We start from the raw sequence: 230,686 nt of genomic DNA on the forward strand, positions 1-230,686 counted from the left end.
GGCGGTGAGGATTATGAATTGTTGATGACGATTTCGCAAGAGGACTTTCCTAAAATTAAGGCCAATCCTAACCTGTCAGTTATTGGCTATATAACCGAAGAAAGCCGTGGCATGCATTTAATCACGCGTGGAGAAGAAGCAATTCCTATTATTGCAAAGGGGTGGAATGCTCTAAACAGTTAAGAACAGTGATGCTCTAATTTTCGTTTGGTCCTTTTTTCATAAAGTTGACCAAGCAATTCATTGATTTCCTTTCGGGTATCGGTCAATGGTGTCAAGGCACCAGTATCACTTGTTGTTACTTGTTTTTTACAGAACTTACACTCATACTCTTTCACATAGAGCGTAACCTCTTTTTTCATCACAAAATGATGATCGAAAAGTTTACAAATTAAAGTTTTCAAAGCGCTATTCAATTAATTATTAGGGACTCCTAACTTAGTAAAAAAAATGAATTGAGCAAGCACTTTAACGTTAATAAATTAACAGGTTTTTTCTTTCAAAAGAAGAAGATGAAATATCCAGCAAAAAACCACTGAATATCAGCAAAATAAAAGTTTAAATCGTTTTTCGAAAGAAGATTGAAAAACAACTAAAAGTTAAAAAGCAAAGAAAGAGTTTTCCTTAGTAAGCAGCAGATCCCAAAGTTTTAGACTGCATACGCATCATGCGTCTGGTATAAACTTGCTCCAATAAGCTATTTATTTCTTGATACTTAGGAGTGAGCTCTCTTAAATGCCCATCGCTATCGGTAGTGAGTTGTCTTTTGCAGCATTTACATGTATATTCCTTTACATGCATAGTTACCTTTTTGGTCACTTCATAATTATGGCCAAAAACACCACAATATAATTTAGCTGCTGAATTAGGGTTAGTTGTTTTTTTCATAATCGCTTAATTTGAGACAGTTAAACTTAATGAAAAAAACAAATTAAATTCGCTGAAATAACCTATTTTTCGATAAACTGCAATATTTTGTAATCCAATTCCTCTTTATCTTCAATATAGCTCATATGCCCATCCGGAAATTCAACCACTTCAATGTTTGAATTTGCCACATAGGCCATAACACTTTCATAATCCAAAACAGGATCCTTCAAACCAATTACCAACAACTTTTTATAAGAACCATTTACAAATTGCTCCCTCCTATCCTTCCTCACTTTCATACCTTCCAAAGCTGCCACTATTCCTTGCAACGGTGTTTTTAGCGCTTCGGAACGTACCTGAGCTATAGATTCAGACAAACGCTCTCTATTATCTTCCGCAAACAAATTGGCAATGGCCATGCTCACAAAAGCCTTGTAGTTTTGCTTGACAGCTTTTACCGCCCTATCCCTATTCAACTGTCGTTCTTCACTATCTGCTTCAGCAGTTGAGTTCAGCAAGCACAATGCAGATATTTTATCAGGATACAACTCTGCCAAAGCCAAGGCTACATAACCTCCCATGGAATGCCCAATGACCGTAGCCTCTGAAACACCCAGGTGATCCAGAACCACACATACCATTTCTGCCATATCTTCCATAGTATGGATATAGCCCAAACATTCCGTTTCACCGTGCCCCAACAAATCAATAGCAATTACCTTACAAGTGGCATTTAAGGTTTTTGTGAGATGCTGCCACATCTTGGAGTTCTCCAAAAACCCATGCAACAATACCACTGGCTTCCCTTCACCAGAAACTTCAAAATGCACAGAAATCTCCTTATATTGAATCGTCATATCTACAATAATTTAAATGCAAAGATAACCTTATTTCAAGTTGACCTACCAACACAATCACCCCTTCAACCTCTTAATTACAGAAAATGCCTTATCTATTAAATGATCCTCAATAAGCACCGTGAACTCGTTGGTAGTAGAAACCACCTCGTACAAGGCAATCCCTTCCCAAGCCAACCTCTTAAAAATTTGATAGTACAAACCAGTCACCCTAGAGTTGTCCTGAGGCAAGCTGATGCTGATTGCCGACAATTGATCAACCATTCCTATTTGTTGTTCTTCACTAAAATACTCCACCACGTTAGATGCCTCAGAACTGGAAATGATGATATTACTTTCATGAATCCCCCTAGTGAAGGCATAAAAAATACTACTATTCAATCCAACATGCTCCAAAATCCTAGAGTGACTATGAATAAGCGTTTTGGAATTCTGAAAGGTAAAGTCCGTTAAATTAGAACGTACGGTAATATCTCCCAAACCTTCCAGCACCCTCTTCAACTTCACAGAATTACTCAAATTTTGTGGCGGACTATAGCGTCTCAACGCCATCATGATAGCGCCTGACTTCACCGGCTTTTTCAGCATATCACTTACAGATGGCACCAATTCTTCAGCCAGGGCACTATAATTAATAATATTCCTTGCTAAGGCCTCTTCCAAAAAAGGTTGAGACACCAACAATTCACTGACACAGGAAGCTATAGTTTTCATTTTGTTAATTATTTAACGTCATGTGCAAATTTAGCATAATATTTTTATTTTCATTCTACAACAGCACTTTATAAATACCTTTGCCCCATCAAAAAAAGTATAAGACTATGTTAGTATTAAAGTTTGGAGGGACTTCAGTTGGTTCTGTAACCAACATGACCAATGTTAAAAATATCATTAACGATGGCAACAAAAAAGTTGTAGTGCTATCGGCCATGTCTGGAACAACCAATGCTTTGGTGGAAATTTCAGAAACTATAAAAGCCAACAACATCAGTGAAGCGAAGCAATTAATTGCTGCGCTAAATGACAAGTACCAAGATGTTATTGCCGAATTACTTCAAAACGACACCCTAGCCTCTGAAGCACAAGCTTACATACTTAGCGTCATAGAACTGCTTTTGTCTTGCACCGAAAAGAAACATAGCGAACTTCTATACAATATTATTGTATCTCAAGGTGAACTGCTATCGACTTTCCTGTTCACACAATTCCTAAGACAAGAAGGCATCAACGCACAATTGATTCCAGCTTTGGAATTCATGCGAATTGACAAAGCACACGAGCCAGATAACTTCTACATCAAACAAAACCTAAATAGAATTATAGGAGAACTTCCAGAAGCCGACATTTATATCACCCAAGGGTTTATTTGTCTAGATGCCGAAGGAGAAGTTGCCAACCTACAACGCGGCGGAAGCGATTATACCGCTACCATTATTGGTGCTGCCGTAAGAGCTGAAGAAGTTCAAATTTGGACTGATATCGATGGCTTCCACAACAACGACCCTCGATTTGTTCAGGACACCCACGCTATCTCAAACCTTTCTTTTGATGAAGCTGCGGAATTAGCATATTTTGGAGCAAAAATCCTGCATCCACAAACCGTAATGCCAGTACGCGATTTGGATATTCCGGTTAGATTAAAAAACACCATGGCACCTGCTGCTTACGGAACTTTAATTACCAATAAAATCCACGGTGAAGGCATCAAAGCCATCGCTGCTAAAGACGGCATTACCGCCATTAAAATCAAATCAGGAAGAATGTTGTTGGCGCACGGCTTCTTGAAAAAAGTATTCGAGATTTTCGAGAAATACGAAACGTCCATCGACATGATCACCACTTCAGAGATTGCCGTATCTCTAACCATTGACGATACCACAAACCTATCTCATATTGTAGAAGAATTGGAAAAATTCTCTTCTGTAGAAGTAGACGAATACAGAACGATTGTATGTGCTGTTGGAAACAATATCGTTTACCATCCGGACACACCTAAATTGTTCCAAATCCTTCAGGATGTCAACATCAGAATGATTGCCTATGGTGGCAGTAACAACAACATTTCGTTGCTGATCAACACCAGCGACAAGATAGAAACCCTAAGAAAACTAAACCGCTATATTTTTGAGACTGAAATGGTCGACTAACCAAATCTCAAAACAAAAAAGGACGTTTTTCAACGTCCTTTTTTTTATTTCAAATCATGAGTAATTATTGGTTCATCAAGTCTTCGATTTCCTCAGCTTTTATCGGAATATTTGCCATTAGGTTAAATGGCTCTCCACTTGGCTGCACCACCACATCATCTTCCAAACGTATTCCAAATCCTTCATCCGGAATATAAATTCCCGGCTCCACAGTAAACACCATATTTGGCTGCATAGACTCAGTTAAAATACCATAATCATGCGTATCCAAACCAATATGATGGCTGGTACCGTGCATAAAGTATTTCTTATAAGCTGGCCATTCTGGGTTTTCATTTTGCACATCGGCTTTATCCAAAAGCCCAAGCCCTAAAAGTTCTGAAGTCATCAATTTTCCAACCTCCACATGGTATTCCGCCCAAAGCGTTCCAGGCACCAATAATTTGGTCGCCTCATCCTTCACCTTCAAAACAGCATTGTAGACTTCCTTTTGTCTTTTGGTAAATTTCCCAGAAACAGGAATTGTTCTACTCAAGTCACTGGAATAATTAGCATATTCAGCAGCTACGTCAAACAAAATTAAATCCCCAGCTTTACACTCTTGGTTATTCTCAACGTAGTGCAACACATTCGCATTGTTCCCCGAAGCAATGATAGGCGTATACGCAAAGCCTTTAGAACGGTTACGCAAAAACTCATGCATAAACTCAGCTTCAATTTCAAATTCCCAAACACCCGGTTTCACAAAATCCAAAACGCGACGGAATCCCTTTTCAGTAATATCGCAAGCCTTTTGCATCAAGGCAATTTCAATAGGATCTTTTACGGAACGTAAACGCTGCAAAATAGGATTGCTCTTGGCAACGCGGTGCGCTGGATATTTATCTTTAAGCCATTTGGCAAATCTAGCTTCGCGTGTTTCAGTTTCTACATTGGCTCTGTAATGTTCATTGGTGTTGATATACACCGTATCGCACTGGGTCATCAATTCAAACAACACTTTTTCCATGTCCTTCAACCAATACACCGTCTTAATTCCTGAAGTTTCAAACGCCTTTTCCTTGGTCAACTTCTCCCCTTCCCAAACAGCAATATGCTCATTGGTTTCTTTCAAAAACAACACTTCTCTGTTCTTAGGGTTTGGACAATTTGGAAAGATTACCAAAACACTCTCCTCTTGATCAACCCCACTTAAGTAAAAAATATCTCGGTGCTGCTCAAAAGGCATGGTGCTATCGGCACTAATTGGGTAAATATCATTGGAATTAAAAATCGCCAAACTTTTAGGCTCCATTTGAGCGGCAAAGTTTTTACGGTTTTTAATAAACAATTCGCGATCTATAGGTAAGTATTTCATAAAATAAAAATTTAGACAACAAAAGTAAATAGATTCTATCAGGATATCAACTTAATAAGCATTTGTTACAAATAGCAGTCTCTTAAGTCAACTCTCAAAAATTATACTATTTTTAAAGCTTTCGAGTTATATACAAAAACCCCAATCTTATGAAATTTTTAAAACTTAGCATACTAGCTGTAATCACAATGATGCTATCCTGCAGCGAAGACCAAGACGACAACATCCACACTACTGAACCCAACCTGATTATTAAGTTGAAATTCGATCCTACCCAGGAACGTCTCAACAATTTAGGACAACCGTCAAGCATTCCAGAAGGCAATGCAGCCCAATCTCCCTCCATCAACCGCATGAGTGCCAACTACATTGAATTTGCCCCAGACCCTTATACGCCATTAGGAGAAGGAGAAGTCATTTTTATGGGTCCGGAAACCACAACTGGAGGCGCCAACGCTATCGATTTTCAAAATGCCACATTTGGTGGCGATGGCGATGTATTTTTGAGCATCCCCCTAAGCCAAGTTACTTCAGGATCTTACGAATGGGTGCGCGTATCACTAGCCTACCAAGAAGGAGAAATTGATTTACTTGTAAATGGCATTGATTACACAGGAACCTTGGCAAGTTTTGTAGGCTACAACACCTACATCACTTCCTTCGATTTGAACGGCAGTACTTTTGATGTAAACGATAACCGTTCGCAAGGATTTTGGGCTTTTGAAGTAGAAGGCTACACCTCGGAAGGGCAAGCTCCAGAAGGCGCCACTACAGTACCAAATCCACTGTTCGATTCCTCTCCTATTCCACAGGGATCTTGTGTGGTAACCGGTGAGTTTGAAGAAGGCTTCTCCATAACCGGAAACGAAACACAAGATATGGAAATCACCCTATCATTTTCAATCAACAACAGTTTTGAGTGGACCGAAGTAAATTTTGACGGAAAATATGAACCCGCAGCTGGCGAACAAGTGGTCGATATGGGCCTAAGAGGCTTAATCCCAACGGTATCAAATTAAGGGACTTTTCAATCTGTTTAAAATCATTCTAAATACTTAATTTAAACTACAGCCCTTTGCCTAAATCTCTTTTGAAGTGTATCTTTGTTCGATAAAAATTAACTTCAAAAAAATGAGCGGATTTCTTAAATCTTCGATAGGAAGAAAAGTGGCCATGGCACTTTCGGCCTTCTTCCTAATGTTTTTCTTAATAATTCATTTAGCGGTAAACATCACATCACTTTTTAGTCCTGATTTATTCAATGAATTATCACATTTCATGGGAACAAATCCTTTGGTGCAATTGGCCTTACAACCGGTATTGATATTTGGTGTTGTATTCCACTTTGTGATGGGATTTGTATTGGAATTAAAAAACAGAAAAGCCATTGGCGTAAAATATGCACAAAACAATGGTGCGGCCAATTCTACTTGGATGAGCCGAAACATGATCATCAGTGGTGTTGTCGTGTTGGCATTTATTTTGCTTCACTTCATCGACTTCTGGATTCCTGAACTTAACGTAAAATACATCCATGGCGATATGTCTGGATTATTGCCAGATGGTGAAAGCTACCGTTATTTTGAAGAACTGCAACACAAATTTGTATCTCCTATCCGTGTAGGAGCCTATGTAATTGCTTTCGTGCTTTTAGGCTTACACTTGGCACATGGATTTACATCGGCCTTCCAATCTATGGGAGCGACTGCAGGACGTAAAAAAACGATGCAACAAATAGGGAAAGCGTACTCTGTAATTATCCCCCTAGGATTTATCATTATCGCTTTATTCCACCACTTTAACCATTAATCTTAAATACACAAATGGCTTTAGATTCAAAAGTACCAAAGGGTCCAATTAAAGATAAATGGACAGACTATAAAAATAAAATCAACTTGGTTAATCCTGCCAACAAACGTCACATTGATGTTATCGTGGTAGGAACAGGTTTAGCAGGAGGTTCTGCTGCAGCAACCTTAGCCGAATTAGGATATAACGTAAAGGCTTTTGCCTACCAAGATTCACCACGTCGTGCGCATTCCATTGCCGCACAAGGGGGGATTAATGCCGCCAAAAACTATCAAGGTGATGGTGACTCTACTTATAGATTATTTTACGACACCGTAAAAGGTGGCGATTACCGTTCTCGTGAAGCGAACGTATACCGTTTGGCTGAAGTATCTGCCAACATCATCGACCAGTGTGTGGCGCAAGGGGTTCCTTTCGCTAGAGATTATGGTGGATTGTTGGACAACCGTTCGTTTGGTGGTGTTTTGGTATCCAGAACGTTTTATGCCAAAGGACAAACAGGACAACAGTTATTGCTTGGGGCTTACTCTGCCATGAACAGACAGATTGCTCGTGGTAAGATTGAAATGTTTAACAGACACGAAATGTTAGACGTTGTAGTGGTTGACGGTAAGGCCAGAGGAATTATTGCTAGAAACCTTATTACTGGTGAAATAGAGCGTCACTCTGCACACGCGGTTGTAATTGCTTCTGGTGGATACGGAAACGTGTATTTCTTATCAACCAACGCAATGGGATCCAACGCTACGGCTGCTTGGAAAATCCACAAAAAAGGAGCGTATTTCGCTAACCCTTGTTTTACGCAAATTCACCCAACATGTATCCCTCGTTCCGGTGATTACCAATCTAAGTTGACCTTGATGTCGGAATCTTTACGTAACGACGGACGTATCTGGGTACCTAAAAACATGGAGGATGTCATGGCCATTCGTGAAGGTCGTAAGAAGCCTACCGATTTATCGGAAGACGAAAGAGATTACTACTTAGAGCGTCGTTATCCAGCTTTCGGAAACTTGGTGCCACGTGACGTAGCATCTCGTGCCGCAAAAGAGCGTTGTGATGCTGGTTACGGTGTAAATGCCACTGGAGAAGCGGTGTACTTGGATTTTGCTTCGGCGATAGAACGCTATGGTAAGGAGCAGGCCAAAATTCACAATATTGACAACCCAACAGAGGCTAAAATATATGAGTTAGGAAAAGGAATCGTAGAAGCTAAGTACGGTAACTTATTCCAAATGTACGAAAAGATCGTTGACGAAGACCCGTACAAAACTCCAATGATGATTTACCCTGCAACCCACTATACCATGGGTGGTGTTTGGGTAGACTACAACTTGATGACCACCATTCCTGGATGTTACTGTATTGGGGAAGCCAACTTCTCAGATCACGGAGCAAACAGACTTGGAGCTTCAGCCTTAATGCAAGGTTTGGCAGATGGTTACTTCGTATTACCATACACGATTGGAGATTATCTGGCTGACGATATTCGTACAGGAAAAATTCCAACAAACTCTAAAGAGTTTGAAGAAGCTGAAAAAGCTGTTACAGACAGAATCAACTTCTTTATCAATAATAACGGAACGAAATCTGTAGACCACTTCCACAAACGTCTTGGTAAAGTGATGTGGGACAAAGTAGGAATGGCGCGTAACGAACAAGGTTTAAAAGAAGCCATGGCTGAAATTAAACAAATTCGTGAGGAATTCTGGAAAGACGTAAAAGTACCAGGAAACGCTAACGAAATGAACCCTGAGTTGGAAAAAGCAGGTCGTGTGGCCGATTTCTTGGAATTGGGTGAGTTGTTCGCTAAAGATGCCTTAATGAGAGAAGAGTCTTGTGGAGGTCACTTTAGAGAAGAATCTGTTGAAGAAAGCGGTGAGCAAAAAGGAGAAGCAAAACGTAACGATAAAGACTTCGCCTTTGTTGCAGCATGGGAATACAAAGGAGAACCAGCAGATGCGGTGCTACATAAAGAAGAACTAGAATTTAAAGATATTGAACTAAAACAACGTTCATACAAATAAGATTGACATTATGAATTTAACACTTAAAATTTGGAGACAGAAAGACTCGAATGCAAAGGGTCAAATGGTCGATTATAAAGTTACTGATATTTCAGAGCATATGTCTTTTCTTGAAATGATGGATGTTTTGAACGAACAATTGGTAAACACCGGAGAAGAGCCAGTAGCCTTCGATCACGATTGTCGTGAGGGTATTTGCGGAATGTGTTCGCTCTACATTAATGGAGAAGCGCACGGTCCAGACCGTGGGGTTACTACCTGTCAATTGCACATGCGTATGTTCAAAGACGGTGACACCATTACCATCGAACCTTGGAGAGCTGCGGCATTCCCTGTAATTAAGGATTTAGTTGTAGACAGAACCTCTTTTGAGCGTATTCAACAAGCTGGAGGATATATCTCGGTAAACACGTCTGGAAATACGCAAGATGCCAACGCTATTCCTATTTCCAAGCATGCTGCCGATGAAGCCATGGACGCCGCCACCTGTATCGGGTGTGGTGCCTGTGTAGCCACCTGTAAAAACTCTTCTGCTATGTTATTCGTAGGGGCCAAGGTATCGCAATATGCCTTATTGCCACAAGGACAGGTAGAAGCTACAGACCGTGTAATGAACATGGTAAAACAAATGGATTTAGAAGGATTCGGTAACTGTACCAACACAGGAGCTTGTGAGATTGAATGTCCTAAAGGCATTTCATTAGAGAACATTGCTCGTATGAACAGAGAATTCTTAAAAGCTACTATAAAAGGATAAACCTTTAATAGCGATTGATATTAAAAATCCTAAGCAACACTGCTTAGGATTTTTTTTGTTTCTTTAGCATTCATTTACAACCCATGGAACAACCTACAACCTTCTATAGTACCCAATTAGAAAATCATCAAAATCGCTTAAAGCAATTCAATAAAAAATTAGTGGTTTTAAGCTCTTTACGCCTTACGGTCTTTTTGGTTGCCGCCATCGGCATTTACTCTACTTTCAGCACATGGCACATTGCTTTGGCAATAGGAGTTATAGGAACCATTCTGTTTGTATTCCTGCTCTCAAAATACACCGATCTAAAACGTCAGCGTGCCTTAACCAAAGCCTTGATCAATATCAATGAAGCAGAATTACAAATGCTCCCAGGCAACTATGATAAACAGCCAACTGGAGAAAAATTCCTAGACCCTCATCATGCCTATAGTTTAGACATTGACCTCTTCGGAAAAGGTTCTTTCTTCCAAACCATAAACCGCACTAAAACTAAAGAAGGCAAACAGTATTTGGCAAAAACCATAACCGCCAATAACATAGTCAACATTACCGAACGTCAAGACGCCATTAAGGAACTCACCAAGCTCCCCCAATGGCGCCAAAACTTTGCGGCATTGGCATCTTTAATACACGTGGAAACACCAAACAAGGACATCATTAATTGGTTACAACAATACAAACCCTTTGCAAACCAACTATTAAAATACCTTCCCTTAGGGTTTAGCATTGCATCTTTAGCGCTATTGGCATTAACGGTATTCCAGCTCATCCCAATGTCCATCAGTGGCTATTGGTTGTTATTAGGACTCATGATCACGGGGCGTCATTTAAAGAAAATAAACGTACTTGCCGCTCATACCGATAAAGTAAAAGATACGTTTCGTCAGTATGCACAATTATTACAACAGATTGAAGCGCAAACGTTCCAATCGAAACTCCTAACCGAGAAACAAGAACAGATTCAATCCCATCATAAAAAGGCGTCGGAAATATTTGGACAATTGTCCGGCTACCTCGATGCTCTGGATAACCGCAATAACCTGATCTCCGCCGTTTTTGGAAATGGCCTGTTCCTAACCGACCTAAAACATAGTTACCATATCGAACATTGGATTGCAACTTATAAGGAAGTGACCAAAGAATGGTTTGACGTTGTTTCCTTTTTTGAAGCTTATAACTCTTTGGCCAATTACGCCTTTAATCAACCTGAGTTTGTGTACCCTAAAATTGTGAAGGACCAATCCTTGATCCACGCCAAAGAATTGGGCCACCCTTTGTTGGATGCCAACAAACGCATTACTAGTGACCTTATCATCGACAACCAACAGTTTTTTATTGTCACTGGCGCCAACATGGCGGGGAAAAGCACTTTTCTACGTACCGTCTCCCTGCACATCGTGATGGCCAATGTTGGGCTTCCGGTATGCGCCCAAGAAAGCAGCTATCACCCTATCAAATTGATTACAAGCATGCGCACCACCGATTCCTTGACCGATGACAGCAGTTATTTCTTTTCAGAATTGACCAGATTGAAATATATCGTCGACGCTATCCAAGACGAACCTTATTTCATCATCTTGGACGAAATCCTAAAAGGCACCAACAGTACCGATAAAGCCATTGGCTCCCGTAAGTTTGTAGAAAAACTAGTCGCTACCCATGCTACGGGCATCATTGCCACCCACGATTTGAGTTTATGTGAAATTGAAAAAGAATTACCACCAGTTGCCAACTACTTTTTTGACGCCCAAATAGTGAATGACGAACTGTTTTTCGATTATAAGCTCAAAAAAGGCATCTGCCAAAACATGAATGCCAGCTTCCTACTTCAGAAAATGGGGATTGTGTAAACGTATAATACCATCACAAACACATCACGTTTGTCCCGTTCGAATTTAAGACTTCGCGCCCCAATTCTTGAGCCAACAAATTCCCCCTTCGAAGGGGGATTAAGGGGGATGTCAACTTACTGTCAACAATTGAGTTTACCACATTTTTCAACGAGCAAAAAATGAACACCCCGCTAGTGCGCGATTGCATCGCGTTCTCCAAAAACAAACAAAGCAAAACCCCTTTCAACCTACCCCAAGATTTTGTACTTTTAAAGGATGACCCATGAATTCAAAAACATCCTAGAACAGGCTCATAGCAACCAAAAAAGACATTTAAAACACGTCTTGGCAACTGTGGTGGCTCTAGACGGCTCCTCCTACAGGAAACCAGGGGTACAGATGCTCATTGATGAAAACGGCCATATCACAGGTGCCGTCAGTGGCGGCTGTGTGGAAAAGGAAGTCGTACTGCAATCGCTATCGGTGTTTAAGAAGGGAATGCCCAAAGTGATGACCTACGACGGCCGCTACCGATTGGGTTGTGAAGGCACTCTTTTCATTCTATTGGAACCCTTTAGTATCTCAGAACCAGCTTTTAAAACCATACAAAAAGAACTATCGGCACGTAGGCCAATGCAATGGACTTCCTATTTTCAAAAAGAAGACAAAACAGATGCCACGTTTGGTTCGGTGTTAAGGGTAGAAGATGGTAAGCACATAGCATTTAGGCCAGACGTGGATGAAGTGAATTCTGAAATTGATAACCTAAGTTTTCAACAGGAGTTTACCCCACTCTCTCGTTTGATTATTATAGGGGCCGAACACGATGCTGTACAGCTCTGCAAATCGGCTGCCCAATTGGGTTGGGAAGTGCTTTTAATAGCCTCCCCAAACGACCCCAAGAACGACATAGATTTTCCAGGCGTTTCCACCATATACCACCTCAACCCAGAGCAGGAATGGCCCTTGCATATAGATACGCATACGGCCATCGTGCTCATGACCCACAACTATGCCCGCGACCTGTACTTTGTGTTACAGCTGACCCAAACCCAGCCTTTTTACATGGGCATTTTGGGCTCCTATCACCGAAGGGAAAAGCTACTCAATGAACTAATAGAGCACCAACCCGATATTGCTTCGGAATTTTTAGATGGTATCTTTAGTCCTGCAGGTATAGCCATTGGCGCCATTACCCCGCAGGAAATTGCCCTTTCCATCCTTAGTGAAATCATTGCGGTAAAGCGCCATCGGGAAGTGCCCTCCCTTCGGTCCTATCTCCGGAATATCCATCCTTAACACTACAAGATCTATGTCACACAGTGCCATCATCGTTTTAGCTGCAGGAGAAGGAAGTCGCATGCAGCAAATCAAACAATTGTTGCCCTACAAAAGCACAACGCTTTTAGAACATGCCCTTACAACCGCGCTTAGCACTCAAACCAATCACACCCTTTGTGTATTGGGCGCCCATAGCCCAGAGATCTTAGAGCATGGGCTTCCGAATAACGTCATACCTATAGAAAACATACATTGGAAAGAAGGTATGGGAAGCAGCATTGCAGTAGCTATACAGTATCTAAATGAAGAGCTTCCAACGGTGAACACAGTACTCTTCACTTTGGCAGACCAACCATTGGTGACTACCGACTATTTAAACCGAATGCTGAAAACGTCACAAGAGCATCCTTCCTCCCTTATAGCTACCAACTACGGAACTTCCATAGGCGTTCCGGCCCAATTTCCGAAGCGCTATTTTGAAATTCTAAAGTCATTACTGGGAGAAATGGGCGCCAAAAGCATTTTGAAGGAACACCAATCGGAAGTGATTGCATTGACACCCAACTTCGAGAACTTGGATGTTGACACCCCCGAAGCCTATCAAAAGATTTTAAAACTGTAAACTAGCCCACAAATTTAGGCTGTTGTGGCACCACCATATAGGGTTGTCTGTAGTAACGTGTGCCCGTAGCTTTATAGAGCGCATTGGCCAAAGCTCCCGCCACAGGAGGCAACGAAGGCTCCCCAAGGCCTGTAGGTGCAATACCATTGTCCACAAAAAACACGGCTATTTCCAAAGGCGCCTCATTGTTCCTAATAAGATGATACCCATCAAAATTTTGCTGTTGAGTGGCCCCTTTTTCAAAAGTCAACTGGCTATACATACAATGGCCTATACCGTCAATGATACCTCCCTCAACCTGGTTAATGGCCCCTTCCTTGTTCACCACAATCCCACAATCTACTGCGCACCACACTTTTTTAATGCGAATATTGGCATCATCCACCTTTTCCAAATCGAATACTTGGGCCACATAGGAATTATGCGAATAATAGGCCGCTACCCCACGGTACACATTGGGCATTTTATTTCCCCAATTGCTTTTGTCGCGTACCAATTTCAAGACTCCTGCATAGCGTTCAGGATCGTAATCATTACCTTCACCCACTGGATTTTTAATGGCTCTATCAAATAGCTGCAACCTAAAATCGATAGGATCTTTACCCGCAGCTTCCGCTACTTCATCCAAAAAGGACTGTTCGGCGCCCGCCACAAAGTTGGACCTTGGTGCTCGCCATGCCCCTGTAGAAATATTGGTATCAATACCATAATGCGTGGCCTTGTAATGCTCTACCGTACCTGCCGGAAACCTATCCGGAAACAAGGGACTCGAAGGTATCCCAGATCCCTTCACTTCAAAAGCGGTAAGGTTTCCCTTCTTGTCCAAAGCGGCTCGGTATTTTATGTGGTAGGAGGGACGATACGTCCCCTGCGTCATATCATCTTCTCGGGTGTAGATTAATTTTATGGGCCCACCATAAGCTTTAGAAATAGCGGCCGCCTCCAAACCAAAGTTCCCATAGAGGCGTCTTCCAAAGCCGCCACCCATACGGGTCATATCTACAAAAATCTTGGATTCGGGCATGTTCAGCAAGCTTGCAGCCGATTGCCGCAACTGTTCTGGGGTTTGTATCGGGCCAATCAATCGTGCCTTATCTGCGGAAACATCTGCAAAAAAGTTCATAGGTTCCATAGTATTATGGGCTAAAAAGGCACCGGTATAACCGCTTTCCACCACCTTATCTGCCGAGGCAAATACCCCATCGGGGTCGCCATCCTTTCGGCCTAACTCTCCTTCACTCTTATCAAATACACTGCTAAAACTGTCCAAATGTGCCGTAGTGGCTTCCAAAGTCCCTAAGGTTTTCCAACGTACCTCGAGGACTTCTTTGGCTTTCATCACCTGCCAGGTGCTGTCGCCTACCACCACCAAGAGCTCATTAAAGGCATTCACATCAGACCACTGTGGCTTGTCTAAAGCCGTATTCACAGTAAAAATCTTTTTAATTCCCGGCATGTTCTTAGCCTTGTCGGCATTATAGCCATCCAACTGCATTCCAAAAGCGGGCGGATGCACAATCATGGCAATGGCCGTACCCTTTTCCATATAATCCAAACCAAACAGCGGCTTCCCAGTAACAATGCCCTTGCCGTCTACATTTTTCACAAAAGTCCCAATCAACTTAAAATCTTTTGGGTCTTTTAGCGGCACCTCTTCGGGTACTTCAATGGTGGCTGCTTCCTGCAACAAATCTTGATAAGCAATACTTTTTCCGCTAGGCAAATGTTTTACCATGCCCTTATCGGTCACCAATTCATCGGGAGACATGCTCCATAATTTGGCCGCCGAAGCCAGCATTAAATAGCGTGCCGTAGCCCCCGCCATACGCAGGCTGTCCCAACCTTGGCGGATGGATTGGCTCCCTCCCGCCAATTGGCGTGTGTATTTTTCGGTGTCCAAAGGCGCCTGTTCTACCTGAACTTGGTCCCAGTCCACATCCAGTTCCTCGGCCACAATAAGCGGCATCGAGGTTTTTACGTTCTGTCCTATTTCGGGGTTGGGCGACATGATGGTCACCGTCCCATCTTCATTCATCCTGATAAACGCATTGATATTGAAGAGGCCCTCAACCGCTTCGGCATTGCTGCTACTGTGCGCCAAGCCCGAAAGCCAACTAAACTGCAGCATCAAACCGGCCCCGCCCACCGCGGAAACCTTTAAAAACGAACGTCTATTGAAATGGGTTTTAATATGTGTCATGGCTGCTTACAGGTCTTTGGCGGCCATGGCAACGGCCTTATTGATTCTGGTATAGGTGCCGCAACGGCACAGATTGCCCGTCATGGCATTGCGAATATCTTCTTCGGAAGGATTGGGATTGCGCTCCAATAGGGCGGCTGCACTCATAATCTGCCCTGCTTGGCAGTAGCCGCATTGGACCACATCTATTTCCAACCAAGCCTTTTGTACCGGGTGGGTACCATCTTTGGAAAGTCCTTCGATGGTGGTAAGTTTCATCTCTGCATTGACCACAGCACTTACCGGCAAAGAGCAAGAGCGTATAGCATTGCCGTTTAAGTGAATGGTACAGGCCCCGCACTGCCCAATGCCGCAGCCGTACTTGGTACCCACCAATTGTAAATGGTCCCTCAGGACCCAAAGTACGGGGGTGTCGGCGTCCACATCAACCTGATGTATGGCCCCATTTATGTGCAAGCTGTATTGTGGCATAGTGGGCAGTTTAGTGATTGCTAAAGAATTAAAGTTATAAAAATTTTAACGGTTTTTGGGAACCCTTAGCAGAACTTTAACGAATGGTAACAATGCTGCGCACTGTGGATTTATTTTGGGGAATGAAGGTTTTGAGATCAATCATTATAATCAAGAAATCACTTTTCATATTACCTTATAGTACATTTGTACACCAAGACTAATTACGCTTCCCAGTTTTATCTCTTAAACGTATCACATTTAAGGCCAATAACCATTTTGATTTTTTGCCTTTTTCAAAAGAATTAGATCCATATAACCTCAAATTAGATAATGGTCTTTCTATTAGTAGAAAACTTAAGCTAGAAAATACTATAGTTAAAAAGAAGAATACATAAATCTTTAAATTATTGGGTATTGCCATTTCCCTGACCATATTTAGAAATATCATATGGAGAAGATAAACACTGAAGCTAATGGAACCAATAAACCTTAACAATTTTAGTTCGAATAGCTTCTTTATTATACCCCCACCATATTTAGCAGCCAACAAAATAACTCCCCATATTAAAGCATAGGGAAAGAAAAATAAAGCTGAATGGAAATTTAATCCAAACCCAAAAATACTTTTAAAATAATAAGGAATTGTAATTATAATAATTACAATTCCTAGAACCCCTCCAACTTCAAATATTAAAGATTTCATACTTTGAAGCTTCTTTTCACCATAAATCAACTCAACAATGGATATAAAAGTACCAACAATAAAAACAGGAAAATACCTAAAAGTTGAAATTAACGATAAATGAAAAATACGTTCTATTACAATTGCAGTAACTATTAATCCGAGAAACATAAAAAAAAGCTTCCAATGATTCCATTTTAAATACTTATGACAAACCCACATGAGCAAAGGAGAAATAAGGTAATATTTAAATTCTACTGGAATTGACCAAAAAACACTTTCCCCACTTAATAACAACAAATGTTTTGGTATATCCCATATTTGATCAATAACCGTTCTAAATCCAATAATAGTCAACAACCCATAAAGAAGTAATGCCACAAAAAACAAAGGGTAAATCCTCAAAAATCTCCTAAAACAATAGTTTTTCCAATAATTACTTGAAACCTTATTCTTCATGAAGGCCAATGCTATCTGTCTATCCAGCAAATAAGCTGATAATACGAAGAACAAATAGACTCCCACTTTTCCAATCCTTTGGAAATTAAGAAAATCAAAAAAGAATAAATTTGCATTACTAGAATGTGAAAGCAATACGAACAAAACCGCAATCCCTCTTAATCCATCTAAAGCTTTAAGATGCCCCACCTTTTCATCATTCGAAAAAAATAGAGCATTAAATTTTTCTTTTACCATACCTATTTATAAATGCACAAATATTTTACCCCTTTCCTTTTTATCCGGGTAAAACCCAATATTTACTTTTCATCTCCTGGAAACCATTTCATAGATAACCCGAATATTTTGTCAAATATAGTATTTTCCATATAAGAAGAGTCCTAGCCTCTCTTTCACATAATAACTACATAACCAAATATCCACCAACCCTATACAAACTAAAGACTTGTTAAGGCTTGGTTCGTGTTTCCTTGGAGGATTCTTCGTAAAAGCCTTGTTTTACAAGTAAAACTCGAAGAATCCTCCAAGGAAACCCCTAGAAAGGTATGCTGAGGAGTGGTTCTGTGGAATGGTTTGGTTGGAAATATGGTTGGTGCTTCAGGGATGGCAGGATTATTATGGCAATAATTTTGACATTTGCACACATTCGTTTCATAGTATGTTCATTTTCTTTGATCGTCCAAAGAAAACGAACCAAAAGAAAAGACGCCCTGTCGATAGGCATTTTTGCGGTTCTGTAAGAACCTCAAAAATGCCTATCGACAGGTTCTTCCGCCTGGGGCGGAATAAGGTTAAATAACTTTTAAAAAACCACTTCCGCCATGGGCGGAACACGGCGGTCTGCAGAAATAGTGAACGAAGAGCGGAAGTGCAACGCGCAGCGTTTAGCATGAAGCTTCGGGAGTGAACGGTAACTGTCAAAGACAGTTAATTTCCTCAGACCGTCTTGATTTTTTTGGTTCGTTTTGCATCAAGGCAAAATGAACGCATCAAGTAACGGCCAACCCCGTAAAAACAAAAAAGCCGAACATAAGTTCGGCTTTTTATTGGTCGGGATGACTGGACAAAATATTAGTTATTTCTAACAAAACTGCCAACGTAAATTCTGTCGTAGGTACTGTGTCTATATAATTGTTCTATTTTCAAATTATCACTATCCAACTGCACAATTTTTGAATACACCAATTCTTCTCCAGAATTGAGAGTCTGTGTTGCACTAATACCCTCAATTATAACCTCAACCAACTCCTCATTAAATTCAATATACTTTCCTCTTATAATATATGCACCTGAGAATTGAAATGTATCACTTTCATTAAATTCACAATTGTTACCCGAGTATTTGTGGACATAGTTTGTTTCCCCAAACCATAAACTATTCTGTTCTGGACATAAATTGCCATAATACCAATATCCTTCCAACAAGGATTTTTCTATAATGTCCTCATCTGAAGAGGAACATGTAGTACACAATAACAGTCCAACCCCTATACACATTAGCTTTAAAATTCCATATCCATATTTCAAAATAAAGCATCGCCTTCTTTTTAAAATACTCATTATCGATTCCATATATCTCATTTTGTATTCCACAATTACCTTGCCTAAGCGGCAAATCATTACTTTAAAAATTAAACATTATTTAAAAACTACTTTCACCCTTTTATTTAAAAGACCTTTCTTATTCTTAATAAAGAATTTCCCTATTGCCTCTTTCGTATTTAAAAACAAGGTGTCCGACTGAGAAATAAGCTCAATTCTAGAAATATTTTGAGCGTATTCCTGTATTTGCTCTTTTGTCCAAAACCATCCAAACCCATAGATAAATTTCCCTTTACCTGTTGGTGCTACTTCCATAAAAATAGTATCAATGGTATTTGCCTCATTCCTCTCATAATATTTAAATGTCACACTGCTATTGGTTCTATTAACAATTTCCAATCTTCCTTGAATATCACAACCTAACAAAACTATGGCAGCTAATACTATAAAAATGAACATTCTCATATCATCGCTTATTTTATAAAACATTTAAGAACCAATTACCTCTACACCTCATAAAAAAAAGCCGAACATATGTTCGGCTTTCACTTAGTCGGGATGACTGGATTCGAACCAGCGACCCCTAGCACCCCATGCTAGTACGCTACCAGGCTGCGCTACATCCCGTTGTGACCTGTTGATTTTGAAATCAGCGACCAAAAATAATCAACTGCCCCTTCTCTTCAAAACATAAAATCATCAAAATTTATTACATTTAATAGCGAAACCCTTGTAACCAATCCTTTGCGGCATATGAAAACCCTTTATGCAAGCCTCTTTTATTGCCTTTTCCTTACTTGCCATGCCCTATGGGCGCAGGACTATCCCACCAACAACGACATCCACAAGCGCCTTCAGGACATTGCCAAATCCAGCAAAAATGCTAACCTAAGTTCCTTGGGAACAACCGAAGGCAACCAAGATATCTGGCTGTTGACATTGGGAAGCGATAACCAAGACCAAAAACCGGGCATTGTCATAGTAGGTGGTACCGAAGGCCCTCATGTGCTTGGGGTCGAATTGGCCCTTCAGTTTGCCGAACGCTTATTGGCAGACCATCCAAACGTTTTGGAGCACACCACCTTTTATGTGTTCCCCAACATGTCGCCAGATGCCTATGCACAGTACCACGCTTCCCTAAAATATGAGCGCTTGGGCAATGCCATAACATCAGACCACGACCGCGATGGCAGCAAGGGCGAAGACCCTTATGAAGATTTGAATGGGGACGGCCTCATCACCCAAATGCGTGTAAAAAGCGCCTTGGGCACTTACATTCCCGCTGCGGAAGACAACCGCATGTTGGTAAAGGCCGACCGCGCCAAGGGTGAAGCGGGAACCTATTTGGTCTACACTGAAGGGATTGACAACGACAAGGACCACCAATGGAACGAAGACCCTGCCGAGGGCATTGCCTTCAACAAAACCTTCACCTATAAATTCCCCATATTTGAACCCTTTGCAGGTGATTACGCCGTTTCGCAAAAGGAAACCCGCTACTTTATAGACTACCTCTTTACCCAGCCCAACATTTATGCCTTTATCTGTTTTGGGCCCGAAAACAACCTGTCTACCCCGCTAGCTTACAACAAGCAGGGCAATGACAAAAAAATTATAAGCTCCATTTTGGAAGAAGATGCTACCGTGAATAAAATGATATCCGACCTATACAATGCCAATGTGAAGGCGAAGCCTTATAAACAGACCAATCAAGGCACCGGAGGCGATCTGTTTCAGTGGGCCTATTTTCACTTCGGAAGGTTTAGTTTTAGCACTCCGGCATGGTGGATTCCAGAAATAAAAACCGAAGCTAAAGAGGGCGGGGATTCCAAAGAGAAAAAAGATAAAGAAGACGTACTACCTTATGAAGTGAACGTCATGAAGTGGGCCGAACAAGAAGGACTCCAGGAACTGTTTGTGCCCTGGCAACCCATTGCCCACCCCGACTTCCCTAACCAAACTGTGGAAGTAGGCGGATTAAAACCCTTTGCAACCACAACACCCCCTTTTAGAATGGTGGATAGCATAGCCATAAGCCATACCAATTTTATTGTAGAATTTACCAAACTTCAGCCCAAACTGGAATGGCACAATGTACGCACCCAAAAACTGGATGGTGGTTTGGTACGCATCACAGCCGACATCTATAACAATGCGCCACTGCCCACCCACTCACAATTGGGTTCAAAATCCAGATGGCTACAAAAGCTAAAGGTAAGCATCAGCAAACCCCAAGAACAACTGGTAGCGGGCAATCCTACACAGCTTATAGACCATCTTAAGGCCTATGAAAAGAAGACCCTAACCTGGATTGTTAAGGGCTCAGGAAATGTCACCCTTACAGCGGGGGCCCCACATACAGCATATGCAACCAATGCCTTAAAACTTTAAAAGATGAAGACCATAATTCGTAACACCCTTTGCATTGTTTTATGTCTGGCAGCCCTGCAGTATGGGCAAGCACAGGAAAAGTTTTTTAGGGCCATTGGCACGCCCCATAAGCCCAAAGTACAGGTAAGCTGGAACCGTTACTATACCTATGAGGGCCTTAGGGACATTATGCAGCAGATAGCACAGGCCTATCCAGATTTGGCAAAACTGCACAGTATTGGCAAGTCCTACCAAGGCAGGGACATGTTGATGTTGACCATTTCGGATTTTAAAACAGGTGACCCCGATACAAAACCGGCCATGTATATTGACGGGAACATTCATTCCAACGAAATACAAGGCGCCGAATTTTCACTCTATACCGCTTGGTACCTCACCGAAATGTTTGGCGAATTGGACTTTATCAACCAACTGCTCAAGGACAAAACCTTTTACATCATCCCAACCATCAACCCCGACGCAAGGAATAACTTCATGAATGAACCCAACACACCACATTCGCCCCGCTCAGGAATGATTGTGTTGGACAATGATTTGGACGGACAAGCGGGAGAGGATGGTTATGACGATCTCAATGGCGACAACCACATTACTATTATGATTCGCAAATCGCCCGATGGCAATTATATTAAAGACCCTCTCAATCCAAAACACCTGATAAAGGTAGCACCCGAGCAACGCGGGGAATACGAATTTCTAGGCTATGAGGGCCTAGATAACGACGGCGATGGCGATGTTAACGAAGATGGCATTGGCTATTACGACCCGAACAGGGATTGGGGCTGGAACTGGCAACCAGACTATATACAACGGGGTGCCTACAAGTATCCTTTCAGCCTTCCTGAAAGCCGCAGTATTATGGAATTTGTCATGGCCCATCCCAATATTGCCGGGGCACAGACCTACCACAACTATGGTGGTATGATTTTAAGGGGCCCAGGAGCCGAAGAAGATTTGGATACCTATAAAAAATCGGACGTAAAAATATACGATGCCATAGCCCATAAAGGCGAGGAAATCATTACCGGTTATAAATATCTAGTGGTATACAAAGACCTTTACTCTGTATTTGGAGGTGAGTTAGATTGGTTTTACGGTGGCAGGGGGATCTTCTGCTATTCCAACGAGCTTATGAACTCTTACTTATATTTCCATAAAAACGAAGGTCGCGGTAACCGAGAGGAAGAATTAAAAGTGGACCAATATTTAACTTTCGGGGATGCCTTTGTAGAGTGGAAAGAATACCAACACCCCCAATATGGCACCATAGAAATTGGCGGTTTTAAAAAGAACTTTGGCAGGGCACACCCAGGTTTCCTAATGGAACAGGATGCCCATAGGAATATGGCCTTCACCATTTACCATGCTTATCACACCCCTAAATTAAGTGTGACGGACGTGGCTGAAAAAAGTTTAGGCAATGGTTTAAGGGAAATTACCGCCACTATATATAACGAGCGCCTCATCCCTACCCACTCTAGCCAAGACTTAAAATATAATATTGAACGCCCAGATTGGGTAAGTATTGATAAGGTAAACGTGGTGGCCGGTATGGTTGTGGACGACCAAGATTTCAACAAGGTCACCGAGCAAGTAGAGCATCCGGAAAAAATCAAGGTAAGCAACATCCCAGGAATGGAAACCGTTAAAGTACGTTGGATTGTTTCCGGCAACGGCAACTACCGTATTAATGTTAATTCTGCCAAAGGAGGCCTTGCTGAGTGGGTCCCGTAGTCCCATTCCAAAGTGCCTTCGACAACCTCAGCTACAAAGCACATTACACGTCATAAAAAAAGCCACTGCAAGGGTGGCTTTTCAATATGATAAGGTTTACATAGCGCCTTCTGAAGCGATATACATACGCCCCAACTTATCCTGCGACTTTCTTGAAGAATAGATAATATATTCTGTTGGGCTCTTTCTATAGAACACCCCTGGTCTAAAGATCAATTGGTCCTTTTGGTATTCAGCTGAATCGATACGCGTAATCTCTCCTGTTTCACGATCGAACTTAAAGGCTGTAGGGATGGCTTTGTTATAGTTCCCCAAAGCTTTGATTTCGTCAATATCGGTTACCCCAATATTTTTTTCATTGTCGTTAAATACAAGGGTCAACTCATCGTTTTCATAGATTGGCATAGCCCCCAAATATTCTGGGCCTTTCCCCAAAACCGTCAATGGAATTTCTATGGAAACAGTTACCGATAAATTTCCTGTTGAGATAACGGCAAATGGATTAAATGAAAGCTCACTAACACTTACCTTCTGTTTTTTGGCCGCTACATTGGTCCAAGCTACAGAACCATCGGGATTGATAGAGGTCACGATAATCTCGTTTTGGATATAGGTAATAGGCTGTACCGCCAAAGGGCCGATACCAGATTTTTCGTGAAAAATCATTAAACGGTATTCTGAAAGCATGATCAAACCACCATCTTCCTTTTCCATAAACCCGTAAGGCAAATATAAAGGTTGCACATCCTTGTCCTTTTTGGCCTTGCGTTCCCCAAGAAGCTTTACTTTGGTTTCGTAATCAAACTCGGTAAATTTTGTACCGGTCACGGCATCGGTATTTCCGTCAACATTTACGGCATATACCCCCTCCAACTCTCTTTCGGCTTTTCCTTTCTTATCCACATTAGAATAAAAACCAACCATATGGATTTGGTTCTTGTTATTGGCCATCATTTGGCAGTTGATAATTTCCTTGTTTGGCAGGTCGATGTTTACCACTTCCTTTTGGTAGCCGTTGGCACTTTTAAAAGTATGCAATTGCAATTTCTCAATATTCGTCTTCGCCTTTTTATCTCTATAACTCTCGTTGATCACTAAGAATACATCGTTGTACACGTTCACATCCCAAGAAGCCAAGGTAAATTCCAAATCCTTTCTATCTGTAAAAGGCACTTTTTCAAGATTAGACATGACAATATTCATGTTTTCGTCTACAAATTTTACCTCATATTGGATCACTTCTTCCTTGTCGAACAACGAAGCGTGCATCATCAAATAGTGATCTCCATTTGGCGTAGAAGAAAAATAGAAAGCCCCGCGCTCTTTGTTTTTGGTTACTTGGGTGTTGAAAAGTTTGACTCTCTTGTCGCTCAACGTTCCGTCTTCATTCACTTGAACCGCCAACAGGTTGGCCTCTTTGTTCTTTTTGTCGTACACGCTACCAATGATGTAGATCTTGTCATTCATCACCACCATTTGCTCAAATTGAGGCTCCTTATCGATAAAATCGGGCATCTCGATTTCATTAACAGAAATCAAGGACATATCCTCTGATTTGAACACTTTAATGAAGTAGTTTTTGCCTTTAGTAGCCAAGGTGTAAATCTTGTTGTTGGTTTCGCCTGCAATCTTTACAATCTTTTCCTTGTCTTGCTCAATCTCTTGGCCATGGGTAATACTAATAGGTCCAAAAGTGCCTTGAGCACTCATTACCAATGATGCAAACATCACTAGTAAAAATGTTAATTTGTTGGTCATTTAGTTTGAAATTGGTTAAAATAATTTTTAAAAAAGTGCCAAATATAGAACAATCCCCTTTTCTCACAAATTGTAAGACAAGAGCCAAGAACTGTGAAAAAAGCGCCTATTTTGAAACTTAAAAAGCAGATTGAACCATATAGCTGACTGACAACTAGAATCCTACAAATCCATAACACGTACAGACATTCCCTTTCAAAAGAACATCCCAAAAACCAACTGTTGCTATTTTTTTCCGAGTAATTTCAGGACATACTGTCCTCATAACCAAAATCTAACTATGAAGGCACACTACTTAATTTGCCAAAAACCTATAAAAAATGATTTTTATTAAAATCCAAAGGAATAAAACGACAAGTAAAAGGTATCTCAAGCCACCCCCGCCCAAGAATCCATAGCGCTAATTTGCGCCTTATAAGCTTTAGGGAGCAATACACTCTTGATAAGCCCATCTAGATGTAGATGTCTACTGAGTTGGTATATAGGCACTGCAGGTCTTAACCAAGCAATATCCCTGAAGCCTAATAACTGTTTCACCTGAGTAGGCACTACCAACTTTTGGGCTTCCAACAAAACTTGATATCTGAAATTGCCCAAGTGTTTGCGGTACTGCATAAACAGATCCTTAGTGTAGCTACTTTGTTGTAGATCGTTTTTTAAATGTTCTTCCCGCACGGGCAACCAAGCCTTATAATTGGGCGGCAGTTCCTTAAGCCCCATACACAGGCCTACCCTATAAAATACGTTATACACCTCTTCCTGTTCCTCGGGTGTTAAGGGCCGCTCCAACAGCTCATAGGCCGCAATAGAATAATAGATGAGCATAAACAGCACATCCCGATAGGCCCAATCTGGAATAGTATCGCCACGGCTTTGCTCCACCGCTGTGTGGATGTTCCTCATGGTATCAATAGCACGGTGTGCCTCAGGCGTTGAAGAAAACACAATGTTACGGGCATAGGCCACCGTAGAAAACAACCGCCCCAAAGGGTCCTGTGGCAACTTCCCCGTAAAGTACAGCCAATCCACCGCCTTGTTCAAGGCAAACTCAGCAGAGGCTCCCGCAAAAATAAATAGTATGGTATCGCTCTTGCCCCAGATACGCCGCACCACCGATGCTTTTGAAACGAAATAGTCCATAGCCTTGTGTTGAGACTCTAAGGTACGGAATATTGGAAAGAGAATTGGATAACAAGCAAGTCCAAAAAGTAAGAAACCCCATCTAAACAGCTCACTTAAATTCCATCAGAAGCCAAAAATTAAGAAATAGCGCCTCAGGATGCCAATGATTTCAAACACCTCAAAAGAGCTTTCAGTCTTAAACCCTGCAGCGCTATGATACTTCCGGAATCTTCTCCACCACCAATAGAGAACCTTTGGTATCAAAATAGCTAACGTTCATCTCTATCATATGGGTCGTCCACTTGTAAACTCCCGCAGCGGCCGCCTGCTCGCAAAAGGTAGGATAATCTGTTTGCCCCTGCTGATGGATCTTCAGTGCTTGTTTCAAAGCTTCTGAAGAACTTGCCTCACTCACCGGTAGCTCAGGATATTTGGAACCCGCATCAAGCGTAAACTCCTGTAACCCGTAATATATGGTACGCCCATCTGTCACAAAATTATCGTAGTGCGTCACCCCAATGGCCTTGAGGGCCTGTACAAATTGCGGAAAGTCGGCCCCACTTTTAACCTTTCCAAAGGCTTCATGAATTTGTTCTATTGTAAACATTTCAGTATCTCATTAAATATTATTAAGGAAACTTATTCTATCCCAAACAATCAGGCGCGGTTCAAATACTCCTATAAAATATTTGGGAAACGAAACAGTCTGTGAACCTTACACTAATTTAAGAAATTTGAATTGAAGAAATTTAAGAAGGGAGGAGTCTTTATAAACGAATCTAAAAACAAAAAAGCCATCATTTCTGATGGCTTTCTCTAAGCTTGCTCCCCCTCTTGGGCTCGAACCAAGGACCCTTTGATTAACAGTCAAATGCTCTAACCAACTGAGCTAAGGAGGAGTGTCATTCGCTTTGCGAGTGCAAATATAAGAGGTTTTTTTTGATTCGCGCAAACTTTTTTTAAAAAAATTTTTATTTAAATATCGCTTTAAAAAGATCGTTCCCATTCGCGAATAAAACCAGCGCTATAAGTATAAAGAAACCAACCATTTGCGCGCGCTCCAAGAATTTTTCGCTTGGCGCTCTCCCTGAAACCATTTCGTACAACAAAAACATAACATGCCCTCCATCCAAGGCTGGAATTGGTAATAAATTCAAAACACCAAGCATAATGGATAGGAATGCGGTCAAGGCCCAAAAGTCCTGCCAGCTCCAAGTATCCGGGAATACATCATAAATAGCCTTAAAGCCTCCCACTCCTTTATAGGCACCTGTTTTAGGATTGAAAATCTTTTTCAATTGCTCGCCATAGCCAGAGATTTGGTCCTTGAACTTTGTAAACCCTACACCAAAGCTCTCTCCAAAACCATATTCTTTTTTAATGATATGGTAATAACCTGCCGCTTCAATATCACTTAAATCCCCTCCTGCCAAGATTTCCATCTTACCTTCAGGACTAATTTGTAATTGCTTCTGGATGCTTTTCCCATCACGCAACACATCGGCAGTAACGGTTTGTCCTTTAAACTGACCTGCCACACTTTCTATCTGGTCATAATACTTTAATGGTACCCCATTCAATTCGGTAATGATATCCTTTGGCAATAATCCAGCTCCCTTATTAATGGAAGTATCCGGCAATTTCCCTACCACAAAAGGAAAACGCAACCCAAAGAAGCTCTTGCTTTCCCCATCGCTAAGTTTTCCTAAAAAATCCTCTGGCAAGGCCACTACTTTAGTTTGCCCATCTCTTTCAATAGTCAAAGTTTCTGCGGAAATCACTTTACGCCGTATTTCAGATACATATTGTATAGGCTCCCCATTTATAGCGACTACCTTATCTCCTGTCTCTATTCCTAAATCCGTCAAGATTGGATTGGTCACCACATAGCCGTCCTGTACACTCTTGGCATCGATATCTATATCACCAAAGGCAAAAGACAAGAACACATAGATGACATAGGCCAGTATAAAGTTCACGGTCACACCGCCCAACATGATGATCAATCGCTGCCAAGCTGGTTTGCTTCGGAATTCCCATGGCTGTGGTTCCTGTGCCATTTGCTCAGTATCCATACTTTCGTCTATCATACCAGCAATCTTTACATAACCACCCAAAGGCAGCCAGCCAATACCATAGACGGTTTCGCCTATTTTCTTTTTAAACAGTGAAAATTTTATATCGAAGAAGAGGTAGAATTTCTCTACGCGGGTCTTAAATAATTTAGCTGGGATAAAATGCCCTAACTCATGAAGTACGATAAGTAGGGATAAACTCAATAAAAATTGAGAGATCTTGATAACAAATTCCATGTATGTCTATAAAAATTTAAGGAACAAAAATAGTCTTTTAGTGCTATTTAGAAAATTCAGTAGGGGTTTCACTAGTTTTTTAACACCGATTTATTAATGATGCCTTTATTAGTCGTGAGTTTCACAAAAAACATACCAATACTATAAGGTGTCAGGTCAATGCTGGATGTTTCAGTACTCTTTAAAACCAATTGCCCTAACGGATTGTATACATCCACCTGCTCAACAACAACATTATCAGGTTTTTCAATATACAAAACCGCATTGGTTGGATTAGGATATAAACGCAATTGCGATGCCAATGCCAAATCGGCAACACCCAGGGTGACATTATCATTTTTACTGATCAAGTCCGATTCCGGATCAAACAGCACTTCGCTTACGGTAAAGTCAACCAATTCCGTAAATACTTGCCCATTACTAGTATTATCCAACACCAAATCCAAGACCTCTCCTTCTGTACCAATCAATCGGACGGGTACTGGCGCTTCAAAAAAGGACACACTAGGGTCGCTTTGAATTTGATTGACTTCTATTTCGAATGTTGTCTCAGTCGGTTGCGAACAATTTAATGTATAGGTAGGATACCCTTCATTATACACCCAGTCGTTAAAAAACTCCGTAAGGTCTTCTCCTGTGGCTGTTTCCATAATCTCAATAAAGTCTACAGTTTTGGCATAAGCATAGGCATGGTCTTCATCGGCCAAATAATTGGTCAAACCTTGATAAAAATCGGTATCTCCCACCTTTTTACGAAGCATATGCAACACCATCGCTCCTTTATTATAAGAAAGACGGCTGCTAAAAATTCGATTCACATTCAAGGTATCTGCATCCGAAAGGTATACTGCACCGTCCGGCAACGAGGTAATGGAGTTGACGCGTTGGGCCTTCCAGGTCACAAAATCGGCTGGTTCATCCATATCTTCAATCACCAAGCCCGACAAATAGGTAGCAAAGCCTTCATTCAGCCAAATATCCTTCCAACTGCCACAGGTAATCTTGTCTCCAAACCATTGGTGGGCCAACTCATGTGCTATCAAATTCCTTCCAAAACTCCCCATAAAGGAAACGGTTGTATGTTCCATACCACCACTCCAACCAAATTGGGCATGTCCATATTTTTCAATGGCAAAAGGATATTCTTCAAACAACTCTGTAAACAGCTCCATGATATCTACCGTAATCTCTGTATTCACTTGCGCCGAAGCCAAATTTTCAGGGTACACATAATTTACAATATCAAAAGGAGCGCCGTTATTTTCAACAGTATGGTTATACACTTCATAATTGGTCACGGCCATAGCCACCAAATAAGCTGGAATTGGGTAACGGTGTTTAAAGTGGGTCGTCTTGGTCTCAGTATCCAGCACTTGACTTTGTTCCACTCCATTGGCCACAGCAATATAAGCTTCATTATTGGGGTTGAATTTTGGCGTTGTAATAAACACATCCAAAGAATCGGCTTTATCATTTAAATCCTGCTTGCAGGGCCACCAGCCCTTGGCCCCATAGGGTTCAGATAGCGTCCATATAATGGGATCTCCATTATGGCTGGACTGTTCAAATGCTCCTAAACCAGTATTCTCCGGATTACCAGAATAGCTAATGGTTAATGAATCCAATACCCCTGCATTGATAGTTTCCGATAAGGTGATTACCAATTCGTCATTGGCGTCTTGGGTAAAAGTCTGCGACACCCCATTCTTCAATACCTCAGTTACAACCATATCATCCACTAAATCGAAATAAATTTGCGTCAAGGTTTCCTTGGCCTCAAAATAAGTCGTCACTTCTCCTTCTATAAACGCCACTTGGGGATCAACCGTAAATTCCAACCGATGGTATTTCAAATCGTAATTGCCCGTATTAACACTGGAAACCGACATGAGTTGGGTAAGGGCTGCCTTAGCCTCCATGGTACTAATCTCTTTCAAGGTGGCATCAAAATCTTGGGCAAAACACATGATGGAACCTAAAAAAAAGTACAAGGGTAAAAATCGTTTCATTGGCAATAAAATTTATAGCACTATAACTGATTGGACGCATAGTCTAACTCAGCGTCTTAACGGGCTAATATTGCTGTTAAAAATAGTATTTTCTTATGATTGTGTCGTATTTTTGCTCTCAAATCTTACGGTAACGCCCAAATACGACTTATTGATGTTATCCTTTTTAAAAGCCTATAAAAACTTTGGAATCGCCCTCTTGGTACTTTCCATTATCATCATTTCCATTTTTTATTCCATTCTGAAACCTAAAAAAGTACTGCCTGTATTTCAACCCGCCATGGTCAATTATGAAATGGTCGACAGTTCCATTCAGCACCAAAGGAAATACCATACAATTGCCGATTTTAGCCTGATCAACCAAAACGGGCAAACAATTACCCAAGACGACTATAAGGACAAAATTTATGTGGCGGATTTCTTTTTTACCACCTGCCAAACCATATGCCCCATCATGACAGACCATATGGCGCAAATCCAAGAAGCCACAAAAAATGACAACGACGTAATGTTGTTATCCCATTCGGTAACGCCGCAAATAGATAGTGTGGAACAGTTGAAACGCTATGCCCTTAAAAAAGGTGTAAATGATGCCAAATGGAATTTGGTTACAGGAGATAAAAAACAAATCTATGAACTGGCACGCAAAAGTTACCTTGCCGTAAAAACCGATGGCAATGGGGATGCCTACGACATGATCCATACCGAGAATTTTATGCTCATCGACAAAAAGCGTCAGATTCGTGGTTTTTATGATGGTACCAAACAGGAAGACATCCAGCGCTTGCTGGAAGACATCCAAACCCTTAAACAAGAATACCATTAGTTTTATAGGGCACAATTTTTCTACCCTGAATATTTGCCCTATTTTTGCTTCTTTAAAATAAATCTAAATAAGCTTGCAGGTTACTTTAGCACAATTAAAACGAGGACAAAGCGCCATCATCACCGATGTCTCTTCCATACACATTCCCCTAAAACTCCTTGAAATGGGATGTTTACCAGGAAATATGGTAGAACTGGTACAGGTTGCCCCTTTTTCCGACCCCTTATATCTAAATATCAACGGATCGCATTTGGCCATTAGAAAAGAAACCGCAACACACATATTAATTGAGATCACCAATGGGTAAGCAGATCAATGTCGCTTTAATAGGAAACCCCAACACCGGTAAAACCTCCGTATTCAATGCCCTTACAGGGCTTAACCAAAAGGTTGGAAACTACCCAGGAATTACCGTTGAAAAGAAAGAAGGCGTCTGCAAATTACCACGCGGTGTCAAAGCCCATATCATCGATTTACCGGGAACCTACAGTTTGAATGCCTCTTCTTTGGATGAGAATGTGGTAATTGAACTCCTGTTGAACAAAAACGACAAGGATTTTCCGGATGTCGCCGTGGTGGTAAGCGATGTGGAAAACCTAAAGCGTAACCTGCTTTTGTTCACCCAAATCAAAGACCTAGAAATCCCTACCATTTTGGTCATCAATATGGCCGATAGAATGGCTTACAAGGGCATTTCTTTGGATATCGATGTTTTGGAGAAAGAACTGAATACCAAGATTGCCCTAGTAAGCACTCGTAAAAAAACTGGGATCGATGATCTTAAAAACCTCATCACCAATTTCAGAGATTTACCCACACAACCTTGCCTGAACGCCAGGGAAATTGACCCCGATTATTTCACAAGACTTCAATCGGCATTCCCAAACCAATTGCTGTACAAACTTTGGTTGGTGATTACCCAAGATGTCAATTTTGGAAACGTTAGCAGAAAGGAAGTTGACGCGCTTGACGATTTTAAAACCAAAAGTAAAAGCGACCTTAAACGGCTTCAACAAAAGGAAACCATCAAACGCTATCAATTCATAAACAATACCCTTAAAAAAGGGCAAACCATAGACTTGGCCGCCGCCAAAGATTTACGCATCAAGCTAGACCGTATCCTTACTCACAAAGTTTGGGGCTATGTGGTGTTCTTTATGATTCTACTATTGATGTTCCAAGCCATCTACGATTGGTCCAGCATCCCAATGGACTTTATCGATGGCCTCTTCGCCTCAATGAGCGAATGGACCAAAGACCATTTACCACAGGGACAATTCACCAATTTGATTGCGGAAGGCATTATTCCGGGACTGGGTGGAATTGTCATCTTTATTCCACAAATTGCCTTTTTGTTCCTTTTTATTTCCATTTTAGAAGAAACGGGTTATATGAGCCGCGTGGTATTCCTTATGGACCGCATCATGCGCCGTTTTGGGTTAAGCGGAAAAAGTGTGGTCCCTCTTATTTCAGGAACTGCCTGCGCCATCCCTGCCGTTATGGCGACTCGCAATATTGAAAGTTGGAAAGAACGCCTGATTACCATCCTGGTAACACCCTTTACCACCTGTTCAGCAAGGCTACCGGTATACCTCATCATCATCTCTTTGGTCATTCCAAAAGGCCGCTTTTTAGGATTGGGATATCAAGCCATGACCTTAATGCTGTTATACCTGATTGGTTTTGGAGCTGCCATTGGTGCCGCCTACATTTTAAATAAGGTCCTAAAAATTAAAAACCGCTCCTTTTTTGTAGTGGAAATGCCCAATTACAAATTGCCGCTGTTTAAAAACGTAGCCCTAACGGTGATTGAAAAAACCAAGAGCTTTGTATTTGGTGCCGGTAAAATCATTCTGGCCATCTCCATCATTTTATGGTTCTTGGCCTCCTATGGTCCAGGTGACGACTTTAACAATGCTGAAGCCATCGTGACCTCCCAATATTCAAAAGAAAATTTAGATACCGAAACCCTGCAACAACATATTGCTTCTTATAAATTAGAACACAGTTTTATCGGTCTTACTGGGCGAGCCATCGAACCTTTAATACAACCTTTGGGTTATGATTGGAAGATTGGCATTGCCATTGTAAGTTCCTTTGCTGCCCGTGAAGTATTTGTAGGCACCTTGGCCACCATCTACAGTGTAGGAAGCGACGAGGAAGACACTATAAAAAACCGAATGGCTGGCGAGGTCAACCCTATTTTGGGCACGCCATTGTTCAATTTTGCCTCAGGAATTTCCCTATTACTGTTTTACGCTTTCGCTATGCAATGTATGAGTACCTTGGCCGTGGTAAAACGCGAAACGAATAGTTGGAAATGGCCCACGTTACAATTGGCAGCAATGAGTAGTTTTGCCTATATAGTAGCCCTAATCGCTTTCCAAGTACTCAAGTAAGGGAGCCACTAAAATAAAGACTAAACAACCATGAATACCATCATTCAAAACATATTAGTTGTTACCGCTTTGGTTTTGGCGGTTGCTTTCTTGGTCAAAAAATTCTTTTGGACCAAAAAGGCGTCTACTAAAAGTTGTGGCAAGGATGATTGTGGATGTCATTAACTTAAAATAGTCGCCAAACCTGAGCCACCAAAAAGGTCACTACAAATCCCATAATTAAAGGCATCAAGGTGGCCACTGCCGTCCATTTTGCACTTTTGGTTTCTCTATAAATAGTATAAATAGTCGTGCTACAAGGATTGTGCAACAAACTGAATAACATTAAATTTACGGCCGTCAATAAGGTCCAACCTCCTGCCTTTAAAATTTCCCCAGTAGCATTGGCCGAGTCCAATTCAAACATGACACCAGCCCCCTCGCCTCCAGACATTCCAGTTACCAAAACCGTTAACATTAAAACCGTAGGAATGACAATTTCATTGGCTGGAATCGCCACAATATAAGCTACCAAAATCACCCCATTCAAACCAATCAACCATCCAAAACCATCCAAGGAATTGATCATCCAATAGGCAATACTATGATCCCCAATCATAATATTGGAAATCAACCAAATTACCGCACCTGCTGGAGCCGCAAATACAATGGCTCGCCATAATACGATCAAGGTCCTATCAATTAGAGATGTATAAAGAGTTTTCCAAAATCGAGGTGGTCGGTAGGGAGGCAATTCCAAATTAAAGGTAGACACCTGCCCTTTTAAGACTGTTTTGGACAATAACCAAGAACTCGTGAACATAAAAGCCATTCCCAATACCGCAATCCCAATTACAGAAAGGACCGCTGCAGTACCCGACAAGGCTTTAGGCACCACTGCCCCAACAAAAATGGTGGCAATTAAAATCTGTGTAGGCCATCTACCATTACACAAGGAGAAGTTGTTGGTGATAATCGCAATCAATCGTTCACGTGGACTATCTATAATTCTTGTAGCTACAACTCCAGCCGCATTACAACCAAATCCCATACTCATCGTCAAGGCCTGTTTACCATGAGCCCCTGCTTTTTTAAAGAGATTATCCAAATTGAAGGCAACCCTTGGCAAATACCCAAAATCTTCCAACAACGTAAACAAGGGAAAGAAAATAGCCATAGGTGGCAGCATTACCGCAATAACCCACGCCAAAGCTAGGTAGACCCCGTCAATTAAAAAACCGCTTAGCCACCATGGGAAATGCAAACTGGCAGCCCCACTTTTCAAGGCAGGATGAATGGAATCCAATAACAATTCCGCCAATAATCCTGATGGGTAATTAGCCCCAATGATGGTCAGCCAAAGCACCACCCCCAACACCAAAAACATGATTGGAAACCCCCATTTTCTGCTGGTCACAATCCTGTCTATAGTCACATCTACAGCGTTACGCCCCTTTCTGCTATCGGTGGTCACCGTAGCCTCCACAATTTCCGAGGCATCGGCATAAATACTTTCGGTAATATGGTCGTGAAAATCACCACCCATTTTCCAACGCAAATCGTTGGAAAGTTCTATAATATCTTCTACGCTATCTTTCATCAATTATTACAATTCAAATTCGCCTTCACGTAAGGCCTCAATGATTCTTTGGTCACCGTCCAACAACCTAAAAGCAATCCAACGACTATTGGGAACATTCGGGAACCGTTGCTTGATTTGATCACTCAATTTTTTAACGGCATCATTGATATGTTTAGGGACATTGGTAATACGATGCGGCTTACAGGCAATCTTCCCTGTGGCCACTTGGGAAATCACATCAATCAATTCTGGAATGCCTTTGTTGAATCTGGCACTGGCTGCCACCACGGGAACACCCAAACGTTTGGCCAAAGCCCTTTCATTCACTTCTACATGGTTGCGTTTGGCCTCATCCATTAAGTTCAGACACAAAACCGCCTTATCCGTAATTTCAAGAATTTGCAACACCAAATTAAGGTTGCGCTCTAAACGTCCTGCATCTACAACAATCACCGTCACGTCAGGCTTCCCAAACAGAATAAAATTCCTAGCTACCTCTTCATCCTCTGAAGTAGACAATAAAGAATAGGTTCCCGGCAGATCCACCAACTTATAGGTTTTGTCATTATATCCAAAAGCGCCTTCTGCCCTCGTTACCGTTTTGCCAGGCCAATTCCCTGTATGCTGACGCAAACCTGTTAAGGCATTAAACACGGTACTCTTTCCCGTATTGGGATTCCCTGCCAAAGCCACCACATAATCGGTATTTTCGACATTAACACCCAACTTTTTCAAACCATCTGGATTGTATTGTGGACATACTTCACAAGCACTCGATACTACATTCTTTTCCATCCTTACATCTTTTTAATTAGAATTTTGGCTGCCTGATCATCCCTTAGGGCAATTGTTGTGCCCTTCACTAAATAGGCCTTTGGGTTCTGCAGTGGACTCACCAAATCTATCTGAATGGGGGTTCCTTTTACAAACCCCAAATCCAACAAACGCCTTCTGCTATCCCCCCTACATTCTTTTGAAATGCCCAAGATCTCAGCTTTTTCTCCAGTTCCTAAAGCAGATAACCTTACAGCCAATTCCTCAAGTTCTTCTTGGGTTTCCAACACTTCTATGGTTAAATTACGTGCCACTTCGGGCGCAAGGATAAACTCTTCCCCTTCCGCATAAAACAACACACGTCTATCAGTATTTTCTACCACACGGATGACAGAACCAATATGAATATTCTCTGCCAATATTTGTCGGTAATACACCTCTGGCTCATCTTCTATATGAACAATTTTACCAACGGTATCCACAGGCAAATCATTTAAATGCGCTCCATCAATATCTGCATATTCCCCAGAATGTGAAGGGATAGGATCCCCATGCGGATCGTAGATTGGATTTCCCAACTCCGTAGCCAAAACATTGGTTTCCTCATGACTCAATTGGTGCTCCATCTTTTCGGCTCTGGCATGCCATTCAGTTTTATCAAACCCTGTCTTCTCGGCCAAATATTTTTCCCAAAGACGGTGCACTCTCACAATCTTAAGGGCATAGTCCCGTCCTAAAGCAGTCAGCCTAATTTCTCCTTGACCTAGCTCTTCTACCAGACCATTTTCCTCCATGGTAGCGATGACACGTTCCAAAGTGCCATCATTGTAATGCAAACTATTAACAACCTCCTTCTTTAAAATATGCTCTCCTTGGTTTTCCAAGGTATAGAGCTGTTTTAAAACATCTTCAGTAATGACTTTATGGTTCGTTTTTACACTGTTGGCAACCAACCAAAACCAGCCTTTGGTCGGCCTAAAAAGCACATATGCCAAGACCAACACTCCTAAAAACACTAATAGATTAAATAATGGCCCGCTTACATTCATCGCCTATTTCTTTACAAATAAGTTATTGGAAACCACTTTGGAAATACTTAATGGTTTTTGATGCACTTCCAAAATCATGGACTCATCAAAAGACTCTTTGGACAGCACCTTCAATTCGGTGCCCAAGGCAATTTTATGTTTATCCAAGTATTTCAAAAATTCACTGGAAGAATCTTTTACTCCCACACACATACAAGACTCGGCCTCATCAATTTGTGACAACAACACCTTGTCTGTTTTTTGTATTTGTCCATTTTTATCGGGGATAGGATCACCATGAGGATCATGGGTTGGAAACTCCAAAAAGGCATCCAATTGATTGATCAATTTTTCGGATTTAATATGCTCCAATTGCTCCGCCACCTCATGCACCTCGTCCCAAGAAAAACTGAGATGCTCCACCAAGAACACTTCCCAAAGCCTATGCTTTCTCACTACAGAAGCTGCTATTTTATTACCAGCAGAAGTCAGCTTGGCGCCTTGGTAACGCTTGTAAATAACCAGATCCTTTTCAGCCAATTTTTTAATCATATCCGTCACCGATGAGGCTTTGGTTTGCATCTGTTCGGCAATGGCATTGGTACTGACAGAAATAGTTCCAAACTTCCCTAAATGATAAATAGCTTTTAAATAATTCTCCTCTGCAAGGCTTAACATGTTATTAATTTTTTACAAAGATAAGGATTTTGTCTATATAAATTAATTTTTAGTCTTATCTAAATTTATGTTTACCTTTGCAAAAATCAACAACATGAGACTCTCAATCATCCTTTTATATCTTCTCACTGTAACGGCAGTTGCCCAAAACACCCATAACATCAAGGGAGTGATTACTTCAAATGGAGTCCAATTACCCTTTGCCAACATCTATCTAAAAAATACTTCAAAAGGAACTACCAGCAATGACAACGGGACGTACCAATTGAACAATATCCCTTCCGGGGCCTATACAATGGTTGTTTCCTTTACCGGATATAAAACCCTACAAAGACAAATTGAATTAAAGGACAGAGACCTTCATCTTTCATTTGAATTGGAAGAAGCCGAATCATTGGACGAAATAGTCATAACCGGCACCCTAAAACCAGTTAACCGATTGGAGAGTCCTGTGCCAGTAGAAGTTTATTCCACCACTTTTCTCAAGAAAAACCCAACTCCCAACATCTTTGAAGCCTTACAAAATGTAAATGGTGTACGACCTCAACTCAATTGCAATGTTTGCAATACCGGAGATATTCACATTAATGGCCTAGAAGGCCCTTACACTTTGGTGCTTATCGACGGGATGCCTATTGTAAGTGGTTTGTCTACCGTGTATGGCCTATCCGGAATTCCAAATTCCTTGATTGAACAGGTTGAAATCATTAAAGGCCCCGCTTCATCCCTTTACGGAAGTGAAGCGGTTGGCGGACTTATCAATATTATCACCAAACATCCAAGCTCAGCCTCAACCATTGCCACCGATGGTTTTGTAACCAGTTGGGGAGAGTCTAATTTGGATTTGGGATTGAAATTAAATCTCGGCAAAAAAATATCGCTACTCACTGGAGCGAACTATTACAATTACAGTAACCCTATTGACAACAACCACGATAATTTTACCGATGTCACTTTGCAAGATCGGATTTCCGTTTTTCAAAAATGGCATTTTAAACGCAATAGCAATAAACAATTGTCTATTGCAGGACGTTTTTTTTATGAAGACCGTTGGGGCGGTGAAATGCAATGGAATAAAAGTTACCGAGGAGGTAATGAAGTCTACGGAGAAAGCATCTATACCACGCGTTTTGAACTTTTAGGAAATTATCAATTGCCAACCACCGAATTGCTCAACCTACAGTTTTCCTATGCCGATCACGATCAAAATTCAGTGTATGGAAACTCGCCCTACCTTGCGCAGCAACGCATAGGTTTCTCCCAATTGGTTTGGGACAAACCGCTCAACAAGCATAACTTATTATTTGGTGTAGCGGCCCGTTATAATTTTTACAACGACAACACGCCCGCCACCATTACAGCAGACGAAGTGTTGATTCCTTCTGTATTTGCCCAAGATGAAATTCAAATTACCACAAAACAAAAACTATTGTTGGGCCTACGCTACGATTATGACCATCGACACGGCTCCATTCTTACGCCTAGATTAGCCTACAAATTCAATCCTACAGACACTGATATCCTTCGCTTAAATGCAGGCACAGGCTTTAGGGTAGTCAACTTATTTACTGAGGAACACGCAGCCCTTACGGGATCTCGAGATGTTATTATTGAAGAAACGCTCAAACCCGAACGCTCCTTCAATATCAATTTGAATTATCTCAAAAAACTCTACACCAATAACGGTATGATGTTCAACTTCGACACCTCTATTTGGTACACTTATTTTACCAATGCCATTATACCAGATTACGACAGTAATCCCAATCAGATCATTTATAAAAACCTAGACGGCTATGCCACTTCAAAAGGAATTAGCATAAATATAGATGCCACTTTCGGCAGTGGCTTAAAAGCGCTTTTAGGAGCCACCTTTCAAGATGTTTCCCAACAGCGAGACGGTCAAAAAATCGAACAAATCCTATCCGAAAAATTCTCAGGCACCTGGGCACTTACCTACAAAAATCACCCAACCAATCTCAGTTTGGATTATACCGGAAACCTCTATGGCCCCATGCGGCTTCCATTATTGGGAGACCTGGACCCGAGAAGTACATATTCTCCAGTATGGAGCATTCAAAATATTCAACTTACCTATGACGGGTTGACTAATTTTGAATTTTACACTGGTATTAAAAACCTTCTCAATTGGACCCCAAACAAAGGCAATCCGTTTATTGTCGCTAGAGCCCATGATCCGTTTGATGAAAACGTAGCATTTGATAATGACGGGAATGTTGTCCCAACTGCAGACAACCCATATGCTTTAACTTTTGATCCCTCCTATGTCTTTGCACCTAATCAAGGCAGACGTTTCTTTTTAGGCATTAGATTTAATGTGAAATAAAACCAATACGATTAAAATGCCATAGAAATATCCTCAAAATAGGCTTTAAGTTCCGCAATACTCACCTCTTTAAAGTCCAATATAATGTTGTTCATTTCAGAGGTATTGGTTTCTATCGCATCAAAATAGAGTTTCCCTCCGTCTCGTTTAATCGCCACAATAGTAATATCCTCGTTTTTGGACACGGTACCAAAGTCAATTTCCTCATTAACTTTCCAACCTGGCAACACCGAATTATAATCCCTAAAAACCATATTGACATTGGTGCCTTCAGAATTTTTGATCTTAAGTTTAAATTTGACTTTTGCACCTCGACTCTTTACAAACCTATCGCAATTGATCCAACCCAAATTAGCAGTCCTCAACACATAATAACTCACATCTTTAGAAGTCACTTTATCATCTGTACTATCGTCAACTCTCTTTTCAAACGCTTCGGCACTTACCTTATCCCCGCCAATATACCCAATGGCTTTGGGCACTAATTCCATTTCTACAGTTTGTGATGGCACCTCCGAACTATCCAAAGGAATCCTAATAACATGCCCTCCACGCGTAATGGAATCATCCTCAAGAATCTTAAATCGGCTTCCCTGCATTTCAAACAATGGTTTTCTCAACATAACTTTTCTGGTACTTGCCCAACCAAACTCACGAATCAATTTCTCCTCTTCATATCTTCGCCATTCTTTCACAAAAGCAGAATCCACCACAAAATCCTTGTCCTTCATGATCTCCCTAATCTTCTCGGTAACCCCTCTTACTTTTGTATAAATGGTATCCGCAGGAAACAAACCTCTACTTAACATCTCGGTAGTCACCAATGCTGTGTCCCTAACCCCAAATCCTTCAACCTTTTCATTATCCACACTGAATAATATTGGAAACGAATAGGGTACCGCAACCGCTTTTCCTCTCTGCTTGCCTGGGATCATTTTAGGCAAAAGCCCAATTACCCTATTGGCTTCTTCCTCCAATGCTGGATTGGATGTCCTAGATTGAACAAACTGCACCTCCCCATGCTTGCTAATTTTAAATATGCTCATGATTCGTTGTCTCCCGGTAATACCAATACCAGCAGCAATATCAGTGTTAAAATACCTTTGAACATGTTTATTTATTGCCGCATTAAAACATTCCCGACGCAACTGCTCGTCACCCTTATTTTCACAACCAGGAAATATGGGCACCTGTTCTATTACCGCAAATGGCACTTCAATATCAACTTCCTCCTCTTCTTCAACAGATACTATTTCCTCTATTACAGGCTGAGCTTCCCAATTGACATAATCACCTTGCACTTTCCCGGAAAACAACTGCATGCCGTCCTTTTGACCCTTTTTAGGAAACCCTATTTCAATGGCAACTCCATTTTTTAACTCTAGAGCTTTGCCATTTTGAGAAGCTTCCAGATGTAACATCCCTCCTGTTTCTAACTGCTCATCATGACTTCGAGTGGTTAAATTTGCCAACAACATATCTGCAAGCTCATAATATTCAGATACTTTTAAATTGACATTTCCACTGACTTTACGTCCTGAATTTTTATAAACAAATGAATTGGCTTTGATCCGCAACCTTGTGCCTTCCCTGCAAACTATCACCGTATCTTTGGCCGTATTCACGACTATGATTTCAGCCTCTTTCAAAATTGGCTTAAACGTCTGCTTTGAAGTTTTAGTGAATGTCTGAACCTGCACAGAATCTTTCACCAAACCTACATTGGAAGCTTTTTCCACTTGGATGGAATCCAAAGCAATTACAACTTTCTCTTTAGGATATTCTTCCTCAGTAATTGGATCAATGATGGACTTTGTTGTATCAGACTCGGGAGTTTCTTCTCCCTCACCAGACTTTGATAATACTACAAACAAGACTGCAGAAACAATTGCTACAAATACCGAAACCGTAACCACCTTAAACCATTTACCCAGCTTATAGGCTTGGTACCCCTTAGCCATTTCGGCCTTTAAAGCCACACGATCCATGCCACCCAGCATCACCAAATGCTCTTGGTACAAACTATTAAAATCTCCATCGTATTGCAATCGCTCTTCAAAGCTAGACACCGCTTCACCAGACAGCAAACCGTTTACATATTGGTCGATTAATTCTATGTTATTTATATAGTTTTCCATGAGGTTTTGAATTAGGATTGAACAGATTGAAAGGTGTTTTGAAAAATGTCTTTGGCCTTGGCCAAGCATTTATACTTTTGGTTTTTCGCAATTTTTTCAGACTTAAACTGCATCACTTTGGCAATGTCCCTAAAGGACATTTTTTTGTGATAAAACATAAGCAACAATTGCTGACATCGTTCTCCTAATTCAGAAAAAGCACGCTCTGCAAAGCGGTACTTTTTTTCCTCCTGAACTTGATTGGAAATATCTTCTAAATTCTCATTAAGATCACTTTTAGAAAGTTTGTTGAGATTATTTTGGGTATCACTCCAAATATACCGTGACACGGCATATAGATAGGTGTAAATTGAAGAAGTAAGTTGAAAATTGGGCTTTTGAAGATTGCGGTACAGCACAATCAAAGCCTCTTGGAACACGTCCTTGGCATCTTGTTTTTTCCCACCTTTAGAAAGTATCATTCTTTCAATTTTTGGGTACAGCTTATACAGTTGCCTGAACGCTTTTTCTCGATGACCAGATTTGAAAAGTGCCACTATTTTTTGATCGCTCATAAATTGTCTTTATTACTTTATGGTCATTTTCAAAAAAGGCCTCCTATAGTTTTAAAATTATTTTTTTTATTGAACAATATCTATCGCACCGACTTACATTAAAACCCCTTCTCCTTTTGAAGTTGTTCATAGGCTTCCTGCACCTGTCGGAACTTTTCTTCTGCCCCCTTTCGATGCTCTTCCCCCAGGTGAATCACTCTATCCGGGTGGTACTTTTTGGCCATTTTACGATACGCAGCCTTAATCTCTTCTACTGAAGCCGACTGCTCAATCTCCAAGATTTTATAGGCATTATCGGTGCTATTATAGAACATAGCCTTGATGCTTTCAAAGTCTCGGGCACTAATACCCAAATACCCCGAAATGGTATAAATTTGCGTGACTTCAGCTTCGGTAACATGCCCATCGGCCTTGGCGATTCCGAAGAGAAAATGCAACAACTGCAAACGTGATGGATGGTCCATCATTCTATAAATCTGCCCGCAGACCTGTCGTGTAGAAATATTCTGTTTGCTAATGCCTTTAAAAAGTTTGAAAGCATGATTGGCACGCTCTTTTCCATACATATTGGCAAACTGTTGGCGCACAAAATCCAATTCTCGTTGGTCTTGTTTGCCATCAGCCTTGATGACTACGGAAGCCAACACCAGCAAACTCACTTCAAAATCCCCCGATTGCGTTTGTGGTCTCGTATGTGTTTCTGTTGAATATTGAGGCCTTTTTCGTCCCTTGCCTTCCCCCAATAAGGTATCTCTATTTTCATTAACCGCAGCATCCACCATACTGCCAAGTGCCAAACCAATAATAGCTCCTATTGGGCCACCAATAGACCACCCTAAGGAAGCCCCAATCCATTTTGAAAAACTCATCTGTTTCGTTTTGAATTCCAAAGATACTATTTTGCAATTTTTCATTGATGTATTTTACTTTGGAATACGCAACCTTTAGACATTTTCATCATCTATAAATCACAGCACACAACTACGCTTTATGAAAACCAAACTTTTAATTGCATTCTTATTCTTCAGCAGTTTATACTCCTGTTGCAATTCTGACGATGATCATACCAACACCAATACTTTAGAAGGCTCTTGGAACCTAGTGAGAGTTACAGGTGGCTTTGCCGGTGTTGATGACGAATTTGAACCAGGCCTCATTGTTTGGGATTTCAATACATCCAGCACCACCATAACTGTTACCAACAACAATACAGGGAACACTATTTATGACGGCCTACCCACCGGTACATACAGTTATAACCTAAGCACCACTGAAGAAGGAGAATATATTACTGTTGAAAACATGCTGAATGGACAGCTCAACATCTCTGGTAACCAAATGACTCTAGATGACAATGTTGCCGCCGATGGCTTTCTCCTCACCTTTAACAAAGATTAACACGAACATATATTAGCCAAGCCTTTTTTGCCCTATTTTTGATTAACTTTGCATTGAATGAATTTTTAACAAAAAAACTTAAACATATGTATCCAGCAGAATTAGTAAAACCAATGCGCGAAGATTTAACCAAAGTTGGTTTTGAAGAACTACACACCGTAGAAGCTGTAGACGCTGCAATAGCAAAAGAAGGAACCACCCTTGTGGTAGTTAATTCTGTATGCGGATGTGCCGCAGCCAATGCAAGACCTGGAGCAAGACAAAGTTTGCAAAATGCAAAACGCCCAGACCACTTGGTAACTGTTTTTGCAGGTGTAGATAAAGAAGCAACGGACAAAGCCCGTTCATATATGATTCCTTTTCCTCCAAGCTCCCCTTCTATGGCGCTATTTAAAAATGGAGAATTGGTACACATGCTAGAGCGTCACCACATTGAAGGACGTCCGGCCGAAATGATTGCCGAAAACCTTGTGGACGCCTACAACGAGTTTTGCTAAACAACTTTTTCCAAATATTGCAAACCACGCTTTTTGCGTGGTTTTTTTATGTGTAATTTTGGACCTTAATTTAAAACCTATTAGCTACTAAATGAAAATCCTAGCATACCCTCTAACGGTTCTTTACTTTATTGCCTTTGGATTGACACTCTTGATATTCCACCCCATCCTATGGATCAGTCACCGTGTTTTTGGTTACCACACCCTTGAAAAAACCGTCAACATCCTTCAATTTTGTTTGTTACGCTGTTTGAACATTCTTGGCACCCGCTTTACCTATAACAACCCTCACAATATCGATACTGATGCTCCCGTTATCATTGTGGCCAACCATCAGAGCATGTATGATATTTCGCCAATAATGTGGTTTATGAGAAAGCATCACCCTAAGTTTATCAGTAAGATTGAATTGGGAAAAGGCATTCCTAGTGTCTCTTACAATTTACGACACGGAGGTTCGGCTTTGATTGATCGTAAAAACCCTAGACAGTCCATTAAAGCCATTAGTGACTTTTCAAAATTCATCAACGAAACTAACTATGCTGCGGTTATTTTCCCTGAAGGGACACGCAGTAAAAATGGGCATCCAAAGCCATTTCAAAGACGTGGATTACAAACTTTGATCAAAAATATTCCTACAGCTACAGTAGTGCCGCTAACCATAAATAACTCTTGGAAGACTTTACGTTACGGTAAATTCCCTATGGGATTGGGAGCAAATATTACCTTGACGGTGCATAAGCCTCTTAAAATCGCTACCTTTGCAAATACCGATGAGCTGATTGATAGCGTAGAACACACAATTACCTCACACGTTCAACCTTAACACCAAACAATTAACACATATTATTATGTCTTTAAAAAATGTACGATTGGAAGTCATGAAGTTTTTGGAAAAAGACGTTGATTCCTTGATAGATAAGTACCTTCTCCCTATAGAAACCATCTGGCAACCAACAGACTTTTTGCCAGATTCGGAATCCGACACCTTTTTCTCAGAAGTAGAAGAAATCCGTGAATTATCCAAAGAACTTCCTTATGATTTTTGGGTAGTTTTAGTAGGTGACATGATTACTGAAGAAGCCTTACCAACTTACGAATCTTGGTTAATGGACGTAGAAGGAGTAGACCAAGTGGGGCGTAATGGCTGGGGAAAATGGGTGCGCCATTGGACGGCCGAAGAGAACCGCCACGGAGATGTGCTTAACAAATACCTTTACCTTTCTGGCCGTGTAAACATGAAAGAAATTGAAAAAACCACACAATACTTAATTGCCGATGGTTTTGATATTGGAACCGATAGAGATCCTTACAAGAACTTCTTGTATACCAGTTTCCAGGAATTGGCAACTTATATTTCGCATAACCGCGTAGCGAAGATTGCCAAAGACAAAGGCAACAAGCAATTGGCCAAAATGTGTAAAATCATTTCTGGAGACGAAATGCGTCACCACCACGCTTACTGTGATTTTGTGGATCGCATTTTTAAGGTAGATCCCAGCCAAATGATGATGGCCTTCCAATACATGATGAAGAAAAAAATCACCATGCCAGCACATTTCCTAAGAGAATCTGGAGATAAAATTTCTACGGCTTTTGAAGAATTTTCCAATACAGCACAACGTATTGGGGTTTACACCTCTACAGATTATGTAGAAATACTAGAAAAGCTTATAAAACGTTGGGAAATTGACAAGATTACCAATCTTAATGATGAAGCAGAAAAAGCAAGAGATTATTTAATGAAGCTACCTGCAAGGTTAACACGTTTATCAGAGCGTATGAGAGTTCCAGAAAACTCATACCAATTTAAATGGGTTGAGCCAGCAGCATTGAAATAATAAACCAATCTAACTCCATATAAATTCCTTTTAGTTTTTCTAGAAGGAATTTTTAGTTTTACAGCATATGAATACAGAACAGATTATTGCCAACACCAAAACCTTTGTCCAAGAACAACTTTCCAAAGCCGAAGGCGGACACGATTGGTTTCATATTTTAAGAGTTTACAACAATGCCGTGCATATAGGCAAAAACGAAACTGTCGATTTGTTTACAGTACAACTAGGTGCTTTACTGCACGATATTGCAGACAGCAAGTTTCACCACGGTGATGAAACTTTAGGACCAAAAGTTGCCAGAGAATTTCTGCTCAATCAAGATGTTGAATCGGATGTTATTGAACATGTAGCAAATATCATTTCCAACATTTCCTTTAAAGGTGGCAATGAAGCACAGGCCTTCAAATCCCCCGAACTGGATGTTGTACAAGATGCCGACAGACTAGATGCAATTGGCGCCATTGGGATCGCCCGATGCTTTAATTATGGAGGTTTCAAAAACCGTAAGCTGTTCGATCCTGAAATTCAGCCGAACCTCAACATGAGTAAGAAAGAGTACAAAGCTTCCACAGCGCCTTCCATCAATCATTTTTATGAAAAGCTATTACTGCTAAAAGATCGCATGAACACCCAAACAGGCAGGCAAATTGCGGAGCAACGCCATGCTTTTATGGAAACATACCTAGAGCAATTCTATGCGGAATGGGATGGTGAAAAGTAAGTCTAATATTGAATAACGTGCTTGATTTCGGCACGGTATTTTGAAGCACTTTTACCAGTTATCTCCTTAAAGGTCTTATTGAAATGTGAGAAGTTGTTGAAACCACTTTCAAAACAGATATCGGCAATACTCAACTGACTTTCGTTCAATAATTTTGTTGCGTGCACCACTCGGTATTCATTTACCAATCTGGTAAAGGTCTTTCCCGTGGCCTTTTTTAAATACCTACAGAAGGCAGGTACCGTCATACTCACCCGATCTGCGATATCCTCCAAGGGAATAGGCGCCATAAAGTGGTTATTGATATATTTAAAAATAATATTGAGCTTGTCACTGTCTTTAGGCTCCGTTTCAAAAGCAAACCCATCTACGTTTAATAAGGTATAGTCTTTAGACAGACCCAAATCATTTAAGATCTCCAAAAGCTTCATTATTCTATTGAAACCTTCATATTCAATCAAGCTTTCAATTTTCGGCCCCACAATCTTTTTAGTATCCGGTTTAAACAGAATGCCACTTTTGGCACGTTCCAACAATTGATTGATAGCAGCCATTTCTGGTTTCTGAAAAAACAAATCTCCCAAAAAATCGGGCATAAAATGAATAATAGTTTCAGAACCCTTACTGGTTAAACGATCGGTAAAGCCATAATGAGGCAGATTGGACCCCAACAAAATCAACTGACTATTGTTAAAATAGGATAGGTGATTGCCAATATGGCGTTTTCCTCTCCCTTGATTTACATATACCAATTCAATTTCTGGATGAAAATGCCACTTCCCATTATTATTGGTCGCGGCTTCAGTATGTTGGCTAACAAGTATAGAGTTACCAAAACTAGGGCTTACCTTCTCATATGTAGGCTTAATTTTCATTGGAACAGCAATTTAAATACAAAATTAATATTAATGGAAACCTAACGTATATGCCATTTTAACTATTATCTATGCTAAATTAACTTAATAATTTCTTAACACACGCATTAATGTTAATTAAACATATAAATTGGAAAAAATTGATGTTTTTCTCCCCTGAAATTGCGCCTACTTTTGGAATATCAAATAACTTAAAAAATATGTGTCATGAAAAGAGCAATTAAAAACAGTATCCTTATGGTAGCATTAATTGCAGCCATGAGCGGTTATGCGAACACAAACATTTCTTCCTTAGAAATGAAGGCGGCAAAAAAAACAATGTTGACTTTGGAAGACGTAAAACAGGGACAAAAATTAATGATCAGAGATTTAAGCGGATTGGTACTTTATAAAGAAACCATTACAAGCTCTGGAACTTATACCAACTTGTTCGACCTTACAGAACTTCCAAACGGAAATTATTTCTTTGAAATAGACAAGGACGTAGCCATTGAGATCATTCCATTTAAAGTACAATCCCACGAAGTGGAATTCAACAAACAAAAAGAGACCAAATTCTACAAGCCTATTTTTAGAGTAGAAGGCAACAAAATCATGTTCTCTAAATTAGATTTGGAATTAACTCCTGTTGAAGTAGACATTTACTATGAAGATTCTTACGACCACGATGACGAGTTTGAATCTATCCACTCTGAAACCATTAAAAACGAAAAAGTGGTAGAGCGTATTTACAAATTGGATAAAAGCAGAAAAGGGGATTATAGAATTGTTGTGACTACTGAAGGTAGAGAATTTACACACTCCATGAAAATATAACCCATTTTACAAGTTTGATTATTAGATAATGTTAGAATGTTAGTTAGTAAGGGAGCAGCTTTAGGGCTGCTCTTTTCGTTTTAAAACAATTTTAATTGCCCATCCTTATATTGCTCGTGAAGATCATGATTTAAACCAGGCATTTTTTTACCCTTGAAGTATTTATTTCGAGCCAGCTTAATCAAGTCATTTATTGGTTCCGCAATTTTCCCTTCACCTCTCATTCGCGTACCATATCTACTATCATTAAGAGAACCACCATGACAATCTTCAATTTGATGCAATACTTTATCAGCCCTATCTGGCAAAGTTTTCTTAATCCAATCAGTAAAAATTTCCCCAATAGCACCGTTTAATCGTACAATGGTATGCCCAATAGACAAAGCTCCCGCATCTGCCGCCGCTTTGGCCAAAGGGAGTATTTCGTGACTATTAATGGATGGAATAATTGGAGCGATCATCACATTAACAGGAATACCATGCTCACTCAGTACTTTTACTGTCTCCAACCGCTTCTTAATAGTGGTCGTTCTTGGTTCCAAAATACGTCTAGTTTCTTCCGAAAGGGAAGTAATGGAAATATTTACTGCTACCAGATTATCTTTGGCCAATTCCTGCAATACATCCAGATCCCGTAGTATCAAAGCATTTTTAGTAATAATGCCCACTGGATGCTTATATTTTAAGAAAATCTCCAGACACCTCCTTGTAATTTGAAATTGCTGTTCAGCAGGCTGATAACAATCTGTATTGCCAGACAACACAATGGTATGGGCCTTCCAACTTTTCTTTTTTATGAAGGCTTCCAATAATTTAGGCGCTTCCATTTTCACCAAAATCTGTCGCTCAAAATCCAACCCTGCACTATAGCCCCAATACTCGTGACTGTTGCGTGCATAACAATAAATACATCCATGCTCGCAGCCTTGGTACATATTCATGGAATAGCCCATGCCTACATCTGGGCTATCCACCTTGTTGACAATGGTTTTAGGGAACACCTCCAAATATCTTGTTTTATTTGGATCAACGGCCTCTCCCTCCTGTGCACAATACTCCAAAAAATCATCACGAAGTTCATGGCTTAGCTCAAAAAAGCGATTGGACACATTTACTTGCGCCCCTCTTCCTTTGATGATAGCCTTTGAATCCATGAGTAATCATTTACCTAGTTATAAAAACGAGTGTTTTAAATTTACGAAGATTGCCTCTCTGAAACTGTTAAATAAAAAATGGGTTTTCAACAAACCCATTTTCTATAACTTATTTTATATCTATTTTATTTTCCAGGAAACTCGGCCTTACGTTTTTCTAAAAACGCCGTAGTACCTTCGTTGAAATCCTCCGTACCGAAAGCCTCACCAAATTTTTGAATTTCCTGCTCAAAACCATTCACACCATCTTCATAATTGGCATTAACGGCAGCAATGGCAGCACTAATAGCCACAGAAGAATTCTTTATAATTTTTGCTGCAAGACTTTCAGCTAAATCCATCAATTCTTCCTGAGCCGTTACATGATTCACCAATCCATATGATAAGGCAGTTTGCGCATCAATCATTCCCGCAGTCATGATCATTTCCATAGCACGTCCTTTCCCTACCAATTGTGGCAATCTTTGCGTTCCACCATATCCTGGAATTACTCCCAAAGACACCTCTGGCAATCCCATTTTAGCATTGCTACTGGCAATTCTAAAGTGTGCCGCCATGGCCAACTCCAATCCGCCACCAAGTGCAAAACCATTCACTGCGGCAATAACCGGAGTTGATAAATTTGCCACAAAATCGAACAATAATTCATGTCCTTTTGCTGCCAATTCCTTTCCCTGAGCTACGCTAAAATCAGCAAATTCGCTAATATCGGCTCCAGCTACAAAGGCTTTTTCTCCTGAGCCCGTAACGATAATAACCTTAACTCCATTGTCTTCATCTGCATCCTTAAAAGCATCGTGTAGTTCTTGTATGGTAGCTTTGTTTAAAGCATTCAACTTATTTGGTCGGTTTATGGTAATAGTGGCAATGCCATTATTTACTTCAGAAATAATATTATCGTAATTCATCGTAAAGAAGATTAAAAGGCCTAACATTAAAAAAACTCAACAGGCCTAGAGAGGTTATACTTTAGGGAAAATCACCTTAAAAACGGTCCCTTTTCCTTTTTCAGAGGTAAAGGTAATACTTCCATAATAAGTTTCCACAATATTTTTTACCATGGCAAGCCCAAGTCCCATACCACTTGATTTTGTAGTAAACTTAGGTTCGAAGATTTTTTGCTTGTTTGCCTCAGTGATACCCTGACCATTGTCGGCCACTGTAATAATCACATTCGAATGATCGTCTAAAACAGCTACTACAATCTTCTTTTCTTCCTGTTCATCCGGGATGGCCTGAATCCCATTTTTCACCAAATTGGTAATTACCCTGATGAGTTGGGTCCTATCAAACTTAGCCATGATTTCTTCTTTTTCGGAAGTAAATATGATATAGTCCTCACTAAAGATATCCAAACCAAGTTTCACGATTTTCACCACATTAAGTGTTTCCTTTTCCTGCGCCGGCATTTTGGCAAAGTTTGAAAATGCAGAAGCAATGGAACTCATGGTATCGATTTGCTGAATCAAGGTTTTGGAATATTCATTCACCTTTTTATAGATATCAGGATCCTGCGGGTCGAACTTTCTTTGGAAATTCTGAACGGTCAAACGCATAGGTGTTAACGGGTTTTTAATCTCATGCGCCACCTGTTTCGCCATTTCCCTCCAAGCCTGCTCACGCTCGCTAGTAGCCAACTTTACAGCACTTTCCTCCAATTGGTCAATCATTGTATTATAAGAGTGGACCAAGGTCACAATCTCTTCACTCGAAGACTCTATGTCAATTTTCTTATTGCGCTTTTCAAGTCGGGTTTCGTTAATCTTGTCACTAATGGTTTTGAGTGATTTCGTGATGTATTTTGACAACAAATAAGCCAAGGCCACCGCAATCAACATCATGAAAATATAGGCATAAGCCAAACGCTCCAGAAAGTCGTACAGCTCTTTATCCATAAACTTGTCGTCTTCCATATATGGCAAATTCAGGATACCCAAAGGCTTAAACTTTTGGTCCGTTATATAGGTATAGGAAGACTGAATGATCTTCCCATTTTCCACGTATTTTGTCACATGCCGGTGTTCTGCTGTATTGGCCAATGTGTTTAAAATTTCAGCATTGATACATTTGGCAATAGTATCGTTGGAAATACTCTGACGGGAACTTTTAAGCAAACCTCCTTCCAAATCATACAAGTTTACCTGCAGCTTGTGAATAGCGGCAATTTCATAAATCTTGTCCTTAAAAATTTTGGGAATATTTTCGGTTGTAACGGGATAGGTAGTTTCCTTGATGGTGAAATCAATACTACTTTTAATGTTTTCCTCCTTTTTATCCAAGCGATCCCTATGGTAGTCCAACGCCTCTTCGTTGTATTGATACACGGTAACTGCCACAATAAGAATGGAAGCAATCAACACCAATAAAATCATGGCCAAGAAAATGCGGACGCGAAGTGAAAGCTTTTTTAATTTCATTTGAAATTTTCTAGTGCGATAAATATAGCAATAATCACACCAAAACAGATTTGTTTACGCGTTTGGATTTTTAGCCCTGATGTTCTTGTAGATTTTGTAGCCCAACATAATCAAGATGCCTAACACCACTATACCAACAACTCCAAAAATCCAATTCATGGCATTTTTCAGGATTACCAAAAATACCACCGCAAACAAAATAAAGGTCGCTCCTTCATTCCATAAACGCATGTAGCTGGATGTTTTTTTCACCTCATCACGTTGCAACTGTTTGAAATATTGATGTGTTTTTAAGTGATAGATAATCAATAATACCACGAAAGCCAATTTCACGTGCATCCAACCCTGCTGCAACCAACTTGGCATTAAAACAATCAACCAAATTGCGAATACCGTTGCCAAAATAGCCGAAGGCCAAGTAATGATATTCCAAAGTCGTTTGGCCATAAGCTTCAATTGTTCTCCCAAAATTTCCTTATCTGGCGAGGGTTTATGAAAAGCCTCTATTTGATACACAAACAATCTCGGGATATAGAACAACCCTGCAAACCAAGTAATCACGAAAATAAGGTGCAGCGCCTTGATATAATTGTAGTATTCCATAACAGCTATTTAAGTTTCACTAATGAGTGTTTTTTTGACTTCTATATGTAAAAAATAAGCGGTCACAATGGTTGCCAAAACATCCGAAATTGGAAAGGACATCCATACCCCAAGTTCGCCAAAAAATTTAGGCAAGATCAAAATAAGGGGAATAAAAAAGAAGCCTTGCCTCGTCAATGTCAATAGCAAGGCTGGTGTTGCTTTACCAATGGCCTGAAAATATGCAGCTCCAATCAACTGAATGGCAATAATTGGTGTGGCGGCAAATACCCAGCGCATATCACTTGGCGTTTCTTTGAGTACCTCAGCATCATCTGTAAACAATCTTGTAATCGCCTCAGGGAACACCATTAATGCAATAAATATAATCGTCGCCAACAGAATGGCATATTTAATGGCGGTATTGATTGTTTCTCTAACCCTATCAAATTGGGATGCTCCATAATTAAAACCTGCAATGGGCAGAAACCCTTGGGTAATTCCAAAAACAGGAAACAAAGCAAACATGAGCATCCTCCCAACAATGGCATAAGCTGTGACGGAAACTTCCCCTCCCAGGTTATATAGAATATTGTTCATGAACAGATAGGTGATACTTACTACAGCTTGTCTAGCCAAAGTCACGAAGCCCAAAGACCCTATTTCGGATACAATTTTTGAATTCAAGCCAAAATGGGACAACCCTATCTTTAGCTCGGAATTTTTGGACATAAAAAACCAAATAATGAATACAAAACAAAGCATGTAAGAGCCCGTGGTAGCCCAAGCGGCACCTTCCATGCCCAAATCCATTAGGTTGATAAAAATATAGTCGAAAATCAAATTCCCAACCGAAGGGATCATCATGGCATACATAGCGAATTTTGGCTTTCCTTCCGCCCTAATCACCGTATTTCCCATCATGCACAAGGCCAAAAACGGCACTCCATACAATACGATGATATAGTACACTTTCGCCGGATCAAAAATGGCTCCTTTCCCTCCAAAAGCAGGAATAATACCATCCACAAATGTCAGCCCTAAGGTAACGAGCGTAACAGTAAATAATAAGGTAAGCGTAATTTGATTTCCGAATGTTTTCAGTGCCTTTTCATGATCGTTGGCACCAAGAGCTCGAGAAATAATGGAGGAACCACCTACACCAATACTCATTCCCAGAGCCGCAATGAAAAAGGATACCGGCAATACCACGTTAATGGCGGCAATGGCCGTTGGCCCAATCCAATTCCCAACAAAAATGGTATCTACAAGAATGTTCAAGGACATTACCAAAATACCAATAGACGCAGGAACCGCCTGTTTAATTAACAATTTCCCAATAGGCTGCGAACCTAATTCTTGGGCAGAAATTTTCGCCATTACGCCTTAACCGTTTCTGCTGTTAGCCATTCATTCATCCATTTAGACAACAAGTCAATCCACTCTTTGTCATCATTCAAACAAGGCACGGTTGTAAAATGCTCACCTCCCATCTCTTCAAAAATCTCCTTTCCTTCCATGGCGATTTCTTCCAAAGTCTCCAAGCAATCACTCACAAAGGCAGGTGTTACAATGGCCATACTTTTTAATCCTTTTTTACCTAATGCCTCAATAGTTCTATCAGTATAAGGCAATAACCACGGATCAAAACCTAATCTTGATTGAAACGAAGTAGAATAGGTTCCTTCTGCCAGCTGCAATTTTTCAGCAACCAATCGCGTCACTTCCAAACATTGGTGTCTATAGCAAAATTCATGCGCTTTGGAAGGTGTAGCACAACAGCTTCCATCAATTTTACAATGAGATTTGGTAACATCTCTTTTTCTAATATGGCGCTCAGGAACCCCGTGGTATGAAAACAATAAATGCTCAAATGGTTTTCCTTCCAAATGTCTTGCAACACTATTGGAAAGCACCTCAATATAATCGGGACGGTTATAGAACGCCTTTAAATCGGAGAATTTCAAATTCGGGAAGTGCTCTTTTCTTATCTCTTCAGCCAATACCAAAATGGTTTCTGTAGTTGCCATGGCAAATTGCGGATATAATGGCACAATAAACACTTCTTCCACTCCTTGATCCACCAATTCCTGCAAGCCTTTTTTAATGGTCATGCTTCCGTAACGCATCGCTAAAGCTACTGGAGCATCTACTTGCTTTTGAATTCCTGCCTTTACGCGTTCAGAAATCACAATTAACGGCGAACCTTCTTCCCACCAGATTTTTCCATATGCCTCGGCAGAAGCTTTAGGACGAGTATTTAAAATAATGCCCTTTACCAACAAGTTTCTTGCCCAAAGCGGAACGTCGATCACGCGTTCATCCATTAAAAATTCACCAAGATATTTTTTCACATCTTTTGGGTCTGGACTGTCTGGCGACCCTAAATTAACAAGTAAAATTCCCTTTTTCATAAATCCTATAAAGCCGTTATTAACCTATTTTAGTTTTGTTTTGTCAATTCATTTCTTACTTCCGCAGGAATGATCCCATTCACAACCGTTGCCATATTTGGATCGTTGGCCAAAAATTTCCAACCACCAAACTCAACATTGTTAACCGCGTAAATATTACTTTCCACATGAATTATCAGGGAAGCAGTTTCCACATCTTCCTTCACATTGCCCTCTCCAAACTGCTCTTCTATCGTAGGCGTCATAAAATCCATGAAGGTCTGTTTCTCTTCCAAGGTCTTATCTGCTACGGAAAGAAATGTCATTCTCATATCGTTGGAATAATCAATAAGGCTGTATTGACTATCCCCAAGCGTTATAATTTTGGAAATATTGGTGATTTCCGTACTCAAAAACTCGATTTTCATCTGTTCATTCTGCAGCATCTGATCCATTCCCGCTTTCATCTGCTCTTTGGAAATGGTTTCAAATACTTTAGGATGCATGTAACCAATCACCCCATCGGAATTATTGGCTTCCACATAGTCAAAGTACTTCAGCAACTCAACTTTTACACCTTCTGTATCCGATTGCGCCTGAGCAACGCTACTTATAAATAAAATGGCTATCCGCAATAAGTGTTTCATGTTCATAATATTGATTGTATGTATTTTTTGGGGGTTGTTCCGTATTTCTTTTTAAAGGCAGATATGAAATGACTCGCCGTACTGTACCCCACCCTTAGACCAACTTCATTGACATTGTGGTTACCAGACTCCAATAGCTTTCTAGCGACTTCCATTTTATAATCAAACAGAAAACTATAGACAGAATCTCCGTAAATCTCTTTAAAGCCTTCCTTTAATTTCTTTAAACTCAACTGAATTTCCTCTGAAAGTTCCTGTAAGGTTGGCGGTTCGGTCATTCGGGAAATGATGATATCCTTAGCCTTTCTAATTTTGATGACATTGGATTCGTCTACCAAAAACGGGCATTGCTCCACATTGGCATCTTCACTTCGGTTAAAATACAAGCTCAAAAGCTCGTAAGCCTTTCCTTTGAAGTAGAGATTTTTAATGGAATTATTAAGATTGAAATTAATCAACTGGGTAAGCACAATGGCCATTGACGGTGTAATCTTCCCGTCATCATAGTACTTCTTATCCTTATTGTCTTCACTCAGAAACGTGATATAATCCGCCTCCTGCGAAAACAATCCGTGAAATTTTTTAATAGAAATAATCACCGAAACCAACCAAGATTGTGGTTGACAATCCATATGAAGAGGCAAATCCTGTTGTGGATTATAAAGAAGCAATGAATTTTCATCTTCGATATTCAGAGCATAACGACCATTATTGAAAATAAACTTACAAATGCCCTTTAAACAAAAGTGAAATTGAATAAAACTACTATCAATTTCCCTTTCAAGAGTCACCACTTTATCGGTTTCGTTTTGGTAGGTCAGCACATAAAAATCCTTTTCTATCTCTACTTCATTAAAAGAATCTATGGCCGTATTTAAAGAACCTATGGCGATATTTTTTTCTGTGTCAAAACTCGAATCCATCTCAAAACTATTTAGACCTGTTCTAAACAAACTTCGTCAAACACGTTGTTTCAACTGCAAAAGTATGATATTATTTACATTAATTCGAAAAACAAGCCAAAAAAACCACCAGCGATACTTATTGTTCCTTTAGCGTTATTTTTTTAATTTGCATAAATATATTTTTGTTGCCGAATTTCCAACGTTATTTAATGGAATACAACACTAAGTCGAAAACAACATATTTTTACGCCATTGGCTTAAGCTACAAAAAAGCCGATGCAGATATAAGAGGCCACTTTAGCTTGGATAATGATGGTAAGCAATTGCTATATACCCAAGCCAAGGCAAATGGCATTGACAGCCTTATTGTAACCTCTACCTGTAACCGTACTGAACTTTACGGTTTTGCCGAGCATCCTTACCAGCTTATCAAGTTACTTTGCGAGAACACCAAAGGAACCGTTGAAGAGTTTCAGGAAGTTGCCTATATCTATAAAAACAAAGAAGCTATTGCCCACATGTTTAAGGTAGGTTCTGGTTTGGACAGTCAAATTCTTGGTGACTTTGAAATTATAAGTCAATTAAAGTCTAGCGCCAAGGATTCTAAAAAAGCAGGTTTATTGAATTCCTACTTGGAGCGTTTGATCAATGCCGTAATCCAAGCCAGCAAACGCATCAAAACAGAAACCGACATTTCCTCAGGAGCGGCTTCGGTGTCTTTTGCTTCGGTGCATTACATCTTGAACAATATTGAAGATATTTCCAACCGAAATATTCTACTCTTCGGAACTGGAAAAATAGGACGTAACACTTGTGAAAATTTAGTGAAGCACACTAAAAATGAGCACATCACCCTTATCAACAGAACCAAAACCAAGGCACAGGAAATTGCAGGAAAGTTCAACTTGTTGGTAAAGGACTATGCCAATTTACAGGAAGAAATCAATGCATCTGACGTGATGATTGTAGCCACTGGTGCTCAAAATCCAACAGTCGACAAATTTTTGATTCAAACCAAAAAACCGTTGTTGATTTTGGATTTGTCCATTCCAAGAAACGTGAACCACAACGTCACCGAATTGGACAATGTCACTTTAATTCACCTGGACGATCTTTCTCAGATTACGGATGAAACTTTAGAAAAGAGAAAGGCGCACATCCCAATAGCAGAGGCCATTCTTGAAGAAGTAAAAGCGGAATTCAATACTTGGTTGGAAACCCGAAAATTTGCTCCTACCATCAAGGCCCTAAAACTAAAACTGACCGATTTTAAAAATGCAGAATTGGACACGCAACGTAAAAAGCTGTCTAATTTCAATGAAGAGCAGGCCGAATTGATCAGTAACAATATCATTCAAAAGATTACCAATCACTTTGCGCATCATTTAAGAGAGGATGGCATTTCTACTGATGAAAGCCTGGAATTAATTAAGAAGGTGTTTCAATTAGAAGAATCCACAAAACATGTCTAAAATTATTCGCATTGGTACCCGCGATAGCCAATTGGCGCTATGGCAAGCCAAAACTGTACAACGCCAACTGGAACACTTGGGCCACAAAACTGTCCTTGTTCCTGTAAAATCAACTGGAGATTTAGTCTTAGACAAACCTCTCTATGAATTGGGAATTACTGGAGTTTTCACCAAAACATTGGACATTGCCATGCTCAATGGTGATATCGATATTGCAGTACATTCCTTAAAAGATGTCCCTACAGCTTTACCTAATGGGATTGTTCAAGCCGCGGTTTTAAAGCGTGGCAACAACAAGGACATGTTGGTTTTTAAACATAACGAAGAATTCCTTTCGCATAGAGAAGGTATTATTGCCACCGGAAGTTTACGTCGAAGAGCACAATGGCTCAACCGCTACCCAACACACACTGTAGTTGGGTTACGAGGCAATGTAAATTTACGCCTTCAAAAACTGGAAGACAACGAAGATTGGAACGGTGCCATTTTTGCGGCGGCAGGTTTAGGCCGTTTGCAAATTCGCCCTGAAAACGCCCTCAATTTAGATTGGATGATTCCTGCCCCTGCTCAAGGAGCTGTGATGGTAACTGCTTTGGAAAAAGATGAGGACATTCTGGAAATCTGCCGTGAGATCAACCACGAAGAAACAGAAATCTGCACCTCTATAGAACGTAATTTCTTGAGAGTTTTAGAAGGAGGTTGCTCTGCCCCAATTGGTGCCTTGGCAACTATCAAAAATGAAGAAATCAGTTTTACTGGAGTTTTATTAAGTCCTGACGGAACCAAAAAAATTGAAGTTTCCCGTTCCGTAAAATTAGGAAGACATCAAGATTTAGCGCAGCAATGTGCCGAAAATGTTATTGAACGTGGTGGCAAACGCTTGATGGATGGCATTAAACATTCAGGGAAGCAAACCAATATCTATTCCACCAAATCCCTAACCGAAGATCAACAGTTTCTGTTAAACGACAGTTTGGTTGTAAAGAGCAACGATGCCATCAAAACCAACCCCAACAGAATTCCGCTAAGCAAACTCAAAACACCATTTAAAAATGTGGTAATTACGAGTCAAAATGCCGTAGATGCCATTCTTACCAATTGCCCTTCGGAAGACTTAAATTTTAAAAATATTTATTGTGTAGGTCGCCGCACCAAACGCCTTATCGAACAAAAAATAGGCCCTGTGACTCACGCTGCCAAAAATGCAAAAACCTTGGCCGAATATTTAGTTGATTATATTGACGGTACAGAGGTTACTTATTTCTGCAGCAATTTGAGATTGGACGATTTGCCTACCATTTTAAAGGACAACCACATCAAGGTAGAGGAAATTGAAGCCTACCAAACCCGTTACGATTCGGAAAAAGTGGAGGACAATATTGAAGGTATTATGTTTTACAGTCCTTCAACAGTCGAAAGTTTTATCCTACAAAATAAACCCAACGGCATTGCTTTCTGTATAGGAGAAACCACTGCCAAGGAAGCCCAAAAATATTTCAAGGATGTTCGTATTGCTAAAGTTCCAACAGTGGAAAGTGTGATAGAACTGGTAAACGAACATTACGCCTAATCTTTAGGTTTGAATTAAAAAGTTGAATTAAATAGAGTCGCTTTTCAGCGGAATAAACATGATAAAAAACGATTTATTTTTAAGAGCCCTAAAAGGAGAAACTGTTGAACGCCCACCAGTGTGGATGATGCGTCAAGCAGGTCGCTATTTACCAGAATTTATGGCAATTCGCGAAAAATACGATTTCTTTACACGTTGCCGTACTCCTGAATTGGCAAGTGAAATTACCGTTCAACCTATTCGTCGCTATGGTATGGATGCCGCCATCTTGTTTTCTGACATCTTGGTGATTCCACAAGCTATGAACATCGAGGTACAAATGAAACCAAATTTTGGTCCATACTTACCTAACCCTGTTCGAAGCCAAAAAGATGTGGACAATGTAGTTGTGCCAGATGTAACGGTAGAATTGGATTATGTTTACCAAGCTATAAAAGCCACCAAAGAATTGTTGAATGACGAAATTCCTCTTATTGGATTTGCTGGCTCTCCTTGGACCATTTTGTGCTATTGCGTACAAGGCCAAGGCAGCAAAACCTTTGACAAAGCCAAGGAATTTTGTTTTACCAATCCTATTGCAGCCCACCAATTATTGCAAAAAATCACCGATACCACTATTGCTTACCTAAAGGAAAAAGTTAAAGCTGGTGTTAACGCAGTTCAGGTGTTTGATTCTTGGGGAGGTATGTTATCTCCAACCGATTACCATGAATTTTCATGGCAGTATATCAATCAAATTATTGAAGCCTTGAAAGATGATGCCCCAGTAATTGCTTTCGGAAAAGGTTGTTGGTTTGCCCTTAATGAAATGGCACAATCCAATGCCTCTGCCCTTGGAGTTGATTGGACCTGTTCTCCTAAAAATGCGCGTTATTTAACTGGTGGACAAATCACCCTTCAAGGTAATTTTGATCCAGCAAGACTATTATCGCCTCCAGACGTCATCAAAAAGATGGTTCACCAAATGATTGATGAATTTGGAAAAGATAAATACATTGTCAACCTAGGACACGGTATTTTGCCAAATATTCCATTAGATAATGCCAAGGCATTTATTGATGCTGTAAAGGAATACAAAGCATAGATCTTTAAAAACCTTGCCAATTCAATTGGCACAGGAACCAACTTATAGATGCTAAAAAATATTTTCAAAGCCATACAAGCCTATTTTGGAGCCTTTGCTCTAATCTCAAAACTTGGGCTTTGGAAATATTTTGCAATCCCAATTGTCATCAGTCTTTTTACTGCCATTAGCGTTGGTTTGACCGCCTATGGTTTATCGGATAATATTTTCGACTACATCCTGAGCATTTTCCCTAGTTGGAATTCAACTTCATGGTTAAGAAATCTATCTGAAATCTTCATTGGCTTGGCGATTGTTGCCATCGGCCTATTGCTCTACAAACATATTGTCATGGCCCTTTCGGCCCCCTTTATGAGCCCAGTTTCCGAACGGATTGAAGCCCATTTAGCCAATAGCCCCTTACCAAAAAACAACAAAAGTTCTTTCAGTTCGCAATTGTGGCGAGGTATTAAAATCAACTTGCGTAACCTTTTTAAAGAACTTACACTTACCATCCCAGTGCTCTTAATAGGTTTTATTCCTGTTATTGGCATTGCATCCTCTGTGTTACTCTTTTTAATTCAAGCCTATTATGCCGGTTTTGGAAATATGGACTACACTTTGGAGCGTCATTTCAATTACAGAGAAAGCATTCAATTTGTAAAGAAGAACAAAGGCACCGCAATTGGAAACGGAATTGTGTTTTTACTTTGCCTTTTAATTCCTATTTTAGGCTTAATGATCGTGTTACCACTTTCAGTAACAGCAGCTTCCAAAGAAACCGTTAGACTTTTAGAGCTGAATAATTCAAAAGAAAACGTACAATAAATGGTTTTGGTAAAAGACACATTTGAATTGGCTACTTTGAAACCCGAAGACGCTTCTAGCTTAAGCAAGCTGATGATTACCAATGGGAGGCGCTTTCAGTTGTATCTACCCAAAACCTTAGCGCAGAATATTTCGGAAGACGCTTCCAAAGACTATATCTCCCAACAAAGGCAAGCCATAGAAAATCAAACAGAATACACCTTTGCCATTAAAGACTTGGAAACCTCTAACGTTGCAGGTTTAATCATTCTTAAAAACCTCAACTGGAACCAAAAGGAAGGGGAATTTGCCTATTGCCTTGGGAGCCATTATACGGGCAACGGATGGATGGCCAAAGCCCTAAAAGCCTGTATGGAATTTGCCTTTGATACACTTGGCCTTCAAACCTTAAACATCTTGGTTCACAATAGCAACACACCTAGTGTTAATGTCGCCAAAAGATGTGGGTTTTCATGGGCAAAAACATTAGAAAACGATTATATATCCACCGCAAAAGGACCGCTGGATATGGAACTTTACCAAATACATAATGAAAAATAAATTTTACACATACATACAAAACCTTCAAGACAGCATCACCTCAACTTTGGAAACCATTGATGGCAAGGCCAAGTTTCGTCAAGATCTTTGGAAACGCCCTGAAGGCGGTGGTGGAAGAACCAGAGTCATTGAAAACGGTAATGTGTTTGAAAAAGGCGGCGTGAATATTTCAGCGGTTCACGGCAAACTTCCGGAGAGCATGCAAAACTATTTTGGTGTAAAGGATGCCAACTTTTTTGCCTGTGGCCTTAGTTTGGTATTACATCCAAAAAGTCCAATGGTGCCAACCGTGCATGCCAATTGGCGCTACTTTGAAATGTACAATGAACAAGGTGAAATAGTAGATCAATGGTTTGGAGGCGGACAGGATTTAACGCCGTATTACTTATTTGAAGAAGATGCAATCCATTTTCATAACACTTGTAAGACAGCCTGTGACAAACACCATCCAGACTTCTACCAAGAATATAAAACGAAATGCGATAAGTATTTCTGGAACAGCCACCGCAATGAAGCCAGAGGCGTTGGCGGTTTGTTCTTTGACTACTGTAAAGCCACAGAAGAAATGAGCATGGAAAATTGGTATAATTTTGTCACCGAAGTGGGCAATAGTTTTTTGGAAGCCTATGTACCAATTGTTGAAAAACGTAAGGATCTTCCTTATACGGAAGCCAATAGAACATGGCAAGAAATACGTCGCGGGCGTTACGTAGAATTTAATTTAGTCCATGATAAGGGTACTTTGTTTGGATTACGAACCAACGGTCGTATAGAAAGTATTTTGATGAGTTTACCTCCTCATGTACAATGGGTATATGATCACCATCCAGAAGAGGGCAGCCCGGAAGCAGCATTGCTCTCCGTTTTAAAACAACCAAAAGCATGGGTTTAAAATTAGGCACACTCAACCTATTAATAGGTCTTACAGGAGCCTCTGTTTGGGCCCAAATTACTCCTGAAGAAATTGTTCAGGACACCACGGTCACAAACATTATTTACAAAGAGGCTTCTGAATACAAGGCCTCCTACCCCAATAGGATTACGGCACGTGCGTTTTATGTAAACACCTCCAACGACTTAAAAATCAAAGATCGCAACTCGGATGATTTCTTCAATCTCGAACCCAATAAACAAAACAGGATTGGAGCTTCAATTTCATTTCGAGGTATTTCAGGCTCTTACTCTTTTGCGCCCGATTTTATGGGAACCAATAAGGACAATGAAGACTCCAAACTGTTCACTTTAGGCTTTAGAACCTTCTTTGGAAACCATTTCATGCAAACCTTCGAACTGTTTAAAGAGAAAGGGTTCTACCTGAAGTTTAATAATAGTGACGATATATCCGTCTATTTACCACATTCCAAAAACTTTAAAATTGGAGGGGCCACATCCTATATATGGAATGAGAATTTTTCGTTTAGAGCCATCACTTCACAGGACGAAAAACAATTGAAAAGTACCGGGAGTTTCATTCCTAGAATTATCTACTATTATTCAAAATTCAATTTGGAAGGCAACAGCACTGAAACAGGGGACTATATCGATTTCAGCTACTATTCCTTTGATATTGCTTTTGCCCCTTCCTATTATTACAATTATGTTCCCACAAACAACCTTCTTCTGTCTGGTGGTATTTCGGCTGGAATTGGGTTAAACCACTCAAAATCGGAAGGAGAAGATGCCCTCAACTCTTTATTGACCGAATTGAATTTTAGAGCCGCCGCCACCTACGACATCGACAACCTATACCTAGGAGCCCATTACAGCTACCTAATTTTGAACCATTCTGCCGATAGCTCATCCCGTGCGGCAGACAACATTCCCTATTTTCAAATATTTGTAGGTTATCGCTTTAAAGCGCCCAAATCTTTAGTAGGATTTGCAGATGATATGCAGAATAAGATGAATAAAAAATTGAAAATTTAATACACAAATCATAATGTACCCATTAAGACGAAATAGAAGACTACGCACCAATGAAGCCATACGCTCTTTGGTTCGCGAAACCATAATCACCCCCAACGATTTTCTAGTGCCATTGTTTGTCGTGGAAGGCAAAAATGTGAAGGAAGAAATCCCTTCCATGCCCAACTATTTTAGATACAGCTTGGACCTTTTGGAAAAAGAAGTGAAAGAATTGTGGAAACTTGGATTGAAATCGGTGTTATTGTTTGTAAAAGTGCCTGACAATCTAAAAGACAATAAAGGTACGGAAGCCATCAACCCAAACGGTTTGATGCAACGCGCCGTAAAAACTGTAAAAAATGCCTGTCCGGACATGTTGGTGATGACCGATGTAGCTTTAGATCCTTATTCTTCATACGGGCATGATGGCATTATAGAAAATGGTTTGATTCTGAATGATGACACAGTAGAGATTCTAACAGAAATGAGCCTTTCGCATGCCGAAGCCGGTGCCAACTTTGTGGCACCAAGTGATATGATGGACGGTCGGATCCTTTCCATCAGGGAAGCTTTGGAAGACGAAGGCTATTTCAATACAGGTATTATGAGCTATTCTGCTAAATATGCTTCCGCTTTCTACGGACCTTTTAGAGATGCCTTAGACTCCGCTCCAGTGGACATGATAGATATTCCAAAGGACAAAAAATCTTACCAAATGGATTACGCCAACCGCTTTGAAGCCATTCGAGAAACCGAAATGGACATCGATGAAGGTGCCGACATCGTGATGGTAAAACCAGGCTTGTGCTATTTGGACATTGTTCGCGAAATCAAAAATGAAGTGGATGTGCCTGTGGCTGTATACCAAGTTTCTGGAGAATACGCCATGGTAAAGGCCGCTGCCGAAAAAGGCTGGTTGGACCACGACGCCGTGATGATGGAACAGGTTACTGCCATCAAGCGTGCTGGCGCCGACATTATCGCTTCCTATTTTGCAAAGGATGTGGTAAAGATTTTAAATCGATAAACTACTTCAATTTATAAAGGCCCTGGTCAACTTTAGAAATGACCAGGGCTTTTCTTTTGAAAGTATTAAAATCACACAAATTCATATTTTATGTGCTTAACTCGTTGGATTTCGTAAATTAGTGAACTACCTCGCGGGTCACCACGAGGTAGTAATTCAAAAATTCGAGTTCCAAACAAATGAATTCGAGAATCGAGTAAAACGAAAGCCATTTTATGAGCGCATTAATTTTTTGGGCTACCATATCCATTTTCTTCTCTTTTTTATGTTCCATTCTGGAAGCTGTCTTGTTGAGTGTTACGCCAACCTTTATCAACATTAAAAAACAGGAAGGGAAGCACTACGCTGAAACCTTGGAAAACTTAAAAAAGGACGTCGACAAACCTCTCATTTCCATTTTGACACTCAACACCATTGCTCATACTTTGGGAGCTATGATGGTAGGGATTCAAGCTGAAAAATTACCCTTTAAAATTGAAGTTTTTGGAATAAATACGGTAGGCGTAGTGTCTGCTATCATGACATTTTTAATTTTAGTGGTTTCTGAGATTATCCCTAAAACCATTGGTGCCACCTATTGGAAACAACTGGCCAATTTTACAGCCAAAGCCCTAACAATCCTCATCTTTCCTTTAAAATGGACTGGCCTTTTATGGCTACTGCAACTCACCACCAAACTTATTGGAGGCAAAGGACATCATGGCAGCGTTTTAAGTCGTGAAGATTTTCATGCCATGACCAATTTAGCAGAGGAAGAAGGTGTCTTTTTGGAATCAGAAAGTAAAGTAATTAAAAACCTTTTGACCTTTAAGGACGTTCAGGCCAAAGATATCATGACGCCAAGAACCGTCATGAAAATTGAAAATGAAAGTGAAACCGTCGCAGAATTCTTTGAAAGAAACTCAAACATCAGATTTTCTAGAATCCCTGTCTATTCCAATGAAGCAGATAATATTACAGGCTTGGTGCTAAAAGACGAAGCTTTTAGAGAAATGGCCTTTGGCCATGGAGACAAAATTCTTTCGGATATCAAGCGTGACATCATCATCATCAATAGGAACATGCCTATCCCTAAACTCTTTGAACTCTTAGTTGAAAGCAAAAACCATATGGCTTTGGTAGTTGACGAATACGGCTCTATAAGTGGTTTGGTAACTATGGAAGATGTGATTGAAACCCTTTTGGGCCTTGAAATCATGGACGAAAGCGACAACATTGCCGATTTACAATTATTAGCCAGAAAAAGTTGGGAAGATAGAGCCAAACGCCTTGGACTTATTGAAGATTAAAGTTTATGGAAACCTGCATCATCAATACCCCTTTGGGCTTTGCAAAAATTTCTGGCGACCAAGATGGCATTACTTCGGTTACAGTTTTAGACAGTGACGAAACGCTTACGGATATTATTCCCGAAGCTTTGGAAGATTGCGTATATCAACTACAAGAATATTTTGATGGCAAACGTCAACAATTTAATCTTTCACTAAACCCAGAAGGCACCGAATTCCAAAAAACAGTCTGGAATACATTGGCAACAATTCCCTTTGGAAAAACAACTTCCTATTTAGAACTCTCCAAACAATTGGGAGACATCAAGGCTATAAGAGCCGTGGCCAATGCCAATGGCAAAAACCCCATTTGGATCATTATTCCCTGTCATAGGGTTATTGGAAGTGATGGCAGCCTCACTGGTTATGCAGGAGGATTACACCGGAAACAATGGCTTTTGGAACACGAAAGCCCATATAAACAACAGCGCCTTTTTTAAAAAATTCTCCTATATTTAGTTATTAAATTAGCTCTCATGAAATTCCTCAAAAATCTCATTAAATGGACAGCGGTCCTATGCGGTATCCTTATAATTGCATTGTATGCCACAGATACCGATTATTTAATTAAAGCGTTTCGCACCATTTATTTAAATGGGCATACTACCGCCTACTTGAACGATTATAAAGAATTCGATAACAAGGTCATTGATCAAGGCCTACCTCAACCTTGGCCAAATCACAAAGATTACAACACAGCAAAGGCCACAGAGCTTTTAAGCACCATCCATAAAGAAAATGGTAGCGTAGCCTATGTGATTATAAAAAATGATAGCATTTGGTTTGAAGATTACTTTGATGGATTTAACAGCAAGTCCCAAAGTAATTCCTTCTCAATGGCCAAAAGTTATGTGTCGGCTATGTTGGGAAAGGCTATCATGGATGGTTATATTAAGAGTTTGGATCAACCTGTCTGCGATTTTGTTCCAGAATTTTGTGATGGTTTAGCAGCAAAAATGACTGTTGGAGACCTATCAAGTATGGCATCCGGCACCAATTGGGACGAAGCTTACTATTCCCCTTTCTCCATTACCACTCGCGCCTATTTTGATGATAATTTGGAAAAAGTAATTACAGGCTTAAAAGTTGTAGACGAACCTGGAAAAGCTTATAAATATGCTAGTGGCGATACCCAATTGTTGGCAATGGTAATTGAAAGAGCCACCAATAAGAAACTGTACGACTATCTCACCGAAAGTTTTTGGCAACCTTTGGGTTGCGAAAACCAAGCCCTATGGCAAGTAGACAGCGAAGACCATAATTTAGTTAAGGCCTATTGCTGTATCGCCTCCAATGCAAAGGATTTTGCCCGAATGGGAAAACTCTATAAAGACCATGGTAAATGGAATGGCCAACAAGTGTTGGACTCCGCTTTTATTGCAAAGTCTATCACTCCAAGATTTGCTGCAAGCCCTGAATACGGCTATGGCTGGTGGCTAAAAGATGTTGGGGACAAGCACTTTTTTATGATGCGAGGTCACCTTGGGCAATACGTGATTGTAGAACCCAACGACAATATCATTATTGTGCGCTTAGGACACTCAAAAGGGGATGGATCGGCTGTAGCCACTTTTACTGATGATATTTCAATTTACATAGAAGAAGCCTATAACATGTTAGGATATGATCTCTAAACTGCCACTGGAAAACATATTATTTTTAGACATTGAAACCGTTCCGGAAACAGAACATTTTTCAGATTTGGACACCACCAAACAATATTTATGGGATGCCAAATCGCAATACCAAAGACGGGACGAATATACCGCTGAAGAATTCTATGAACGTGCAGGTATTTGGGCCGAATTCGGGAAAATTGTCTGTATTTCCGTTGGCTACTTTAGTTTTCAGGGCGATATGAGACAGTTTCGGGTCACCTCATTTTTTGGTGATGAAATTAAAATTCTTCAGGACTTTAAAAACCTATTGACCACTCATTTTGGACAACCCAAACATGTATTGTGCGCTCATAACGGGAAGGAATTCGATTTTCCATACATTGCACGACGAATGATCATCCACAACATCGAATTGCCATACAAACTCAATCTTTTTGGCAAAAAGCCTTGGGAAGTACCCCATTTAGACACTTTGGAACTATGGAAATTTGGAGATTACAAACACTTCACCTCTCTTAAGCTCCTTACCAATGTTCTCGGTATTCCATCGCCAAAAGACGATATTGATGGTAGCGAAGTAAGAAGAGTGTATTACGAAGAAAATGATATTGACAGAATTGTCATCTATTGCGAAAAAGATACAGTGGCCGTAGCCCAAATATTTTTAAGACTGCGAGGCGACGAACTGTTACAAGACAATGAAATTATTAGTGTTTAGCACATGGCCACACCACCCCTTTTATCTGTAAAAGAGCTTAGCATTTCCTTTATATCCAATAAATCCGAAAAGGAAATCATACATCATATCAGCTATGATTTGTTTGAGAATGAAATTTTAGGAATCGTAGGAGAATCGGGATCTGGAAAGTCCGTTTCCTCATTGGCCCTTATGGGATTATTGCCTCCGAAGATTTCAAAAATAACTAATGGACACATTTTATTCGAAGATAAAGATCTTACAACCCTCCCTGCAAAACAGTTTCAAGACATCAGGGGAAATGAGATTGCGATGATTTTCCAGGAACCCATGAGTTCATTGAATCCATCCATGAAATGCGGCAAACAGGTTCAGGAAATTTTATTACAGCACATATCACTTTCCAAAACGGAAGCCAAAACTGAAACCTTATCTCTTTTTGAGAAAGTGAAATTACCGCTCCCAGAACGCATTTATGATGCCTATCCTCATGAAATCTCAGGTGGACAAAAGCAACGTGTAATGATTGCCATGGCCATTGCCTGCAAACCCAAAATATTAATTGCGGACGAGCCTACAACCGCCTTGGATGTAACCGTTCAAAAGGAAATCATTCTCTTGTTGAAACAACTTCAGCAGGAAGAGAAAATGAGCATTATTTTCATTTCCCACGACTTGTCCTTAGTTTCCGAAATTGCAGATAGACTTTTGGTGATGTACCAAGGAAATATTGTAGAACAAGGTATTGCCCACAAAGTATTCACAGCACCTAAAGACACCTACACTAAAGCCCTGTTACAATCCAAGCCATCTTTGGATGTTCGCCTTAAAAGGTTGCCAACTATTAAGGATGTCATCAATGATTCGGTAGATAGCACCATCATTTCTGCAGAAGACCGAAAAGCATTTCATAAAGAGCTTTACTCCAAAACGCCCTTATTGGAAGTGAAGAATCTCAACAAAACCTATGTTTCAAAATCGGGATGGTTTTCAAAACCTGAAGCCTTTAAAGCTGTTAACAATGTTAGCTTTCAACTTTACGAAGGTGAAACCCTAGGTCTAGTTGGAGAATCCGGCTGCGGAAAATCGACTTTGAGCAATGCCATTTTATTATTGGACAAAGCCTCTTCGGGTGAAATTTTCTACAGAGGAACGGACATCAACAAACTATCTAAGACACAGGTTAGAGCCCTTAGAAAAGACATACAGATTATTTTTCAGGATCCATTTGCTTCACTCAATCCCAGAATGCCTATTGGAAAGGCCATCATGGAACCCATGACAGTACATAACATTGGTAATTCCGACAAGGAAAGAAAGCAATTGGTTTTAGAGATTTTGGAAAAAGTAGGCCTTACAGAAGAATCCTTTTATAAATACCCGCATGAATTTTCTGGCGGTCAGCGTCAACGTGTGGGGATTGCCAGAGCCATTGCTTTACAACCCAAATTGATTGTTTGTGACGAATCGGTTTCTGCCTTGGATATTTCTGTGCAAGCACAAGTACTGAATTTACTTAACGAACTTAAGTCCAATTATAACTTTACCTATATTTTCATTTCTCATGATCTTGCTGTGGTAAAATATATGTCGGATCAATTATTGGTGATGAACAAAGGACAAATTGAAGAATTGGATGATGCCGATATAATTTACAACAATCCAAAAAAGGAATACACCAAAAAATTAATTCATGCCATCCCGAAGGGGTTATAGCATGAATAATTTTTTAATTAGGGCAAAAATATTCTTAAGTAGGCTTAAAGTATTTTGAATTACAGTAAGTATCCTGTTTTCAAAATAAGTAGGTCTTGGTAGATTTGGGGCAACATTTTCCATAAGCATAAATTCATGATAAATTTGGGGCAAATCATAAATTAAGTTTATGATAGACTTGGTAAATTACCTTGTCTCGATTTGGTTTAGCTAATATGAAACATTTTTTTGAAAAATCAGTTTAAATACATTAAAAATCGATAAAACGCATTATTTTTTAACATTTAGATCTAAAACAAAATACTTTTCCTACAAATTTAATGTATCTATCAAAAAAAGCTACTTTAAAAAGTAGCTTCTCTAAACATCTATAAATGCTATAATTGCATTTCTGGAATCTCTCCTTCCACAATTAAATGCCCTTCGGTTGCATTTTGAATTTCTTCAACTGAAACTCCCGGTGCACGTTCCAAAAGTTTAAAACCTTTATCGGTAACTTCTATCACCGCTAGATTAGTCACGATCTTCTTAACACAACCTACACCCGTAAGCGGCAAAGTACACTCCTTAAGCAATTTGGATTCACCTGCTTTATTGGTATGCATCATTGCAACAATAATATTTTCGGCACTGGCTACCAAGTCCATAGCACCTCCCATACCTTTCACCATTTTACCTGGAATTTTCCAATTGGCAATATCACCATTTTCAGAGACTTCCATGGCTCCCAAAATGGTCAGATCTACGTGTTGCCCACGAATCATGGAAAAACTCATAGAGGACTCAAAAAAACTAGCTCCCGGCAAGGTTGTGATTGTTTGCTTACCCGCATTGATAATATCGGCATCTTCTTCCCCTTCATAAGGAAAAGGCCCCATACCCAACACACCGTTTTCACTTTGGAATTCTACTTGGATATCATGTCGTACATAATTAGCCACCAACGTTGGAATTCCTATTCCAAGATTCACGTAATAGCCATCTTTTACTTCTTTGGCAATTCGTTTTGCTATTCCTGTTTTATCTAACATAATTAATCTCTTTGTCTAACGGTTCGTTGTTCAATTCTCTTTTCATATACTTCCCCTTGGAAAATTCGCTGTACAAAAATCCCTGGAATATGTATTTCATTAGGATCTAAAGTGCCAACCGGCACCAATTCTTCCACCTCAGCCACTGTAATATTTGCAGCACCACACATGGCAGGATTAAAATTACGCGCTGTTCCCTTAAATATTAAGTTACCAGCCTCGTCACCCTTCCATGCCTTAACAAACGAGAAATCTGCTTTAAAGGCATTTTCCAACACATGCATCTTACCATTGAATTCACGGGTTTCCTTTCCTTCGGCGACTTCAGTACCATATCCTGCAGGTGTAAAAAAAGCAGGAATCCCAGCTTGGGCAGCTCTGCAACGCTCGGCAAGCGTTCCTTGAGGAATTAACTCCACTTCCAATTCTCCACTCAACATCTGACGCTCGAACTCGTCATTTTCACCCACATAAGAGGACACCATTTTTTTGATTTGTTTTTTTTGAAGAAGAAGCCCAAGGCCAAAATCGTCAACCCCGGCATTATTAGAAATACACGTCAGCCCTTTAACTCCAAGATCCACCAACTTTGCAATAGCATTCTCAGGGATACCACAAAGCCCAAAGCCTCCAAGCATAAAGGTCATATCATCCGAAACACCCTCAAGTGCTTCCGACACATTTGCTACTTTTTTATTAATCATTTGCTAAGAATTTTATAGGGGTAAAATACAAAAAACCGCAGCGATTCTAAAAAGAATAACTTCGGTTTTTTTTGATAAGAGTAATATTTTTTAGCTAATATTTTGCAATCAACAATAATTCAAGCGTTTTAATGTCAATATTCCAAAATATTAAAATCCGAGACCAAGGTCCTCATCTTCTTCCAAAAGCATCTCAGCTTCTTCACCTTCTTCACTAGCATTACAATCTACACGGATGGACAACTCTTCAGGTCTTACAAAATCTTCTTTTGAAATTCCAAGGTCCTCATCGGCATAACAGCTCTTCATATACAGCCCCCAAATAGGTAAGGCCATAGCCGCTCCCTGACCATAAGTAATGGTTTTAAAGTGCGCCGCTCTATCTTCGGCACCAACCCAAACACCAGTTACCAAGTTAGGCACCATCCCCATAAACCATCCATCACTTTGGTTTTGGGTTGTCCCAGTTTTTCCTGCAATAGGATTGGTAAACTCGTAAGGGTAGCCCGTAATAATTTCGCGATAAGCTGCACTGTATTTATCGGCTCCTGTAGTTCTCAAACGGGTTCCAGAACCACCATGTGTTACCCCTTCCAATAAATTTACAGTTACATAAGCTACCTCTTCACTCAACACATCACGAGACTCTGGCGTAAACTGATACAATACTGTGCCATTCTTATCCTCAATACGCGTTACCATAACAGGCTTATTATAAACACCTTTATTAGCAAACGTTGAGTACGCTGCAACCATTTCATATACACTTAAATCTGGCGTCCCCAAGGCAATGGCTGGAACTGGCAAAATATCTTCCTCTACTCCCAAATTTTTAGCCATATCGATTACTGGTTGCGGTCCAATTTTGTCCATCAATCTAGCTGTAATGGTATTTATGGAATTTGCCAAAGCATTCTTTAATGTCATAAAACCACTGTATTTACCATCAGAGTTTTTGGCCGTCCAAGGTTCTGGATTCCCAAACTTATTGGCCTCAATGGTAATTGGTGTATTTGGTAAAGTATCGCAAGGAGACAAATGTAATTGGTCTATAGCCGAAGCATATACAAATGGCTTAAAGGTAGACCCTACTTGGCGTTTCCCTTGTTTTACGTGATCGTATTGAAAATGCCTGTAATTGATACCACCAACCCAAGCTTTAACGTGACCTGTTTGTGGATCCATGGACATCATCCCTGTATGTAAGAATGACTTATAGTATCTCATGGAATCAATAGGTTTCAAAATAGTATCGATTTCACCACTCCATGAGAAAATTTTCATATCTGTAGGGACATCGAAAGAAGCTATAATTTCATCATTCGATTTTTTAAGATCATACTTCATGTGCCTCCAACGCTCACTTTGTCTCATGGAACGTTTCATTAGGGCGTCTATCTCACTATTATTCAAATCCAAGAAAGGTGCCGTAGGGTTACGATCTGGTGTATTTTGATGATCAAATTCCGCCTGTAGCCTTGCCATGTGTTTTTGCACAGCATCCTCCGCATATTGTTGCATTCGAGAATCTATCGTAGTATATATTTTCAACCCATCATTATAAAGGTGGTATTTTTCGCCATCTGCCTTAGGATTTTCAGCAATCCATTCTTTCATGAATTGCTTCAAATACTCTCTAAAATAAGTAGCAATTCCCTCTCTGTGCGATTCTGGTGAATAGTTTAAGTCCAAACCTGTTTTCTGAAGGGAATCCGAAACTTGTTCATCAAGATATCCATATTTCACCATTTGTCCCAAAACAGTGTTACGTCTATTGGTTACCCCTTCCTCATTCCTTCTTGGGTTGTATAGGGAAGAATTTTTAAACATCCCCACCAACATAGCCGATTCCTTAGTTTCCAAATCGATAGGCTCCTTACCGAAGTAAATACGGGAAGCACTGCGGATACCATCGGCATTGTTACCAAAGTCATAGATATTAAAATACATAGCCATGATTTCTTCTTTGGTATACTGACGCTCCAAACGAATAGCAATAATCCACTCCCTTATCTTCTGTGATAGTTTCTCAACGATATTGGCATTTTCCCTTTTATGAAACAACTGCTTGGCCAACTGCTGGGAAATGGTACTTGCTCCTCCCTTAGTTCCAAGAAAAACAGCGGCTCTTAACGTACCTATTGCATCGATTCCTGAATGCTCTTTATATCTGGCATCTTCCGTAGCGATTAAGGCATCTACCAAATTCTGAGGCAACTCACTGTAATCTACAGGTGTTCTATTATCATTGTAGTAGAATTTACCCAACGTTTTCCCATCCGAAGAAATGATTTCTGTGGCCAAATTGGTTTTAGGATTTTCCAACACGGTGTGGTCCGGCATTTCACCAAACACCCCAAAAGATGCCAATAAAAATAACAGCACTACAAAAAGCAAACCGCCCGTGAAAGTAATCCAAAACCAACGGATATACTTAGAAAAATCAGGTGCTGCGTTTTTCTTATTTGTTGCCTTTTTAGCCATAATAATTATTTAGTGTTTGCGTTTTCTATTCTAAAACCAATATCGGTAATACCTTCCAGCTCTTCTACTCCTTCTACATGACCATTTTCTCTCATGGCCTGTTGGATGTTGATGGTATATTCCCCTGACTCATCAAAGACAAAAGGACTCTCGTAACCTTTGTACCACAACTTATTTTCCTTAACATCCGAAAATCCAGTTCCCAAAAACTCTCCGTTAGGCTTCGCCATGGCATACTCCAAAGTGTCTTTGGTTATCTTACCATTTGGATATTCCATTCCTACAATCAAAAACAAATTACTGTACTTGTAGGCACTAGTATTTCGAAGGTTTACAAACAGGTTGTAGTTGTTCAACGAATCTGGAGGCGTTACCTTAAAAGAAATGACAGCATCTTTATGCCACTTGTTGGGTACAGTTTGGTATTCATCATAAACTTGATTGGAATCGCATGACATATATAGTATGCCCATTAAAAGAACTAACCAATAACTATTTTTTGGCATTATTTTGAGACTTATTGTTGTTTCTTCTAGGTTTCCTCTTATTATTTTTACGTTTTCTTTTGCCTTTTGGACTATCAAACCTTGTTAAACTATCTTGTCCTACAACATTTTCAAACTCGGTTTTAGTGTCTTCCACTAGTTCTGCCGCGTATTCTTCGAGGCTGGCAACCTTTTGTTTTTTCTTGTTTTTTTCGATAATTTCATTAGCCTGTTCAACGGTTAGTTTATGCCAATGCATCCATTCGCCTTCATAAGCATACCACATCACACCTTTAAAAATATCCGTTTTTTGACACAAGGCAACACCCTTTTCGGTATACAACTTGATTTCAGTTTTTGGAAAATCCTTTAAAGCATCCAAATAGGCATCCAATTCATAATTAAGACAACACTTCAGTTTTCCACATTGTCCCGCAAGCTTAAGCGGATTCAATGACAACTGTTGGTATCTTGCCGCGGAAGTACTTACAGACCTAAAATCTGTCAACCAAGTGGAACAGCACAATTCGCGTCCACAAGACCCGATACCTCCAAGTCTGGCAGCTTCCTGACGGAACCCAACCTGCTTCATTTCGATACGGGTTCTAAACTCTTTGGCAAACAACTTAATAAGTTCCCTAAAGTCTACACGCTCTTCGGCCGTATAATAGAAGGTCGCCTTACTGGCATCTCCCTGATATTCGATATCGGAGATTTTCATTTTCAGTTTCAAATCAATGGCAAACTGCCTTGCCTTGACCTTCATAGGCTCTTCCTTATCCCTAGCCTTAGACCACACATCGATATCTCGCTGATTGGCCTTTCGGTAAACTTTCAGAACCTCATCTTGGTTATTGACATCTATTTTTTTACGCTTCATTTGAATTCTAACCAATTCTCCTGTAAGCGTTACCATACCAATATCGTGCCCAGACTGAGCTTGTGTAGCGATAATATCGCCTATATTCAATGATAATTTTTCTGTATTTCTGTAGTACTGTTTTCTTCCGTTCTTAAAACGTACTTCCACCCCATCAAAAGGTTCCTGTCCCTGAGGAAGGGACATGTTGGACAACCAATCAAAAACCGTTAGCTTGTTACAGCTATCAGTTCCACAAGTTCCATTGTTCTTGCATCCTTTTGGTTGACCATCCTTACCAGTTGAGCAACTGTTACAACCCATAAATTTTATATATAATTTGCTAATCTAGACTAGCAAATGGAGATTAATAATTTGTTTTCTAAAATGTAAAGATAAGATTATTCTAATGACATAAAAACATCACTGTTTTTATTGGGAATTAATTAAATCTCGATCTCATAATTCAGTCTGTTGGAGAGGGATTTTAACGTTTTTTTCGACTTAAAAACATTGGACAACAACGTTGAGCTCCATCCTATTTCACGGGAAAAGTCATTAAAACTCACTTCACGCCAATTAAACCCCTCTTTCCAAAATTGCTTCGGAGAAATATAGCAAAATGTATAGTCGAAAATAAAACTAGATTGGTTCTCACCTGCCAATACAGATAATTCATCAGGAGCCAAAAGTGTAATCTCGTTAGACTTGCAGGTTTCTTTAATTCCCTTAATAATCTTGGGATAATCCCCAACCAAAGTTGAGATGTCAAAATCATTATACTCGGTATTCCCTATTTTTTGAATTGGTCTTATTTGAAGAATATCAAAACTCTTGGGATCGAAGTGTTCAAAAAACTCCTGCAACTCATAGAAATTATCCTTGTTGAAAGTATAATTGATACGCACCTTAAAATCATATTTAGATTTCAATTCGACAAAAGCCTTAAAGGCATCATGAAACTTTTCATAATTGGCCTTTTTCATAAAGCCTTCATAGGTTTCCCTGGTCACGCCATGCAAAGAAATTGTGAACTCATTTAAGCCCGCCTTCAACAACTCTTCTATCTTTTCCTCTGTCAACAAATTAGCATTGGTCGTCAAGGAAATGTAGGGCACTTTATAGTCCTTGCCCAGCGCTACAAGATCCGCTAAATTTTTATACAAAGTAGGCTCTGTTCCACATCCAATCTGCAATTTCAATGCTCTTCCAAAAATTGCCTTTGCCACAGCTTTCAACTCCTCTGGCTTAAATTGTCCTTTAAGCGTCTTTACATAATCAGCATCCGTAAAATAACACATCTTACAGCGTAAATTACATGCCATAACAGGATCCAGATTCACTGCCAAATACCGCTTATTCAATTTATGCAGTAAGTAAAGCCCAAAAAACTTTACCCTATGACATTTGACCTTTCTATTTAACTGCAATAGCTTGTAAAAATCCATCCACTGCAAGATAGTTAAGACATTAATACTTAAACGCTTTTTACCGAAATTATTTTAACGGGACAAGCTTTTGCTGCCTGATCGCAAGGATCCAAAATAGCCTCGTCTGGAGATTTTAAGGTAAAAAAACCTTTTTTCTCCTGACTTCTCAAAAGCACCGTTTTCCCATCCTTTTTGGACATTTGAAACTGCTCAGGAGCCAATTCTACACAATAATTACAACCAATACATTTATTTCTCTGAAGAGTTACAACAACCATTAAGCCTCAACTTTATTTTCTACAATCTTATAAAGTTTATCCGAAGGACGCACTCTAAAGGGTATTGGAAAGGTTACCGAATCTCCCTTTATACCTTTTTCCAACTGCTCATCGTTAACCAACATAGTGTCCACTGTCATTTCCTTGGCACCTGTAGTTGGTCCAGTAATTAAAATGGTGTCACCCAACGACAAATCGTAGGCTTCAATCTTAAATTCACCAATGCTACTTTTTGGATAATAGTGCACCCCTTTACCGATATACACTTTTTTCTGAGTCGCATGAGATCCTGAACCTTTGCTCCATTCTCCCAATTTCTGTCCTAAATAGTAGCCACTCCAAAAGCCTCGATTGTAAACTTTTTCCAATTCCTGCATCCAACCAATTACTTTCTCTTTGGAATAGGTTCCGTTTTCAATACTATCAATCGCCTCGCGGTAACATTTAATGACATTCGCGACATATTCCGGAGCCCGTCCACGACCTTCTATTTTCAACACGGTAATTCCGGCATCGATTACTTCTTCCAAAAAATCGATGGTACACAAGTCTTTTGGAGACATGATGTACTCATTGTCCAATTCCATTTCGAAACCAGTCTCTTGATCAACCACCGTATATTTCTTTCTGCAGTTTTGCTTGCAAGCGCCTCTGTTTGCAGAAGAATTATGCGAATGCAAACTCATATAACATTTTCCAGAAACAGCCATACACAATGCTCCGTGACCAAAGATTTCAATCTCCACCAATTTCCCTGAAGGCCCTTTGATTTGCTCTTTTTCAATTTGTTCTGAAATCTTCTTTACTTGACGCAAACTTAACTCCCTACTCATCACCATGGTGTCAGCAAACATGGCATAAAACTTCACCGTTTCAATATTGGTGATATTGATTTGCGTAGAAATATGCACTTCCATTCCCAATTCACGAGCTACCATAATCACCGCTTGGTCCATGGCAATCACAGCGGTAATATCAGCCTCTTTGGCACGCTTAACCAAAGTTTTTACGATGGATAAATCGTGATCGTAAATAATCGTATTTAAGGTCAAATAAGTTCTAACACCTTTTTCCTGGCATCTTCTGGAAATTTCTGGAAGGTCGTCCAAAGTAAAGTTGATGGACGCTCTGGCACGCATGTTAAGCTGCTCTACACCAAAATAAACAGAATCTGCACCATTATCTAGGGCCGCTTGCAGCGATTCAAAATTCCCTGCAGGGGCCATTAATTCGATCTTTTGCATAATACAACTAGGCTTTTTCTTGTTTAAAATGCTCGAAAATGTTTCTTAAATCCTTTTTGAAAGGCAAGTGATCGGCACGCCCTTTTTTGAAGATATCGTTACTATTTCCTTGTCCCTTTCGCAATGCTTTTTGCTCTTCGTATGGCAATCTGTTAATCTCCATACAGGTGGTAGAACAACAGTTTTCCATTTCTTCCTGACATTTCGGACATTGGATAAACAACAAGTGACACGCATCATTAGCGCAATTGGTATGCACATCAAAAGGCTCTCCACATTGGTGACATTGCGCAATGACGTCATCACTAATTCGTTCGGCTCGACGCTCGTCGAACACGAAATTCTGACCTAAAAACTTATTTTCTAAGTTTTGTTCTTTCACCTGACGGGTGTACTCGATAATTCCACCTTCAAGTTGATAAACATTTTTAAACCCCTTATGTTTAAAGTAAGCACTTGCCTTTTCACAGCGAATCCCACCAGTACAATACATTACAAGGTTTTTATCTTCTTTATGATCTTTTAAATCATCTTCAATAATATCCAACGATTCTCTAAAGGTATCCACATCTGGCGTCACCGCATTTTTAAAATGACCAATTTCACTTTCGTAATGATTACGCATATCTACCAACACGGTATTTTCGTCTTCAATGAAGCGGTTGAAATCTTCCGCTTTTAAGTGAATTCCTTTGTTTGTTACATCGAAGGTGTCGTCGTTCAATCCGTCGGCAACAATTTTATCACGCACTTTCACTTTAAGCTTTAAGAACGATTTGTTGTCCTGCTCCACAGCAACATTCAATCGGATGTCTTTCAAGAAATCAATGGTATCCAAATGTGTCTTGAACTCGTTGAAACGATCGGCTGGCAAAGACAATTGTCCGTTGACACCTTCGTGAGCCACATAAATTCGCCCTAAGACCTCTAAACGGTCCCAGACAATAAACAATTGATCTCTAAATTCTAGAGGATTTTGAATTTTCGCGTATTGGTAAAAAGAAAGCGTTAATCGATTCTTACCTGCCTGATCGATTAATTCCGCTCGCTCTTTAGCACTTAATTTATTGTACAGTTGCATGCTATACTAATGTTTTAAGGTTAAAGATTTTATTTTAATGCCGCAAAGGTACTATTTTTAAATCATTGCGCCATAACAAAGAAAAAAGCACTTTAGATTACCTAAAGTGCTTTTTACAGACTAACTCGATTTGATACTTTTTTATTTGTTGTTTAAACTCAAAAATATACGTCCGAGTTAGCCTCCATCGGCTTTACAGCTGCTATTAAAAGTAATGGCAACCGAAACGCCCAATGCGGTGTTAACAATTGTTTTCTTAAAGAATTTCATAGCAAGATTTCCCCTAATTATAAAGTAGTTGTGAATTGCTCAAAAAGGTTGCGTCATTAGATTGAAAAAATTCAAAAGTTATCGTATTTTAGCCTGAATTTAATTTTAGAAAAACTGAATAATGAGTACTGAAAAAGATGCGAAATTAAAGGCCTTGAAGCTTACCTTGGACAAATTGGACAAGGCTTACGGAAAAGGAACGGTGATGAAGATGAGCGACCAGGCAATCTCTGATGTTGAAGCCATTTCCTCTGGATCCCTTGGTTTGGACATTGCACTTGGTGTAGGCGGATATCCAAGAGGACGAATCATTGAAATATACGGTCCTGAATCTTCAGGTAAAACAACTCTTACTTTACATGCCATTGCAGAAGCGCAAAAATCTGGTGGGATTGCAGCCTTTATTGACGCTGAGCACGCCTTTGATAGATTTTATGCTGAAAAACTAGGAGTAGATTTAGAAAACCTTATCATATCTCAACCGGACAACGGGGAACAAGCATTGGAAATTGCCGACAACCTTATCCGTTCTGGAGCTATTGACATTATTGTAGTAGACTCCGTAGCGGCCTTGACACCAAAAAGTGAAATTGAAGGCGAAATGGGAGATTCCAAAATGGGTCTTCACGCACGATTGATGTCTCAAGCCCTTAGAAAATTAACAGGTTCTATCAGCAAGACCAACTGTACCATGATTTTCATCAACCAATTACGTGAAAAGATTGGAGTTATGTTTGGAAACCCAGAAACAACTACCGGTGGTAATGCTCTTAAATTCTATGCTTCGGTGCGATTAGACATAAGACGTTCTACTCAAATTAAAGAAAACGACGGAAATGTAGCTGGAAGCAAAACCAGAGTGAAAGTGGTTAAAAACAAAGTAGCACCTCCATTTAAAACTGCTGAGTTCGACATTATGTATGGGGAAGGAATTTCCAAAGTTGGAGAAGTTCTGGACATTGCCGTAGAGAATGAAATCATCAAGAAAAGTGGTTCTTGGTTTAGCTACGAAGACACCAAACTTGGCCAAGGCCGTGATGCCGTAAAAGCCTTGATAAAAGACAATCCAGAGCTCATGGATGAGCTGGAAGGAAAAGTAAGGAAAGTTGCAAAGGAAGCGACTTTATCCTAACCAAAAATTAAAATCCCGTTTAAAACGGGATTTTTTTTGTTTTTAACGCAACCTTTTCTCCCTTTGCGCATCTTACCTCTAAAAAAAGGACTACAATAAGTTATACAGATTCAGCTGCTTCAAAATAACTCCCTTCGCTTGTGCATTCAAGGTTTTTGTATCGGCAATGGTCAACCCCTCGGTTGGGATAAACTTATGCACTTTCGCTCTCATTTTCCCTGGACTGCCACTAAAAAAAGTATAGGAAAATCGCCTTTTGTTATCGGCAAAGGTTAAAGGAACCACAGGAATTCGATGGTTGATAGCCAATCGGAAGGCTCCGTCCTTAAATTCATCCAACACAATGGACTCATCAGGTACGCCTCCTTCAGGAAAAATACAAATACTCAACCCCTGCTTCAAACGTTTTTGAGCTCTTAAAAACACCGCTTTTCTGCTCTTTTCAGAACTGCGGTCTACCAAAATACAAGTACGCTTATAGAAAAATCCAAACAACGGGATTTTTGCCAATTCCTGTTTCCCCACAAACACAAACGGATTCTTAACACTTAGCAGCATCAACATAATATCCGTCATCGACGTATGGTTGGCCACAAACATATAGCTCTCGTTCCTTTCGGGAACTGCTTCCCGTTCAATTTTAACCCTAAAGCCCATCCCAATTAAAATGAACCTAGCCCATATTCGCGCCAGCCTAAAGAAAAAAGGGTACCAGCTTTCTTTAAGAATGGAAACGATCAAAAACGGAAATAATACTACAATAGGAACCGCAACCAAAATGTAAAACCAAATGCGGTATAACAGCCAAAATAAATATTTGAATATCTTCATTGCGACCAAAACTAGTCAAATTTATTGAGCTATTGTAGTAAAAAAAGTACCTTTGTCCTTCCAAAAAAGAAAAGTCGAATTTTAAATAATTTCCATTTCAGGGAAACTCCACATGGCAAGAATACTAACAGGAATACAGAGTACAGGAACTCCTCATTTAGGGAACATTTTGGGCGCTATTTTACCGGCCATAGAAATGTCTAAAGACGAAGCAAACGATTCGTTTTTGTTTATCGCCAATCTTCACACCTTAACGCAGATTAAAGATGCCGAAGAGTTGCGATACAACACCTATTCTGTCGCTGCCACTTGGCTGGCCTTTGGCTTGGACATTGAAAAAACGGTTTTTTACAGACAAAGCGATATCCCGCAGACCACTGAATTGTCATGGTACCTAAGCTGCTTTTTCCCATACCAACGTCTTACTTTAGCGCATAGTTTTAAGGACAAGGCAGACCGTTTAGAGGATATCAACGCAGGTTTGTTTACGTATCCTATGTTAATGGCGGCTGACATTTTGCTATATGATGCAGAAATTATTCCCGTAGGAAAAGACCAATTGCAACATATTGAAATGACAAGAGATGTCGCTTCCCGTTTTCATGCAAAAATGGGAGATGTTTTTGTGTTACCGGAAGGAAAAATTCAGGAGAACACCATGCTTATCCCTGGAACCGACGGAGAGAAAATGAGTAAATCCCGAAACAACTTCATCAATATTTTTGAAACCGACAAAAAGCTGCGTAAGCAAATTATGGGCATCAAAACCGATAGCACCCCATTGGAACAGCCTAAAGACTGGTCAACCTGCAATTGTTTCGCCATTTATAGCTTATTGGCAGATGACGATCAAATAGCAACCATGAAAGCCAATTATGAAAATGGCAATTATGGCTACGGACATGCCAAACAAGCCCTGTTTGAACTCATCGTTGAAAGATTTGCAGAACCAAGAGAAAAGTATCAGTACTATATGAACAACTTGGAAGAACTTGATAAGGCATTGGCCCTTGGTGCCGAAAAAGCTAGATTGGTAGCCAATAATGTTTTAAAACGCGTAAGAAAAAAGGCTGGATATTAATTCCAATAAAACCTACAAACAAAAAGCCTCCATTTGAAAATGGAGGCTTTTTGTTTAGTTTCATTTCTAATGAACACAACTCAAACAACTTCAAATAATTTCCCCGGGAGCGGCCTTACCACCCCTTTCAATTCCATATTTAAAAGAATTCCCGCTATTTTAAAGATTGGAAGCTGGCAGGCTAAAGCAATGCTATCCAACAATTGTTTGTCATGATCCTTTAAATAGTTATACACCTTTTTTTCATCTTCATCCAATTCTACAAACAACTGTTTTTGAACAACAGCAGGCTTTTGCTCTATGGACCAGTTTAAAATATAGGGCACATCCATAGGCGTAGAAAGTAAATGCGCCTTTTGCTGTTTGATTATATTATTACACCCTACACTCTGTAGATCCGTTGGACGCCCAGGGACGGCAAACACTTCTCGATTATAGGAATTGGCAATATCGGCGGTTACCAAGCTCCCTCCTGTTTCGGCTGACTCAATTACAATCGTTGCCTCGCTTAGGCCAGCAATGATTCGGTTGCGTTTTAAAAAGTTGGTCCTGTCAAAAGCATCCGTACTCCAAAAATCGGTGAAGAACCCACCATTACTTTCAACACTTGTCATATAACGTTTATGGGTTTTGGGATATATTTGATTGAGCCCATGAGCCAAACAGCCAATAGTCTGTAAATTATAGTTCATGGCCGCCTTTTGTGCAGTGATGTCAGTACCATAGGCAAATCCCGAAACAATCACTGGATTGAAAACTGCCAACTCCTCCACCAAGCGTTCGCAAAAGGCGACACCTTGATTAGTAATTTTTCTCGCGCCTACAATGCTAATAATATGCCGATCCTTAAGATCGATATTCCCAACCTGAAACATAAGCACTGGCCCATCTATACAATGCTTCAATTTTTCGGGATAATCGTCATTCATAAAATACAAACAAGCAATACCATTGTCTTTGATGAATTGCATTTCCGCTTCGGCTTCCTTTACATATTTCGGATTCTTAAATTCGTTTATCGTAAGTTTTCCAACCCCATCAATCAGGAGCAATTTTTCGGGCTTCTCCTTGAGCACCATTTCGGCAGTTCCGCAGTGCTGAATCAATTTTTTCGCCGTGATATCCCCTATTTTTGGAATATGCTGCAAGGCCAAAGTATAGAGCAATTGGTTATCTGTCATGCTATAATTTCCTGATTGTAAACTTAAAGAACGGCAATTTTAGGCTGTTAATAAATACTTAAGGTCATTTTTTATTCGTCTTAAAAAATTTATAACTTTGTTTTTATGCATATAGAAACCTACATAAGCGATTTACTTTACAGGTATGACTGCGTGATCATCCCTGAATTTGGAGCCTTTTTAACAAACCGCGTTTCTGCCAAGATTGATGCAGGCACCAATGCGTTTTTCCCTCCTAAAAAAGTATTGTCTTTCAACGAGCAATTGCAAAGCAACGATGGTTTGCTTGCCAATTACATCTCGGAGGTTGAAAAAATCCCTTATGAGGTTGCGGCTCAAAAATTGAGCAAACATGTAAAATCCATCAAATCCTATTTGGTACAAGGTGAAACTTTAACCTTCCACAACATTGGGGATTTGGTGTTGAATTCTGAAGGTAAAATTGTATTCGACCCTTCATTCCACGTAAACTATTTAACAGATGCCTTTGGCTTGTCTCAATTCAATTCTACTAGCATTACCAGAGAAGTATACAAAGAAGAGGTTGAAGCCATTGAAAAGGTAGTCCCTATTACGGTGACTCCAGAAACGCGCAAGGCAAGACCTTATTTGCGTTATGCAGCTGTAGCCCTTATTGCCTTGACTGCTGGAAGTTTTGCTATATCCAACTACTACATGAAGGATGTAGAAACCCACAATCAATTAGCACAAGAGCAAGCTAACGAACAATTGGATCACAAAGTACAGGAAGCCACTTTTGTTATTGACAATCCACTACCATCTGTAACTTTAAATGTAGCCAAGCAATCTGGAAATTACCACATTGTTGCAGGAGCTTTTAGAGTTGAAGCTAACTCAGACAAAAAAGTTGAGCAATTGCAAGGCTTGGGTTACAACGCTCGTAAAATTGGTGTTAACAAGTACGGTCTTCATGAAGTAGTGTATGCTAGCTTCAACAATCGTTTGGAAGCCCTACAAATGTTGCAAAAAATTAAGAGCGAACACAGTCAAGATGCTTGGTTATTGGTAAAACAATTGGACTAATTCCTTAGTTTCATTTACACCCATTTCGATTTTAATTATTTAATTCTGATTTTCAGAGTGTATTGTTGTATGCAATGGTTTTAGGATAATTCATCCAATTTTTGGGTGATTGCCCAAAATCGCTTTACCTTTGCACCACTGTAAACAAAACCCATGGAAGCAAAAACACCTAGCTCTACAAGAACCGTTATGACCGATTTGGTTTTACCTAGCGAAACCAACCCTTTGAACAATCTTTTTGGAGGCGAACTATTGGCTAGAATGGATCGTGCTGCCAGTATTTCTGCCAGACGCCACTCCCGAAGAATTGTAGTAACGGCTTCCGTAAACCACGTAGCCTTTAATAGAGCGATTCCTTTAGGAAGTGTAGTTACTGTTGAAGCTAACGTATCCAGAGCTTTTACAAGCTCTATGGAAGTGTTTATAGACGTTTGGATTGAAGATCGTGAATCTGGCGAACGTACCAAAGCCAACGAGGCCATTTACACCTTTGTTGCCGTTGACGAAACCGGGAGGCCTGTAAAAGTGCCTCAGGTAACCCCTGAAACCGATCTTGAAAAAGAGCGCTATGCCGCTGCTTTACGCAGAAAGCAATTGAGTTTGGTGCTTGCCAAAAAGATGAAACCAAAAGATGCTACAGAGCTAAAAGCACTTTTCGAGGAATAATTTCTTTTCCTTCCGATAGTAGTTCCTACTTTTCATTCTCTTATTGCCGGATTGGAATTATATCCCTATACCCTGCATTTTCACTTAGTTTAAGCCTTTTTAAAAATTAAATTAAGGCCACAAAATGAGTCTTTTACAGTTTATCGATAAAACTTGTTGGAATACAGATATTTCTACAGTCTGTAAGGTATTTTTTATATGTTTGGCCAACTTCTAAAAACTATACCAACATGAAACAAAACACTTTACTCTATTGTTCCTTATTCCTGGTGCTTTCCAGTTGTGGAAAAAAAACCTTTGAACCTTTCTACACCACCAAACCTCAATTAGAACACATCCCAAGTTATGATAATGCAGAAGTCAACCAAGTGCCAGACACCAAAGAACTTGTGCTTAACGTTGACCTGAAAAAAGAATATCCGGTAAAATCTGAAGATTATTACAACAATCCAGGAGCCCAAAAGAATAAAAATGGTAAAGCTCCCTCCGTAATTATTGCTGTACCACAAACCAACGAGCAAAAAGACGTTACTACAGATAATATCAATACAAACGATTTTAATACCGACGGTTACTATAACCAAGCCGAACGCGCTATTGAACAAGCCCTATTGCGTCAAGGATTCAACGTTTTGGACCGCTCTAAATTTGAGGCCAAATTAAGAGACTTACGCGACCGCGCCAACGAACGTCCTTGGTGGTTTTCAGATTGGTCTGAGAAACTCCTTGAAAATGGCGAATACGATGTGGTTAAACAGGAATATAAAAAGCAATTGACCGACGGTAAAATTACACCACAGCAATACACCGAAGTAATTAGCGAAATAGACAAGGTGAGCCAACGTGGTTTACCAGGCAAAAACCGCGAAAAGGACAATCAGGAAATGACTGATATTGCTGAAGTGATTAGAGCGGCGCAAAACGGTGCTGACCAAGCCGATTATCTCTTCCAAATCAACCTTACCTTTGAACCAAAAAGCAAATCGCTTAACATATCCGATTATGAAAGTGCAGAGGAATTTGTAAGCCATCACGCAGGCCTTAGCTATGGTAGCATTCCAAACCAATTACCTGAATCTGTTTCACTAAAGTGGATGAAGGTCTTGTTTAATGCTAAATTGATAGACATTAACAGCGGTAGTATTGTTTGGTTAGGAACCTATGAAATTGAATCTTCTGCCGCAGATGGGTTGCAGTTGTCTTTCGATATCAAAAAATCGGTGAAGAACGAGAAGGATATTGAAGGGATGTTTAACAGCTACAATACCAAATTATACAGTCTCAACTACGACCTTACCAAACTGGAATCAGATTTGGATACCTATTACAATTTGGCCTTGAAAAAGACCAAATTGGGTAACAAACGTGAGTTGGAAAACTACAGCAACAACTTAAAACGCAATATTGCAACTGCGGAAACTTCTTATACGGCAAAACTTAACGAATACAAAAGCTTGATAAATAACCCTCCTAGTGTGGGGAGCAATGATTGGGAATATGTGTATAAGGTAAGCCAACCAGAATTGACTCCAGATTTCCAAAACGGTCAGGAATTACTAAAGCACCGCAAAGAATTGCTTAGAATTGTCACGCAGGACCTAATCAATACCATTAAAATAATTGATGCTTATTAAGCACACAACAGACATCAAAAAAAGGCCCTGTATCATTAATACAGGGCCTTTTTTAATCTTTAAAACTAATTGCTTACAACTTATTGATCCAATAAGCTGGATTTTCAAGTTTAGAATCTTTATATACCCTAAAATATAAAAGGGTTTCACCAGTTGTTTTATTGGTAAATACCTCACCAATGTCTTGTTTGGTGCTTACTTTATCTCCCTTGTTCACATAAATCTTAGACAGGTTTTTATACACCGTCATGTAATTACCATGTCGTAAAATAACTACTGGATTGGCATTTGGAATTACGATAATCTGCGACACCTCTCCCTCAAATACAGCCCTTACTTTAGCTCCTTTTTCAGTAGCAATCATAACGCCTTTACTATTTACAGCAACAGTTTTATCAATAATTGAAGGTTGTTTTCCAAAACGCATTTTTACAATACCGCGTTCCACAGGCCAAGGCAACTTACCTTTATTGGCCTGGAAACTTGCAGCTAAAGCTTTGGCTTCAGGAGTCAAGGCAAAAGACGATGAACTTGTCGACTTTCCTGCCTTCTTATTGGACGCCGCAATAGCCTCCTTAATCAAACGATCAATTTCCTTGTCAATCCTGTCAGATTCCTTCTGCTTTTGCTTTAATTCCGCATTGTATTTACTCATATTGCTGCGAATGGAAGCCATCAACACCTCATGCTCCTTCAGCTCTGCTTCCAATTCCTTTTTGGCAATCCTATTCTCCTCTACCAATTTTTGCTTTTCCTCCTTTTGTTTAAGCAATTGGGTATTAAGCTCCTGCAGTTTTAAGGTTTTCGCCTTTATCTCTTCTCCTTGTTGCTTTTGGTAATCTGTATATTGTTTGATGTACTGGAGTCGTTTATAAGCCTGTTTAAAATTGGAAGACGACATTAAAAACATGACACGACTCAATTGGGATTTACTCTTATAGGACTTCACGATCATGGCAGCATACTGCTTTTTCAACTCCTCCAATTGATCACGAAGCTCCGAAATTTCCTTTTGATTGGCATTGATATCACGAGTCAACAGATTGGCTTGATCGTTGGTAACCTTAATTAAGTTTTTACGCACGCTCACCTTATAGTTTAAATCCTCAACCAAAGTAATCACGTTCTTTTCTTTCTTCTTATTCGCAAACAACAAGCTGTTAAGTTGCTCCATTTCCTTTTTCAGCTGTTGGCGTCTAGCCTCCAATTGCCTTTGCTTATCGCTTTGTGCTTGGGAAAATGTGGTCCCAAGGAACACACAAATAATAAAAAGTAAGTAGGTTGGTTTAGTTAGCCTCATCAATCACAATCTCTTTAAATCCTTTAGGTATTTTGAATGGAAAACGTAATTCTTCGTTAAAGGTCACCGATTTATATTCCAAATCGATCGTTACGCCGTCATTGCCTTCAACTGCATTGATATGGACCTTTTCTGGCACAATTTGTTTATCTACGTCTTGGTAGGTTTGATAATCTATTTGAAACATTCTTCGGCTTGATGGCTGGTATAACTGTTGGGAATCCATTTTAAAGTGCTTTGGATTCAACAAATAGAACAGTTCTAAAACGGCATTCTGCTCTTCAGGTTGGAGTACGTATGAATTCTCATGTGTAGAGGCCACATATTTATTCGATTTATAACCAAATATAGGTTCGGCCAACAGAAGATTCTGCACCTTTTGGAAATCCAATTCTATACCCAACAGCTCACTCAACAAACGATAGTCGCCATCAAAAAACTGGTTGTTGATTTTATCGTAATACTTCACTTCATTTGGTGTGATCATAACTCTGGCAAGTCCCAAAGTGGCATTGATCCAAATCACTTTATCCTTTTCAATACGCAAATTGACACCGTAGGATTGCGTGGTGGCGCCTTCGATATAATCAATCTTTACTTTAGACTGAAAAGTCTTGAACTTCAATTCTTGTTTTGAATTCTCTTTTATAAGCTGTTTCGCCGTCACCTCTTTATTGAGTTCTCCCGAACTGCTTACCGTTAACGCCGATTTACAGCCTACAACAAGGCTCAACACAGCAGCTAACACAAGAGGTTTGATAACATTCATCATAGTTTAGGTTTATTGGGCATTACTCCTGCCCATTTTTCAGGGCTTCTGCTTTTTTGGCAAAGTTTTGGGCCTTTTGGGCATTCCCTTGTTTGCCGTAGGCAACACTTAATTGGGTGTAAAAATCGGATTCCATTTTTGGATCTTCAATCACATAATCCAAACCTGTTTCCAAGACTTCAATTGCCTGTTTGGCATAACCCATCTTGTTATTGGCCACCCCATTGATAAGATAAAAAATAGGTTGCGCCGGATACAACTCCAAGGCCTCGTTACTCTTGATAATGGCCTTTTCATTTTGGTTCATATCCAACTGCAACAAAAGTACATCCTTGATCAAATTGTAATTGCTAGGCTCTTCTTTCAAGGCTTGCTCATAATAAGTCAAAGCTTTTGCCTTATCGTCTGTTTTCAGATAATATTGCCCAAGTTCCTTTAGTGTCTTGGTGCTTTTATCATTGTCAATTAGAGTGACAACTTCCAACAATTCGCTTTCGTACTCAGGGTGTGTGCCTACAAAACCAACAAAGTCATTTAAAACTTTAGCTTTGGCATCTGGATTAATAGAGGAACTGGTCAATACAATTTCCATGGAATTCACCGCATTGTCCACTTGATTATCATCTAAATAGAATTTATATAGTGCCAAGTGTACCAATTGCGAATTTGGGTTGACTTCCAACAACTTTTTGGCTGTTTTGAAGGCCTTTTCCTTTTCACCACTTTCGCTGTAACGGTATACCAATTTTAAATAGTTGTCCTCATTCTCCGGATTCGATTCCAGACGTTCCTCAAGATTTTCTATGCGCTCATCATCATCTCCGGTAATGTTGTAGATTTGATTTCGCATATAATCCCGATCCTCACTAACGCCATATTCCTTATCCAATTCGTCCAGTAATTGCAGGGCATTTTTATACTTTTTGGCTCTAATGTAAAGCCCAACCAAATCATCCCCATAGGTAGGATGGTATTTCACCAATTGCTTAACCGTTTTTATGGCCTTGTCCACTTCATTCTGCTGAATGTAGACATCATACAATTCATCCAAATACCATTCGTTGTCTGGTTCTTTGGAAATGGCCTTTTTAAGTGCATCCTCTGCCGCTCCAAAGTTTTTTAGCTTGTTGTAGTTCTTCCCGAGTTCAAAATACAATACGGCATCAGAATCGTTTATTTTAAGACATTGCTGCAATGCTTCTACCGAACGTTGGTAGTTTTCAATTCCCTTTTGCTTTAGGGCTTCAAAAAAGTACTCTTGGTAAGCATCCTCTACATTGCCAAGGTCGTCATCTGGACGTTTGTTAAAATCTACTTGGGCATAGGTCTCTTGGGTTAGGCTTAAGGCCATTCCGAAAACAACTAGGCAACTGTAGATTTTTAATCTCATAACAAACCTTTTTTAATTTTTTTGATACACTTTCAGCAGCTATTCCAACACGGAATAATCTCCAATGCTAATCGCCTTGAAATTGCCATCATACACTACGTGATTTCCAATCATGGCTTCGTCTAAGGTAGCATTTTTAATGATTGTTGCATTCTGAATTAAACTATTTTTAACGGTTACATTATCCAGTACACAATCATTTCCAATAGAAACGTATGGCCCAACAGTTGTATTGTTGAGCACCACATTTTCCCCTATAAAACAAGGTTCAATTATGGTTGAATTTTTATTAATAACAGAATTGGATACCAATTGCTCCTCGCCATCACTAGCCAAGAACTCCAACATTTTTCCATTGGTTTCCACAGTTACGGCCTTGTTTCCACAATCCATCCACTCGTCTACCGTTCCCGTTTTGAATATCTTGCCTTCGGCCATCATACGCTTGATACCGTCATTGATTTGGTATTCGCCTCCATTCATGATGTTTTCATCCAACACTTCTTGAAGTTTCTGCTTCAGCACAGCCACATCCTTGAAGTAATAAATACCAATTACGGCTTGATCGCTCACAAAAGTTTTCGGTTTTTCAACCAACTCTACGATTTCTTCCTTGTCATTAAGGTTTACTACTCCGTAGGCTTCTGGATTATCCACTTTTTTGGTCCAAATTACGGCATCGGCTTCTGGATCTAGATTGAAATTGGCTCGAATCAAAGTATCGGCATAGGCAATTACGGCCGGCCCCGAAAGTGAGGGCTCTGCACTCATGATGGCATGGCCAGTTCCCAAAGGCTGATCTTGTCTGTAAATAGACGCTTTAGCCCCAAGGCCCTCAGCCAATTTAGTCAAGCTTTCAACAACATCATCCCCAAAAAAGGCTGGATCTCCCAATACAAAAGCAATCTCTTCAATTGGTTCTCCAAGTACTTTGGCAATGTCCTTTACCAAACGGTGCACTATAGGCTGTCCCGCCACAGGTATCAAAGGTTTTGGAACGGTTAATGTATGAGGTCTTAATCGGGAGCCACGTCCCGCCATTGGTACGATAATTTTCATATGCATTGCCCGCCTAAGCGGGGATCTTTTTATTAATTTTTATTTGGTTCCAGTACTTCCAAAACCACCTTCACCACGAGCTGTTTCAGAAAGCGTCTCTACTGGAATCCATTCGGCACGTTCGTGTTTTGCAATCACCATTTGGGCAATACGCTCACCATTTTCTATGGTAAACTCCTCATTGGAAAGATTCACTAGAATCACCCCCACTTCACCTCTATAATCGGCATCTACAGTTCCAGGTGCATTCAAAACCGTGATTCCCTTTTTGGCCGCCAAACCACTTCTTGGTCTTACTTGGGCTTCATAACCAATCGGTAATTCTATAAACAAACCGGTTCCAACAATGGTACGTTCCAAAGGCTTTAAGGTTCGAGGTTCTGATAAATTGGCTCGCAAATCCATTCCTGCCGAGGCTATGGTTTCGTAGTTTGGCAAGTCATGGCTGGATTTGTTGATGATTTTAATAGTCATAATTACAATATATACGTTGGGATGCCGCCACTAGCTCAGCATCTCATTTATTTTTTAAGAAATTGTTTGATTTGATTTTTTTCGGATATAACCACAATGCCCAAAAATACAATTAACAGCGCAATTCCAACAAAATAATTCCCTCTAAATCGGTAGAAAGACACAAATGCAAACAGAATAGACACCGACATATACAAGCCAATTTTTTTGAGATTGTACGGAATTGGATAGTACTTTCTTCCGAAGGCATAGGACAAAAGCATCATTATGGCATAAGCAGATAAAGTTGCAATTGCAGAACCTTTATAACTCATACTTGGGATTAGAGCAAAGTTAAGCACTAAGGTAATGATAGCCCCTATAATGGACACATAAGCACCGAATTTGGTCCTATCGGTTATTTTGTACCAAACAGATAGGTTATGGTAAATCCCCAAACAGAAATTGGCCAACAAAATGATTGGTACAATCCACATGGCTTCCCAATAATCTTCACTTCTAATAACAATAACTTTCAATACATCGGCAAAGACCACAACTCCCAACAGAATTAAAGATCCAAAAGCAACGAAAAACTCCAAAATTAAAGCGTAGTTTTTCTGTGGATTTTCGGTTTTGGCATGGCTGAAAAAGAAGGGTTCAATTCCCAATCTATATGCAGTTGCAAAAAGGGTCATGAACAAGGCCAATTTATAACAGGCCGAATACATCCCAATATCAGTTTCGGCAACGTTACTTGGCAACAGTTTGTCCAATAAAATACGGTCGAAGGTTTCGTTAATGGAAAATGCAATTCCGGCAACAAGTACAGGGAAAGCATATTTCAGCATTTGCTTTAACAAGCCTTTGTTGAAGTTGAACTTTACACGAAAGTAAAACGGCAGCATAAACAACAAGGTCACCCCACTAGCGATTAAATTGGCAGTAAATATATAGTTGATTTCAAAGTTGGGCTTATAAATGCCCTCAAACATCGAACCTTGCACAGCCAGCTCTTTCAAACCTAAGAGGAAAAACACGTTTAACCCCAAATTAATGGCTACATTCAAAATTTTAATAATCGCATAGCGCATAGGCTTTTGATTGGCCCTTAACCACGCAAATGGAATAATGACCAAGGCATCCAAAAGTAAAATCCAAATCACCAAATTAATGTAGGTAACATCGATATCTATGAAAGCGGCTATCTGGTTTTGAAACAACATAGCCAAAGCAAAAAACATAAAAGAAGATATCACCAAAGTAATGCTAGAGGTTCCGGTTACCGTTTCCCGGTCTTCTTCTTTGTTAAAAAACCTGAAAAAAGCGGTTTCCATACCATAGGCCAAAATAACGTTAAAGAGTACGAAATAGGAAAAGATGATATTTACTTTACCGTACTCTGCCACCGAAGATAATACCCCCTCACTTGTATATAAAGGAACTAGGATGAAGCTTAACATTCTAGGCAAAACCGTCGCAATGCCATAGACAAATGTTTGTTTAAAAAGTGATTTAAGTCCGCTCAAGGGTTAGATTTTGTTCGGCTAAATATACAGTTTTCAGAGTGGATATACAACGGACTAAAATTCCTTAAAAAGACTCACAAACTAAACTTAGAAACCCTTTAAATGCTCCATGAATTCAATAAGTACGGTTTTAACATGATTCATTGACTTTCGCTTTCTTATAGCAATAACCACCTCGTGATCCTTTAGTTGAAATGGATTGGAATAATTGGTATCAGGCTGTAACCTATCTTTTTGAATATCCAAAGAAATAACGGTTCTTAAAAGTTCATCTGGATAACTAGTCTTATGAAAACCAAGTTGAGCACTCACAGGTCCCCTAGCCTGCGCCACAGAATCCAAAGACCTCTTAACTTCATCACTAAATACATTGAATTGCATAACTTTTGGTTTAAAGGCTCCTGTGCTTAAGTACAAAGAATCGACTTCCAATTTGTCTTTATCGTTAAGTACAATCTCTACATTATAAGAATCATCATTTTGAATGTATGTCGCCCTAATGATTTCAACAGGTGACTTTTTGCTTATCTCATAAGAAGCAGTTTTATTTCCAGAGCATCCAAAGCAAACAATTACCAAAAAAACTAAAATATTCCGGATTAACATATTCTATGCTTTTAACCTAGTTTATAATCAGTTCAAAAATGGAATCATATTTCACCTTTACAGCACCCTCATGAAAGCTTTCTTCGTATGTACTGTAGAACTTTAGTGTATTATCAAAAATCGAATCTTGGTATTCCACAGGGAAATATAGATAATAATTGGTATCGGCAATTTCAGAATCCTTCATGGACATCCCCGCATATGGTTTTGTTGTACTGAAATAATAATGCTGTTTTACCGAATTGATAGTATCGAGTCTAACCATTTGCCCCTTAAAATAGATGCTATCCAGATGATCATATTGTTTACGAAATCGCAGCTTCATATGATACTCATTTCCCACAATATTATATCTGCCAGAAAAGAGTTTCAAGGATTCATTTTGAACAGGTTTATCTAGTTTAGAAGCTTGTCTAGAGCCAGAACAAGCCATAACAAACAAAGACAAAATGAGGAGGTAGGTTGGTCGTTTCATAAAGTAAATATAGCGCAAAAAACAAAAGCCCCACGAACGTGAGGCTTTTAATACTATTTATATATAAAACTAATATGCTTAGTTGTTCAAAGCTTCTGCTCCACCAACAATTTCTAAAATCTCGTTGGTAATAGCTGCTTGACGCGCTTTGTTATAAGTCAATTTCAATTGGTCTCTTAACTCAGTAGCGTTATCGGTAGCCTTGTGCATTGCCGTCATACGCGCTCCGTGCTCACTGGCAAATGAATCTCTAATAGCTTTGTAAAGCTGTGTTTTCAAAGATTTAGGAATCAATTGCTCCACGATTTCAAGTTTTGAAGGCTCAAAAATGTAATCTAAGTTTACATTGGCATCTGCAGATTCCATTGGTACAATTGGCAAAAATTGTTCAGTAATTACAATTTGCGTTGCAGCATTTTTAAAGCTGTTGTACACAATTTCTATCTTATCAAATTCACCAGCCACAAACTTATCCATTAAGTTTTGGGCAATTTGAGCTACGTTTTCAAAGGTTAAATCATCAAAAACATCGCTTTCATTGGCAATTACTTTATTGGTCTTTTTAAAAGCATCGTTCGCTTTTTTACCAATGGCCAAATAAGACACATCTTTACCGGCATATTTTTGAGCTACCAAGCCATTAACGGTCTTAATGATGTTTGAATTGAATGCACCACACAACCCTCTGTTTGAAGTCAACACCACCACAAGGACTTTGTTTACCTCACGTTGCTCAGAAAACTTACTTCCTGAATCGGCATCCAAAGTGGCACTCAAGCTTTGTAAAAGCTCGGTTAACTTGTCTGCATAAGGGCGCATAGCCGTAATTGCATCTTGAGCCTTTTTCAACTTGGCAGCAGATACCATTTTCATGGCACTGGTAATCTGCATCGTTGAAGACACCGATGATATTCTGTTACGTATTTCTTTTAAGTTTGCCATTCTATGCTAGAATAAAGTATGAGAATTGAGTAGTGAAGTACACATCACTACTCAATACTAAAATCTAATTATGCTCTAAATTTTGCTGAAAGATCTTTAGCTACAGCCGTCAATACATCTGTAACTTCGTCTGTCAATTTACCTGCTTTCAAAGTAGCCAATACATCACTGTGCTTAGCTCTTAAGAACTCAAGGTAATCTCTTTCAAATACCTTAACTTGGTCTACAGGCACGTCTTTCAACAAGTTTTTAGATCCAGCATAGATGATCGCAACTTGATCTTCTACAGTAAATGGATCGTTTTGTGCTTGCTTCAAGATTTCTACGTTACGCTTACCTTTTTCAATTACGTTCAAAGTAACAGCATCAAGGTCTGATCCAAACTTGGCGAAAGCTTCCAATTCACGGAACTGAGCTTGATCCAATTTTAAGGTACCAGATACTTTCTTCATAGACTTAATCTGAGCGTTACCACCAACACGAGATACAGAGATACCTACGTTAATTGCTGGACGTACCCCAGAATTGAATAAATCACCATCCAAGAAGATCTGTCCGTCTGTAATAGAGATTACGTTAGTAGGGATATATGCAGAAACGTCTCCCGCTTGAGTTTCAATAATTGGAAGGGCAGTTAAAGATCCTCCTCCTTTTACTACAGATTTCAAGCTTTCTGGAAGGTCGTTCATTTCTTTAGCAATGGCATCGTTGTTGATGATTTTTGCAGAACGCTCCAATAAACGGGAGTGTAAGTAGAAAACGTCCCCTGGATACGCCTCACGTCCTGGTGGACGACGTAACAACAATGACACCTCACGGTAAGCTACCGCTTGCTTAGACAAGTCATCAAATACAATTAATGCAGGACGACCAGTGTCTCTAAAGTACTCACCAATAGCAGCACCTGCCATAGGAGCGTACACTTGCATTGGAGCAGGATCTGATGCGTTAGCAGCTACGATAGTAGTATAAGCCAAAGCTCCTTTTTCTTCCAATGTTTTAGCAATATTCGCAACAGTAGACGCTTTTTGTCCTACCGCTACATAAATACAGTAAACCGGGTTTCCTGCATCGTAAAATTCTTTTTGATTCAAGATGGCATCAATACAAACGGTAGTTTTACCAGTTTGACGGTCACCAATTACCAACTCACGTTGCCCTCTTCCTACAGGAATCATGGCATCGATAGACTTGATACCAGTTTGCAACGGCTCGGTTACAGGCTCACGGTAAATAACTCCAGGAGCTTTACGCTCTAATGGCATTTGGTATGTCTCACCAGAGATAGCACCCTTACCATCGATTGGGTTACCCAATGTATCTACAACACGACCAACAATACCTTCACCTACATTGATAGATGCGATACGTCCTGTACGCTTTACAGTAGAACCTTCTTTAATTTCTTTAGAAGGGCCTAACAATACAATACCTACGTTATCTTCTTCAAGGTTAAGTACGATACCTTCCAATCCGCCTTCAAATTCTACCAACTCTCCGTATTGAGCGTTTGAAAGACCGTAAGCACGTACAATACCATCACCCACAGTTAATACTGTTCCTACTTCGTCTAACGAAGCTCCCGCTTCGAAACCTGATAGTTGTTGTTTTAAGATTGCTGATACTTCAGCTGGATTTACTTCTGCCATCTTTATTTATTTGTAAATAGATATAGTATATCTTAATTTAATGTAAATTCTCTTTTTAGTTTGTTCAAGTTGTTGGCAATGCTAGCGTTGTACTGCATGTCTCCAACTCGTAAAATGAAACCACCAATGATATCTTCATCGATGATGTTTTGAACCTCAACCTCTGTACCACCGGTAAGCTCTTTTACTTTAGCCAACACTTGGGCCTTTAAGGCATCCGTTAAAGGAACTGCTGTAGTTACCTTGGCAACTTGAATTCCTTTTAACACATCAAACAAATGTGTGTACTTATTTGCAACAACCTCTAAAAGGGCAATCCTTTTATTGGTTATCAACGTCTCTATTAAGTTTGTTGTAATTGCATTGGTGTTTTTGAACACTTCAGACAATACAGCTCTTTTTACAGATGATCTTACCACAGGGCTAAGAAGCATTTCACTTAAGTCCTTGCTTCCCGCAATAGTAGTAGCAATCAATTTCATGTCGTTGTTTACGGCATCGGCATTGTTGTTATCTGATGCTAAACTTAAAGCTGCCTTGGCGTAACGTACTGCTGCTCTTTCTCCTGCCATTGTAATCTTAGTTTAATGTTGCTTCACCCAACATAGACTCTACCAATTGCAATTGGTTGTCGTTGCTAGATAATTCCTTACGCACCACTTTTTCTGCGATTTCAATAGACAAACCAGCTACTTGGTTTTTCAACTCTTCCATAGCGGCTTTCTTTTCGCTTTCAATAGCAGCCTGAGCTTGCTCGATAATTTTTGTTGCTTGCGCCTGAGCCTCGTCTTTGGCATCATTAATCATCTTCGTTTTCATGTCGCGAGCATCTTTCAACATAGCTTCGCGCTCAGCACGAGCTTCGTTAAGGATACGCTCATTGTCTGCCTTAAGGTTTTCCATTTCCTTACGGGCATTGTCTGCTGCAAATAAGGCGTCTTTAATTCCAGTTTCACGCTTTTCAACCGCATCCAAAATTGGTTTCCAAGCAAACTTCTTTAATAAAAACACTAATCCAACAAACAATAACAATTGCCAGAAAAACAGACCTACTGAAAATTCACTAATTAACTTCTCCATTTATATTTATGTTATAATCTAATTCTTTTAATAATTAAACAACAGCTGCAACCAACCGTTACAGCTGTTAGTTTTGTTGTTATGCCGCGAAAAGGGCAGCAAATCCAATACCTTCAATAAGGGCAGCTGCAATAAGCATAGCTGTTTGGATTTTTCCAGAAGCTTCTGGTTGACGAGCGATAGCGTCCATAGCTTGTCCACCGATTCTACCGATACCTAAAGCAGCACCGATAACGATCAATCCAGCTCCTACAATGTTTGGAATAGTCATAGTATATATATTAAATAATTAAACATTCAAATTTTAGTGGTCGTGGTGCTCTTCTACAGCCGAACCAAAATACAATGCAGATAACATTGTAAAAATGTACGCTTGTAATGCTGCTACCAACAACTCCAACAACGACAACACAAATGCCAAACCAAATGACAAGGTGCTACCAACCCAATTTTTGAAGATGAACATCAACCCGATGATACTCATCAATACAATGTGACCAGCAGTTATGTTGGCATACAAACGAATCAACAATGAAAACGGCTTGATGAAAGTTCCCAACAATTCAATTGGCGCTAAAATGATTTTCATTGGCACAGGTACACCTGGCATCCAGAAAATGTGTTTCCAGTAATTTTTGTTTCCTGAAAAAGTTGTAATTAAATAGGTAATCAAAGCCAAAGCAAAAGTTACCGCAATGTTGTTGGTTACGTTCACCCCAAGCGGCGTTAACCCTAATAAGTTGATGATCCAGATAAAGAAGAAGATAGTCAACAAGTAACTCATATAACGCTTGTAATGCTTTTTCCCAATGTTAGGAATTGCAATTTCATCTCTTACATATATAATGATAGGCTCTAAGAAACGACCTATTCCTTTTGTCATTTGACCATTTTTGTAAGTCTTTGCCATTCTTCCGAAAACGAAAAACATCAACAACCCAACAAGAAATACAGTAAATACGTTTTTAGTGATAGAGAAATCCAACGGTTTTACATTGGTTGCGTGGTGATGCTCGTCATAAGAAATCGTTCCTTCAGCATCTGTCTTGTAAATTTTACCGTGGTATAATTTGTAATACTCACCTCCTACTTCGGCAACAGATTCACCATGGTGCAACTTTGAAGACGAAAACACCTTCAAACCGTTGTCAAATAAAATTACAGGAAGAGGAAACCCAACATATTTGTGCTCTCCAGCGTCATTAGTATAAGAGAACAAACTAAAATCATGAGAGTCCAACAAGTGGTGATCAATATACTCCTTGATCTCCGTTTTTAAATCTTTTCCTTCCTCATGATGTCCTTCTTCTTTAGCAAAAGAAAATGCGGTTACAAAAAAGAACAGTAAACAAATTGTTTTTAACGAAATTACGTTTTGCATATCACTTAATTAATAGTGGCCTAAAAATTGGTGCAAAGGTATGCTTTTCATTCAAAAGCAAAAAACAAAATTTCACAATATTTTTGAATTAATTTGAAGAAGTAAAAAAAGGGGTTAATCCAAATTTTTAAGAAGCTTTAACACACCAAAAGCTTCTGTAACCAAACAAGTTACATAAGGAACGAAAAAAGTGACAAATTCCACTCTGGTAATTTGTCCGTCCACGGAATATTTTGGATAAAAGACAATAAAAAACACGGCAAACTTCAATAAGCTACCTGCCATGAACAAAAACCCCATTTGGTCTTTAAGTTTTTTCCTAAAAAAATAGAGCCCATATAAAATGGCCAGAGCCAAAAGGACATTCACCACATAAGCCAAAACAATATAATTGGCAAAGACCTCATAATCCAGTTGCCGCAATAACATGGTATGTATAAAAAAAACAATTGCCGAAGCAATTGTTATTTGTATTGTAGATTTTACCAGAATGTCCTTATTCATTTAATTTATTGATTTGCTTTAGCACGACATACAAAGAAATACCTACCCCCAACAGTGTTCCAACTATTAAAAACAGTTTTCCACCGTCGGTGTATTTTGTATCCAGCCATTTGCCCAACATGACAAACAGATAGATAGTAATTCCCATCTGAAAAGCAACCCCGCTTAAAGCTGCAAGGTTCTTAAGCTGATTTTTGGGTTTCTTGGGTGTTTTTTCGTTCTCCATTATTAGAACCTTTCATTGCGCAGGTCGCATTAAACGTAGCACCAGGTTCCACAGCCAACTTACCAACTTCCGCTTCACCTTCTACAACTGCAGACGATTTTAGCGACAAGGTATCAGTCAACACCAATTTACCAGAAAAGCTACCTTCAATATCGGCGTTGGCGCTCTTTAAAGTACCATTAACAACACCGGTTCTGCCGATAACAATTTTTCCTGGGGTTTTGATATTACCTTCTACTGTACCTTCAATTCTGAAGTCTCCTTCACCAACAACATCACCTGTGATGGTAGTGCCTTTAGCAATGGTGTTTTGCTGTGATATACCTTCTATTGCCATTCTTCCTTTTTTTTGTTCCGAAAACATAGGGTTAAGTTTTTATTGGGATTGTAAATATTCGTTCACATTTTTATGCATCTGCACAATTCCATAATTAGGTGATGAAATCGCGAAATGCTCACGTTTTATTTTGTATTTCTTGCCTTCCAAAATCTCCGCCAATCCAAGCGCACCATCTATACTCTTTAAACCGTGGACTACCACAAATTTAGTGTCCAAGGTATACATATCTGTTGAAACGGATAAATTTAGATAATTCACTTTTTCAATGGCTTCTTCCAATTTCTTGGCGAATTCTTCCATATCCTCTTGCTCGCTAGCTTCAAAAGAATAGATTAAATTGAAATTAGTTGCAGACTCATTTGGCACAAACTGCTTATTGGCCAAAACAGGAATCACCTTTTCCATCAATTCCTGGGCACGTTTTCCTTCATCAGAATTTGGATAGGTAAGCGCTGTATAATTCACTCCTTCTTTATAAGCTTCAAAACCATAGAGCCTTCCCTTGGCCGAAGCCTTTAAAATCTCAAACTTTGGCACCATGGCATCGCCTTCCAGCTCCCGAATGTATTCGTCACAAAGAGCAATGGTCTCCAAATAATTTTCTGCTTCAAATTCCTTATACGTCTTTTTATAAAGATTCTCCGGACTATTTTCATCGCTCGCCAATTCCGATCTTGGATTCAGCAATATCTCGGCATAACGAGAATCTGGATGATTGGCAACAATGTCGTTTTTCATAGCCTCAGCTTCCGGGTTCATTTCCAAGGCTAAATAAATTTTATACAAATTATATTTAGAAGGCAAGATCAAACGCTCCTCAGGATTGCTTTGCAACAAACTTTCCAACTTATTTTTAGCCAATTCGTTTTCATCAAATTTCTCCTTGTAAATAATTCCCAACTGGTAATACGCAAAGTTGCGCTCCTTGATCAAACTATCAATCACCTTTTGGTCTGTTGGTATTTTGGACAGGTAGAATTCCGGATCGTAAAGCTCTGATTCGCTTGCGCCTTCAGCTAGAGCCACATCGGCAGCGCCATCTACCTTAGCCACTTTATTGGAAGACAACCTCCAATTGTCCTGCAACATTCGGTCTCCCCATATTTTTGAAAACTCATTTTTCCCGTAGGATACCGTTGTAGGGTTGTAAAAATAGAACGTTTGCTTTTGTCCGTTGGCATTGCCCCCTGGAGGCATCAAAGAATTCCTTGAAGATGGATTATTAGGGTTATTGGTGGTTACCAAACCTGCATTTACGCGATTGGCAATTTCCTCTTGCTTGGCACGCTCCTCTTCCGCCTTTTTCAATTCTTCTATATAAGCACTGAACACCGCCAAACGTTCGGCTTCGCTCATATTTACCAAGCTAAGAATACTATCATTTGTTTGGGCAATATCTTCATAAAGAATGACATCATCCAAGTTATCACGCTTACGTTTGATAGTGCGATACGGTTTGGTTCTTGGCTCCAAATTAATCAAGGTACTATCATAATAGGCCCCTGCATTTTTGTACAACGCCATATCAAAGTTCATATCCCCCAAAATGGAATAATCGAAAGCTCTTAATTGTTTATCCGGAGTATTGATTCGTAAGGATTTGTTGTAATTGGCAATCGCCATACTATCTTCACCTTTTCCTCTGTGATATTCTCCAATTCGGTAATAGATTTTATCCAAAAACGGACGGTTTTCACGATTCTTTTCCAAATCGGCCAGATACTCTTCAAACTCAACCACTTTCAGAGAATCCGTTACATTTGAATTCTTGATTTTCTCAAGATGTGCATTGATATAATAAGGTCGTGGAATTTTACGGTGCATATCGATAATCTTATCGAAAGCCATATTGGCACTATCCACTTCACCTAGCGAATTGTATAGCTGCCCAATGATATAGTTATAACGCGCCTGTTCTGTATTCTTTTTGGTAACTGCGGCCGCAATTTGCAGTTGGGTTATGGCGCTGTCTGGCGATTTTGTATTGATGTAAGCCTGAGCCAAACTGGACGTAGCATCTGCCAGATCCTGATCTTCCAATTCGGTCTGCTCCAAAAGACGCTTCAGATTTTTAATGGCCAACTCATTATTCTCCAACCTAATGTTGGTCTTCTCTCTCCAAACTTTGGCTGTATTAATTTTGTCACTAGCCGCATGTTTGTAAAGAATATAGTTGAAGGCTTCCAGCGCAGGAATAAAACGCTGATCGTAATAACGTGCCTGACCAAGCAACAAGTAAGCTTCATCAATTTGAGGGTTGTATTCTTTCCCCCGAATGTTCATCCCGTGTTTTTGAATGGCCTTGATGGCTTTTTCTTCGGCTCTTTCAAAACTTGGATTTTTGGAATCCCCAGGCATGATCACCTCTTCAAACACTTCCATGCGCTCCACGGGAAGTAAATTCCAATAATCGTCGGTATAGGCATCGTTGATAGCATCACGTCCTTGTTCCAAAGCAATCTCCCCATTATAGAGAATATTGTATTTGGTACCCATTGCATGAAAGTTTCGGTTCATGAACTTATCCTTCTTACGGGAACATGAGGTTGCAATTACCGAAACACCTAGTAACGCTATTATGATTTTAGAAGTTGTTTTCAACCTTGCCGACATTTGCTTCATAACATAACAGGAATCTAGCCTGCATATTATGTGTTGGCTGTAAAAATAAGCATCTTTTTGAATTATTGAAGTCTCTTTAGATGAAATCTGACCTCAACTACTGAAAGTCCAAACTTTCCCTACAAGGTGGCCGAACCTGCAAAATATCCTTCCAATTCCTTAAGGGTTGCTGTGTTGGTAGCCATGTCCTTGATCACTTCTCCTTTTTCCAACACCACAATACGTTCACATACATCGGTGACGTGCATTAGGTCATGACTGGAAATAAGCACTGTGACATCTTTGGTTTCGGCAAGATCTTTTACAATGGCCTTTAATCTAATCTGCGTGGTAGGATCTAAATTGGCAAAGGGCTCATCCAAAATCACCACTTTAGGATCACCAATTAAAGCAGCCACAATCCCCACCTTCTTTTGGTTTCCTTTACTTAAGTCTCTTAAATACTTCTTCTGATTTAAAATTTCGTCATGGAAAAAATCAACAAACTGCTTCACAAAAGTATCCACATCGGCTTTGTTTTGACCTCTCAATTCACCAATGAAATAGAAATACTCTTCCGGCGTTAAATACCCAATCAAGAAACTTTCGTCAATAAAGGCAGACGTAAAAGGTTTCCAATCCTCACTTTGGCTTACGCGAATATTATTATTCTTGATGTAGCCAGTCGTTGGCTGAATTAAATCCAACAACAGACTAAAATAGGTGGTTTTACCTGCCCCATTATTTCCTACCAAACCAAAACTCTGGCCTTTGGAAATATTCAGACTATCAATATTCAATACGGTTTTGTCGCCGTAACGTTTTGTAAGTTGCGATGTTTGAATCATAATCCTTTATGTTAACTGTCTTGACTAAAGGCGTCAATCATTTTATACTTCGACTCTAAATATTTTGAGGTGATAAAACCCATCATTTTTTCATGAAACACAATTCCTATCAAGCCTAACACTATTAAAACCACACAGGCTATTTCAAAATTGGCCACAAAATAGACCAAGCCAAAAATTGCCAAAGGAAGGAACATAAGCGGAAAACCAATTATCCACTGAACTGCACCCGTTCCCTGATAATTAAATGCCGCCCGTTGGTTTAGATCTATTTTCTTTCGGTTGAAGGAACCTCCAAACAACATGACATGTGTGTTAATTCCAACGTTATATACCGCTGCCGCAAAATGCGCCAATAGAATCTTCCAGCCAAAATACACGTATGGAATACTCAACACAAACAGCACAATCACACTGGCCGTCATCAACACATATTTAGACCTCAAATATTGTTCATATTTTATGTTTTGAGCCATCAGCATTTTGTAATAACCACTATCCCATGCTGGGATAAACTGTCCAAAATTGATAAGGAAGATTCCCGTAACGAAAATCCCGATAAAAGCATAAAACCAAGGCATATTGGCATAGTCAGGATTCGGGTAAAAAAACAAGCCATATACTAAACCAATTACCAAAATGAATGCCGACGAGCGTGGACGCTTATTCCTCCATATCAATTTTAAATCCATTTGAATGAAGGGCGCCGTATCTCCAAAATGCCGGGTCCAAGCCATTGTTGAAGCCTCCACCTGCTGCACTTTGGTTTTTAAAGAATGATCTAAATACAACTGTGCTTTGAGCAACTTGAAATTATAAGCATAAAGCAAAGCTAAAATCAACAACGGCACTACCGACCAAAGAGGGTTAGAACCCACCACCGTTAAAAATGAAGCAATGAGTCCGCTTATAGAAACAATGTTGAAATAATTAAGCACAAACAAGCCCCCTACCAGCACCAATATTGGCAGATAGGACAATTCCGTTTCAGAGGAAAGGCTTTCAATGATAAAGTTTAAAAAATTGACAATAAGTGTAAAAAGCAATATAGCAAAGCCCCAAACAATTACCGAACCCAAGTCATGTCCACTTCTTACCAACATAAACCCAAAAGGTACTACAATAAACAAATGCAGAAAATTGAAAAACGACAACGCCGATTTCCCCAACACATAGTTGACTACTTGACGTCGCTTAACCGGCAACAGCAATAAGGGTTTCACTGCCATTACAGGCAGCTTTTGAAAAAAGAACCGAATGAACAGATCCATTAAAAACCAATAAAACACAAAATTGTTCACGATTACAAATGGATACTGATCTGGAAACACCTGTTTTAGACCCGGATATAATGCCAAGCCCGTGGCCAAAAGAGTAACAATCATCCATAATGCCAAAAGCACCATGAGTATTTTAAGAACCATTCCTTTTCCAAAACTCGCCGATCTGAAAAAAGATTTAATTTCTAGGGAGACAAAGTGTTTTAGCATCTTTTGTTTGGGTTAGCGACTCATTAGTAACCAATATACCTAAAATGTTACACCAGAGTATATTCCGGGTACATTTTTTTCATGTTTTCTTCCATGTGTTTAGGAATATAAAACGCTACCAAATACATTACAAAACCATAAAACACAACAAAGGAAGAGCCAATCCAAAGTACCCATGGATTATCAAAATTTAGTTCAGTACGATTATGAAAATGAAGCAAAAACTGTAATGGTATTTGCAATACAAAACCTCCTGTTCCAAGGCTCAAGATAATATCCTCAAACAAGTAGTGTTTTTCCTTGGATTTTCTACGTTTTTTAACACGTGATCCAAATCGCCATATTTTAAACACAGGCAACAAAAACAATAAACAAACGAAGCCATAAAAAATAGTTCCACTATAGGGAGAAAACTTCAACAACATTTGAACCATTAAAACCAAAGCAACCGTCATGATGATTTTAGGCAACCTAAAATACTGTTTGAACAGCCGCCATACTTCTTTCCAATAATATTTTGTCAAGGCTTTGGTTCGTTGTTCCACCACATCCTGAAAACCAAAGACTCCAAACTTCTTAAACTCTATATGCAAAGCATCTTCAAATGTTCTCAAAGGATGTTCCTCCCATTGCGCTTCTATGCCATTGGCCAAATGATCCACCAACTCAGTTTGTATATCGTAGTGCACCACAAAATGTTGCCGCGTGAAAGCGTAAAGCTCTTGGATTCTATCTTCTGTAATGATTGGTTTCATGAAATTGTTTCGTATTTCTTTTTATAAAACTGATAATTCTGGAAGCCCAATTGAAGCAACAAGAAAGGAACCGCAACTCCAAGGGAAATCTTGAATATTGCCATATCACCTTCACAAGCTAAACACCTAGAAAAAGAAGGAAAAAATGGATTTGCAATTTGATAGTAAATTACGACATATAAACCAATTCTTTCCAAATAAGAATAGCGACGTTTATAAACCTTATAATCTATCAAATACAATAATGGCAAAGACACTGTCAAGAAAATGGGAAAATGTCTTAGATAATTTGAACCATTAACCGCCCACATTATTTTAACTAAAAAGTAACTCCCCAAAACAACCAACACCCCTCGCCAAGAACAAATATTTTTCGCAAGTTGCTTCAACAATTTTTTATCAGCACTTCGGTAATATTGCCTACTCTCCTTTATCAAACTCTTTTTATTTTCGGCCATATACCATTTAAAAGCGTTGTAAAAATCAATCCCATCTTCAGACATTCTTACCTCTATTTCTGAAGCCACATGGTCCACCATTTCCATACGGATATCGGCAAAACGCACATCAGAATTCTTTAAATAGGTGTCTATAAATTGTATTTCTTCTATCGATAAGGTTGGTTTCATGAAATTGCCTGGTATTTGTTTTTGTAAAACTGGAAGTTCTGAAACCCTAATTGAAGTAATAAAACTGGAATCAAAACACTTAGTACAACGAATATATAAGAATAACCTCCCAAAGGCCCGTCAACAAAATAATTAAGTGCAATACCAATATACTGAGGTAAAAATATTAAGTAAAAACCTATGCGTTCCAACGATGAGAATCGAACACGCGTCTTTCTAGTTAAACCGAAATAAACTGTCATCGCCAATATGCATATCGACACGGGAAACATTAGAACATATTTAGAACTCATAAATTCAAAAAGAATTCCTACCAGCCCCAACACCACAATTACAAGCAATGAGCCTTGCAAGGAATACAGATTCCTCAACATTTGCTTGAACAGTTTTTTCTCCGATTCCATCAAATAATTTCTGTTCTGTTTTAACAGACTCAATTTGTTTTCAGCCATATACCATTTAAAAGTGTCGTAAAAATCACTTCTGGCTTCGGACATTCTTACCTCTATCTCAGAAGCCACATGGTCTACCATTTCCATACGGATATCTGCAAAACGCACATCGGAGTTTTTAAGATAGGCATCAATAAACTGAATCTCTTCTTTAGATAGCACTTCCATTACTCCAAACTAAATTTAGGATTCACCAAAGCCTGCATGGTTTTAATGTAGTTTTCCAATTCCGATAATTTATTGGCTGTTTCCTTGGTGCCAGACTCCGTAAGCTTATAGTACTTTCGCATACGGTTGTCCACTTTTGCCACTTCAACATCCAACAAACCATCCGCTTCCAACTTATGAAGCGATGGATACAAAGCTCCTTCGGTAATTTTAAGTTCTCCGTTAGTTAGCTCCTTTACCTTTTGGGTAATTTCGTAACCATACATCTTATCATTTTCACTCAACAATTTTAAAATGATGGTGGTCAAACTCCCTTTATATAATTTTGAATTGCTCATAACATTTCAAATATATACATAAATTTCTTATGCATAAGTTTTATAGGTATATATTTTTTGTTGAATTACATTTTAAAGTGTAGCGGCTTCACTATTTTTGTAAAAAACAAATTTCATGTCTCAATTTCATAAACTCACCATAAAAGAGGTTCAACGCATCACGGATGCTTCTGTAGCCATCAGTTTTATTGTTCCTGAAGAACTAAAAACCGAATACACCTTTAAAGCAGGACAATACATCACCCTAAAAACCACCATTGACGGAAATGAAATACGACGTGACTATTCCATCTGTTCGTCTCCAAAAAGTGGCGAACTTAAAGTAGCTGTTAAAGAGGTGGAAGACGGTACGTTTTCTTCTTATGCTAACAAAGAACTAAAAACTGGAGATGTTTTGGACGTTGCGCCTCCAAAGGGACGTTTTGTATTCGAACCGAATGACAAAAAGACCAAAAACATAGCCTTATTTGCTGCAGGAAGTGGGATTACCCCAATCTTGAGCATTGTAAAATGTGCTTTGGAAGAGGAAATCCATAGTGAAATCATTTTGGTTTATGGCAACAAGACCTCCAAGGACACCATGTTCCTTGAAGAACTATTGGAACTGCAACACCAATACAGCAAGCGCTTGTCACTTCAGTTTGTGTTCAGTCAAGCCGATGAGGACGATGCTATTTTTGGACGTATTGAAAAGAGCACCGTAAACTACGTAATGAAAAACAAATACAAACACGTAGATGTAGATGCTTATTATTTATGTGGACCAGAAGGTATGATCCACACCGTAAAAGATGTACTTACGGACCATGACATTGATGCTGATAGAATCCACTTTGAACTTTTCAAAGCGGCAAAGCCTACAGAAATTGTGGATACAGCCGTTGCCAGCGGAAAAACACAAATCACCATTATTGTGGACGAGGAAGAATCCACTTTTGAAATGTCTCAAAAGCAGACCATTTTGGAAGCTGCATTAGATGAAGATGTCGACGCCCCTTATTCCTGTCAAGGAGGTATTTGCAGTAGCTGTTTGGCCCGTATCACGGAAGGTGAAGCCACTATGCGTCAAAACAATATTTTAACCGATAGTGAGGTTGCTGAAGGCTTGATATTGACTTGTCAGGCACAGCCAACCACACCTACCATAACAGTCGATTACGACGATGTTTAAAACAAAAATAAAGCGGTTACTGAGTAACCGCTTTTATTTTATATATCACTTCTTGAGGCGAAATACTTCCGGCCGCCTCCTCATAACCTTCTGGATATTTGTTCCCGTAGATAGAAGTTGGGATTAAAGGAAATTTAGTTCGATCTGCCAACAACAAATAGTTTTCAGGTTGGTTGAAAGGCGCAAACCCAGCATAAGGATGGGTGACCCCCCAAATGCTAATTGTTTTCACTCCCAACATAGCCGCCATATGCCCATTCCCAGAATCCATAGAAACCATTGCATCCAAATTGGAAACCACATCCAACTCCTCTTCCAAAGTGAGTTTTCCTGCAATACTAACCACATTTTTATGAGCATCCTGAATACGCTGTAATTGTTCTATCTCAGAAGCACCGCCACCAAACAAGACAATCTTGTAATCTTCAGACAAGGACTGAATTACTTCCTCCATCAAGTCCAAAGGATACATTTTTCCTTTGTGTGCCGCGAAAGGTGCAATCCCAATCCATTTTTGGGTGTCTGCTCCCAAGAGTTCCAAAACCTCGGGATTTAAAGGTGTTCTTTCCGGAAAGTTAGGATTGGAAAGCTCTAATGGGAATCCCATATTTCGAAAAACATCAGCATAGCGCTCATGGGTGGTTTTCAATTGTTGAAACACTTCACCACTTACCAAGGCCTTCTTATCAGAACGTCCTTTATCCAATTGCTTTGTTGGTGTTCTTAAAAGGAAAAATCTCAGAATTTTGGAACGCAGGACATTGTGCAAATCGGCTACAGCATCAATACCCAATTGCTTTAATTCCCTCGACAATCTAAACAGCCCAAAAACTCCCTTGTGCCTGCCTTTAACATCCACAGGAAACACCTCAACATTTTCAATATCCCTAAAAAAGGGCGCAAAAAAACCGCGTGTAAGCACGGTAAGTTTTACATCGGGATATTGCTGCACAAAGGCTCTTAACACAGGAACGGTCATTGCCACATCTCCCATTGCCGAAAGACGGATAACTAAAATATGTTTGGGTGCTTTTCTAGACTTCATCAATGGATACAAACGAAATGTAATGAGTTCCTATTTTTGCGAACGCAACACAGGATTCAGTTCATCATCATTGTACATCTTCATTTGCTTGTATACTTTCATGTACTTATCGCCATTGGAAATATCTTCCAATAACGTATCGATAGCGGTAGAAAGATCCACACGTTGCTCCAACAAAATGTCCAACTTCTTTTGGCAAGCCTCTCTATGCGCTTCGGTAGCATCTGTTCTGGTAGCCTCCTCGTTCATATGATAGATTTTAAGGGCCAAAATAGACAAACGGTCAACTCCCCAAGCTGGGCTTTCGGTATTGATAGTCGCATCTGCTTTAGGTGTTACATCCTTGTATTGCTCTAAAAAATAGCTATCGATGTATTCTACCATATCCGTTCTGTCCTGATTGGAAGCATCAATTTGACGCTTCAAGGCCAAAGCTGCCACCGGATCAATTTGTGGATCACGGATAATATCTTCATAGTGCCACTGCACTGTATCAATCCAGCATTTACTGTATAGCAAATGTTCAATCAAGTTCGTTTCCTGAGCGTACGGATTACTAAAAGGTTGATCAACTGTATTTATAACGTGATATTTTTCAATTACTTCTTGAAAAATTTTATTGGCTTTGCTTGTAAACATGATCTTAAATTTAGGGCACAAAGTTACGCAATTTTAAGAGAACTCGATTCCAAACCCACTGCAGAAATTCCTACATAAGAGCATTGCATTGTTTTCAACCAACCATTGTTCAACTAGTAAACACGCTTAGACAAAAACAAAAGGCTCTTGTAATTACTCAAGAGCCTTTTGTTTGTACTATATTTTTTTGGGTGCCTTCTTCTTTTTATGCCACCAAACCAAAAATCCGGTCACTGGTAAACTGGCACAAATTAAACTGATGAGGAATGCAAATACTTTTCCCGCCAAACCAAAAACAGAACCAATATGGATGTCGTAATTCATCATGGATAACTGATCTGCAAAAGACGCTTCAGAAAATTTACTTCCCTCCTGCTCTAGAGGTTCTAAACTGTACCTATCGTAAAAATATTCGTTATGGTCGTACCAAGAACCCGCTTTATGATATACCGTAATTTCTACAGGATCATCTTCATCTTCCAAAATTGGTGTCATGTACATCCCTTTTACCTGCTTGTCAATTTCAAGGGTTTTATACCAGGCCTTATCCAATGGGGACAAGCTATCATTCCAAACCAAGGATTTATTTTCTAAATTGGAATGTGGATGGTGATGCCCCATCTCTTTTATTTCACCTCCCGAAGCAACAAAATACACCGCTTGGTCAAACCATTGAAAGCTCCAGACCAATCCTGTAATTCCCAAAATCAACCCAAACAACAATGCATAAAAGCCTAAAACATTATGTAAATCGTAATTAAGGCGCTTAAACTTTGCTGTCCATTTTATCTTAAAGCTTTTATCACGATTGCTTTTCTTCCAGTTTTTAGGCCACCACATTACCAGTCCAGTTATAAGCAGCAATAAAAACACCAAGGTAGACACCCCAACGATAGGGCGCCCAATTTCGTATGGTAACCAAAGTGCTCTATGACCATCTATAATAAAGTGAAAGAAGTCAAATTCGTCACTGCCCAGCGGTTGCTGTTTCTTTAAAAACTCACCGGTATAGGGATTCATAAATACAACCGAAAATGCATGCTTGCCATCTACCTCTGACTCATACCCCACGGCCGCTGCACCATTTGCATCGGCATAAGTCAAGCCTGTTGGCTTACCATTTGGCATATGCACCCTAGCGGTATCCAATAACTGACTTGGGGGCACATAGGGCTTATTCTGAATTTCAACAAAGCGCCAAGGTTCCAAGCTGTCTTTAATTTCCTGCTGAAAAGCATAAAAACATCCGGTAATACTCACAATAAACACCACAATACCGGAAATTAATCCCAGCCACAAATGAAGCCAGTTATTTAACTGCCTTAATTTACTCGGGTTTTTACGCTTTTTACTCATTAGCCTCTAAAAAAGGAACCGGCTTTGCACAAATAGTACTAAAGCCGGTATATTTTATAAATTAAAATTTGAAGAATCCTGCTACGAAGTTAGCTTGAATTTGAGCTCCTTTGGTAGACGTATAATTAGTTGTATCCATTCTGTACACGTGAATACTACTCTCTTCAGGAATACATAAATATACATAACCATTGTTATACAATGCTGCCAAACGACGACCGTCACCATTATGTACTGGTACACCGTCTATATAATTTACTGTGAAGTTATTTAAATCCACAACAGCCGAACGTAACGGACTATCGGACCAAGTCCCCTGCTCGCTTCTAGCTGCTGTATTTACTTCTACAAAAGCCTTTCCGTTTCCAATATATTTTAAATGGGAAATATTATGACCATCGGCAGCTGCTTCAACATCGAAGAAATACTCCTGATCGAATTCAGTTTCTCCTGCATTAATTTTTAAAATTCCAGCAGGTTTGGTTGATTGACTAAATCCGTTTGCAGGATTGGAGTGAGAAATAGCATAAATATTTCCAGCTTCGTCCACTTCCAAACCAGACTTAATGTTAAATCCACCAATTGGTCCAACACGGTCATCTGTAATAACTTTAATGAACTCCAATTCTGGGTAAGAATATACCGCAACTTGTGCTTGATCAGTATATTCTGTTGCCCAAGTTGTTGGATTGCTCATATAGTAGCTTAAAAATACATGGTTGCCCACGACGCGTAACCCTGAATATGCAGGAACAGCATCTGTTGCAGAGTGTAAATCGCTGGATGGCAATTCTACAGTCTCGGTAATACTTACGGTATTTGCATCAAACAAACGGAAGGTAACCACACCTCCAACTGTAGAAGGTAGAGACACAGAAATCAACGTCTCATCATCAGCCTTCACCAAATCCAAAATACTTTCATTTAAAGATACATTCCCTTCTGTTGAAAGGGTTTGATCGGCATTTTGAGTGATGGCAGACACATCGGTGTTGTCCAATCCTCCAATACTATAAACAGTATTGTCTACTTTAGTAAAATCGTAATATCCTGGTTGCTCTATACCTTGGCCTGAAGCCGAAAGCGTTCCTTCCATAACATCTTCAAAAGGCACAGTATAATAGGTAAACCCGCCTTCACTTCCCTGTATGGCTAATGATAAGGCGAATGGTTTTTCGGTTACCGAACTACCAGAATCGTTACTATCATCGTCCGAGCTACAAGACATCATAGACACTGCTGCCATAAGTCCTAAACTCCATGCTGAAATTTTTCTTGATATTTTCATAGTATAAAGTATTTAATTATTGTTCTGTATTTATAAAGCGTATCTGAATTTTAAATAGAATGCCCTCCCCGGTTTTTGTAATTTATATTGGTCAAACAGCATCTGATCTGTTAGGTTTTTACATTCTAAAGTGAAATTGTATTTGCCATCTTTGAGGCTATAGCTAACGGCCAAGTCGTGTGAAGACTGCTCAGGAATAATTTTCTTGGAATCCTCCGATCCATATTCCGCCCAACTTAAAAAGTATTCGTTGATGTAGTTGAAAAAATAATTGACACTTAAATGCGATTGCTTTATTACAACATCCTTAAAATCAACACCAGCATTTACATTACCAAACAAATAAGGCGTGTTAGGAATTCGGAAGCCTTTCTGGAAATTTGTTTGCTGGCCTGCATAATCGTTATAGACAAAATCTGCCTGATCTGTAATATCCTGATAGGTAATATTTCCTCCCAATCGCAACCAATCTTTAAATTTATAATTAAGCGTCCCGGCGTAACCAAGGGTTCTCACTTCAGCTAAATTTGCAAAACTGGTTTGCGGATTCGCTACCGTTACTCTCTGATAAATTAAATCGGAGGCATTTCTATAAATAAAACTACCTTCCAACTGTACATTGTGGTTTTCTGCAGGCTCAAAATCCCATTTCGCATTAAAATTAAAATTGTCACTTTGCTCAGGCCCCAACTCTGGATTAGCCGTTACAAACAGGTTGTCCCCAAATATTTCTTCTGGAGCAGGCATTCTGTAAGTGTGCTCATAAGACGCTTTTAACTGTAGGTTTTCCAACAAGAAATAAGTGGTCGCCAAACCATATCCAAAAGCATTTTTCGAATTTTTATAAGAATCTATTCTTACGTTAGGAGTACCAAAATCATATTGTTTACTGGTTTCAACATTTAAAAAATACCCTTTTCCAAACAGCGTGGCATTCCATTTTTTGTTTGGACTAAAAGTGTAGGAAACCCCTAGGTTATTTTTGTAATAAGACTTTGGAAACTGATTTTCCGGTTTGTCAGGATTTAAAACATCATCTATTTCACGATGGAAATACTGAAGCGCATGGTTAAAAGCTAAAGTATGGGATTCGCTTATTTGATACCCGAGATTTAACTGGGTATTGAATTCGTTATCTGTTAAAGTCTCATCATTTCTATTTCCCTGCTCACCTTCTGTGCTCCCAGTATTAATAGGAGTGCCCAACCAATTGTAACGCACACCCGTTAAGGTGTCTAAATTATGTGTTCGAGTAGCATTATAGGCCGCATAAAAGCTAGCATCCAAATGCTCTGTAAACAATCCCGACTTTCTATATTTTAAAGTAGAAATTACCGATTCGCTATTTTGCTCTATACCTCCGTATACGGTTTCCATGGTTGCGCCAGTTTGCACATCGTTCTCATCTTTGGCCGCTGTTATCCCAATTAACAATTGATCAGCATAGCTTTTATCTACCACTCCAACTTCTACTTTAGCCATTCCCGATTTATAAGTATCGTGGAAACGTTCTACCCAACGCGTATCTTCTATATTCCCGTTGACATCAGTTATATCTGCTAAAACCTCATAATCATTATCGGAATAATTAAAGTTGAAATTTCCACGTACCGTAAATCCAGTCTCGCTGTTGGTGTACGCTCCGTTTACTGCTGCGCGATGGGTGTTGAAAGAACCAAAAGAATAGGCGGCATCTAAGAAATTACTATTCTGTTTGGTGATAATATTTACAGCACCGCCCAAAGCATCCGTACCCAAATACACCGGAACAACGCCATTATACACTTCTATCCTTTCAATGGAAGTTACAGGAATGGTATTTAAACCCAAGGACGAACCATAATTATCCATAGGAATCCCATCAATGAAAAATTTTATTTGATTTCCAGAAAAACCGAACAACGAAAATTGAGAGTCCGACCCTAAACCACCTTCCTCGCGAATATTAACCCCTTCTACACGGCCCAAAATACTCTGAACATCAGTTGAAAGGTTATAATAGGTTTCCGCTGAAATTGCTTTAACGCTATAAGGCTCTTGTTTTACTTTTTGAACTTTAGATAAGCCCTTAACTGTAACCTCATCGATTTGTGTTACGTCTTCCGTTAACACAATCGCCTTTGTCAACGCTTCACCTGACTGTAGCTCGACAATTACGGTCTGTGTTGTAAAACCAACATAACTAAACTGAACACTGTATATCCCCGTAGGGATATTGGTTAACTTATAGAATCCGTCAACATCCGTATAAGTGCCAATCCCGGCCTTCAACACAACCACACTCACACCTACAAGAGGCTCTCCATCATCAGCAGTCACCTGACCAGATAAGTTGGCTGTCTCGGAAATTTGAGCCCAACTATTTGTTGTTAACAACACAAAAACAATCGACATGAGATACAGCAGATGTTTCATATCAAAAATTCTTATTCTTATTTAGATTAATTTTAAATGAGGTGCAAATTAACGCAATTTTACACACTTAATTAACCAAAATCTGTTAAAAAAACCTCAAAGAAAACCGCGTCCCCTCCAAAAAACTGGAAGTAGCAATTTTGGAACAAAACCCTTATTTTTATACGACAGTATCGAATCAAGAAACACCTTAGAAAACACCCTATGCAAATCCACGATTTTTCAAAAGAGAATTCCATTTTGAACAGCTTTATTGCCGAAATGAGGAATGTAGACATCCAAAAAGATCCTATGCGCTTTAGACGCAATATTGAACGTACTGGGGAAATTTTGGGTTATGAATTAAGCAAAATCCTGAACTATGAACCAAAAACTATTACGACCCCATTAGGTAATTCCAAAAACAACCTATTGAGTAACGACATTGTTCTATGTTCCGTCCTTCGCGCTGGAGTTCCTTTGCACAATGGCCTTCTAAACTATTTTGACAAGGCCGAAAATGCTTTTATTTCTGCCTATAGACATCATAAAGCAAATCCTGAAAGCTTTGAAATTATTGTGGAATATTTGGCCTGCCCAGATTTGAACAACAAAACCCTGATTCTAGCCGACCCTATGTTGGCCACAGGACAATCTATGGTAGCCACTTATGAAGCCCTAAAACCTTTCGGCACTCCAAAAGAAGTGCACCTGGTAAGTGTTATTGGCGCCAAAGAAGGAGTCCATTACGTCACTGAGCACTTTTCTGAAAACACACATTTATGGATCGCAGCCGTTGATGATCAACTAAACAGTCATGGATATATAGTACCGGGATTAGGCGATGCCGGGGATTTGGCTTTTGGGCAGAAATTACAGAATTAAACCTACTACTGGGGTCAATATTAAAATCCACAGAAAAATTTCCTTAAACCATTTTTCGGTTACTACATCCATATAATTGGAAAGGATAATGGACAATGGCGCAAATAAGAAAATAAACTCAGCTCCTGTCTTCTTTGGAGCGATTACCAAAATTGTCAAAGCAATGATGGTAGCAATAAAAACCAATATATACGCCGACTTGTAACTTTTGGCCTTTGTAGCAATATTTTTAAGGTAATACACAGACCCCCACACAAAACAGGACAGCATCATGGTAGCCGCCACAATAATGTGCTTTGAATTCAGACTTGAAAAATCAAAGCTTATGGACATATCCATATCTGCTATGTAAGAGAGCAAATCGGTGTTGAAAAGTACCAATACACTTGCCGTTATCATAGCTACAGTAATAACGGCGACCAAAGGTATGATCCAATCCCTTAGATCTGCTATGGAGTACAAAAACAAGGCAGCAAAAATCAAAATGTAAAAAAGAGAAGACCAGAAATACAACAGTGTGGCCAGACTAATCCAAAAAGCCCCATCAAATAGTTTCTTTTTCACATCCTTTTTGGAACGCAAACTTATAATCCGTCTCATAGCCAAGAGGATAAACAAATTCGCCAAAAGGATTTTTGAATTCAAAAACGTTTCGGGCAACATCATGAAGAACAGCGTAAAAAACAAGATTTTAAAACTGTTCTTTTTGGTCAGATCGTTTTTACCCGACAAAAAATCGAATATAAAAATGGAGAACAGGCACACCCCGAAAATTAGGACTTGCTTGAGCACATCCCATACCCCAAAAGGCTCATGAACCATGAACAGTTTTGTCATCACAAAGGCAATACACAAGGCCGTACTTACCACCACAAAATGTATGGGTTTTGCTTTGCTAAAAAAACTGGATACCATCAATAATGTTCGTGTTTCCTTTTCGGTTAATGAGTATTAGATTGACCTTTTCAACATTCTTTTCTTATTTTTTAAAATTAAAATGAAAAAAATGTAATTTTGTCCCGTAAATATATTGATAATCTTTTAAGCTCTCTCGAGTTTTAAACTATACCACATGAAAGACTTTTTTTACGCAATTCAGGATTTATTCGTTAACGTGCTTTTCAAGCCATTAGATGCTTTAAGAGCTCTAGAATTGGATAACTGGTTCGCAGCCAACACAATGTCCTGGATTTTTATCCTTATTGGTTTTGTTGCTTTTGGTTACTGGATGAAACAATTGAAATCCTTTAACGACAACAACGAAGAAGATAAGAGCATCAGCTCTCACTCCTTCCTATAAGTCGAAACCAATATCTTTACGATAGTTCATCTTATCAAAATGTAGTTTATCTATATTTTGATAAGATTTTTTTAGTGCCTCACTGTACGTATTTCCATAGCTGGTAATAGCCATCACACGCCCTCCAGTAGTCACTACTTTTCCATCTTTATAGTCAGCTCCAGCATGAAACGGAATAGAATCTTCTACTTGGTCTAAACCAGTAATTTCCTTTCCTTTTTCATATCCTTCTGGATATCCACCAGACACCAACATTACGGTTGTCGCTGCACGTTCATCAATCTCGATGGTAATTTCATTCAAGGTTTGGTTGGCAATGGCATTGAAAATTTCAACCATATCATTTTTTAGCCTTGGCAACACCACTTCGGTTTCTGGGTCTCCCATACGCACATTGTATTCAATCACTTTTGGATCGTCCCCAACTTTTATCAAACCGATAAAGATAAATCCTTTATAAGGCAAGTTATCTTTTTGAAGACCTTCTACAGTAGGCTTAACAATTCGTTCTTCTATTTTGCTTAAGAATTCTTCGGTAGCAAACGGCACTGGCGACACGGCTCCCATACCTCCGGTATTAAGTCCGGTATCCCCTTCTCCAATACGCTTATAATCTTTTGCAGTTGGAAGAATTTTGTAATTCTTTCCATCGGTCAAAACGAAACAGCTCAATTCTATACCATCCAAAAATTCCTCAATCACCACCTTAGCACTGGCATTTCCAAATTTGGCATCTACCAACATACTCTTCAATTCGGCTTTGGCTTCATCAAGGTCGTTTAAAATCAACACACCTTTTCCGGCTGCCAATCCATCAGCTTTCAATACATAAGGAGCTTGCAAGGATTCCAAGAATTTGAAACCTTCCTCAACAGTACTAGCATCGAAACTTTGGTAAGCTGCCGTTGGAATGTTGTGACGCATCATAAATTCTTTGGCAAATTCCTTACTGCCTTCCAATTCTGCTGCCGCTTTTTCAGGACCAATTACTGGCACATTTTTAAGTTCCTCATCATTCAAAAAGAAATCATGGACACCTTGTACCAATGGGTCTTCTGGACCAACAACTACCATTTCGATTCCTTTGGAAAGCACCAATTCCTTAATGGCCGGAAAATCGGTGACACCAATGTTTATGTTTTCTGCAATATCGGCAGTTCCAGAGTTACCTGGCGCTACATAAAGTTTTGTACATAAAGGGCTTTGGGCTGTTTTCCAGGCAAAGGTATGTTCTCTCCCGCCTGAACCGAGAATTAAAATAGTCATGATCTTTGTTGTTTGCCGCAAAAATAATTGCTTTTGCGCTTAAAAAATAATTATTTTACAAAAACATCTAAGGCGCCTTTCGTTTGAATTTATTTGATCTTTCCCTGCAACTTAACGGATTTCCCATTCAAAGGGCACGTATGACCCTAAGAGAAATTCAACAGTACAGCGAACCTGAATTCGAAGCCTATTTGGACCATAGAAAGCAAGCCATTTTTGAATATCATGTAAAGCACAATCCATTTTATCGTTCATTTGCCAAAAGAGCTTCTGGCAATTATTGGAACACAGTGCCAATCATAACCAAAAGAGATCTACAACAACCTTTGGAAGACCGCTTATCTAAAGGATTTGCCATAAAAGATGTTTATGTGAACAAGACCTCAGGATCTTCGGGGGATCCCTTCATTTTTGCCAAGGACAAATTCTGTCATGCACTAACTTGGGCGGTAATTCAAAATAGGTTTGGATGGCATGGATTGGATTTCAACTCTTCGAAACAGGCTAGGTTTTATGGTATTCCATTGGACAAAAAAAATTATTACAAAGAACGCTTTAAGGATTATCTTGGAAATCGTTACCGTTTTTCGGTTTTCGACATGAGTGATCAGGCTTTGGAAGCCTGTCTGAAAAAATTTGAACATACCAAATTTGAATACATCAACGGCTACACCAGCCCCATTGTGCAATTTGCCAAGTTCCTTCAACGAAAAAACATCAATTTGAAATCTGTTTGTCCATCACTAAATGCCTGTGTGGTCACTTCAGAGATGCTATTTGATTTAGACAAAACCTTGTTGGAAACGCAATTTGGTGTTCCAGTGGTAAACGAATATGGCGCTTCGGAATTGGATTTAATTGCCTTTCAAAATCCAAAAGGAGAATGGCAGGTGAATAGCGAAACCCTTTTTGTAGAAATTTTGGATGAAAACAACCAAAATGTACCTTTAGGAGAAGAAGGACGCATCGTCATCACCTCTCTTTACAACAAGGCACATCCCTTTATCAGATACGATATTGGTGACATTGGCGCACTTTCTCCTGAATCCACCATTCAAAAACCCATTTTAAAACAGTTAACAGGAAGAACCAATGATTTTGCCATTTTACCTAGTGGGAAGGTAGCGGCAGGTTTGACTTTTTATTATATCACCAAAAGTATTATCGAAGATGATGGCAACGTCAAGGAATTTGTCATAGAACAGATAACCCCTGAAACTTTCAAAATACTTTATGTTAGTAGCAATCCATTATCAACTGAAAAAACCAAAATTATCAGAACGCAAATGGAGCGTTATTTGGAAAAAGGACTCCATATCCAATTTGAAAGAAAGGAACGCTTGGAACGCTCCAAAAGCGGCAAACTCAAACAATTTACATCACAAGTAAAGCAACACGCATGATAATTACCATAGTGGCGGGAGCCCGCCCTAATTTTATGAAAATAGCCCCAATTATTGCGGCCATTCAAAAGAGCAAGCAATCAGGAAAAGATATCCATTACCGTTTGGTACATACTGGGCAACACTACGACAAAAATTTGAGTGACACTTTTTTTGAATCGCTTAACATACCTTTTCCCGACAGCAACTTGGAAGTTAAAAGTGGTACCCAAGCAGAGCAAACTGCCGCCATTATGATTGGTTTTGAAAAGGAACTAAAAGAGCATCCATGTGATTTAGTTTTGGTTGTGGGAGACGTTACCTCAACCATGGCTTGTACCATTGTGGCAAAAAAAGCACATATTAGTGTGGCCCATGTAGAGGCAGGTATCCGATCTGGAGACATGACCATGCCAGAGGAAATCAATCGTATTGTCACCGACAGTTTAACCGATTACTTTTTTACTACTTCAAAACACGCCAATAACAACCTAAAACAATTAGGGGTTCCAAAGGAAAAAATCTATTTTGTAGGGAATGTGATGATTGATACGCTTCTAAAAAATGAAGCTCGATTTCAAAAGCCAGAATTATGGGACCAATTACATCTAGGAGCTAAAAAGTATTTGGCTTTAACCCTTCACAGACCGAGCAATGTTGACGAACAAGCAGAACTAAAGAACTTGCTTTCCCTTATTACAAATTTGGGAAAAAATTACCCTATCATTTTTCCAGTACACCCACGAACAAAACAGGTTTTGGAAGCCATGCACATTAACGCTCCCAACCTTCACTTTGTGGAACCCTTGGGATATTTGGAATTTAATTTTTTGGTAAAACATGCTTTGGCCGTTTTAACAGACTCCGGTGGCATCACGGAAGAAACCACTGTAATGAACGTTCCCTGTATAACCTTGCGAGAAAATACTGAACGTCCCGAAACCTGTGAACTTGGCACTAATGTATTAGCGGGAAAAGATCCTAAAAAAATTGAAACTGCCTTCCAAACCCTTCTTTCTGGCAAATGGAAAAACACAACCATTCCAGAATTATGGGATGGCAAAACCGCTGAACGTATCATCGAGCACCTTATCAACATTTACCAGCTTTGAGCAAAGACATTTTAATTATTACCAACTACTTCCCTCCCGAAACCGGAGCCGCTTCCAACAGGATTTTTCATTTGGCAGAAGGACTTCAAAAAAGAGGATTTCATATATCAGTTTTAACCCCGCTACCCAACTACCCCAAAGGCAAGATCTTTGAAGGCTACAAAGGGCATTTTAAGCACACTTCAAAAGAAAACGGAATAACAGTACACAGACTGTGGATTTACGCCAGCAATTCCAAGAATAAACTCTTACGGTTGTTTGCCATGCTTTCCTATAGTTTTAGTCTGATATGGTTTTTCATTTGGAACAAGATTCCCCAAAGGGTAATTGTTCAATCCCCTCCATTATTAGTAGCCTTCACTTGCATGTTTTTTCTTCGTAACAAAAAACGTCAATTGATTTTAAATGTTAGTGATTTATGGCCTATCGCAGGTTTGGAACTGGGAGCATTTAAAAAGAATTGGAGCTACAGGCTATTAGAATGGATAGAGCACTTTAATTATAGAAATGCCAATTTCATATTAGGGCAGAGCAATGAAATTCTAACACATATCACTTCTATATATCCGATTAAAAAAACATTTCTATATCGAAACTACCCGGATTTTATTCCTCCTAAAATACCGATCAATTCCTATGAAAGTCCAAAGATAAAAATGGTCTATGCGGGTTTATTGGGTATTGCTCAAGGCATTCATAAACTTTGTGCCAATTTGGATTATACCAATATCGAGTTTCACATCTACGGGGCCGGTGCCGAACAGGAAGCTATTGAAACTTTTATCAAAAACAACCCAAAATTACCTATTACATTCCACGGAGAAATTGAACGAAGCCTTTTGCATCAGGAACTTTTGAAATACGATATCACCATCATCCCGCTTCTCAATAGGATTTATGGTTCTGTACCTTCAAAAATCTTCGAATATGCCAGGTTGGGGCTTCCAATGCTATATTTTGGTGGAGGTGAAGGAGAAGCTGTAATTAGCAAAAATAATTTGGGATGGATTGCGCCCTCAGGCAACTACGAAACATTGAACAATGTCCTTTCAACTCTAAAAAAGGACAACCTTACACTTGATCATAAAGTCAGCATCCAACAACAAGCAATCAGTGCCTTTGATTTTAGCACACAATTAAACCAATTAAGCAAGATCCTTTAATAGGCCTTTTCTTCTCCCTGTATAGCGTTTAAAAATGTTCTAAAGATAATTTTCAAGTCCAAGAAAATCGACCAGTTCTCAATATAGAATATATCGTATTTAACACGTCCAATAATGTCCTTGTCAGTCTCCACTTCACCTCTATACCCACTTATTTGAGCCAGGCCCGTAATACCAGGTTTCACAAAATGGCGTACCATGAATTTATCGATTCTTTTGGCGTACATATTGGTATGGCTTACCATATGTGGTCTTGGTCCAACCACCGACATATCTCCAAACAATACATTAAAAAACTGAGGTAATTCGTCAATACTAGTTTTCCGAATAAATTTTCCAACCTTAGTTACGCGTTGATCTCCTCTAGTGGCCTGATACAAATGTGCATCAGAATTTGGCATCATCGACCTAAACTTATAACAATCGAATTCCCTATAATTAAATCCATTTCTCGACTGCTTAAAAAATACAGGTCCTTTGGATTCCAATTTTATTAAAATGGCTATTAATGGAGTTAACCAAGAAAGGATAAAGACAATCACTAAACTTGAGAATAGGATATCAAACCCACGTTTTACAAACATATTTATAGACTCTTCCAAAGGGATATTCCGCAAGGACAAAATAGGGATGTAATCATAATATTCGTACTTTAATTTCTTAGAGTATATTTCCTTATTGTCTGGTAAAAATTTGAGGATTTTAAGATTGTTATCCGCAAAATCTACGACTTCATTAATTTGGTTATTGCTCAATTCCGAAATAGAACAATAAATCTCATCAATCCCCTCATCTAACACATATTGAAAACTTTCCTCTAATGCATTTGCATTTTTCTCCTTGAAAGAAAAGGTTTTTTTATGCTTATAACCATATTCTGGATTTTTATTAAAAAACCCCTCAAGTGCCAAGGTTTTTTTATTGGCTCCAAAAATGACTGTATTTCTAAAATTTCCTCCAAACGACACACGATACTTTTGCAGCAAGTAATAAATCGTGAATTTAAATACTGATATCAACAAAAACACGATAAAGACATAGGATATAATTGTTTTTGGGTGCAAATTGAATTCATAATTATATCCTGAAAAAGCAAACATCAATAATCCAAACAACACTAATTGTTTGATGATCATTGACAAAATAGTCACCTCCCTAGTATAGCGATATACTTCATAAAACCTTGAAGCAACAGACAAAATCACCCATGAAAGAGAAATTATGATTGTAAAAAAAAATGGATCGATATGCCTAAAAAAGATAGATATGGCAAATCCATTAATAATAGTCAAATCTATTATGTATGAGATTGGTCTAAGATAGCCTGAATATCGTCCTTGTTTAAATGTGTTCAAATTATTTAAGTACTTAAATATTTCACAAAAATAATTAATTCAGCCAACCATGAAGCTTATGATTTAAAAATTAAATTTCTCTTCCATAACAAAAACAGATTGATATTTCCGTATAATTCGCGATATAGCAACTAAACTATTTAACAAATTAGGTTTTAACTTTTAAAATAACTTATGTTCCACTTCAATATAAATTTGACTATACTCGAAATATTCCATAAGTTATATTTACTAAAAATATTTTTAGCACTTGTTTCATTAAGATGATGAGTAATTTCAGCCCCTGAGAAACCAATTACTTTTAAACCCCTTTGATGTGATTCAAAACATATATCAATATCTTCACAATATAATCGATACCTTTCATCCAATAATGTCTTATCACTTTTCAAAAGACGACTACTTATTAACATACAGGCTCCAAGACACCAATCAATATTTGGTCCCTCCATAAATTTTTCATTTTTTGATTTGAGCACACCTGTTCTTTTTAAAATAACTTGTCTAAAATTAGGAAAGCTCTTCCAAGAAATTTGCAATTCTCCGCTTGGGTATTTTATAACCGGACATATAATACCTATGGATTCATTCTTTTCCATCTCTTCATAAAGAGGACTTATAAAGTCTTCTTCAAAATAAGTGTCTGGATTTAACAACAAATAACATTTTGAATCTAAATTAAAATGTCTAATTAAATCATTATTGTTTCTTGAAAAACTTTCTAACTTATCCTTTTTTAAAACATTAGAAGCATATGGGCTATCTAGTAAAATCTCCGCTGTTCCATCTGTGGATAATGCATCACAAAAAAATACTTTATCGACACCTATCCTCAATAAAGAATCTATCAGCTTTTGAATGTATTCTACATGATTATGAGTTACAACTAAAACATTCACATCCTTATTAAAACTCATGAACTATAATATTTTCAATTTTATTCATAAAACCCTCAAAACAATAATTTTTCAAATAAGTTTCTCTACATTTTTCTTTTAAACTAATAAGCTCTTCATTTTGACCCAACCAACTCAAGGCTTTGTCAAACCCACTCAAATCCTCACCTATCACACTTGCTACTCCCAAATTCAGTAAATCTTCAATAACCACTTGGTTGGTACTTATAATTGGAAGCCCATTCATTAATGCTTCAATATAAACCAAAGGATAAACTTCATAATTTTCATCACTTAAAAAAAGTAAAACATCACTTTCTTTTAAGATTTCATTTTTTTCCTTTTCATCAGATATAGGACCATTATATTTAAAGAAGGAATATCTCAAACCCAATTCCCTGACATCCAAGAGATCATTTTCAGAAAGTGCGCCTCCAAACACATTCAATTCACAATGAACATTTTTATCGGATAATTCCTTACATATATCTCTTAATCTACCAACTCCCTTTTCCTTTGAAAGGTTAGATATAAAAATAAAACGAATTCCTAATTCTTTTTTCACTGATAGTCTATCACCACAATAATTATCAGGAAGTGCATTGGGCACTAAAAAAACATTATCACAAAATGGAGATATTAATTCCATTTGCCTTTTATTGATAACGATAATTTTGGACTTAGCAAACAAATGCCTGTTATAAAAGCTTATTTTCTTTTCCAACCCATTAGCATGGATATGAAGTGTAATATTCTCAGTTCTTTTAAAACAACAAAACAAAAGTATCAAGTCCCTATAATACGCAAATCCTTTAGGTGTGATATTTAAATAGACAACATCTTCGTTTGAAATACTATATATTTTCTTGAGAAGAGAAAATATATTCATCACCTTTTTAAAACTGAATTTCCCAAAACTATTAAAGTTGTTTGCTTGAGCAGTATCAATTTTCCTCAAGATAAATTTATACCTTTCCAAAAACCCATGAAAAATAAAGTTTGAAATAACCTTTACACCATTATTAGGTCCAGACAAAGGAAAGACAAAAAACAACTTCATATTCAACTATTTAAAAAATCAGATAACAAAAATTCTTTTATATAGTGAGTAAGAAAGATGATATCATGTTTTGGCTATAATTTCGTGGCAATTTATTACAAATTTTAAGCAAATTTACATTTATTAAATTTTTAAGCTAACAAAGCCGTTTAAAAACTTTTGATATTAACTCAGCTAATAACAAACTTTATTTGAAATTTTCAATTTACTCAAAATAGGAACAATTAAAAAAAACAGCAAATTAACACTTGGCTCATAAAAGAAGCCTCCAGATATAAATGCCATAGTGAAAATAGTCACCACAAAAAGAATATTGAAACTATCTTTAAAATCAAACCTTAAAAACCTTCTATAAATAATAGCGTAAATACATAAGCCCACAACTCCAAAAAAAAGATATAGGTCAATCAAATCCATTCCAGAAATGTATAAGTAATCTTGAAAACTACCGCCTCCAATAAAATAATTAGATAAACTCCAATGTGGACCAACATAAGATTTGAATGTTTCCACCAACTTATCATTCCTATATGACGTCAAACTGGATAAAAAACCGTTCTCTTCATATATCTTATAAAATAACCTAAAAATCTCTATTGCAAAGACCTTAAGCTTCTCATAAAATAAAATAGTAAATATAGAACCAGCTATACCAATAAATACAAGAACCTTTTTTCTAGTGAGTTTCGAGGTTAACAGATGATAAATTAAAAAGACAGGGATAAAAAAGAATATCTTCTTAGTGCCTACTAAGAATGAAGATAAAATCAATATGGATAGTTTAATTAAATCCAATTTATTGAAATTTATCATTAACCTTCTATAATAGTAAAACAATAAAATAATAAAGTAGTAGCTTGTTTGACCACTCTTACCGAAAAAACCATTGTACCCTAATCTTGAGCCATAATAATAAGTTTTAAAAAGATCTGACCCCGTTAGAAATCCATAGAATATAAAAAAAACATTAATAAAGAAGATAACTTCAAAAACAACTAAGGCTTTATTTAAATAATCACCCTTTCCAATTAGTGGATAAAAAACAACACAGAAGATTGGAAAGTATAAGTATTTTCCCAAAAATTCCAAATTTTGTGTAAAGTTTTCAATTCTATCAAGCCCTATTAAAAAAAATTGTCCTAAGACATATATACCAATTAAAATTAAAATATATAAAACCAGCTTTTTTTGATTGATATAATTTTTCCAATAAATAAACACAAAGGATATCATTAAAACTAGAGCAATTATTTTAGATAATGTCGTGTATTTATAAAATACCCATTCAAAATGATGAGCAATCTTTCTTAAAGCATCCCCTAAATAAAAGAATATTATTATAAAAATAAATAAGGTGTAATTCCATATCTCAAATTGACATCTAAACTTAGTCTCCATCATTTACTAATAAAATATCTCTAATTATTAAGCACATTGGTTTGACTTTTTGACAAATCTTTCCAAACCAAAGGCAAAAAAAAGGAAAAAAATACGATACCCTTATTTAACTCTAGAATTGTTTCTGTTATTGAAACACCAAAAAGAATAAACACCAAAAATAGACCAAGAAAATTTTTATTTTTAAGAAACACCCAACTAGACAATAACAATATAAATAAGAAATACATACCTATAATGACTCCAAACTTGAGTATTTCCTCTAAATATTGGTTATGAGGGTTGAAAACTTTACCAAGCTTATTCATCATATACAGTAAAGGGCCATAATCCTTTTCAATATATAGCTTATTAAGTTCATTCTGAACCATTTTTGATGACCCATAACCAAACAAAGGCTTGCTTTTTAGTAAATCAATACAACTATCCCATATTAAAAATCTAACACCTCTACCACCCCAGACTTTTTCAATATTATAGTTATTGTTATAATTAAAAGATTCAAGTAATCTTTGATTTAATGGTTTTGTAAAGAACAAAATTAGGGACAGCCCTGTTATGGTTATGGCAACCAATAGAACTTTCTTTCTTAAGTATGGAAATTTCCATACCAAATGAACCAATAAAACTACCAATGTAATAAAGGTCAATAGCCATACAATTCTGGATGACAATAAAATAATGTAAAAAAATGTTACTGCACTCATAAACAAAAGGATTCTCCTAATTCTTAGTTCAGTAACACTTCGATAATAAAATATTGGATATGACAAGGAAAACAACAAATACATGCTCAAATAAGTTGCATGTAAATTTATGTGCATAGAAAATCCGTGATTTACAAACGTGGATGTATCATTAACTGATAAATAATCTTTGATTGCAAATAAAAAACATATAGAAGCTGCGACAAAGCCTGCATAAAAGAAAACCATTAATATCTTTCTCCTGGCTAGATAATCTGGTTTTATGAAAACCATTGCAATAGGGATAATAACAAAGGATAACTTCTTTTCAAGATCATTGGTAATTCCATTTATTGGAATGTCATAAAAAAAACCTAGAAAAATTAAAGCATAGAAAAAAAGAAAAAGTAATACGTAATCTTGTCTTAAAATAAAACTCCATCTAGAAAAGCTACTCTCTTTAATAATCATTACTAACATCAAAATAGTTAAGATATTAGTAAAAATCATTGGAAGAAATATTGCTAAAGGAAACAAATAAAATAAATTTTCATATTTGAAAACTATACCTTTCCAAAAATCAATCTTAATTGCCCATTTCATAATTTATCTTCGATTTAGAACCTTTATTCAAATAATAATCATTGAATACCAATAATTCAAAAATTATGATTATCGAGAAATATTCATACCAGTAATCTAACAAGAAATACCCTAGTAAAACAATCAGCATAAACTTAGAATAGGTAAGATACTTACCATTTCTAACAAAAAAATTAATATAAAAAACCAAGAATAAGCATATCCCAACCAGACCATACTCTCCAATAATTTTATTATAGAATGAAAATGGTTGGTTTGCAGTATTATTAATATTATCCCAGGGATTTCTAAAATCATGTTTCCATATTCCAAAATGATGATCTCCAAACTCGGGTGATACATAGCTTATAGAGTTAGGATACCAACTTACATAATCACCGGAAGTTATAAATGCAGTTCTTGAAGAAAAATTCCCCCCCCCCGCACCAAAGATAAAGGAGTCAACAGAGCTAGTCCAATAATCAAAGGTTTGCCAAAACGATTTTATTTTATATGGTGTATTTTCATCATTTTTAATAATTCTCGTTATATATCTCGAAGCATATGTAACATTGGTTGGGGATATCTCTTTAAAAATAAATAAAAAACCTATTCCAAAAAGAAGAATTAAAAATTTGTATTTCAATTGTATCTTAGAAAAGAAATAAATACTAACCAATAGCAGACCTAAAAAAATAACTAAACCACTCATATAGGTAGTCATTATTAGAACAATTGTAGCAGCCAAAGCTTTCTTCCATTCCTTTTTCATGAAATACATTAAACAGAAGAAAGACATGACTATTAAATTAACAGATGAGTTACTATAAATAGATTTAATAAAGTCTCCTGCCGAATTAGAAACACTATATGGGTTAATCGATTTAAATTCGAAAACAATTAAAATATATTGTATTACAACAAAAAAAATATTGAAATAAAAGAACAAATTAATTGTTTTTTCAATTTTAATCGGGTCATTTATTTTAAAGAAAAAACTTATTTGAGCCAAGGCACAAAAACTAAAAACCCAGAAAAAAAGCACCATCAAATAACTAGGTAAATATGAAAAAGTTTCAAAAAACAAATTGAAACTCCCATATAAAATATGATAGAGAATTATTGTGAAATAAAATAAATTAAGATAATGAACTGTTAAAAAAGCTTTTGTTCTATATAAAAGGATAAAAATTAAACCTAGAAGTTTCAATTGAAGATTTCCTTGTACGGCCAAAATCAAAAAAATTAGAAAAGGAAAATCTATTTGCCAATTCTTAGGACTTTTGTGAACTTTGGAAAACTTATTTATTACATTCAAAGTCATAAACTGGTAGTATTTTAGCTAAAGTTGAATTGTGACTACCAACATACAAGTGACAATTGGAATTTCTTAAAATAACATTTTGATAAACCTTAAAATAGTCCTCCATTGTCACCCCTCCCCTATCTTTCATCAGGTTTTTATCTACCGTTGGGTGTATGTTATTTTTGAATTCCTTAACGTTATCAAAATGCCGTGTCCTTAAAATATTTATTTTATCATATATTTTCTCATGTGGATAACAATCACTTTTAATTTCAGAGTTAGTAAAGTAGTTTCCTCCATTCAAATCGATTCCAAGCATTACAATTTTTTTGTAACCTAAAGCCTGGGCAAACATTACAGCACAGCCTATATGACTATTATGGTGGACAAGAGATTGCATTGTTAATCCCCCCTTTTTAGAAAAGAGATTATTTAAATACTTTTCAAGAACACCTGGATAAATAGTTGGTAGTAATTTAGGTATATGCACATACATATTTTTTTTATGTCCATATGTACTCAAATCAAATCCACTTTTAATTACATGCTTGTATTGAAAAAACATATCTACATTTGTAAACCTATCTTTAGTCACATCACAAAAGAAAGATTGCATCTCCCTTAATGGTATCATCTCCATTAAATGGTAATCAGGAATAACAGGATGGACAAAAGAATAATTAAGTCCTATTATATTATTTCTTTTAATTTCTTCCCAGTCCTTTTTTGTTAATTCATTAATAGATTCTCCACTACCTAGAATGAATACGGTATCAGATTTCTTCTTCTTATCAACATAACTAGTTACATTCTTATACCTTTTCAATTTAGCATGCACCTTAAAAAACAGCTGCTTTACCTCAGATTCAGAATACATTTGTAAAAATTCCCTCCCTTCTTTGGTTCCAAAAATATTTTGATTCTTTATCAAAAATAGAAGAGATGAAAGTCTGCCTAGGTAATGAAAAATAATGTTTGTCATTAAAGCCTCTTTAAAATTTTAAAAGTATTTATTAATGTGAATATTAAAACTAGCATAGTTAATAGTGCTTTTGTTACAACCCCAGAATCTTTAAATAAATAACAAGTTACCAATAGTAAACACGTATAAAAAATCCACCTCAATGGGTAAAATTCATAGGGGTACAGTTCTTTAAATTTAGTAATATAAAAACCTGCATAACCTATAAATAAGAATGCAAAAAATGTTGTAATGACTGCTACTTCATAACCATAAATTGGAATCAAAATAACGTTAAGAATAATATTTACTATTCCTGCAATAAATGAAATTTTCCAAAATTCCTTTGTTTTTTCATAATAATAAAAAACAGCTGCCATTGCTGTATACATAGGTTTATAAGCATATGACATAGTTAAAATTACCCCTATTCTATATGAATTAACCAAATCATCATTTTTTACCATTAAATGAAAAATTTCCTTTAGCCATAAGGCTAATAAAAATGAAACAAACATGACAACATAGTTTTCTAGAAAGATTATGCTTTTTAAAAAATCTGTTTTATTATTTCTCTTAAAATCTTTTATCAAGAGAGGTGTTGACGCTTGATGGATACTTTCTGAAAAAACTCGAGCATAGCCAGCAAATTTATAAGCAAAATCATAAGCACCAATATTCGCTGTACTTACATTCAATTTTAACATAACTAACCTATCTGAAAAATCGAGTAAGAAAAAAGCACTGGTATGTGGCACTAAAGGCAATGATAACTTTAAATGCTTTTTAAGAGCGGCTTTTCGAAACAAAAAATTAGGTAACAACCTTAATTTTATCCATATAGGATATATCAAAGAAAGAAACATAAAGGTTTCAGAAATAAAATTACTCCATATCCAACCTAAATATCCTAACCTTAAAATTGCTATAAAATAATAATTAAGACCAACTGTCATAATTCCAAAAAATAAGGCTCTAATACCTATCTGAATTGGTTGCTCTGCTAACTGATAATATTTTTGAGAAATGATTTGAATTGAAGAATAAAATATTATTGGAGCTATCGTTAGAGCTATTACTTTTCCAATATTTTTAGCCGCTTCAACAGGAAGGATAAAATACAACAAGAAACTTGTTATTACTCCTAATACAATAGCCCAGCAAAAAATAAACCCTTGTATTTCATTCCAAATAATTTTGAATCCTCTCCCGTGAGAATGATGAATAAAACTATTCATTAGAATTATTTCTAAACCTAAAGTCTTAATAACCGTGATTCCTGTAACTAAAGAAAAGATTATACCATATATTCCATAATCTACATTTGTTAGAAAAGGTGTTATAAATGGTAATATTAAAAACCCCATTAAAATGGGAAGTTTTGGTAAAATAGCGTAAATGAAGGAATGACTAATTATTTTTTTGATCAAAACGAGCTATTCTTTTAAATGACAACCTCACTAAAGGCCTCTATATAGTTATGGGCTCTCGCCTTTAAAGATATATTGTTATATGCATAAAAGGTAATATCATTGCTTTGAGCAGCTTCCAAATCATTTATAGAATCTCCTATCAAACAAATGCAGCTTCTTTGATATCTGTATTGTTCTAACAAATTTTTAACTAATTGCTTTTTTGGAGTGGGAGAACCGTGAATAGAAATAAAATAAGGAGTTAAACCCAATTCTTTGCATAGAAATCTAAGCTCTTCTTGATCTGATCCAGAAACAATATGAAAATTATATTTTTGGTAATTCTCTTTGATAAAATTTACCGAATCCACTATCAAATTCTTAGGGTTGGTCAGCTCTTGCTTCATTAATCCAGAAAACTCCTTTGCATATGCCATGACTCCTGCTTCCGAAATCTCTTTACCTAAAATTTCTTCATAGAAGTGCCTAATTTTCACATAACGAGAAAGCCCTCCATTGATTCTATGATATTTCATTAATTGCGATACCTGATCACTTGAGAAGTCTTTAAATATTTCTTCAAACCCCCAATCCCTAACTGACATAGAATCTAAAATAACACCATCAAAATCCCACAATATAGTCTTCATTATAGTCTTCATTTAATTCTGCCTAGTTTACAAATTTGTGCCTATAAATCATTTCTCCCAATAAAAAGTCATCCGGCCAATCTATATCCACACTTTCAAAACCATTAGTCACATACAAAAAAGGGTGTTTTCCTATTCTATCCCCATATTTAATATAATTTTGTCGTGTATTTATAAAAAATCCACTATTGACTTCAAAAATCAATGGAAGTGTTTGAGTTCTTGGCCATTTTTCAACATCTCTATCATAGTTTATAGGTCCATTCTCATCCCATAAAAAAGTCTGAATTTTATTGACTGTCATCAAACTGTCAAACTGATCTTCAATAAAAAACTTCTCTATAGCTCTTTCAAAAGTAACTTCCGCAATAAAAGGAGATGTTACATGTGTCCAAAGAATATGTTCATCATCTATAATAGTAGGCACATAATTTATTAATTCATCGGTACTTGTTTCAGAAGTCGCCAAGTGCTCTGGTCGAAAATCTATTTCGATTTTCGAACTATTAAATGATTTCGCAATTCTAATTACTTCAAAATCGTTACTAGACACTACTATTTTATCAATATTTGAAACATTCAAAAGCGTTTTAAGCTTAATCGTTAACAAGCCTCCTTTTATTCCTGCAAAATCCTTAGTGTTTTTATTGGGAATTCTTTGACTGCCAGATCTACATGGAAGAAATACCGTCATTTCACAAAAAACTATATAATGAAACTACTTCCAAATTTTGATATTTTGTAGGCGTAAAAGTCTTTATTGTAACACTTTCAATATTGACGGCATCATCAATGACTTGTTGATTTTCATTAGCAATCACGAATTGGTTTTGATTCATGTTCACATCGTATCCATCAAACCCTACAAAGTATAACTCCTCTGCTCCTAAATCTATGGCCGCTTGTATAGCAATTGCCATAGGAGAATCGGTAGTAACTTTCGTAAATTCAATACTGTGAAGTTCCTTGGCCAACTTATAAATATCTTCTGAAATCGAGGTTCCCATAGGTCTTGGAAATGGGGGATACACACAAGTGATTGTAGCAGTAGCACCGTTTGGAATCTCCTTTAAAATTTTATCACTTTCAGAACCTACCAAACCAAAAACTTGGTCACAAGCTACACTAGCATATTCTTTAATATTTCTTGCCCCTGCATGAATGAGTATTGCCTCATTTTGTGGGTTTTCAAGAAATTTCTGAATAGCCACTTTATGGTCTCTAGCTGTTTTCCCTCCACCAAGAATAATTGCCTTTGCATAACTATTAGACTTTTCTAAAACCGGTAATTTCAAGTTATCCTCTAACTCCTGTTTTTGATTATTCAATGCGTTAATAATATGGCCAAGTGGGTATCGGTTCATCCCCACCCATTCCATCACTTGTTTTTGAGGTAACGATTTGGCACCAGAAAACATATACGGCAAACTAGTCCCCCATTGATATTGCTTTCTAAGTTCTTCAAACTCATGAACCACTTTACTTAAATATCTATAAGAAACCGGTAATTTTCTTGAGCTCTCAAGATATGTCAGCAATAACTCTGTTTTTAGGTTACCTGCTCCTCTACCCATTCCTGTAATCGTGGCATCTACAATTTCACATCCTTCCTGCAAAGCTGTAATGGTATTAATCAAAGCCATTTCTAAATTATCATGGCCATGAAACCCTAAAGGCACTTGAGTTTTAGACTTTACCAACTGAACTATTTCCTTAACATCCTCTGGCATTACACCTCCATAAGAGTCTACCATATAAAAATAATCAACAGTATTCTCCAAACCTTCGAGCGAATCCAAAAAAGAACCGTCATTCTTCCAATTGGACATATACATAACATTGAATGCTACTTTAAATCCTTCAGCTTTCACCACCTTAGCCAATTCAATTGCCCTTAAAATATTTTTTGGATCAATTGCCATTCTCACCATGGACACGTATGGTTTTGCACTTTCCAACAAACCATTTTGCACATGCTCAACTCGAATATCCTTCTCATTTAAAATGATTGTCAACTCCTTAGATGGCATTAATGTTTTCAGCTGCCTTAATACATATTCAGGACAATAATAATACTGGCCTAAATATCCTTTCAAAGGAATGCTTCTGTAGCCAACTTCAACATAATTTATTGGTAAATTTTCCATGGCAATGGCATATTCCTCGACCAATGCTTCATCAAAATCCCAATTAGTATAATACCCCCCATCTCGAAGGGTACATTCGAGTAAAATCATACAATTTTCTAATAATTCTAAGGAATTATACTTTCAATCACAAAAAACAATATGATAAGTGTAATCCCTTTCTAAAAACAAAACCCTTTAACTCAATCAAAAAAACTACATCCTACACCACCATCCCGGCAGCAACAGTTTCATTGGTTGCATCATCTACTAAAATGATGCTTCCTGTTGCTCTATTTTCCCGATAAGAATCCACCATTAAAGGCTTTGTAGTACGTATTTTAACTTTGGATATATCATTCATATTTAGCTCCTTGTCCTCTTCGTTTCTCGCCAAGGTATTGATGTCTATTTTATAAACAATTTCCTTGATCATTGCCTTTTGGTCATTTGAGGTGTGTTTAATTGTGTATTTCGCCCTTGGTTTGGCTGCACTATTGTTTAACCAACAAAGCATCACCTCGATGTCCTGAGAGGCCTCAGGCATATTATTGGAACGTACAATCATATCTCCTCTACTAATATCAATATCATCTTCCAAAGTCATAGAAATGGACATAGGCGCAAAGGCCTCTTCTACGGAACCATCAAATGTATCCAAGCTTTTGATTTTAGAAGTAAATCCAGAAGGCATCACTGTAACCTCATCTCCTGCTCTAAATACACCACTGGCAACACGACCAGCATAGCCTCTATAATCTCTATTGTCATCATCACTCTGTGGCCTCAAAACAGTCTGTACCGGGAAGCGGGCATCCACTTTATTCACATCGCTACTGATGTGCAAGGTTTCCAAGGTATGCAACAAAGGGGCACCTTGATACCAATCCATATTCTCAGATCTATTCACAACATTATCTCCTAAAAGCGCAGAAATTGGAATAAAACGAACATCCTTTACCAACATTTTAGAAGAGAAATCTTCAAACTGAGTAATAACATTATTATACGCCTCTTCAGAATAATCCACCAGATCCATTTTGTTAATACAAACAATCACATGCGGAATCTGTAATAGTGAAGCAATGAATGAATGACGTCTCGTCTGCTCAATAACACCATGTCTGGCATCCACCAAAATAATGGCCGCATTGGCTGTTGAAGCTCCCGTAACCATATTTCGAGTGTATTGAATATGCCCTGGTGTGTCAGCGATAATAAACTTACGCTTTGGTGTAGTAAAATATCTATAGGCTACATCAATGGTAATTCCTTGCTCGCGTTCGTCGCGTAATCCATCAGTAAACAAGGCTAAGTCAACACCTTCATGTCCCTTCTTCCTACTTGTATTTTCAATGGCTTCCAGCTGGTCTTCAAAAATGGATTTTGAATCGTACAAAAGTCTTCCTATCAAGGTACTTTTCCCATCATCTACACTTCCAGCAGTTGTAAAACGTAATAATTGATTGCTATCTAACATCTTTTATTGTTTCTTTATTTGAATACTGAATTTTCTTCAGTAATACTTTAATTTTTAAAAATATCCTTGACGTTTACGGTCTTCCATAGCCGTTTCGGAACGCTTATCGTCACTTCGGTTACCTCTTTCTGTTTGGCGCATAGCCGAAACTTCCAAAGCAATTTTTTCCAACGTATCCGCATCACTTTCAATACCTCCCGTAATGGTAATATCTCCTAAAGTTCTAAAACGGATTTTCTTGGTTACAATTTCTTCGTGTTCTTCAACAATCAAAAATTCAGAATTAGGAATCCAAGAATTATTACGCCAAATCACCTCTCTTTCATGAGCATAGTACAATGACGGAATTTCAATATTTTCTCGCTTGATGTAATTCCAAACATCCATTTCAGTCCAGTTACTAATTGGAAACGCTCTAAAATGTTCTCCTTCGAAGTACTTTCCATTGAAAATGTTCCACAGCTCTGGACGTTGGTTCTTAGGGTCCCATTGTCCAAAATCATCTCTATGTGAAAAGAAACGCTCCTTAGCTCTTGCCTTTTCTTCATCACGACGTCCACCTCCAATAGCACAGTCTACTTTGTGTTCTTCTATGGCATCCAACAAAGTGGTTATTTGAAGGGCATTTCTAGTGGCATTTTTACCACGTTCTTCTGCAACGCGTCCTTGGTCAATAGATTCCTGTACTGATCCTACAATCAGGTTTACACCCAATTCTTTTATTAAATCGTCTCGGAATTTTATGGTTTCAGGAAAGTTGTGTCCTGTATCAACGTGCATTAAAGAAAATGGCACCTTACAGGGGTGAAATGCCTTTCGTGCCAAATGGGTTACCACTATGGAATCCTTTCCTCCAGAAAATAAAATTACTGGGTTCTGAAATTGTGCCCAAACTTCACGTAGCACAAAAATGGCTTCACTTTCTAATTCGTCCAGGTAATTTAAATAGTACTTACTCATTGTTGAGCTGTAATTTAGGTGTTATGTAATCAATAATCCGTTGGGCGGCTGCTTCAACTGATTCTTTTTCTGTTAATATTTCAATATCCGGATTTTCTGGAGCTTCATAAGGAGCTGAAATTCCGGTCATATTTTTGATTTCTCCTGCCCTCGCCTTTTTATAAAGTCCCTTAACATCACGGCGTTCACATTCTTCAACGCTAGTGTTGATATAAACCTCAACAAAGTTAACATCTTTGAGGACTCTCTTGATGTTTTCCCTATCTTTTTTATAGGGTGATACAAAGGCTGCTAAAACCACTAAACCGGCATCCACCATTAAATTGGCTGCCTCGGCTATTCGGCGAATATTTTCGGTTCGGTCTTCAGGTGAAAAAGTAAGGTCATTATTCAAGCCTTTTCTAATGTTATCACCATCCAATGTATAGGTTTTGATTCCATTTTTAAACAATCGCTGTTCAACTACATTAGCAATGGTAGATTTTCCTGAGCCTGACAGTCCCGTGAACCACAATAAAAAAGAATTATGGTTATTAGAATTTCTTCTGTCTTCAACTGAAATCTGATAATCGTGGGCAATGATGTTCTCTTTCATATCCTATTCATTAGTTCTTTTTGGAAGTCCAAAATTAATTTTGTACCAAGTACGCTCATGCAAATAATACAATAGCATTTTGGTAACAACTTCAACAGACGCAATTTTAAAACCTGTTAGGGGATTTCCAGTTACTATCCAAGCTAATGTCATTGTATCTATAGTCCCAACCATGCGCCAAGTAATCGTCTTTGCTATATGACGCTTTCTGCTCTCTAGAATCTTCCCATCTTTGGAAAGGTTAACTTTAAACCAAACCCGTTCATGTAAAAAGTACAAGACCATTTTGGTAATAACTTCATAAATACCAATCTGTAGACCAATTAAAGGGTCTCCAGAGATAATCCATGATAGTAGTATCGTATCAATGGTACCAACAAGTCTCCAAGTAACCGTTTTAGCTATATGTCTTTTGTATGAGGTGTCCTTCATCTATTTGCTAACCAAGAAATAGCTATTTAACAAATTTTCCTTGTTATACTGCAAAGACTCATTGGTTTCCTTTGAAATGACCTGCAATCCTACAGCATTGCAAATGGCCTGTCCCGCCGCTGTATCCCACTCCATTGTTGGAGCATAACGAGGATAAACATCCGCCGCTCCCTCTGCAACCAAACAAAACTTTAATGAACTTCCCTTTGAAACTATCTCCACATTTATACCTTCAGCCTTTAAACTTTCAACAAAATCCAAAGTATCTTGATTCATATGCGATCGACTTCCTACAACCTCAACAACATCCGAATCTTTAGTTTTAGGTTTTAAAGGAGTGGCCAATTCAAACACTGTTTCAACATCGGTAATATGGGATTCCAGTTTTGCCTTAAAGGCCTTTTTGGAATCTACATCGGCATAGTAAATGGTTTGTTCTGCAGGAACATAAATAACTCCCAACACAGGCTTTCCTTCCTTTACCAATGCAATATTCACAGTAAACTCACCATTACGCTTTATAAACTCTTTGGTGCCATCTACAGGATCAACCACCCAACAAGTAGACCAATCCTTTCTTATTTCAAAGTCAACTTGTTTATTCTCTTCACTGATAATAGGAATTTGGGTAGGTATCAAAAATGAATTGATAACACTATTGGAACGTTTATCAGCCTCCGTAAGGGGAGATTCGTCTTCCTTGTATTCAACTTCAATTTTGGAATCGTAAATTTCCATAATTGCTTTACCTGCTTTCAAGGAAGCTTTTATTGCTGTTTCTAAAAGTTCTTTCATTAATCTATTTGTTTTATAGCTTCTTTTAAACTATCCCTCCAATGAGGTATTTTTATGTTGAATGTACTCTTCACCTTAGTCTTATCCAAAACACTAAAATGAGGCCGTTTGGCTGGCGTTGGATAATCTTCAGATTTGATTGGAAAAACCTCAATTTCTCTTTCACTAATGTCAAAAATAGCGTGTGCAAAATCATACCAACTAGTTACACCTTCATTGCTAAAATGATATAAACCGTAGGCTTCACTATTAGAAGAAACTACTTCCAAAAGTACTGCAGCCAAATCCTTAGCGTATGTTGGAGTTCCAATTTGATCTGCAACTATATTCAATTCCGTTTTGGATTCTGAAAGACGCAACATCGTTTTCATGAAATTATGTCCATGTTCCGAATACAGCCAAGAAGTTCTAAAAATGAAATGTCTTTCAAGAAGCTTTTCTAATTCTTGTTCCCCTTGAAGCTTTGTCGCTCCATAAACACCTATGGGGTTTGTTGCATTAGTTTCACAATAGCCAAAGCAAGCATCACCACCAAACACAAAATCGGTTGAAATATGAATAATCTTTGCACCGTGCTCTTCACAAGCCCTAGCCAAATATTTTGTTCCCAAAACGTTAACTTCAAATGCCTTGTCTTTATCATTTTCCGCTTTATCAACAGCTGTATAGGCTGCACAATTGATACACCAATCAATTGTATTTTCTGAAAAGAAACAATTTACTTGATCTTCTTTCGAAATATCCAACTCCGAACTATCTACATAAATGAATTCAAAACCATTTATTGATTGTTCTAAATCTTTAATGCATGTTGCCAATTGTCCATTACCTCCCGTAACCAAAATGGTTTTCATATCAACGCCTTTTCTAAAATTGGTAAAACAGCATCCTTTTCAGATACAATCAATTCTTCATTGGATAATTGCCAATCTATATTTAAACTAGGATCATTGTAAATTATTCCTCCCTCGGAAGCCTTATTATAAAAATTATCGCACTTGTATGAGAAAATAGCGGTTTCGCTTAACACCACAAAGCCATGGGCAAACCCTCTTGGCACAAAAAGTTGTGTTTTGTTCTCTTCTGACAATTCAACAGCTACATGTTCTCCGTAAGTTGGAGAATCTAGCCTAATATCAACTGCCACATCCAACACTCTACCTTTTATAACACGTACCAATTTGGCCTGTGCATGATCTCCTGTTTGATAGTGTAATCCTCTTAATACACCTTTTGTAGAAAAAGATTCATTATCCTGAACAAAGGTTATATTTTTACCAATAGCCTTATTAAACCTTTCTTGATTAAAACTCTCTAAGAAAAATCCCCTTTTATCTTCAAATACTGTTGGATGAATTATAAAACATCCCTTCAAATTGGTTTCCTCTACCCTCATTATTTTCTATTAAGCAATCCCAATAAATTCTTTCCATAGCCACTCTTTAAAAGAGGCTCAGCCAATGCCTTGAATTGTGTTTCATCAATAAATCCCATTTCAAAAGTAGCAGCCTCTATAGACCCTATTTTTAGCCCTTGTCGTTCCTCTATAACCTCAACAAATTGCGAAGCCTGCATCAAGGATTGGAATGTTCCTGTATCCAACCACGCAGTGCCTCTATCCAAAATACTTACATTTAAACGTCCTTGTTCCAAATACACTTTGTTGACATCAGTTATTTCTAATTCTCCTCGGGCACTTGGCTTAATGTTTTTGGCAATATCTACAACATGGTTGTCATAAAAATATATCCCAGGAACAGCGTAATTCGATTTTGGCTCATTGGGTTTTTCTTCAATTGAAATAGCCTGACCTTCTTCATCAAACTCAACTACACCATAACGCTCCGGATCATGAACTCTATAGGCATAAATAATGCCCCCATCGGGATCATTATTGTTTTGTAATAGTTGCGACAAGCCTGTTCCATAAAAAATATTATCTCCAAGAATCAAAGCAACTTTATCTTCACCAATAAAATCTTCGCCAATGATGAATGCTTCAGCTAAGCCATTAGGTTCCTCCTGAACAGCATATTCGAAATGACATCCGTACTTTTCACCATTACCTAGTAAATCTTGAAACAACGGCAAATCTTTAGGAGTTGAAATAATTAATATTTCATTGATGCCTGCATATATTAACGTAGACAATGGATAATATATCATTGGTTTATCATAAATAGGCATTAACTGCTTACTTACCGACAATGTTAACGGATGAAGTCTTGTGCCTGAACCACCTGCTAAAATAATTCCTTTCATATCTAGTTATATTGAGTTTGATAATAGGTTTGATATTCGCCACTAGTAACATGATTTAACCACTCGTCATTATTCAAATACCAATCAATAGTCTTACTCAACCCTTCCTCAAAAGTTACACTAGGTTTCCATCCCAATTCTTTATTAATTTTAGAGGCATCAATGGCATAACGTAAATCATGCCCAGGACGGTCTTTTACAAAAGTAATAAGCTGCTCTGAAGTTCCTTTAGGCTTGTTCAATTTCTCATCCATTTGTTGGCATAGCAATTTTACCAAATCAATATTCTTCCATTCATTAAAGCCGCCAATGTTATAAGTTTCACCCAAGGCACATTTATGGAATACCAAATCGATGGCCTTTGCATGATCTTGAACATATAACCAATCCCTAGTATAGTTTCCATCTCCATATACAGGAAGCGGTTTTTCTTCTAAAATATTGTTGATAAACAATGGAATGAGTTTCTCTGGAAATTGGTTCTGTCCATAATTGTTAGAACAGTTAGTAATAACATAAGGAATACCATAAGTTTCCCCATAAGCTCTTACAAAATGGTCGGAACTGGCTTTTGAAGCTGAATATGGAGAATTAGGATCGTAAGATGTGTTTTCTGTAAAAAGCCCTGTTACTCCTAATGTACCATAAACCTCATCAGTACTGACATGATAGAATAATTTCCCTTCATAGTTATTACTCCATAATTTTTTAAAGGAATTCAAAAGTATCATCGTACCAATTACATTGGTCTTTACAAATGCCAATGGATCCGTAATAGATCTATCAACATGTGATTCCGCCGCTAAATGAATTACTCTTTCAAACTTATAGGTCTCAAACAATTCATTAATATGGGTCTCGTCCGTAATGTCTGCCTTAAGAAATGTATAGTTTGATTGCCTTTCAATATCCTTCAGGTTTTCAAGGTTTCCAGCATAAGTTAAGTTATCCAAATTATAAATATGATACTCAGGATAATTTTCCACAAAAAGTCTGACAACATGAGATCCTATAAACCCAGCACCCCCAGTGATTAATACATTCATTATTATTTATATTTTGTCTTTAAATCGATCTAAGTAATTTAGGAATCTTAACCCAATTAACACCAAAAAAGTCAACAATAGCAATAAGACACTATAAAAACTTTTATATCCAAGATTATATTTAAAGAGTTCTTTAGAATTTGTCAATATCCCCTCGTCCTGTTGACTCGAAATAACCTCTACAATCTTATTAATTTCATCCTTTTCCCTTTTTATTCTCACCAACTCCCTTCTCAATTTAATGTCATCACTAAACAATTCATATTCTTTTGTTGAATTCTTATCTCCCGTATTATCAATCAAAATACTTGTTTGAGAATTCGGATTTTCATTCATCTTTTCAAGAACTTTATGATAAACTTTCTGCAATGAATCGGATTCACGCAAAGACTCCATGATTACTTCCTCCTGATATTTCAATTCATCTAAATCCTTTTTTTGTTCATTTTTAAAGAATTCTATGGACTCTATATTTTTTATAATCTCTGGCAGCACCTTTTTTAGTAAATTTTTTTGGGTAGAACTTACTGTAAGACGCTGATATTCATAATCGTAATCATAAGAATTATCCAAAAACCTTTCAAAATCAATATAATCTGCTAATGTTGAATCTATTTCCTTTTTAAACTCATCATAGACCTTTAACTTTTGGTTATTGTTCAAGACTGATTCCATTTTAAAGAATACCATATTTCTTGCTTCTTCAATTGTTATATTCAATGCTTCTGATAAAGATTGAAAATCCTTATCCATTATGAGATCATTGTAATAATTTAAAAGATTGAATAAACTTTCCCCTGTATCATAATTTTGTTTGATGACGGCATTCGACGAGTATACGGGCGTCTTTGTTTTTTCTTTAAAAATTCCAAAACCGAGTCCAATAACACCAGCACTGATTAAGATTAAAATATTTTTCTTAATAAAAAATACTAAAGCCACAAATAGATAAAATAATTTAGTGAAAATGGAACCAATAAAGTTAAAGAGCTTTGTAAATAGACTGCCTATAAGAGTAAACAATTGTCCTAAATCCACTTCTTCAGAAGTGTTAGTTTCCGGTAGGTTTTTATTCATTAGTTAGATATGTTAATTTAAAATTTGTTCCAGTATTTTTCTTGTTATTAAATAAGTTGGTTTGACTCCTGAGGTTCCTAATCCTCCAGAAGCCAAAGTACTCCCTGTCTCTAAAGGGTTATCACTTGCATAGTAAGCATACGTTACTTTGACATCCTTGCCAATATTCCCTCTTACTTTAGATGCTGATTGAATGGCTTTTTGATAATGAGCCCCTTCCATTTCCAAACCAATCACATTCCATGTGGAATTGTAAAAGAATTTCAAAATCTCTTTGTTCTGAAGAGAGGTTCCCAATACGGTAATCATAGAGCCTTCGTAAATGCTAATACCATGTCCTTCCAAATCCTTTTTACATAATTCATTGTCAAAAGGATAATTATCAGCAGTTCCTTCAAATATATGAGCCGATGGTATCATGATATCACCTTTTCCGCCTTCCAAAATCCCAGCTTTCCCCATTATGGAGATGGATTCAACTTTAAGATGCTTCTTATAATCCTCTATAATAACTGGCTTCAAGAGTTCATCCATAGTTTCGTAAGCCTGCTCTCCAAAGGCATAATCCATAACCACAATCACAGGTTTATCCCGTTGGAGCTTCTGCTCATCTAATTGCATATCCACCTTTGATAAATCCATCTTGGAAGTATCAAATATCTGAACATCAATATTGGTTCCTGAACTATCAGGTATGTATAACATCCCTTGATGCAACGCCTCCTTATTCACTTTATTGCGTAGGGATTCATTGTCTTTCTTACTCAGTTCTTGATAAATCTCGAAAATGTCCTTTTTGGCCAAACTTCCTTTTAAAACACTCGGGGTAAACAGGGAATTCATCACACTGTGCATATTGGCACTTATGATGTGAATAGGGCGATCCAACAATTCGTTTTCTATCAAAACCGCCTTGATATCATCTGCCCAAATTTCGCCATGAATATGGTGTCCCAAACGCTCTCTCAGAACAGGAGAAAATGTTACTGTTCTTTTGGTATCACTTACCGTTTCTTCAATAGCCAATTTCCCCAACCAATAGACGATATGCAACAGTCGGTCTGGTTGCTTAGATGTAGCAAATTGATTATAGATTTCAGTAATCTCATTAAAGGTCCTTCCTAAAATATTGGCCGTATGCGTAATGGCAATTTCCCTTTCCTTTTGAGACAGTTTTTCTTCAGACAAAACAGCCTTTTCCAATTTCACCCAATCCCTAGTAGTCGTTCCTTGTTCATCGACAAGCACCCGATTACTAATCTTATGGGATTCAACGAATAAAAAAGTTAAGTGAGTGAGAATATCATATATTTCGGATCGTCCTCTAGTAATCTCAATGTTCATCTGCTCCTCATCAATTCGGTAACAGTTCCGTCTTCTTTTGACTGGAATGATCGCTTTAAAATGTGAATTTCCATAACCTTCATCACTGGTCAAATTTATAAAGGAACACTCTTCAATTCCTAAAGGCAATCTATCGATTACATAAAGCAAGCCTTCCAACTCTGCCTTTTCGTCGGCAATAGAACCATAAATTTCTGGACGCAACAACAGCAGAGACTCCCTAAGAGTTTCTCCAGAAACTCCCATAGGCTTATAGAAGCCCCTATTGAACAAATGCCGCATCGTGATGTACATTTTTTCAATAGCGCTGGAACTCTCCTGAGCCCTAGTTCTTTCGTGTCTTTTTGCTGTGTTTGCCATACTTGTTAACCTACAAATATAGGACTATTTAGTTAATCCCTGCCCATACAAGGCATCCGCAATTTTCCGATCATTGGCCAATCTTGGAATTTTATTCTGGCCTCCCAACTTCCCAATGGACTTCATATATTCTGTAAACCCATTCTTTTTGACAGCGGTTATCTTAAGAGGCCTTAGTACTTTACCCTCAATTAAATCGAAATAATAGGTGTTTTGCTGCTGAAGGGATTGATCTATTTTAGCTTCCAAAGAAGTTAAATCCTCTGGAATAGTTTCGAATTCAATAAACCATTCATGATAAGGCAATCCATTTTCTGGATTAATTTGAGGTGCAACCGTAAATTCTGAAATTTCAAAGGAAGTTCCTTCCATTCCCTCTTTCAGCGCCTGCTCCACTTCCTTACCGATAACATGCTCTCCAAAGGCCGAAATAAAATGCTTAATCCTTCCCGAAACAATAACGCGATAAGGTTTTAAAGAGGTAAACGTTACTGTATCTCCCACATTATAGGCCCAAAGCCCGGCATTCGTAGACACAATCATCACATAATTCACTCCCAATTCCACATCGGCAATGCTGATACGTTCTGGATTGTCATTAAAAAAATCATCCGCTTTAATGAATTCATAGAATATTCCCGAATTCAGTTGGAGTAACATCCCCCTTTCCTTCTGGCTATCCTGAAAAGCAAAAAAGCCTTCGCTGGCTGGGAACAGTTCAATGCTGTCCACCTTTCTACCTATTAAATTTTCAAACTTTGCTCTGTAAGGTTCATAGTTGACGCCACCATGAATAAAGAGCTCAAAGTTTTTGAATACATCTCCAACCTTTTTTCCTGTCTTTTCCTGAATCTTCTCAAAATACATCTGTACCCAAGAAGGAATCCCTGAAATGACCGTCATATTTTCAGGAAGCGTTTCTTCCACAATAGCATTGACCTTAGTTTCCCAATCGTCTATACAATTGGTTTCCCATGAAGGCATGCGGTTTTTTTGCAAATATTTTGGTACATAGTGCGCAACAATTCCAGACAATCTTCCCAACTGAATACCATTTTGTTCCTTAAGAATTGGGCTACCCTGTAAAAAGATCATCTTGCCATCCACAAATTTGGCATTGCCCGTCTCAGCAATATACATGAGGATAGCGTTTCTAGCCGCCTCGATATGACTTGGCATACTTTCCTTTGTTAATGGAATATATTTTGCCCCCGAAGTCGTTCCTGAAGTTTTTGCAAAATAGAGCGGCTTTCCCTTCCAAAGTACATTTTCTTCTCCCGCAACTACTTTATCTACATAGCTCTTTAAGGCTTCATAATCCCGAATAGGCACTCTTTTCTTAAAGTCATTATAAGAATTGATACTGACGAAATCATGGTCTTTCCCAAATTGGGTTCCAGCAGCTTCCGAAATCAATTCATTAAACACCTTTTGTTGCGTTTCAATGGGATTGTTAGCCCATTTCAACACAGATTTTTTGACTCTTTTTGCAAATGGTTTGGCTAAGGCAGATTTTATTGAAAGCATTAGTTAAAATCGATAAAGTTAGTTGGGTTCACCGGATACCCTCTGTTCCATAATTCAAAATGTAAATGGGGCCCCGTGGAGTATTCTCCCATATTTCCGGCCATAGCAATCACTTCTCCCCCTTTCACCAAATCCCCTTGTTCTTTGGTAATCGCACCATTGTGTTTGTAAACCGAAATCAATTCATGGCTATGTTCCAAGACAACCACATAACCCGTTTCTGCCGTCCATTCAGCAAAAATTACGGTGCCATCTGCAGCGGCCTTCACCGGGGTATCTTTAGCTACAACAATATCTACAGCATAATGCTTTTTCTCCACATCATAACCATCGGAAATTGTTCCGCTCACGGGAGGAAACAGCACAAAATTGGTAGCCGAAATAGCCGACTCAAACAAATTGTATTTGTCTTCCTTTGCTACTTTTTCCCTTAAAAGAGAATCTTCTTTACTCGGCACCAATCTTTCAGTGTTCACTTCATTTTGTACCGCGTTGATAATAGAATCCTTATTCAGCTCTTCCGTTTTCACATCTCCTGTCAAGACCTTTTTGATAGAGCTATAATAGCGCTCGTTCATGGTAATAACCTGTTGCAAAGAATCGGTTTTGTAATGAAGCTCTGTAGCCTCTTTCTTTAAGGCTGCTGAAGAATATCCGGGGATAAATTCTCTTAAGGACGTAAAGGCAATTAATAAAGTCGTCGCCGCTATTAACAAAATTGAGGAAATAGCCACAATCACAAACACATTCAAACGTGTTAGCTTGATAGCAAAACGCTCTTCAAAAGTATCCTCGTTTAATATGACCAAACGGTACTTGTGCAGTAGCTTTTTGGTGAATTTCTTTTCTTTCTTTTTCGTAGTCATTATGACACAAAATTAAATAAAATAAGTGCAAGTCTTTTTGCTTAATCTTAAAGTTTAGTTTAAAACGTACAATTTGAAGTTTAATTATTAAATTTGCAGTTCTAAATATTATGTTATGAGTTTACTTATGTTACCATTAGTTGTTGGATGGCCACAAATAGTTTTAATTGCGGTGGTAGTTTTATTAATTTTTGGTGGTAAAAAGATTCCTGAGTTAATGAGAGGTTTAGGAAGTGGGATTAAGGAATTTAAAGATGCCAGCAAAGAGGACGAGGATAAAACAACCTAAGTTATTCTTAGTGATAATTTAATCTTATTATAATTCAAAAAAAGCCAACTTCTTCAAGTTGGCTTTTTTTGTAAGCTATAGTTTCTTTTCTATTGAATTTTGGCCGACCTGATGATTGCCTCCAATTCAAACATATAATCTCTCTTATCTACCGAAGGCGCAAAAGCATACCCTTCAATAATTACGTATCTGTTTTTAGCCCTATCCTCGATAGCGTAGTTGATAAATGGACCTGCCATAAAATCATTTTTAACCTCCCAGATCCCTTTGGTTTCAATCGTCGGTTTCTTGTCTATTTGAGATTCAAAAACAAAAGGTGCATATTTATTTTCAGTACTCATGTAAGAGCCCTCCAAACGTCCTTCAATGTGGGTTTTCCCAACCGAATCCCGCATTCTCACTACATCCATCGCCAAACTATCGCCTGGTCTTAAAATACTTAATGGCACTGCATAAACCATTAAATCCATAGTTCCGGTAGTAATGTCCTTACGAATCCAGAAGAAACCATCTTCATCCTTGGCCATTCTATACACAGATGGCAGCTTTAAGGACACCCCCAATTCTTCCTTAAGTCTAGTATCATCAAACAAGGATAAATTAATACGTCGTTGCTTTTCCTTTATTTCCTCATCTTTTAAGGCTTTGACAATTTCTTCGGAATGGGATTGCAATTGCTCAATAATTTCATCATTGGTTGTGCCTGTAACGTAAACCACCGTTTGAGGCTTTGCAAACACATCATGCCCCACTTTTATACCCGCTTCTTTCCCCTTTTCAACCTTAACAATAATCCTACTTTTAGTTGTAAACCCAGAAAAGACCTGAGTTGGCAATTGATTGATTGTAAACAAGGGTTCGTCAATGGCAAGTCCTGGAACCGGTGCTGCCAAAACATCACGCATGGCTTCACCAACTTTATCTTCCCAAAGAAGATTGTCTACAACAACGGTAAGATGATTAAGATTTCCTGATGATGCTGGTACTAAACGTTGGTTTTTTGAAGCGTCCTTACACCCAAAAAAAAGGGTGGCTAAAACAGCTACAATGGCTAAGTGTTTCATTTATTATTTTTTAGTTTTAGTTAGATACAATAAGCTTCATGCCTACTTTTAATTGTGTACCACTAATACCGTTCCAATCTTTAATATTTTGGACAGAAATTCCAGGAAATTTTTGGGAAATGCCCCAAAGTGTATCTCCTTGCTGTACCAAATACGTTTGTTTTCCTTCAACCTCAACGGTTTTCACAGCACTTTTTGTTTTGGCCGGCGGATCTGTAAACACAGGTTTCCTTGGGTAGATACTCAAGCGTTGACCTATTCTAAGATCGTTGCTTCGCAAACCATTCCATTGTTTGATTTGGCTTACCCTAACGCCATACTTTCTTGCAATTTTTCCAAGATAATCGCCACTCCTAACCCTATAGGTAATCTTCACATCCGACTCAAAAAACTGAGGCAATGGTTTTTCGCGCTTGTCAAACTCAGTCTGAGCATAAGCATAAATATCATTTTCATTGGCCACAAACCTGCCCACTGCGTGCATTGGCAGTCTTAAGGTATAGTTTTCATCCTTGATATATGGAATGATATCCAATTTATAAGAAGGGTTTAAAAACTGTAGCTCCTCTATAGGCAAATCCAAAACCTCAGACACCTGATCCAAGGTAATCATTTGTTTCACGTGGATCGTATCGGTTTCAATATAGTGAAATTCTGGTTTGATTCTGTTGAAACCATGTTCTTCCGCATATTCAAAAATATACATGGTAGCGAAAAAGGCAGGAACATAACCCGCTGTTTCACGTGGAAGAAACGGTCTGATGTTCCAATAGTTCTGATAACCACCCGAACGTCGAATTGCCTTGCTCACGTTTCCAGGACCCGAATTATAGGCCGCTAAAGCCAAATCCCAGTCACCGAAAATCTCGTATAATTTAGCAAGATATTTACTGGCAGCTTCAGTAGATTTAATAGGATCGCTACGTTCGTCTACATAACTGCTTACATTAAGCCCGTACATTTTTCCGGTACCAAACATAAACTGCCACAATCCCGTGGCGCCTACTCTAGATTTAGCCTTCGGCTTTAAAGCAGATTCCACAATGGCCAAGTACTTCATCTCCAAAGGCAAATTATAACTGTCTAAAGTCGTCTCAAAAAGAGGAAAATAATATTCACTCAAAGACATGAGTCTATCTAAAGACTCTCGTCTGTTTTTTAAATACGACTTGATGACATTCTCCAAAGAGGGGTTGTACTCAATATTGAAAGGTGTTCTAGCATTTAGCTCCTTTAAACGCGCCTTTAAGGTATCTGTAGGCAACTCAGGATATTCAACATCCTCATAAGTCAGCTCTGTAACCGACTTATAAATAGTATCGAATAATGAATTACTGTACAATTCGTCCAGCCATTTCTGGTCTATATCGGCAGCTTGTTTATGGTCTTCATAAACCATAAGAGCGGTAGAATCAGCCACAGGGGTGATTGCTTTAATTTCAGCGCTTTTTCCATCAATCAAGGAATCAACCTGTTTTGGGACAACGGTCTCAACCTTGACAGAATCTTCTTTAATATGCGTTTCCTGCTTTTTATTTTCTTGAGCGAAAGAAACTCCACAACATAACAAAGCGCCTACAACTAAGGTAATAGGTTTGTTCATTTGTAAAAATTATCTGTACTATCAACGATAGATGGCGCTAAAATCGTATTTTTTTGAAACATATAAAAGACGAAGCTCTTCTTTTAACAGAAATATAGGCTTTTAAACGACTGATTTTGTATGAATTACTCTAAAATTGCAGCAATTCCAGGTAGCGTTTTTCCTTCCAAACTTTCCAACATAGCACCACCACCTGTACTCACGTAGCTCACTTTGTCTTCAAACCCAAATTGTTTCACGGCTGCCACAGAATCACCTCCCCCAACAAGAGAAAACGCACCCTTTTTCGTCGCTTCAGCTATAGAGTTTCCTAAAGCAATGGTTCCTTTAGAGAAGTTTTCCATTTCAAACACACCTAATGGACCGTTCCAAAGAATGGTTTTGCACTGCATTACCACATCGTGGAAATTGGCCAAAGATTTTGGACCCGCGTCCAAACCTTGCCATCCGTCAGGAATTTTGGTAACATCAACAATTTGTGTAGCAGCATCGTTGCTAAAGCTATCGGCAGCCACCACATCAACAGGAATATGTACTTGTACATTTTTGGCTTTGGCATTCTTCAAGATTTCAAGGGCCATATCCAATTTATCATCTTCACAGATAGACTCGCCGATAGAACCACCTTGTGCTTTGATAAAGGTAAAGGTCATTCCCCCACCAATGATCAAGTGGTCTACCTTGTCCAAAATGTTTTCAATAATTGTAATTTTTGAAGATACTTTAGCACCTCCCAATACAGCCAATACAGGTTTTTCACCTGTTTTCATCACTTTTTCGATGCTTTCAATTTCTTCAGCCAACAGGTATCCAAAACATTTATGCTCTGGGAAAAATTGTGCCACAATGGTAGTAGAAGCATGGGCACGGTGAGCTGTACCAAAGGCATCATTCACATAAATATCTCCCAATTTTGAAAGTCCTTCCGCAAAGGCTACATCACCTGCAGTTTCTTCGGAGTGGAATCTTAAGTTTTCCAACAACAACACTTCGCCTGGTTGTAGTGCTTTGGCCGCTGCTTCAGCTTCAGCTCCCACACAATTGTCCACAAATTTTACTTCAACACCAATAACCTCAGAAACCTTATCTACAATATGACGCAATGAAAACGTATCGTCAACGCCTTTTGGCCTTCCTAAGTGCGACATCAACACACAGCTTCCGCCATCTTCCAAAATTTTGATGATGGTTGGCTTTGCCGACACAATTCTGGTATCGTCCGTTACCTCAAACTGCTCATTTAAAGGCACGTTAAAATCTACTCTAATTAAGGCTTTTTTATCTTTAAAATTGAAGTCGTTAATCGTTTTCATAATGTGATGTTTTTTAGTGTAACACAAAAGTAATTAAATAAACAATGCCATAAAATGCGTTTTCCAACCGAAATCGTTATAGGTTGAAAAATATTTTGCCTTCTTGGATTATAAAGTCCTCCTCTTCTTTATAAGAGAAATTTACATAGTTTTGCCGTATGTTATTTTCAGATATTTTAGGACAGGAACATTTAAAGAGCCATCTCACACAAAGTGTGGACAATGGCCGTATTGCACATGCACAATTATTCATTGGACCGGAAGGCTGCGGTACCTTGCCCATGGCCATTGCCTATGCGCAGTATATTTTATGCAAAAACCAAAATTCTGAAAACGAAGGAGGCAACGAGGCTTGTAATTTGAAGTTTAAAAACCTTTCGCATCCCGATTTGCACTTTGCCTTTCCTGTAGCTACCAACGACAAGGTAAAAAGTCACCCAGTGTCCTCGCATTTCTTGGAAGAATGGCGTCAATTGGTCGCCGAGCAACCTTATGGAAACCTGTTTGATTGGTACAAACTTTTGGGAATTGACAACAAGCAGGGACAAATTGGTGTGGACGAAGCACAAGATATTGTAAAAGCGCTTTCCTTAAAATCATACGAAGGAGGTTACAAGGTCATGTTGATTTGGATGGCAGATAAAATGAATACCGCCGCCGCCAACAAACTACTAAAATTGATTGAAGAGCCGCCTAGCAAAACCATTTTCATCTTGATAGCTGAAGACGAGGAACAGATTATCAATACCATCAAATCGCGTTGTCAAATTTTGCACTTTCCCCCTTTGGCCGAAGAAGTAATCAAACAGGCTTTGATGAAGCAGTACGATCTCAACGAAGGAGAAGCCACCAAAATTGCACATCAAGCCAACGGCAACTACAATAAAGCCTGCGATATTGTATATCAAGATTCTGAAGATTTACAGTTTGAAGAATGGTTTGTATTCTGGATTCGATCTGCATTTAAAGCCAAAGGCAATAAAGGTGCTATCTTGGATTTAATAACGTGGAGCGAGGACATTGCCAAAACAGGGAGGGAAACCCAAAAGCAGTTTTTGCATTTCTGCATCGACTTTTTCAGGCAAGCGCTACTGATGAATTATGGCGCTGATGATTTAGTGTACATGGAACCAAAAACCAATAATTTCAAGCTTGAAAAGTTTGCACCCTTTGTGCACAATGCAAACATTTTGGAGATTAGCGAAGAGCTGCAGGATGCCATTTACCACATTGAGCGCAACGGAAATTCGAAAATTATCCTAACGGATTTATCCATTAAACTCACACGATTGCTTCACAAAAAATAAACTCAAACTTTTCAAGCCTTAAATTTATTCAAACGTATATGACGCTTTTACAAATTCTGTCACCCTGAAATATCCAAATGGATAGTTGTTTGGATTGGTTTGGTTGACACAATTGCCTCGTAATTGCGCAGCATTGGAACTAAAAGGATCACCACCAGAGTAATATTGTTCTATCAACAAACGCACATAATTGTAGTAGCGTTCTGAAATTCCATATAGGCTAACTTCAACTGTATCCCCAGGTTCGAAAGCTTCCTCGTTGTTATCTTCATCATCCTGCTTTTCCCAGAAATCGTGGACTTCATTCCCATTGAAAAATTCATCTGACAAATCTGCCAACAATGGGAACAAATCCCCTTCCTCATAATACCTGAAAAAATAATAATTTTCTTCATCTGCAGGATCATTGAAATACACGTTAAGTTCCAATAATTCGTCATCAAAACCTCCTTCAACAGACTGGGTCACATTGGTAATATCTGTTACCGGCATCAAGGTTTCACTACCCAAATAAGTTTGGTTATTATAAACTACTTCCAAAGTATACGAATCATTTAAAACAGGAACAAAATTGGACGTTGTGTAGGTTCCGTCATTTTGGTCCTCAAACAAAAATTCTTCTCCTGAATTTGTATTGGTCACTTTCACCGAAGCTCCAGATACGCCACTATCCGAAGTAACATCAAAATACGGTGTGGACATGCTGAGTTTTATAAGCTGCTCATTGCCTAAAGTACCCTTCTCCCAATCCAAGGATGCTTCAATTACCAATCTAGGCGTGGCTGTTGTTACTTCAACATCAATAACATCTTCACAAGACATGAAGATTCCAAAAATAGCTAGTAGAATTACGTATATATTGATTTTCATTTTTTTTAGAATTTAAAGTTATACGTTACCGAAGGAATAATTCCGAAAATAGACAATCTAGTAGCTTCATTGAGACCAGACACCTTACTTTGACCAAACGAAATAGAGGCCGCATTTCGCCTATTATAGACGTTATAGATACCAAACACCCATTCGCCCTTTAAACGTCTCTCAGGATGCTTATTTGGTTTGTAAACAGCCGATATATCTAAACGATGATATTGCGGCAATCGATCCCTATTTCTATTGGAATAACTCGCTATAGAAAGTCCTTCGTATTCATACTGCCCATTTGGATACGTTACGGGACGTCCTGTTTGAAACACAAAATTGGAACTGAAACTCCATTTATCATTCAGTTGATAAGCAGCTGTAACAGATACATCGTGCGTTCTATCATAAGGTGTATTATACCAATTACCACCGTTAATTCCAGGCCCTCCGGCCTTTCCACCCAAAGTACGTTGTTCCGATTTTGAAAGTGTATAAGCTAGCCAACCGGTAAATTTACCCTTGGTTTTTCTCAATAACACCTCCATACCATAGGCTCGAGCTTCACCATTTAGGATTTCGGTTTCAATGTTGTTGTTCCCAATCAAATCTGAACCATCGATATAATCGATTCGGTTTTTAATGGTTTTATAGTAGGTTTCCAACTCCAAAGCATAACCTTTCTCTGAAAAATTTCTGTAATATCCCACAGCATATTGTGTTGAACGCTGTGGTTTAATGTATTGACCACTTGGCGTCCAAACATCCAAAGGTGTGACGGAAGCAGTGTTTGATAACAGATGTAAATATTGGGTAGATTTGGTAAAACTGGCTTTTAAGGAAGAAGCACTGTTAAGCTCATAAGAAAGCCCCAGCCTAGGTTCCAAACCATTATAATCCTTAATAGTTTCACCCTTACTGTAATAGATTTCATCTAAAGCTTCTCCCCTTTCGTAAATTTCCAATTCATCATTGAATATCACAGGTTGATCATTCACATAGGTAGTCATGGCCTGTCCCCCAAGACGCATGAATTGGCTAAATCGCAAGCCATATTGAGCCGTCAATTTTTTACTAATTTGATGTTCCGCACTTATATAGGCCGCCCCTTCAAAAGCACGTTTGTCGTCCAATTTTAAATAGTTGATTGGAGACTCGCTTGATGTTGGACTAACCTCTCCGGGATTTAATAAATAAGAAATTCCACTAACCCCAAAATCCAAATCAAGCTTATCATTCAAGTAATACTTTAAATCATATTTTAGGTTATAATTGGCAATATCTGCAATCCAATCCAACTCGATAAAATCCAGCACAATTTGATAATCATATTTACTATAAATCATAGATAAATTAGAAAACAAACGATCCGTAAATACATGATTCCAACGCAAGTTTCCAGAAACATTACCGTAGCCATTTTCAATGATTTTGTTCAAGTTGAACACATCTCTCCCAAAATATCCAGAGAGATAAATCTTGTTATTACTATTAATCTCATAATTAGCCTTCAGGTTGAGATCATAAAAGGAAATCTTATCATCCTTAAAGTCCTCGACAGCCTTAAGAAACAGATGCGCATAAGAGGTTCTACCTGCAATCAAGAAAGAGCCTTTATCCTTAAAAATTGGAGATTCAGCAGTTAATCTACTAGAAATCAAACCAATACCTCCAGTTAAATTAAAATTTTTACGGTTTCCTTCCTTTTGGCGAACATCTAAAACGGAAGATACACGGCCACCAAATTTCGAAGGAATATCTCCCTTGTAAAGTTTGATATCCTTTATGGCATCACTATTAAACACAGAGAAAAAACCGAAAAAATGCGAGGTATTATAAATAATTGCCTCATCCAAAAGCACCAGATTCTGGTCTGCCGCACCACCACGTACATTAAAGCCTGAAGAACCTTCACCATTATTGGTTACCCCAGGCAGCATTTGAATGGATTTTACAACATCTACCTCTCCCAAAACGGCAGGCATTTGCTTAATGGTGGCCGCATTAAGTTTAGCCACACTCATTTCAGGCTTTTTAATATTGATTTGTTCCGATTCTTCGGCCGTAATTACAACCTCATCTAGAGCAGTTGCGGATTCACTCAATTCAAAATTGATAGTTTGATCCTTATCCAAACTAATTTGTTTAGTCTGGGTTTCGTAGCCCATATAGGAAATGATTAAAGTGTAATTTCCTTTAATAGCCGTTAAGGAATAAAAGCCATATTCGTTGGTAACAGAGCCATTATCCGTTCCCTGCAAAAATGCCGTGGCACCCATTAAGGTTTCCCCATTGGAAGCATCAGTTATAGTTCCTCTAATCGTAAATTTTTCTTGGGCAAAAACAGAAAAACTAAAAAGAAAGTAAGCAATACATAGTAAATGCTTCATGCAGTAATGATTTAGTTATATTGATTGATGAAAATAATTTGGAAAGGTTACACCGTAGTCAAACAAAAAGCCAGTCACTTTAACTGGCCAATATGATAAGTAAAACTACTCTTTTGCTTTGTAAGCTTCATTGAGAGCTTCTGTAATGGTTTCGGTAAGATCGTTATCTTCTTTTCCATATAAAACACTAGCAGCAACCTCGCTAGTACCTAATATATAGGTATAATCGTTCTTTTTGCCGTATTCTTTTACAAACTCTTTAACTTCAACAATTACAGAATCAATTTCCGTTTGAAACTCCTGGGTCATTTGCTCCTGCTCCATTTTGATTTGTTGGATCAATTGCTGTTCTTTCATCCCCAATTCCTGTGACAATTTTTGAACATCATTATCAGACATTCCTCTTGCCTTGTCTTGAGCCGATTTATATTCCAATTGATATTTGGCAATCAAACTATCTCTCAACTTTTGAAATTCTAAGTCCTTCAACTTAAATTTTTCTTCAACATCAATTTTAGCTTGATAATCGTTAATTACTTTCCCGTTATCCACGAAAGCAATTTTTTGTTGGTTTTGACATGACAACAATCCAAGTCCCAAACCAAAAAGCAACGCAATTTTTTTCATTTTATGTATCCAATTAAATTTTTCGCAAATGTATCAACTTAGGCCATTATTTCTCAAAACAACCTTCTATAAAATAATCTTATAATAATTACAATCTACTATTAAAAATCCCTATCAAAAACAACGCGTTTTAAAGCGATTTAAGCCACTTTCAAAAAAAGGGAAGGTAATCCAACAATACAGCTCCTAAAATCCAATTTCAGAACCTTATTTAAGGTTTTACTTGTTTTTCAGCACATAAATTAGAGAAGAATACTCTCCGGAGCCCTTCGCCTTCATATTCGACTGAAATCCCACCCAAAACGCTTTAAAAAAATTCATATTGCCATTTTTATATTTTTCCGAAAGCAGACTCACATAAAACGCATCAAATGGCATTGGCAAAATATTTTTCACAACCATATCCTGTTCCAAAAACAATTTTGAAATAGCTGTTCTAGAAAAATGCCACAAATGTCTTGGCACATCATAGGCAGCCCAATAGGATTTGTAATAATTGGCATCGTAACTCTTAAAATTGGGAACAGCAATAATCAAAGTACCGTTTGGACGCAACAAACGCTTCAATTGTTCTATTTCCTTTTTCAAATCTGGTAAATGTTCCAAAACATGCCACAAGGTAATCACATCAAAGCTTTGATCCTTTAACGTCGGGAATTTCGAAATATCAAAAACATTGTCCTTTGTTTTTCTATTAGCGATTCCCCTGGCCTCTTCATTTGGCTCAATCCCGCAAACATTCCAATTGGCATCTTGAGCCACTTTTAAAAAATCTCCAGTTCCGCAACCAATATCCAAAAGAGATTTGGATTCCTTACTTACGGAATTAATCAGTTTTATTTTTTTCTGAAGTGAAATATTCCGGACAACATGATATACCTTTTCAAACACATTTCGTTTAGCATCGGTATGCGAAATATAATCTTCGCTTTTATAATATTCAGGAAGACGTTCTAAAGAAGGTTTTGGAGTTGTCTCCAATAAATCCAATTCTGGATGACGGACCAAAACAAATTCTTCACCCGATACGGAATGATCCTTAACCTTTAAAAAATTATCTGTTTTTGCCATAAAAAAATATTCCTGCAAAAGCAGGAATGTTATGTTCCACGTGAAACACTTTTAATTTATATTTTAAATTACCGCCCCATATACACCAAAAGTACAGACACGTCACTTGGAGAAACTCCACTAATTCGTGACGCCTGTGAAATAGTAACAGGCCTAATTTTATTTAATTTTTCTCGAGCCTCAAAGCTCATGTTTGTGATTTTTGAATAATCGAAATTCTCAGGGATTTTTATATTCTCCAACCTATTCAACTTATCAGCATTATTCTTTTCCTTTTCGATATACCCAGAATACTTCACTTGGATTTCGGCTTGCTCAATAACCTCCGAATCCAAATCATGGTCTTGAACATAAGCTTCAACAACATCCAATTTACGCATGTCATCAATAGTGATATTTGGTCTAGAAAACACCTTAAACATCTTATCAGATTGTTTAACCAAAGCCGAATCCTTACTCTCCAAAATAGGATTAATATCTTCTGGCTTTACACTAGTCTCTTTAAAGAACGACACAAAATCCTCAGCTGAAGAATGCTTTTCCTCCATGCGTTTTAAACGCTTTTCAGAAGCCAATCCCAAATCAAAAGACTTCGGGGTTAATCTTAAATCCGCATTATCCTGACGCAACAAAGTGCGATATTCAGCCCTAGAAGTAAACATTCTATAAGGCTCCTCAGTTCCCTTGGTGATCAAATCATCAATCAAAACCCCTATATATGCCTCACTACGATTCAATACAAAAGCTTCCCTTTCCTGTACTTTCAAAGCAGCATTAATACCAGCCATCAAACCTTGAGAAGCCGCTTCCTCATAACCCGTAGTACCGTTAATCTGCCCAGCAAAATACAAACCGTCAATCAACTTTGTTTCCAACGTATGCTTTAACTGTGTAGGCGGAAAATAATCATACTCTATAGCGTATCCTGGTCTAAAGAATTTCACATTTTCAAACCCAGCAACAGAACGCAATGCCTTAAATTGTACATCCTCAGGTAATGATGTAGAGAACCCATTAACATACACTTCAACTGTATTCCACCCTTCTGGCTCAACGAACAATTGATGCCTATCCTTATCAGCAAATCGATTGATCTTATCCTCAATAGAAGGACAATATCTTGGTCCAGTACTTTTAATTCTCCCATTAAACATAGGAGAACGATCAAAGCCTTCCCGCAACAAATCATGCACTACAGCACTTGTATAAGACATATGACAATCCCGTTGTTTCGTCAACGGTTTTGTAATATCAGAATAAGAGAATTTCTCCGGGTTTTCATCCCCTGGCTGTACTATCATTTTAGAATAATCCAAAGAACGACCATCCACTCTAGGCGGTGTTCCAGTCTTCATTCTTCCAGCATCAAATCCTAAATCAACCAACTGTTCAGTGATTCCTTTCGCCGCTCTTTCACCAGCTCTACCACCACCAAAATTCTTGTCTCCAATATGGATTAAACCGTTCAAGAAAGTTCCATTGGTAAGCACAACAGTCTTTGCCTTTATATCAATTCCTAGTGATGTTTTCACTCCTACCACACACTCTCCTTCTACCAACAAACCAGAAACCATATCCTGATAAAAGTCCAAATTAGGAGTTTGCTCCAACATCAAACGCCAATCCTCAGCAAACTTCATACGGTCACTCTGCACACGTGGACTCCACATAGCTGGCCCTTTGGATTTATTGAGCATCTTAAACTGTATAGCAGAGGTGTCACTCACAATCCCACTATAACCTCCAAGCGCATCAATTTCCCTCACAATCTGCCCCTTTGCAATTCCCCCCATAGCAGGGTTACAGGACATCTGTGCAATGTTCTGAAGATTCATGGTCACCAGCAAAGTTGAACACCCCATATTGGCTGCCGCCGCCGCCGCTTCACTACCGGCATGACCTGCACCAACCACAATAACATCATATGTTTCTTGAAATAAACTCATCATTGTTCCACGTGAAACACTCTTCCATGTTTCATTTAATCATTAAAAAATAAGTTTGCAAATATACACTGATTTAGTGAGTATTATACAAACTTAGAAATATAGTAATTTTCCTTGCTCCTCATTTGCAAAGCGTCCTCATCTGTCTTATCTTTGTACCCACAATAATGTAGGATTCCGTGAATCATCACACGCTTCAATTCCTCCTTGAATTCTACATCAAAATCCTTAGCATTATCCTCAACCCTTTCAATAGAGATATAAATATCTCCATGTAGTTCTTTTCCTACTGAGTAATCGAAGCTTATGATATCAGTCAAGGTGTCGTGATCTAAAAATTCCACATTGATTTTATGTAAATATTCATCATCACAAAAAATATAATTAAGCTCTCCTTCTTTGCAGCTTTCTTCGTTAATAGTCTCTAAAATCCATTTGGAATAATCGGCTTCATTGGAAAGCTCGAACTCCGTTTCGTAATTAAAACTAATCATCTGTTCTCTTGAAATACTCTTGTACTTTTACTTTATAAATTTGCTGCAAAGGTAAAGCTTGTCTGTTTAAAATTTCAGTAGTGTTAAAATATTCTCTAGCAGTTGGAATTTGGTCTGGAACCGTATTATCGTAATCATTTAAATTGGTTTCGGATTGACGCTTATTATCCTCTCCCTGCATGAACGTAGCGTTCTCCATTTTCAATAATTGATGTTCCAATTCCATCATTTTTTGAAGCGTTTGATTGGTAAAACCTTTATTCAATAAATCCAATTCCACCTCTTCCATATCTTTCAACAACTTTTGCGCTTGCCCATTCAGTCCTTCCTTAGTCAACTTTTCTTCCAAAGCATTACGCAATTCCTGTTGTCTTTGATAGATTCCAAAAAGTTCACCATTCATTTCTTCATTGTTCTGTTCAGATTCTCCATTCTGTTCGCCCTCCTGCCCTTGCTGTGGCTCTTGTCCCTTTTGCTCGCCTTGTTGATGACCATCTTTGGGTTTACCCTGTTGCTTATCCATTTGTTCCTGCATCTCTTTATTCAATTCCCCTTGACTTTTAATGATGTCCGGCAATTGCATTTCACTACCCTGCCCTTGTCCTGGAGAAGAATTCATTTGAGCTTCCATATTATCCAACACATCACTTAAAAAACTAGCTAACGTATTAGTGGCGGTAATGGTATATTGTTGGGCAGCGATACCTTGATATAATTGGTTCTCGGAAAGCTGTTCCAAAGATTTATCAATATTATAAAACACCTCTGTGATTTGACTATTTACCTGTTCAGACAACATAGGTTGTCTTAAGGACAATGAAAACAGGCTATCATCAATATGTTCAAAATGTTCCCTTAAACTGCTTTGCTTACGCAAATATTTGCCATACTCGTTATGGTTCACTTCAATGCTTTTGAATGTATTCAACAAAGCTTCCTGATCAAAAGAAAAGACCACCAAGTTATCCAAAATCTGCCTTAACATTTCAGCATCCTCTGCCATTTGCTGACCACCTCCGCCCATCATGCCTTGAGACATTTCAGAACTCATTTGTTTCATCTTTTGCGCAGCCGACTTTTGCTTTTGTTTTGCATTTTGTTGACTTTGCTGTGCGCCTTGTTGATCGTTTTTTTCTTCCTGTTGTTCTTGCTTTTCCAAATCCTCCGACGCCCCTTGTTGCTCTTCCTTGATTTCTTCCTCGGTCATATCATCCTTAGGTAGATCCATTGGCTTCTTCAACCCTTCATTTTCCTTTTCCAACTCATCCATTTCCTTTTGGAATTCCTCAAAAGCTTTATTCAATTCATCTTGTGCTTCCTTGTTATTTTCTTCAGAATTTTTATTGGATAAGTCTTCTTGCTTTTGACTTAATTGCTCCAAAAACTGTTGCAATTGTTCTGCTTTTTTAGCGACATAATAGCGTTTAGTCAGTTCCAATAACTGCTCTAAACTGCGTTGTTTGTTTTTATTTTGTTTAGCCAATTGTTCCAACTTATCGGTCAATTCTTCCTTTTGAATTTTCTCCTGAAGCTTTTCCAATTCTTCCAACACTTTCTCGTCTTGCTTCAATTGTTGCTCTTGTTCTTCCAAACGTTCCTTTAAAGCTTCCTTGAATTCATCCTTTTCATTACTCTCCTTTTGAAATTCCTCTAGATTCTCCTGAAGCTTTTTATTGAAATTTTGCATCATTTCCTCCTGCGCCTTTTGACGTTTCAAGAATTGTTGCAACTTCTGTTTGTCGTTAAAATTCAGTTCCTCCTTTTCCTTTTGCGTTTTGGAAAACTCTTCAAGCTGTTGGTCCTGTTCTTTTAATTTATCGAAGGAATTATTTAAATCCTTAATCGTTTCGTTTTGCTCATTAAGTTGCTTCGCCTCCTCTTCCTCACTAGTCAATTTTCGATAAGAAAATACTTGACTCTTTACTTGCTTGTAATTATGCAAACGGTCATTATCGAACACCTGAAAAAACAATTCGTAAGCTTTTCCAGGTTCTACATTCAACTGGTTTGGAAAGGCGCTTACAAATTCGTCAAAATTGGAATTGTTTACTGGGATGGAAACAAATTCCTTTGCAGACTCGTTCTCCACAGGATAATACACCAATTGCAATTTGCTAAGTCCATAATCGTCACTAACCTGACCGTAGAAATACAAACTCTGCTGATCTAAACTATCCTTTTGTGATTGCACTCTAATTTCTGGATAATCATCCTTGATCACTTTCAAGGTAAAAGCCAAACTTTCATAATCCTTTAAAGCATGATTGCTTGTGCTGATTTGATAATCGCTATTATTAAAGAGCTGTTTACTAGCTTCAAAATTATTCTCGTCAAGTTTTTCAAAACGCAAGGTATCTTCAGCATACAAGGTCACCCCTTCAGTAGATCTGGTATTAACTTTCCAAGTCACTTTAGTTCCTTCAGGAACGGTAGCACTTCCGGTGCTTTTTAAAACCTCATTTCCCTTTTTGGTATGCCCTGGATAATACAGAAGCATTTCAAAATTAACTAGAGCAGGAACCTTAGTCACTTCCAAAGTATAATCTCTTGAAACCACATCATTCGCCATCATCCTAAAATCCAAGGATTCCATGGGCTGTTCAAACACATATTCAAAATGTCCTGGCGAGGTTTGCTGTAAAAAATAAGTTTCGTTGTTAAATTGAATTTGAGCATTCTCAGGAATGACTTTTCCCGCCGTTGACACCTTCAACACATAATTCTTGTTTTCAACAGCCGTTAAATTGTCATTTAAAACAAAAAATTTAAACGGGGCTGGCGGTTCATAGGCAGTTTTATAATTAACTACCCTCTCATAGCTGTCCCTAAACAGATTGAAATGTCCTGTGAGGAAGGATAAGCCAATTATGAGCAATGGAATGGCTGCGTATTTTAAATATTTGAAATTCTTTTTGAAGTTAATCGCCAATTTGAAAGGTACGGGTTGCAATTCAGCAGCCTTTTGTTCTATTCCAGCCAATAATAAATCAGATTCCCTTGTTTGTACACCAGAAGAACCTTGCAACTGCAACACATTCAACAATTTATCACTTACTTCAGGAAAGTGTTTCCCAATGATTTCGGAAGCCTGTTCGTAATTGATCCCTTTTTGAAGTTTAAACAACTTAGCCAACGGCAACAAGATGAATTTTAGAAAAAGCCCAAATTCAACAGCTATAAATACCCAAAACATAATAGTTCTTGCCGTAGGATTAAGCCACAACACATACTCGATAAATAATGTGAGTAAAAAATATAAAAGGCCAATAGCGAAAAAAAGAATGGCTCCTTTGAGCAATTCATTGAAGTAATATCGCCTGATAAATTCCTCTAATTTAAGTTGTATGCTGTTAAAATGACTCACGTGGAATGGGATTGACTTACTAATCTACAATTTTATTTTTAGCTGTAATTAGACGAAAGTAATAACATTCTGTTAAACTCGATGATTTCAACTTAAAATCCGTTCTATCAAAATCACCACAAGTCTTTTCATCAAACTACTTTTATCTTACACGATATCAATCTATCTTTGCAACAAATTTACAAAACATGACCAAAGAAGTTCGCGTACGATTTGCCCCTAGCCCAACGGGGCCTTTACATATTGGAGGGGTTCGCACGGCCCTATTCAACTATTTATTTGCAAAAAAACACAATGGAACCTTTGTGTTGAGAATTGAGGACACCGACCAAAACCGTTATGTGGAAGGTGCCGAACAATACATAGTAGATGCCCTTAACTGGTGTAACATTCCGTTTGATGAAGGTCCAGGTAAAAATGAAAAGTTTGGTCCTTATCGTCAAAGCGAACGTAAAGATTTATACAAGGCTTATGCCGACGAACTGATTGCCTCCGGGAATGCCTACTACGCATTTGATACGGCGGAATCTTTGGATTTCCATAGAAAAGACCACGAAGAAAAAGGAAAAACCTTTATTTATAATTGGCACAACCGTTTAAAATTGAGCAACTCCCTTTCCCTTTCAGAAGAGGAAGTACAGGATAAATTGGCGGCTGGTGAGCCTTACGTGATTCGTTTTAAGTCACCTCAAGATGAAACTTTGCAACTTACGGATATTGTTCGTGGCAATATGACCATTGATACCAATATTTTAGATGATAAAATTTTGTTCAAAAGCGACGGGATGCCAACCTATCACTTAGCAAACATTGTGGATGATCATTTAATGGAAATCACCCACGTGATCCGTGGTGAAGAATGGTTGCCTTCCTTGGCACTTCATGTGTTATTGTATAAAGCCTTTGGTTGGGACGCACCGGAATTTGCTCACTTGCCATTGATTTTAAAACCTACCGGAAAAGGAAAATTAAGCAAGCGTGATGGTGACAAATTAGGATTCCCTGTATTTCCATTGCAATGGCAAGATCCAGAGTCACAGGAAATCTCTAGAGGCTATAAGGAAGATGGTTACTTCCCAGAAGCTATGATCAACTTTTTGGCCTTTTTAGGATGGAATCCAGGCACGGAACAGGAAATTTTCAGTCTTGAAGAATTGACCAATGCGTTTGATCTTGCACGTGTGAATAAAGCGGGTGCCCGTTTTGATCCAGACAAAATTAAATGGTTCAACCACCATTACATGCAAGACCAACACAATGATGATTTGGCAGTAACATTTAAAGCAAGTAGACCAGAATTGGCCGATATTGACGTCAACTATATTTCTTTGGTAATTGGTTTAATTAAAGAGCGTGCCACTTTTGTTGGAGACTTTTGGCAGTTGGGAAGCTATTTCTTTGTAGCACCAGAAAGTTTTGAGGAGAAAGCCTATAAAAAGGCCATTAAAGACGATACTAAGGGCTTAATGGAAGAATTATTGACACAGGTAAACAATGTGGAAGATTTTACAGCAGAAACACTTCAAAACAGCATAAAAGGATGGATTACCGAGAAAGAAATTGGTTTTGGTAAAGTGATGATGCCATTACGAATTGCCCTTGTAGGAGAATTACAAGGTCCAGATGTTTTTGAAATCATGTACCTAATTGGAAAAAACGAATCAGTTTCCAGAATTGAGAAGCTGATAACAACTTTATAAAAGTATATCACATAAAAAAAAGCGAGCTCTAAGGCTCGCTTTTTTTATTTTAAAATTAGTCGTTTAGAATAATATCATTGCTGTAAACACTAACATCGATTGATGGCCTTTAAATTTTGAAGACCCTCCAAACGTATCAATATCGTTATTATTGTTAAGTTTGTTTAACATGTTGGTAAACCCATAAATGTATTGCCCACGCAATTTAAAACCAGGAAACCCTGCTGACAATCCCACAGCTCCATTCACATTGAATTTGGAAATATCTGTGATATCCTGAGCTAATAGATTCTGATACCCCAGTATTCTATAGTTTTCCTGTGAATCGTCCTTTAATTCCAGCTCACTGTTGTATTGAATCATGGGGCCAAAATCTGCTGTTATATAATCCTCTACAATTTTCGCGTGGAACAAAAAGGACACCTGTGCTGTAAACATTTTATATTCAATTTCCTCCTCTTGAAACAATGAAAATTCAGGGATTCCTAAAACGTTCACATTGTTTTCAGATAAATGAATGTTATAACTTACCGAATACCATTTATGAGGTAAATCTACCGTAGCGCTCAAACCTCCTATCCAACCCGTTGAAGAAGTAGTTTCAAAATTATCTGTTATAATATCAAACTGGGTGATCCCACCGTGAATTCCTATGCCATTTTGAATTCTGTAACGTTTGTGCTGTGCTAAAGAGGTTGTAACAAAACCAATACAAAAGACTACTAATAAGATAAAGTTGTTGTGCTTCATAATGTAATTATCAGGGTATCAACAATCCAACACTTTTTAACATAAAATAGCACTTAGATTGCCGTATTTATTGCCGAAATATAATTCTTACGGGCAAAATAAGCTTAATTTAGTAATCATTAAATAATTAACCTTAAAAAATTTATCATGGGACAATTTATCCTAGTTCCGATTCTCTTTTTTGGAGTCGTAATTTTAATCTCAGCTCTCTTTATCGTTAAACAACAAACCGCCGTTATCATTGAGCGTTTTGGTAAGTTTCAAAGCATCAGGCACTCTGGACTTCAACTAAAAATTCCTTTGGTAGATAAGGTTGCAGGACGCTTAAGTTTAAAGATCCAACAATTGGATGTTATCGTGGAAACCAAAACTTTAGATGATGTTTTTGTGCGTTTAAAAGTGTCTGTTCAATACAAAGTTATTCGCGATAAAGTGTATGATGCCTTTTATAAATTGGATTATCCCCATGAGCAAATCACTTCTTACGTATTCGACGTGGTACGTGCCGAAGTTCCAAAAATGAAATTGGACGACGTCTTTGTAAAAAAGGATGATATTGCCCTTGCCGTAAAAGCTGAATTGAATGATGCCATGCTAGACTATGGTTTTGACATCATTAAAACCTTGGTAACCGATATTGATCCAGATGCCCAAGTAAAGGCCGCCATGAACCGTATAAATGCTGCAGAAAGAGAAAAAACAGCGGCGCAGTACGAAGGGGATGCACAACGTATCTTAATCGTGGAAAAAGCTAAAGCCGAAGCTGAAAGCAAGCGTTTACAGGGACAAGGTATTGCCGACCAGCGTCGTGAAATTGCACGTGGTTTGGAAGAATCTGTAGAAGTATTGAACCGTGTTGGTATCAATTCACAGGAAGCTTCTGCCTTGATAGTTGTTACCCAACACTACGATACCTTACAATCTTTAGGTGAAGAAACCAACAGCAACTTGATCCTGTTACCTAACGTTCCACAGGCAGGAAGTAATATGCTGAATGAAATGGTTGCCAGCTTTACGGCCAGTAACCAAATTGGTGAGGCTATGAAAGAAGCCAAAAACAAAGGAAAACAATAAGAACTCCTCTAAAAGTAATTTAAAGCCCCATAACAAACGTTTGGGGCTTTTTTAATGGTCTTTCTTATATTTTTCCAAAAGCATCTCCAAACTAGCTAAATATTCCCTTAATTCGGTTTCATCTACCGATGGGTGCTCCATGTTTGGAATGGTCATGGGATCTTCGTTTAAATATTTATAGACTTCAGGGTAATTGGTTTCAATATCTCGGGTGATATCGGCAATTTTAGTCAGCAATTCATGTACATTCTTCATCGTTCCTATTTTTCCCTTAAGTTACGAAATTTAAGAGCTGAAGAAAAGATTTATTGTTGAAAGGGATGCCGTTCCTCCCACTCTGTTGAAGGATTCATCAACTTAAAAATCTGGTTCAGTAAAGCATTCAAAAATCCATTGGTATGTTTCATATACATGCTCATAGGAATGGCTTTAGCCCCTACAGAACTTTTTATTTCCATAGCTGTACGGGCATATACAATACTTGAAAAGGAATGTTCAATACCAAATTTAGCCATATCATACAACATATTTAAATACAGTTGATTTTCGTATTGGTGCGCACTATCATACCCTAAAAAATAAGTTTCCAAAATATCGCCATTGAGAATCAAAGTGTAAAATCCAATAAGCGTTTCATCCAGAAAATAGCCCATCACCTTAAACCTTTCACCAAGCTGAAGTTTTAAATGATACAGATGCCCTTCTGGTAAGATGAAAGTATTGATTTTAGCATTATCGCACACATTTTTATATAACTGATACAGCTCTTTGCAATGCAATTCAATCTCTTCTAAAGTCAGTTCTCTTCTAACAATTCCCTGTGATTTCTTTATAGAAGTTTTGTATCGCCGTCGATACTTTTTGTTCAAACTACCCACATAATCTTCCATAGAATGCCAATTGGATTGAACGGACATGATCATATTGGGTTGGGCTGTTACTTTGTAGATGCTATGTTGCTCAAAAATTTCAGATTGGCTATGAATACCATCATCTTCAAAATAATCCTTAAAAAGCAATAATCTAATCATTTTGCCAGATTCCTTTTTGATGATTTTTTCCAAAGAAGAAAGAGCTTTAAGAATAATTTCTACCTTATTTCTTCCAGGTATTTCTTGTTTAAAATACAAACCATGCTGTCCTGTGTGCATTAAATTACCCACCACCAACACATTTCCCTTCAATATTTTTGAAACCAAATTTTTAAAACGTTGTTCCAAACAATGGTCATCGGGGTTTCTGAAAATATCTTCCAAATACAACTGTACCCTCTGAAATATTCCAACTCCAACCAACATTTCATTTTCAAAAAAACCGATATAATACCAGGTAATATTGCTTGGTGAAGCTTTTTCCAATGCTTTTAGATACCCTTGTTGTAAAAAAATATCGTGACCCACCAATGGATCCCAACTTTTGGGCAATTCTGCTACCGAACTATAAATTTTAAAATCAATCAATGTTTAAAAAGAAAAAGACTGAACAATACTGTCAGTCTTTTGATTATGTGATTTGTTACAAACTATTCCCAAGCACAAATAATACCTCCCATAATCATCATACAGACAATCCAAAAGCCACTGTTTATAAAGATATATTTGGCACTTTTTCTTTCAAATAAGGCATTGGTACCAATGATTGGTAAAGCCATAGTGACCCCAGTTATAAATCCATGAAGCACTCCATGTTTAAAGGTCCTAAAAGAAGTTCCATAGTCGTTCATAAAGGCTGCATACGATGGCAAAGCGCCATCTACATCACCTTCAATCAAGCTAAAAACCCCTGATTGATGGACCACAAGAGCACGTAAAGTAGCCGCAATAAAAAACGCAAATAACAAGGCCAAACCAAAAATCTTTGCCATGTTCGCGCCTTTCATTTTTTCTTCGGTCATTTCTGCCGCTTTCATCCAAGCAGTACCGAACACCTTAGGATTATACCAAATGGCACCAACAACCAAGGTTGAAGCCGCTGCGACAACGAGTGCCAGAATATTAAACTCCATAAATAAATTGTTTCAGTTAGTATGATAAATATAGTCAAATTGTAAATATTTAATATATTTTAAATCCCATAACTAACAATATATCAACAAAAAAGCATCAAAATTTAGAATTTGATGCTTTTTAAAATCTATTTATTTCATTTATAACTAAACCAAATTGGCTTCCATCACCAACAGTTCATTTTGATCTTCCTGAGCCTTGTTGATAAATGCTTCAATAGCGTCATTCTTCTCAAGACCTTCGTCCAATAACACGCCTAAAGTTAACATCGCCGCAATACGTGTTCCCACTTTTTTAGCTGCTGTTTCAAACAAAGGTTCGAGTTCTTCATAGCTAACTTCCTTAGCCAATTTTTGAATTTCAGCCTTGGTTTTCAATTGCTTCGCTTCTGGAAGATTGGTATATTTTTTTCCCAATTGCTTGATGACTTCAATAGCTGGACGCTTTGGCTGACTTTGCTGTGGCTGTTTAGCTTGCGCCTTTTGTTCTGGAGCGGGTTGCTGTTTCGCCCAAGTATCACGTAATCCTACCGTTTTATTGAATACTAAAGTATCTGCAGAAGTATCATCATCCACATTGAAATATCCCAAACGTTGGAATTGAAAACGATCCCCTATCTGAGCCTCTTTCAAACTTGGCTCCACATAGGCTTCAATGATTCGTAAAGAGTCAGGATTTAAAAATTCCATAAAATCAACCTCCTGATCACCATCTGGAGATTCGTTTTTAAACAAACGATCGTATTCACGTACTTCTACCTTCACAGCATGTTTTACAGATACCCAATGCAAGGTTCCCTTAACTTTTTTGGAAGTATCTTCCGAATAGTTACAATGGATTTCAACAATATTACCAGCAACATCTTTTACAACGCTTTCTGCTTTAACGATATAAGCATTTTTTAAACGTACTTCCCCACCAAGCTTCAATCTGAAATATTTACTATTGGCTTCTTCCTTGAAGTCGTCACGTTCTATATATAATTCTTTTGAAAACGGAACTTTTCTAAACCCTGCGTTTGGATCTTCAGGATTGTTTTCAGCTTCCAACCATTCTTCTTTATCCTCTGGATAATTGTCAATGACCAATTTTACTGGACCCAAAACCGCCATGACACGAGGTGCCGTTTTGTTCAAATCTTCCCTTACGCAAAACTCCAACAACGACACATCAATTACATTCTCACGCTTGGCAACTCCAACTTTTTCAATAAACTGTCTAATGGCAGCAGGCGTATACCCACGACGTCTCAACCCAGAAATAGTTGGCATCCTTGGATCGTCCCAACCACTTACGACGCCATCTTCTACCAATTTAAGCAATTTACGCTTGCTCATCACTGTATAACTCAAGTTCAAACGGGCAAACTCACGTTGTTTTGGCAACATAGGAAGCACTTCTGGCTGATACTTATGTACATTATGCTTGAACCAATTGTAAAGCTCTCTATGAGGCTTAAATTCCAAAGAACATAAGGAGTGTGAAATCTGTTCCAAATAATCACTTTCGCCATGTGTCCAGTCATACATTGGGTAGATACACCAAGCATCTCCGGTTCTATGATGTGCCTTTTTCAAAATACGATACATAATAGGATCACGCATCAACATATTTGGATGCTCCATGTCTATTTTGGCACGTAATACATGGGAACCCTCATCGAATTCACCATTCTTCATACGCTCAAACAAATCCAGGTTTTCTTCAACAGATCTGTTTCTATATGGACTATCGGTTCCCGGTTGTGTAGGCGTTCCTTTCTGCTCGGCCATAGCTTCACTAGACTGTGAATCTACATAAGCCTTTCCTTCCTTAATCAACGCTACTGCCCAATCATACAACTGCTGGAAATAATCTGAAGAATACAATTCATTGGCCCATTGGTATCCCAACCAAGACACATCTTTTTTGATGGCATCTACATATTCCTGTTCTTCCTTAACAGGATTGGTATCGTCAAAACGAAGATTTACAGGAGCATTGTACTTCTCCCCTAATCCAAAACTAATACCAATGGCTTTGGTATGCCCAATATGCAAATAGCCATTGGGTTCTGGAGGAAACCTAAAACGCAGTTTATCGGTAGATAAACCATTGGCCAAATCCTCTTCAATGATATGCTCAATAAAATTGAGTGGTCTTTTTTCTTCAGACATAAAGTATCGGAATTATTGCTCTAAATTTTTCTTTTAAATTTTTCCACAAAATTAGTCAAATTTAAAGAAACTATATCATTAATGAACAGTAATCTAAACACCCATAAACCGTAAGGTTTCCTATTTATTTTCAACCAACTAACAAATGCCTAATTCCAAGAATTTATGGACTAATATTTTCAATCCATATTTACAAACCAGCCTTTTATCCCGTACCTTTGCAACATGGGAATCATAAAAGTTGAAAACATTAGGGTATTTGCCAACCATGGTTGCTTAAAGGAAGAAACCAAAATAGGCAGTGACTATCGTGTGGATTTAAAAATCAAGGCCAATTTACAGACTTCGGCTCAGACCGATCATTTAGTGGATACTGTAGATTACGTGCTTTTGAACAAAATTGTTAGGGAAGAAATGCACAAGGCTTCACAACTGTTGGAAACCGTTGCCAAACGCATTGTGGTAAGGATACTTAACGAAAGCCCAATGGTCTCCAAAGCTACGGTTTGGGTGAGTAAATTGAATCCTCCCATTGGTGGCGATGTTGAAATGGTCACGATAAAGATGACGGAAAAAAGAAAAAAATAGTTGTAAGTAGTGTAAAACGTATATTTTTTTTACATTTGCCGCACCAAGCAGGGCGTCTTGGCCGAGTGGCTAGGCAAAGGTCTGCAAAACCTTGTACAGCGGTTCGAATCCGCTAGACGCCTCAAAAAAGCCTTAAGAAAATGATTCTTAAGGCTTTTTTATTTTAGGTCTATTGGTTGATCTGTTCCAATTTATCCTTTATCAATTCCTTTTCCTTTGGAAAGAAGCCCTGAAGCAACAATAAAATCCCGAATCCAAGAATTACCAAAGCCACAATTTTCTTTGTTTTAAAGATTAATCTGGGCGTTAATTTATTCCGAAGTGTTTTGGCAACCACAATTTTTATAAGGTCTACAATGAAATAAACCGCTAAAATGGTACCTAAAAACACATACAGTGCTTCCCTACCCTCGGTGAGTGAATTACCAATAATGATAAACCCCAACCATCCCAACAATACACCAATGTTAATAAAGTTGAGCAAAAAGCCTTTTAAAAAGAGTTTACCGTAATTTTTTTGGATTTCAACCCGATGGTATTCTCTAACAATTTCCCTAAACGACTTGGAAGTTTTTACAAATGATATGAAACCATACACCGCCAACAGCACCCCACCAAAAATTAAAAAATTAGGATCATCCTCCAGCTTTTCAATCAAGTTACTGGTACTGAAAAAAGCAACTAGAATGAAGAGAATATCCGCAAAAATAACTCCCAAATCAAAGATAAGGGCACTCTTAAAACCTTTAGTGGCACTGGTTTCCAACAGCACAAAAAAAACAGGACCTATGGTAAAAGCTAAAATAATACCAAAAGGTACAGCTGCTAAAATAGCATCGAGCATAAAAGATGTTTGTTTTTACAAAGTTAGAAAAAGGAAAACATAAGGTTTCCAAATTCCAGATTGGAAGTACAAAAATACACTTCTGAATAATATTAGGCCTTTACCAACACTGCGGTTCCAGTAATGGAAACAATAATAATGGCAGAATTAGGAAAAGTTTCGATGTCCAATTTGATGCCTACAACCGCATTCGCCTTTAATTTCAAGGCATTATCACGCAATTGTTGAAAAGCCTCTTCCTTCACTTCATTCAAATTATCTTCCATGGATTGGTAATATTTTTCCATGTTGAAGGTAAAAGCAGCCTTTTGCATTCTGGTGGAAACCCCAGAAACAATTCCCAAATAATCCCAAATTGGATGGCCTTCTATATTATCAGTTGTCGTTAAAATCATGTTATCAACACTTAGTTATACCTCTGGTTTTCCCACTAAATTAAAATCTAAATGCTTTTTAACCAAGTCGGTTTCCTTAACCGTTACCAAAACTTCGTCACCCAACTGATACATATGTTTGGTTTCTCTACCAATAATGGCGAATTGGGTTTCGTCAAATTCGTAATAATCATCACGAATATCACGGATTCTCACCATGCCTTCACATTTATTGGAAATAATTTCCACATAAATTCCCCAATCGGTCACGCCAGAAATTACACCTAGGAAGGTTTCATCCTTATGATCTTGCATGAACCTGATTTGCATGTATTTAATGGAATCACGCTCAGCCTTGGTTGCTAAGTATTCCATATCACTGGAATGCTTGCACTTGTCTTCAAAAATCTCTTCGTTGGCCGATTTTTCGCCATCCAAATACATTTGCAACAAGCGATGTGCCATGACATCTGGATAACGACGAATAGGCGATGTAAAGTGACTATAGTAATCAAAAGCCAATCCATAATGCCCAATATTGTGTGTGGTATATTCGGCTTTGCTCATACTTCTGATGGTAAGCGTATCCACCAAATTCTGTTCTTTTTTCCCGTTTACTTCAGCTAATAAATTGTTAAGCGAACTGGAAATACTTTTACGATCCTTGAAATTCAGTTTATAACCAAATTTAGACACAACTCCTTGCAAGGCTGCCAATTTACTTTCATCTGGTTCATCGTGAACACGATACACAAAAGTTTTCGGTGGTTTCTGTTTCCCAACAAATTCTGCTACTTTTTTATTAGCCAGAAGCATAAACTCCTCGATCAATTTATTGGCATCCTGACTGGTTTTAAAAAATACTCCAACAGGATTATTTTCCTTATCCAAATTGAATTTCACCTCAACTTTATCAAACGAAATGGCACCGGCTCTCATACGTCTGCTACGCATTTTTTTGGCCAAGGTATCCATGGTTAATATCGCATCGGCAATGGCTTGATCAGCCATATAAGCCTTTCCTGTTAAGGACACTTCTTCTGGAATGTGGTTCAATTGGGATTCTATGATGGCCTGTGCCTCTTCGTAGGCAAACCTTGCATCACTGTAAGTCACCGTTCTCCCAAACCATTGCTCCTTAACTTCTGCTTTGTCATTCATTTGAAACACAGCTGAAAAGGTGTATTTTTCTTCATGTGGTCTTAAGGAACAGGCATTGTTTGATAAAACTTCAGGAAGCATTGGTACCACTCTATCCACTAAATACACCGAGGTAGCCCGCTCATAAGCTTCATCATCCAACACGGTATTTGGACGTACATAATGCGACACATCCGCAATATGAATTCCTATCTCATATAAGCCATTTTCAAGCACTCTAAAGGACAAAGCGTCGTCAAAGTCCTTAGCATCCTTTGGATCGATTGTAAAGGTCAATACGTCGCGCATATCGCGTCTTTTAGCTATTTCCTCTTTGGTTATTGAGGTATCTAAATTGTTGGCGTACTCCTCTATTTCATAAGGAAATTCATAAGGCAAACCATATTCGGCTAATATTGAGTGGATTTCAGTATTGTGTTCTCCCGGTTTACCTAAAACCTTAAGGATTTTACCATAGGGACAATCGGCCTTTTCTGGCCAATCTTCCAAGGTTACCAACACTTTGTCGCCATCTTCAGCATCGTTGGTCTTATTAATTGGTACAAAGATGTCCTTGTACATTTTATTGCTATCCGGAATTACAAACGCATAGTTACTATGCAATTGTACCACACCAACATATTCTGTTTTAGCACGTTTTAAAATTTGAGTGACCTCTCCTTCCTGACGGCCTCTGCTACGTCTCTTATACACATAAAACTCCACTTCATCTCCATCTAAAGCCCTGTGCATATTGTTGGAGGCTATAAAGACATCCTCCTCAAAGTGATCCGAAATAATATACCCAGACCCTCTGGCACTCATATCCACAATTCCCGTATAATACTCCGTAGTAACAATAGCTTTAAACTTGCCGCGTTCTACTTCTTCTATTTCCTGTTTGGCTTTAAGTTGCTGAAGTTTCTTAATGATCTGGTTCCTGCTGCTGGCATCGTTCACTCCAAGCTTAGCAGCAATCTGCTTATAGTTAAAGGTTTTGTTACGTTCCTTTTTTAAAATACTTAAGATCGTATTTGTAAGGTTGGAAATTTGGTTGTTCGATTTCCTTCTTTTTTTCTTTCTAGCCATTCTCTTTTTTCTAATAGTAACAAATCTAAGCTTTAATATACTAAATCATATTTCTTTTACGCTAAGATTTCAAAGGAATCAATAATCACACTTCAAATATTCCTTTTCAACCAGAATTTGTTAATCCAATCGTTATTCACAATTAATACTATAATTACTTTTCTTTTTTGAAATTTTAAAAAAATGATTGTTGTTTATGATAGGGTGTTAATAAGTGGAATAACTTTTTTTGATTTTTTTTTGAAAACTCACAGTTTACGGTCTATTAAAATGTTATTAACAATCTTTGTTTGCTTAAATACTTAATTTTGAATGAAATTTATGTAGTTATTAAAACCTGTTTAAAACGAATGTTAATAGTTTTGATTTAACAACTTTTGGAAATTTTGGTGTTTATAATGAAAAATTCAATGCTGAAAACTCCTCCAAAAAAAGTGAAGTTATATTTTGGTTTATTCAATCCAATTCCTGTATTGGAAATAAATTTGAATTATGAAAAAATATCTTTCAGAAATTAATTAACAGTTATTAACAACTTATAAAAAGAAATACTAAAAGTAATTAACTGCTACTTTAAAATGTGCATAACTATAGGTTGTATGGGGGCATTTTGTACCTTTGTAGCTTTAAATCAATTTAATACATACAATGAACATTTCAATCGGTAACGATCACGCAGGAACAGAGTATAAATTTGCTATTGTAAAGCATTTGGAAGCTAAGGGATATACTGTTAAAAACTATGGAACAGATAGTAATGACAGTGTAGATTATCCAGATTTTGTACATCCTGTGGCAAATGATGTGGAAAGCAAAGCTGCGGATTTTGGAATTATTATCTGCGGTAGTGGCAATGGTGCCAACATGACGGCTAACAAACATCAAGGTGTACGTTCTGCGCTTTGCTGGACAAAGGAAATTGTAACTTTGGCCAGAGAGCACAACAATGCCAATATATTGAGTATTCCAGCACGTTTTACTGCGCTTCCACAAGCCATTGAAATGGTAGATGCGTTTTTGGAAACCCAATTTGAAGGTGGACGCCACCAAAACCGTGTGAACAAGATCCCAGTGTCTTGCTAAATGGGGCACTCACACTCACATACACACTTACACGCTAGTACAAAAGATAGAAATCTTATGGTTTCTATCTTTTTAAATATTGTTATCACCGTAGCCCAGGTTATCGGTGGGCTAATTTCTGGAAGTTTGTCGTTGTTAAGTGATGCACTTCATAATTTTAGCGATGTCCTATCGCTTATTGTAAGTTACGCGGCATCAAAACTTTCAAGACAAAAGGCCTCCATCAACAGAACCTTTGGCTTTAAACGTGCCGAAATATTAGCAGCCTTTGTAAATGCCATTACTTTGGTAGTAGTGGCTATTTTGTTGATAATTGAAGCTATCAAACGTTTTAAAGCGCCACAGGAAATTGAATCCAATTTAGTTATATGGTTATCCTTAATAGCAATTGCTGCCAATGGGTTTAGTGTGTTGTTGTTAAAAGGTGATTCAGAAAAGAACATTAATATCCGTTCTGCCTATTTACATCTGTTAACAGATATGTTGGCAAGTGTTGCTGTGTTGGTTGGCGGACTGTTAATGAAATATTACCAACTGTTTTGGGTAGATAGTGTGCTTACCTTTTTAATTGCGCTTTACCTTATTTGGGTAGGCTACGATTTATTAAAGACCTCTACCAAAATGTTGATGTTGTTCACACCAGATCACATTAACATAAAAGATGTGGTAAGGGCTGTAAACAAATTGCCTAAAGTGAGTAAACTACATCATGTTCACATATGGAATTTGAGTGATCATGAACTGCATTTGGAAGCGCATTTAGATTTAAATGAAGATATTTCCACAACCGAATTCAACGAACTTTTACATGAGATAGAAGAACTGTTGCACCATAAGTTTGAAATCAATCATGTTACCATACAGCCAGAATTCAATAAAAAAGATCCTAAAGAAGTGATCGTTCAAGATTAATGTTGTCAATAACTATTAAATATTTTTCAGAATTGACGGTTCCAGAACTGTATGATCTTTTGCGCTTAAGATCTGAAGTGTTTGTGGTGGAACAGGATTGTGTTTATCAAGATGTTGATAACAAGGACCAAAAAGCCTTACATGTTTTGGGTTATGAAGGAGATACTTTAGTAGCCTACACCCGATTGTTCAAACCTGGTGATTATTTTGAACAGGCTAGCATTGGAAGGGTTGTGGTTGTGGCTAACAGACGGAAACATAAATATGGATACCAAATAATGGAAAACTCCTTTGAAGCTATTTCTGAATATTTCAATGAGAAAACCATTAAAATATCGGCACAGTGTTACCTGCAACAATTTTATAACAATCTTGGATTTAAGGAAATTGGAGAATCCTATTTAGAGGATGGCATTCCACATATTGCCATGCTGAGAAACTAGGTTTTATTTGCTAGCTACGCCTCCAACGTAAGTAACCAAAATTTCTACGCGTCTGTCAAATTTAGGATCGCCACCAAGTGGAAATAGACGACGCATTCCTACGTATTTCATACGCTTTTTATCAACACCTCTTTTGGCTAAATAATCATATATATACTTGGCCCTGGCTACAGAAAGATTACGCTTTTTGGTCTTTCTGTCTATGGCATCCCTGCTGTTTTGAGTACAGCACACATGACCTTGAATGGTGAAGTAAATATCGTCGCGTTCCACCATAACTTTGGCAAGTTCTTCTAAAGTTTTAATGGATTCCGGAAGTAAATAACTGTATCCAGTTTTGAACAAAATATTATCAAGAGTGAATTTATCTCCAGCTTTAAGATCTCCTTTTAATTGCTCTGTAACATCCATTTTTTTAGGTTCCTCGATAACTACTCTTGGTGGATTGTATGGATGTACGATAATTTCAACTTTTCGGTTAAGGCCTCTTATTTTATTAACATCTTGCTCTTTTACCACTTTTAAAAGTACTTCTCCTTTCCCATCAACGTTGGTAATCACAGATTCGTCAAATTCATTGTTGGAGAAAATAGTTTTAATGGAATTGGCTCTTTGTTGGGAAAGTTTTAAGTTGTAGGTATCACTTCCGCGGTCGTCTGTAAAGCCATAAATGGATATTTTTTCAATATCCAAACCTTCAATTTCAGAGAGAAATAACAGTAATCTATTGTGCTCAGTTGGTGGAACTTCAAACTTGTCAGTTTCGAAATATACCTCGTGGGTTAGATCTTGTTGGGCACATAAAAATTGTGTAATTAAAATAAAAAATGCTATTAATTTTTTCATTATTATTACAATAAGGGGAAATAAATATACTTTATTTTTCTACTTTTTAAAAATGTACTTAAGAATTTTTTTACTTTAAGTACCCTTGATAGGTCGATAAATTCCCCAAAATTTCGGTAGCTTTTTGAATTTCAGTGTTGGTAGCTATGTAATAAGTATACAAACCTTCTCTGTAAAAATATCTTTTAACAATCTCGTCAGATAATAAGGAAGACAATTGTGTTTTATCGGCGTCTACAGCTTGGTTTTTATAGGAATTTAAAGCTTTAACCAAGGCATCGTATTCTGGATTGACCACTGTTTTTAACTGTTCTTCTTTTGCTACCTCAAGAGCATCGTCAAAAGCTTTTTCAGTCTTGGTTTCAAAATTGAAATTATTGGTTTTCAAAAAGTTTTTAAAATCTTTAAAATCGGCATCTGTAAACTTAAAACTGTTCAAATCTGCTACTTTATGGTTGTAATAGTACTTTGTAGCATAATCAAAAATGAGATTGTCGTTTAAGATTGCTGTAGTAATTGGACTGTATATAGATTCCTCCATTTCTACATCTGGTTGGATACCTCCACCGTCATATACAGTTCTTCCTTTTTTGGTTTTAAACGCATTGTAATTTTCCTGTTTTACTCTGGTTGCTTTTCCATCTTCATCCCTGTTCCAGTAGTCCAAAGCTTGGATACAACGGCCAGAAGGTGTGTAATATCTTGAAATGGTAATTTTCATATGGGTGCCATATACCAACGGTTTAGGGCGTTGCACCAAACCTTTTCCAAAGCTTCTGGCACCTACCACTACGGCACGATCCAAATCCTGTAAAGCACCTGATACAATTTCACTGGCCGAAGCACTGCGACCATCAATAAGCACTACCAAAGGGATTTCCGTATCCAAAGGTTCTTTTGAGGTATAATAGGTCTTGTTGTATTTTTTTACTTTAGATTTTGTGGTAACCACCAATTGGTTTTGGGGCACAAAAATATTCACCACATTTACGGCTTCACTCAATAAGCCTCCAGGATTACCTCTAAGGTCTAAAATCAATTTTTTAGCCCCTTCTTTTTTTAGACTTCTTATGGCATTGATAGTTTCAGCAGAAGCTTTTTCGTTGAATTTTCGCAACACCACATAACCAGTTTGGTCATTCACCATAGAATAATGGGGTACGGCATGAATTTCTACCGATTCGCGTTTAATAGTGGCTGTATGGGTTTGCCCTTGACGTAAATAAGTCACGTTGACTGTGGTTCCTGCGGCACCTTGCAACAAGTTTCCTGCATCGTCCTTAAAATCGGCGACTACGACATTTTCAACTTTAATGATTTCGTCACCGGCCTTTAAACCTGCTTTATCGGCGGGATAATCTTTATAAGGCTCAATGACTACCAACTTATCCTTAAGTGTCAAAATACTGGCGCCTATGCCTGTATAATCTCCAGTATTGTTGATTCTAGAGGCTTCCACATCCTGTTCGTTCATAAAGTTGGTATAGGGATCCAAATCCTCCAACATACTTTTAATGGCCGTATCCATTAACTCGCCAGGATTGGTTTCATCAACATAGTTCATGTTGAGTTCTTTGAAAAGAGTGGTGAAGATTTCTATCTGTTTGGCAATTTCAAAAAAATCACTCTTAAAGGCTGTTCCCGTTAAAAAAATTGAGGCAATAATAACCGGAACAAGGATATGTTTACGTAATCGATGTTTCATAGCAGTAACGTTTAATCTAGGGTAATCGTTTGTGTAAATTTTGTGAGGAGTTGCTTCATTTTTTTATCAACTTGCTCAAAAGATGTACCATCTTTACCAATGTACAAAATCATTAACGCATAAGGCTCACTTATGTTGTTAAAAAAAGTTGGTTTGTTCAATCTATAGGCCTCTCGCATAAGTCGTTTTATACGGTTACGATCGGTGGCATTTTTGAATCGTCGCTTGCTTACGGATACCCCAGCCTTAATTAAAGTGCCATCGGCATGGGGAGTTGGCAGATAAATCATTTTTAAGGGATAGGCTGATACCGATTTGCCTTCTTCAAACAAATGGGAAATGACAATCTTGCTTTTAAGTTTTTCTGAAGCGTTAAACGTATATTTCATACTAAAGATTTGAGGTATCTACAAGATGAACTTTATGCGCCTTTAAATCGGTTAATGCAGCCTCATAGCTGGCCTGATCTATATAGCGGGTAGCATCTGTAAGGTAGTAGGTATTAAAACCGGCTAATTTAGCATCTTTTGCGGTATAATACACACAATAATCGGCCGCCAATCCACACACATAGACATCGCTTATCCCCTTTCCTTTTAAATAAGCCTCTAAGCCCGTAGCGTTACTGTGGTTGTTATCATAAAAAGCACTGTAGCTATCTACTTCTTTATCCATCCCTTTTCTAAAAATAGCGGCCACTTTATCGGTATGAAGTGCTTCCGAAAATTGGGCACCATCACTCCCTTGCACACAGTGGTCAGGCCATAATACCTGTAGATTTCCATTTAAGTCAATCACATCAAGTACCTGTGCTTTTTCATGATTGGAAGCAAAGCTTTTATGGTTTTTTGGATGCCAATCTTGTGAGGCTACTATAAGGTCAAATTTTGATTGAATAGCATTGACTATGGGAATGATAGCATCGCCATCGGGAACTGCCAAAGCACCTCCGGGTAAAAAATCATTTTGAATATCTACTAATATTAATGCCTTCATCCCTTAGCGTTTCAGTTTTTCCTTTTTTAATTGGTTTCTCAAAGCTTCCAACTCGGGGCTTAATCCTACTTTATAGATATGTGGATAAGCAAAACGCTTGTGTTCAATGGGCAATTTCTCTAGGTTTTGTTTCGCAATGTTGGCTAGTTCCTTGGCTGATAATTCGGGATGTAAACGTTTACCTTCCTTAAGTACTACCTGAAGCAATGGAACCGCTTGATATGGGGATAAGGCCATTTGTTTGTGTGGTTCGAAAGGATGTGCCATGGTGTTTGGAGCCTCCAAATCATCTAAGGTAATGGCATCGGCAATATGCTGTTGTTCTTCATTGAAATAACGGTAGACCTGCTTTTCTCCTGGGAAGTTCATTTTCTTTAAATTCTCCGAAATCTTGATTCGAGGGGTATTGTTAAAACTGCACAGTTTGTAAACCCCGTCCAAGGCAGCACTCTCCTTGCCTACTACCAAATTGGTGCCTACCCCGTACAGATCTATTTGGGCCTGTTGTTCTTTTAAACTTCGTATTACATGTTCGTCCAATTGGTTGGAGGCTGCAATTTTTACATAGGGCAATCCGGCATCATCCAACTGTTTTCTAGCAGCTTTTGATAAATAGGCCAAATCACCACTGTCCAAACGAATGCCCAAAAGCCTTTCGCCTCTAGCTTCCATTTCCTTGGCTACGGTAATGGCATTGGGAACCCCTTGTTTTAAGGTATTGTAGGTATCCACCAAAAGCACGCAATTGTGGGGTCTGGTTTCGGCAAAATCACGGAAGGCCGTGAGCTCGTCGTCATAACTTTGAATAAAGGCGTGGGCCATGGTTCCTGAAATAGGGATGTCGTAGGCTTTTCCTGCCAGTACATTGGAGGTATGATCGAACCCCCCAATAAAGGCCGCCCTACTGGCCTGCATACCTGCCAATCCTTGGGCACGGCGCAAACCAAATTCTGCCAAACTTTTGGAATCACCTACAATATGCCGGATTCTACTGGCTTTGGTAGCGATCAAAGACTGAAAGTTCAATGTGTTGAGGAGATAGGTTTCTATAAGTTGGCATTCCAAAATAGTACCGCTCACCGTTAAAATGGGAATGAACGGAAACACAATAGTGCCTTCGGGCATGCTCTTGATAGTACCTTTAAACTGGAATGTTTTTAAGTATTCTAAAAAGCCCTTATCAAATCCTTCCGAAGCCAAATACGCAATATCCCCCTCAGAAAAGGTAAAGGTTTCCAAGTGCGACAGTACTTCTTCCAGACCACAAAATAGCACATACCCTCCTTCAAAAGGGGTCTTTCTAAAGAAATAATCAAAGGTGGCAGTCACCTCGTGTTTTTGCTTTAAAAAGTAGGATTGTCCCATGGCCAGCTGGTACAAATCGGTATAAAGTGCAGATTGTAAATCCATGGTTTTAAAGTTTCTTATAAAAATACGGTATGTTTTTTAGAAAACCTCCACGCAAGTTTGAAATTGGTTTAATTAAAGTCTATTTACTCCTATTAATTTTAATTAAGGTTTGTTACGTAAAATGCTTAATTACAATATATTTTTACTAAGGTTTCACTGAACCCAAGTTTGGCATTTTATTTTGAATAGTATTTTATCAATATTTTGTTTTTTAAATACCAAGATTTCCCGTAATGGTTTGTTCCGAAAAAGAAGTCAGGGTGACCATGATAATTAGGGTTACTATCCAATAATTCTTTTTGTATATCCTTCGGAAGCCAGTTGAAATTGAATTCCTCTTTATTGAAATTTGGAGTATCATAGTCTGCATTTCTGTCAAACTCATAGAATGTTTCCATTGTTATAGTGTCAAAGTGCAAAATTGCTTCTAAAAGATTGTCAGATGGACCAGGGACTGAAATCCTATTATTTTGTCCTGAATTGTCAATGTAAGTGTACTTAAATTTCACTTTTGTTGGCCTATAGGTTGAAAAGTCAAGTAGTGCTCCAAGAGTGTCAATATCCGTAGAAATGGTTTCAGTGATGTTTTTAGATTGCTTTACTTCTTCATTTTTTGAAACCCTTTCAGATATTTTAACAGTTGGCTGATTGCAGGATTGCAAAAAACAAATTGTGATTAAAAATGCAAATAGGTGCTTTAAGTTCTTCATTTTGTTAATGGTACATTATACCTCGCTAAGAATACTCCTTTTGTTTATTGAAGCACATATTTACTTCATTTTAGAAGCCATCAACAAGGCATTATAAAGATTAACAATATGCCCTGATTTTGATAATTTTTGAAATGCTTGAATGTATGTGGCATCCTTTCCAACCTGTACTTCTAAAGGTAAAGCTACACCAGATTCCATGATGATCTGTTTTACCTGTGAGGCGCTTAAATGCGGATAATGCGAACGTATTAAAGCTGCCACACCGGCCACGGCAGGAGCGGCCATAGAAGTACCATTTTCACTTTTATAGGCATTGTTAGGGATGGTAGAATAAATCTCGCTACCCGGAGCAAACACATCTACATTTTGTTGGCCATAGTTGGAATAATCGGCTACTACCTTGGTACCATAGGTGGGATTAAGGGCACCCACAACCAAAAAGTTATTTGATATTTCCTTGCCATTTACAACATCGCTCGGAAAGGAAGCAGTCACATCCAAATCATAAGCTTCATTTCCTGCACTGATTACCAAAAGGACATCATGTTGTGCTGCATAAATGATGGCATCTGTTACCCATTCACTATGGGTAGAAAAGTACTTTCCGAAGCTTCCATTGATAATTTTGGCACCATTATCAACCGCATAACGAATGGCTAAAGCAACGTCCTTATCATATTCGTCGCCATTGGGAGTGCTGCGGATAGCCATTAGTTGTACATTGTTGGCAACCCCGTCTACTCCAATCTGGTTGTTGCGTTCTGCAGCAATAATTCCTGCCACATGGGTACCGTGGGTTTCTTCTGAATCGTGTGGTTTTACATTATTGTCACCATAGCCAACATCTGATAAATCATCTGGATTGTCTCCTGTAGTTCTTCCGTGGAAATCTTTATTCAAATGGTAGTCTAAATGGTCATTGATAAGTACTAAATCATTTTTGATAGCCTCTTTGAAGTCTGATAAGGAATCATATCCCACAGTATAGTATTTAACAATTTCAATGGCAGTTAATAACGATTGGTTGTTGGTGCTAATACTGTCAATATCAGCTTTGGAATAAGTGCTTTTCTTTAGATGGGTGGACAAGTAATAATCTGCCGTTAACAACTGTGCCGTAATTTTATCGTAAGTATCCTTTAGATTGCTGTATTTTTTGAATTCCTCTTCGTATTTAGCTTCTGCTTCGGCATACTGCGGATGGGTGGTGTCTCCCTTTGCCAACACACGGGTGTATTCGAATTGCTCGTTGTAAGTATCTCCCAAAAAGTTCCAACCGTGGATATCATCTACATAGCCATTGTTATCGTCATCTATCCCATTGTTGGGAATTTCATTGGGATTGGTCCAAATAACATCGTTTAAATCTTCATGGTCAATATCCATCCCCGAATCTATTACCGCTACCACGGTAGTTTTGCCTTGTTGGTTCTCAAGAAGCTCCTTATAGGCCCTGTCTACACTCATCCCAGGAATGGTGTCGGTCAAGAGGTCCAAATGGCCCCAATGGTGTTCTTCCTTTTCGGTTATGGGTGATTTCTTGTAGTAGGACTGCGTGACTTTTTCCATGGAAATACCACTTACTCGGGCACTTCCACATCCTACCAAAAAGGGGGTAATAAGGGCTGTTGCAAAAACAAGTTTCAAGGCTTTCATAGGCTAAAAGATATCGTTACAATGTAGGACATCCTTCATGCGAACGCCTTTTTCGGTGTGTTGTACGGTGATGATTTCATTATGGGCATCATGTTCCAAAAACAAGTAGAAATTATTGTCGGCTGCCATGTTCAGGAATAGTTCTTTTTCATCAAGGGTCAACAAAGGTCTGGTGTCGTAGCCCATCACAAAAGGCAATGGCAGGTGACCAGCGGTAGGTAACAAGTCGGCCATAAAACAAATGGTATTTCCTTTGTAATGGATCATCGGAATCATTTGTTTGTCTGTATGTCCATCGGCAAAAAAGATGTCGAAACCTAAGGGAGAATCTTTTAAAATGTGCCCTTTTGGAAGCTCGGTAAATTTTAGCTGTCCGCTTTCTTCCATTGGGAGAATGTTCTCTTTTAAGAAAGAGGCCTGTTCCCTCCTATTAGGTTTGGTTGCCCATTGCCAATGATCTGCATTGCTCCAAAACGCAGCGTTTTTAAAAGCGGGCTCATACCCTGTTCTATCGGCATTCCATTGAATGCTCCCGCCACAGTGGTCAAAGTGCAAATGGGTCATAAACACATCGGTAATATCATCTCTGTGGAAGCCATATTTAGCTAAGGATTTGTCTATAGTATCATCTCCCCACATATAGTAGTAACCAAAAAACTTGTCGCTTTGTTTATCGCCCATTCCAGTGTCTATCAAGATAAGCCTATCGCCATCTTCAATCAATAAACAGCGTGCTGCAATGTCTATCATGTTATTGGAATCGGCAGGATTGGTACGTTGCCAAATTGATTTAGGGACTACGCCAAACATGGCTCCCCCGTCAAGCTTAAAGTTTCCTGATTCTATAGGGTAGAGTTTCATATCAAAATATTTTTATGCAAATTATGAAAAGCCGAAGGATTATTGGGTATCGTTTAGAGAATATTAAGAATGCCCAAAGGAATTAATCAATGGTTTTTTGAAGGCGTTTGCCAAAGTCTAATAATGCCTTTAACTCCTTGATACTGGCCAAGCGTTCCTTGCTGAAAATAAGCAAACTTTTACCATTGGACTCAATGTGATAATAGGGATTGCTTTCAAAAAAGAGTACCAATTCATCATTGAAGAAGGATGTAATGCCTTCTACATCTTCACCCAATAAATAAAAGCGTTTGGAAAAGTCGTCGTGGTCTTGGATGGGGATGTCCTTAAAACCTGCAAGGGCATATACCTTTTCCAAAAAGCCTTCGCGGTCTAAGGTAAAAATAGGCACTTCATTTTCAAGATCAATGTGTAACATGGTGGTACGCACCACTTCCTTGGCAATAAATTCTCCTTCGGAAAACTCAATATCAAAGAGATTGATGGAATGAATATCGTTAAAAAGACGGTTGTAAATATGGTTGATTTGTTTGGTCTTGAAGAACAAAAAGTCCTTTAGAAACAAGGTGTCCTTACACTTGGTGGGGTTATAACCCAATGAAAAATCCTCGGCAATGGTTTGTAGTTGCGATTGACGTTTGGTTAAGTGGCGTCCAAACAATCTTGTGCCGGAAAGTTTTCTTCTGATGGCCAAAGGATGTTCAGAATCGGCCTTGTAGGTGTCCAAGCCAACAATTTCAAAATGACCGTCATTTTTGGTGAACATATCTTGGTAACCGTTGAGGTTTTCCATGACCGTATGGTCTACAAAATTACATAGCGAAAAGTCTACAATAACATCACATTGCGGTGGAATGGCGTCCAGTTTTTCCTTCAGCTTATAGTAGTTTAAAAAACTGCAGAAATGTTTCACACTTACATAATAATTGCCATTGTCCTCTTTGTACATCAGAACGTTGGGTTTCATCAAGTTTCTTACAAAAAGCATAAAACTTTTGTTGATGATGATGTGAATGATCAACGTGGTAATCACCCCGGAAATAATCCCTGTAATCAAGCCAATCTTAAGGGTTACAAACAAGGTTACAAAGAAGATGATCAGCTGTTCTTTTCCTATAAAAACAATATTTCTGATCACGGTTGGAGAGGCCAACTTATACCCTGTAAATACCAAAATAGCCATAAGGGCCGGTAATGGCACACGGGTAAGCTGTGTACTGAACAAAACGATAAAGATCACCAGAAAGAAGGCATGAAAGAAGTTGGATGAGGTATTGCTGCCGCCATTGTTGACGTTTACCGAGCTTCGGGCAATAACCGTCACCACATTAAGGCCACCCAAAAAACCACTGCCTATACTGGCAACCCCTAGTGCTTTCAAATCTTTATTAACGTTGGAACGTCTGTTTTCAGGATCCAATTTATCCACAGCTTTAATGCTCAATAAAGATTCAATGCTCGCAATTAATGTTAGGGCCAAAACACTGGACCAAAAAGGAACACTTCCCAATTGACTGAAATCTACAGTTGGTATTTGGGTAATGATTTCGTTAAAATGTGGAATGCCCGAAACCATATAGCTTTTACTGATTGGGTTGTCTTCATGCAGCACCAATTCAAAATAATAACTAAAGCCAATAGAGAGCAAAACAATCCACATTGGGGCGGGAATCAATTGCAGGTATTTGTTGCGCAGTTTAGGGTAAATAACCATGATCACTAAACTTACCACACCAATAATTGCGGCAAAAATTAAACCTTTCCTTTCGTAATGAAGAGCGTCATTGATGGTTACCGGAATTTCTATTAGGTAATCCATGGCATCGGTCCGCTGTATTTTGTGTGCCAGCATGATATGGAACTGCTTACCCAAAATGATAAGTCCAATGGCAGCCAACATCCCTTGTATGGCAGAGGAGGGAAAAAAGTCTGACAGTTTTCCCAATTTTAAAAAACCAAGGGCAATCATTACCAATCCGGAGCAGATAATGGCAGCATAGGCACCATTGAGTCCCAAAGCTGTAATGGCCACAAGGGTAACGCCCACCATACCATTGCCAGGTCCAGTGATGGTAACATGGCTACCCCCTAGGATAGATACCACAAGGCCACTAACTATGGCAGTAATTACTCCTGCAATTGGCGGTGCTTCACTGGCCATGGCCAATCCCAATCCCAAAGGAAGTGAAATAAGGCTGACCACAAATCCCGAAAAAATGTTGCGAGGGAGTTGGTTAAAAAAGGTTTTTATGTTGTTTTTTCTAGGGCTCACTGGACAATCAAAACATCGGTTGGCAATTCGGTTAAAATGTATTCAATGTCATGCGGAAACAGGCGGTCCCAAAACGACATTTTTAAAGGGGCATTCATAACCAATAAATCGGCACGCACCACTTCAGCATAATGCCCAATGGAATAGCCTCGTTTTCCAAAGATAGGCTGTGTTTTTACTAACACAGAGTCTTTATATTCTTGGGGAATTTCAGCAATTATTTTTTTCACCCTAGAGTCTTCTCTAAGGACCAAACGTTCCTTAACAATATTGGCTTTTCTAAGAGATCTATGGTCTTCAACACTTACCGCTACCTGTTGTTTGGTAATTTCTTCCACGACCGTAATCTTGTTGGAACCTAATTTGTTGGCCACAAAAAAGGCCGCCGAAATGGCTTCTTGGGTTCTGGGATCTTTCAACCCGTTTACGACAATATGTTGACACGGTACGCGCTGTACCGAAGGCTTGGTGAGCAACAAAATGGAACACTTGGCCTTGCGGGTAATTTTTCGGGCAATGGAACCCACATAGTATTTTAGAAGGTTTTCACGTTTTAATGCACCAATAATCAAAAGATCAATATTATAGGTTTTTGTAGCCGACAATATCACTTCCACAGGATCTCCAGTTTTAAACACGATTTGATAGGAGAGTTGTTCAGTAATAAAAGGCTGTAGGACCTCTTCAATTTCTTTTTCTTTTTTTTCAGAAGCTTCCCCAACATGTATCAACAGCAACTTACAGTCAAAAAATAGAGCTAGTCGAGACGCTTCATAAATGTTGGAAACGAGGTTAGGAGAGAAGGCAACGCCAATGCCAATGGTATGAAAAGGCTTTAAAGTCAAGGTTTGGTTTTGTGTTGGATGGGCAAGATACTATTTTTTTAAAAATTGAATATTTTCTATTTCGCGATGAAAATTGACGCTTTTATTGTTATTTTAACAAAAATTTGAATGTATGATTGAACTTTCGGGCATTGTAATTTTAGGAATTTTGGCACAATGGGTGGCATGGCGTTTTAAAATTCCTGCAATTTTACCCTTAATTTTAATTGGGCTGTTCGTTGGGCCCTTTTCTACTTTGATTTCTGCCGATGGTTCCAAGTGGATTCAACCCGTATGGAATGGCGAAAAAGGTCTCTTTCCCGGCGACAGTTTGTACAGTTTTGTATCCCTAGCCATTGGGGTCGTTCTATTTGAGGGAGGTCTGACCCTTAAGCGCAATGAAATTTCCAAGGTAGGTCCTGTAATTATGAAACTTATCAGTTTGGGAGCTGCCGTGACCTTTATAGGTGGGGGTATTGCTACGCATTTTATATTTAATCTTAGCTGGAAGATGTCCTTCTTGTTTTCGGCCTTGATTATTGTAACAGGACCAACGGTAATAGCACCCATTTTAAGGAATATTCCACTTAAAAAGGATGTCTCGGCGGTGTTGAAGTGGGAAGGTATTTTAATAGATCCTATTGGTGCTTTGGTTGCGGTATTGGTATTTGAGTTCATTAGTATTGGTGATGATGCAGGGTATACTTCTCAAGCATTTATTGAATTTGGAAAGATTGTCATCATTGGGTTTTCCTTTGGAACCACTGCAGCTTTGGCCTTGTATTTTGCTATTAATAAGAAGTTAATTCCTCATTATTTATTGAATGTAGCAGCCTTGTCTGTTGTGTTATTGGTATTTGTAGAATCCGATATATTTGCCCATGAATCTGGGCTTTTGGCGGTAGTGGTCATGGGTATGGTATTGGGGAACAGTAAGCTTCAAAATTTAAAGGAATTGCTGTACTTTAAGGAATCGCTGAGTGTACTGCTTATTTCCATTCTTTTCATCTTGCTTTCTGCCAATGTGAATATTGAAGATTTGCTGACTGTTTACAATTGGAAAACAGCCATTCTTATGGCAGTAATCATATTTGTGTTGCGTCCGTTGGGGGTGTTTTTAAGTACCACAAAATCAGGACTTAAAACTAACGAAAAGCTCTTTATAAGTTGGGTGGGCCCAAGGGGGATTGTGGCCGCGGGGATTGCCTCGCTGTTTGGTACCAAATTGGTACTTAAGGGTGAGCCCGGAGCTGAATACATTACACCTTTGGTGTTTACTACTGTATTGGTAACGGTATTGTTGAACGCTACCACGGCGCGTTCCTTTGCCAAATGGGTAGGGGTGTACCTAAAAACCAGTGATGGTATTTTAATTGTGGGTGCCTCCGAAGCCTCTAGAATCATTGCCCGTTACCTAATCGATAATGGACGCCATGTGGTGTTAATTGATAGCAACAAGGAAAACATCGACAAGGCCCGCGCCAAGGACTTGGATGCCATGGAAGCCAACGTATATTCCGAAGATCTGTCCAACGATGTCGAATTGAGTGATATTGGCTATCTGTTGGCCTTTACGGGAAGTGATGAGGTGAACCGTCATTCCATCAATAAATTTAAAACCTATTTAGGGGAATCTGGGGCATACCGTTTGATTTCTTCAGAAGAAATCAAACATCCAGAAACTATTGATAAGGACATGATTTTCTCCACTAAGGACGATTTTATCAATTTCAGTGAAGTAGCACGTGATTATCCGGTTATCAACGAGATAGATTTAAGGTCTAAAAAGGATTATTTGGAAAAGATCGATTTCCTAAATTCCGAACAAAAGATGATTCCTCTCTTCGTAAAGGATCTTACCGGCGAACTGCACATCATCTGCTCTTTGGATAAGGATTTCAAGGTTGAAAAAGGGTATCAACTGGTGTATTTGGGTAGGCCAGAAGGGGTGTAGTTGGGTTATGTGTGAATGGGTAAATGCGATTTTTTTAAGAACCTTATCCATCTTTATTAGTGTGACAATGAAATAGTTCCACAAAAGTCTTATTTCTAGATGGAACACTTGTGGAATTTTTAGGTAATAAATAATTAAAAAAGCATGAGTAACTTCATAGGTATTGGATTAGGTAATTCAAACGATGTCTTTGATAAATTAAAAAGGGATCAAAATGCTATTGAAATAGCGATTAATAATCAAGAAAAAGTAGAAGATACAATAATAAACTTTTTTACCTATGGATATCATATCAAGGATTGGTTAAAAAAAGAAGGATATGAGGGAGTTGAAGAATATATAAATAACAATTTCGAATTAAGAATTTGCGCAGACCTCTGTAATGGAGCAAAACATAAAATTTTATCAAAACCACCAAGAGAAAAGAAAGATCAAGTGGATTCTGTTAATCAGTCCGAAATCACTTGGGACAGTGCAGTATATTCTTTTGATTCATCATTAAATTTTAATTCCAAAACCTACAGTATTGAACTAGAATCTGGAAGGAAAGTTGAAATACTTTATTTTGCAAAAACAGTTGTTATGCTTTGGGATGAGTTTATTTTTCGTCAATCAAATGAACAATATTAAATATTTAATAAAATATAAAAAGCCCTGTAAACATTACAGGGCTTTTTGATATCTAGAAGGTACAAGCTTAATCGTTAAGCTTTAAAACGGCCATAAAGGCTTGCTGAGGGATTTCTACGTTCCCTACTTGGCGCATACGTTTTTTACCTTTTTTCTGTTTTTCCAATAACTTACGCTTACGGGAAATATCCCCACCATAACATTTGGCGGTAACGTCCTTTCTAAGGGCCTTAATGGTTTCACGCGCAATGATCTTGGCGCCAATCGCGGCTTGGATAGGAATATCGAACTGCTGTCTAGGTATTAATTCCTTAAGCTTCTCACACATTTTTTTACCAATGTTGTAGGCATTATCGGCGTGAATAAGGGCCGATAGGGCATCTACAGGCTGTGCGTTTAACAGGATGTCTACACGCACCAGTTTGGAGGCGCGCATTCCAATAGGAGAATAGTCAAAAGAGGCATACCCTTTGGACACGGTTTTAAGGCGATCGTAAAAATCGAATACAATTTCTGCCAATGGCATGTCGAAACTCAGCTCTACACGCTCTGGCGTTAAATAGGTTTGATTAGTAATCTGTCCACGCTTTTCAATACAAAGCGACATCACGTTTCCGATAAAGTCGGCCTTGGTAATGATGGTAGCTTTAATATAAGGCTCTTCTACACGGTTAAGGGTAGAAGGGTCCGGTAAATCAGACGGGTTGTTAACAATGATAACCTCATCCGGGTTTTTGTTGGTAAAGGCGTGGTAGGACACGTTGGGTACCGTTGTAATTACGGTCATATCGAACTCACGTTCCAAACGCTCCTGGATGATTTCCAAGTGCAACATTCCTAAGAAACCACATCTAAAACCAAAACCTAGGGCGGCAGAACTCTCTGGTTGGAATACCAATGAGGCATCGTTGAGCTGCAGCTTTTCCATAGAGGTTCTTAACTCCTCATAATCCTCAGTATCTACAGGGTAAATACCCGCAAATACCATAGGTTTTACGTCCTCAAAACCACCAATCGCATTTTTGGTAGGCTCCTTGGCATCGGTAATGGTGTCACCCACTTTCACTTCCTTGGCTTCCTTGATACCGGTAATTAAATACCCTACATCACCAGCTTTAATTTCCTTTTGAGGATGTTGCTTCAATTTTAAGGTTCCTACTTCATCAGCAAAATAGGTGTTGCCGGTAGCAATAAACTTAATTTGCTGTCCTTTTTTAATCGAACCGTTGATGACCCTAAAATAGGTTTCAACGCCTCTAAATGGGTTGTATACAGAGTCGAAAATCAAGGCCTGTAAAGGCTCGTCTGGATTTCCTTTTGGAGCAGGGACACGCTCGATAATGGCGGTTAAAATATCTTGGATTCCCAAACCGGTTTTGGCACTGGCAGGAATCACTTCCGAAGGATCGCAACCCAAAAGGTCTACAATATCATCGGTTACTTCTTCTGGATTGGCACTAGGCAAATCTACTTTGTTCAACACAGGGATGATTTCCAAATCATTTTCCAAAGCCAAATAAAGGTTGGAAATGGTTTGTGCCTGAATGCTTTGTGCGGCATCTACAATCAATAGTGCACCTTCACAGGCGGCAATGGAACGGGATACCTCGTAAGAGAAATCTACGTGACCAGGGGTGTCAATAAGGTTAAGGATATAGGTCTCGCCTTCATGGACATATTCCATTTGAATGGCATGCGATTTAATGGTTATACCACGCTCGCGCTCCAAGTCCATATTGTCCAATAGCTGATCTTGTTTTTCACGCTCTGTTACCGAGCCGGTAAAATCCAACAAACGATCGGCTAAGGTACTCTTACCGTGGTCTATATGTGCAATAATGCAGAAATTTCTAATGTGCTTCATAATTGGTACTTACATGCATAAGATTTTGCAAATATAGTTGATTTATTATGCTTTGTGATGAATTATTTATAACAAAAGAAACTATAAAAATAACGTAAATCCATAATTGATATAAAAAAACAAATGTTATATTGCAATACTCTAAAGCTAATTTAACTTGAAATTAACACCTATAATCAACCTACTATTTCTGGTTACATCATTGAGTTTTGGACAAGGAGTCTTCGTAAAAGGAAAGGTTGTGGATGAACACAGCAATCCTGTTTCCTATGCCAATGTTATGATTGAGGCCAGCGACACTGAAACCTTTGTAAAAGGGAGTTCCACTGATGATAGAGGGGAGTTTGAAGTTATCAAAATAGATCTGGGCACGTATCTATTGACCATTTCATTTATGGGGTATAAAGACATCCGCAAGGAAATTACCTTGAGCGGTAATTTGGATTTGGGGGTGATGGTGATGCAAGAAGTTTTGCAAAGCTTAGAGGAAATCAACATTACGTATAAAAAGCCTACCATTAAAAAGGAAGCCGATAGATTGGTGTTTGATGTGGAAAGCACTGCGCTAACCGAAGGCAATATGTTACAGGCCATCCAAAGTACTCCAGGGGTTTTGGTGGTAGATAACAGTATTATGGTGAAAAGTGTGGCCCCTACGGTGTACATCAACAACCGTAAGGTAAACTTATCTTCTTCAGAATTGACCCAACTATTGGAAGGATCTTCTGCATCATCCATAAAATCTATTGAAGTGATTACCAATCCGCCAGCAAAATATGATGCTGAAAGCGGTGTGGTCATCAACATTGTGATGGGTAAAAATTTGGTAACAGGTTACAAAGGCAATGTATTTGGCAATTTTACACAAGGGGTTTTTCCTAGGTACAATGGCGGTATGGGGCATTATTTCAAAACTGAAAAATTGAATGTATCTGCAAACTACAGCTATACCCAAAACAAGATCAACAGGGATTCTGATGAGGAAATCAATTACTTTGATAGTAACCGAATTGTGGATCAAATTTGGTTGTCCTCTGTAAATAGAAATACTTGGTCTAAAACCCATAATTTGGATGTGTATTTGGATTATATGTTGAGCAAGCAAAACACCTTGAGCCTTTCAGCAAATACACTTTGGATGCCCGATTTTAAATACAACATCAACAATACCAGTGAAGTGTTTGATGCCAACGAATCCTTGATGTATTATTTTGATGCCAACAACTTGTCTTTTGATGAAAAACACAATTTGGGATTTAACATGGATTATGTCCATAATTTTAATGAGGAAGGCGAGCAACTTTCGGCAAATGCCCACTATACAACCTACGGCTATTCACGAGACCAAAGTGTGAGTAGCAACTATTTTGATAGCAACGATCAGTTTTTGCAAACAACCAGTTACAATACTTTTAGCAATCAAGACACGGATATTTTTACGTCCCAATTGGATTATGCCAGAGCAGCTTCAGAAACTTCTATTTTTGAAACTGGTTTGAAATATTCTAACATTTCCACCAATAGCGATATCACCCAATACGATGTTTTCGAGGGACAGGAAACTTTGAATCCGGACAACTCAGATGCTTTTGAATATAAAGAATCTATCTACGCAGGGTATGTGGACTTTTCAAATGATTGGGAGTTATGGAGTTTGAATTTTGGTTTGAGGGTTGAGAAAACCCAATTAAAAGGGATTTCAATCACGAACAATGAAGTGAATAAGCAGGATTACTTGAGTTGGTTTCCAACCGCGAGTATCAGTTTTACAGCGTCGGATGATTTAAGTCTGTACACCAATTACAAACGCAGCATTAATAGGCCAGATTACCAGAGCTTGAATCCTTTCAAACTCTATTTGAACGACAATACAGTTGTGGTTGGAAATCCTAGGTTACAGCCTGTGTTTATTGACCATGCGGTTATTGGAGCTTCCTTTAAAAACACCTATACAGTAGAGGCCTATTACAAAGTGAACAAGAACAATATTTATGAATTGCCAGCACAGGACAATGCGAATAACATTCTCACTTACGCGCCTGTTAATTTTGATAGAACCCTTGAGTTTGGTTTCGATTTTGTAGTGAATTTTTATGTGTCGCCACGTTGGTATCTTTATGCGGTGACGTCGTTTTATAACATTAAGGATGAGGCCAATTTTTGGGGTAATGACATATCACAGGATCAGTGGTCCAATTACAGTGAGTTGAGCAATAATTGGCAATTTTTAAAGGATAAAAGCTTAAATGCCAACCTTAATTTAATTTGGGTGGGTAAGAATATGCAAGGGTTCAGAATTGTGGAAGATCGATTGGTGTCTAGTTTGTCTATTTCTAAAACGCTTTGCAAGAAGAAATTAGTAGTCTCCTTGATTGCTGAAGACTTGTTCAACATGCAAGACATGGAAGATGCTACAAGGTTCTTGAATCAATACAATTCTCGCTTTAACGATGTGGACAGCCGTACCGTTAAAGTTGGACTCCGCTATAACTTCGGAAATACGACCCTTAAATCAGAGACGGAATCTAGTAAAGATCTTCAGGAATTGGATCGTTTGGAAACACAGGAAAATTAATTTTTCTCACAACAAGCATTCTTCTCTACAGTACTATTTTATTGGAATAGAAGTGGATTAGCCAAAAAGATGTAATTTTGCACCAAAATGGGCTATTATGGTAAAAATTGGCAATATAGAACTTCCTGATTTTCCGTTGCTTTTGGCACCTATGGAAGATGTAAGTGATCCACCGTTTCGTGCACTGTGCAAGGAGCAGGGGGCAGATGTGGTATTTACGGAATTTATTTCAAGTGAAGGACTTATTCGCGATGCGGCTAAAAGTACCATGAAACTGGATATTTACGAGAAGGAGCGTCCTGTAGGCATCCAGATTTTTGGTGCCAATTTAGACAGTATGCTCCAAACCATTGATATTGTTGAAAAGTCCAATCCGGATATGATCGACATCAATTTTGGTTGTCCCGTAAAGAAGGTAGTGAGTAAAGGTGCTGGTGCAGGAATCCTTAAGGATGTATGCTTAATGGAAACCTTGACAGCCGAAATGGTGAAGCGTACCAATTTGCCCATTACTGTAAAGACCCGTTTGGGTTGGGACCACGATTCTATTAGGATTGTAGAAGTAGCCGAACGTCTTCAGGACGCAGGCTGTAAGGCCATTTCTATCCATGGCCGAACCAGAGCGCAAATGTACAAGGGGAATGCCGATTGGCGTCCGATTGCTGAGGTGAAAAACAATCCAAGAATGCACATTCCAGTCTTTGGAAATGGCGATGTAGATACGCCTGAGCGCGCTATGGAAATGCGTGATAGCTATGGTTTGGATGGCTGTATGATTGGTCGTGCAACCATTGGGAATCCATGGTTTTTTAAACAGGTAAAGCACTTTTTCAACACAGGGGAACATTTAGCGCCGATTTCTTTGGAAGAGCGTGTGGAAGCTGCTAGACGTCATCTTCAAATGGCCATTGATTGGAAAGGTGAAAAGTTAGGTGTTTTCGAAACCAGACGTCACTATACCAACTACTTCAAAGGAATTCCAAACTTCAAGGAATACCGAACCAAGATGGTAACCAGTGATGATGCCAAAGATGTTTTTGAGGCGTTTGATGAGGTGTTGGACCAGTTTTCTAATTACCAGTTTGTCTAACTAAAGCTTTCGATATTCTTCCAGAAGCAATTTTGGAAGCGACCACTCCTAGAAGTCCTACCGTTACAAATACCACAACAAAGTTGATTGGTTGTATAACTACGGGGTAGGGTAATGATGGGGTAATCATGACCAAATTGAATTGCTGTTGCAGGACCACAAGTATAAATCCAATCACGATTCCGGTAACACCTGCCAAAATCGTCATTAAACTTCCCTGAAGGAAGAAAATACGCTTTATGGCATTGGTAGGTGTACCCAAATTAAAAAGTGTGTGTAAGGACTCCTTTTTGTCCAGAATCATCATAATAAGTGATCCTATAACGTTGAACAGGGCAATGGCAATTACTAAAGTAAAGACAAGGTATACAAATAAGTTTTCGGAGTTGAGCATTTTGTTGAGTGAGTCGTTAAGCTCTGCTCTATTTTTCATGATAAAACGGTCTCCAAACGTGTCGTTCAGAGCTTGTCTTATCTGTACTTCGTTGGCATTTGGATGTAGTTTTAGTTCAATGCTGCTAATTTGGTTATCGTTGTAGTTCAGTAGAAATTTAGCGGTTTCCAAGTTGGAATAGACATAGGTATTGTCTAAATCTTCATTGATTTGAAAAACTCCGGTATTCACAGCATTTATAGAATTGAAAGCCCCTTTTACAGAAGTAATTTGACCGGTTCCTGGTTTAGGCACATAAATTTTAAGTTGCTTGGCATAATCTAAAACGCCCAAGGATAGACTGCTGGAAATACCCCATCCACAAACCACTTGGTCCGTTCCTTTTTCAAACCAAAATCCATAAGCAACCATAGAATCAATATGGGTCACTTGGGTATAATGTTCGTCAACACCTTTTAGGGTGGCTAATTTTCGTTTGTTATCGAATTCCAGAATGACATGTTCCTCTATGATTTCGGAAAAGAGTGCCACACCTTCAATGTTGGAAAGTTTCAAAGAATCCTTTTCGGTAAATTGAAAGGATTTCCCCTTTGATGGCAGCATTTTAAGGTCTGGATCTACGTAAGAAGTAAACTGAAGACTAAAATCTTTTAAACCCGCAAATCCCGATAGGACAATAAACAGGGCGGCTGAGGCAATCACAATACCTGAAGCCGCAATAAGGGTCATAATATTGATGGCATTATTGCTGCTTTTGGAAAACAGGTAGCGTTTGGCAATGTAAAGGGATACATTCATGGCCGTAATTTAAGGCGAAAAAAGAAAATAACCGAAAAGACAGTACTAAAGAAAAAACCACTCCGAGTGGAGTGGTGATGATTATGATTTTTTACGTTTATCCAGAAGGTCTGGATTTTGTATAGGGTTTTCTTCGCCTTTTAGCGACTTTTCAATGCGGTCTATATATTCCAAAGAATCGTCGATAAAGAATTCCAAATTGGGCATGCGGCGTAATTGATTTTTGGTGCGTTGTGCTAATTCGTGACGAATTAATGGCGTGTTGGAACGAATACCTTCCAAAAGTTCCTGACCCTTGTCGTTAGGGAAAATGCTCAAATATACCTTGGCAACGGATAAATCTGTTGTGACTTTAACTTTGCTTACCGAAATAATAATGCCTCTAAGGCCGCCTTTTGTGGCAGCGCCCTGTAATACGTCTACAAGATCTTCCTGTAAAACACCTCCAATTTTTTTCTGTCTTTGACTCTCTTCCAACGTGTTTAGGTTTTATAAATTAGGAAATACACTGCAAAAATAGAGCATATTTGAGGAATATCTTATTTTTAGTCCCATTAAATTTGACCCTCAGATAGAAAACAAACTTAAAATGAATAAAATAGAACACATTGGTATTGCCGTTAAGGATTTGGAAGTGTCCAATCCTTTGTTTGAAGCCTTATTGGGCGTGCCAAAGTATAAAGAGGAAACCGTGGAAAGTGAAGGTGTGAAGACCTCCTTTTTCCAATCGGGTCCCAACAAGATAGAACTATTGGAAGCTAGTAATCCAGATAGCCCCATTGCCAAGTTTATAGAGAAGAAGGGGGAGGGGATTCATCATATCGCTTTTGCGGTGGATGATATTGAACAGGAAATTGCGCGACTAACCAAAGAAGGCTTTACAGTTTTGAACCCAATACCTAAAAAAGGGGCAGACAATAAGTTAGTGGCGTTTTTGCATCCTAAATCCACAAACGGTGTATTGGTGGAGCTTTGTCAAGACATCAAGTAATTAAAAAAAGGTTTGCAGTATAATAAAATTAGTAGTAATATTGCACTCCAATTTCAGGTCCTATAACTCAGTTGGTTAGAGTATCTGACTCATAATCAGAAAGTCCCTGGTTCGAGCCCAGGTGGGACCACAGAAAAAGCCCGAAAACCCTTGTAAATAAAGGAGTTTTCGGGTTTTTTTGTTTTTAAAGGTTACAACATTGGGGGCAACCATCCCTTGATTTATAATGAATTTATTTGCACCTAAATGCTTGTTGATGCCTTAATAAGCAATCGGTTTTGGATATTTGCATCCTAGTTCCATTAAAGGTAACGAAATTCAACAGTTGGAGGCCAGTGTTTTGAAAATTAATGTCTCTTCAATTGTACATTTAAGAGTGTGCAGTACCTAAGGTAAATAAACTATTTTTTATAGGTTTTTAACGAAAAATGAGAAAAACCGTAAATGAAATTTATTTAATGTCCGTACTTTTCAGCAACAACCAACCAAAAAGATATGGAACTCATTGACAAAGCCAAGGACAACCTTAAACGGGAAGTTCTTGATATTGAAAAACGTACAGATCTTACCAACGACCAAAAAGTAACACGTATCTGTACTGTATTTGCCACTTCCTGTGCCGCCGTTGCCGTGCAACCCATTCCGTTTGCTGATATTTTTGTACTGACTCCGATCCAAGCTTTTATGGGAAAGAAAATAGCGGATATCAGAGGTTTTAACATTACAGAAGCGGGCGCCAAAGAAATCTTTAAAGAAATAGCCGGGTTGGTAGGTTTGGGTTTTTTATCCCAACAATTAGTGATAGGCGCCTATAAAACAGTATTGCCCTTTATTTCTGGTGTGACCACGATCCCATTAGTATTTGGACTTACCTATGGTATGGGCAAAGTGATGGATTACTATTTTGAAAAAAAGATAAAAGGACAGAAGATTGATCCAGAAATGATCAAGATTATTTTTAAACAAGCTAAGGCAGAAGGAAAAGAGAAATCGAAAGAAAACAAGGCGGAAATCAATAAGCAAAAGCACCAGCTGTAATGCCCAACATTAACTATCTAAAAAAGGAATTTGACAGCATTTTAATTGTTGGTACGCTAGCTAAAATTGCCTACGGGAATTTTGATACGCTAAATGAGGAAGAAACTTATGTTCTACAGGCTTTAAAACGAGCCCATCCAAATTTAGAAAACCAAAGTATCGAAGATATTGGCGACTACCTACAAGGTTTAGACGAGAGCCAACTTTTAGGCTTAAGCAATCTTGTAAAAGGTATCTTACATGAAATTCAATTTATTGAAATTGAAAATAGCGATGGTGATAGTATTACAGCTACTATGTTTGTCGATACCAATCATGAAAACACGGATATTCTCCTAACCGATAATGCGACGGGGGAAATGACCGAAATTCAATTAAAGGCAACCGATAGTTCTTCCTATGTACAGGATTGGATTGCCAACCATCAGGACGGGGAAATCTTGATTACCGAAGAACTGGCCGAAAAAATGGACTTAAAGACGAGCCATTTATCCAACTCAGAATTAACAACGGATGTACACGACTTTTTAGACAAACTAATTGAGCTGGATGAACAGGATGAACTTTGGGACTACATTCCCACATTACCCTTTATCTCTATAGCCATTTCTTCCTTTTATCTCTTTAAATTATATAGGGAGCATAAAATTTCCATACAAACCTTACAATTCAAGTTTATTAAACTAACAGGACAAAAAGTGGCCAAATTCACCATTATTGCGGGATTAATGATGATTCCTGTGGTTAATGTTATTGTTGGTGCAGGCCTATTATTTAAACTATTGTATGGTACTGGAACCATAGCGAATAGATATGTATCAAAATTGTAAAAGAATAAAATGAAAAGTGTTTTAAAATTTTAATGAAATAAATATCAAAATAACAAAATATGAGTAATCCAAATTCAAAACAATGGAGTTCTGCAACTCCTGGCTACATCATCTTTTTAGTAGACCAATCAGGTTCAATGCAAGAATCTTATACAGAGGGAAAAACTAGGGCTGAATTTACATCCTTAGTTATTAATAGGACAATCAATGAACTGGTCAATACAAATATGGACGGAGAAAAAGTTAAAGACCGTGTGTTTGTTTCAATGATTGGTTATGGAGGAAGCAGTGCTTTGGCAGTAGATGATATCCGTTCAGATTATTTAAGCTCTTTTGCAGACAATCCATTAAGAATGGAAAACTTAAAGAGAAAGGTGTCTGATGGTGCAGGTGGACTTATAGAAATCGATGAGCAAATGCCAATTTTTATAGAACCCACAGCTAATGGACTAACCCCAATGGCAGATGCGCTTACTTTTGCTAAAGAGCTCATAGAAGGTTGGCTGCAAAAGAAACCTGAGAATCCAGCGCCAATTATTATTAATATTTCTGACGGATTACCTTATACAGGATCTTCTGTAGATGACGCAATGAACAAAGCAATCTCTGTATCAAAGGACATTATGTCTATTAACTCTGCTGACGGAAACCCTTTAATTTTTAATTCGCATATCGGTGATGGCGGTAAGAAATGTGGATTTGAAGAATCTGAAAGTGAATTATCAGACGATCAAGCTAAATTCTTATTTAAAATATCAAGCAAGGTTCCAGATTCCTACAAGCAAGCAGCTGTGAAGCAAGACTTTAAAGTTAAAAGCGAGTCAAGAGGATTTGTTTCCAATGCAGAACCTGAAGAATTTATCAAGTTCATTAATTTCGGTTCATCAGGAGGTTCAGACAAAATTGCCTAAATAATAATTAGATGAAAATTTCAATTAAAGGATTTATTTCACCTAAAGAGGCAGAGTTGTTCTATGACTGCGCGGATCGATATGCTATAAATGAAAAGGTGCACAAATTTGCTATTTCAGATGGCGTTTCAAAATCATTTTTCCCAAAAGTTTGGGCAGATGTTCTTGTTTCTAATTGGGTTAATAATCAATGGGAATCTGATTCCGATTTTATAAGCTCTTGCCAGGAGGACTGGTTAAATAAAGTAACGAAAATCGCAGAAAGATCAGATACAAAGTGGTTTACAAAAAATGCCTTCAATAGAAAGGAACCCGGGTTAGCAACATTTGTAAGCTTACGTTTTTTCAAAAAGAAAAAGGAATGGTTCTGGAAAGCCCATGCTTTAGGAGATAGTTATTTGTTTTTTGTTCCTTCTAATTTGAAAAATTTTGAGTCAGATGTACTAAAGTTATCTTCTAAATCAGAACCAATTGAGTTTGACAATTTCCCAGATTACTTATCTAGCAGAAGCACTACAAATCATAAAGGAGAGCATAAACCTTTATCTGAGACTCTTTCAGAAGGTATATTTTTTTTAATGACCGATGCTTTGGCAGAGTGGTTTATTAATGAAAAAGAAAATGCTATTCATAAAATTGAAGTTTGGCAAAACCAAACAGAATTTGAACGATTTATTTCGAAAGAGAGATTGAGCAAAAAACTTGGAAATGATGATTCTGCGATTCTGGCAATAAAGATTGAAGACGACAAAAAAGATGACCTGACCTATGATTCCGTAAAGATTTCGGACATTAACGCGTTAATAGAAATACAACAAAAAGAAATAGAGGAAGCTGCTAAAAAAGCTGAAGAGGACAAATCAAAAGAACAAGAAGAACCTAATTCAGAAGTTTCACCAGAAAAAATTGAAGAGAGTGAATCTATAGAAATAGAAAATTCTGAAGAGAAAATAACTAATAGCGAAAAAAACAAAAAGGGGTTACCGGAAAGATTTTTTGAACATATTTCCAATTTTGTTTCGGGTAAAAAGGAAGAAAAGCAATCGGATATTGAGATTAAAGTCAACAATGACGGTGAAGAGGAGAAATCTTATCAACAAGAAAGGATAATCATTCCACAAAGCGAAGAAAACAAACTCGATATTGAAATTTCAGAAAATCAAGAAACACTTGATTCTGAAACAAATGAAAGAGAAATGGGGAAACCATCAAAAACTGTAGAAAGCAATCTTGAGTCTCGAAATCCCGAAGCAGAGAACCAACTTGGTAAGCCAGAAGAAAAACCGACAGAAAATGAGGAGAAAGAAGCAAAAATGCAATCATTGAAAAAGGACTCAAAAAGTATAACCGATAAGTTTTAACCATGTCAAATTATCCTTCCAGAACAGATATTGTAACCGCAATGCGGAACCCACAGGTAAGTTTTAAATCAAGTGAAATTGTTGGAGGTTCTATCATCCAAAAAGGATCAAGGATAATTCAGTATTCTGGAGGGTATACCACGGTTTTTCCATTTAACAAACCTACTGGAAGTAAAGTCGCTGTGCGATTATGGATTGCAGATATTGGTGATGCCAAAAAGCGCTCTCTTGAGATTTCAAATTACTTAGGAGCCTTAAACAACGCATACTTTGCAGGTTTTAAATACATTGATGATGCTGTACTGGTTAATGGTGCATTGCACCCCATCGTATTGATGGATTGGGTAGAAGGAAAGACTCTTAAAGAATATATAAACTCTAATATTTCAAATTCAAGGGTAATTCTAGATTTGGCAGATAAGTTTAAAAAAATGGTTGAATATTTTCACAAAGAACATATTGCCCATGGAGATTTACAGCATGGAAACTTACTAGTAAAAAATGATGGTTCCATTGTTGCAATTGATTACGATTCAATGTTTATCAAACCATTGAGTGGTATGGTGGATACCATAAAAGGCTTGCCTGGTTACCAACATCCTGCGAGGCAAAGTAACAAATTGGTTAATTCAAATTTAGATTACTTTTCTGAATTAATTATCTACTTATCGCTTCTTGTATACGCAGAGACTCCAAGCTTATGGGATAAGTATTATGAAACCGAAGATTTATTATTTTCAAAAGAAGATTTTGCCAATCCAAATTCTTCCAAATTAATTTCAGATTGTGTAAGGTCTTCAAATCAAACTATAGCTGATTTGTCAAAAGAATTATTAGTTGAATTACAAGCTTCTGATATTTCTCAATTGAGACCTTTAGAAGATTTACTTATTGATAAACGCGAGCTTACTAAGGAAAGTATCTTTGACAAGTGGAACAAACAGCCTAATGCTCCTGTAAAAAAAGAAGTTACCCTACCAGACAAAAAAAACATCACAGACAAATTTTAATGGTAAAAGCCTATTTCGAAAATATTCATTTACAAATAATTCATCAAATTGACATTGCTCAATTTGATATCAAAATTTGTGTCGCTTGGTTTACAGATTTCGAAATCTATGAGAAGCTAATAGAAAAACTTCGACAGGGGTTAAATATAGAAGTGGTAATTGCAAATCACAAATTCAATAAGGAGTCAAGGGTTGATTTTAAAGAGTTTCTGAATCTTAATGGAACAGTAGGTTATTTAGGCAAAATCAATAACGGTGCGAAGGATAGTTTTATGCACAATAAATTTTGCATTCTCGACAGTAATACTATAATCACGGGCTCATATAACTGGACATTTAAGGCTAGATCAAATGATGAAAACATTCTTGTGATTAAAGATGATGCCAACCTAACAAATCAATTTATATCAAAATTTAATGATTTAAAACCTCAATTCGGATTTGCTATTAAAAACAATAAGGTATCTCTATTACCAATTGAAAAAATTATGGAGAAATGGGAAAAGCAGCCTGAAACACAAAAAAAAGCATCAAAAAATCAAACTACTAATATTTTGAATAAATTTTAAGCATGCCAAATAAACAGGATATATTAACCGCTATAAAGAATCTGGATGTTTTCTTAAAGCTACCTGAGTTACAAGGAGCAACGGCCCGTCTTAATAAAAACGGTAGCCCTTTTGTGTATACAGGAGGATTTAACATGGTTTTCCAGTTGACTCATCTAGCAAAAAAATGGGCCTTTCGTGTATGGCATGTGCCAATGGGTGAGCATAAAGATCGATTTTTAAAAATATCCAAATACCTTACTTCAAAGAATTTACAATATTTTGCAGATTTTGTCTATGACGAACACTCTTTACTTGTTAATGGCGAATTAGTGGATACCATTAGGATGGAATGGTTAGATGGTGTACTATTTAAGGAATATATAGAAAAGCAACTTTCCGAGCCTTCCAAATTAATCAATTTGGCAGATAATTTTCTGTATATGTGCCAGGATTTAAGAAAACATCAAATTTCTCATGGCGATTTACAGGAAGGTAATATTTTGGTTCACGGTGACGGGGAGATTAGATTGGTAGACTATGATTCCATTTGCATTCCTGAAATCGAAGGGCAGCAGGAATTTGTTACTGGGCTAAAAGGGTACCAACACCCTTCAAGATTAAATGGAGGGAGAGCCTCCTTAAAAGCCGATTATTTCTCAGAATTAATAATCTACATTTCTCTACTTTCTTTAGCAGAAAAACCGGATTTATGGGGCAAATATCAAGTAAAGGACACCCAATACTTATTATTTACAGAAACAGACTTTGAGGATTTTGAAAAGTCTGGTATTTATCAAGATCTTAAAAATTTATCCATGCAGATTGATAGGCTTTTAGAAATATTAAAAGAATATCTATCCATAACAAATTACACTTATTTAAAACCATTTAATTCATATTTGGAACCTCCTAAAATTGTTGAATTTAAAAGTGATAAAGATATTTTAATACAAGGGGGGGAGATTTGTGTTTTTTGGGAAGTAGAGAACGCATTACAAGTTTCTATAAACAATAACATAGGCGTGGTTGAAAGTAAGGGGGAGTTGAGAATAACCCCGCAAGACAGCAATGAATATCTTTTAACAGCAAAAGGTTTTAATGAGGATTTATCCCAAACCCTCAAAATTAAAGTATTTCCGACACCAATAATTAAAAGCCTTCAGGTCACGACTCCTACATTTGAAAACACAACCGTTCTAGAAATTAATTCACCTGAATTTCCAAGTATCCAATTAGGGATTAACAACTTCTCAAATAGTTTAAATATAAACTTTGACAATTCGATTTATTCTAATGTGGAAGGGATAGAATTTAAAAAACTGGAATCTAGTTTTAGTAGTGTTGAAATGAAAAACAGTGGCTTAAACAGAATTTTTAACGCAATTACCAATAATAGAATTATTTCAAAAATATTTAACAACCAATCAAATGAACAGAATTAACCGATTTTTTTGGTGGTGCGCAGGTGCCAACATAGATGTACTCGAAGAATGTCCAACAGACCATGCAAAATATTTCGGTGTTGGAGGGACAATTGTTTTTACTGCGCTTATGGCAAGTTTTGCTGGGGGATATGCATTTTATACAGCTTTTAAGGCGGTATTGCCATCATTGTTTTTTGGAGCCTTTTGGGGATTATTAATTTTTAATCTGGACAGATATATTGTTTCTACAATTGGTAAAGGAGATGGTACGCAGAAAATTACTCTTGAAGAATGGAAAATGGCAGCTCCAAGATTATTAATGGCTGTGCTTTTAGGATTTGTTATTTCGACTCCATTGGAGTTAAAGATATTTGAAACCGAAATTCAAACGGTTGTGGAAAGATTGAAAATAGAAGAAGGAGAAGCAATAAAAAATGGGGACCCCTCTCTAGGTAACGAATTAGCTGAAAAAAAAGCAGAAAAGGCAAAATTAGAAAATGAAGAAGTGCAATTTACAAATAGTAAAACGCAACTTACTGAAAACGCTGGAGCCTATTACGAACAAAGAAGAAATGAATTAAGAATTGACTCTAAACAGAAGGAATCTGAATTAAATTCAATACAAAGCAAAGTAAATAGGTTGCATAGTAATTATATTAAAGCGATTAATGATTCTCTTTCCTCAAATGAAATAGCAAAGAGAAAGTCTGCAAGAGATGTTCAAATGGGAGTTAGAAACAAATTAAGAGAGGAAAAACAAAATATCGATAACGAAATTATTGAATTAACTGAAAATAGGGGTGAGGCAATTAAATCTGAGAGGGATAAAATTGACAATTTATTGACATCTAAAAGAAGTGAGATAGATGCTTTGAATACAAAAATAGAAGAGTTAGAGAATGCAAAAGCTATTAGGGATAGGGAAATTCAAGGTAAAACAAAAAATTACAATGGCTTTGCAGCACATTTAGAAGCAATGAGTCGCTTGACTTCTGAAAAGAGTACAATTTTTTGGGCGAAATGGTTGATTACACTCTTGTTTATTTTTATAGAAGTAGCCCCGGTGTTATTTAAGCTTATGGCAGAATCAGGGCCATATGATGATATGATGGATAGATTAAAACATGAAGCTTTTGTTATTGAAAAACAAAAGATTTCAGATATTAATGATGGTATTAATACATCAATAAAAATATCTACAGAAAAAAATCAGAATAGACTTGATGCAGAGATTGCTGGTAACAAGGCTCTATTAGAAAAAATTGCCTTGGCCCAAGCTGAAATAGCAGAATTAGCTGTAGAGAAATGGAAAGAGGAGGAAATAGAAAAGCTAAAAAATGGGGTGAACCACATCATCAACAGTAATGGTATTCAAAAAAGAAGAGTAGGTTGAAATTCCCTACTATTATGCTAATATTATGATTTAAAATAGAGTTCAGGAACTAAAACGTGATCCTCTAAAACTTTTATCCTAGCAAGGATTAAATAAGAATGAAATATTGTAGAAATTGTGGGGAGGAAAGTGGGATTGAGCTATAAAACCTTTTTTATAGCTCATTACTTATTAATAATTAGAGTTAAAGAATGTTTGATTTCAGAAATGTAGGAAAATATAATCCGTTAAATAAGGTGTAATTTAACCTTTTGGAGGTAGTTTTTTATTAAGATTGGTTGTTTTTTATGGATTTCAGCTTTTCAATACTTTCTTCGGAATAAAAATAGGCATTCCCTCTTTTTTCAAAAGCTAAATCGCCGTGGATTCTGTGGTGCATTAAATCGCAATCTTTGATTTTGGCCTTTTTCATTGCTTCTTTACTTGATAGCCAGCTTTTTTTGGAATTTTCCATTAATGATTAATTGTTTGTAAATCAGTTCTTTGTGGTTTGTTTATAATTATATGAATAAAATTTTCAATGTAATTGGAGGAACTTATCCAATTAGTTAAATTGCACTATCATTAAAATTACAATAAAATTCAATGACATTAAACAATGAAACCTTAAGGTTTTCAGGACATGACAAATTTCACTGTAAAGAGCAGTGGATCTTAAAAGGATTGCAACTTCTTGAAAATCAAAACGATAAAGATGTTTTTAAGAAAGTTGAAACTATTTCTACTTTGGGAGTTGGTAAAAATATGGTGAGGTCTATACAGCATTGGTTGAGAGCTTTTGGGCTGATAGATGACAATGTCAAGAAAACTGAATTTGCAGATTTATTGTTTATGACGGATGAATTGGATCCCTATCTTGAATATGAGGGATCTCTTTGGCTATTACAATATTTTATTTGTAACAGTCAATACGCTTCCATATTTAAATTGATATTTGCAGACTATTTCTCGGATAAAGCCACTTTGGAGTTTTCCGAATATCAGATATTCAGGCACATCAATAAAGAGCTTAAGGAGAAGGAACAAAAGCCTGTAGCAGAAAAGACATTGATTAATGATTTTAAGGTTTTTGTTCGATCATATGTCGCTCCTGCAAAAAACCACAAGACTGTTGAAGATGACTTTAATGTGCCACTTCTTCCTCTTAATTTAATTTCAAATACAGGAAGGAAAAACGATTATGGACAGTCGATATATCGTATTAATAAAGGTGGGCATGATATTCCTATTGAAGTATTTGCGTATTGTTTAATGATAGAATTTGAGAACGAAAAAGCTATCAGTTTTGACAATATCCGAACTAGCCTTGGAGCTTATTTATGCCTTTCCAATGATAAACTGGATGGCATCCTAAATCAATTAGCGGCTACCTATAAGGAATTTGTTTATATGGATGATGCTGGTGTAAGACAAATACAGATAAAGAAAACAACAACGACTTTTAAAAACGATATACTTAAAAAGTATTATGAGTTATACTAATAATATATCTACCAACATATTAAGGGATGAGTCAAAAAAAATCGACTACATCCCTACCGCCAATGGAAAAGAAATTTTCGATAGAATCTTTCTTCATAATTACGGTGCCAACAAATCCTTCAATTTAATTGGGAACTACGGTACTGGTAAATCCTCTTTTCTTTGGGCTTTAGAACAAAACCTTAATGGGAAAGCAGAATTCTTCACCAACATCATCGATCACGAAGACAAGTCCTTTGACTTTGAGTTCTTTAAAATCATTGGAGAAAACGAATCCCTGAGCTTAGTCTTAGCTAATGCTTTAGATTTAAAAACCAATGCCAACTCAAAGGAAATCCTTAATGCTTTAGAAAAGCAACGAAAAGCTGCCGAGAAAAATAGCAAAGGCTTCATTTTAATTATAGATGAGTTCGGTAAGCTTTTGGAATATGCATCAAAAAACAAGTCTACAGATGATATTTACCTATTACAACAAATATCTGAATGGGCTAACAACGATGATACTAATGCTTATTTTATCATTACCCTTCATCAAAACTTTGCGAGTTATGGTAAAAACCTATCCAGTCAAGATAAATTGGAATGGGAAAAGGTAAAAGGTCGTTTTGTTGATTTGGCTTTCAACGAACCCGTTGAACAGTTAATTTACTTCGCCAGTGAAAAACTTAAAGAGTTTAAAAAACCTATAACCTCAACTAAGAATCACAAAGCGTTAATCGATCATGTTAAAGCGTCCAACTTAGTTAACTTAAAAACAACAGTTAGCGATGATTTATCCAATGCTATTTACCCTTTAGACTGGTTATCAGTAAGCATCCTAGTTAATTCACTACAACGCTATGGACAAAATGAAAGATCTTTATTTTCGTTCTTAAGCGACTCCACCAAATACTCTATCAAAAACTTTAATAAAACATTTTTCACCGTTGCTAATGTGTATGACTACATTGTAAACTCATTACCAACAGAAATCTATAGTCCTGAAAATCCACATAGAGCACAGTGGCTAACCACTTTTAGAGCCTTGGAAAAAGCGGAGCTCATTTTTGGGGAAGATTTTGAAACCGTTTCAGAAGTTATCAAAACGATTAGTTTAGTAAATATATTCTCTAAAGTTGGTGGACTCTTTGATAATAATTTTATCACGAAGTATTTTGAACTTACCAGAGATATTTCTGTAAAAGACATTTTAAAAACGCTTGAGAAATCTGGGATTATAAGATTTTATAAACACAGTAATAAAATCAATTTCTTAGACGGTACTGATATCGATTTAGATCATGAATTACTGTTAGTCACCAAAGAAATCAACAATCAATTCTCATTATCTAATGAAATCTTAAACAGAATAGATTTCCCAATCTTATTGGCGAAGAAATATTCGTTTATTACTGGAACCAATAGGTTTTTTGAATTTAGAATATTAGACACGCTTGAAGATCTTACTCAAGCTGAAGGCCCAATTGATGGTTACATTAATTTAGTTTTTAATGACATCAAGCAAACGAATTTAAAGAAAGCATCTAAAAATCATGATGACAATTTGTTTGTCATATACAACAACTCTTCAAAGATTAGAGAGGAAGTTTTAATGATTCTAAAGTTTGAGAAATTACTAATTAAGCACCAATTAGATAAAAATGCTCTTAAACTTTTAAATGATGAAAAGGAGTATCATGTTAACAAGTTAACCGATTTGGTCACCAATGAACTTTTTGACAACGATCAAAACATTTGGATTCATAATGGCCGTACAGAAAAGATTCAAAGCAAACACAAACTCTACAATAAGCTTTCGGAGATTTGCTCAGAGGTATTATATACCGAAACACCAATTTTTAAAAACGAGCTTATAAATAAAGAGTTTTTAAGCGCACCTATTAATACAGCAAGGAAAGCATTATTTAGAACTCTCCTTGAAAAGGAACAGCTTGAAGATATTGGATTTAAGAAGGATAAATTCCCGCCTGAAAAAGCGATTTACATTAGCTTATTAAAGGATACTAGTATCCATCAAGAAAATAAGGACATCGGCTACTATAAGTTAGATGAACCTTCCGAAAATTCTAACTTATACCAGCTATGGAAGAAATCAGAAGAATTCCTCAACAGTACCGTTTCAAATAAGATAAACCTTAGCGAATTTTATGAAACTTTATCTAAAAAACCTTTTAAACTAAAAAAAGGATTTATTGAATATTGGATTCCTATATTCCTAATTGCTAAACGAGAGGATTACGCTTTATTTCACGTTGACGGTGGATTTATTCCATTTTTAACGGAAGATACCTTAGATTTAATCCACAAAAAACCACAAGACTTTTTAGTAAAAAGTTATGATGTGTCAGGATTAAAACTAAACCTAATCGAGAGTTATAAAGAACTGGTTCAAATTGGAGACTCTAATACGGGAACCCAATCAACATTCTTATCTATTTTTGGTAACTTTTTAAGGTTCCAAAGAGGATTAAATAATTACACCCTTAAAACTAAAAACCTCTCTTCTAAGGCCGTAAAACTACGAGAAGCTATCATTAGCTCAAAAGACCCAGAAGATGCCTTATTTAATCAATTTCCGGCTGCTTTAGGCTATCATCATTTAGCTATCAAAGAAGATGTTGAGGTTTTAGGTTCATTTACTGATCAAATTCAAGAAGCCATTCGTGAAATTAGAGTGGTTTATGACGAACTCATCAATCGTATTGAACATACGATTACGGAAGCTTTTTATTGTACTTCAAAAGATTTCGAAGTTTATAAAGAAGAAATAAACTTAAAATTAGCAGGATTAAATACCTCGGTATTAAGTCAAAAACAAAATATATTTTACAAAAGAATTTCATCACCTCTTCCTGATCGTATGAGCTGGATAAAGTCGGTAGCTGACGTTGCTTTAGGGAAAGGCATTGAGGACATGCTTGATGAAGATGAAAACCTGTTAATGGCAACCCTAAATGATTTAGCTTTAGGACTTATTAAGGCAACAGAAATTCAGAATTATAATAGTAATTCAAAAAATGGTAAATTGTATTCCATCCGATTCTTTGGAGAAACAGGAGAATACAAAGATGATCGATTATTTGTCGACTCAAAACCTTCTAAAGAGTTCAATGATATCAAGAACAGCATCAGTGAATCCATTAATAAACTGGATGAAGCGAAGCGTAAAGAACTGTTAATTGATTTACTTTCAAAAGAAATGAGCATATAATATGGGAAACATAAAACATTTATTAGGAATATCTGGAGGAAAAGATAGTGCAGCTTTAGCCATTTACATGAGCCAAAACTATCCTTCTCTTGATACAGAATACTATACTTGCGACACTGGAAAAGAACTTAAGGAAACCTACGATTTAATATCTCGTTTAAATTCCGTACTTGGAAAAGATATCGTCATCTATAAATCTATGGATGAAGACAACTCTCCAATGAAAAATCCTTTTGATCATTTCTTAGCCATTTACGGAGGATACCTTCCTTCTGCAACAGCAAGATGGTGTACTAATAAAATGAAATTACAGCCCTTTGAGAATCATGTTGGTGATGAACCTACCATTTCCTATGTAGGGATTAGAGGTGATGAAAACAGAGAAGGTTACGTTTCTAAACGAGAAAACATTCAAACGATATTTCCGTTTAGAAAAAACATTTGGAGTGAAGATGTTATCAAAAAAGTATTAGCCAATACAAACACCGAACTTATTAAAAGCTATTACGAAGAATTAGCACCTGAAAATCTTATCGCAAATGCCTTAAAATATGTTGAGCAACCTATTTCACCTAAATTCACGCAAAGGCAAAAATTAAACGCTCTTATTGATGTTGATGTAAAGCTTTTTAATAAAGTTGTATTCCAATACCTAAAAACCACAGACTATCCAGTTGGTAAATTAGACTCTTTCCCTTTGATCGAAAATGATGAGGTCATTGGATTAAATGATGTGTTTCAACTGCTTGAGGATTCAGGCGTTGGGGTCCCTGCTTATTATAAGCCAATAGAATATCAAGTGGAAATTGATGGTGAAATCAAAAAGGGGACTTACTCGCGTAGTCGTTCAGGTTGTTTCTTCTGTTTTTACCAACAAAAAATTGAATGGGTATGGCTATTAGAACAACATCCTACATTATTCGAAAAGGCTATCGAATATGAGAAAGAAGGCTATACGTGGATGGAAGAGCCATTAGATGATTTAAAGCGCCCGGAACGTGTGGCAGCAATCAAAAAGGAACATTTTCTTAGAATGAATAGAGAGAAAAACAGATCACGAACCGGACAAAGCTGGCAGGATGAAATCCTACAAGCTGAAGGTGAAGGTTGCGCAAGCTGCTTTATTTAAACTGCTCTAAAAACTAAAATAGCGAGAAATAATCTCGCTATTTTTTTGCTTAATTTTAATTATTAAACTGAAATCAAATTCATTTACATCAATAAATACATGGGTTTAACAGGAAACGATCTGTTTTAAATATCATTCCCACAAGTTCTTTCTTATAAAACTCCTTGCGATTCTCAAAAAATGATTCAGTAGGAACATCATCTTTAAAGTTAGAACTATCAAGTAGCAAATCAAAATGACTTTTATCAAATACACCACTTTTAGCCTGAGGCCCCTTGGTATTCAAAGATTGAAAAATTGAATGATTAATAAAAGCATCATTTTCCATTTCTGATGACTTATCTATTTTCTCTTTAACACTCAAATTTCCAAAACTTGAGTTTTTTGCACTTCCTAAAAGAATCATATTTCCAAAACTATTTACAATTCGGTTTCTTTCATCATGCTCAAAATACCCTGAAGACCTTTCTCTTTGCGGTTCAATATGTTCTAAAGTAATATCACTAACAGAATACGAACCATTTTCTCCCTTATTATATAAAATATACAATAAAACCTTCATAATATTCTTATGCGAATTATTTTGGTAATTTAAAAGATCTAAATTATTCTCAAATTTTGATAACTCTTTTGAAAAAAAACTATTACTTACACTTTTAAGGTCATCTATTAAATCATTCAAATCCTTCTCATCAAACCTACCTTTATTCAAGAAATTGTGATATCTATTTAAAAACTCTTTACCTGTTTCAGGTAAAGCTTTAGATGAAAGATTATTAACCTTTCCCACTAAACCGATCTTAAATAGTAAATCACTACTTATTAAGTAAAACTTATTTAAAGTACTTATTTTTTTATACCCTGAAATATCAAAGCTATTCCAAATAACATCTTCTTGAATAACATCTTTAATAGATTTAATATTCGAAAGATTCAAAAAGGCAATCATAACTTGCCTTCCCCAATGAAATTTAACATTATGAATACCCGATAAATTCCATAAAAGCGAATTATTTAAAACATTACCCTTAAAGAATTTTTTATTTGTGATTTCATTCAATAATTTAGAATAAAAAGACAGTCTCCTAAAATAATCTTGCGCAGATTCTTTTTTTCTATAATATTCAGGTCTTTCTTCAATTTTATTCGATAAATATGAATACTCATATGTAGATTTAGCATAACCCTCGGATTTAATAACATCACTTACTAAATTAACACCCTTAATTTCCTCTTCATTATCCTTTAGTTTCCTCCAACTCTCCTTGCTATAATCTTCTTTTAAATGCTCAACAAAATAATTCTTTAGCAAATCTAAAACCGTCAACTTCCTCGCAGTATCATTCAATACCTCAAACAATTTAAACGAGTCATCTTTGTTTTCTGATTTAATTAAAGCCATTCCTGAGTTTTTCAAATACTTGTCTAATTGACTTTGAATTTCTTCCAAAATCTTATCATTAAGTTTGTTTTCAGAATAGAATTTTCCCATTAAATAATTGAAAATAGTTTCCAAATTTTCAGCATACGGATTATCTTGACTATCCGTTATTAATTTTATTTTCTTATCTGAAATAGAAATATCTGAATTTTCTATAACTCGCCTTAGTTTTTCATTTATATCCGGATCATATATTTTAAGTCTCTGTACCCTTTCTTCGCCGTCTAATAAATATTTATTTGATATCCTAAAAAGGAACTCTTCTGGCAGCTCTTCTTCCTCATTTCTATCCAAATCCAACAATTCATAATCGAATTTTCCGAAAACAAGTCTTTTCTCTGAATCCTTGAATATTTTCTCTAACTTACCTATCAACTTACCAATTGCAAATGCCTTCATACCCAATGTATGAGGATTCTTAAATCTATATTGAGAAATAAGGTAGTGAAGTAACCCCATCAAATAAAATGTAGTCAATCTCTGCTGTCCATCAACTACCTCATAAATTTTCTCATAATCTGAATCACTATCTATTTCCAAAATAACAGCTCCGAGAAAATAAATATCTTCATCTCCTTCATCTTTATCATCAAGATAGTAATCAATGTCAGAGAGCATTCTAACAATACGATCCTCTTCCCAATCATATTCTCTTTGATAAATTGGCACTATTAATTGATTTATTTCAACTCCTTCATCTTTACAAGAAAAAAAATTTTTATAAGGTGTTTGTAAGGTTGGCTGTATGTTTATTTTCATTTACTATTTAGATTTCATTTAATTGACTATCCTTTGTTCGAGATATTTATTTAAATCTTTATTTTTAAACAACTCAACTAATTCAGACCCGATTGATAAAAAATCAATTTTATTTTCAAGCTCAGAAACACTTCTAAAATCATTAATATCTTCAAATAAACAGACATCAATAAAACCTTTGTTTAGAAAAACTTTGAGAGGGAGCCCTATGTTACAATTTGTTGAAATAAATTTATCTTGATGAAAATTCCATAATTTTCAAAATTCATTATTTAACTTATCAAATTTCAAATTAGAAATTTGATTTTCAGAATAAATACCTAACAAAGAAATTAATAAAATTATCTGATGAGGGGCAAGATTCCCCCCCCCCCCCTTGCCTTATCTCTTTTTAATCTGTTAACAAACTCTTCTGGATTCATAATCTTAAATCTACCTTTGAACAACTTCTAACAAATAATCGTCAGGACTATCAAACTTACGTTCATAACCAGGTGTTTGTCGAATCTCCAAAATATGTTTAGCCCCTCCTTCTGCATACTCACTAATTACTGTCAATAATTTACGAGAATTTAGAAAATCACTCGATTCCTTAGCCTCTATTTTCCCAATAGCCATAAGTAGCAAAGCATGAGCTATAGACTCTGATCCATTTGTAATCATTTGATATTGAAAAGAAGATTGATTAGGTAAACTTGCTCCCTCTTCCTTTTTATCATTTATCATACCTATGATCGCCGACCAAGCATATACCTGCCAGTACTTTGAAAAGAATTTATCATCCTTAGTTTTTAATGATTCTTGTTTTCTTGCAAACAAATCTCTTATTTGTTCAACATAGGCTCCATAATGGACATTTCTTTTGTTTATTTCTGTAAATAGCTTTTCCATTATTTTATTATATTGATATATGTTCTTTTATTAGTTCTCGATTCTTTCCCTTCTTTGTCAATTAGATCATTTTTCAATTCATAGTACTTACAAATATTTGCCTTACCAATAAATTTTGACCGTTCTTCACCCTTAAGCTTATTGTAATCTTTTGACATTATAATAATCTGATTAAAAGAATCTGTTAGGTTTTGAGTCAAAAATAAAGTATTATCATCATCAAAATCAGAGGTAGGTGCATCAGCCAATAATGGAAACGAACGATTCATTTTCTTCTCACTAAGCGATAAGAAAGCATTAGCTACTGCTAACTTCTGGGCTGTTAATTCAGCTGTATTTAAATTTGTTAAGGTTTTTTTAGTCAATTTATCTATGATGCGAACACCACGATCAATCTCTATCTGTCCCTGTGTAATGCCGCCTAAATATTTGGTATACAGCGCGTTGCTTTCGTTAGATATTTCCTCGATCAAATGTGATAAAGCGGTATTTTTTAATTTACTTAATGCCTTATTAATAATATCTATATACTTTTCTGATATAACCTCTACTATTTGATTAGATTCATCCGTTGGAATAACTTTGGTCTTACGCGAAAGCAAGTGAAAAAGCTTTTCTTCTTCAGAAAACTTGTCTTGCTCATCCATTGAAATTTTACGTTCAATAGATGACTTACTAGTATTCAAACTTCTTATTTTATTTAATATTTGCTCAGCATTTATGGAACCCAATTTAATTTCAGAAGCATTTTCTACTCCTGAATCTGAGAACAAATTTTCTCTCTTTTTAATTAACTTTTTCCTTTTGGTAATTAACTTTTCAATCTCATTATCATTGCTAATTACCTCTTCAGTAATCCCTGGCAATTCATTTAATAAGTTTCTTTTAAAACGATTAAGTTCTGTATAATTATCCGCAAGTATTTTTTGTATTTGATTATTTCTAAAATCTTGCATTCTTGCTTCTAAAGCTTCATAAGCGGGAGAGCCTTCCTCCACTTCACGTTCACATATGTAACAAACATGATCCTCCAACATTTTTTGTACATATTCTGGTCCAGGCAATGTTATTGGAACAGGATTTTCTGATTTTTGAAATGACTTCAATTCATCACTTAAAATTCCAAGGTTTTTTGTTGAGTCTTTGATTAAGTCATCACATTTATTTAATATCCACTTTGAAATAAACTTTTCCTTACCTAAAACTGAAAGAGAATCAATTTTATCATTAATAGACTTTATTTCATAATCATATTGATGCAATTTGCTTTTTAGCTGAGTATACTTATCATAACCTTTTAGCTTATCTTCTTCTTTTAAAATGGATTCTGTAAGATCTTGTAGTTCCTTTTGATTTTCTAAAAATTTAGACTCATAAGATGCTATTTTCTTTCTGGTAATATCAATATCTGAAATCAAACGCTCTTGTTCATTAGAAAACTTTTTTTGCTTTCTTAATTCTGAGTCAATTTTTTTACCAATACTGATAACGGATTTTTCAGTTATTGTCACTAGGTTCTCATAAATAGGAAAATAAGATATTTCTTTTATAGCATAATTTAATGTAGCAGGTCTACTAAAATCATATAGTTCATCTAATGTCTCTCCTTGAAACCACATGAACTTTCTAATACTTACAGGAAATATCTTATCTAAGAACCACCGATGTTCCCCTCTCTCTAAATACTTAGTCTCACCGTCTTGAACGTACCAAATTAGAAGTTCGGGCTTTGATATAGGAAATACATCTTCACTCCCTTTTTTATAAGTTATCTCCTTTTCAAAATGATACTCAACTAAGTCTCCTTTAGGCTCTTCAATTTCATGGTATTCTGCGGTTAAAGTAATCTTTATGGATGTTTTCATGACATCATCTACAGCGGTCTTAGAAACAACATGATCAGGTAAAGTTATGACCTTATCAGCCGACTTCCATTCCTTTTTAGTTGTATCATCTTCCTTATCAACATAAACATTATTAAAAAATGTCCAATGAAAAGCATTAAATAAATGGGATTTACCTCCTGAGTTTTTAGCCGATACAATGTTTAATCCTTCATCAAAAGTGAATTCATTATAATCCACATAACAAAAGAAATTCTCAATCTCTACTCTGTTAATTATCATTCTTAATTTGCTTTAATTCTCATATAGTTAATTATAAAATTTTCAAACTCCCCCCTTGCTTTATCCGTCAAATCAGAGTCTGATTTATATCTCAACAAAACATCAAAGGCTTTGTACAACACAGAAGGATCTAAATCTTTTTCCTTTATTATTTCTGAAAATTCTTTTTCATTAAGAATTTCACGAAATTCTTCTCTTAATGAGTCATTTAATGTTTTCATTTCTAGTTATAATTTTCAAGTTCTTTGTTAGCTAATTCGTAAATATCTATATCTAGATCGTAGCAGACCTGTTCCAATTGCCTTAAACATAAATCCTTATTTTCACTTAAAACTGCAAAATTGACCAATCTTCTTAGCTCCGAGAGAAATATGTTTTTTTCTATTTTAGTTAGTTTCTCATCAGTATCGGTATGATTAATTATAGGTTTAACAATCAGATCATAAATAATTGCATGATCCTTTCCTGAAAACCTTCGTAAAACCCGTCCTCTACGCTGTACATATTGCCGTGGATTTCCTGTTGAAGAGCAAAATATAGCATATTTAGTTTGCGGAATATCTACGCCTTCATCAAGACATTTCATTGCTAATAAGGCATCTAATTTGTTAGTTTTAAACTGTTCTAATATTTGATTTCGGTTATGAGTCTCTCCTGTAAACTTGGCCATTCTCAAACTATAAGCATCGTATAATGCCTCCAAATAATTATCTATTAATCGATCATTTTCTCTCTCAATACCGAGAACATCATCATCATTTTCAACATAATTCACCTCAATGCCCTCGGGTACATAAATAAAAGCGTTATTAAAGTTTTCACTGCCTATTTCTCCGACAATAGAAACTAACTCATTTAATTTTCTTGATGCTTTATGAATAACATTCTTTCTTTTTATCAGTAAATTATTCACATACTCCGACTCATAATATTTGCCTGTCTCGGGATTTATGTATTTTGTAAGTTCCTTAGAAATCTTTAAATACTCATCTTGCTCTTCGGGTTCTAAACTAACAATCTTAGGATAGTAATAATATTTACATAAAACGCCATTATCTATTGCTATTTTCATGTTATACTCAAACGTATACTCGTCAGGAGACGTATCGAAGTATTGGGCTAAAACGGTATTTCCATAATCATCAAATTGACGCTCAGGAGTTGCTGATAATCCTATACGATTTTCTATATAATTTGGAAGAACACGAGTAAAACCAATAGAACCCATAGTATGAGCTTCATCAGCAATCATTGTTATCTTATCAAAATCATTTTTAAAACAATCCTTGAAAATGGACTGAAAATTCACCCCCTTAAAAGTCGCATAGGTTGTAATTATTGCATAGTCTACTTGCCGTCCAAAAATCACAGATTTCCCAATACTTTTTAACTCATCCTTCCAATTACCATTAATACTACAACAAAGAATAATATTTTGAAAATTAAATTTATCTCTAACCTCACTCACCCATTGAGATGCCAATGCTGTAGTTGGGACAAAAACAATAAACTTATAAAAACCATGCTCTTTATATTCATTAAGCATACAATTTAAAGATGTAATTGTCTTCCCAGTTCCTGTGGCCATGGCAAACAACCCTTTTTTATTATTATCCAACCATTTTTTATGTGCCAAAACCTGATAATCATAAGGCTCTCCACCATAAGGGAACCTTGGTTTATTTTCCATCTCTACGAAATGTTGTAGTTTTTCAATAGCTCTTTTTATGGAATTTTGAATATTTGAATTCTTAAGTATATTATTTCTTTTTCGCAATAATTCCTTTTCATTAACTATTAAATCTTCAATTCTTTTATTTCCAAATTGTTCACATATAGCCGATTTTACCTCATCAATACTTAAATATTCCACATGCTCAACTTGTTCCGAAAATAAACTATCAAAATGCTTGTTTTGTTTCATAACAGCTCTATTCGAACTACTATCTTCCCAAGACAATCGACACTCTAATTCCTCCAAATTTTCAAGAAATCCATAATAAGTGAAATTACATGAAGACTTATAACTAATTGAATTTTCTCCATCTGAGAAAACACCAGACTTATAATGAGAAATCCCTCTTCCCTTTTTAGGTCGAATTATTTTTATCTCAATTCTATTATTGGCTATTAGCCAAGCAAAACATTCAAAAAAATGAGTACCATACTCATCCAATGTTTTTTTAAGCTCCTTTATATCATTAAAGTTTAATAAGCTTGAAGAAAGATTTTCTTTATTTTGCCCTCTTTTTATAGCTTCTTTATCTTCTTCTGAAAGCACATTGTTAATTATTGCTCTCATTTTACCTCCTGAGCAAATAAAATTAGCAAAGCCCAGAGACAAAACATTTAAAGCTGAAGAACTGAAATAACCTAATAGTAAATCAAATGTTTTACTATTACATAGAGCATCTAAATAAAATTGTAAAGGTTCATCTTCGGTACCTGTTTTGTAATCTCTATCTTCTGCCCATGTTACATCTTTTAGCATAAATTTGAATTTAATTCTTTTCGGATTAAAAACTTAAACGCAATATATTTTTTGTGTTTTTCATTTTTAGAGCTTTCAAAACATGTGAAAGCTCAACGATTTCTGAATTACATGCACTACCTGTTGAAGCCACAAATTCTTTAGATTTCATCATTAAATATTGCTCAGCTTCAAAACCTATTAAAGTAACACTAATGATGTGAGGAGCTCTATTAGCTTCTTTGAAATTTACATAACCTATGTTGTTGCTTTCATAGTAGGTCTCCAATTCATGTCTTTTTTTAATTAGGTTTGTAACGTTAGAATCAAACTCGATTTTGGCTACTTCAGAAGCTTTACCAAGACCTACAATTAAAGGGGTATTATAGGTGCCGCCTCTTAGGCCTTTTTCTTGTCCTCCTCCATGGATTAACGGGATGATCTCAACACCTTGTCTTTTGTAAAGGGCTCCAATTCCCTTAGGTCCATTTAATTTATGTCCTGAAAGGCATAACATGTCGATATTGTCCTTTTCTATATCTACTTTAACTTTACCTACAGCTTGCGTGGCATCACAAAAAAAGCTGATTCCGTATTCTTGGGCTATCTCTCCTATCTCTTTTATTGGTTGTATGATGCCTATTTCATTGTTCACATACATAATTACAAAAAGTATAGTGCTTTCTGTTACGGAATTCCTCAATTGCTCCAATGAAATGAGACCGTTATTGTCAACATCCAAATAGGTCACTTCAAAGCCTTTGCTTTCTAGATATTCGCAGGTTGCTAATACAGCTTTATGTTCCGTTTTAACGGTTATGATATGATTTCCTTTGTGTGAATTTGCTTCGGTGAATCCTTTTATTCCAAGATTTATTGCTTCCGTTGCTCCCGAGGTAAATATGATTTCCTTGGTATTAGCATTTATTAAATCAGCAACTTGAGACCGGGCTTTTTCAATGGCGTCTTTAGCAATCTTTCCATAACTGTGGTTACTAGAAGCATTACCAAAAAGATCAGTAAAATATGGTAGCATTTCTTCCAAAACCCTTTTGTCTACTTTTGTTGTTGACGCATTGTCTAGGTATAAAGGCAATTTTGGTATTGACATTAATAGGGTGGTGGTTAAATTTCGAATATATTATCCTCAAATATATTAAAACATAAATTTTTTTTCATAAATAATGACAAGAAAAAGGTAGGTAATATGGGTGCTTTTTTAAGTTTATTGCGTCAATTTGTTAAAAAGATGTAAGTTGATATTGTAATAGTGAGTTGGCTACCTAAATAAATTCCTTTTTGGGAATAACGTATTCTGCTAGCTTTACACCTTTACTTATTTCAGTGTGGTAAGAGGTTTGTATTCTTGCGGCTTCTGCAATGTCTTTTTTTGAAAATTTACTTTTCTGGATATGCTCTGCATACTTAATTCCGAAGAGATGGATCATGGCTACGGCAGATCCTTGTGGTGCGTTATGGTGCATTTCGCCTAATTTGGCGCCTAATTCATTTATGGTCATGTGTTGGTTTTTTGGGTTGGTTGTTATTATAAATACTACTTATTTCTGAAAATAAATCAACATGTGATAGGTTTATCTCCACTAAAATATGGATTTTGAGGACACGTGTTTTACGGTTATCCTTAATGAATATTGGTGGATTTTGGGGGTAAAACCATTAAAATAAGTTTAATTTAACGGTTTTTGTTTCTTGTAATGAAAGAGTCTTTTTGGTCAAACAAAAATATCGAGAGCTGTTAACCTTCGATATTTATACTTTGTACACTTGGTGATATGCTACCCTTTTTATGTAATTCTTGTCTAATCTATTCTAATAAATTTACCAAAAACCCAACCAACTACTCCGTTATCTCGTTTTACTTTATACCAAGATTCATTGATGTAATCTACAGTATCTTCAGGCACCATGCCTTCTTTTGTCTTTCCTTCTTTAGTTTTAAAACTTATTAAAAGTTCTACAGGTGATTCTTCATTAATTGAAATGACTTTAACAGATTTTCCTTTTTGTAAAATGTTGTCTTCACCCTCTCTATCAGTTACAATAATGTCACTTTTGATTAATGCAGTTTGTTCTTCAGAAGTGTAGGTGCCTAAGACAACAACTTTTTCTCCAGCTTCTTTAAAAGATCCTACTATATTCGATGTTGTAGAATGTCCATTTCTGATAATTATATCTGTTCCTGTAATTGTTGCATAGTTATCATTTTTTTCTTCATTTTTACTTGCCATCCACTCTTCTCCATATTCCATCATATCCGATTCATATTCGGCTTCAAGTTGAGACATGTCTTCTTCAGTCAATTCATCAGAATTTGAGGCAACTTCTTTTTTAGGTTTTTCTTTATCAGTTGTTGAATTTGTTACTAAAGTTTTTTTACTTCCCGCTTTTGTGTATTCCTTTACTTCATCTGCTTTTCCCGACATCGTTACAAATGCTAGTGAAAAAACTAATGTTATAGTTCCCAATATAATTCCTGCTATTAGGCCTGTTGGGAGTTCTTTATCTTTTTTTTCTTCTATTTCAGGGGATTCAATTAATTTTTTAAAATTATTTGCTCCATATAGCTCTTTATACAAGTAAATATTCTTTTTGATTCTTTTGTTTTCTAAAGCAAATAAATGGGCAAGAGGTTTTATGAGGAAAGGAAGGGCAAATAACAATACCCATATATTAGATATAGGCGAATACAATATGATCAGCAATAGAATCACTGCTATAAAGTAATTTATGCGGTAAAAAATCATCCGGGTTTCCTTTTTATTACTTTTAAATGCATTCTTTATATGATCGTGATCTTCTGCTAAGAATAATTTATCTTCATTCCCTAAAAGGTAGGCTTTTATAGTTTTTCCTTTTGTTAAAAAGTAATTCTTTATAAGTTCTTCTGTAAACATAATTTTAAAATTCTAATGTACCGCCATTGAGCAAATCATCAATTTCTTGATCACTAACATCGCTAGCTTCATTTGGGTTATGAAAATTATTTATTGTATTAGCCAACTGTCCTAAAGACATATTATCAGCATTATTTTGAAGTTTTAAAAAATCTTCTTGATTTTTCTTTATTTTTTCTTTTAGGTTTAAAAGTTTTTCTTCGTAATTCTTTAAAAATAGGTCAGTTAGTTCCTTGTTTTTCTTTTGAAGAATACTTTGTTTTTGCTTTAGGTCAATGGTTTTTAAAACATCCGACAAGCAAGATATTCCTGTTAGTACAATTGCCTTTTTGGAATCATTGTCAATCTTGTCGAAGCGTTTGTCATTTTCCATTTTTTTGAAAAGTAAATTGACGACATGTTCTTTGTTTTCGGCATTGTTTACAATTAGTTCCTCATAATAATTATGAATATTTTCAGTTAAGAAGTTTTTGTACTCATCAGAACTCATTTTGGTTAGTTCTGTTTGAGTAATAAGGCTATTTTCCATGTTATATAAGTTCATTAGAAATATTTAGTTCAAGAACTCCTTTTGAAGAAACAGTGAAATCTTTGATGTGAGTTAATAAGTCTTTTAAAATTCCTTTATTTCCTGTTTCACTGAAAACAGTTCTTATTCTTTCCGAATTATTTTTTAACTCTTCTTGAATATTTAGTTTTCTATTTGTTAACATGTCAATATCATTAAGATTTGTTTCTTTTAATTCAGCTTCTCTAACAATATCTTTTTGAGTGTTTTCGAATTCATCAACAGAAGGTTTGCAGTAAGTATACCAATCGATTAGCGTTTCGTTATAAAGATTAATAGATTTTGTTGGAGATATGATTTTATAAAACAAATTTGGCTTAACAGGCATGGAAGCCAATAAAAAGTTATATTCGGGTCTCTTCAAATCAATGACTTCCGTTAGCATTTGATGTCTCGAATCGTTAAACCTAATTTGTTCGTTTTTATCAATTAATTCAGCTTCAATTACTCGAAATTCCGTCAATAATTTTTTGTTACTATCTCTTAAATCTCTTATTTCTTGATTAGAAATGATCTGCTCATATAGTGGTGAGATGTCATCAGCTAACTTGTTGATTGCTTTTTGGCTAAATAATTTTAATTGAGGAATTAATTTGTCTTTTAATTCAGTATAGAATCTACCTAGTTTTAAAATATCGTCTAAAATTAATTGCACATCGCTCCTCATTCCTTCCTTCATTTTTTCAATGTCCAGTTCTATTTGGGCAATTGTTTTTTTAGCTTGACTTCTTGATTTCAATACAGCCGCACCTCCTTCAATTAAAAATCCTACTGCCGCAGCTCCAGCAGCCCCTTTTAAATTGGAGTTGTTTAATTTTCCTGCGTTTGCTAATTTTGAAGTTTTGCTTAAAAACTTGTTGAACTCATTTTTCCCTGAGAGAGCCATTGCAGACAAATGTTGTTGATGTGCCTCTCTGAATATTGCAACATTGTCATTGATGCATGAAAAATAGGTGTCTAATTTGCCATAACGATCTTCAAAACTTTCCCAATTAATTTTAGAAACATCAAATAATTCGGGTTCTGACGCCTTTATATTGTCTCCAAATAAATCAATTAAAAGGGCTAATAAATCTTCTCGAATTAGTTTTAATTTGTTTCTAGTTTTATCAAAATCATCGACTAAGTTTAAATTTATATCTTTTACTTTTTCATGAGTTTGGATGATTTTTGTGTATTCTTCTTTAATATTGAAAGCGTGTTCTCTTATTGCTTCAACTTTCGAACTCCCCGTAATGGAAATTTCCTTTTTAGGTTTTAAGCTGTCAATTTTTTTTTGGATAGTCTGAATTTCAAAAGTTCCATCAACTTTTTTTACCGTTTCAGTTTCTTGTGCAATAAGATTAAAATCATTTAAGTCTATTTGCGGATTTTGAATATTTAGGGCCTCCACACGTTGTTCAACTCGTGAAGGATTAAAAACTCTATTTTTCCCATCATTATCAAGAATATTATTAACGATGGCATTTTGGATACTAGAAGAATATGAAGATTTCAAATAAGCCTCCTTTAGTAATTGCTTGATGTAGAGTCCTTCCTTTAAATTGACTTGAAGCTCTTCATTTAAGTAATCAACAAGCATTCTTCGGTTAATAATTTCCGAATCCAAACTAAGTCGTTGTGCTTTTTTTATAATAGCATCAACTAATTTATTATTGATGCTAGTTGCATCTTGTATGATAATTTCTGTATGTGTCATTATTTATACCTTAATTTTTGAAAACATCATAAATTGCTATATTATATTTTAAAAGTTAAATCCTTTCAACGGCAAAATACTGTGGGCTTAAATACCTGTCTAGTTTAAGTCGATATCATGTACTCTTATAAAAGGCTTTGTAATTTTATCTGCTTCATCAAAAGGGTTAGAAAACATTGAACTTACCTGAACAGATAAGCCTGCATCAACGTACTCTCCTTGGACGTTAATGGCGTGTTTGGTTTTTTTTTCAAATGTTGCCATAATTTCTAGTGATAAATGGGGGTTAGATCTTCTTGGGATACCTGCTCCCAATCATGAAAATTAATTTTAAACATTGTCATTCGAGATTTTACTCCAAGAATGGTGGGATAGTGTTGCAGATGAATTAGTTGGTTTGCATTTAGTTGGAGTACTCATTTTGGAGATTAGCGTGTCATTTTTTGTGATTCCACAGGTTCTACATTGGTAAGTTGCCATAAGCTTAAAATTTGGTTGGTTATTTAATTGGTTGATAAAAATTGAATTTGTTTACAGTGTTTTGTATTCCAAATACCCTGGACTCAGATATCCTTCGGGTTTTAAGTCGATATCATGTACTCTTAAAAAGGCTTTGTGAATTTTATCTGCTTCATCAAAAGGGTTAGAAAACATTGAACTTACCTGAACAGATAAGCCTGCATCAACGTACTCTCCTTGGACGTTAATGGCGTGTTTGGTTTTTATTTCAAATGTTGCCATAATTTCTAGTGATAAATGGGTGTTAGATCTTCTTGGGATACCTGCTCCCAATCATGAAAATTAATGTCATTGGCCCCGACACTGCATGTTGGTTTTGTTTCCAGCTGTGAAATAAGGGTGTCGTTTTTTTGTATATTGCATTTACGGCATTTGTAGGTGGCCATATGGAAAGAAATTTTGGTTGGTTGTACTTGGTTTCGTACACAAATCTAGTCGTGAAACGGACAAAATGTGTCCCCTTAATAATGAGGTGGTGTGTTTTTGCCTATAATTTTCTCTAAAAAATCCTAATGGACATAAATAGAGATGATTAGTGTTTGGCTTTTTGAAGAATGAAAATAATTCAAAAAGACTGCACTTTCAGTAGGAACTTTAAATAACCGAAATGTAGTGGAATTTTCCAATGCTAGAATAAAGGTGTTCCACTATTCGTAATAAGCTGCAATGCGTTTTACGTGGGATTGTATAAAATTCTTGACAGGTTTGGGGCTAATTACTTTAATCCAGATATTATACTTTAAAATTTCCATTAAAAACTCGTAGTTCGGTTCTACGCAAATTTTAATTTCTCCCCACATATCTGGGTCATAATAATCTAAGACTTTTGTTTCTGGTTTTTTAGGATAAGCTATGAGTTCTTGAGATGGATGCATTTTGTTAGCTTCTAAGTATTTTAGATGGTGGTTGGCTACTTTTAAATGGATCCATTCTGGTTTCATATTGGTTTTTAAAATCCCGATCGAGTGTTTAAAATAATCTCTTTCGTCAAATTCTATTGGGATATTTGGAGTTTTAGAAGTTACGGTAAATTCTCTAATACGCCTGTCCATGCAAAATGCATAAATTCCAATGTCTGTATTGTGGGCTATTAAATACCATGCATTGTTGATCTCTTTTATATGCAGTGGTAGCACAGTTCCTTTGAATGTTTTGAACTTGTTGTCATCATACCATCCTTTATATTCCAGATCTACCAATAACTGGAGCTCTATGGCATTAATGAGCGCTACTATATCTACGTATTCGCTTAAGGATGTTCTAGCAGATGAGACAAAATCTTTCCAGGCGTGCGCATGATGATTCAGTAAATAAAGTTCTGTTTTCTCGTATATTTCTTTAAGTTGTTTGTGGTCTTTTGTAAATGTGTCTTCAACATAAAACCCATAATTGCGCTTATGCTTAATGATAATTTTGTAGTAAGACTCAATCTTTTTTAAATCCCGATTTATGGTTTTTCTGCTATGTAGTTCCACCTTATCGTAAAGCACATCCTCTCGGTTTCTGCCTCGGATGTTTTCAAGGGTGTCTTGTAGTTGCTCTAGTGATACATATCCCTCTGGAAGTCCATACACCTTTGGTGTGGTAATAATGCGCATAACATAGTAGCGACGGAGAAATTCTGGAGTCATAGGTTGGTTTTGTGAAAGCTAAAAATACTAAACAGAATACAAACTCGGGGCGTTTTTTATCTTTGAGACACAATTCATAATTATGGCCCTTTCATTCAGTAAACAAGACGTGAATACAACCTTT

The 230,686-nt window shown here is 37.6% G+C and carries 211 protein-coding genes, 4 tRNA genes and 1 pseudogene (2 of these 216 cut by a window edge); 73 read left to right on the plus strand and 143 right to left on the minus strand.

Translation table 11 applies throughout. The features are described from left to right. Positions 1-183: the 3' end of a thiamine-phosphate kinase gene (gene thiL, locus ZA06_RS05590; protein WP_053976391.1), read on the plus strand. 864 nt of this gene lie to the left of the window's left edge; 183 of the gene's 1,047 nt are visible here — the last part of the coding sequence; the start codon falls outside the window, past its left edge; its stop codon occupies positions 181-183. Here thiL and ZA06_RS05595 read toward each other — a convergent pair. The 4 genes from ZA06_RS05595 to ZA06_RS05610 form a co-directional block, all read right to left on the minus strand. Continuing rightward, positions 180-362: a hypothetical protein gene (locus ZA06_RS05595; RefSeq protein WP_240472207.1), complete on the minus strand. Its 183-nt coding sequence runs from the start codon at positions 360-362 to the stop codon at positions 180-182. The two genes, thiL and ZA06_RS05595, sit on opposite strands and share 4 nt — an antisense overlap. A gap of 262 nt (positions 363-624) precedes the next feature. Further along, positions 625-888 (minus strand): hypothetical protein, encoded by a 264-nt coding sequence (locus tag ZA06_RS05600; protein ID WP_053976393.1) that lies wholly within the window; start codon positions 886-888, stop codon positions 625-627. 62 nt (positions 889-950) lie between these two features. Continuing rightward, positions 951-1,727, minus strand: coding sequence for an alpha/beta fold hydrolase (locus tag ZA06_RS05605; RefSeq protein WP_053976394.1), 777 nt, complete (start codon positions 1,725-1,727; stop codon positions 951-953). 57 nt (positions 1,728-1,784) lie between these two features. Then, positions 1,785-2,441, minus strand: a complete 657-nt coding sequence (locus tag ZA06_RS05610) for a hypothetical protein (RefSeq protein WP_053976395.1) — start codon at positions 2,439-2,441, stop codon at positions 1,785-1,787. A gap of 107 nt (positions 2,442-2,548) precedes the next feature. Between ZA06_RS05610 and ZA06_RS05615 the strand changes: the two genes are divergently transcribed. Beyond that, a complete protein-coding gene (locus ZA06_RS05615) occupies positions 2,549-3,874 on the plus strand; it encodes an aspartate kinase (RefSeq protein ID WP_053976396.1) in 1,326 nt (441 codons plus the stop codon). A gap of 64 nt (positions 3,875-3,938) precedes the next feature. Here the strand turns inward: ZA06_RS05615 and ZA06_RS05620 are convergent, their stop codons facing one another. After that, positions 3,939-5,231, minus strand: coding sequence for an aminopeptidase P family protein (locus tag ZA06_RS05620; RefSeq protein WP_053976397.1), 1,293 nt, complete (start codon positions 5,229-5,231; stop codon positions 3,939-3,941). Positions 5,232-5,380: 149 nt separating this feature from the next. Between ZA06_RS05620 and ZA06_RS05625 the strand changes: the two genes are divergently transcribed. The 7 genes from ZA06_RS05625 to ZA06_RS05655 all read left to right on the plus strand — a co-directional run bounded on the left by ZA06_RS05625 (position 5,381) and on the right by ZA06_RS05655 (position 13,562). After that, positions 5,381-6,250, plus strand: coding sequence for a hypothetical protein (locus ZA06_RS05625; protein ID WP_053976398.1), 870 nt, complete (start codon positions 5,381-5,383; stop codon positions 6,248-6,250). 112 nt (positions 6,251-6,362) lie between these two features. Further along, entirely contained in the window at positions 6,363-7,040 is a 678-nt protein-coding gene (locus ZA06_RS05630) for a succinate dehydrogenase cytochrome b subunit (protein WP_053976399.1), read from the plus strand. A 14-nt stretch (positions 7,041-7,054) separates the two neighbouring features. Beyond that, a complete protein-coding gene (locus ZA06_RS05635; RefSeq protein ID WP_053976400.1) occupies positions 7,055-9,067 on the plus strand; it encodes a fumarate reductase/succinate dehydrogenase flavoprotein subunit in 2,013 nt (670 codons plus the stop codon). 10 nt (positions 9,068-9,077) lie between these two features. Next, a complete protein-coding gene (locus tag ZA06_RS05640; RefSeq protein ID WP_053976401.1) occupies positions 9,078-9,824 on the plus strand; it encodes a succinate dehydrogenase/fumarate reductase iron-sulfur subunit in 747 nt (248 codons plus the stop codon). A gap of 83 nt (positions 9,825-9,907) precedes the next feature. Next, positions 9,908-11,677 carry a MutS-related protein gene (locus ZA06_RS05645; protein WP_053976402.1) on the plus strand — a complete coding sequence of 590 codons (1,770 nt, stop codon included), beginning with the start codon at positions 9,908-9,910 and terminating at the stop codon, positions 11,675-11,677. A gap of 258 nt (positions 11,678-11,935) precedes the next feature. Further along, positions 11,936-12,958 carry an XdhC family protein gene (locus ZA06_RS05650; protein ID WP_053976403.1) on the plus strand — a complete coding sequence of 341 codons (1,023 nt, stop codon included), beginning with the start codon at positions 11,936-11,938 and terminating at the stop codon, positions 12,956-12,958. A gap of 13 nt (positions 12,959-12,971) precedes the next feature. Next, positions 12,972-13,562, plus strand: coding sequence for a nucleotidyltransferase family protein (locus ZA06_RS05655; RefSeq protein ID WP_053976404.1), 591 nt, complete (start codon positions 12,972-12,974; stop codon positions 13,560-13,562). A 1-nt stretch (position 13,563) separates the two neighbouring features. Here ZA06_RS05655 and ZA06_RS05660 read toward each other — a convergent pair whose 3' ends face one another. The 6 genes from ZA06_RS05660 to ZA06_RS05685 form a co-directional block, all read right to left on the minus strand. Further along, complete coding sequence (locus ZA06_RS05660; RefSeq protein ID WP_053976405.1) at positions 13,564-15,762, minus strand: molybdopterin cofactor-binding domain-containing protein; 2,199 nt, start codon at positions 15,760-15,762, stop codon at positions 13,564-13,566. Between the two features lie 6 nt (positions 15,763-15,768). Next, entirely contained in the window at positions 15,769-16,233 is a 465-nt protein-coding gene (locus ZA06_RS05665) for a (2Fe-2S)-binding protein (RefSeq protein ID WP_053976406.1), read from the minus strand. Between the two features lie 199 nt (positions 16,234-16,432). After that, positions 16,433-17,593, minus strand: coding sequence for an acyltransferase family protein (locus ZA06_RS05670; RefSeq protein WP_053976407.1), 1,161 nt, complete (start codon positions 17,591-17,593; stop codon positions 16,433-16,435). An 834-nt stretch (positions 17,594-18,427) separates the two neighbouring features. Then, positions 18,428-18,928 (minus strand): hypothetical protein, encoded by a 501-nt coding sequence (locus ZA06_RS05675; protein ID WP_157503113.1) that lies wholly within the window; start codon positions 18,926-18,928, stop codon positions 18,428-18,430. Positions 18,929-18,994: 66 nt separating this feature from the next. Next, on the minus strand, positions 18,995-19,363 hold the full coding sequence (locus ZA06_RS05680; RefSeq protein WP_157503114.1) for a hypothetical protein: 369 nt from the start codon (positions 19,361-19,363) through the stop codon (positions 18,995-18,997). Positions 19,364-19,451: 88 nt separating this feature from the next. Continuing rightward, positions 19,452-19,525 (minus strand) — tRNA-Pro (locus tag ZA06_RS05685). A 126-nt stretch (positions 19,526-19,651) separates the two neighbouring features. Between ZA06_RS05685 and ZA06_RS05690 the strand changes: the two genes are divergently transcribed. Both ZA06_RS05690 and ZA06_RS05695 read left to right on the plus strand, forming a co-directional pair. After that, entirely contained in the window at positions 19,652-21,289 is a 1,638-nt protein-coding gene (locus ZA06_RS05690) for a M14 family metallopeptidase (protein WP_053976410.1), read from the plus strand. 3 nt (positions 21,290-21,292) lie between these two features. Continuing rightward, a complete protein-coding gene (locus tag ZA06_RS05695) occupies positions 21,293-23,023 on the plus strand; it encodes a M14 family metallopeptidase (protein WP_053976411.1) in 1,731 nt (576 codons plus the stop codon). Positions 23,024-23,119: 96 nt separating this feature from the next. Here ZA06_RS05695 and ZA06_RS05700 read toward each other — a convergent pair whose 3' ends face one another. The 6 genes from ZA06_RS05700 to ZA06_RS05725 all read right to left on the minus strand — a co-directional run bounded on the left by ZA06_RS05700 (position 23,120) and on the right by ZA06_RS05725 (position 30,224). Further along, positions 23,120-24,781 (minus strand): hypothetical protein, encoded by a 1,662-nt coding sequence (locus ZA06_RS05700; protein WP_053976412.1) that lies wholly within the window; start codon positions 24,779-24,781, stop codon positions 23,120-23,122. Positions 24,782-25,150: 369 nt separating this feature from the next. Further along, on the minus strand, positions 25,151-25,921 hold the full coding sequence (locus ZA06_RS05705; RefSeq protein WP_053976413.1) for an oxygenase MpaB family protein: 771 nt from the start codon (positions 25,919-25,921) through the stop codon (positions 25,151-25,153). A gap of 193 nt (positions 25,922-26,114) precedes the next feature. Next, on the minus strand, positions 26,115-26,510 hold the full coding sequence (locus ZA06_RS05710; RefSeq protein WP_053976414.1) for a DUF1398 domain-containing protein: 396 nt from the start codon (positions 26,508-26,510) through the stop codon (positions 26,115-26,117). Positions 26,511-26,728: 218 nt separating this feature from the next. Further along, positions 26,729-26,802, minus strand: a tRNA-Asn gene (locus tag ZA06_RS05715). Between the two features lie 72 nt (positions 26,803-26,874). Further along, positions 26,875-28,215 (minus strand): RIP metalloprotease RseP, encoded by a 1,341-nt coding sequence (gene rseP / locus ZA06_RS05720; protein WP_053976415.1) that lies wholly within the window; start codon positions 28,213-28,215, stop codon positions 26,875-26,877. Between the two features lie 71 nt (positions 28,216-28,286). Next, positions 28,287-30,224, minus strand: a complete 1,938-nt coding sequence (locus ZA06_RS05725; protein WP_053976416.1) for a M1 family aminopeptidase — start codon at positions 30,222-30,224, stop codon at positions 28,287-28,289. Positions 30,225-30,378: 154 nt separating this feature from the next. On the opposite strand from ZA06_RS05725, the gene ZA06_RS05730 reads away from it, so the two are divergent. The 4 genes from ZA06_RS05730 (at position 30,379) to ZA06_RS16740 (ending at position 33,614) form a co-directional block, all read left to right on the plus strand. Then, positions 30,379-31,050, plus strand: coding sequence for an SCO family protein (locus tag ZA06_RS05730; RefSeq protein WP_053976417.1), 672 nt, complete (start codon positions 30,379-30,381; stop codon positions 31,048-31,050). Between the two features lie 73 nt (positions 31,051-31,123). Continuing rightward, positions 31,124-31,357 (plus strand): FeoA family protein, encoded by a 234-nt coding sequence (locus ZA06_RS05735; protein ID WP_053976418.1) that lies wholly within the window; start codon positions 31,124-31,126, stop codon positions 31,355-31,357. Beyond that, positions 31,350-33,449 (plus strand): ferrous iron transport protein B, encoded by a 2,100-nt coding sequence (feoB, locus tag ZA06_RS05740; protein WP_053976419.1) that lies wholly within the window; start codon positions 31,350-31,352, stop codon positions 33,447-33,449. Before ZA06_RS05735 ends, feoB (ZA06_RS05740) begins: the two co-directional genes overlap by 8 nt. A 30-nt stretch (positions 33,450-33,479) precedes the next feature. Beyond that, complete coding sequence (locus ZA06_RS16740; RefSeq protein WP_082331938.1) at positions 33,480-33,614, plus strand: FeoB-associated Cys-rich membrane protein; 135 nt, start codon at positions 33,480-33,482, stop codon at positions 33,612-33,614. 1 nt (position 33,615) lies between these two features. Here the strand turns inward: ZA06_RS16740 and feoB (ZA06_RS16745) are convergent. The 3 genes and pseudogenes from feoB (ZA06_RS16745) to ZA06_RS05760 all read right to left on the minus strand — a co-directional run bounded on the left by feoB (ZA06_RS16745) (position 33,616) and on the right by ZA06_RS05760 (position 37,490). Beyond that, positions 33,616-35,805: pseudogene (gene feoB, locus ZA06_RS16745) on the minus strand (ferrous iron transport protein B). 2 nt (positions 35,806-35,807) lie between these two features. Continuing rightward, complete coding sequence (locus ZA06_RS05755) at positions 35,808-36,833, minus strand: metal-dependent transcriptional regulator (RefSeq protein ID WP_053976422.1); 1,026 nt, start codon at positions 36,831-36,833, stop codon at positions 35,808-35,810. A 3-nt stretch (positions 36,834-36,836) separates the two neighbouring features. Then, the gene (locus ZA06_RS05760) at positions 36,837-37,490 is read right to left on the minus strand and encodes a metal-dependent transcriptional regulator (RefSeq protein WP_053976423.1); all 654 of its coding nucleotides are present in this window, start codon (positions 37,488-37,490) and stop codon (positions 36,837-36,839) included. Between the two features lie 94 nt (positions 37,491-37,584). Between ZA06_RS05760 and ZA06_RS05765 the strand changes: the two genes are divergently transcribed. Next, a complete protein-coding gene (locus tag ZA06_RS05765) occupies positions 37,585-39,837 on the plus strand; it encodes a TonB-dependent receptor (protein ID WP_053977079.1) in 2,253 nt (750 codons plus the stop codon). A gap of 11 nt (positions 39,838-39,848) precedes the next feature. On the opposite strand, the gene ZA06_RS05770 is transcribed toward ZA06_RS05765, so the two are convergent. From ZA06_RS05770 to ZA06_RS05780, 3 genes are all read right to left on the minus strand, one after another. Then, entirely contained in the window at positions 39,849-41,975 is a 2,127-nt protein-coding gene (locus ZA06_RS05770) for a hypothetical protein (RefSeq protein ID WP_053976424.1), read from the minus strand. An 11-nt stretch (positions 41,976-41,986) separates the two neighbouring features. Then, positions 41,987-42,529, minus strand: coding sequence for an RNA polymerase sigma factor (locus ZA06_RS05775; RefSeq protein ID WP_053976425.1), 543 nt, complete (start codon positions 42,527-42,529; stop codon positions 41,987-41,989). Between the two features lie 98 nt (positions 42,530-42,627). Next, positions 42,628-43,398, minus strand: coding sequence for a molecular chaperone DjiA (locus ZA06_RS05780; RefSeq protein ID WP_053977080.1), 771 nt, complete (start codon positions 43,396-43,398; stop codon positions 42,628-42,630). 121 nt (positions 43,399-43,519) lie between these two features. Between ZA06_RS05780 and ZA06_RS05785 the strand changes: the two genes are divergently transcribed. The 5 genes from ZA06_RS05785 (at position 43,520) to ZA06_RS05805 (ending at position 46,986) form a co-directional block, all read left to right on the plus strand. Then, entirely contained in the window at positions 43,520-43,927 is a 408-nt protein-coding gene (locus ZA06_RS05785; RefSeq protein ID WP_053976426.1) for a hypothetical protein, read from the plus strand. Between the two features lie 86 nt (positions 43,928-44,013). Then, on the plus strand, positions 44,014-44,424 hold the full coding sequence (locus ZA06_RS05790; RefSeq protein ID WP_053977081.1) for a BrxA/BrxB family bacilliredoxin: 411 nt from the start codon (positions 44,014-44,016) through the stop codon (positions 44,422-44,424). A gap of 91 nt (positions 44,425-44,515) precedes the next feature. After that, positions 44,516-45,250 (plus strand): lysophospholipid acyltransferase family protein, encoded by a 735-nt coding sequence (locus ZA06_RS05795; protein ID WP_053976427.1) that lies wholly within the window; start codon positions 44,516-44,518, stop codon positions 45,248-45,250. Positions 45,251-45,275: 25 nt separating this feature from the next. After that, a complete protein-coding gene (locus ZA06_RS05800; protein WP_053976428.1) occupies positions 45,276-46,265 on the plus strand; it encodes an acyl-ACP desaturase in 990 nt (329 codons plus the stop codon). A 67-nt stretch (positions 46,266-46,332) separates the two neighbouring features. After that, positions 46,333-46,986 (plus strand): HD domain-containing protein, encoded by a 654-nt coding sequence (locus ZA06_RS05805; RefSeq protein ID WP_053976429.1) that lies wholly within the window; start codon positions 46,333-46,335, stop codon positions 46,984-46,986. Between the two features lie 2 nt (positions 46,987-46,988). Here ZA06_RS05805 and ZA06_RS05810 read toward each other — a convergent pair whose 3' ends face one another. After that, positions 46,989-47,861, minus strand: coding sequence for an AraC family transcriptional regulator (locus ZA06_RS05810; protein WP_053976430.1), 873 nt, complete (start codon positions 47,859-47,861; stop codon positions 46,989-46,991). A 207-nt stretch (positions 47,862-48,068) separates the two neighbouring features. Here ZA06_RS05810 and ZA06_RS05815 point away from each other — a divergent pair, with 207 nt between their 5' ends. Then, on the plus strand, positions 48,069-48,677 hold the full coding sequence (locus ZA06_RS05815; RefSeq protein ID WP_053976431.1) for a hypothetical protein: 609 nt from the start codon (positions 48,069-48,071) through the stop codon (positions 48,675-48,677). A gap of 80 nt (positions 48,678-48,757) precedes the next feature. Here the strand turns inward: ZA06_RS05815 and ZA06_RS05820 are convergent, their stop codons facing one another. The 8 genes from ZA06_RS05820 to ZA06_RS05855 all read right to left on the minus strand — a co-directional run bounded on the left by ZA06_RS05820 (position 48,758) and on the right by ZA06_RS05855 (position 56,793). Next, positions 48,758-49,831: a PA0069 family radical SAM protein gene (locus ZA06_RS05820; protein WP_053976432.1), complete on the minus strand. Its 1,074-nt coding sequence runs from the start codon at positions 49,829-49,831 to the stop codon at positions 48,758-48,760. A gap of 125 nt (positions 49,832-49,956) precedes the next feature. Then, positions 49,957-50,739: an enoyl-CoA hydratase/isomerase family protein gene (locus ZA06_RS05825; RefSeq protein WP_053976433.1), complete on the minus strand. Its 783-nt coding sequence runs from the start codon at positions 50,737-50,739 to the stop codon at positions 49,957-49,959. Positions 50,740-50,793: 54 nt separating this feature from the next. After that, a complete protein-coding gene (locus ZA06_RS05830) occupies positions 50,794-52,248 on the minus strand; it encodes a sensor histidine kinase (RefSeq protein WP_053976434.1) in 1,455 nt (484 codons plus the stop codon). 54 nt (positions 52,249-52,302) lie between these two features. Further along, positions 52,303-52,851 (minus strand): CopD family protein, encoded by a 549-nt coding sequence (locus ZA06_RS05835; protein WP_053976435.1) that lies wholly within the window; start codon positions 52,849-52,851, stop codon positions 52,303-52,305. A gap of 9 nt (positions 52,852-52,860) precedes the next feature. Then, positions 52,861-54,210, minus strand: a complete 1,350-nt coding sequence (locus ZA06_RS05840) for an MATE family efflux transporter (protein WP_053976436.1) — start codon at positions 54,208-54,210, stop codon at positions 52,861-52,863. Beyond that, entirely contained in the window at positions 54,210-55,244 is a 1,035-nt protein-coding gene (hemH, locus tag ZA06_RS05845) for a ferrochelatase (protein ID WP_053976437.1), read from the minus strand. Before hemH ends, ZA06_RS05840 begins: the two co-directional genes overlap by 1 nt. A gap of 29 nt (positions 55,245-55,273) precedes the next feature. Further along, positions 55,274-55,870, minus strand: a complete 597-nt coding sequence (locus tag ZA06_RS05850; RefSeq protein WP_053976438.1) for a hypothetical protein — start codon at positions 55,868-55,870, stop codon at positions 55,274-55,276. A gap of 2 nt (positions 55,871-55,872) precedes the next feature. Beyond that, the gene (locus ZA06_RS05855) at positions 55,873-56,793 is read right to left on the minus strand and encodes a helix-turn-helix transcriptional regulator (protein ID WP_053976439.1); all 921 of its coding nucleotides are present in this window, start codon (positions 56,791-56,793) and stop codon (positions 55,873-55,875) included. Positions 56,794-56,984: 191 nt separating this feature from the next. Here ZA06_RS05855 and hemA point away from each other — a divergent pair, with 191 nt between their 5' ends. The 13 genes from hemA (at position 56,985) to ZA06_RS05920 (ending at position 70,540) form a co-directional block, all read left to right on the plus strand. Continuing rightward, positions 56,985-58,247, plus strand: coding sequence for a glutamyl-tRNA reductase (gene hemA, locus ZA06_RS05860; RefSeq protein WP_053976440.1), 1,263 nt, complete (start codon positions 56,985-56,987; stop codon positions 58,245-58,247). Continuing rightward, positions 58,240-59,817 (plus strand): hydroxymethylbilane synthase, encoded by a 1,578-nt coding sequence (gene hemC, locus ZA06_RS05865; RefSeq protein ID WP_053976441.1) that lies wholly within the window; start codon positions 58,240-58,242, stop codon positions 59,815-59,817. Before hemA ends, hemC begins: the two co-directional genes overlap by 8 nt. 58 nt (positions 59,818-59,875) lie before the next feature. Beyond that, positions 59,876-60,901 (plus strand): uroporphyrinogen decarboxylase, encoded by a 1,026-nt coding sequence (gene hemE, locus ZA06_RS05870; RefSeq protein ID WP_053976442.1) that lies wholly within the window; start codon positions 59,876-59,878, stop codon positions 60,899-60,901. Between the two features lie 48 nt (positions 60,902-60,949). Continuing rightward, the gene (locus ZA06_RS05875) at positions 60,950-61,708 is read left to right on the plus strand and encodes an EI24 domain-containing protein (protein ID WP_053976443.1); all 759 of its coding nucleotides are present in this window, start codon (positions 60,950-60,952) and stop codon (positions 61,706-61,708) included. Then, a complete protein-coding gene (locus ZA06_RS05880) occupies positions 61,709-62,248 on the plus strand; it encodes a GNAT family N-acetyltransferase (RefSeq protein ID WP_053976444.1) in 540 nt (179 codons plus the stop codon). Then, positions 62,238-63,140 carry an oxygen-dependent coproporphyrinogen oxidase gene (gene hemF / locus ZA06_RS05885; protein ID WP_053976445.1) on the plus strand — a complete coding sequence of 301 codons (903 nt, stop codon included), beginning with the start codon at positions 62,238-62,240 and terminating at the stop codon, positions 63,138-63,140. The genes ZA06_RS05880 and hemF overlap by 11 nt, the downstream gene beginning before the upstream one ends. Then, positions 63,131-64,174, plus strand: coding sequence for a DUF4421 family protein (locus ZA06_RS05890; RefSeq protein WP_053976446.1), 1,044 nt, complete (start codon positions 63,131-63,133; stop codon positions 64,172-64,174). The genes hemF and ZA06_RS05890 overlap by 10 nt, the downstream gene beginning before the upstream one ends. Positions 64,175-64,187: 13 nt before the next feature. Then, on the plus strand, positions 64,188-65,180 hold the full coding sequence (hemB, locus tag ZA06_RS05895) for a porphobilinogen synthase (protein ID WP_053976447.1): 993 nt from the start codon (positions 64,188-64,190) through the stop codon (positions 65,178-65,180). Between the two features lie 215 nt (positions 65,181-65,395). After that, positions 65,396-66,469 carry a CNNM domain-containing protein gene (locus ZA06_RS05900; RefSeq protein ID WP_053976448.1) on the plus strand — a complete coding sequence of 358 codons (1,074 nt, stop codon included), beginning with the start codon at positions 65,396-65,398 and terminating at the stop codon, positions 66,467-66,469. Positions 66,470-66,474: 5 nt separating this feature from the next. Beyond that, entirely contained in the window at positions 66,475-66,948 is a 474-nt protein-coding gene (locus ZA06_RS05905; RefSeq protein WP_053976449.1) for a methylated-DNA--[protein]-cysteine S-methyltransferase, read from the plus strand. Positions 66,949-66,984: 36 nt separating this feature from the next. Continuing rightward, a complete protein-coding gene (locus tag ZA06_RS05910; RefSeq protein ID WP_053976450.1) occupies positions 66,985-68,142 on the plus strand; it encodes a serine hydrolase domain-containing protein in 1,158 nt (385 codons plus the stop codon). Beyond that, the gene (locus tag ZA06_RS05915) at positions 68,132-68,845 is read left to right on the plus strand and encodes a 3'-5' exonuclease (RefSeq protein WP_053976451.1); all 714 of its coding nucleotides are present in this window, start codon (positions 68,132-68,134) and stop codon (positions 68,843-68,845) included. The genes ZA06_RS05910 and ZA06_RS05915 overlap by 11 nt, the downstream gene beginning before the upstream one ends. Before the next feature lie 3 nt (positions 68,846-68,848). Further along, the gene (locus ZA06_RS05920) at positions 68,849-70,540 is read left to right on the plus strand and encodes an ABC transporter ATP-binding protein (protein WP_053976452.1); all 1,692 of its coding nucleotides are present in this window, start codon (positions 68,849-68,851) and stop codon (positions 70,538-70,540) included. Positions 70,541-70,917: 377 nt separating this feature from the next. Here ZA06_RS05920 and ZA06_RS05925 read toward each other — a convergent pair whose 3' ends face one another. The 9 genes from ZA06_RS05925 to trhO form a co-directional block, all read right to left on the minus strand. After that, complete coding sequence (locus tag ZA06_RS05925) at positions 70,918-71,571, minus strand: 3-oxoacid CoA-transferase subunit B (protein ID WP_053976453.1); 654 nt, start codon at positions 71,569-71,571, stop codon at positions 70,918-70,920. Positions 71,572-71,573: 2 nt separating this feature from the next. Next, positions 71,574-72,275: a CoA transferase subunit A gene (locus ZA06_RS05930; protein WP_053976454.1), complete on the minus strand. Its 702-nt coding sequence runs from the start codon at positions 72,273-72,275 to the stop codon at positions 71,574-71,576. Between the two features lie 150 nt (positions 72,276-72,425). Then, positions 72,426-74,759, minus strand: coding sequence for a penicillin-binding protein 1A (locus ZA06_RS05935; protein ID WP_053976455.1), 2,334 nt, complete (start codon positions 74,757-74,759; stop codon positions 72,426-72,428). A 5-nt stretch (positions 74,760-74,764) separates the two neighbouring features. Beyond that, positions 74,765-75,232 (minus strand): gliding motility lipoprotein GldH, encoded by a 468-nt coding sequence (locus ZA06_RS05940; RefSeq protein WP_240472209.1) that lies wholly within the window; start codon positions 75,230-75,232, stop codon positions 74,765-74,767. A 19-nt stretch (positions 75,233-75,251) separates the two neighbouring features. After that, complete coding sequence (locus tag ZA06_RS05945; RefSeq protein ID WP_053976457.1) at positions 75,252-76,427, minus strand: PSP1 domain-containing protein; 1,176 nt, start codon at positions 76,425-76,427, stop codon at positions 75,252-75,254. Positions 76,428-76,549: 122 nt separating this feature from the next. Further along, positions 76,550-77,551 carry a radical SAM protein gene (locus tag ZA06_RS05950; RefSeq protein WP_082331939.1) on the minus strand — a complete coding sequence of 334 codons (1,002 nt, stop codon included), beginning with the start codon at positions 77,549-77,551 and terminating at the stop codon, positions 76,550-76,552. A 29-nt stretch (positions 77,552-77,580) separates the two neighbouring features. Next, complete coding sequence (locus tag ZA06_RS05955) at positions 77,581-77,811, minus strand: ferredoxin (RefSeq protein ID WP_053976459.1); 231 nt, start codon at positions 77,809-77,811, stop codon at positions 77,581-77,583. Continuing rightward, positions 77,811-79,055 carry a peptidase U32 family protein gene (locus ZA06_RS05960; RefSeq protein WP_053976460.1) on the minus strand — a complete coding sequence of 415 codons (1,245 nt, stop codon included), beginning with the start codon at positions 79,053-79,055 and terminating at the stop codon, positions 77,811-77,813. Before ZA06_RS05960 ends, ZA06_RS05955 begins: the two co-directional genes overlap by 1 nt. A 7-nt stretch (positions 79,056-79,062) precedes the next feature. After that, a complete protein-coding gene (trhO, locus tag ZA06_RS05965; protein ID WP_053976461.1) occupies positions 79,063-80,136 on the minus strand; it encodes an oxygen-dependent tRNA uridine(34) hydroxylase TrhO in 1,074 nt (357 codons plus the stop codon). 391 nt (positions 80,137-80,527) lie between these two features. Between trhO and recA the strand changes: the two genes are divergently transcribed. Then, positions 80,528-81,538 (plus strand): recombinase RecA, encoded by a 1,011-nt coding sequence (recA, locus tag ZA06_RS05970; protein WP_053976462.1) that lies wholly within the window; start codon positions 80,528-80,530, stop codon positions 81,536-81,538. 90 nt (positions 81,539-81,628) lie between these two features. Here the strand turns inward: recA and ZA06_RS05975 are convergent, their stop codons facing one another. Next, positions 81,629-82,369 (minus strand): lysophospholipid acyltransferase family protein, encoded by a 741-nt coding sequence (locus tag ZA06_RS05975; RefSeq protein ID WP_053976463.1) that lies wholly within the window; start codon positions 82,367-82,369, stop codon positions 81,629-81,631. 112 nt (positions 82,370-82,481) lie between these two features. On the opposite strand from ZA06_RS05975, the gene trpS reads away from it, so the two are divergent. Further along, the gene (gene trpS / locus ZA06_RS05980; RefSeq protein WP_053976464.1) at positions 82,482-83,450 is read left to right on the plus strand and encodes a tryptophan--tRNA ligase; all 969 of its coding nucleotides are present in this window, start codon (positions 82,482-82,484) and stop codon (positions 83,448-83,450) included. Between the two features lie 80 nt (positions 83,451-83,530). Here the strand turns inward: trpS and ZA06_RS05985 are convergent, their stop codons facing one another. Then, entirely contained in the window at positions 83,531-84,631 is a 1,101-nt protein-coding gene (locus ZA06_RS05985; RefSeq protein WP_053976465.1) for a DNA-processing protein DprA, read from the minus strand. Between the two features lie 105 nt (positions 84,632-84,736). On the opposite strand from ZA06_RS05985, the gene ZA06_RS05990 reads away from it, so the two are divergent. The 3 genes from ZA06_RS05990 to ZA06_RS06000 all read left to right on the plus strand — a co-directional run bounded on the left by ZA06_RS05990 (position 84,737) and on the right by ZA06_RS06000 (position 87,975). Then, positions 84,737-85,675, plus strand: coding sequence for an HU domain-containing protein (locus ZA06_RS05990; RefSeq protein ID WP_053976466.1), 939 nt, complete (start codon positions 84,737-84,739; stop codon positions 85,673-85,675). A gap of 153 nt (positions 85,676-85,828) precedes the next feature. Beyond that, complete coding sequence (locus ZA06_RS05995) at positions 85,829-86,341, plus strand: acyl-CoA thioesterase (protein WP_053976467.1); 513 nt, start codon at positions 85,829-85,831, stop codon at positions 86,339-86,341. Between the two features lie 230 nt (positions 86,342-86,571). Further along, positions 86,572-87,975 carry a hypothetical protein gene (locus ZA06_RS06000; protein ID WP_053976468.1) on the plus strand — a complete coding sequence of 468 codons (1,404 nt, stop codon included), beginning with the start codon at positions 86,572-86,574 and terminating at the stop codon, positions 87,973-87,975. Positions 87,976-88,048: 73 nt separating this feature from the next. On the opposite strand, the gene ZA06_RS06005 is transcribed toward ZA06_RS06000, so the two are convergent. The 24 genes from ZA06_RS06005 to ZA06_RS06115 all read right to left on the minus strand — a co-directional run bounded on the left by ZA06_RS06005 (position 88,049) and on the right by ZA06_RS06115 (position 108,959). Further along, positions 88,049-89,275 carry a murein hydrolase activator EnvC family protein gene (locus ZA06_RS06005; protein WP_053976469.1) on the minus strand — a complete coding sequence of 409 codons (1,227 nt, stop codon included), beginning with the start codon at positions 89,273-89,275 and terminating at the stop codon, positions 88,049-88,051. Beyond that, positions 89,262-90,047, minus strand: a complete 786-nt coding sequence (locus ZA06_RS06010) for a DUF4292 domain-containing protein (protein ID WP_053976470.1) — start codon at positions 90,045-90,047, stop codon at positions 89,262-89,264. Before ZA06_RS06010 ends, ZA06_RS06005 begins: the two co-directional genes overlap by 14 nt. Positions 90,048-90,066: 19 nt before the next feature. Continuing rightward, positions 90,067-91,434, minus strand: coding sequence for a tetratricopeptide repeat protein (locus ZA06_RS06015; RefSeq protein WP_053976471.1), 1,368 nt, complete (start codon positions 91,432-91,434; stop codon positions 90,067-90,069). A 39-nt stretch (positions 91,435-91,473) separates the two neighbouring features. Then, positions 91,474-92,493 (minus strand): sugar phosphate nucleotidyltransferase, encoded by a 1,020-nt coding sequence (locus ZA06_RS06020; protein WP_053976472.1) that lies wholly within the window; start codon positions 92,491-92,493, stop codon positions 91,474-91,476. A gap of 39 nt (positions 92,494-92,532) precedes the next feature. Beyond that, entirely contained in the window at positions 92,533-92,967 is a 435-nt protein-coding gene (gene dut, locus ZA06_RS06025) for a dUTP diphosphatase (RefSeq protein ID WP_053976473.1), read from the minus strand. Positions 92,968-93,014: 47 nt separating this feature from the next. Next, a complete protein-coding gene (locus tag ZA06_RS06030; protein WP_053976474.1) occupies positions 93,015-94,475 on the minus strand; it encodes an oligosaccharide flippase family protein in 1,461 nt (486 codons plus the stop codon). Positions 94,476-94,562: 87 nt separating this feature from the next. Further along, complete coding sequence (locus tag ZA06_RS06035) at positions 94,563-95,081, minus strand: hypothetical protein (protein ID WP_053976475.1); 519 nt, start codon at positions 95,079-95,081, stop codon at positions 94,563-94,565. A 16-nt stretch (positions 95,082-95,097) separates the two neighbouring features. Continuing rightward, on the minus strand, positions 95,098-95,556 hold the full coding sequence (locus ZA06_RS06040; RefSeq protein WP_053976476.1) for a hypothetical protein: 459 nt from the start codon (positions 95,554-95,556) through the stop codon (positions 95,098-95,100). A 78-nt stretch (positions 95,557-95,634) separates the two neighbouring features. Next, a complete protein-coding gene (gene atpG, locus ZA06_RS06045) occupies positions 95,635-96,498 on the minus strand; it encodes an ATP synthase F1 subunit gamma (RefSeq protein WP_053976477.1) in 864 nt (287 codons plus the stop codon). 68 nt (positions 96,499-96,566) lie between these two features. Beyond that, entirely contained in the window at positions 96,567-98,147 is a 1,581-nt protein-coding gene (gene atpA, locus ZA06_RS06050) for a F0F1 ATP synthase subunit alpha (protein ID WP_053976478.1), read from the minus strand. Positions 98,148-98,179: 32 nt separating this feature from the next. Beyond that, complete coding sequence (atpH, locus tag ZA06_RS06055; RefSeq protein WP_053976479.1) at positions 98,180-98,719, minus strand: ATP synthase F1 subunit delta; 540 nt, start codon at positions 98,717-98,719, stop codon at positions 98,180-98,182. Positions 98,720-98,726: 7 nt separating this feature from the next. After that, positions 98,727-99,227, minus strand: coding sequence for a F0F1 ATP synthase subunit B (locus ZA06_RS06060; RefSeq protein ID WP_053976480.1), 501 nt, complete (start codon positions 99,225-99,227; stop codon positions 98,727-98,729). A gap of 79 nt (positions 99,228-99,306) precedes the next feature. Further along, positions 99,307-99,498 (minus strand): ATP synthase F0 subunit C, encoded by a 192-nt coding sequence (atpE, locus tag ZA06_RS06065; RefSeq protein WP_053976481.1) that lies wholly within the window; start codon positions 99,496-99,498, stop codon positions 99,307-99,309. A 33-nt stretch (positions 99,499-99,531) separates the two neighbouring features. Continuing rightward, on the minus strand, positions 99,532-100,608 hold the full coding sequence (gene atpB, locus ZA06_RS06070) for a F0F1 ATP synthase subunit A (RefSeq protein ID WP_053976482.1): 1,077 nt from the start codon (positions 100,606-100,608) through the stop codon (positions 99,532-99,534). Positions 100,609-100,722: 114 nt separating this feature from the next. Continuing rightward, positions 100,723-101,112, minus strand: coding sequence for a DUF6168 family protein (locus tag ZA06_RS06075; RefSeq protein ID WP_053976483.1), 390 nt, complete (start codon positions 101,110-101,112; stop codon positions 100,723-100,725). After that, the gene (locus ZA06_RS16750; RefSeq protein ID WP_076662596.1) at positions 101,105-101,338 is read right to left on the minus strand and encodes an AtpZ/AtpI family protein; all 234 of its coding nucleotides are present in this window, start codon (positions 101,336-101,338) and stop codon (positions 101,105-101,107) included. The genes ZA06_RS06075 and ZA06_RS16750 overlap by 8 nt, the downstream gene beginning before the upstream one ends. Further along, positions 101,295-101,702: a bactofilin family protein gene (locus ZA06_RS06080; RefSeq protein ID WP_053976484.1), complete on the minus strand. Its 408-nt coding sequence runs from the start codon at positions 101,700-101,702 to the stop codon at positions 101,295-101,297. Before ZA06_RS06080 ends, ZA06_RS16750 begins: the two co-directional genes overlap by 44 nt. A 12-nt stretch (positions 101,703-101,714) precedes the next feature. Then, positions 101,715-104,279: a type IX secretion system periplasmic lipoprotein PorW/SprE gene (gene porW, locus ZA06_RS06085; protein ID WP_053977082.1), complete on the minus strand. Its 2,565-nt coding sequence runs from the start codon at positions 104,277-104,279 to the stop codon at positions 101,715-101,717. Positions 104,280-104,419: 140 nt separating this feature from the next. After that, positions 104,420-105,127 carry an ABC transporter ATP-binding protein gene (locus tag ZA06_RS06090; protein ID WP_053976485.1) on the minus strand — a complete coding sequence of 236 codons (708 nt, stop codon included), beginning with the start codon at positions 105,125-105,127 and terminating at the stop codon, positions 104,420-104,422. An 11-nt stretch (positions 105,128-105,138) separates the two neighbouring features. Next, the gene (locus ZA06_RS06095; RefSeq protein ID WP_053976486.1) at positions 105,139-106,617 is read right to left on the minus strand and encodes a DUF5687 family protein; all 1,479 of its coding nucleotides are present in this window, start codon (positions 106,615-106,617) and stop codon (positions 105,139-105,141) included. Between the two features lie 47 nt (positions 106,618-106,664). Beyond that, positions 106,665-107,372, minus strand: coding sequence for a hypothetical protein (locus tag ZA06_RS06100; RefSeq protein WP_053976487.1), 708 nt, complete (start codon positions 107,370-107,372; stop codon positions 106,665-106,667). Beyond that, positions 107,369-108,001, minus strand: a complete 633-nt coding sequence (locus tag ZA06_RS06105; protein WP_053976488.1) for a hypothetical protein — start codon at positions 107,999-108,001, stop codon at positions 107,369-107,371. The genes ZA06_RS06100 and ZA06_RS06105 overlap by 4 nt, the downstream gene beginning before the upstream one ends. Next, positions 107,998-108,621 (minus strand): hypothetical protein, encoded by a 624-nt coding sequence (locus ZA06_RS06110; protein WP_053976489.1) that lies wholly within the window; start codon positions 108,619-108,621, stop codon positions 107,998-108,000. Before ZA06_RS06110 ends, ZA06_RS06105 begins: the two co-directional genes overlap by 4 nt. Beyond that, the gene (locus ZA06_RS06115) at positions 108,621-108,959 is read right to left on the minus strand and encodes a PadR family transcriptional regulator (RefSeq protein ID WP_053976490.1); all 339 of its coding nucleotides are present in this window, start codon (positions 108,957-108,959) and stop codon (positions 108,621-108,623) included. The genes ZA06_RS06110 and ZA06_RS06115 overlap by 1 nt, the downstream gene beginning before the upstream one ends. A 115-nt stretch (positions 108,960-109,074) precedes the next feature. Here ZA06_RS06115 and ZA06_RS06120 point away from each other — a divergent pair, with 115 nt between their 5' ends. Then, positions 109,075-110,130, plus strand: a complete 1,056-nt coding sequence (locus tag ZA06_RS06120) for a ferredoxin--NADP reductase (RefSeq protein ID WP_053976491.1) — start codon at positions 109,075-109,077, stop codon at positions 110,128-110,130. Positions 110,131-110,146: 16 nt separating this feature from the next. Here ZA06_RS06120 and ZA06_RS06125 read toward each other — a convergent pair whose 3' ends face one another. The 5 genes from ZA06_RS06125 to ZA06_RS06145 form a co-directional block, all read right to left on the minus strand. Further along, positions 110,147-111,175 carry a glycosyltransferase family 9 protein gene (locus ZA06_RS06125; protein WP_240472211.1) on the minus strand — a complete coding sequence of 343 codons (1,029 nt, stop codon included), beginning with the start codon at positions 111,173-111,175 and terminating at the stop codon, positions 110,147-110,149. A 30-nt stretch (positions 111,176-111,205) separates the two neighbouring features. Further along, positions 111,206-111,814 (minus strand): DUF4254 domain-containing protein, encoded by a 609-nt coding sequence (locus ZA06_RS06130; protein ID WP_053976493.1) that lies wholly within the window; start codon positions 111,812-111,814, stop codon positions 111,206-111,208. A gap of 177 nt (positions 111,815-111,991) precedes the next feature. Beyond that, positions 111,992-113,170, minus strand: a complete 1,179-nt coding sequence (locus ZA06_RS06135; protein WP_053976494.1) for a PepSY-associated TM helix domain-containing protein — start codon at positions 113,168-113,170, stop codon at positions 111,992-111,994. A 61-nt stretch (positions 113,171-113,231) separates the two neighbouring features. Continuing rightward, a complete protein-coding gene (locus tag ZA06_RS06140; RefSeq protein WP_053976495.1) occupies positions 113,232-114,458 on the minus strand; it encodes a DUF4374 domain-containing protein in 1,227 nt (408 codons plus the stop codon). A gap of 30 nt (positions 114,459-114,488) precedes the next feature. Beyond that, positions 114,489-116,873, minus strand: coding sequence for a TonB-dependent receptor (locus ZA06_RS06145; RefSeq protein WP_053976496.1), 2,385 nt, complete (start codon positions 116,871-116,873; stop codon positions 114,489-114,491). A 204-nt stretch (positions 116,874-117,077) separates the two neighbouring features. On the opposite strand from ZA06_RS06145, the gene upp reads away from it, so the two are divergent. Further along, positions 117,078-117,737: a uracil phosphoribosyltransferase gene (upp, locus tag ZA06_RS06150; RefSeq protein WP_053976497.1), complete on the plus strand. Its 660-nt coding sequence runs from the start codon at positions 117,078-117,080 to the stop codon at positions 117,735-117,737. On the opposite strand, the gene ZA06_RS06155 is transcribed toward upp, so the two are convergent. Next, a complete protein-coding gene (locus tag ZA06_RS06155; protein ID WP_053976498.1) occupies positions 117,726-118,652 on the minus strand; it encodes a DUF6427 family protein in 927 nt (308 codons plus the stop codon). The genes upp and ZA06_RS06155 overlap by 12 nt on opposite strands. Positions 118,653-118,809: 157 nt before the next feature. Between ZA06_RS06155 and ZA06_RS06160 the strand changes: the two genes are divergently transcribed. Then, positions 118,810-119,037 (plus strand): DUF6341 family protein, encoded by a 228-nt coding sequence (locus ZA06_RS06160; RefSeq protein WP_053976499.1) that lies wholly within the window; start codon positions 118,810-118,812, stop codon positions 119,035-119,037. Here ZA06_RS06160 and purD read toward each other — a convergent pair. After that, complete coding sequence (gene purD, locus ZA06_RS06165) at positions 119,032-120,303, minus strand: phosphoribosylamine--glycine ligase (protein WP_053976500.1); 1,272 nt, start codon at positions 120,301-120,303, stop codon at positions 119,032-119,034. The two genes, ZA06_RS06160 and purD, sit on opposite strands and share 6 nt — an antisense overlap. Before the next feature lie 140 nt (positions 120,304-120,443). On the opposite strand from purD, the gene ZA06_RS06170 reads away from it, so the two are divergent. Genes ZA06_RS06170 through ZA06_RS06180 form a run of 3 tightly spaced genes read left to right on the plus strand, consistent with a single transcriptional unit; the run spans position 120,444 to position 123,960 of the window. Beyond that, a complete protein-coding gene (locus ZA06_RS06170) occupies positions 120,444-121,706 on the plus strand; it encodes a phenylacetate--CoA ligase family protein (protein ID WP_240472212.1) in 1,263 nt (420 codons plus the stop codon). Next, positions 121,703-122,797 (plus strand): non-hydrolyzing UDP-N-acetylglucosamine 2-epimerase, encoded by a 1,095-nt coding sequence (gene wecB, locus ZA06_RS06175; RefSeq protein ID WP_053976502.1) that lies wholly within the window; start codon positions 121,703-121,705, stop codon positions 122,795-122,797. Before ZA06_RS06170 ends, wecB begins: the two co-directional genes overlap by 4 nt. Further along, on the plus strand, positions 122,794-123,960 hold the full coding sequence (locus tag ZA06_RS06180; protein ID WP_053976503.1) for a glycosyltransferase family 4 protein: 1,167 nt from the start codon (positions 122,794-122,796) through the stop codon (positions 123,958-123,960). The genes wecB and ZA06_RS06180 overlap by 4 nt, the downstream gene beginning before the upstream one ends. On the opposite strand, the gene ZA06_RS06185 is transcribed toward ZA06_RS06180, so the two are convergent. The 24 genes from ZA06_RS06185 to ZA06_RS06300 form a co-directional block, all read right to left on the minus strand. Continuing rightward, on the minus strand, positions 123,957-125,258 hold the full coding sequence (locus tag ZA06_RS06185; protein WP_240472229.1) for an undecaprenyl-phosphate glucose phosphotransferase: 1,302 nt from the start codon (positions 125,256-125,258) through the stop codon (positions 123,957-123,959). The genes ZA06_RS06180 and ZA06_RS06185 overlap by 4 nt on opposite strands. A 212-nt stretch (positions 125,259-125,470) precedes the next feature. Continuing rightward, positions 125,471-126,232, minus strand: coding sequence for a glycosyltransferase (locus ZA06_RS06190; RefSeq protein ID WP_053976505.1), 762 nt, complete (start codon positions 126,230-126,232; stop codon positions 125,471-125,473). Beyond that, positions 126,222-127,271 carry a glycosyltransferase gene (locus ZA06_RS06195; protein WP_053976506.1) on the minus strand — a complete coding sequence of 350 codons (1,050 nt, stop codon included), beginning with the start codon at positions 127,269-127,271 and terminating at the stop codon, positions 126,222-126,224. Before ZA06_RS06195 ends, ZA06_RS06190 begins: the two co-directional genes overlap by 11 nt. A 174-nt stretch (positions 127,272-127,445) precedes the next feature. Next, positions 127,446-128,672, minus strand: a complete 1,227-nt coding sequence (locus ZA06_RS06200; RefSeq protein WP_157503117.1) for a hypothetical protein — start codon at positions 128,670-128,672, stop codon at positions 127,446-127,448. Between the two features lie 17 nt (positions 128,673-128,689). Then, positions 128,690-129,958, minus strand: a complete 1,269-nt coding sequence (locus tag ZA06_RS06205) for an O-antigen ligase family protein (RefSeq protein ID WP_053976508.1) — start codon at positions 129,956-129,958, stop codon at positions 128,690-128,692. Next, positions 129,942-131,261 carry a hypothetical protein gene (locus ZA06_RS06210; RefSeq protein ID WP_053976509.1) on the minus strand — a complete coding sequence of 440 codons (1,320 nt, stop codon included), beginning with the start codon at positions 131,259-131,261 and terminating at the stop codon, positions 129,942-129,944. Before ZA06_RS06210 ends, ZA06_RS06205 begins: the two co-directional genes overlap by 17 nt. Continuing rightward, positions 131,239-132,225: a hypothetical protein gene (locus ZA06_RS06215; protein WP_053976510.1), complete on the minus strand. Its 987-nt coding sequence runs from the start codon at positions 132,223-132,225 to the stop codon at positions 131,239-131,241. Before ZA06_RS06215 ends, ZA06_RS06210 begins: the two co-directional genes overlap by 23 nt. Continuing rightward, on the minus strand, positions 132,225-133,571 hold the full coding sequence (locus ZA06_RS06220) for an oligosaccharide flippase family protein (protein ID WP_053976511.1): 1,347 nt from the start codon (positions 133,569-133,571) through the stop codon (positions 132,225-132,227). Before ZA06_RS06220 ends, ZA06_RS06215 begins: the two co-directional genes overlap by 1 nt. Before the next feature lie 77 nt (positions 133,572-133,648). Further along, on the minus strand, positions 133,649-134,266 hold the full coding sequence (locus ZA06_RS06225; protein ID WP_240472213.1) for an HAD family hydrolase: 618 nt from the start codon (positions 134,264-134,266) through the stop codon (positions 133,649-133,651). Positions 134,267-134,288: 22 nt separating this feature from the next. After that, positions 134,289-134,960 carry an acylneuraminate cytidylyltransferase family protein gene (locus ZA06_RS06230; protein ID WP_053976513.1) on the minus strand — a complete coding sequence of 224 codons (672 nt, stop codon included), beginning with the start codon at positions 134,958-134,960 and terminating at the stop codon, positions 134,289-134,291. 1 nt (position 134,961) lies between these two features. Then, positions 134,962-136,503, minus strand: coding sequence for an aldolase catalytic domain-containing protein (locus tag ZA06_RS06235; RefSeq protein WP_053976514.1), 1,542 nt, complete (start codon positions 136,501-136,503; stop codon positions 134,962-134,964). A gap of 112 nt (positions 136,504-136,615) precedes the next feature. Further along, complete coding sequence (gene cysN, locus ZA06_RS06240) at positions 136,616-137,872, minus strand: sulfate adenylyltransferase subunit CysN (RefSeq protein WP_053976515.1); 1,257 nt, start codon at positions 137,870-137,872, stop codon at positions 136,616-136,618. Positions 137,873-137,926: 54 nt separating this feature from the next. Then, on the minus strand, positions 137,927-138,832 hold the full coding sequence (cysD, locus tag ZA06_RS06245) for a sulfate adenylyltransferase subunit CysD (protein WP_053976516.1): 906 nt from the start codon (positions 138,830-138,832) through the stop codon (positions 137,927-137,929). Then, complete coding sequence (gene cysC, locus ZA06_RS06250; protein ID WP_053976517.1) at positions 138,825-139,427, minus strand: adenylyl-sulfate kinase; 603 nt, start codon at positions 139,425-139,427, stop codon at positions 138,825-138,827. The genes cysD and cysC overlap by 8 nt, the downstream gene beginning before the upstream one ends. A 3-nt stretch (positions 139,428-139,430) precedes the next feature. Further along, a complete protein-coding gene (locus ZA06_RS06255; RefSeq protein WP_053976518.1) occupies positions 139,431-139,859 on the minus strand; it encodes a DUF2061 domain-containing protein in 429 nt (142 codons plus the stop codon). Next, positions 139,860-140,654, minus strand: a complete 795-nt coding sequence (gene cysQ, locus ZA06_RS06260; protein ID WP_053976519.1) for a 3'(2'),5'-bisphosphate nucleotidase CysQ — start codon at positions 140,652-140,654, stop codon at positions 139,860-139,862. Beyond that, positions 140,654-141,508: a dTDP-4-dehydrorhamnose reductase gene (gene rfbD, locus ZA06_RS06265; RefSeq protein ID WP_053976520.1), complete on the minus strand. Its 855-nt coding sequence runs from the start codon at positions 141,506-141,508 to the stop codon at positions 140,654-140,656. The genes cysQ and rfbD overlap by 1 nt, the downstream gene beginning before the upstream one ends. Then, a complete protein-coding gene (gene rfbC / locus ZA06_RS06270; protein ID WP_053976521.1) occupies positions 141,505-142,050 on the minus strand; it encodes a dTDP-4-dehydrorhamnose 3,5-epimerase in 546 nt (181 codons plus the stop codon). Before rfbC ends, rfbD begins: the two co-directional genes overlap by 4 nt. Beyond that, on the minus strand, positions 142,050-142,916 hold the full coding sequence (rfbA, locus tag ZA06_RS06275) for a glucose-1-phosphate thymidylyltransferase RfbA (RefSeq protein ID WP_053976522.1): 867 nt from the start codon (positions 142,914-142,916) through the stop codon (positions 142,050-142,052). The genes rfbC and rfbA overlap by 1 nt, the downstream gene beginning before the upstream one ends. 2 nt (positions 142,917-142,918) lie before the next feature. After that, entirely contained in the window at positions 142,919-143,962 is a 1,044-nt protein-coding gene (gene rfbB / locus ZA06_RS06280) for a dTDP-glucose 4,6-dehydratase (protein ID WP_053976523.1), read from the minus strand. A 6-nt stretch (positions 143,963-143,968) separates the two neighbouring features. Next, positions 143,969-145,039 carry a YveK family protein gene (locus ZA06_RS06285; protein WP_053976524.1) on the minus strand — a complete coding sequence of 357 codons (1,071 nt, stop codon included), beginning with the start codon at positions 145,037-145,039 and terminating at the stop codon, positions 143,969-143,971. Between the two features lie 12 nt (positions 145,040-145,051). Beyond that, on the minus strand, positions 145,052-146,743 hold the full coding sequence (locus tag ZA06_RS06290; RefSeq protein WP_053976525.1) for a DUF6909 family protein: 1,692 nt from the start codon (positions 146,741-146,743) through the stop codon (positions 145,052-145,054). Between the two features lie 24 nt (positions 146,744-146,767). Next, positions 146,768-148,270 (minus strand): GH3 auxin-responsive promoter family protein, encoded by a 1,503-nt coding sequence (locus tag ZA06_RS06295; RefSeq protein WP_053976526.1) that lies wholly within the window; start codon positions 148,268-148,270, stop codon positions 146,768-146,770. Beyond that, positions 148,270-149,136 (minus strand): M23 family metallopeptidase, encoded by an 867-nt coding sequence (locus ZA06_RS06300; RefSeq protein WP_053976527.1) that lies wholly within the window; start codon positions 149,134-149,136, stop codon positions 148,270-148,272. Before ZA06_RS06300 ends, ZA06_RS06295 begins: the two co-directional genes overlap by 1 nt. A gap of 115 nt (positions 149,137-149,251) precedes the next feature. Between ZA06_RS06300 and ZA06_RS06305 the strand changes: the two genes are divergently transcribed. Next, the gene (locus ZA06_RS06305) at positions 149,252-149,425 is read left to right on the plus strand and encodes a twin-arginine translocase TatA/TatE family subunit (RefSeq protein ID WP_053976528.1); all 174 of its coding nucleotides are present in this window, start codon (positions 149,252-149,254) and stop codon (positions 149,423-149,425) included. Positions 149,426-149,514: 89 nt separating this feature from the next. Here ZA06_RS06305 and ZA06_RS06310 read toward each other — a convergent pair whose 3' ends face one another. From ZA06_RS06310 to ZA06_RS06320, 3 genes are all read right to left on the minus strand, one after another. Beyond that, positions 149,515-150,489, minus strand: coding sequence for a DUF4837 family protein (locus tag ZA06_RS06310; RefSeq protein WP_053976529.1), 975 nt, complete (start codon positions 150,487-150,489; stop codon positions 149,515-149,517). A gap of 16 nt (positions 150,490-150,505) precedes the next feature. Next, on the minus strand, positions 150,506-152,092 hold the full coding sequence (locus ZA06_RS06315) for a lytic transglycosylase domain-containing protein (RefSeq protein WP_053976530.1): 1,587 nt from the start codon (positions 152,090-152,092) through the stop codon (positions 150,506-150,508). Between the two features lie 125 nt (positions 152,093-152,217). Next, positions 152,218-153,405 (minus strand): phosphoglycerate kinase, encoded by a 1,188-nt coding sequence (locus ZA06_RS06320; protein WP_053976531.1) that lies wholly within the window; start codon positions 153,403-153,405, stop codon positions 152,218-152,220. A 158-nt stretch (positions 153,406-153,563) separates the two neighbouring features. Here ZA06_RS06320 and ZA06_RS06325 point away from each other — a divergent pair, with 158 nt between their 5' ends. Continuing rightward, positions 153,564-154,712, plus strand: coding sequence for a DNA polymerase III subunit (locus ZA06_RS06325; protein ID WP_053976532.1), 1,149 nt, complete (start codon positions 153,564-153,566; stop codon positions 154,710-154,712). A gap of 24 nt (positions 154,713-154,736) precedes the next feature. Here ZA06_RS06325 and ZA06_RS06330 read toward each other — a convergent pair whose 3' ends face one another. The 7 genes from ZA06_RS06330 to ZA06_RS06360 form a co-directional block, all read right to left on the minus strand. Then, positions 154,737-155,582 (minus strand): DUF4249 domain-containing protein, encoded by an 846-nt coding sequence (locus tag ZA06_RS06330; protein ID WP_053976533.1) that lies wholly within the window; start codon positions 155,580-155,582, stop codon positions 154,737-154,739. 5 nt (positions 155,583-155,587) lie between these two features. Further along, the gene (locus ZA06_RS06335) at positions 155,588-157,963 is read right to left on the minus strand and encodes a TonB-dependent receptor (RefSeq protein ID WP_053976534.1); all 2,376 of its coding nucleotides are present in this window, start codon (positions 157,961-157,963) and stop codon (positions 155,588-155,590) included. Between the two features lie 105 nt (positions 157,964-158,068). After that, positions 158,069-158,590, minus strand: a complete 522-nt coding sequence (locus ZA06_RS06340) for an OmpH family outer membrane protein (RefSeq protein ID WP_053976535.1) — start codon at positions 158,588-158,590, stop codon at positions 158,069-158,071. A 219-nt stretch (positions 158,591-158,809) separates the two neighbouring features. Then, positions 158,810-159,661, minus strand: a complete 852-nt coding sequence (locus ZA06_RS06345; RefSeq protein WP_053976536.1) for a class I SAM-dependent methyltransferase — start codon at positions 159,659-159,661, stop codon at positions 158,810-158,812. A gap of 68 nt (positions 159,662-159,729) precedes the next feature. Beyond that, on the minus strand, positions 159,730-161,610 hold the full coding sequence (mnmG, locus tag ZA06_RS06350; RefSeq protein WP_316931754.1) for a tRNA uridine-5-carboxymethylaminomethyl(34) synthesis enzyme MnmG: 1,881 nt from the start codon (positions 161,608-161,610) through the stop codon (positions 159,730-159,732). A gap of 80 nt (positions 161,611-161,690) precedes the next feature. Next, positions 161,691-162,101, minus strand: coding sequence for an rRNA maturation RNase YbeY (gene ybeY, locus ZA06_RS06355; RefSeq protein WP_053976538.1), 411 nt, complete (start codon positions 162,099-162,101; stop codon positions 161,691-161,693). Beyond that, positions 162,094-165,465 (minus strand): DUF4175 family protein, encoded by a 3,372-nt coding sequence (locus ZA06_RS06360; protein ID WP_053976539.1) that lies wholly within the window; start codon positions 165,463-165,465, stop codon positions 162,094-162,096. The genes ybeY and ZA06_RS06360 overlap by 8 nt, the downstream gene beginning before the upstream one ends. 188 nt (positions 165,466-165,653) lie before the next feature. Here ZA06_RS06360 and gltX point away from each other — a divergent pair, with 188 nt between their 5' ends. Beyond that, positions 165,654-167,165: a glutamate--tRNA ligase gene (gene gltX, locus ZA06_RS06365; RefSeq protein ID WP_053976540.1), complete on the plus strand. Its 1,512-nt coding sequence runs from the start codon at positions 165,654-165,656 to the stop codon at positions 167,163-167,165. A gap of 63 nt (positions 167,166-167,228) precedes the next feature. Here gltX and ZA06_RS06370 read toward each other — a convergent pair whose 3' ends face one another. Next, positions 167,229-167,915, minus strand: coding sequence for a hypothetical protein (locus ZA06_RS06370; RefSeq protein WP_053976541.1), 687 nt, complete (start codon positions 167,913-167,915; stop codon positions 167,229-167,231). Positions 167,916-168,062: 147 nt separating this feature from the next. On the opposite strand from ZA06_RS06370, the gene ZA06_RS06375 reads away from it, so the two are divergent. Beyond that, entirely contained in the window at positions 168,063-168,989 is a 927-nt protein-coding gene (locus ZA06_RS06375; RefSeq protein WP_053976542.1) for an SPFH domain-containing protein, read from the plus strand. A gap of 51 nt (positions 168,990-169,040) precedes the next feature. Here the strand turns inward: ZA06_RS06375 and ZA06_RS06380 are convergent, their stop codons facing one another. From ZA06_RS06380 to ZA06_RS06395, 4 genes are all read right to left on the minus strand, one after another. Further along, positions 169,041-169,244 carry a hypothetical protein gene (locus tag ZA06_RS06380; protein WP_053976543.1) on the minus strand — a complete coding sequence of 68 codons (204 nt, stop codon included), beginning with the start codon at positions 169,242-169,244 and terminating at the stop codon, positions 169,041-169,043. A 50-nt stretch (positions 169,245-169,294) separates the two neighbouring features. Further along, complete coding sequence (locus ZA06_RS06385) at positions 169,295-170,449, minus strand: hypothetical protein (protein ID WP_053976544.1); 1,155 nt, start codon at positions 170,447-170,449, stop codon at positions 169,295-169,297. Positions 170,450-170,511: 62 nt separating this feature from the next. Then, a complete protein-coding gene (locus tag ZA06_RS06390; protein ID WP_053976545.1) occupies positions 170,512-170,994 on the minus strand; it encodes a DUF1761 domain-containing protein in 483 nt (160 codons plus the stop codon). A gap of 147 nt (positions 170,995-171,141) precedes the next feature. Further along, positions 171,142-173,151, minus strand: a complete 2,010-nt coding sequence (locus ZA06_RS06395) for a glutamine--tRNA ligase/YqeY domain fusion protein (RefSeq protein ID WP_053976546.1) — start codon at positions 173,149-173,151, stop codon at positions 171,142-171,144. Between the two features lie 225 nt (positions 173,152-173,376). On the opposite strand from ZA06_RS06395, the gene folB reads away from it, so the two are divergent. Both folB and ZA06_RS06405 read left to right on the plus strand, forming a co-directional pair. Then, complete coding sequence (folB, locus tag ZA06_RS06400; RefSeq protein ID WP_053976547.1) at positions 173,377-173,739, plus strand: dihydroneopterin aldolase; 363 nt, start codon at positions 173,377-173,379, stop codon at positions 173,737-173,739. Between the two features lie 51 nt (positions 173,740-173,790). Then, a tRNA-Cys gene (locus tag ZA06_RS06405) sits at positions 173,791-173,861 on the plus strand. 47 nt (positions 173,862-173,908) lie between these two features. Here ZA06_RS06405 and ZA06_RS06410 read toward each other — a convergent pair. The 3 genes from ZA06_RS06410 to rnr form a co-directional block, all read right to left on the minus strand. Further along, the gene (locus ZA06_RS06410; protein ID WP_053976548.1) at positions 173,909-174,583 is read right to left on the minus strand and encodes a LysE family translocator; all 675 of its coding nucleotides are present in this window, start codon (positions 174,581-174,583) and stop codon (positions 173,909-173,911) included. Positions 174,584-174,675: 92 nt separating this feature from the next. Further along, a complete protein-coding gene (locus ZA06_RS06415) occupies positions 174,676-174,978 on the minus strand; it encodes a YbjQ family protein (protein WP_053976549.1) in 303 nt (100 codons plus the stop codon). Between the two features lie 15 nt (positions 174,979-174,993). After that, positions 174,994-177,186 (minus strand): ribonuclease R, encoded by a 2,193-nt coding sequence (rnr, locus tag ZA06_RS06420; RefSeq protein ID WP_053976550.1) that lies wholly within the window; start codon positions 177,184-177,186, stop codon positions 174,994-174,996. A gap of 648 nt (positions 177,187-177,834) precedes the next feature. On the opposite strand from rnr, the gene rpiB reads away from it, so the two are divergent. The 3 genes from rpiB to ZA06_RS06435 are packed head-to-tail and all read left to right on the plus strand — an operon-like array spanning position 177,835 to position 179,624. Beyond that, complete coding sequence (rpiB, locus tag ZA06_RS06425; protein ID WP_053976551.1) at positions 177,835-178,269, plus strand: ribose 5-phosphate isomerase B; 435 nt, start codon at positions 177,835-177,837, stop codon at positions 178,267-178,269. Next, a complete protein-coding gene (locus tag ZA06_RS06430; RefSeq protein WP_053976552.1) occupies positions 178,270-179,181 on the plus strand; it encodes a cation diffusion facilitator family transporter in 912 nt (303 codons plus the stop codon). Further along, positions 179,181-179,624 (plus strand): GNAT family N-acetyltransferase, encoded by a 444-nt coding sequence (locus ZA06_RS06435; RefSeq protein ID WP_053976553.1) that lies wholly within the window; start codon positions 179,181-179,183, stop codon positions 179,622-179,624. Before ZA06_RS06430 ends, ZA06_RS06435 begins: the two co-directional genes overlap by 1 nt. A gap of 3 nt (positions 179,625-179,627) precedes the next feature. Here ZA06_RS06435 and ZA06_RS06440 read toward each other — a convergent pair whose 3' ends face one another. The 10 genes from ZA06_RS06440 to ZA06_RS06485 form a co-directional block, all read right to left on the minus strand. After that, positions 179,628-180,470: an OmpA family protein gene (locus tag ZA06_RS06440; protein WP_053976554.1), complete on the minus strand. Its 843-nt coding sequence runs from the start codon at positions 180,468-180,470 to the stop codon at positions 179,628-179,630. Positions 180,471-180,540: 70 nt separating this feature from the next. Then, entirely contained in the window at positions 180,541-182,175 is a 1,635-nt protein-coding gene (locus ZA06_RS06445) for a S41 family peptidase (protein ID WP_053976555.1), read from the minus strand. An 11-nt stretch (positions 182,176-182,186) separates the two neighbouring features. After that, positions 182,187-182,564 (minus strand): ribonuclease P protein component, encoded by a 378-nt coding sequence (gene rnpA / locus ZA06_RS06450; RefSeq protein WP_053976556.1) that lies wholly within the window; start codon positions 182,562-182,564, stop codon positions 182,187-182,189. Between the two features lies 1 nt (position 182,565). Beyond that, on the minus strand, positions 182,566-183,171 hold the full coding sequence (gene pncA, locus ZA06_RS06455; protein WP_053976557.1) for a bifunctional nicotinamidase/pyrazinamidase: 606 nt from the start codon (positions 183,169-183,171) through the stop codon (positions 182,566-182,568). Positions 183,172-183,174: 3 nt separating this feature from the next. After that, positions 183,175-184,581, minus strand: coding sequence for a nicotinate phosphoribosyltransferase (locus ZA06_RS06460; protein WP_053976558.1), 1,407 nt, complete (start codon positions 184,579-184,581; stop codon positions 183,175-183,177). Positions 184,582-184,757: 176 nt separating this feature from the next. After that, on the minus strand, positions 184,758-185,291 hold the full coding sequence (locus ZA06_RS06465) for a hypothetical protein (RefSeq protein WP_157503121.1): 534 nt from the start codon (positions 185,289-185,291) through the stop codon (positions 184,758-184,760). A 60-nt stretch (positions 185,292-185,351) separates the two neighbouring features. Further along, positions 185,352-186,950, minus strand: coding sequence for a S8 family peptidase (locus ZA06_RS06470; protein ID WP_053976560.1), 1,599 nt, complete (start codon positions 186,948-186,950; stop codon positions 185,352-185,354). A 3-nt stretch (positions 186,951-186,953) separates the two neighbouring features. Then, a complete protein-coding gene (locus ZA06_RS06475; RefSeq protein ID WP_053976561.1) occupies positions 186,954-187,811 on the minus strand; it encodes an MBL fold metallo-hydrolase in 858 nt (285 codons plus the stop codon). An 82-nt stretch (positions 187,812-187,893) separates the two neighbouring features. Further along, positions 187,894-190,083, minus strand: a complete 2,190-nt coding sequence (locus ZA06_RS06480; RefSeq protein WP_053976562.1) for a SulP family inorganic anion transporter — start codon at positions 190,081-190,083, stop codon at positions 187,894-187,896. After that, positions 190,080-190,928, minus strand: coding sequence for a universal stress protein (locus tag ZA06_RS06485; RefSeq protein WP_053976563.1), 849 nt, complete (start codon positions 190,926-190,928; stop codon positions 190,080-190,082). The genes ZA06_RS06480 and ZA06_RS06485 overlap by 4 nt, the downstream gene beginning before the upstream one ends. 112 nt (positions 190,929-191,040) lie before the next feature. Here ZA06_RS06485 and ZA06_RS06490 point away from each other — a divergent pair, with 112 nt between their 5' ends. After that, entirely contained in the window at positions 191,041-192,861 is a 1,821-nt protein-coding gene (locus ZA06_RS06490) for a cation:proton antiporter (protein ID WP_053976564.1), read from the plus strand. Positions 192,862-193,005: 144 nt separating this feature from the next. Beyond that, positions 193,006-193,491, plus strand: a complete 486-nt coding sequence (locus ZA06_RS06495; protein WP_053976565.1) for a hypothetical protein — start codon at positions 193,006-193,008, stop codon at positions 193,489-193,491. Positions 193,492-193,558: 67 nt separating this feature from the next. Here ZA06_RS06495 and lepA read toward each other — a convergent pair whose 3' ends face one another. Next, entirely contained in the window at positions 193,559-195,355 is a 1,797-nt protein-coding gene (gene lepA, locus ZA06_RS06500) for a translation elongation factor 4 (protein WP_053976566.1), read from the minus strand. Positions 195,356-195,512: 157 nt separating this feature from the next. On the opposite strand from lepA, the gene ZA06_RS06505 reads away from it, so the two are divergent. Then, on the plus strand, positions 195,513-197,930 hold the full coding sequence (locus ZA06_RS06505; protein WP_053976567.1) for a TonB-dependent receptor domain-containing protein: 2,418 nt from the start codon (positions 195,513-195,515) through the stop codon (positions 197,928-197,930). A gap of 97 nt (positions 197,931-198,027) precedes the next feature. Continuing rightward, on the plus strand, positions 198,028-199,020 hold the full coding sequence (gene dusB / locus ZA06_RS06510; protein ID WP_053976568.1) for a tRNA dihydrouridine synthase DusB: 993 nt from the start codon (positions 198,028-198,030) through the stop codon (positions 199,018-199,020). On the opposite strand, the gene ZA06_RS06515 is transcribed toward dusB, so the two are convergent. Together ZA06_RS06515 and rbfA are read right to left on the minus strand one after the other, a co-directional pair. Further along, complete coding sequence (locus ZA06_RS06515) at positions 199,001-200,212, minus strand: ABC transporter permease (RefSeq protein ID WP_053976569.1); 1,212 nt, start codon at positions 200,210-200,212, stop codon at positions 199,001-199,003. The two genes, dusB and ZA06_RS06515, sit on opposite strands and share 20 nt — an antisense overlap. 81 nt (positions 200,213-200,293) lie before the next feature. Next, positions 200,294-200,689, minus strand: coding sequence for a 30S ribosome-binding factor RbfA (gene rbfA / locus ZA06_RS06520; protein ID WP_053976570.1), 396 nt, complete (start codon positions 200,687-200,689; stop codon positions 200,294-200,296). 112 nt (positions 200,690-200,801) lie between these two features. On the opposite strand from rbfA, the gene mce reads away from it, so the two are divergent. The 10 genes from mce (at position 200,802) to ZA06_RS06570 (ending at position 209,721) form a co-directional block, all read left to right on the plus strand. Then, positions 200,802-201,203, plus strand: a complete 402-nt coding sequence (gene mce, locus ZA06_RS06525) for a methylmalonyl-CoA epimerase (protein ID WP_053976571.1) — start codon at positions 200,802-200,804, stop codon at positions 201,201-201,203. 56 nt (positions 201,204-201,259) lie between these two features. Next, positions 201,260-201,333: transfer RNA gene (locus ZA06_RS06530), tRNA-Ile, on the plus strand. A 365-nt stretch (positions 201,334-201,698) separates the two neighbouring features. Beyond that, positions 201,699-202,241 carry a YcjF family protein gene (locus ZA06_RS06535; RefSeq protein WP_053976572.1) on the plus strand — a complete coding sequence of 181 codons (543 nt, stop codon included), beginning with the start codon at positions 201,699-201,701 and terminating at the stop codon, positions 202,239-202,241. After that, entirely contained in the window at positions 202,241-203,071 is an 831-nt protein-coding gene (locus tag ZA06_RS06540; protein WP_053976573.1) for a hypothetical protein, read from the plus strand. The genes ZA06_RS06535 and ZA06_RS06540 overlap by 1 nt, the downstream gene beginning before the upstream one ends. Before the next feature lie 59 nt (positions 203,072-203,130). Further along, positions 203,131-203,982: a vWA domain-containing protein gene (locus ZA06_RS06545; protein WP_053976574.1), complete on the plus strand. Its 852-nt coding sequence runs from the start codon at positions 203,131-203,133 to the stop codon at positions 203,980-203,982. 11 nt (positions 203,983-203,993) lie between these two features. Beyond that, on the plus strand, positions 203,994-205,343 hold the full coding sequence (locus ZA06_RS06550; protein ID WP_053976575.1) for a hypothetical protein: 1,350 nt from the start codon (positions 203,994-203,996) through the stop codon (positions 205,341-205,343). Positions 205,344-205,345: 2 nt separating this feature from the next. Beyond that, positions 205,346-206,353, plus strand: coding sequence for a protein kinase domain-containing protein (locus tag ZA06_RS06555; protein WP_053976576.1), 1,008 nt, complete (start codon positions 205,346-205,348; stop codon positions 206,351-206,353). Then, positions 206,353-206,922 carry a phospholipase D-like domain-containing protein gene (locus ZA06_RS06560; protein ID WP_053976577.1) on the plus strand — a complete coding sequence of 190 codons (570 nt, stop codon included), beginning with the start codon at positions 206,353-206,355 and terminating at the stop codon, positions 206,920-206,922. The genes ZA06_RS06555 and ZA06_RS06560 overlap by 1 nt, the downstream gene beginning before the upstream one ends. 2 nt (positions 206,923-206,924) lie before the next feature. Beyond that, complete coding sequence (locus ZA06_RS06565) at positions 206,925-208,346, plus strand: protein kinase domain-containing protein (protein WP_053976578.1); 1,422 nt, start codon at positions 206,925-206,927, stop codon at positions 208,344-208,346. Continuing rightward, on the plus strand, positions 208,333-209,721 hold the full coding sequence (locus ZA06_RS06570; RefSeq protein ID WP_053976579.1) for a DUF4407 domain-containing protein: 1,389 nt from the start codon (positions 208,333-208,335) through the stop codon (positions 209,719-209,721). Before ZA06_RS06565 ends, ZA06_RS06570 begins: the two co-directional genes overlap by 14 nt. A gap of 268 nt (positions 209,722-209,989) precedes the next feature. On the opposite strand, the gene ZA06_RS06575 is transcribed toward ZA06_RS06570, so the two are convergent. Then, a complete protein-coding gene (locus tag ZA06_RS06575) occupies positions 209,990-210,175 on the minus strand; it encodes a hypothetical protein (protein WP_053976580.1) in 186 nt (61 codons plus the stop codon). 131 nt (positions 210,176-210,306) lie between these two features. Between ZA06_RS06575 and ZA06_RS06580 the strand changes: the two genes are divergently transcribed. From ZA06_RS06580 to ZA06_RS06590, 3 genes are read left to right on the plus strand one after another with little or no spacing between them, the layout of a single operon-like run. Then, positions 210,307-211,203: a DUF4007 family protein gene (locus tag ZA06_RS06580; protein ID WP_053976581.1), complete on the plus strand. Its 897-nt coding sequence runs from the start codon at positions 210,307-210,309 to the stop codon at positions 211,201-211,203. Further along, positions 211,190-214,414 (plus strand): hypothetical protein, encoded by a 3,225-nt coding sequence (locus ZA06_RS06585; protein WP_053976582.1) that lies wholly within the window; start codon positions 211,190-211,192, stop codon positions 214,412-214,414. Before ZA06_RS06580 ends, ZA06_RS06585 begins: the two co-directional genes overlap by 14 nt. A 1-nt stretch (position 214,415) precedes the next feature. Beyond that, entirely contained in the window at positions 214,416-215,543 is a 1,128-nt protein-coding gene (locus ZA06_RS06590) for a phosphoadenosine phosphosulfate reductase domain-containing protein (RefSeq protein WP_053976583.1), read from the plus strand. An 88-nt stretch (positions 215,544-215,631) separates the two neighbouring features. Here the strand turns inward: ZA06_RS06590 and ZA06_RS06595 are convergent, their stop codons facing one another. The 13 genes from ZA06_RS06595 to ZA06_RS06655 form a co-directional block, all read right to left on the minus strand. Continuing rightward, the gene (locus ZA06_RS06595; RefSeq protein WP_053976584.1) at positions 215,632-217,743 is read right to left on the minus strand and encodes a DUF262 domain-containing protein; all 2,112 of its coding nucleotides are present in this window, start codon (positions 217,741-217,743) and stop codon (positions 215,632-215,634) included. 432 nt (positions 217,744-218,175) lie between these two features. Beyond that, positions 218,176-218,634, minus strand: a complete 459-nt coding sequence (locus ZA06_RS06600) for a hypothetical protein (RefSeq protein ID WP_053976585.1) — start codon at positions 218,632-218,634, stop codon at positions 218,176-218,178. Then, positions 218,634-220,760 (minus strand): AAA family ATPase, encoded by a 2,127-nt coding sequence (locus tag ZA06_RS06605; protein ID WP_053976586.1) that lies wholly within the window; start codon positions 220,758-220,760, stop codon positions 218,634-218,636. Before ZA06_RS06605 ends, ZA06_RS06600 begins: the two co-directional genes overlap by 1 nt. Before the next feature lie 2 nt (positions 220,761-220,762). Further along, positions 220,763-220,981, minus strand: coding sequence for a hypothetical protein (locus tag ZA06_RS06610; protein ID WP_053976587.1), 219 nt, complete (start codon positions 220,979-220,981; stop codon positions 220,763-220,765). A 2-nt stretch (positions 220,982-220,983) separates the two neighbouring features. Next, on the minus strand, positions 220,984-223,251 hold the full coding sequence (locus tag ZA06_RS06615) for a DEAD/DEAH box helicase family protein (protein ID WP_053976588.1): 2,268 nt from the start codon (positions 223,249-223,251) through the stop codon (positions 220,984-220,986). Positions 223,252-223,276: 25 nt separating this feature from the next. Then, on the minus strand, positions 223,277-224,341 hold the full coding sequence (locus tag ZA06_RS06620) for a cysteine desulfurase family protein (protein WP_053976589.1): 1,065 nt from the start codon (positions 224,339-224,341) through the stop codon (positions 223,277-223,279). 172 nt (positions 224,342-224,513) lie between these two features. After that, positions 224,514-224,750, minus strand: coding sequence for an HTH-like domain-containing protein (locus ZA06_RS06625; RefSeq protein ID WP_053976590.1), 237 nt, complete (start codon positions 224,748-224,750; stop codon positions 224,514-224,516). Between the two features lie 300 nt (positions 224,751-225,050). Next, the gene (locus tag ZA06_RS06630) at positions 225,051-226,145 is read right to left on the minus strand and encodes a hypothetical protein (RefSeq protein ID WP_053976591.1); all 1,095 of its coding nucleotides are present in this window, start codon (positions 226,143-226,145) and stop codon (positions 225,051-225,053) included. 4 nt (positions 226,146-226,149) lie between these two features. Next, positions 226,150-226,674 carry a hypothetical protein gene (locus ZA06_RS06635; RefSeq protein ID WP_157503123.1) on the minus strand — a complete coding sequence of 175 codons (525 nt, stop codon included), beginning with the start codon at positions 226,672-226,674 and terminating at the stop codon, positions 226,150-226,152. 1 nt (position 226,675) lies between these two features. Then, positions 226,676-228,412, minus strand: a complete 1,737-nt coding sequence (locus ZA06_RS06640; RefSeq protein ID WP_053976593.1) for a hypothetical protein — start codon at positions 228,410-228,412, stop codon at positions 226,676-226,678. Positions 228,413-228,511: 99 nt separating this feature from the next. After that, a complete protein-coding gene (locus ZA06_RS06645; RefSeq protein ID WP_053976594.1) occupies positions 228,512-228,727 on the minus strand; it encodes a hypothetical protein in 216 nt (71 codons plus the stop codon). 216 nt (positions 228,728-228,943) lie between these two features. After that, the gene (locus ZA06_RS06650) at positions 228,944-229,153 is read right to left on the minus strand and encodes a DUF6140 family protein (RefSeq protein WP_157503125.1); all 210 of its coding nucleotides are present in this window, start codon (positions 229,151-229,153) and stop codon (positions 228,944-228,946) included. A 425-nt stretch (positions 229,154-229,578) separates the two neighbouring features. Further along, positions 229,579-230,562: a helix-turn-helix transcriptional regulator gene (locus ZA06_RS06655; protein WP_053976596.1), complete on the minus strand. Its 984-nt coding sequence runs from the start codon at positions 230,560-230,562 to the stop codon at positions 229,579-229,581. A 109-nt stretch (positions 230,563-230,671) separates the two neighbouring features. Here ZA06_RS06655 and ZA06_RS06660 point away from each other — a divergent pair, with 109 nt between their 5' ends. Beyond that, positions 230,672-230,686, plus strand: the 5' end (the start) of a protein-coding gene (locus ZA06_RS06660; protein WP_168155207.1) for a flippase. It continues 1,224 nt past the right edge of the window; 15 of the gene's 1,239 nt are visible here — the first part of the coding sequence; its start codon is at positions 230,672-230,674; the stop codon falls past the right edge of the window.

It is taken from the genome of Mangrovimonas xylaniphaga (assembly GCF_001280435.1).
In the GTDB taxonomy this organism is placed as follows: Bacteria; Bacteroidota; Bacteroidia; order Flavobacteriales; family Flavobacteriaceae; genus Mangrovimonas_A; species Mangrovimonas_A xylaniphaga.

Coding starts and splice junctions, on each gene's coding strand:
- ZA06_RS05595 (WP_240472207.1), bottom strand. CDS start 362: ATGAAAAAAGAGGTTACGCTCTATGTGAAAGAGTATGAGTGTAAGTTC.
- ZA06_RS05600 (WP_053976393.1), bottom strand. CDS start 888: ATGAAAAAAACAACTAACCCTAATTCAGCAGCTAAATTATATTGTGGT.
- ZA06_RS05605 (WP_053976394.1), bottom strand. CDS start 1,727: ATGACGATTCAATATAAGGAGATTTCTGTGCATTTTGAAGTTTCTGGT.
- ZA06_RS05610 (WP_053976395.1), bottom strand. CDS start 2,441: ATGAAAACTATAGCTTCCTGTGTCAGTGAATTGTTGGTGTCTCAACCT.
- ZA06_RS05615 (WP_053976396.1), top strand. CDS start 2,549: ATGTTAGTATTAAAGTTTGGAGGGACTTCAGTTGGTTCTGTAACCAAC.
- ZA06_RS05620 (WP_053976397.1), bottom strand. CDS start 5,231: ATGAAATACTTACCTATAGATCGCGAATTGTTTATTAAAAACCGTAAA.
- ZA06_RS05625 (WP_053976398.1), top strand. CDS start 5,381: ATGAAATTTTTAAAACTTAGCATACTAGCTGTAATCACAATGATGCTA.
- ZA06_RS05630 (WP_053976399.1), top strand. CDS start 6,363: ATGAGCGGATTTCTTAAATCTTCGATAGGAAGAAAAGTGGCCATGGCA.
- ZA06_RS05635 (WP_053976400.1), top strand. CDS start 7,055: ATGGCTTTAGATTCAAAAGTACCAAAGGGTCCAATTAAAGATAAATGG.
- ZA06_RS05640 (WP_053976401.1), top strand. CDS start 9,078: ATGAATTTAACACTTAAAATTTGGAGACAGAAAGACTCGAATGCAAAG.
- ZA06_RS05645 (WP_053976402.1), top strand. CDS start 9,908: ATGGAACAACCTACAACCTTCTATAGTACCCAATTAGAAAATCATCAA.
- ZA06_RS05650 (WP_053976403.1), top strand. CDS start 11,936: ATGACCCATGAATTCAAAAACATCCTAGAACAGGCTCATAGCAACCAA.
- ZA06_RS05655 (WP_053976404.1), top strand. CDS start 12,972: ATGTCACACAGTGCCATCATCGTTTTAGCTGCAGGAGAAGGAAGTCGC.
- ZA06_RS05660 (WP_053976405.1), bottom strand. CDS start 15,762: ATGACACATATTAAAACCCATTTCAATAGACGTTCGTTTTTAAAGGTT.
- ZA06_RS05665 (WP_053976406.1), bottom strand. CDS start 16,233: ATGCCACAATACAGCTTGCACATAAATGGGGCCATACATCAGGTTGAT.
- ZA06_RS05670 (WP_053976407.1), bottom strand. CDS start 17,593: ATGGTAAAAGAAAAATTTAATGCTCTATTTTTTTCGAATGATGAAAAG.
- ZA06_RS05675 (WP_157503113.1), bottom strand. CDS start 18,928: ATGGAATCGATAATGAGTATTTTAAAAAGAAGGCGATGCTTTATTTTG.
- ZA06_RS05680 (WP_157503114.1), bottom strand. CDS start 19,363: ATGAGAATGTTCATTTTTATAGTATTAGCTGCCATAGTTTTGTTAGGT.
- ZA06_RS05690 (WP_053976410.1), top strand. CDS start 19,652: ATGAAAACCCTTTATGCAAGCCTCTTTTATTGCCTTTTCCTTACTTGC.
- ZA06_RS05695 (WP_053976411.1), top strand. CDS start 21,293: ATGAAGACCATAATTCGTAACACCCTTTGCATTGTTTTATGTCTGGCA.
- ZA06_RS05700 (WP_053976412.1), bottom strand. CDS start 24,781: ATGACCAACAAATTAACATTTTTACTAGTGATGTTTGCATCATTGGTA.
- ZA06_RS05705 (WP_053976413.1), bottom strand. CDS start 25,921: ATGGACTATTTCGTTTCAAAAGCATCGGTGGTGCGGCGTATCTGGGGC.
- ZA06_RS05710 (WP_053976414.1), bottom strand. CDS start 26,510: ATGTTTACAATAGAACAAATTCATGAAGCCTTTGGAAAGGTTAAAAGT.
- rseP (WP_053976415.1), bottom strand. CDS start 28,215: ATGGAATTTGTTATCAAGATCTCTCAATTTTTATTGAGTTTATCCCTA.
- ZA06_RS05725 (WP_053976416.1), bottom strand. CDS start 30,224: ATGAAACGATTTTTACCCTTGTACTTTTTTTTAGGTTCCATCATGTGT.
- ZA06_RS05730 (WP_053976417.1), top strand. CDS start 30,379: ATGTTATCCTTTTTAAAAGCCTATAAAAACTTTGGAATCGCCCTCTTG.
- feoB (WP_053976419.1), top strand. CDS start 31,350: ATGGGTAAGCAGATCAATGTCGCTTTAATAGGAAACCCCAACACCGGT.
- ZA06_RS16740 (WP_082331938.1), top strand. CDS start 33,480: ATGAATACCATCATTCAAAACATATTAGTTGTTACCGCTTTGGTTTTG.
- ZA06_RS05755 (WP_053976422.1), bottom strand. CDS start 36,833: ATGAATGTAAGCGGGCCATTATTTAATCTATTAGTGTTTTTAGGAGTG.
- ZA06_RS05760 (WP_053976423.1), bottom strand. CDS start 37,490: ATGTTAAGCCTTGCAGAGGAGAATTATTTAAAAGCTATTTATCATTTA.
- ZA06_RS05765 (WP_053977079.1), top strand. CDS start 37,585: ATGAGACTCTCAATCATCCTTTTATATCTTCTCACTGTAACGGCAGTT.
- ZA06_RS05770 (WP_053976424.1), bottom strand. CDS start 41,975: ATGGAAAACTATATAAATAACATAGAATTAATCGACCAATATGTAAAC.
- ZA06_RS05775 (WP_053976425.1), bottom strand. CDS start 42,529: ATGAGCGATCAAAAAATAGTGGCACTTTTCAAATCTGGTCATCGAGAA.
- ZA06_RS05780 (WP_053977080.1), bottom strand. CDS start 43,398: ATGAGTTTTTCAAAATGGATTGGGGCTTCCTTAGGGTGGTCTATTGGT.
- ZA06_RS05785 (WP_053976426.1), top strand. CDS start 43,520: ATGAAAACCAAACTTTTAATTGCATTCTTATTCTTCAGCAGTTTATAC.
- ZA06_RS05790 (WP_053977081.1), top strand. CDS start 44,014: ATGTATCCAGCAGAATTAGTAAAACCAATGCGCGAAGATTTAACCAAA.
- ZA06_RS05795 (WP_053976427.1), top strand. CDS start 44,516: ATGAAAATCCTAGCATACCCTCTAACGGTTCTTTACTTTATTGCCTTT.
- ZA06_RS05800 (WP_053976428.1), top strand. CDS start 45,276: ATGTCTTTAAAAAATGTACGATTGGAAGTCATGAAGTTTTTGGAAAAA.
- ZA06_RS05805 (WP_053976429.1), top strand. CDS start 46,333: ATGAATACAGAACAGATTATTGCCAACACCAAAACCTTTGTCCAAGAA.
- ZA06_RS05810 (WP_053976430.1), bottom strand. CDS start 47,861: ATGAAAATTAAGCCTACATATGAGAAGGTAAGCCCTAGTTTTGGTAAC.
- ZA06_RS05815 (WP_053976431.1), top strand. CDS start 48,069: ATGAAAAGAGCAATTAAAAACAGTATCCTTATGGTAGCATTAATTGCA.
- ZA06_RS05820 (WP_053976432.1), bottom strand. CDS start 49,831: ATGGATTCAAAGGCTATCATCAAAGGAAGAGGGGCGCAAGTAAATGTG.
- ZA06_RS05825 (WP_053976433.1), bottom strand. CDS start 50,739: ATGAATTACGATAATATTATTTCTGAAGTAAATAATGGCATTGCCACT.
- ZA06_RS05830 (WP_053976434.1), bottom strand. CDS start 52,248: ATGAAATTAAAAAAGCTTTCACTTCGCGTCCGCATTTTCTTGGCCATG.
- ZA06_RS05835 (WP_053976435.1), bottom strand. CDS start 52,851: ATGGAATACTACAATTATATCAAGGCGCTGCACCTTATTTTCGTGATT.
- ZA06_RS05840 (WP_053976436.1), bottom strand. CDS start 54,210: ATGGCGAAAATTTCTGCCCAAGAATTAGGTTCGCAGCCTATTGGGAAA.
- hemH (WP_053976437.1), bottom strand. CDS start 55,244: ATGAAAAAGGGAATTTTACTTGTTAATTTAGGGTCGCCAGACAGTCCA.
- ZA06_RS05850 (WP_053976438.1), bottom strand. CDS start 55,870: ATGAAACACTTATTGCGGATAGCCATTTTATTTATAAGTAGCGTTGCT.
- ZA06_RS05855 (WP_053976439.1), bottom strand. CDS start 56,793: ATGGATTCGAGTTTTGACACAGAAAAAAATATCGCCATAGGTTCTTTA.
- hemA (WP_053976440.1), top strand. CDS start 56,985: ATGGAATACAACACTAAGTCGAAAACAACATATTTTTACGCCATTGGC.
- hemC (WP_053976441.1), top strand. CDS start 58,240: ATGTCTAAAATTATTCGCATTGGTACCCGCGATAGCCAATTGGCGCTA.
- hemE (WP_053976442.1), top strand. CDS start 59,876: ATGATAAAAAACGATTTATTTTTAAGAGCCCTAAAAGGAGAAACTGTT.
- ZA06_RS05875 (WP_053976443.1), top strand. CDS start 60,950: ATGCTAAAAAATATTTTCAAAGCCATACAAGCCTATTTTGGAGCCTTT.
- ZA06_RS05880 (WP_053976444.1), top strand. CDS start 61,709: ATGGTTTTGGTAAAAGACACATTTGAATTGGCTACTTTGAAACCCGAA.
- hemF (WP_053976445.1), top strand. CDS start 62,238: ATGAAAAATAAATTTTACACATACATACAAAACCTTCAAGACAGCATC.
- ZA06_RS05890 (WP_053976446.1), top strand. CDS start 63,131: ATGGGTTTAAAATTAGGCACACTCAACCTATTAATAGGTCTTACAGGA.
- hemB (WP_053976447.1), top strand. CDS start 64,188: ATGTACCCATTAAGACGAAATAGAAGACTACGCACCAATGAAGCCATA.
- ZA06_RS05900 (WP_053976448.1), top strand. CDS start 65,396: ATGAGCGCATTAATTTTTTGGGCTACCATATCCATTTTCTTCTCTTTT.
- ZA06_RS05905 (WP_053976449.1), top strand. CDS start 66,475: ATGGAAACCTGCATCATCAATACCCCTTTGGGCTTTGCAAAAATTTCT.
- ZA06_RS05910 (WP_053976450.1), top strand. CDS start 66,985: ATGAAATTCCTCAAAAATCTCATTAAATGGACAGCGGTCCTATGCGGT.
- ZA06_RS05915 (WP_053976451.1), top strand. CDS start 68,132: ATGATCTCTAAACTGCCACTGGAAAACATATTATTTTTAGACATTGAA.
- ZA06_RS05920 (WP_053976452.1), top strand. CDS start 68,849: ATGGCCACACCACCCCTTTTATCTGTAAAAGAGCTTAGCATTTCCTTT.
- ZA06_RS05925 (WP_053976453.1), bottom strand. CDS start 71,571: ATGTTAGATAAAACAGGAATAGCAAAACGAATTGCCAAAGAAGTAAAA.
- ZA06_RS05930 (WP_053976454.1), bottom strand. CDS start 72,275: ATGATTAATAAAAAAGTAGCAAATGTGTCGGAAGCACTTGAGGGTGTT.
- ZA06_RS05935 (WP_053976455.1), bottom strand. CDS start 74,759: ATGGCTAAAAAGGCAACAAATAAGAAAAACGCAGCACCTGATTTTTCT.
- ZA06_RS05940 (WP_240472209.1), bottom strand. CDS start 75,232: ATGGGCATACTATATATGTCATGCGATTCCAATCAAGTTTATGATGAA.
- ZA06_RS05945 (WP_053976457.1), bottom strand. CDS start 76,427: ATGGGTTGTAACAGTTGCTCAACTGGTAAGGATGGTCAACCAAAAGGA.
- ZA06_RS05950 (WP_082331939.1), bottom strand. CDS start 77,551: ATGGATTTTTACAAGCTATTGCAGTTAAATAGAAAGGTCAAATGTCAT.
- ZA06_RS05955 (WP_053976459.1), bottom strand. CDS start 77,811: ATGGTTGTTGTAACTCTTCAGAGAAATAAATGTATTGGTTGTAATTAT.
- ZA06_RS05960 (WP_053976460.1), bottom strand. CDS start 79,055: ATGCAAAAGATCGAATTAATGGCCCCTGCAGGGAATTTTGAATCGCTG.
- trhO (WP_053976461.1), bottom strand. CDS start 80,136: ATGCAACTGTACAATAAATTAAGTGCTAAAGAGCGAGCGGAATTAATC.
- recA (WP_053976462.1), top strand. CDS start 80,528: ATGAGTACTGAAAAAGATGCGAAATTAAAGGCCTTGAAGCTTACCTTG.
- ZA06_RS05975 (WP_053976463.1), bottom strand. CDS start 82,369: ATGAAGATATTCAAATATTTATTTTGGCTGTTATACCGCATTTGGTTT.
- trpS (WP_053976464.1), top strand. CDS start 82,482: ATGGCAAGAATACTAACAGGAATACAGAGTACAGGAACTCCTCATTTA.
- ZA06_RS05985 (WP_053976465.1), bottom strand. CDS start 84,631: ATGACAGATAACCAATTGCTCTATACTTTGGCCTTGCAGCATATTCCA.
- ZA06_RS05990 (WP_053976466.1), top strand. CDS start 84,737: ATGCATATAGAAACCTACATAAGCGATTTACTTTACAGGTATGACTGC.
- ZA06_RS05995 (WP_053976467.1), top strand. CDS start 85,829: ATGGAAGCAAAAACACCTAGCTCTACAAGAACCGTTATGACCGATTTG.
- ZA06_RS06000 (WP_053976468.1), top strand. CDS start 86,572: ATGAAACAAAACACTTTACTCTATTGTTCCTTATTCCTGGTGCTTTCC.
- ZA06_RS06005 (WP_053976469.1), bottom strand. CDS start 89,275: ATGAGGCTAACTAAACCAACCTACTTACTTTTTATTATTTGTGTGTTC.
- ZA06_RS06010 (WP_053976470.1), bottom strand. CDS start 90,047: ATGATGAATGTTATCAAACCTCTTGTGTTAGCTGCTGTGTTGAGCCTT.
- ZA06_RS06015 (WP_053976471.1), bottom strand. CDS start 91,434: ATGAGATTAAAAATCTACAGTTGCCTAGTTGTTTTCGGAATGGCCTTA.
- ZA06_RS06020 (WP_053976472.1), bottom strand. CDS start 92,493: ATGAAAATTATCGTACCAATGGCGGGACGTGGCTCCCGATTAAGACCT.
- dut (WP_053976473.1), bottom strand. CDS start 92,967: ATGACTATTAAAATCATCAACAAATCCAGCCATGACTTGCCAAACTAC.
- ZA06_RS06035 (WP_053976475.1), bottom strand. CDS start 95,081: ATGTTAATCCGGAATATTTTAGTTTTTTTGGTAATTGTTTGCTTTGGA.
- ZA06_RS06040 (WP_053976476.1), bottom strand. CDS start 95,556: ATGAAACGACCAACCTACCTCCTCATTTTGTCTTTGTTTGTTATGGCT.
- atpG (WP_053976477.1), bottom strand. CDS start 96,498: ATGGCAAACTTAAAAGAAATACGTAACAGAATATCATCGGTGTCTTCA.
- atpA (WP_053976478.1), bottom strand. CDS start 98,147: ATGGCAGAAGTAAATCCAGCTGAAGTATCAGCAATCTTAAAACAACAA.
- atpH (WP_053976479.1), bottom strand. CDS start 98,719: ATGGCAGGAGAAAGAGCAGCAGTACGTTACGCCAAGGCAGCTTTAAGT.
- ZA06_RS06060 (WP_053976480.1), bottom strand. CDS start 99,227: ATGGAGAAGTTAATTAGTGAATTTTCAGTAGGTCTGTTTTTCTGGCAA.
- atpE (WP_053976481.1), bottom strand. CDS start 99,498: ATGACTATTCCAAACATTGTAGGAGCTGGATTGATCGTTATCGGTGCT.
- atpB (WP_053976482.1), bottom strand. CDS start 100,608: ATGCAAAACGTAATTTCGTTAAAAACAATTTGTTTACTGTTCTTTTTT.
- ZA06_RS06075 (WP_053976483.1), bottom strand. CDS start 101,112: ATGAATAAGGACATTCTGGTAAAATCTACAATACAAATAACAATTGCT.
- ZA06_RS16750 (WP_076662596.1), bottom strand. CDS start 101,338: ATGGAGAACGAAAAAACACCCAAGAAACCCAAAAATCAGCTTAAGAAC.
- ZA06_RS06080 (WP_053976484.1), bottom strand. CDS start 101,702: ATGTTTTCGGAACAAAAAAAAGGAAGAATGGCAATAGAAGGTATATCA.
- ZA06_RS06090 (WP_053976485.1), bottom strand. CDS start 105,127: ATGATTCAAACATCGCAACTTACAAAACGTTACGGCGACAAAACCGTA.
- ZA06_RS06095 (WP_053976486.1), bottom strand. CDS start 106,617: ATGCTAAAACACTTTGTCTCCCTAGAAATTAAATCTTTTTTCAGATCG.
- ZA06_RS06100 (WP_053976487.1), bottom strand. CDS start 107,372: ATGAAACCAATCATTACAGAAGATAGAATCCAAGAGCTTTACGCTTTC.
- ZA06_RS06105 (WP_053976488.1), bottom strand. CDS start 108,001: ATGAAACCAACCTTATCGATAGAAGAAATACAATTTATAGACACCTAT.
- ZA06_RS06110 (WP_053976489.1), bottom strand. CDS start 108,621: ATGGAAGTGCTATCTAAAGAAGAGATTCAGTTTATTGATGCCTATCTT.
- ZA06_RS06115 (WP_053976490.1), bottom strand. CDS start 108,959: ATGAGCAATTCAAAATTATATAAAGGGAGTTTGACCACCATCATTTTA.
- ZA06_RS06120 (WP_053976491.1), top strand. CDS start 109,075: ATGTCTCAATTTCATAAACTCACCATAAAAGAGGTTCAACGCATCACG.
- ZA06_RS06125 (WP_240472211.1), bottom strand. CDS start 111,175: ATGAAGTCTAGAAAAGCACCCAAACATATTTTAGTTATCCGTCTTTCG.
- ZA06_RS06130 (WP_053976493.1), bottom strand. CDS start 111,814: ATGTTTACAAGCAAAGCCAATAAAATTTTTCAAGAAGTAATTGAAAAA.
- ZA06_RS06135 (WP_053976494.1), bottom strand. CDS start 113,170: ATGAGTAAAAAGCGTAAAAACCCGAGTAAATTAAGGCAGTTAAATAAC.
- ZA06_RS06140 (WP_053976495.1), bottom strand. CDS start 114,458: ATGAAAATATCAAGAAAAATTTCAGCATGGAGTTTAGGACTTATGGCA.
- ZA06_RS06145 (WP_053976496.1), bottom strand. CDS start 116,873: ATGAAACATCTGCTGTATCTCATGTCGATTGTTTTTGTGTTGTTAACA.
- upp (WP_053976497.1), top strand. CDS start 117,078: ATGCAAATCCACGATTTTTCAAAAGAGAATTCCATTTTGAACAGCTTT.
- ZA06_RS06155 (WP_053976498.1), bottom strand. CDS start 118,652: ATGGTATCCAGTTTTTTTAGCAAAGCAAAACCCATACATTTTGTGGTG.
- ZA06_RS06160 (WP_053976499.1), top strand. CDS start 118,810: ATGAAAGACTTTTTTTACGCAATTCAGGATTTATTCGTTAACGTGCTT.
- purD (WP_053976500.1), bottom strand. CDS start 120,303: ATGACTATTTTAATTCTCGGTTCAGGCGGGAGAGAACATACCTTTGCC.
- ZA06_RS06170 (WP_240472212.1), top strand. CDS start 120,444: ATGACCCTAAGAGAAATTCAACAGTACAGCGAACCTGAATTCGAAGCC.
- wecB (WP_053976502.1), top strand. CDS start 121,703: ATGATAATTACCATAGTGGCGGGAGCCCGCCCTAATTTTATGAAAATA.
- ZA06_RS06190 (WP_053976505.1), bottom strand. CDS start 126,232: ATGAGTTTTAATAAGGATGTGAATGTTTTAGTTGTAACTCATAATCAT.
- ZA06_RS06195 (WP_053976506.1), bottom strand. CDS start 127,271: ATGAAGTTGTTTTTTGTCTTTCCTTTGTCTGGACCTAATAATGGTGTA.
- ZA06_RS06200 (WP_157503117.1), bottom strand. CDS start 128,672: ATGATGGAGACTAAGTTTAGATGTCAATTTGAGATATGGAATTACACC.
- ZA06_RS06205 (WP_053976508.1), bottom strand. CDS start 129,958: ATGAAATGGGCAATTAAGATTGATTTTTGGAAAGGTATAGTTTTCAAA.
- ZA06_RS06210 (WP_053976509.1), bottom strand. CDS start 131,261: ATGACTTTGAATGTAATAAATAAGTTTTCCAAAGTTCACAAAAGTCCT.
- ZA06_RS06215 (WP_053976510.1), bottom strand. CDS start 132,225: ATGACAAACATTATTTTTCATTACCTAGGCAGACTTTCATCTCTTCTA.
- ZA06_RS06220 (WP_053976511.1), bottom strand. CDS start 133,571: ATGGGGTTTTTAATATTACCATTTATAACACCTTTTCTAACAAATGTA.
- ZA06_RS06225 (WP_240472213.1), bottom strand. CDS start 134,266: ATGAAGACTATATTGTGGGATTTTGATGGTGTTATTTTAGATTCTATG.
- ZA06_RS06230 (WP_053976513.1), bottom strand. CDS start 134,960: ATGACGGTATTTCTTCCATGTAGATCTGGCAGTCAAAGAATTCCCAAT.
- ZA06_RS06235 (WP_053976514.1), bottom strand. CDS start 136,503: ATGATTTTACTCGAATGTACCCTTCGAGATGGGGGGTATTATACTAAT.
- cysN (WP_053976515.1), bottom strand. CDS start 137,872: ATGTTAGATAGCAATCAATTATTACGTTTTACAACTGCTGGAAGTGTA.
- cysD (WP_053976516.1), bottom strand. CDS start 138,832: ATGAGTAAGTACTATTTAAATTACCTGGACGAATTAGAAAGTGAAGCC.
- cysC (WP_053976517.1), bottom strand. CDS start 139,427: ATGAAAGAGAACATCATTGCCCACGATTATCAGATTTCAGTTGAAGAC.
- ZA06_RS06255 (WP_053976518.1), bottom strand. CDS start 139,859: ATGAAGGACACCTCATACAAAAGACATATAGCTAAAACGGTTACTTGG.
- cysQ (WP_053976519.1), bottom strand. CDS start 140,654: ATGAAAGAACTTTTAGAAACAGCAATAAAAGCTTCCTTGAAAGCAGGT.
- rfbD (WP_053976520.1), bottom strand. CDS start 141,508: ATGAAAACCATTTTGGTTACGGGAGGTAATGGACAATTGGCAACATGC.
- rfbC (WP_053976521.1), bottom strand. CDS start 142,050: ATGAGGGTAGAGGAAACCAATTTGAAGGGATGTTTTATAATTCATCCA.
- rfbA (WP_053976522.1), bottom strand. CDS start 142,916: ATGAAAGGAATTATTTTAGCAGGTGGTTCAGGCACAAGACTTCATCCG.
- rfbB (WP_053976523.1), bottom strand. CDS start 143,962: ATGAATGTATTAATCACTGGGGGTGCTGGGTTTATAGGATCTCATGTT.
- ZA06_RS06285 (WP_053976524.1), bottom strand. CDS start 145,039: ATGAATAAAAACCTACCGGAAACTAACACTTCTGAAGAAGTGGATTTA.
- ZA06_RS06290 (WP_053976525.1), bottom strand. CDS start 146,743: ATGGCAAACACAGCAAAAAGACACGAAAGAACTAGGGCTCAGGAGAGT.
- ZA06_RS06295 (WP_053976526.1), bottom strand. CDS start 148,270: ATGCTTTCAATAAAATCTGCCTTAGCCAAACCATTTGCAAAAAGAGTC.
- ZA06_RS06300 (WP_053976527.1), bottom strand. CDS start 149,136: ATGACTACGAAAAAGAAAGAAAAGAAATTCACCAAAAAGCTACTGCAC.
- ZA06_RS06305 (WP_053976528.1), top strand. CDS start 149,252: ATGAGTTTACTTATGTTACCATTAGTTGTTGGATGGCCACAAATAGTT.
- ZA06_RS06310 (WP_053976529.1), bottom strand. CDS start 150,489: ATGAAACACTTAGCCATTGTAGCTGTTTTAGCCACCCTTTTTTTTGGG.
- ZA06_RS06315 (WP_053976530.1), bottom strand. CDS start 152,092: ATGAACAAACCTATTACCTTAGTTGTAGGCGCTTTGTTATGTTGTGGA.
- ZA06_RS06320 (WP_053976531.1), bottom strand. CDS start 153,405: ATGAAAACGATTAACGACTTCAATTTTAAAGATAAAAAAGCCTTAATT.
- ZA06_RS06325 (WP_053976532.1), top strand. CDS start 153,564: ATGTTATTTTCAGATATTTTAGGACAGGAACATTTAAAGAGCCATCTC.
- ZA06_RS06330 (WP_053976533.1), bottom strand. CDS start 155,582: ATGAAAATCAATATATACGTAATTCTACTAGCTATTTTTGGAATCTTC.
- ZA06_RS06335 (WP_053976534.1), bottom strand. CDS start 157,963: ATGAAGCATTTACTATGTATTGCTTACTTTCTTTTTAGTTTTTCTGTT.
- ZA06_RS06340 (WP_053976535.1), bottom strand. CDS start 158,590: ATGAAAAAAATTGCGTTGCTTTTTGGTTTGGGACTTGGATTGTTGTCA.
- ZA06_RS06345 (WP_053976536.1), bottom strand. CDS start 159,661: ATGGCAAAAACAGATAATTTTTTAAAGGTTAAGGATCATTCCGTATCG.
- mnmG (WP_316931754.1), bottom strand. CDS start 161,610: ATGATGAGTTTATTTCAAGAAACATATGATGTTATTGTGGTTGGTGCA.
- ybeY (WP_053976538.1), bottom strand. CDS start 162,101: ATGATTAGTTTTAATTACGAAACGGAGTTCGAGCTTTCCAATGAAGCC.
- gltX (WP_053976540.1), top strand. CDS start 165,654: ATGACCAAAGAAGTTCGCGTACGATTTGCCCCTAGCCCAACGGGGCCT.
- ZA06_RS06370 (WP_053976541.1), bottom strand. CDS start 167,915: ATGAAGCACAACAACTTTATCTTATTAGTAGTCTTTTGTATTGGTTTT.
- ZA06_RS06375 (WP_053976542.1), top strand. CDS start 168,063: ATGGGACAATTTATCCTAGTTCCGATTCTCTTTTTTGGAGTCGTAATT.
- ZA06_RS06380 (WP_053976543.1), bottom strand. CDS start 169,244: ATGAAGAATGTACATGAATTGCTGACTAAAATTGCCGATATCACCCGA.
- ZA06_RS06390 (WP_053976545.1), bottom strand. CDS start 170,994: ATGGAGTTTAATATTCTGGCACTCGTTGTCGCAGCGGCTTCAACCTTG.
- ZA06_RS06395 (WP_053976546.1), bottom strand. CDS start 173,151: ATGTCTGAAGAAAAAAGACCACTCAATTTTATTGAGCATATCATTGAA.
- folB (WP_053976547.1), top strand. CDS start 173,377: ATGGGAATCATAAAAGTTGAAAACATTAGGGTATTTGCCAACCATGGT.
- ZA06_RS06410 (WP_053976548.1), bottom strand. CDS start 174,583: ATGCTCGATGCTATTTTAGCAGCTGTACCTTTTGGTATTATTTTAGCT.
- ZA06_RS06415 (WP_053976549.1), bottom strand. CDS start 174,978: ATGATTTTAACGACAACTGATAATATAGAAGGCCATCCAATTTGGGAT.
- rnr (WP_053976550.1), bottom strand. CDS start 177,186: ATGGCTAGAAAGAAAAAAAGAAGGAAATCGAACAACCAAATTTCCAAC.
- rpiB (WP_053976551.1), top strand. CDS start 177,835: ATGAACATTTCAATCGGTAACGATCACGCAGGAACAGAGTATAAATTT.
- ZA06_RS06430 (WP_053976552.1), top strand. CDS start 178,270: ATGGGGCACTCACACTCACATACACACTTACACGCTAGTACAAAAGAT.
- ZA06_RS06435 (WP_053976553.1), top strand. CDS start 179,181: ATGTTGTCAATAACTATTAAATATTTTTCAGAATTGACGGTTCCAGAA.
- ZA06_RS06440 (WP_053976554.1), bottom strand. CDS start 180,470: ATGAAAAAATTAATAGCATTTTTTATTTTAATTACACAATTTTTATGT.
- ZA06_RS06445 (WP_053976555.1), bottom strand. CDS start 182,175: ATGAAACATCGATTACGTAAACATATCCTTGTTCCGGTTATTATTGCC.
- rnpA (WP_053976556.1), bottom strand. CDS start 182,564: ATGAAATATACGTTTAACGCTTCAGAAAAACTTAAAAGCAAGATTGTC.
- pncA (WP_053976557.1), bottom strand. CDS start 183,171: ATGAAGGCATTAATATTAGTAGATATTCAAAATGATTTTTTACCCGGA.
- ZA06_RS06460 (WP_053976558.1), bottom strand. CDS start 184,581: ATGGATTTACAATCTGCACTTTATACCGATTTGTACCAGCTGGCCATG.
- ZA06_RS06465 (WP_157503121.1), bottom strand. CDS start 185,291: ATGAAGAACTTAAAGCACCTATTTGCATTTTTAATCACAATTTGTTTT.
- ZA06_RS06470 (WP_053976560.1), bottom strand. CDS start 186,950: ATGAAAGCCTTGAAACTTGTTTTTGCAACAGCCCTTATTACCCCCTTT.
- ZA06_RS06475 (WP_053976561.1), bottom strand. CDS start 187,811: ATGAAACTCTACCCTATAGAATCAGGAAACTTTAAGCTTGACGGGGGA.
- ZA06_RS06490 (WP_053976564.1), top strand. CDS start 191,041: ATGATTGAACTTTCGGGCATTGTAATTTTAGGAATTTTGGCACAATGG.
- ZA06_RS06495 (WP_053976565.1), top strand. CDS start 193,006: ATGAGTAACTTCATAGGTATTGGATTAGGTAATTCAAACGATGTCTTT.
- lepA (WP_053976566.1), bottom strand. CDS start 195,355: ATGAAGCACATTAGAAATTTCTGCATTATTGCACATATAGACCACGGT.
- dusB (WP_053976568.1), top strand. CDS start 198,028: ATGGTAAAAATTGGCAATATAGAACTTCCTGATTTTCCGTTGCTTTTG.
- ZA06_RS06515 (WP_053976569.1), bottom strand. CDS start 200,212: ATGAATGTATCCCTTTACATTGCCAAACGCTACCTGTTTTCCAAAAGC.
- mce (WP_053976571.1), top strand. CDS start 200,802: ATGAATAAAATAGAACACATTGGTATTGCCGTTAAGGATTTGGAAGTG.
- ZA06_RS06535 (WP_053976572.1), top strand. CDS start 201,699: ATGGAACTCATTGACAAAGCCAAGGACAACCTTAAACGGGAAGTTCTT.
- ZA06_RS06540 (WP_053976573.1), top strand. CDS start 202,241: ATGCCCAACATTAACTATCTAAAAAAGGAATTTGACAGCATTTTAATT.
- ZA06_RS06545 (WP_053976574.1), top strand. CDS start 203,131: ATGAGTAATCCAAATTCAAAACAATGGAGTTCTGCAACTCCTGGCTAC.
- ZA06_RS06550 (WP_053976575.1), top strand. CDS start 203,994: ATGAAAATTTCAATTAAAGGATTTATTTCACCTAAAGAGGCAGAGTTG.
- ZA06_RS06555 (WP_053976576.1), top strand. CDS start 205,346: ATGTCAAATTATCCTTCCAGAACAGATATTGTAACCGCAATGCGGAAC.
- ZA06_RS06560 (WP_053976577.1), top strand. CDS start 206,353: ATGGTAAAAGCCTATTTCGAAAATATTCATTTACAAATAATTCATCAA.
- ZA06_RS06565 (WP_053976578.1), top strand. CDS start 206,925: ATGCCAAATAAACAGGATATATTAACCGCTATAAAGAATCTGGATGTT.
- ZA06_RS06570 (WP_053976579.1), top strand. CDS start 208,333: ATGAACAGAATTAACCGATTTTTTTGGTGGTGCGCAGGTGCCAACATA.
- ZA06_RS06575 (WP_053976580.1), bottom strand. CDS start 210,175: ATGGAAAATTCCAAAAAAAGCTGGCTATCAAGTAAAGAAGCAATGAAA.
- ZA06_RS06580 (WP_053976581.1), top strand. CDS start 210,307: ATGACATTAAACAATGAAACCTTAAGGTTTTCAGGACATGACAAATTT.
- ZA06_RS06585 (WP_053976582.1), top strand. CDS start 211,190: ATGAGTTATACTAATAATATATCTACCAACATATTAAGGGATGAGTCA.
- ZA06_RS06590 (WP_053976583.1), top strand. CDS start 214,416: ATGGGAAACATAAAACATTTATTAGGAATATCTGGAGGAAAAGATAGT.
- ZA06_RS06595 (WP_053976584.1), bottom strand. CDS start 217,743: ATGAAAATAAACATACAGCCAACCTTACAAACACCTTATAAAAATTTT.
- ZA06_RS06600 (WP_053976585.1), bottom strand. CDS start 218,634: ATGGAAAAGCTATTTACAGAAATAAACAAAAGAAATGTCCATTATGGA.
- ZA06_RS06605 (WP_053976586.1), bottom strand. CDS start 220,760: ATGATAATTAACAGAGTAGAGATTGAGAATTTCTTTTGTTATGTGGAT.
- ZA06_RS06610 (WP_053976587.1), bottom strand. CDS start 220,981: ATGAAAACATTAAATGACTCATTAAGAGAAGAATTTCGTGAAATTCTT.
- ZA06_RS06615 (WP_053976588.1), bottom strand. CDS start 223,251: ATGCTAAAAGATGTAACATGGGCAGAAGATAGAGATTACAAAACAGGT.
- ZA06_RS06620 (WP_053976589.1), bottom strand. CDS start 224,341: ATGTCAATACCAAAATTGCCTTTATACCTAGACAATGCGTCAACAACA.
- ZA06_RS06625 (WP_053976590.1), bottom strand. CDS start 224,750: ATGACCATAAATGAATTAGGCGCCAAATTAGGCGAAATGCACCATAAC.
- ZA06_RS06630 (WP_053976591.1), bottom strand. CDS start 226,145: ATGTTTACAGAAGAACTTATAAAGAATTACTTTTTAACAAAAGGAAAA.
- ZA06_RS06635 (WP_157503123.1), bottom strand. CDS start 226,674: ATGGAAAATAGCCTTATTACTCAAACAGAACTAACCAAAATGAGTTCT.
- ZA06_RS06640 (WP_053976593.1), bottom strand. CDS start 228,412: ATGACACATACAGAAATTATCATACAAGATGCAACTAGCATCAATAAT.
- ZA06_RS06650 (WP_157503125.1), bottom strand. CDS start 229,153: ATGGCAACATTTGAAATAAAAACCAAACACGCCATTAACGTCCAAGGA.
- ZA06_RS06655 (WP_053976596.1), bottom strand. CDS start 230,562: ATGACTCCAGAATTTCTCCGTCGCTACTATGTTATGCGCATTATTACC.